Source organism: Nocardia aurea (assembly GCF_003123685.1).
GTDB classification, from domain to species: domain Bacteria; phylum Actinomycetota; class Actinomycetes; order Mycobacteriales; family Mycobacteriaceae; genus Nocardia; species Nocardia aurea.
This window is the reverse complement of sequence record NZ_QCYJ01000084.1, coordinates 230687-461372: the sequence shown is the minus strand read 5'-3', so window position 1 is coordinate 461372 and position 230686 is coordinate 230687. Positions and strand designations below refer to the sequence as shown.

At 67.8% G+C, this 230686-nt stretch carries 170 protein-coding genes, 5 tRNA genes and 2 pseudogenes (2 of these 177 cut by a window edge); 76 read left to right on the top strand and 101 right to left on the bottom strand.

Translation table 11 applies throughout. The features are described 5' to 3' along the window. Positions 1-843 carry the 5' portion of a TetR/AcrR family transcriptional regulator gene (locus tag DAT37_RS15245; RefSeq protein ID WP_109525354.1) on the bottom strand. The gene continues 441 nt to the left of window position 1, outside the view, so only the first 843 of its 1284 coding nucleotides appear in the window; it begins with the start codon at positions 841-843; its stop codon lies off the left edge, out of view. A gap of 131 nt (positions 844-974) precedes the next feature. Here DAT37_RS15245 and DAT37_RS15240 point away from each other — a divergent pair, with 131 nt between their 5' ends. After that, positions 975-1790, top strand: coding sequence for an enoyl-CoA hydratase-related protein (locus DAT37_RS15240; RefSeq protein ID WP_109525353.1), 816 nt, complete (start codon positions 975-977; stop codon positions 1788-1790). A gap of 67 nt (positions 1791-1857) precedes the next feature. Beyond that, positions 1858-2883, top strand: coding sequence for an SDR family oxidoreductase (locus tag DAT37_RS15235; protein ID WP_109525352.1), 1026 nt, complete (start codon positions 1858-1860; stop codon positions 2881-2883). Between the two features lie 9 nt (positions 2884-2892). On the opposite strand, the gene DAT37_RS15230 is transcribed toward DAT37_RS15235, so the two are convergent. The 7 genes from DAT37_RS15230 to DAT37_RS15195 form a co-directional block, all read right to left on the bottom strand. Continuing rightward, positions 2893-4128: an Nramp family divalent metal transporter gene (locus DAT37_RS15230; RefSeq protein ID WP_109525650.1), complete on the bottom strand. Its 1236-nt coding sequence runs from the start codon at positions 4126-4128 to the stop codon at positions 2893-2895. 113 nt (positions 4129-4241) lie between these two features. Then, positions 4242-5234: an alpha/beta hydrolase gene (locus DAT37_RS15225; RefSeq protein ID WP_198654296.1), complete on the bottom strand. Its 993-nt coding sequence runs from the start codon at positions 5232-5234 to the stop codon at positions 4242-4244. A gap of 182 nt (positions 5235-5416) precedes the next feature. Then, the gene (locus DAT37_RS15220; RefSeq protein WP_456320120.1) at positions 5417-22228 is read right to left on the bottom strand and encodes an amino acid adenylation domain-containing protein; all 16812 of its coding nucleotides are present in this window, start codon (positions 22226-22228) and stop codon (positions 5417-5419) included. 1072 nt (positions 22229-23300) lie between these two features. Beyond that, on the bottom strand, positions 23301-30632 hold the full coding sequence (locus DAT37_RS15210) for a non-ribosomal peptide synthetase (protein ID WP_109525349.1): 7332 nt from the start codon (positions 30630-30632) through the stop codon (positions 23301-23303). A gap of 254 nt (positions 30633-30886) precedes the next feature. Further along, positions 30887-42007, bottom strand: coding sequence for a non-ribosomal peptide synthetase (locus tag DAT37_RS15205; RefSeq protein ID WP_198654275.1), 11121 nt, complete (start codon positions 42005-42007; stop codon positions 30887-30889). 272 nt (positions 42008-42279) lie between these two features. Continuing rightward, the gene (locus tag DAT37_RS15200; RefSeq protein ID WP_109525347.1) at positions 42280-43263 is read right to left on the bottom strand and encodes a helix-turn-helix domain-containing protein; all 984 of its coding nucleotides are present in this window, start codon (positions 43261-43263) and stop codon (positions 42280-42282) included. A 146-nt stretch (positions 43264-43409) separates the two neighbouring features. Beyond that, positions 43410-44162, bottom strand: a complete 753-nt coding sequence (locus DAT37_RS15195) for a M23 family metallopeptidase (RefSeq protein WP_232839757.1) — start codon at positions 44160-44162, stop codon at positions 43410-43412. A 348-nt stretch (positions 44163-44510) separates the two neighbouring features. Between DAT37_RS15195 and DAT37_RS15190 the strand changes: the two genes are divergently transcribed. Together DAT37_RS15190 and DAT37_RS15185 are read left to right on the top strand one after the other, a co-directional pair. After that, entirely contained in the window at positions 44511-45557 is a 1047-nt protein-coding gene (locus DAT37_RS15190; RefSeq protein ID WP_198654274.1) for an NAD(P)H-dependent flavin oxidoreductase, read from the top strand. A gap of 69 nt (positions 45558-45626) precedes the next feature. Then, complete coding sequence (locus DAT37_RS15185) at positions 45627-46019, top strand: SCO5389 family protein (protein ID WP_109525344.1); 393 nt, start codon at positions 45627-45629, stop codon at positions 46017-46019. Positions 46020-46255: 236 nt separating this feature from the next. Here DAT37_RS15185 and DAT37_RS15180 read toward each other — a convergent pair whose 3' ends face one another. From DAT37_RS15180 to DAT37_RS15170, 3 genes are all read right to left on the bottom strand, one after another. Further along, complete coding sequence (locus DAT37_RS15180) at positions 46256-47902, bottom strand: long-chain fatty acid--CoA ligase (protein ID WP_109525648.1); 1647 nt, start codon at positions 47900-47902, stop codon at positions 46256-46258. 147 nt (positions 47903-48049) lie between these two features. Continuing rightward, complete coding sequence (locus DAT37_RS15175) at positions 48050-49135, bottom strand: cation diffusion facilitator family transporter (RefSeq protein WP_109525343.1); 1086 nt, start codon at positions 49133-49135, stop codon at positions 48050-48052. Then, a complete protein-coding gene (locus DAT37_RS15170; RefSeq protein WP_109525342.1) occupies positions 49132-49524 on the bottom strand; it encodes an ArsR/SmtB family transcription factor in 393 nt (130 codons plus the stop codon). The genes DAT37_RS15175 and DAT37_RS15170 overlap by 4 nt, the downstream gene beginning before the upstream one ends. Before the next feature lie 123 nt (positions 49525-49647). Here DAT37_RS15170 and DAT37_RS15165 point away from each other — a divergent pair, with 123 nt between their 5' ends. The 4 genes from DAT37_RS15165 to DAT37_RS15150 all read left to right on the top strand — a co-directional run bounded on the left by DAT37_RS15165 (position 49648) and on the right by DAT37_RS15150 (position 53520). Then, on the top strand, positions 49648-50790 hold the full coding sequence (locus tag DAT37_RS15165) for an acyl-CoA dehydrogenase family protein (RefSeq protein WP_109525341.1): 1143 nt from the start codon (positions 49648-49650) through the stop codon (positions 50788-50790). A gap of 169 nt (positions 50791-50959) precedes the next feature. Further along, positions 50960-52432, top strand: coding sequence for a flavin-containing monooxygenase (locus tag DAT37_RS15160; RefSeq protein WP_109525340.1), 1473 nt, complete (start codon positions 50960-50962; stop codon positions 52430-52432). A 76-nt stretch (positions 52433-52508) separates the two neighbouring features. Further along, complete coding sequence (locus tag DAT37_RS15155; protein ID WP_109525339.1) at positions 52509-53330, top strand: hypothetical protein; 822 nt, start codon at positions 52509-52511, stop codon at positions 53328-53330. Between the two features lie 117 nt (positions 53331-53447). Next, positions 53448-53520 (top strand) — tRNA-Arg (locus DAT37_RS15150). 545 nt (positions 53521-54065) lie between these two features. On the opposite strand, the gene DAT37_RS15140 is transcribed toward DAT37_RS15150, so the two are convergent. Continuing rightward, on the bottom strand, positions 54066-54674 hold the full coding sequence (locus DAT37_RS15140; protein WP_109525647.1) for a Uma2 family endonuclease: 609 nt from the start codon (positions 54672-54674) through the stop codon (positions 54066-54068). Between the two features lie 211 nt (positions 54675-54885). Continuing rightward, entirely contained in the window at positions 54886-55665 is a 780-nt protein-coding gene (locus DAT37_RS15135; RefSeq protein WP_109525338.1) for an alpha/beta fold hydrolase, read from the bottom strand. A gap of 57 nt (positions 55666-55722) precedes the next feature. Between DAT37_RS15135 and DAT37_RS15130 the strand changes: the two genes are divergently transcribed. Next, on the top strand, positions 55723-57489 hold the full coding sequence (locus DAT37_RS15130) for a GNAT family N-acetyltransferase (RefSeq protein ID WP_109525337.1): 1767 nt from the start codon (positions 55723-55725) through the stop codon (positions 57487-57489). 197 nt (positions 57490-57686) lie between these two features. Here DAT37_RS15130 and DAT37_RS15125 read toward each other — a convergent pair whose 3' ends face one another. Next, positions 57687-58178, bottom strand: a complete 492-nt coding sequence (locus DAT37_RS15125) for a hypothetical protein (protein WP_109525336.1) — start codon at positions 58176-58178, stop codon at positions 57687-57689. 474 nt (positions 58179-58652) lie between these two features. On the opposite strand from DAT37_RS15125, the gene DAT37_RS15120 reads away from it, so the two are divergent. Next, entirely contained in the window at positions 58653-60434 is a 1782-nt protein-coding gene (locus DAT37_RS15120) for an ABC transporter ATP-binding protein (protein ID WP_232839756.1), read from the top strand. Positions 60435-60521: 87 nt separating this feature from the next. Here DAT37_RS15120 and DAT37_RS15115 read toward each other — a convergent pair whose 3' ends face one another. From DAT37_RS15115 to DAT37_RS15105, 3 genes are all read right to left on the bottom strand, one after another. Further along, a complete protein-coding gene (locus DAT37_RS15115; protein ID WP_109525335.1) occupies positions 60522-60944 on the bottom strand; it encodes a type II toxin-antitoxin system VapC family toxin in 423 nt (140 codons plus the stop codon). Then, entirely contained in the window at positions 60937-61191 is a 255-nt protein-coding gene (locus DAT37_RS15110) for a type II toxin-antitoxin system Phd/YefM family antitoxin (protein ID WP_109525334.1), read from the bottom strand. The genes DAT37_RS15115 and DAT37_RS15110 overlap by 8 nt, the downstream gene beginning before the upstream one ends. Before the next feature lie 124 nt (positions 61192-61315). Then, positions 61316-61750 (bottom strand): ester cyclase, encoded by a 435-nt coding sequence (locus DAT37_RS15105; protein ID WP_109525333.1) that lies wholly within the window; start codon positions 61748-61750, stop codon positions 61316-61318. 437 nt (positions 61751-62187) lie between these two features. Here DAT37_RS15105 and DAT37_RS15100 point away from each other — a divergent pair, with 437 nt between their 5' ends. Next, positions 62188-64365 carry a glutamine synthetase III family protein gene (locus DAT37_RS15100; RefSeq protein ID WP_109525332.1) on the top strand — a complete coding sequence of 726 codons (2178 nt, stop codon included), beginning with the start codon at positions 62188-62190 and terminating at the stop codon, positions 64363-64365. A 113-nt stretch (positions 64366-64478) separates the two neighbouring features. On the opposite strand, the gene DAT37_RS15095 is transcribed toward DAT37_RS15100, so the two are convergent. After that, positions 64479-65282: a DUF6881 domain-containing protein gene (locus tag DAT37_RS15095; protein WP_109525331.1), complete on the bottom strand. Its 804-nt coding sequence runs from the start codon at positions 65280-65282 to the stop codon at positions 64479-64481. A 186-nt stretch (positions 65283-65468) separates the two neighbouring features. Next, a complete protein-coding gene (locus DAT37_RS15090) occupies positions 65469-65885 on the bottom strand; it encodes a DUF4189 domain-containing protein (RefSeq protein ID WP_232839755.1) in 417 nt (138 codons plus the stop codon). A 621-nt stretch (positions 65886-66506) separates the two neighbouring features. Between DAT37_RS15090 and DAT37_RS15085 the strand changes: the two are divergent. Continuing rightward, positions 66507-67755: pseudogene (locus DAT37_RS15085) on the top strand (ATP-binding protein). 699 nt (positions 67756-68454) lie between these two features. Here the strand turns inward: DAT37_RS15085 and DAT37_RS46420 are convergent. The 13 genes from DAT37_RS46420 to DAT37_RS15010 all read right to left on the bottom strand — a co-directional run bounded on the left by DAT37_RS46420 (position 68455) and on the right by DAT37_RS15010 (position 79219). Continuing rightward, complete coding sequence (locus DAT37_RS46420) at positions 68455-70785, bottom strand: NlpC/P60 family protein (protein WP_408637405.1); 2331 nt, start codon at positions 70783-70785, stop codon at positions 68455-68457. 275 nt (positions 70786-71060) lie between these two features. Beyond that, positions 71061-71945 carry a hypothetical protein gene (locus DAT37_RS15070; protein ID WP_157978490.1) on the bottom strand — a complete coding sequence of 295 codons (885 nt, stop codon included), beginning with the start codon at positions 71943-71945 and terminating at the stop codon, positions 71061-71063. Next, the gene (locus tag DAT37_RS15065) at positions 71945-72670 is read right to left on the bottom strand and encodes a ParA family protein (RefSeq protein WP_109525328.1); all 726 of its coding nucleotides are present in this window, start codon (positions 72668-72670) and stop codon (positions 71945-71947) included. The genes DAT37_RS15070 and DAT37_RS15065 overlap by 1 nt, the downstream gene beginning before the upstream one ends. 1180 nt (positions 72671-73850) lie before the next feature. Next, a complete protein-coding gene (locus DAT37_RS15055) occupies positions 73851-74693 on the bottom strand; it encodes an alpha/beta fold hydrolase (protein WP_198654273.1) in 843 nt (280 codons plus the stop codon). Positions 74694-75181: 488 nt separating this feature from the next. Then, positions 75182-75760, bottom strand: coding sequence for an alkaline shock response membrane anchor protein AmaP (locus DAT37_RS15050; protein WP_109525326.1), 579 nt, complete (start codon positions 75758-75760; stop codon positions 75182-75184). Continuing rightward, positions 75757-76293, bottom strand: coding sequence for a DUF6286 domain-containing protein (locus tag DAT37_RS15045; RefSeq protein ID WP_232839753.1), 537 nt, complete (start codon positions 76291-76293; stop codon positions 75757-75759). Before DAT37_RS15045 ends, DAT37_RS15050 begins: the two co-directional genes overlap by 4 nt. Beyond that, positions 76290-76607: an Asp23/Gls24 family envelope stress response protein gene (locus DAT37_RS15040; RefSeq protein WP_109525324.1), complete on the bottom strand. Its 318-nt coding sequence runs from the start codon at positions 76605-76607 to the stop codon at positions 76290-76292. The genes DAT37_RS15045 and DAT37_RS15040 overlap by 4 nt, the downstream gene beginning before the upstream one ends. Next, positions 76604-76792: a hypothetical protein gene (locus DAT37_RS15035; RefSeq protein ID WP_109525323.1), complete on the bottom strand. Its 189-nt coding sequence runs from the start codon at positions 76790-76792 to the stop codon at positions 76604-76606. Before DAT37_RS15035 ends, DAT37_RS15040 begins: the two co-directional genes overlap by 4 nt. Further along, on the bottom strand, positions 76792-77280 hold the full coding sequence (locus tag DAT37_RS15030) for an Asp23/Gls24 family envelope stress response protein (protein ID WP_109525322.1): 489 nt from the start codon (positions 77278-77280) through the stop codon (positions 76792-76794). Before DAT37_RS15030 ends, DAT37_RS15035 begins: the two co-directional genes overlap by 1 nt. Before the next feature lie 94 nt (positions 77281-77374). Further along, a complete protein-coding gene (locus DAT37_RS15025; protein ID WP_109525321.1) occupies positions 77375-77701 on the bottom strand; it encodes a hypothetical protein in 327 nt (108 codons plus the stop codon). Next, positions 77698-78075, bottom strand: coding sequence for an Asp23/Gls24 family envelope stress response protein (locus tag DAT37_RS15020; RefSeq protein ID WP_109525320.1), 378 nt, complete (start codon positions 78073-78075; stop codon positions 77698-77700). Before DAT37_RS15020 ends, DAT37_RS15025 begins: the two co-directional genes overlap by 4 nt. After that, positions 78072-78656, bottom strand: coding sequence for an Asp23/Gls24 family envelope stress response protein (locus tag DAT37_RS15015; RefSeq protein WP_109525643.1), 585 nt, complete (start codon positions 78654-78656; stop codon positions 78072-78074). Before DAT37_RS15015 ends, DAT37_RS15020 begins: the two co-directional genes overlap by 4 nt. Next, entirely contained in the window at positions 78653-79219 is a 567-nt protein-coding gene (locus tag DAT37_RS15010; protein WP_109525319.1) for an RNA polymerase sigma factor, read from the bottom strand. Before DAT37_RS15010 ends, DAT37_RS15015 begins: the two co-directional genes overlap by 4 nt. 333 nt (positions 79220-79552) lie before the next feature. On the opposite strand from DAT37_RS15010, the gene DAT37_RS15005 reads away from it, so the two are divergent. Both DAT37_RS15005 and DAT37_RS15000 read left to right on the top strand, forming a co-directional pair. Then, the gene (locus DAT37_RS15005; protein ID WP_109525318.1) at positions 79553-79750 is read left to right on the top strand and encodes a hypothetical protein; all 198 of its coding nucleotides are present in this window, start codon (positions 79553-79555) and stop codon (positions 79748-79750) included. A 153-nt stretch (positions 79751-79903) separates the two neighbouring features. Then, positions 79904-80917, top strand: a complete 1014-nt coding sequence (locus DAT37_RS15000; RefSeq protein ID WP_109525317.1) for an adenylate/guanylate cyclase domain-containing protein — start codon at positions 79904-79906, stop codon at positions 80915-80917. On the opposite strand, the gene DAT37_RS44100 is transcribed toward DAT37_RS15000, so the two are convergent. Continuing rightward, complete coding sequence (locus DAT37_RS44100; protein WP_157978489.1) at positions 80918-81073, bottom strand: hypothetical protein; 156 nt, start codon at positions 81071-81073, stop codon at positions 80918-80920. A 113-nt stretch (positions 81074-81186) separates the two neighbouring features. Here DAT37_RS44100 and DAT37_RS14995 point away from each other — a divergent pair, with 113 nt between their 5' ends. Continuing rightward, on the top strand, positions 81187-81954 hold the full coding sequence (locus DAT37_RS14995) for a pseudouridine synthase family protein (protein WP_109525642.1): 768 nt from the start codon (positions 81187-81189) through the stop codon (positions 81952-81954). A gap of 9 nt (positions 81955-81963) precedes the next feature. Here the strand turns inward: DAT37_RS14995 and DAT37_RS14990 are convergent, their stop codons facing one another. Further along, positions 81964-82575: a TIGR03086 family metal-binding protein gene (locus DAT37_RS14990; RefSeq protein WP_109525316.1), complete on the bottom strand. Its 612-nt coding sequence runs from the start codon at positions 82573-82575 to the stop codon at positions 81964-81966. An 89-nt stretch (positions 82576-82664) separates the two neighbouring features. On the opposite strand from DAT37_RS14990, the gene DAT37_RS14985 reads away from it, so the two are divergent. Both DAT37_RS14985 and DAT37_RS14980 read left to right on the top strand, forming a co-directional pair. After that, positions 82665-83105, top strand: a complete 441-nt coding sequence (locus DAT37_RS14985; protein ID WP_109525315.1) for a MarR family winged helix-turn-helix transcriptional regulator — start codon at positions 82665-82667, stop codon at positions 83103-83105. Positions 83106-83268: 163 nt separating this feature from the next. Next, positions 83269-84048, top strand: a complete 780-nt coding sequence (locus DAT37_RS14980) for a metallophosphoesterase (protein ID WP_109525314.1) — start codon at positions 83269-83271, stop codon at positions 84046-84048. Positions 84049-84054: 6 nt separating this feature from the next. Here DAT37_RS14980 and DAT37_RS14975 read toward each other — a convergent pair whose 3' ends face one another. Continuing rightward, positions 84055-85116, bottom strand: a complete 1062-nt coding sequence (locus DAT37_RS14975; RefSeq protein ID WP_232839752.1) for an AraC family transcriptional regulator — start codon at positions 85114-85116, stop codon at positions 84055-84057. Positions 85117-85196: 80 nt separating this feature from the next. Here DAT37_RS14975 and DAT37_RS14970 point away from each other — a divergent pair, with 80 nt between their 5' ends. The 4 genes from DAT37_RS14970 to DAT37_RS14955 all read left to right on the top strand — a co-directional run bounded on the left by DAT37_RS14970 (position 85197) and on the right by DAT37_RS14955 (position 90473). Then, positions 85197-86687, top strand: coding sequence for a flavin-containing monooxygenase (locus DAT37_RS14970; protein ID WP_109525312.1), 1491 nt, complete (start codon positions 85197-85199; stop codon positions 86685-86687). Between the two features lie 58 nt (positions 86688-86745). Then, positions 86746-88887 (top strand): ATP-binding cassette domain-containing protein, encoded by a 2142-nt coding sequence (locus tag DAT37_RS14965; RefSeq protein ID WP_408637404.1) that lies wholly within the window; start codon positions 86746-86748, stop codon positions 88885-88887. Further along, positions 88884-89621: an energy-coupling factor transporter transmembrane component T family protein gene (locus DAT37_RS14960; RefSeq protein ID WP_109525311.1), complete on the top strand. Its 738-nt coding sequence runs from the start codon at positions 88884-88886 to the stop codon at positions 89619-89621. The genes DAT37_RS14965 and DAT37_RS14960 overlap by 4 nt, the downstream gene beginning before the upstream one ends. Positions 89622-89828: 207 nt before the next feature. Continuing rightward, entirely contained in the window at positions 89829-90473 is a 645-nt protein-coding gene (locus DAT37_RS14955; RefSeq protein WP_109525310.1) for a hypothetical protein, read from the top strand. 1 nt (position 90474) lies between these two features. Here DAT37_RS14955 and DAT37_RS14950 read toward each other — a convergent pair whose 3' ends face one another. The 5 genes from DAT37_RS14950 to DAT37_RS14925 form a co-directional block, all read right to left on the bottom strand. Continuing rightward, a complete protein-coding gene (locus tag DAT37_RS14950; RefSeq protein WP_109525309.1) occupies positions 90475-91734 on the bottom strand; it encodes a lipase family protein in 1260 nt (419 codons plus the stop codon). Between the two features lie 201 nt (positions 91735-91935). Next, entirely contained in the window at positions 91936-94257 is a 2322-nt protein-coding gene (locus DAT37_RS14940; protein ID WP_109525307.1) for an ATP-dependent DNA ligase, read from the bottom strand. A gap of 53 nt (positions 94258-94310) precedes the next feature. After that, complete coding sequence (locus DAT37_RS14935; RefSeq protein ID WP_109525306.1) at positions 94311-94535, bottom strand: antitoxin; 225 nt, start codon at positions 94533-94535, stop codon at positions 94311-94313. Between the two features lie 52 nt (positions 94536-94587). Then, the gene (locus tag DAT37_RS14930; RefSeq protein ID WP_109525640.1) at positions 94588-95724 is read right to left on the bottom strand and encodes an MBL fold metallo-hydrolase; all 1137 of its coding nucleotides are present in this window, start codon (positions 95722-95724) and stop codon (positions 94588-94590) included. 38 nt (positions 95725-95762) lie between these two features. Further along, positions 95763-96491: an enoyl-CoA hydratase gene (locus tag DAT37_RS14925; protein ID WP_109525305.1), complete on the bottom strand. Its 729-nt coding sequence runs from the start codon at positions 96489-96491 to the stop codon at positions 95763-95765. 90 nt (positions 96492-96581) lie between these two features. Between DAT37_RS14925 and DAT37_RS14920 the strand changes: the two genes are divergently transcribed. After that, positions 96582-97688: an NAD(P)-binding domain-containing protein gene (locus DAT37_RS14920; protein ID WP_109525304.1), complete on the top strand. Its 1107-nt coding sequence runs from the start codon at positions 96582-96584 to the stop codon at positions 97686-97688. Here the strand turns inward: DAT37_RS14920 and DAT37_RS14915 are convergent, their stop codons facing one another. From DAT37_RS14915 to DAT37_RS46045, 6 genes are all read right to left on the bottom strand, one after another. Beyond that, the gene (locus tag DAT37_RS14915) at positions 97689-98540 is read right to left on the bottom strand and encodes an aldo/keto reductase (protein WP_109525639.1); all 852 of its coding nucleotides are present in this window, start codon (positions 98538-98540) and stop codon (positions 97689-97691) included. 148 nt (positions 98541-98688) lie between these two features. Next, on the bottom strand, positions 98689-100257 hold the full coding sequence (locus tag DAT37_RS14910) for a carboxyl transferase domain-containing protein (protein ID WP_109525303.1): 1569 nt from the start codon (positions 100255-100257) through the stop codon (positions 98689-98691). A 102-nt stretch (positions 100258-100359) separates the two neighbouring features. Next, positions 100360-100962 (bottom strand): GTP-binding protein, encoded by a 603-nt coding sequence (locus DAT37_RS14905; RefSeq protein WP_198654271.1) that lies wholly within the window; start codon positions 100960-100962, stop codon positions 100360-100362. After that, positions 100943-101317 (bottom strand): DUF742 domain-containing protein, encoded by a 375-nt coding sequence (locus tag DAT37_RS14900; RefSeq protein WP_109525302.1) that lies wholly within the window; start codon positions 101315-101317, stop codon positions 100943-100945. Before DAT37_RS14900 ends, DAT37_RS14905 begins: the two co-directional genes overlap by 20 nt. Before the next feature lie 7 nt (positions 101318-101324). After that, entirely contained in the window at positions 101325-101738 is a 414-nt protein-coding gene (locus tag DAT37_RS14895; protein ID WP_011207200.1) for a roadblock/LC7 domain-containing protein, read from the bottom strand. After that, positions 101735-105319 (bottom strand): sensor histidine kinase, encoded by a 3585-nt coding sequence (locus DAT37_RS46045; RefSeq protein ID WP_109525637.1) that lies wholly within the window; start codon positions 105317-105319, stop codon positions 101735-101737. Before DAT37_RS46045 ends, DAT37_RS14895 begins: the two co-directional genes overlap by 4 nt. A gap of 317 nt (positions 105320-105636) precedes the next feature. Here DAT37_RS46045 and DAT37_RS14885 point away from each other — a divergent pair, with 317 nt between their 5' ends. The 4 genes from DAT37_RS14885 (at position 105637) to DAT37_RS14870 (ending at position 110379) form a co-directional block, all read left to right on the top strand. Next, positions 105637-107679, top strand: a complete 2043-nt coding sequence (locus tag DAT37_RS14885; RefSeq protein ID WP_109525301.1) for an AMP-binding protein — start codon at positions 105637-105639, stop codon at positions 107677-107679. A gap of 120 nt (positions 107680-107799) precedes the next feature. Next, positions 107800-108186, top strand: a complete 387-nt coding sequence (locus DAT37_RS14880; RefSeq protein ID WP_109525300.1) for a hemophore-related protein — start codon at positions 107800-107802, stop codon at positions 108184-108186. A 100-nt stretch (positions 108187-108286) separates the two neighbouring features. Then, a complete protein-coding gene (locus tag DAT37_RS14875; RefSeq protein ID WP_109525299.1) occupies positions 108287-108994 on the top strand; it encodes a response regulator transcription factor in 708 nt (235 codons plus the stop codon). After that, a complete protein-coding gene (locus tag DAT37_RS14870) occupies positions 108991-110379 on the top strand; it encodes a sensor histidine kinase (RefSeq protein WP_109525298.1) in 1389 nt (462 codons plus the stop codon). The genes DAT37_RS14875 and DAT37_RS14870 overlap by 4 nt, the downstream gene beginning before the upstream one ends. Before the next feature lie 199 nt (positions 110380-110578). Here DAT37_RS14870 and DAT37_RS14865 read toward each other — a convergent pair whose 3' ends face one another. Next, positions 110579-111415, bottom strand: a complete 837-nt coding sequence (locus tag DAT37_RS14865) for an LppX_LprAFG lipoprotein (RefSeq protein ID WP_109525297.1) — start codon at positions 111413-111415, stop codon at positions 110579-110581. A 603-nt stretch (positions 111416-112018) separates the two neighbouring features. On the opposite strand from DAT37_RS14865, the gene DAT37_RS14860 reads away from it, so the two are divergent. From DAT37_RS14860 to DAT37_RS14845, 4 genes are all read left to right on the top strand, one after another. Continuing rightward, complete coding sequence (locus DAT37_RS14860; protein ID WP_332873332.1) at positions 112019-113410, top strand: fatty acid desaturase; 1392 nt, start codon at positions 112019-112021, stop codon at positions 113408-113410. A gap of 184 nt (positions 113411-113594) precedes the next feature. Then, positions 113595-114707 (top strand): type III polyketide synthase, encoded by a 1113-nt coding sequence (locus tag DAT37_RS14855; protein WP_198654294.1) that lies wholly within the window; start codon positions 113595-113597, stop codon positions 114705-114707. A 38-nt stretch (positions 114708-114745) separates the two neighbouring features. Next, positions 114746-116680 (top strand): ATP-binding cassette domain-containing protein, encoded by a 1935-nt coding sequence (locus tag DAT37_RS14850; RefSeq protein ID WP_109525295.1) that lies wholly within the window; start codon positions 114746-114748, stop codon positions 116678-116680. A gap of 90 nt (positions 116681-116770) precedes the next feature. Then, positions 116771-117943: a YhgE/Pip domain-containing protein gene (locus DAT37_RS14845; protein WP_109525294.1), complete on the top strand. Its 1173-nt coding sequence runs from the start codon at positions 116771-116773 to the stop codon at positions 117941-117943. Between the two features lie 65 nt (positions 117944-118008). On the opposite strand, the gene DAT37_RS14840 is transcribed toward DAT37_RS14845, so the two are convergent. From DAT37_RS14840 to pdxH, 5 genes are all read right to left on the bottom strand, one after another. Continuing rightward, positions 118009-118518, bottom strand: coding sequence for a DUF3558 domain-containing protein (locus DAT37_RS14840; RefSeq protein WP_269814778.1), 510 nt, complete (start codon positions 118516-118518; stop codon positions 118009-118011). A 328-nt stretch (positions 118519-118846) separates the two neighbouring features. After that, positions 118847-119206, bottom strand: a complete 360-nt coding sequence (locus DAT37_RS14835) for an FKBP-type peptidyl-prolyl cis-trans isomerase (RefSeq protein ID WP_109525292.1) — start codon at positions 119204-119206, stop codon at positions 118847-118849. 61 nt (positions 119207-119267) lie between these two features. After that, positions 119268-120572, bottom strand: coding sequence for a citrate synthase (locus tag DAT37_RS14830; protein WP_109525291.1), 1305 nt, complete (start codon positions 120570-120572; stop codon positions 119268-119270). 210 nt (positions 120573-120782) lie between these two features. Continuing rightward, complete coding sequence (locus DAT37_RS14825) at positions 120783-122078, bottom strand: MFS transporter (RefSeq protein ID WP_109525290.1); 1296 nt, start codon at positions 122076-122078, stop codon at positions 120783-120785. Between the two features lie 71 nt (positions 122079-122149). Then, positions 122150-122878 (bottom strand): pyridoxamine 5'-phosphate oxidase, encoded by a 729-nt coding sequence (pdxH, locus tag DAT37_RS14820; protein WP_109525289.1) that lies wholly within the window; start codon positions 122876-122878, stop codon positions 122150-122152. 119 nt (positions 122879-122997) lie between these two features. On the opposite strand from pdxH, the gene DAT37_RS14815 reads away from it, so the two are divergent. Next, entirely contained in the window at positions 122998-124146 is a 1149-nt protein-coding gene (locus tag DAT37_RS14815; RefSeq protein WP_109525288.1) for a citrate synthase 2, read from the top strand. Between the two features lie 167 nt (positions 124147-124313). Here the strand turns inward: DAT37_RS14815 and DAT37_RS14810 are convergent, their stop codons facing one another. After that, complete coding sequence (locus DAT37_RS14810; protein ID WP_109525287.1) at positions 124314-124985, bottom strand: hypothetical protein; 672 nt, start codon at positions 124983-124985, stop codon at positions 124314-124316. Positions 124986-125419: 434 nt separating this feature from the next. On the opposite strand from DAT37_RS14810, the gene serC reads away from it, so the two are divergent. The 3 genes from serC (at position 125420) to DAT37_RS14795 (ending at position 129099) form a co-directional block, all read left to right on the top strand. Next, a complete protein-coding gene (serC, locus tag DAT37_RS14805) occupies positions 125420-126544 on the top strand; it encodes a phosphoserine transaminase (protein WP_109525286.1) in 1125 nt (374 codons plus the stop codon). A gap of 320 nt (positions 126545-126864) precedes the next feature. Beyond that, on the top strand, positions 126865-128049 hold the full coding sequence (gene sepH / locus DAT37_RS14800) for a septation protein SepH (RefSeq protein WP_198654270.1): 1185 nt from the start codon (positions 126865-126867) through the stop codon (positions 128047-128049). Between the two features lie 294 nt (positions 128050-128343). Continuing rightward, positions 128344-129099 carry a DUF6928 family protein gene (locus DAT37_RS14795; RefSeq protein WP_109525285.1) on the top strand — a complete coding sequence of 252 codons (756 nt, stop codon included), beginning with the start codon at positions 128344-128346 and terminating at the stop codon, positions 129097-129099. A gap of 25 nt (positions 129100-129124) precedes the next feature. On the opposite strand, the gene DAT37_RS14790 is transcribed toward DAT37_RS14795, so the two are convergent. Both DAT37_RS14790 and DAT37_RS14785 read right to left on the bottom strand, forming a co-directional pair. Next, positions 129125-129442, bottom strand: a complete 318-nt coding sequence (locus DAT37_RS14790; protein WP_269814756.1) for a DUF2537 domain-containing protein — start codon at positions 129440-129442, stop codon at positions 129125-129127. Continuing rightward, positions 129439-130242 carry a TrmH family RNA methyltransferase gene (locus DAT37_RS14785; RefSeq protein ID WP_109525284.1) on the bottom strand — a complete coding sequence of 268 codons (804 nt, stop codon included), beginning with the start codon at positions 130240-130242 and terminating at the stop codon, positions 129439-129441. Before DAT37_RS14785 ends, DAT37_RS14790 begins: the two co-directional genes overlap by 4 nt. Before the next feature lie 127 nt (positions 130243-130369). Between DAT37_RS14785 and DAT37_RS14780 the strand changes: the two genes are divergently transcribed. Continuing rightward, the gene (locus DAT37_RS14780; protein ID WP_109525283.1) at positions 130370-130780 is read left to right on the top strand and encodes a YccF domain-containing protein; all 411 of its coding nucleotides are present in this window, start codon (positions 130370-130372) and stop codon (positions 130778-130780) included. Positions 130781-130785: 5 nt separating this feature from the next. Here DAT37_RS14780 and DAT37_RS14775 read toward each other — a convergent pair whose 3' ends face one another. Next, positions 130786-131223 carry a MarR family winged helix-turn-helix transcriptional regulator gene (locus DAT37_RS14775; RefSeq protein ID WP_109525282.1) on the bottom strand — a complete coding sequence of 146 codons (438 nt, stop codon included), beginning with the start codon at positions 131221-131223 and terminating at the stop codon, positions 130786-130788. A 63-nt stretch (positions 131224-131286) separates the two neighbouring features. Between DAT37_RS14775 and DAT37_RS14770 the strand changes: the two genes are divergently transcribed. Next, a complete protein-coding gene (locus tag DAT37_RS14770; RefSeq protein WP_109525281.1) occupies positions 131287-131526 on the top strand; it encodes a DUF2530 domain-containing protein in 240 nt (79 codons plus the stop codon). 12 nt (positions 131527-131538) lie between these two features. On the opposite strand, the gene DAT37_RS14765 is transcribed toward DAT37_RS14770, so the two are convergent. Then, entirely contained in the window at positions 131539-133593 is a 2055-nt protein-coding gene (locus DAT37_RS14765; protein WP_109525633.1) for a neutral/alkaline ceramidase, read from the bottom strand. A gap of 125 nt (positions 133594-133718) precedes the next feature. Here DAT37_RS14765 and DAT37_RS14760 point away from each other — a divergent pair, with 125 nt between their 5' ends. Continuing rightward, entirely contained in the window at positions 133719-134336 is a 618-nt protein-coding gene (locus tag DAT37_RS14760; protein WP_232839749.1) for a TetR/AcrR family transcriptional regulator, read from the top strand. Here the strand turns inward: DAT37_RS14760 and DAT37_RS14755 are convergent. Continuing rightward, positions 134321-137392, bottom strand: coding sequence for a sacsin N-terminal ATP-binding-like domain-containing protein (locus tag DAT37_RS14755; protein ID WP_198654269.1), 3072 nt, complete (start codon positions 137390-137392; stop codon positions 134321-134323). The two genes, DAT37_RS14760 and DAT37_RS14755, sit on opposite strands and share 16 nt — an antisense overlap. A gap of 695 nt (positions 137393-138087) precedes the next feature. Continuing rightward, positions 138088-138822 (bottom strand): annotated as a pseudogene (locus DAT37_RS46415) (DUF3027 domain-containing protein); the annotation flags it as partial. A gap of 17 nt (positions 138823-138839) precedes the next feature. On the opposite strand from DAT37_RS46415, the gene DAT37_RS14745 reads away from it, so the two are divergent. The 3 genes from DAT37_RS14745 to DAT37_RS14735 all read left to right on the top strand — a co-directional run bounded on the left by DAT37_RS14745 (position 138840) and on the right by DAT37_RS14735 (position 142250). Next, positions 138840-139613 (top strand): glutaminyl-peptide cyclotransferase, encoded by a 774-nt coding sequence (locus DAT37_RS14745; RefSeq protein WP_109525279.1) that lies wholly within the window; start codon positions 138840-138842, stop codon positions 139611-139613. Between the two features lie 144 nt (positions 139614-139757). Next, the gene (locus DAT37_RS14740; protein ID WP_109525630.1) at positions 139758-141617 is read left to right on the top strand and encodes an MFS transporter; all 1860 of its coding nucleotides are present in this window, start codon (positions 139758-139760) and stop codon (positions 141615-141617) included. A 45-nt stretch (positions 141618-141662) separates the two neighbouring features. After that, positions 141663-142250 (top strand): DUF2771 domain-containing protein, encoded by a 588-nt coding sequence (locus tag DAT37_RS14735; protein ID WP_109525629.1) that lies wholly within the window; start codon positions 141663-141665, stop codon positions 142248-142250. A gap of 18 nt (positions 142251-142268) precedes the next feature. Here the strand turns inward: DAT37_RS14735 and DAT37_RS14730 are convergent, their stop codons facing one another. Beyond that, a complete protein-coding gene (locus DAT37_RS14730) occupies positions 142269-142694 on the bottom strand; it encodes a cold-shock protein (RefSeq protein ID WP_198654293.1) in 426 nt (141 codons plus the stop codon). A 200-nt stretch (positions 142695-142894) separates the two neighbouring features. Between DAT37_RS14730 and DAT37_RS14725 the strand changes: the two genes are divergently transcribed. Then, complete coding sequence (locus DAT37_RS14725; protein ID WP_109525277.1) at positions 142895-143143, top strand: hypothetical protein; 249 nt, start codon at positions 142895-142897, stop codon at positions 143141-143143. 390 nt (positions 143144-143533) lie between these two features. Next, a complete protein-coding gene (locus DAT37_RS14720) occupies positions 143534-144154 on the top strand; it encodes a transglycosylase family protein (RefSeq protein ID WP_109525276.1) in 621 nt (206 codons plus the stop codon). 78 nt (positions 144155-144232) lie between these two features. Here DAT37_RS14720 and DAT37_RS14715 read toward each other — a convergent pair whose 3' ends face one another. Beyond that, positions 144233-144421: a hypothetical protein gene (locus DAT37_RS14715; protein ID WP_109525275.1), complete on the bottom strand. Its 189-nt coding sequence runs from the start codon at positions 144419-144421 to the stop codon at positions 144233-144235. A gap of 117 nt (positions 144422-144538) precedes the next feature. Between DAT37_RS14715 and DAT37_RS14710 the strand changes: the two genes are divergently transcribed. Next, on the top strand, positions 144539-146938 hold the full coding sequence (locus tag DAT37_RS14710) for a helicase-associated domain-containing protein (protein ID WP_109525274.1): 2400 nt from the start codon (positions 144539-144541) through the stop codon (positions 146936-146938). Positions 146939-146956: 18 nt separating this feature from the next. Here DAT37_RS14710 and DAT37_RS14705 read toward each other — a convergent pair whose 3' ends face one another. Continuing rightward, a complete protein-coding gene (locus tag DAT37_RS14705) occupies positions 146957-147478 on the bottom strand; it encodes an LppU/SCO3897 family protein (protein WP_232839748.1) in 522 nt (173 codons plus the stop codon). Between the two features lie 282 nt (positions 147479-147760). Between DAT37_RS14705 and DAT37_RS14700 the strand changes: the two genes are divergently transcribed. After that, entirely contained in the window at positions 147761-148591 is an 831-nt protein-coding gene (locus DAT37_RS14700) for a hypothetical protein (protein WP_109525272.1), read from the top strand. On the opposite strand, the gene DAT37_RS14695 is transcribed toward DAT37_RS14700, so the two are convergent. From DAT37_RS14695 to DAT37_RS14680, 4 genes are all read right to left on the bottom strand, one after another. Further along, positions 148588-149982 (bottom strand): M1 family metallopeptidase, encoded by a 1395-nt coding sequence (locus DAT37_RS14695; protein WP_109525271.1) that lies wholly within the window; start codon positions 149980-149982, stop codon positions 148588-148590. The two genes, DAT37_RS14700 and DAT37_RS14695, sit on opposite strands and share 4 nt — an antisense overlap. Positions 149983-150042: 60 nt before the next feature. Further along, positions 150043-150681 carry a LysE family translocator gene (locus DAT37_RS14690; protein ID WP_109525270.1) on the bottom strand — a complete coding sequence of 213 codons (639 nt, stop codon included), beginning with the start codon at positions 150679-150681 and terminating at the stop codon, positions 150043-150045. A 73-nt stretch (positions 150682-150754) separates the two neighbouring features. Beyond that, on the bottom strand, positions 150755-151423 hold the full coding sequence (locus tag DAT37_RS14685; RefSeq protein ID WP_109525269.1) for a DUF3239 domain-containing protein: 669 nt from the start codon (positions 151421-151423) through the stop codon (positions 150755-150757). Between the two features lie 40 nt (positions 151424-151463). Next, on the bottom strand, positions 151464-153122 hold the full coding sequence (locus tag DAT37_RS14680) for a DNA repair helicase XPB (RefSeq protein WP_109525268.1): 1659 nt from the start codon (positions 153120-153122) through the stop codon (positions 151464-151466). Between the two features lie 287 nt (positions 153123-153409). On the opposite strand from DAT37_RS14680, the gene DAT37_RS14675 reads away from it, so the two are divergent. Then, positions 153410-154054, top strand: coding sequence for a LysE family translocator (locus DAT37_RS14675; RefSeq protein ID WP_109525267.1), 645 nt, complete (start codon positions 153410-153412; stop codon positions 154052-154054). 40 nt (positions 154055-154094) lie between these two features. Here DAT37_RS14675 and DAT37_RS14670 read toward each other — a convergent pair whose 3' ends face one another. Together DAT37_RS14670 and DAT37_RS14665 are read right to left on the bottom strand one after the other, a co-directional pair. Beyond that, positions 154095-154640 (bottom strand): dihydrofolate reductase family protein, encoded by a 546-nt coding sequence (locus tag DAT37_RS14670; protein WP_109525628.1) that lies wholly within the window; start codon positions 154638-154640, stop codon positions 154095-154097. 45 nt (positions 154641-154685) lie between these two features. Then, entirely contained in the window at positions 154686-155864 is a 1179-nt protein-coding gene (locus DAT37_RS14665; protein WP_109525266.1) for a pyridoxal phosphate-dependent aminotransferase, read from the bottom strand. Between the two features lie 180 nt (positions 155865-156044). Between DAT37_RS14665 and DAT37_RS14660 the strand changes: the two genes are divergently transcribed. Beyond that, entirely contained in the window at positions 156045-156257 is a 213-nt protein-coding gene (locus DAT37_RS14660) for a hypothetical protein (RefSeq protein ID WP_109525265.1), read from the top strand. A 50-nt stretch (positions 156258-156307) separates the two neighbouring features. On the opposite strand, the gene sigJ is transcribed toward DAT37_RS14660, so the two are convergent. The 4 genes from sigJ to DAT37_RS14640 all read right to left on the bottom strand — a co-directional run bounded on the left by sigJ (position 156308) and on the right by DAT37_RS14640 (position 160175). Next, positions 156308-157225, bottom strand: a complete 918-nt coding sequence (gene sigJ, locus DAT37_RS14655; protein ID WP_109525264.1) for an RNA polymerase sigma factor SigJ — start codon at positions 157223-157225, stop codon at positions 156308-156310. A 132-nt stretch (positions 157226-157357) separates the two neighbouring features. Further along, complete coding sequence (locus tag DAT37_RS14650; RefSeq protein ID WP_109525263.1) at positions 157358-158449, bottom strand: 3-deoxy-7-phosphoheptulonate synthase; 1092 nt, start codon at positions 158447-158449, stop codon at positions 157358-157360. Positions 158450-158731: 282 nt separating this feature from the next. Further along, complete coding sequence (locus DAT37_RS14645) at positions 158732-159205, bottom strand: carboxymuconolactone decarboxylase family protein (RefSeq protein WP_109525262.1); 474 nt, start codon at positions 159203-159205, stop codon at positions 158732-158734. A gap of 91 nt (positions 159206-159296) precedes the next feature. Then, complete coding sequence (locus DAT37_RS14640) at positions 159297-160175, bottom strand: oxidoreductase (RefSeq protein WP_109525261.1); 879 nt, start codon at positions 160173-160175, stop codon at positions 159297-159299. A gap of 124 nt (positions 160176-160299) precedes the next feature. Between DAT37_RS14640 and DAT37_RS14635 the strand changes: the two genes are divergently transcribed. Next, positions 160300-161922, top strand: a complete 1623-nt coding sequence (locus DAT37_RS14635; protein ID WP_109525627.1) for a (2,3-dihydroxybenzoyl)adenylate synthase — start codon at positions 160300-160302, stop codon at positions 161920-161922. Between the two features lie 72 nt (positions 161923-161994). Here DAT37_RS14635 and DAT37_RS14630 read toward each other — a convergent pair whose 3' ends face one another. Then, positions 161995-163308 carry a salicylate synthase gene (locus DAT37_RS14630; protein ID WP_109525260.1) on the bottom strand — a complete coding sequence of 438 codons (1314 nt, stop codon included), beginning with the start codon at positions 163306-163308 and terminating at the stop codon, positions 161995-161997. A 190-nt stretch (positions 163309-163498) separates the two neighbouring features. Between DAT37_RS14630 and DAT37_RS14625 the strand changes: the two genes are divergently transcribed. The 3 genes from DAT37_RS14625 (at position 163499) to DAT37_RS14615 (ending at position 167981) form a co-directional block, all read left to right on the top strand. Continuing rightward, the gene (locus DAT37_RS14625) at positions 163499-165958 is read left to right on the top strand and encodes a glycerol-3-phosphate 1-O-acyltransferase (protein ID WP_109525259.1); all 2460 of its coding nucleotides are present in this window, start codon (positions 163499-163501) and stop codon (positions 165956-165958) included. After that, positions 165955-167430, top strand: coding sequence for an HAD-IB family hydrolase (locus DAT37_RS14620; protein ID WP_109525258.1), 1476 nt, complete (start codon positions 165955-165957; stop codon positions 167428-167430). The genes DAT37_RS14625 and DAT37_RS14620 overlap by 4 nt, the downstream gene beginning before the upstream one ends. Positions 167431-167555: 125 nt before the next feature. Continuing rightward, positions 167556-167981, top strand: a complete 426-nt coding sequence (locus DAT37_RS14615; protein WP_109525257.1) for a DUF6069 family protein — start codon at positions 167556-167558, stop codon at positions 167979-167981. A gap of 63 nt (positions 167982-168044) precedes the next feature. Here DAT37_RS14615 and DAT37_RS14610 read toward each other — a convergent pair whose 3' ends face one another. The 7 genes from DAT37_RS14610 to DAT37_RS14580 form a co-directional block, all read right to left on the bottom strand. Continuing rightward, complete coding sequence (locus DAT37_RS14610) at positions 168045-168764, bottom strand: polyprenol monophosphomannose synthase (protein ID WP_254190569.1); 720 nt, start codon at positions 168762-168764, stop codon at positions 168045-168047. 136 nt (positions 168765-168900) lie between these two features. Next, complete coding sequence (locus DAT37_RS14605; RefSeq protein ID WP_109525255.1) at positions 168901-169083, bottom strand: hypothetical protein; 183 nt, start codon at positions 169081-169083, stop codon at positions 168901-168903. A 2155-nt stretch (positions 169084-171238) separates the two neighbouring features. Continuing rightward, a tRNA-Phe gene (locus tag DAT37_RS14600) sits at positions 171239-171312 on the bottom strand. 58 nt (positions 171313-171370) lie between these two features. After that, positions 171371-171444: transfer RNA gene (locus tag DAT37_RS14595), tRNA-Asp, on the bottom strand. 28 nt (positions 171445-171472) lie between these two features. Beyond that, a tRNA-Glu gene (locus DAT37_RS14590) sits at positions 171473-171545 on the bottom strand. 114 nt (positions 171546-171659) lie between these two features. Then, entirely contained in the window at positions 171660-172325 is a 666-nt protein-coding gene (locus DAT37_RS14585) for a TetR/AcrR family transcriptional regulator (RefSeq protein WP_109525254.1), read from the bottom strand. 879 nt (positions 172326-173204) lie between these two features. Continuing rightward, positions 173205-173277: transfer RNA gene (locus DAT37_RS14580), tRNA-Lys, on the bottom strand. 1633 nt (positions 173278-174910) lie between these two features. Here DAT37_RS14580 and DAT37_RS14575 point away from each other — a divergent pair. The 4 genes from DAT37_RS14575 (at position 174911) to phoU (ending at position 180418) form a co-directional block, all read left to right on the top strand. Then, on the top strand, positions 174911-175876 hold the full coding sequence (locus DAT37_RS14575; RefSeq protein WP_109525253.1) for an acyl-ACP desaturase: 966 nt from the start codon (positions 174911-174913) through the stop codon (positions 175874-175876). Between the two features lie 164 nt (positions 175877-176040). Further along, positions 176041-177183, top strand: coding sequence for a tRNA dihydrouridine synthase DusB (gene dusB, locus DAT37_RS14570; RefSeq protein WP_109525626.1), 1143 nt, complete (start codon positions 176041-176043; stop codon positions 177181-177183). A gap of 310 nt (positions 177184-177493) precedes the next feature. Then, positions 177494-179638: an LCP family protein gene (locus DAT37_RS14565; protein WP_232839747.1), complete on the top strand. Its 2145-nt coding sequence runs from the start codon at positions 177494-177496 to the stop codon at positions 179636-179638. A gap of 117 nt (positions 179639-179755) precedes the next feature. Next, positions 179756-180418 (top strand): phosphate signaling complex protein PhoU, encoded by a 663-nt coding sequence (gene phoU, locus DAT37_RS14560; RefSeq protein WP_109525252.1) that lies wholly within the window; start codon positions 179756-179758, stop codon positions 180416-180418. 151 nt (positions 180419-180569) lie between these two features. Here phoU and pstB read toward each other — a convergent pair whose 3' ends face one another. The 6 genes from pstB to DAT37_RS14530 all read right to left on the bottom strand — a co-directional run bounded on the left by pstB (position 180570) and on the right by DAT37_RS14530 (position 186486). Beyond that, entirely contained in the window at positions 180570-181346 is a 777-nt protein-coding gene (gene pstB / locus DAT37_RS14555; RefSeq protein ID WP_109525251.1) for a phosphate ABC transporter ATP-binding protein PstB, read from the bottom strand. A 46-nt stretch (positions 181347-181392) separates the two neighbouring features. Continuing rightward, positions 181393-182298: a phosphate ABC transporter permease PstA gene (gene pstA, locus DAT37_RS14550; protein WP_109525250.1), complete on the bottom strand. Its 906-nt coding sequence runs from the start codon at positions 182296-182298 to the stop codon at positions 181393-181395. Beyond that, on the bottom strand, positions 182298-183299 hold the full coding sequence (gene pstC / locus DAT37_RS14545) for a phosphate ABC transporter permease subunit PstC (RefSeq protein ID WP_408637403.1): 1002 nt from the start codon (positions 183297-183299) through the stop codon (positions 182298-182300). The genes pstA and pstC overlap by 1 nt, the downstream gene beginning before the upstream one ends. 88 nt (positions 183300-183387) lie before the next feature. Beyond that, positions 183388-184500, bottom strand: coding sequence for a phosphate ABC transporter substrate-binding protein PstS (gene pstS, locus DAT37_RS14540; RefSeq protein WP_109525248.1), 1113 nt, complete (start codon positions 184498-184500; stop codon positions 183388-183390). A gap of 243 nt (positions 184501-184743) precedes the next feature. Beyond that, a complete protein-coding gene (gene mshD / locus DAT37_RS14535) occupies positions 184744-185667 on the bottom strand; it encodes a mycothiol synthase (protein WP_109525247.1) in 924 nt (307 codons plus the stop codon). 45 nt (positions 185668-185712) lie between these two features. Further along, a complete protein-coding gene (locus tag DAT37_RS14530; protein WP_109525246.1) occupies positions 185713-186486 on the bottom strand; it encodes a winged helix-turn-helix transcriptional regulator in 774 nt (257 codons plus the stop codon). 184 nt (positions 186487-186670) lie between these two features. Between DAT37_RS14530 and DAT37_RS14525 the strand changes: the two genes are divergently transcribed. The 6 genes from DAT37_RS14525 to DAT37_RS14500 all read left to right on the top strand — a co-directional run bounded on the left by DAT37_RS14525 (position 186671) and on the right by DAT37_RS14500 (position 190825). Then, the gene (locus DAT37_RS14525) at positions 186671-187489 is read left to right on the top strand and encodes an LmeA family phospholipid-binding protein (RefSeq protein ID WP_109525245.1); all 819 of its coding nucleotides are present in this window, start codon (positions 186671-186673) and stop codon (positions 187487-187489) included. Next, entirely contained in the window at positions 187486-187935 is a 450-nt protein-coding gene (locus tag DAT37_RS14520; protein ID WP_109525244.1) for a thioredoxin family protein, read from the top strand. The genes DAT37_RS14525 and DAT37_RS14520 overlap by 4 nt, the downstream gene beginning before the upstream one ends. A 275-nt stretch (positions 187936-188210) precedes the next feature. Then, positions 188211-188768: a DUF4395 domain-containing protein gene (locus DAT37_RS14515; RefSeq protein ID WP_109525243.1), complete on the top strand. Its 558-nt coding sequence runs from the start codon at positions 188211-188213 to the stop codon at positions 188766-188768. 32 nt (positions 188769-188800) lie between these two features. Then, on the top strand, positions 188801-189634 hold the full coding sequence (locus tag DAT37_RS14510) for a sulfurtransferase (protein ID WP_109525242.1): 834 nt from the start codon (positions 188801-188803) through the stop codon (positions 189632-189634). Between the two features lie 5 nt (positions 189635-189639). Then, positions 189640-189945, top strand: a complete 306-nt coding sequence (locus DAT37_RS14505) for a DUF1416 domain-containing protein (RefSeq protein ID WP_109525241.1) — start codon at positions 189640-189642, stop codon at positions 189943-189945. 181 nt (positions 189946-190126) lie between these two features. After that, a complete protein-coding gene (locus DAT37_RS14500) occupies positions 190127-190825 on the top strand; it encodes an FABP family protein (protein WP_109525240.1) in 699 nt (232 codons plus the stop codon). Between the two features lie 45 nt (positions 190826-190870). Here the strand turns inward: DAT37_RS14500 and DAT37_RS14495 are convergent, their stop codons facing one another. Then, positions 190871-191443 carry a Uma2 family endonuclease gene (locus DAT37_RS14495; protein WP_232839746.1) on the bottom strand — a complete coding sequence of 191 codons (573 nt, stop codon included), beginning with the start codon at positions 191441-191443 and terminating at the stop codon, positions 190871-190873. A 272-nt stretch (positions 191444-191715) separates the two neighbouring features. Here DAT37_RS14495 and DAT37_RS14490 point away from each other — a divergent pair, with 272 nt between their 5' ends. Beyond that, positions 191716-192372 (top strand): DUF4352 domain-containing protein, encoded by a 657-nt coding sequence (locus DAT37_RS14490; RefSeq protein ID WP_232839745.1) that lies wholly within the window; start codon positions 191716-191718, stop codon positions 192370-192372. A 641-nt stretch (positions 192373-193013) separates the two neighbouring features. Here DAT37_RS14490 and cydC read toward each other — a convergent pair. The 5 genes from cydC to DAT37_RS14465 all read right to left on the bottom strand — a co-directional run bounded on the left by cydC (position 193014) and on the right by DAT37_RS14465 (position 200543). Further along, positions 193014-194720 carry a thiol reductant ABC exporter subunit CydC gene (cydC, locus tag DAT37_RS14485; protein WP_109525624.1) on the bottom strand — a complete coding sequence of 569 codons (1707 nt, stop codon included), beginning with the start codon at positions 194718-194720 and terminating at the stop codon, positions 193014-193016. A 179-nt stretch (positions 194721-194899) separates the two neighbouring features. After that, positions 194900-196810, bottom strand: coding sequence for an ABC transporter ATP-binding protein/permease (locus DAT37_RS14480; protein ID WP_109525237.1), 1911 nt, complete (start codon positions 196808-196810; stop codon positions 194900-194902). Positions 196811-196813: 3 nt separating this feature from the next. Then, positions 196814-197848, bottom strand: a complete 1035-nt coding sequence (cydB, locus tag DAT37_RS14475; RefSeq protein WP_109525236.1) for a cytochrome d ubiquinol oxidase subunit II — start codon at positions 197846-197848, stop codon at positions 196814-196816. 34 nt (positions 197849-197882) lie between these two features. Continuing rightward, the gene (locus DAT37_RS14470) at positions 197883-199382 is read right to left on the bottom strand and encodes a cytochrome ubiquinol oxidase subunit I (RefSeq protein WP_109525235.1); all 1500 of its coding nucleotides are present in this window, start codon (positions 199380-199382) and stop codon (positions 197883-197885) included. Between the two features lie 240 nt (positions 199383-199622). Continuing rightward, on the bottom strand, positions 199623-200543 hold the full coding sequence (locus tag DAT37_RS14465) for an aminodeoxychorismate lyase (RefSeq protein ID WP_109525623.1): 921 nt from the start codon (positions 200541-200543) through the stop codon (positions 199623-199625). Positions 200544-200825: 282 nt separating this feature from the next. Between DAT37_RS14465 and ygfZ the strand changes: the two genes are divergently transcribed. The 4 genes from ygfZ to DAT37_RS14445 all read left to right on the top strand — a co-directional run bounded on the left by ygfZ (position 200826) and on the right by DAT37_RS14445 (position 204070). Beyond that, on the top strand, positions 200826-201941 hold the full coding sequence (ygfZ, locus tag DAT37_RS14460; RefSeq protein ID WP_408637402.1) for a CAF17-like 4Fe-4S cluster assembly/insertion protein YgfZ: 1116 nt from the start codon (positions 200826-200828) through the stop codon (positions 201939-201941). 81 nt (positions 201942-202022) lie between these two features. Then, entirely contained in the window at positions 202023-202733 is a 711-nt protein-coding gene (locus DAT37_RS14455; protein ID WP_109525233.1) for an MOSC domain-containing protein, read from the top strand. Continuing rightward, a complete protein-coding gene (locus DAT37_RS14450) occupies positions 202733-203683 on the top strand; it encodes an asparaginase (protein ID WP_109525232.1) in 951 nt (316 codons plus the stop codon). The genes DAT37_RS14455 and DAT37_RS14450 overlap by 1 nt, the downstream gene beginning before the upstream one ends. Positions 203684-203854: 171 nt before the next feature. After that, positions 203855-204070 (top strand): DUF3073 domain-containing protein, encoded by a 216-nt coding sequence (locus DAT37_RS14445; protein ID WP_109525231.1) that lies wholly within the window; start codon positions 203855-203857, stop codon positions 204068-204070. Between the two features lie 260 nt (positions 204071-204330). Here the strand turns inward: DAT37_RS14445 and purM are convergent, their stop codons facing one another. Both purM and purF read right to left on the bottom strand, forming a co-directional pair. Beyond that, a complete protein-coding gene (gene purM / locus DAT37_RS14440) occupies positions 204331-205404 on the bottom strand; it encodes a phosphoribosylformylglycinamidine cyclo-ligase (protein WP_109525230.1) in 1074 nt (357 codons plus the stop codon). Positions 205405-205641: 237 nt separating this feature from the next. Continuing rightward, positions 205642-207261: an amidophosphoribosyltransferase gene (gene purF / locus DAT37_RS14435; protein WP_408637401.1), complete on the bottom strand. Its 1620-nt coding sequence runs from the start codon at positions 207259-207261 to the stop codon at positions 205642-205644. Between the two features lie 217 nt (positions 207262-207478). Between purF and DAT37_RS14430 the strand changes: the two genes are divergently transcribed. From DAT37_RS14430 to DAT37_RS14395, 8 genes are all read left to right on the top strand, one after another. Further along, entirely contained in the window at positions 207479-208744 is a 1266-nt protein-coding gene (locus tag DAT37_RS14430) for an ABC transporter permease (RefSeq protein WP_109525229.1), read from the top strand. Between the two features lie 48 nt (positions 208745-208792). Then, positions 208793-209803, top strand: a complete 1011-nt coding sequence (locus tag DAT37_RS14425) for an acyl-CoA dehydrogenase family protein (protein ID WP_109525228.1) — start codon at positions 208793-208795, stop codon at positions 209801-209803. Between the two features lie 185 nt (positions 209804-209988). Further along, complete coding sequence (locus DAT37_RS14420; protein WP_157978488.1) at positions 209989-211149, top strand: ROK family transcriptional regulator; 1161 nt, start codon at positions 209989-209991, stop codon at positions 211147-211149. 166 nt (positions 211150-211315) lie between these two features. Further along, positions 211316-212374: an ABC transporter substrate-binding protein gene (locus tag DAT37_RS14415; RefSeq protein ID WP_109525226.1), complete on the top strand. Its 1059-nt coding sequence runs from the start codon at positions 211316-211318 to the stop codon at positions 212372-212374. Next, positions 212371-213222: an ABC transporter permease gene (locus DAT37_RS14410; RefSeq protein ID WP_109525225.1), complete on the top strand. Its 852-nt coding sequence runs from the start codon at positions 212371-212373 to the stop codon at positions 213220-213222. Before DAT37_RS14415 ends, DAT37_RS14410 begins: the two co-directional genes overlap by 4 nt. After that, positions 213198-213938, top strand: a complete 741-nt coding sequence (locus DAT37_RS14405; RefSeq protein WP_232839744.1) for an ABC transporter ATP-binding protein — start codon at positions 213198-213200, stop codon at positions 213936-213938. The genes DAT37_RS14410 and DAT37_RS14405 overlap by 25 nt, the downstream gene beginning before the upstream one ends. 13 nt (positions 213939-213951) lie before the next feature. Then, positions 213952-215307, top strand: coding sequence for an LLM class flavin-dependent oxidoreductase (locus tag DAT37_RS14400; RefSeq protein WP_109525224.1), 1356 nt, complete (start codon positions 213952-213954; stop codon positions 215305-215307). Beyond that, the gene (locus tag DAT37_RS14395; protein ID WP_109525223.1) at positions 215304-219107 is read left to right on the top strand and encodes an ABC transporter ATP-binding protein; all 3804 of its coding nucleotides are present in this window, start codon (positions 215304-215306) and stop codon (positions 219105-219107) included. Before DAT37_RS14400 ends, DAT37_RS14395 begins: the two co-directional genes overlap by 4 nt. Before the next feature lie 170 nt (positions 219108-219277). Here the strand turns inward: DAT37_RS14395 and DAT37_RS14390 are convergent, their stop codons facing one another. The 3 genes from DAT37_RS14390 to DAT37_RS14380 form a co-directional block, all read right to left on the bottom strand. Further along, positions 219278-219667 (bottom strand): sterol carrier family protein, encoded by a 390-nt coding sequence (locus tag DAT37_RS14390; RefSeq protein ID WP_109525222.1) that lies wholly within the window; start codon positions 219665-219667, stop codon positions 219278-219280. Between the two features lie 100 nt (positions 219668-219767). Next, positions 219768-220583, bottom strand: coding sequence for a CPBP family intramembrane glutamic endopeptidase (locus DAT37_RS14385; RefSeq protein WP_109525221.1), 816 nt, complete (start codon positions 220581-220583; stop codon positions 219768-219770). Then, positions 220580-222388 (bottom strand): alpha/beta hydrolase, encoded by a 1809-nt coding sequence (locus tag DAT37_RS14380; RefSeq protein ID WP_109525220.1) that lies wholly within the window; start codon positions 222386-222388, stop codon positions 220580-220582. The genes DAT37_RS14385 and DAT37_RS14380 overlap by 4 nt, the downstream gene beginning before the upstream one ends. Before the next feature lie 144 nt (positions 222389-222532). On the opposite strand from DAT37_RS14380, the gene DAT37_RS14375 reads away from it, so the two are divergent. Next, positions 222533-222820, top strand: coding sequence for a YiaA/YiaB family inner membrane protein (locus DAT37_RS14375; RefSeq protein WP_109525219.1), 288 nt, complete (start codon positions 222533-222535; stop codon positions 222818-222820). A 69-nt stretch (positions 222821-222889) separates the two neighbouring features. Here the strand turns inward: DAT37_RS14375 and purL are convergent, their stop codons facing one another. Further along, on the bottom strand, positions 222890-225184 hold the full coding sequence (purL, locus tag DAT37_RS14370) for a phosphoribosylformylglycinamidine synthase subunit PurL (protein ID WP_109525218.1): 2295 nt from the start codon (positions 225182-225184) through the stop codon (positions 222890-222892). A gap of 167 nt (positions 225185-225351) precedes the next feature. Between purL and DAT37_RS14365 the strand changes: the two genes are divergently transcribed. Then, positions 225352-226731, top strand: coding sequence for a glycosyltransferase 87 family protein (locus DAT37_RS14365; RefSeq protein WP_232839743.1), 1380 nt, complete (start codon positions 225352-225354; stop codon positions 226729-226731). A gap of 190 nt (positions 226732-226921) precedes the next feature. Further along, complete coding sequence (locus DAT37_RS14360; RefSeq protein ID WP_198654268.1) at positions 226922-227278, top strand: immunity 51 family protein; 357 nt, start codon at positions 226922-226924, stop codon at positions 227276-227278. Between the two features lie 22 nt (positions 227279-227300). Here the strand turns inward: DAT37_RS14360 and DAT37_RS14355 are convergent, their stop codons facing one another. From DAT37_RS14355 to purQ, 3 genes are all read right to left on the bottom strand, one after another. Beyond that, positions 227301-228596, bottom strand: a complete 1296-nt coding sequence (locus DAT37_RS14355) for a M18 family aminopeptidase (protein WP_109525216.1) — start codon at positions 228594-228596, stop codon at positions 227301-227303. 384 nt (positions 228597-228980) lie between these two features. Then, a complete protein-coding gene (locus DAT37_RS14350; RefSeq protein WP_109525215.1) occupies positions 228981-229412 on the bottom strand; it encodes a MarR family winged helix-turn-helix transcriptional regulator in 432 nt (143 codons plus the stop codon). A 632-nt stretch (positions 229413-230044) separates the two neighbouring features. Beyond that, positions 230045-230686 carry the 3' portion of a phosphoribosylformylglycinamidine synthase subunit PurQ gene (gene purQ, locus DAT37_RS14345; RefSeq protein WP_109525214.1) on the bottom strand. It continues 36 nt past the right edge of the window, so 642 of the gene's 678 nt are visible here — the last part of the coding sequence; the start codon falls outside the window, past its right edge; it ends in the stop codon at positions 230045-230047.

Here is a 230686-nt window from a genome sequence, read left to right as displayed (position 1 = left end):
GCTGGAGGCGTTGATGCCGACGGCCGCGCCGATCTCCTCGATGCTGGCCTCGTGATACCCCTGCCTGCCGAAGATCCGGATCGCCTCGGTGAGCAGCTGTTCGCGTTTCGATGTCACCGGCAGGCCCTTGGTCGCGGGTCCCGGCGCGGGTGACGGCGGCGCGGGCGGAAGGTCGGCGCGCACCAGCGCCCAGCACATGTCGTGCAGTAGCGGCAGCAGGCGCGCTCCCGACAGCGCGGTCCGGTGCGCGGCGATGCTGGCGACAGCGCTGAGGACGGCGGCGGCGAGCAGGGCGATGTCCTCCCGCGGTGCGCCTGGGCGCAATTGGGCGATGGGAGCGGCGACGGTGGCGTTGAGATCGTCGTAGATCTTGCGGATCCGGATCCGGTCGTCGCGTTCCAGGTAGCGCCGTTCCCAGCGGTAGAGCCCGGCCTCGCGGCGGATGTCGATGGTGTGCTCGCTGATCGCCTCCAGCACCGCGTCTAGCCTGGCGGCGGGTGCGAGCCGGGGATCATCGGCGGCCTGCGCGACCTCGAGCAGGTGGCGAGCGCCCTCCTCGGCGGCCGCGACAAGCAGTGCGTATTTATTGGCGAAATGCCGGTAGAGCGCCGGTCCGGAGATGCCGACCTCCGCGGCGATCTCGTCGACGCCGACCGGGTAGTAGCCGCGCTCGCTGAAGGCGCGGGCGGCCGCCCGGATGATCTGCACCTTGCGATCCTTGGGGCGTCGGCGCACCGATTTGGGGGCGTCGACCGCCGCGGCACCGGTGCCGGAATCCGTGCTTTTCCCACCCGTGTCACGCCGCGCGGAAGCGAGACCGACCTCGCTGCGATCCGCGACCATGCACCACTCCGTTCTGGGACGCCACTGCTTGTTGACAGCGCCGGACAACTCACCCTAAGTTAACCACAATTCGCAAAGTTAACCACTATTCGTATTACGATGCCCGCCGAACGGCAGACCAGGAGCACCAGATGAGTACGATCGATTCCGCCCCGGCGACCTCCTTCTCCGCGGTCTCCTTCTCCGCGATCAAAGACGGCAAGATCCTGCGGGTCACCATCACCAATCCCAAGCGTAAGAACGCCGTCGACTACGACACGATGGTCGCGCTCGGTGACACCTTCCTCGCGGCCGCCGACGACCGCTCGATCCGGGTCATCGTGCTGACCGGAGCGGGCGAGGATTTCTGCACCGGCGCCGACCTGTCGGCCGCCGCGGCGAACGCCCAGCGTGGCATCACCTCGGAGATGGTGATGGACACCGCCAACCGGCTTGTGAAATCGATCGTCGACTGCCCGGTCCCGGTCATCGCGCGGATCAAGGGCTCGGCGGCGGGCGTCGGCGTCGGGGTGGCGCTGGCGGCCGACCTCGTCTACGCGGACGTCGATTCCTATCTGCTGCTCGCCTTCATCAATATCGGCCTGATGCCCGACGGCGGCGCGGCGGCGATGGTCGCCGCGGCGGCCGGGCGTCCGCTCGCCGCCGAGATGGCCCTTCTCGGTGAACGGCTGCCCGCACTCGCCGCGAAGGAGGCGGGCCTGTTCACCGGTGTCCTCGCGGGCGAGGAACTCGACGCGAAGGTCGAGGCCGTCGCGGCGAAATTGGCCGCCGGGCCTCGGCGCGCACTCGAACTCACCAAGGCCGCGCTGAACGCGGCGACGCTGCCCGCACTCGACGCGGCGCTCGCGGCGGAGAAGGCCGGACAGTCCGAATTGCTGGAATCGCCCGACTTCATCGAGGGCGCGACGGCGATGCTGACCAAGCGCGCCCCGGTCTTCTCCGACTGAGCGACACCGTCCGCGAATGTGGCACCCGACACACTTCGCGGATCGCCGCCGACTATGTTGATCGGCTATGGCATACCTGGTTACCGGAGCAACTGGGTTCATCGGTCGATTCCTCGTTCCACAGTTGCTGAATCATGACGGCGATATCCACGTCCTGGTCCGCCCCGGCCTCGATTCGGCGGACCGATTCACCTGCTGCGCGCGGGAATGGGCGGCGGGCGACCGGATCCGGCCGGTCCACGGCGATCTCGGCGCGCCCGGTCTCGGCATCGCCCCGGCCTGGCTCGACGAGCACCGGGGCACCATCGATCATGTTTTCCACCTCGCGGCCGGTTACGACCTGACCCAGCGCGGCGGCGGGACGAGACATGTCGTCGACGTCGCCGCCGACCTGCGGGCGGGACTTCTGCACCACGTGTCGACCATCGAGGTGGCGGGCATGTTCGAGGGCCTGTTCACCGAGGACATGTTCGATCAGGGCCAGGTTCTCGCCACTGCGAACCAGCGCACCAAATTCGAGGCCGAACGGATCGTGCGCGAATCCGGACTCGACTGGCGTATCTACCGGCCCTCGATCGTGATCGGTCACTCCAGGACCGGCGAGATCGACCGGATCGACGGTCCCTACTACTTCTTCCGCCTGCTGCGCATGGCCGCGCAATTGCCGCGCATCCTGCCGGTGCTGGTTCCGAAACTCGGCGAGACCAATATGGTGCCGGTCGATTTCGTCGCTCGCGCGCTGGCGTACCTGGCGCACCAGGACGGCCCGAACTCGACCACCTACCACCTGGTCGATCCCCGCAGGCAGAGCGCCGCCGAGGCACTGAACCTGTTCGCCGACGAGGCCGGCTCGCCGCATCTGGTCGAGGTGATGCCCAAACGCACCCTGGAGATGGTGCTGCGCGTACCGGGTGCGCACTGGGTGCTCCCCCGCGTCGGCGTCCCGCAGGACGTGCTGGCGCACAGCGAGTTCACCTGCTGGTTCGACTGCCGACGCACCACCGCGGCATTGGCCGACACCGATATCAAGGTGCCGCCGCTGGCCGGATACGCCCCGCTGATCTGGAAGTACTGGGCCGAGAACTGGGTGTAGGGCGTCGGTTCAGCCCGTCACGGTCAGATAGATCAGCGCGACGTTGAGCAGCGAAATGATCACCGCGACGAGCCATGCCAGGGCACTGGTGACGCGGTGGTTCACGTCCGCGCCCATCAGCGCGCGGTCGGCGGTGAGCCGCACCAGCGGAATCAGGGCGAACGGGATGCCGAAGGAGAGCACGACCTGGGAGATGATCAGCGCTCGCGTCGGGTCGATTCCCGCCGCGAGCACGGCGATGGCCGGGATCAGGGTGATCAGGCGACGCAACAGCAGCGCGACCCTGCGTCGCAGCAGACCCTGCATGATCATCGCCCCGGCGTAGGCGCCGACCGAGGTGGACGCCAGTCCGGAGGCCAGCAGACCGATCGCGAGCAACAGACCGGCGACGGGGCCGAGCGCCTCGCGGACCGCCGCGTGCGCCCCTTCCAGGGTGTCGACGTTCTCGCGACCGCGCAGGGTGTTCGCGGCCATCAGCAGCATGGCCAGGTTGACGGTGCCCGCCAGCACCATGGCGAGCCCGACGTCGACGCGGGTCGCGCGCAACAGCCGGATCCGGCCGGGACCGGGCGCGGGATGGCCGTGGCGGTCCCTGGCCAGCCCGGAATGCAGGTACACCGCGTGCGGCATCACCGTCGCGCCGATCATGGCCGCCGCGAGCAGCACGCTCTCCGCGCCGTCGAAACGTGGGACCAACCCGGCTACGGCCTCCGACGCCGACGGCGGCGATATCACCACGCTCGCCAGGAATCCCACCGCGATCACCGCGAGCATGCCGATGATGACCCGTTCGAAGGGGCGTTGCCCGCGCCTGTCCTGCACGAGCAGCAACCCCATCGACACCACACCGGTGATCAGTCCGCCGACCACGAGCGGTAACCCGAACAGCAGGTGCAGGGCGATGGCCCCGCCGACGACCTCGGCCAGGTCGGTCGCCATCGCGACGGTTTCGGCCTGACCCCAGTACGCCAGGCGCACCGGTCGGCTCGCCCGCTCGCGCACCGCCTCCGGCAACGACATGCCGGTGACGAGTCCGAGTTTGGCGGAGAGGAACTGCACGAGTCCGGCCATGGCGTTCGCCATTACGATGACCCACACCAGCAGGTAGCCGAATCGCGCGCCCGCGCTGATATTGGACGCCACATTCCCGGGGTCGACGTAGGCGATGGCCGCGACGAACGCGGGTCCGAGCAGCGCGAGGAACGCTCCGGCGCGGCGCGTGGCCGGCCGGGTCCGCTCCCCCAGTGTTGTGCTCACGAAGAGAATTTTACGGTGACCCGAACTTATCGCCGCCCCCGGACGACGAACGCCCCGGCCGACCTCGAGGGGCGACCGGGGCGTAGCGGGTTTCGTCGGGGTCAGACCCCCATGCCGCGGGCCAGGGTCGGCCACGACTGGTGCAGGTCGTCCTGCCAGTAGCCCCACGAGTGCGTGCCGTTAGGACGGAAGTTGAATGTCGCCGGAATGCCGAGCTGGTCCAGCTTGGTCTGCAGGTTGTGGGTGCAGTAGTTGGTTCCGGCCTCGATCACACCGCCGATGAGCACCTGGTTGGCCAGGCCGTACGCGCCGGGCAGGGCGTAGGGGCCGTCGAGGGTGTCGTACTGGCCGGGCAGGCCGGTGCCGGTGGAGATGTAGAGCTCCAGTCCGCGCAGACCTTCCGCGTTCAGGTACGGGTCGTTCTTCTTCCACTCCTCCGAACCCTCGGGGCCCCACATGTTCAAGGTGTCGCCGCCGCCCCAGGTCTCGACGGTCAGCCGCACGAATTCCGAGCCGACCGGATCACTGGTCTGGGCGCAGCCGCTGTAGGCGGCGGCGGCCTTGTACAGGCCGGGCTTGGCGATCGGCAGCGCCAGCACCGTGGTGCCCGAGGTCGACAGGCCCGCGATACCGTTCACCCCGTTGGTGCCGAGCGCGCCGTCGACCAGCGGCGGCAGTTCCTCGGTGAAGAAGGTCTTCCACTTGTTGCGGCCCAGCGTCGGATCGTCGGCGATCCAGTCGGTGTAGTAGCTCCACTTGCCACCGATCGGCTGGATCACGTTGACGTTCTTGTCGCGCAGGAACTCGAGCGCGTCGGTCTTGGCGTTCCACGACGCCGAATCCTCGCCGCCGCCCGCGCCGTTGAGCAGATACAGGGCCGGACGCGGCACCGAGGCGTCGGCGGGGCGCTGCACGTCGACCGGGAAGGTCTCGTCCATGGCCGCCGAATACACGTAGAGCCGGATACTGCGCGAGTCCTTGATCTCGGCCTTGGTGATCTTGGAACCGTCGGGCGCGACCGGATTGGCGAGCAGCGCTTTGGAATCGATAATCGGGTCAGCGGCTGTCGCCGATGATGCGCCGAGTCCGGACATGACTGCCGCGATGGCCGCGGTCGCCGCGATGATCGCCACGGCACGGGAGCCACGGCGCCGGGTCTGTCGACGTATCAATTTCACACCTTCACTTCGTATCGGGATGACGGAGGGCCGAGCGGATCATATACGCCCGCCCAGATCCGGCCGTGCGGATCCGGCCGGGACGCCCGACCCGCGATTCAGCGTCCACCGTCACCTGCTCGCAGCAATTTGTCCAGCACCGGGCCGATTTCCACCAGCGCCTCGGGCTGGGTCATCAGCTCGTGCACCGTCGGAATCGGGTGGTCGACGACCGTGGCGGCGTAGGGCCGCCATGCCGCGATCACGTCGTGGGTGCGGCGGTCGTCGTTCGCGGCGCGGAAGTACTCGATCGTGCCGTCGAACACGCCGGGCTGGTAGGTCTGGGTGAGCCCGACCGACCGCATGGCGCTGGTGTAGATGCGACGCAGCCGGTCGGCGTTCATGCCGACCATCTCCGTCGGGATCAGCTCGTGCAACTTGACGAAATCCGCCTCGGACAGTTCGTCGAGCTGATCGATGTTCAACCCGGCGATGCCGAGTTCGGCCAGCATCTCGACCATGGTGGTCCGCCACGTGGTCAGGTCGAAACTGTGATCGCTGTCGAGCATGGCCAGCAGCGCCACCTCGTGTCCGGCCGAGCGCAGCCGCACCGCGATCTCGTGGGCGAGCACACCGCCGAGCGACCAGCCGAGCAGCCGGTACGGGCCCTGCGGCTGGGTGGCGATGATCTCGTCGGTGTAGCGCGCCGCCATCGCCGTCAGCGACTGCGGCGGCGGACCGTCCTCGGAGAGCGCGGCGGCCTGGATGCCGAAGATCGGGCGCTGTTCGTCGATGTACTGGACGAATCCGGTGTAGCACCAGGCCAGACCGTACATCGGGTGGATGCAGAACAGCGGCGGCTGGGTGCCGCTCGCGCGGATCGGCAGGACGAGTCCGAGCGCGGCATCGGATTCGGCGTCGTAGTCCAGCGTTCCCTCCTGCGCGGCGGCGAGCCGGTCGCCGAGCGCCTGCACCGTCGGAGCCAGGAAGAACCACTGCACCCGCACCTCGATACCGGTGAGCCCGCGCAACTGGTGCACGACCTTGCTCGCCACCAGGCTGGTGCCGCCGAGGGCGAAGAAATCGTCGTCGAGACCGACCCGGTCCAGGCCGAGGACATCTCCGAAGACCTCGGCCACCGTGCGCTGCATCGGCGTCACCGGGGCGCGGAAGGCCCGCGCCGCGAAATCGGGTACCGGCAACGCCTTGCGGTCGAGTTTGCCGCTGGCGTTGAGCGGCAGCGCCGGCAGCACGACCACGACGGCGGGCACCATGTACGACGGCAGTCCGGCGCGCGCGTGTTCGAGCACACTGCGCTCGGAGACGGCCCGATCGGGCGCGGCCACCACGTAGGCGACGAGACGATCGGGATCGCGCACCACCGCGACGGCCACGTGTCCGACCGAGTCGTGTTGGCGCAGCACCGTTTCTATCTCGCCGAGTTCGATGCGCTGACCGCGGATCTTGACCTGGAAATCGGAGCGCCCCAGATATTCCAGCCCGCCGCCCGAGACGCGGACGATATCGCCGGTGCGATAGAGCCGCTTGCCGCGCTGGTACGGATCGGCGACGAAACGTTCCGCGGTGAGCGCGGGCGCGCCGATGTAGCCGCGCGCCAATTGCACACCGGCCAGGTACAACTCGCCCGGTGCGCCGAGCGGCACCTGACGTAGCTGCCGGTCGAGCACGTACACCCTGGTGTTGGACACCGGAGCGCCGATCGACACCGGCGCGTTCGGATCGGCGCCGTTGACGCGCGCCGCGGTGACGACGGTCGCCTCGGCCGGGCCGTACCAGTTGTGCAGCGCGCCGGGCAGCGCGGCGTCGAAGCGGGCCACCGTCGCGGCGCCCAGTGCCTCGCCCGCGGCGAATACCCGCCGAGGCACGGCGGTCGGCAGATCCGGCGCGAGATCGAGGAAGGCGTCCAGCATCGACGGCACGAAATGCACCGTCGTCACCGATTCGCGGTCGATCAACGCGGCCAGGTAGCGCGGATCACGGTGCCCGTCCGGTTCCGCGATGACCAGTCGCGCACCGGTCTGCAAGGGCCAGAACAACTCCCACGTCGAGATGTCGAAGGTGATCGGCGTCTTGTGCAGCACCGTGTCGGTGCGGTCGTGCGGATAGGCCGACTGCGCCCAGCGGAACTGGTTGACCATCTGCCGGTGCGTGATCATCACGCCCTTGGGACGGCCGGTGGAGCCGGAGGTGTAGATGACGTAGGCCAGCGTGTCCGGCCGCACCGCCCGGCGCGCGGGCAGGTAGCCCGTGCCCGCCGCGAGCGCGCCGATATCCAGGATCGCCGTCCCGGTATCGGTCGCGAAGGCGTCGGCGGAGGTGGTGAGCACGAACGACGGCGCCGCACTCGTGAGCACGTGGTCGTTGCGTTCGACCGGATGATCCGGGTCGACCGGCACATAGCCGGCGCCGGTCTCCAGTACCGCGTAGATCGCGACGACGAGGTCGATCGACCGTCGCATCGCGACCGCGATCAGGGTTTCCGGGCCCGCGCCGTAGCGCGTCAACGCCCCGGCGAGCGCCGAGACCCGTTCGCGCAGTTCGGCGTAGGTCAGCGTGAGCTGGCCGAAGGTGACCGCGGGCGCGTCCGGTGTGCGGGCGCACTGTTCCTGGAACAGCGACACCAGGGTGGCGTCGTCGGAGGACCAGTGCACGTCGGTCCGGTTCATCGAGTCGACGACGAACCGCTCGGTGCTCAGCAGCAGATCGGTCCCGGCCAGATTCCGCTGCGGCGCGAGCACGAATTCGCTCAGCAGCATCCGCATCCGGTCGGTCAACGACTGCGCCACCGCCTCGTCCACCGTCTCGTACTGGAAGAGCACCTTGACGTGCAACTGGGTGTCCAGGTTGATCAGCAGCGTGATCGGGTAGTGGGTGAAGTTGACGGCCTTCAGGTCCACCACCGACATCCCGTCGATGGTGCTGGCCTGTTCGAGTCCCTCGGTGTCGACCGGGTAGGACTCGAACGCGATCATCGTGTCGAACAGGCCGTCGACGCCGATCCCGCGCTGGATGTCGGCCAGACCGATGTAGTGGTGATCGAGCAGCGCGGCCTGTTCGGCCTGCAAGGCGCTCAGCATCTCCCGCACGGTCCAGCGCGGATCGAACCGGACCCGCACCGGAATGGTGTTGACGAACAGGCCGACCATCGAGTCGATCCCGTCCAACTGCGGCGGGCGTCCCGACACGGCGGCGCCGAAGACCGCCTCGTCGCGATCGGTGCTGCTCGCGATCACCATCGCCCACGCCGCCTGGACGACGGTGTTGATGGTGACCCCGGTGTCGGTGGCGAGCGCGGCCAACGCCGTCGTCTCCTCCGGCGGCAGCGTGAAACCGGTCGTCCCGACACCGACCACCGGCGCCTGCGGTGCGGGCAGCGCGGGGATCAGCGGTGTCGGCTCCAGGCCCGCCAACGCGTCGGTCCAGGCGCGCAGCGCCGCGTCCTGATCCTGTTTGTGCAGCCAGGCCAGGTAATCGCGGTAGGGCCGCACCCTCGGCAGCAACGCCGGATCGCCGCGCAGCGCGTACAGCGCGAGCAGATCCTTCATCAGCAGCGGCATCGACCAGCCGTCGAGCAGGATGTGGTGGGTGGTCAGGGTCAGGAAACTGCGCCCCGACACCGTGCGGTGCATGGAGAACCGCACCAGCGGCGCGACCGAGGGATCGAATCTGCGCTTCTGGTCGTCGGCGAGAACCTCGGGCATCTCCTCGTCCGGCACCCCGTCGAAGGCCTGCCACGGCACGTCGACCGAATCCACCACGAGTCCGACCGGCGTGCCGTCCGAGGTGCTGACGAACGCCGTGCGCAGCGTGGCGTGCCGGTCGAGCACGGCCTGGGCGGCGCGTTTCATCCGGTTGATGTAGATGCGGCCGGTCAGTTCGAGGGTGAACTGCATGACGTAGTCGTCGACGGTGGACGCGCTGAGTTCGCTGAGGAACAGCAGTCCGGACTGCAACGGCGACAGCGGCACCACGTCGGCCAGACCCGGCCGCTCGGAGCGCCACCTGTCGAGTTCGGCCTGGGTGACCTCGACCAACGGGGTGTCGGAGGGGGTGAGGCCGCCCGCCGAGACATCCTCGGTGTGCCGGGCGAGCGCGGTCAGCGCGCCGACCCAGTCGTCGGCGAGTTCGCGCACCGCGGGCTCATCGATCACCTCGGACGCGTAGAGGAAGGTGACGTCCATCTGCGGGCCCGCGTCGGTGTCGTTGACGATGGCGTTGATGTCGACGACGGCGGCCGCCGACATCCCGTGATCCTGGTCGGGACTGTGCTGGCCGACCTCGCCGGTCGGCATCCAGCCGAGTGCGGTCAGGCCCTCCGGCACACCTCCGGCCGAGACCCGGCCGAGGTAGTTGAAGCTGATCTGGCCGATCCGATCGCTGAGCCGCCCCGCGCTCTCCCGGTTGAGGTGGCGCAGCAGTCCGTAGCCGATGCCCTTGTCCGGCACCCGGAGCAGCTGTTCCTTGACCGCCTTGACCGCGTCGCCGGTGGCGGCGCCACCGTCGAACATGGTGCTGAGATCCACCGTGCTCAGATCGAGCGACACCGGGTAGATGCTGGTGAACCAGCCGACGGTCCTGGTGAGATCCGCGCCGGGCAGCACCTCCTCCTCGCGGCCGTGGCCCTCCAGTTTGACCAGGGTGCGCGGCGCGTCGATGCCGCGGCGGGCCCGCCAGGCCCGCACCGCCATCGCGAGCGCGGCGAGCAGTCCGTCGTTGACCCCGCCGCGGTAGAGCGCGGGGACCTTGGTCAGCACGGCGTCGGCGACATCGACCGGGATCCGGACCTGGACCCGGCGCACCGTCGCCTGGGTGTCGAAGGTCGGGTCGAGCATCCGGCTGCCGAGCAGCGGATCCGGCGTGGACGTCACGTCCTGCCAGAAGTCGATCTCGTCGCGGCGACTCGGCGAGGCGGCGAGTTCGACCAGGCCGTGCGCCCAGCGCCGGAACGAGGTGCCGTTGTCGGGCAACACGATCGGCTGTCCGGCCGCGAGCTGGGACCAGGCCGTCGCCAGGTCGGGAATGATGATGCGCCACGAGACGCCGTCGATCGCGTAGTGGTGCGCGGCCACGGCGAGCACATCCCTGGCGTCGGGACGATGCAGCCAGGTGAAGGCCAGCATCCTGCCCTCACCGGGATCGAGCGCGTCGACGGTCTCCTCCATGGCGGAGGCGGCGATGCGCTGGAGTTCGTCCTCGGTCACCCCGGCGGGCACATCGATACGCCCGACCAGGTCGGCCGGGACGATCGCGCCCGGCGGCAATGTCTCGAATCGCCACTCGCCGTTGATATGACGCACCCGCGAGCGCAGCACGTCGTGATGGTCGAGCACCGCGGCGATGGTCGCGAGCAGACCGTCGGTGTCGATCTCCTCCGGCAGGCCGAGCACCATGCTCTGGAAGAAACGGCCGAAGGAACCGTGGGCGAGATAGGCGGACAGCACCGGTGTCAGCGGCACGTCGCCGATACCGGCGCCCGCCAGTTCGTCGAGCACGACCGGCGCGTTGTCGGCGGCGTTGACGGCCACCCTGGCCAGCCCGGCGACGGTGCGCTGCTCGAAGACGTCACGCGGGGAGAAGACGATGCCCGCCGCCTTGGCCCGCGACACCAGCTGGATCGACAGGATGCTGTCGCCGCCGACGGAGAAGAACGAGTCGTCGACGCCGACCTGTTCCAGGCCGAGCACCTGCGCGAACAGTTCGGAGATCCGCGCTTCCACATCGCCGATCGGCTCGCGCGTCTCGGTGGTGGTGAAAGTCGGCGCGGGCAGCGCGCGACGGTCGAGTTTGCCGTTGGCGGTCAACGGGATCGCGTCGATCACGACGAAAGCCGAAGGCACCATGTAGCCGGGCAGCAGCGTGCCCGCGCCCTCGCGCACCGCCTCGGTGTCGAGCGCGGCGCCCGGATCGCCGACCAGGTAGGCGACGATGCGCTGATCCCCCGGCTTGTCCTCGCGCACCACCACCGCGGCCTGACGCACCCGATCCTGGGCGAGGACCGCGGCCTCGATCTCGCCGAGTTCGATACGGAAACCGCGGACCTTCACCTGATCGTCGGCGCGACCCAGGTATTCCAGGTCGCCGTCGGCGTTCCAGCGGGCCATATCGCCCGAGCGATACAGCTGCGCGCCCGGCTCGCCGTACGGGTCGGCCACGAACCGGCCCGCGGACAGCGCGGGCCTGCCGAGGTAGCCGCGCGCGAGTTGCGTTCCGGCGACGTAGATCTCGCCGGGCACCCCGGCCGGCACCGGCCGCAGCCTGGTGTCGAGCAGGTAGGTGCGCAGGCCGCGGATGGCGCGGCCGATGACGCTGCCGTCCGCGACGGCCACCGACGCGGCGTCGAGCGCGCGGTAGGTGACGTGCACGGTCGTCTCGGTGATGCCGTACATGTTCACCAGGCGCGGCGCGTTGTCCTCGTACCTGCTGTACCAGTCGGCCAGCCTGCGCAATTCGAGCGCCTCACCGCCGAAGACGATGTAGCGCAACGACAGCGGCTCGGCGTCGGGTCCGGCCACCCGGTCCGCCTCGGCCAGTTGGTAGAAGGCCGACGGGGTCTGGTTGAGCACCGTGACCCGTTCGCGGCGAAGCAGTTCGAGGAACTGCTCGGGCGAACGCGAGACGTAGTAGTCGACGACGACGAGGGTGCCGCCGTAGAGCAGCGGACCCCACAGTTCCCACACCGAGAAGTCGAACGCGTAGGAGTGGAACATCGTCCACACGTCGTCGCGGTCGAAACCGAAGTCGGGTTCGGTGTTGGCGAACAGTTTCACCACGGTCCGGTGCGGAACCCGCACGCCCTTGGGGCGGCCGGTCGAGCCCGAGGTGTAGATGACGTAGGCGATGGTGTCCGGGGTCAGCGGATGACGGCGTTCGGCGTCGGCGATGGTCGACGCGTCGTAGAAGGACAGGTCGAGCCGGTCGATCTCCAGGATCGGCAGGCCCTGCGGCAGCGCGATCTCTCGATCGGCGTGGGTCAGCACGCAGACCGGGCGCGCGTCGTCGATCATGTAGGCGATGCGGTCGGCCGGATAGGTGGGATCCACCGGGAGGTATCCCGCGCCCGCCTTGACCGTCGCCAGCAGCGCGACGACCAGTTCGAGCGAACGCGGCAGCGCCACCGCGACCAGCGTCTCCGGACCCGCGCCCGCCTCGATCAGCTTGCGGGCCAGGCGATTGGACTGGTCGTCGAGCTCGGCGTAGTCGAGGCGGGTCTGCTCGAAGACGACCGCGGTACGGCCGGCGTTCTCCAGCGCGGCCAGGTCGAACAGGTCGACCAGCGTGGTCTCCAGTCCCACATCCGGGCCGGAGGAACTCCACTCGCGCAGCACCTGTTCGCGCTCGGTGTCGGTCAGCAGTTCGATATCGCCGACGGGGGTGCGCGGCCGGTCGGCGATCGCGCCGAGCAGACGCTGGAAGCGGTCGGCGAATCCGGCCGCCGTGGCCGGGTCGTACAGATCCGTCGCGTAGGACAGGTGGCACGACAGCACGTCGGCGCCGTCGGCGTCCACGGTCTCGAAAACCGTCAGCGACATGTCGAATTTCTCGACGGCGGCGTCGAATTCGACCGTGCCCGCACGCAATCCCGGCAGTTCGAAGGACCCGCCCGGCAGGTTCTGGAAGGCCAGGATCACCTGGAACAGCGGCGAACGATTGGTCGAGCGCTCCGGCTCCAGGACGTCGACGAGCCGTTCGAACGGGATGTCGGCGTGCGCGAGTGCGGCGATATCGGTCTCGCGCTGCCTGGCGACCAGGTCGGTGAAGGTCTCGCCCGCCCTGATCTCGCTGCGCAGCACGACGGTGTTGACGAACATGCCGATCAGGTCGTCGATGGCGGCGTCGCCGCGACCGGCGACGGGGGTGCCGATCGCGATGTCCTCCGCACCGGAGATCCTGCCGAGCAGGACCGCGAGGGCGGAATGCACCACCATGAACAGTGTCGCGTTCTGCGCGCGCGCCACCTGGGCGAGCGCGGCCCGCACCGGGGCGTCGACCACGAATTCGACCGAAGCGCCACGCTGACTCGGTACGTTCGGGCGCGGCCGGTCGCCCGCCACCGTGGATTCCTCCGGCAGCCCGGACAGTTCCCGCCGCCAGAAGGCGATCTGTTGGCCCGCCAGCGATTCCGGATCGTCCTCGGCGCCGAGGACGGCCCGCTGCCAGATGCTGAAATCGGCGTACTGCACCGGAAGTTGGTCCCACGCCGGTGCGGCGCCCGCGGCCCGCGCGGCGTAGGCGGTCATCACGTCGCGGGTCAGCGGGCCCATCGACCAACCGTCACCGGCGATGTGATGGACGACGAAGACCACGACGTGATCGTCGAGGGCCGCGTTCACCCGGAACAGGGCCACCCGCAACGGGATCTCGGCGGACACGTCGAAGCCCGCGCCGATCACCTCCGCGACCCGGCCGAACAGTTCGGATTCGCTCACCACGACCGGATCCACCCGGGGCACCGACTGCGCGGCGGGCATGATCACCTGAACGGGCCCATCGGCGGTCTGGGGGTAGCTGGTCCGCAGGATCTCGTGCCTGGCGACCACATCGGCCACCGCCTGGCGCAGGGCGTCCAGGTCGAGGACACCGGTCAGCCGGACGGCGACCGGGATGTTGTAGGTCGCCGAGGCCGTGTCGAATTGGTTCAGGAACCACATGCGTTGCTGCGCCAGCGACAGCGGCACCTTGCCCGGCCGCGGCTTGGCGACCAGCTTCGGCCGTGCCGAGGCGGCCAGCGTCGCGACCCGCGCGGCCAGTGCCTCCACCGTCGGCGCCTCGAACACCAGCCGGACGGGCACCGCGACGTCGAGCGCGGCGCTCAGGCGAGCCGTCACGCGGGTGGCGATGAGCGAATTGCCGCCGAGGGCGAAGAAATCGTCGTCGACGCCGACCTGGTCGAGTCCGAGCACCTCGGCGTAGACCTCGGTCACCGCCTGCTCCGCCTCGGTCGCGGGCGCGCGGAAGGTCATGGTCTCGAAAACCGGTTCGGGCAGCGCCCTTCGGTCCAGTTTGCCGACCGGGGTCAGCGGGATCGTGTCGAGCACCATGATCGAGGTCGGCACCATGTGCGCGGGCATCCGCTGCTGGGCGTAGGCGGTCAGCGCCGCGATATCGACCGATTGTCCCGGCGCGGGGTGCACGTAGGACACGAGCGCGGTCGCCCCGCTGGCCAGTTTGCGGCCGACGGTCACCGCGAAATCGATGGTGTCGTGATCGGCGAGCACGGCGTCGATCTCGCCCAGTTCGATGCGGAAACCGCGCACCTTCACCTGGAAGTCGTTGCGTCCGACGAATTCGATCTCGCCGCCGGGGGTCCAGCGGACGATGTCGCCGGTGCGATACATCCGGCCACGGCGCAGCCACGGACCGGCCACGAAACGCCCCGCCGTCAGGCTCGGACGCCGGTGGTAACCGTCGGCCACCTGGTCACCGGCGATGTACAGCTCGCCGGACACGCCGACCGGCACCGGCCGCAGGCGCTCGTCGAGCACCCATTCGGTCACGCCGCGAATCGGCGCGCCGATCGTCACCGGAATGCCGGGGGCCAGCGGTTCGCTGAAGTTGACGATGATGGTGGTCTCGGTCGGACCGTAGGCGTTGTGGAACTGCCTGCCGTCAACGGCCCAGCGGCGCACCAGATCCGGGGACCAGGTCTCGCCACCGGTGAAGACCGCGCGCAGGTCGGTGAGCCCGGTCGGGTCCAGCGAGGCCAGCGCGGCGGCGGTGATGAACATGTGGGTGACCCGCTCGGACCGCAGCAGATCGGTCAGGTCCGCACCGCCGTAGACGTCGGTCGGGACGACGACCATGGTGGCGGCCGCGCCGGTGGCGAGCAGCAGTTCCAGTACCGCGCCGTCGAAACTCGGCGTCGCGAAATGCAGTGTGCGCGAATCCTGGTCGACCGCGAAACGCTCACGCTGTTCGGCGTTGTAGCCGGCGAGTCCGGCGTGGGTCACCGCGACGCCCTTGGGCACGCCGGTGGATCCGGAGGTGTAGACCATGTAGGCCACGTTCGACGCGCGGATCGGACGGATCCGGTTGGCATCGCCGATGGGAGCGCCGCTGCGGCGCTGGATGGCGATCTCGAAATCCTGGTCGTCGAGGATCAGCCAGTCGATGTCGTCGCCGAAATCGGGGCGGACCTCCTGGACCGTCAGACCGAGGATCGCACCGGAGTCGGCGAGCATGTGCGCGACCCGCTCCGGCGGGTAGTTCGGGTCGACCGGGACGAAACCGGCGCCGGTTTTCGCCACCGCCCAGAACGACAGCACCGATTCCAGCGATCGCGGGATGCCGATCGCGACCAGATCGCCCGGGCCGATACCCCGTTCGATCATCTCGCGCGCCAGACGTGAAGAGCGCGCGTCCACTTCGCGGTAGGTGAGCGTGCGCGCGCCGTCCCGGATCGCCGCGCCGTCCGGATTGCGGAGGGCGGCCGCGGCCAGGATGTCGGGCAGCATTCCGGTTTCGGTGCTGGCCGGACCGCTCATCCGGCCGAGCCGGTCGAGTTCGGTGTCCGACAGCAGGCGCAGATCACCCACGGCGGTCCGCGGGCTGGCCACGATCTCACGCAGCAGCCGCACGAAACGCTCGGCGAAACCGCGCACCGTCGCGGCGTCGAAGATGTCGCGGGCGTAGGTCAGTTCGCCTGCCATGCCGTCGGAACCGCTGTCGCCGCCGGAACCCTCGACCACGGTCAACTGCATGTCGAAACGTTCGATATCGACGGGCGCGTCCAGACCGCGCACGCTCAGGCCGGGCAGCTGGAAATCACCGGCGGGCAGGTTCACGAAGGACAGCGCCACCTGGAACAGCGGGGTCCGTCCGGTCGAACGCGACGGGGCGAGGACCTCGACCAGCTGCTCGAACGGGATATCGGCGTTCGCGAAGGCCGCGAGATCGTCCTCGCGCTGCCTGGCCAGCAGGGCGGTGAACGGTTCACCGGGATCCAGGGCGGTGCGCAGTACCACCGTGTTGACGAACATGCCGATGACATCGTCGAGTTCGGCCGCGCCGCGACCGGCGATCGGGGTGCCGATGGCGACATCGTTGGTTCCCCCCATGCGCGCCAGCGCCACGGCGAGCACGGTGTGCACGACCATGAACACGGTCGCGTTCGCCGAACGCGCCAAATCCCGCAGACCGCGGTGGGTTTCGGCGTCGACCCGGAAACTCACCGCGCCGCCCTGGTAGGACTGGGCGACCGGTCGCGGCCGGTCCAGCGGCAGCGTCGATTCCTCCGGCAGACCCGCGAGCGTGGTCTTCCAGAATTCGATCTGCTTGGCCGCCAACGAATCCGGGTCGTCGATCGCGCCGAGCAGACCGCGCTGCCACAGCGTGTAGTCGGCGTACTGCACGGGCAGTGGCGCCCAATTCGGCGGCACACCCTGCGACCGTGCGGCGTAGGCGGCCATCACGTCGCGGGTCAGCGCGCCGAGCGACCAACCGTCGGCGGCGATGTGGTGCACCACGACGAGCAGGACGTGCTCGTCCGGTGTGCCGTCGACCTGGAACAGCGCCATCCGCAACGGGATCTCGGTGGAGACGTCGAATCCGGCGCCCGCGATCTCGGCGACGCGCTCGTAGAGCCGGTCCTCGTCGACGACGATCGGCTCGACCAGCGGCGCGGCCTGCGCGGGCGACAGGATCTCCTGCCGTGGCCCCCGGTCGCTCTGCGGGTAGCGGGTCCGCAACGTCTCGTGCCTGGTGACGATGTCGGCGGCCGCGGCGCGCAGCGCGGCGACGTCGAGTGTTCCGGTCAGCTGCACCGCGACCGGCAGGTTGTAGGCCGCGGCGGTGGTGTCGAACTGGTTGAGGAACCACATGCGCTGCTGTGCCAGCGACAGCGGCACCAGGTCCGGGCGCGGTCCCGCGACCAGGGCGGGACGGCCGCCCTCGGTGAGTTCGACCCGGTTCGCCAGCCCGGCGACGGTGGAGTGCTCGAAGATCAGCCGGACCGGGACGCGGGTGTCGAGCGCGTCGCCGAGCCGCGCGGCGACCCTGGTCGCACTGAGTGAGTTGCCGCCGAGTTCGAAGAAGTCGTCGTCGCGCCCGACGCGTTCCACACCGAGCACCTCGGCGTATACCTGCGCGACCGCTTCCTCGATCGTGGTGGTCGGCGCGGCGAAGGCCTTCGCCTCGAACTGCGGGGCGGGCAGCGCCTTGCGATCCAGTTTGCCGGAGGTGTTGAGCGGGAAGGCGTCCAGTACCAGCACCGTCGCGGGCACCATGTAGGCGGGCAGGACGGCGGCGATCTCGGCACGCAGGCCGACAGGGTCGGGGTCGTGTCCCGGGGCGGGGACCACGTAACCGACCAGCTGATCACCGGTCGGCCCGCTCGCGACGACGGCGACGGCCTGGCTGACCGATTCCGACGCGAGCAGCGCGGTCTCGATTTCGCCCAGCTCGATGCGCTGGCCACGGAATTTCACCTGGAAGTCGGTGCGGCCCAGATAGTCCAGCACGGACCTGCCGTCCTCGGCGAGCCGCCAGACGACGAGGTCGCCGGTCCGGTACATGCGCTCGCCGAAGCCGAAGGGGTTGGCGACGAACCGGTCCGAGGTCAGGTCGGGGCGACGGACGTAGCCGCGCGCCAACTGGTCACCGGCCAGATACAACTCGCCGACGACGCCCGCGGGCACCACGCGCAGACTCGAATCCAGGACGTAGACCTGGGTGTTCCACTGCGGAAGGCCGATGGGCACCGACGTGCTCGCCGTCGCGTCGGCCTGCCAGTAGGTGACCGAGACCGCGGCCTCGGTGGGGCCGTACAGGTTGTGCAGGGCGGCGTCGGACACGGCGGCGAAGGCGGCCACCGTCTCCGGCGGCAGGGCCTCGCCGATCGCGAAGACGTGCCGCAGCGAGGTCAGCAGTTCGGGCCTGGCGTGCGCGGCGAACACCGACAGCATCGACGGCACGAAATCGGTCACCGTGACCTGGTGGGCGGCGATGGTCTCCGCGACGTACTCGGGATCGCGGTGACCGTCGGGGGTGGCGACGACGAGTTTCGCGCCCGCCCGCAGCGGCATGAAATAGCCCCACAGCGACACGTCGAAGGTGGTCGCGGTCTTCTGGAGGTACACATCCCCCGGACCGAGCGGATACTCGCCCAGCATCCAGGCGATCTGGTTGTGGATCGCGCCGTGCGATACCGCGACGCCCTTCGGCCTGCCCGTCGAGCCCGAGGTGAAGATCACGTAGGCAGGATGATGCGTCAGCACCTGACGCGAGAGTTCGGCGATACGCACCGGGCGGTCGTCGAACCCGGACAGATCGACATCGTCGATCAGCACCGTCCGCGCGCTCTGCGGCACCGAGGCGGCGTCGGCCACCGTGCTCAGCACGCACACCGGCTGCGCGGTATCGAGGATGTGGCCGATGCGCTCGGCCGGATGATCCGGATCGAGCGGTACGTAGGCGCCGCCCGCGGTGACGATCGCGTACATGCCGACCACGAGATCGATCGAGCGGCGGATCGCGAGACCGACCAGCGATTCCGAGCCGACGCCCTGCGAGATCAGCAGGCGCGCGAGGCTGTTGACCCGCGCGTCGAATTCGCGGTAGGTCAGTTCGACGCCCCCGTAGGCGATCGCGACCGCGCCGGGATTCGCGGCCACCGTCCGGTGATAGGTGTCGAGCAGCAGTTCCGAGCGAACCCGGTGCCGAGTGTCGTTGCGGTCGAGCAGGATACGGTCGCGCTCGACGGGCGCGAGCAGTTCGATGGCGCCGACCTGACGTTCGGGATCGGCGACGACCGCGGTGAGCACACGGATCAGCCGCTCGGCGAACTGCGCGACCGAGGCTTCGTCGAAAAGATCTGTCGCATAGGTGAACAGCGCGGACAGACCGGCCGGGACACCGCCCTCGGTCTTCGGCTCCAGGGTCAGCTGGAGATCGAATTTCGCCACCGCGCCGTCGAGTTCGACGACCTGGGCGGAAAGTCCCGGCAGTTCCAGCGTCGCGCTGTCCATGTTCTGGAAGAACAGGGCGACCTGGAACAGCGGATGATGCGATTGCGAGCGCACCGGGTCGAGCACCTCGACCAGACGCTCGAACGGCAACTCGGCGTGGGAGAACCCGCTGAGATCGGTATCCCTGGTCGCGTGCAGCAGATCGAGGAACGACACACCCCGGTCGACGCGCGTGCGCAGCACCAGCGTGTTGACGAACATGCCGATCAGGTCGTCGAGCAGGCGCTCACCGCGACCCTCCACCGGGGTGCCGATGGTGACGTCGTCGGTATTGGCCAGGCGAGCCAGCAGCACGGCCAGCGCCGCGTGCACCACCATGAACAGCGAGGCGCCGCTGTCCTGGGCCAACTCGTTCAACTCGGCGTGGACGCGGGCCGGGATCTCGAAGGCGTAGGTCGCGCCGCGCCCGGATGCCACCGCGGGCCTCGGCCGGTCGGTCGGCAGTTCGAGTCGGTCGGGGATACCGGCGAGGGCGGTCCGCCAGTACTCGACCTGCGCGGCGGCCACGGACGCCGGATCGCGTTCGTCACCGAGGACGCGGCGCTGCCACAGCGTGTAATCGGCGTACTGCACGGGCAGCGGCATCCAGCGGGGTTCGACGCCCGCCGCGCGCGCCATGTAGGCGGCCATCAGATCCCGCACCATGGGTGCGATCGACGCGCCGTCGGCGGCGATGTGGTGCACCACGACCGCGACGACGTAATCGCCTGACCCCAGCGAGGCCAGACCGATGCGCAGCGGCACTTCGGTGGCGACGTCGAATCCGGTCAGCGCCGAACTCAGCAGCCAGTCGCGCAGTTCCGACTCCGACACCTGCTGCGGCGTCAGATCCGGCAGCGCTTTGGCGACCGGCAGGATGGACTGGTAGCCCGTGCCGTCGACGGCCGGATAGACCGTGCGCAGTGATTCGTGCCGTCCTATGAGGTCGGCGACCGCGGTCTGGAGCGCGGAGACATCCAGCGCGCCGGACAGCCGGATCGCGAACGGGATGTTGTTGGCGGCCGATTCGGGATCGAAGCGGTTCAGGAACCACATCCGCTGCTGTGCCAGCGAGAGCGGAATCCGCTCGGGCCGTACCGCCACCTCGAGCGCGGGACGTCGCCCTGAGCCCTCGTAGTCGCTCAGTCGCTGCGCGAGCGCGGCCACCGAGGACGCTTCGAAGAGCAGTCGCGCGGGGATCTGCGAGTCCAGGGCCGCGCCGAGCCGTGCGATGGCGCGGGTGGCGATCAGGGAGTTGCCGCCGAGGGCGAAGAAATCGTCGTCGGCGCCGATCTCGCGATCGATGTCGAGCAGTTCGGCGAAGACGGCGGCGACCGTGATCTCGGTACGGCCGGTCGGCGCGCGGAATTCCTTGGCGCGCAACTGAGGTTCCGGCAGCGCGGTCCGATCCAGTTTGCCCGAGGGGGTCAGCGGGATGGTGTCGAGCACCATGACGGTGGTCGGCACCATATGTGCGGGCAGACTACGTTCGGCGTAGGCGGTCAGCGCGTCGACGTCCACCCGCGCTCCGGGGGCGGCATGGACGTAGGAGACGAGAATCGTGGCGCCGGTATCGAGGGTGTGCCCGATGGTCGCGGCGAAATCGACCGTGTCGTGTTCGGCCAGCATCGCGTCGATCTCGCCGAGCTCGATCCGGAAACCACGGACCTTCACCTGGAAATCGTTGCGGCCCAGGTGTTCCAGCTCACCCGCCGGGGTGAAGCGCACCAGATCGCCGGTGCGGTAGAGCCGGGAACCGTTCGGGTCGAACGGATTCGCGACGAACCGGGCGGCGGTCAGCGACGCGCGGCGGTGATAGCCGCGCGCGAGCTGCGCGCCCGCGATGTACAGCTCACCGGTGACCCCGGTCGGCACCCGCGCCAGGCGATCGTCGAGCACGTATTCGGTGGTCCCGCGGATCGGGCCGCCGATGGAGATCGGGTCGCCCGGCAGCAGCGCGGGACTGATGTTGACCACCATCGAGGTCTCGGTGGGACCGTACATATTGAAGAAGTCGCGCGTCGCGCCGCCCGCGACGGGCTGGGCCCACCGGCGCGGCAGATCGGGCGAGCAGGCCTCGCCGCCCACGCCGACCACCCGGAGGTCGTCGAGTCCGGTCGGATCGATCGAGGCGAGGGCGGCGGGGGTGATGAAGGCGTGGCTGACCCGTTCACGGCGCAGCAGTGCCGCGAGTTCGGCGCCGCCGTACACCGTCGGCGCGACGACCACCATGGTCGCGCCCGCGCCGACCGCGAGCAGCAGTTCCAGCACCGACGCGTCGAAAGACGGCGAGGCGAAGTGCAGCGTGCGTGATTCGCCGGTCACCCGGAGCCGATCGCGCTGTTCGTCGCTGAAATTCGACAGCCCGGTATGGGTGACGACCACGCCCTTGGGCAATCCGGTCGACCCCGAGGTGTAGATGACATAGGCCGGGTGTTCGGCGCGCAGCGGCCGCACCCGATCGGCGTAGGTGACCTGCTCCGAGGACTGCCGGGCGAGTTCATCGGCGAGTCCGGGCGCGTCCATGACCAGCCAGCGCACCCGGTCCGGCAATCCGGCGGCGACCGAGGCGACCGTCACCCCGAGTGTCGCGCCGGAGTCGGTGACCATGTGTTCGATGCGATCGGCCGGGTAGTTCGGGTCGACCGGGACGAAACCCGCGCCGGTCTTGGCCACCGCCCACACCGCGAGCACCGATTCCAGCGACCGCGGCACCCCCACCGCGACCAGATCTTCCGGACCGATCCCCTGCGCGATCAGCAGGCGAGCCAGCCGGGTGGAACGTTCGTCGAGTTCGGCGTAGGTCAGTTCGGCGAGCGTCGACTCGGCGTCGGCGAAACGCACGGCGACCCGGCCCGGATCGGCCTCGACCGCTCCGACCAGCAGCTGCGGCAGCGTTTTGACGCGCGCCCGTGGAGTCCGGGTGGGGCGCGTCCGGGTGGGGCGCGTCATGCCTGCACCCGGCCCCATGTCGCGTACCGGCGACCCAAGTCCACCCGAATCATCTAGCAGCTCACCCAATCCATCTATCCACGCTCGGTCGTGCGCGCCCCTTTGCCCACTTCGTGTGCATCGTAGAGATAAGCCACGATCGTTACCAGACACGTCACAGGCCCCGGGGTCCTGTGCGGAACAAGTGTTCGAGGTTACGCGGGGCCTCCAACAGCGGCAACAACGGGGGCGAACGCCCGCCGGAGCCTCGCCGATCACCGGTCGCGGCGACCGTCCGAGGGGTTGCCCGCGCCGGTCGCGGCCGTGCCGAATCGGGGTGCCCGATACGGGAGGGATCCGGCGGTCGTGGGCGAACGGCCGTTCCGGGGCGCGTCGGCCACCGGCGAGCGACCCCGCCGACCGTCCGGGGCGGGCGTCCGCGAGCAGACCGTCGCCTCCGGGGCGGGGCACCCGCCCGTTCCGTCGTCCACGGCGGGGCGAGTCCGTTCACCGACCCCGAGAGTGCCGAGCATCACATTCCGCGCCGAGGCTCATGAGTGGGTCGACGGTATTTGTGGCGCACCACACCTCCGCCCACACGGAGTCGGGATCGGCCACTACGGAGCCTCCCGCGTCCGCCGGACGGTCACATCCTCGATCGCGTCGTCGTCCGCGCCAGAGGGGCCGCGTCGAGCAGCAGGCAGGCGGAGTCCAAGGACGCGGTGCCCACATCCACCACCGGTCGGTTTCGCGCGGTCACCGTCGTCGCCGCGATCACGCACCCCCGAGCGACCGCCGGAGCCAATCCACCGCCGGTCAATCCGAGCAGTCACCGTCGTCGCCCGCGCTTACGCTCCCCCGAGCTACCGCCAGAGCCCATCCACACCGATCGGTTTCGAGCGGTCACCGTCGTCGCCCGCGATCACGGTCCCCGGAGCCACCGCCGGAGCCACTTCGGCCCGAGCGGACGAGGACACCACCCGTCTCCGTTATATGGGGGGTTCACACCGTATATGGGGGGGTTCACACCGTGCACCGGTCCCCATCGGCCGAACCCGCACGGGAAATCCACCCGGTCGCGCGAATCACGCGACCGGGGGTCGGGAACCGCCTAGCGCGGCACCGCGATGCCCAGGAGATCCGACAGGGCGAGTACCTCGACCTGTCCGGTAGAACTCGCGGGACCCGGATCACCTTCCAGGACCACGACTTTCAAGTCCTCCAGTTCCGAGACCGCGACCGCGGCGAAGGAAGCGGCATCGGTGAACAGGTGGGTGACCCATTCGTCGGCGAGGAAGCCGGTCGGGTCGCCCGCGTCGTCACCGATGACGATCGACGCGCCGTTCGTGCCCGCGGCGACCGTCTCGATCAGCGCGGACAGCGATTCCGGGCGGCCGTGGCCGAAGACACGCGATTCGAAGGTCATCTCGGTGCGGGCCGCGATCCTGGCCGCGGCGGCGGCCAACTCGTCGTAGGTCAGCGCCACGGCGCCGCCGGACCAGAGGGCCGGATCGCCGCCGCGCAGGGTGCGCACCCGGTTCGCGTAGGTCACCGGGCGCGGCGATTGCGCGGCGATCCGCGCGGCGACCGCGGGATCGTCGAGTGCGATCCAGTCGACGGTGGCATCGCGGGTATCCGCGACCGACCCGATGCCGACCGTCACCGCTCCCGGCAGGACGTCGTCCCGGTACGAGGTCGGGGCCAGCGCGGCTCCGGCCTTGAGCACCGCCCAGCGCGCCACGACCGTGTCGACGCCTCGGCCGAGCCGCACCGCGACACCGTCGCAGGGACCGCAGCCGCGTTCGATCAGCACCCGTGCCAGACGCGAGGATCGCGCGTCGAGTTCCTGGTAGGACACCGCCCGCTCGCCCCACACCACGGCGGGCCCGTCCGGATCGTCCTCGACCCCGGCCGACAGCGACTGGGTCAGTGCCGCGCCCGCCGTCGCCGCCGCGTTCTCGCCGGGATCGGCGCTCGCGCCGACGAGCACCCGGTCGCGTTCCTCGGCGTCGAGGATGTCGATATCGCCGACGACGACCGAGGGGTCGGCCGCGACGGCGGTGACGATGCGCTCGAAACGGCGACCGAAGGCCCGCGCGGTGGATTCGTCGAAGATGTCGGTGGCGTAGCTGAAGACCACGCTCAGCTCACCGGTCGTGCCGTCCGCGGCGCGGCGCGGGTCGACGATGACCTGGAGGTCGAATTTGGCGGCGACGGCGCCCGCGTCCAGGCCGGTGATCGTCAGGCCGGGCAGTTCCAGCGACGGCGGCTCGGTGCTCTCGAACGACAGCACCACCTGGAACAGCGGATTGTGCGCGCTCGAACGTCCCGGCGCGACGACCTCGACCACTCGCTCGAACGGCACGTCGGCATTGCCGAACGCCGAAAGATCGGTTTCCCGGGCCCGATCGACCAGGGCGCCGAAGGTGGCGCCGGAATCGACGGGGATACGCAGCGCGAGCGTGTTGACGAACATGCCGACCAGATCGTCGAGAGCGCGTTCGCCGCGGCCCGCGATGGCGGTGCCGATGGCGATATCCGAACTTCCCGACATCCGCGCGAGCAGTACCGCGAGCGCCGCGTGCACGACCATGAACAGGGTCGAATTGTGTTCGCGGGCGATGCGCGTCAGATTCTCGTTGACCTCGGCGGGCAGCACGATCCCGGTCGTCGCCCCGCGCATGGACGGCACCTGCGGGCGCGGTCGGTCCAGCGGCAGCGCCAATTCCCCTGACAGTCCGGCGAGCTGTCCGCGCCAGTACGCCAATTGCGTGGCGGCCACGGAGTTCTCGTCGGAATCCTCGCCGATCGCGGCGCGCTGCCACAGCGCGAAATCCGCGTATTGCAGTTCCAGCGGTACCCAGGACGGCGAACGTCCTTCCACCCGTGCGACATACGCGGTGGCGAGGTCGCGGGCCAGCGGCGTCATCGACACACCGTCGGCGGCGATGTGGTGCACCACGACGACGAGCAGGTGATCCTCGGCCGCGCCTTCGCCGACCAGCAGCACAGCACGCAGCGGGACCTTCGCGGTCACGTCGAAGCCGACCGCCATCAATTCGCCGACGCGGCGCATCGGATCGTCGTTCGTCTCGACCTCGAGCCCACCGGGCAGTGCCTCGGCGACGGTCAGGATCTCCTGGTACGGCAGGCCGCCGGTGCCCTCGGCCGGGTAGCGGGTGCGCAGCGCCTCGTGCCGTTCGAGCACATCGGCGACGGCGTAGCGCAGCGCGGACACATCGAGTGCGCCGTTGAGCCGGATGGCGAGCGGAATGTTGTAGGCGGGCGACGCCGGATCGAGTTGATTGAGCACCCACATCCGCTGCTGTACCAGCGACAGCGGCACCTGAACGGGCCGTTCACCCCTGGTCAGCGGCGGACGGGCGGGACCGTCGCCCGCGCCGGGCACGATCCGGGCGGCCAGCGCCGCGACGGTGGAGGCCTCGAACAGTTCGCGCACCGCGAGTTTCGCGTCCAGCGCCGCGTTGACGCGGGCCACCGCGCGGGTGGCGAGCAGTGAATTGCCGCCTAGTGCGAAGAAATCGTCGTCGAGTCCGACCTCGACACCGCCGAGCAGTCCCGAGAACACCTCGGCCACAGCCTGTTCCAGCGGCGAGGACGGGGCGCGGTAGGTCGCGTCGCTGACGAATTCGGGGGCGGGCAGCGCCTTGCGATCCAGTTTGCCGTTGGGGGTGAGCGGCAGCGCGTCCAGGACGACGACGGCGTCGGGCACCATGTAGCCGGTCAGGAATTCCGCGACGGCACCGCGCAATTCGACGGAATCGAGCCGCGCGCCGGTATCGGGGACCGCGTACGCGATGAGCCGGTCGCCCGCGTGCTCGTCGGCGCCGATGAGCACGACGGCCTGGCTGACGCCTTCGCAGCGCAACAGCGCGGATTCGATCTCGCCGAGTTCGATACGGAAACCGCGCAATTGGACCTGCTGGTCGCTGCGGCCCGCGTATTCGAGGTTCGCCTCACCGCCGAGTCCGACCCAGCGACCGACGTCACCGGTGCGGTACATCCGCGATCCGGGCGCGCCGAACGGGTTGGCGACGAATCGGGTGGCGGTGAGTCCCGGCCTGCCCAGGTAGCCGCGCGAGAGCTGACGCCCCGCGACATTGATCTCCCCGGCCACCCCGACCGGCGCGGGATGCAAGCGCTCGTCGATGACGTAGGCGTCCAGGCCCGGCAGCGCACGACCGATGACGCTGGCCGGATTCTCCACCTTCTGTTCGTCGAGCGACAGGAACGACACGTGCACCGTCGTCTCGGTGATGCCGTACATGTTGACCAGCCACGGCGCGTCCACCGCGTGCCGGTCGTACCAGCGCCGCAGTTGACGCAGATCGAGCGCCTCGCCGCCGAACACCACGTAGCGCAGCGCGAATTTGCCCTGGCCGGTGGCGTGCGCGGCGCGGTCGGCCTCGGCCAGCTGGTAGAACGCCGACGGCGTCTGGTTCAGCACCGTGACCTGTTCGCGAATGAGCAACTCGCGGAACAGTTCCGGTGAACGCGAGGTCAGGTAGTCGACCACAACGACGGTGCCGCCGTTGGCCAGCGCGCACCACAGTTCCCAGACCGAGAAGTCGAACGCGAAGGAGTGGAACAGCGTCCACACGTCGGTCTCGTCGAATTCGAAGCGCGACTGGGTGTTCGCGAACAACTCGACGACATTGCGATGGGCCACTCCGACGCCCTTGGGCACGCCCGTGGAACCGGAGGTGTAGATGACGTAGGCGAGGTTGTCCGGGCGCAACGGCGCGCGCCGGTCCGCGTCGGTGATCGGGGCGTCGGCGAAGAGCGCGGTCTCCTCCAACAGCACGACCGGACGGCCGGTGTCCGGCACCGCGTCGCGCTCCCCCGCCGTCACCAGAACGCAGGCGGGAGCGGCGTCGGACAGCATGAATTCCAGCCGCTGGACCGGATAGGCGGTGTCGATGGGAAGGTATCCCGCGCCGGAGAGCAGCACGCCGAGCAGGGCGACGGGCAGATCCTCGGTGCGGGCGACCGCGACGGCCACCAGTTTCTCCGGGCCCGCGCCACCGGCGATCAGGGCGCGAGCGACCCGGTTGGCCCGGCGCTGGAGTTCGGCGAAACTCAGCGCGGTGTCGCCGAAGCGGATCGCCGTCGCGTTCGGACGCAGCCTGGCCTGCACGGCAACCAGGTCGACCAGGGTCACCTCGGGGATGGACGTGCCGGGCGTATTCCATTCGCGCAGCACGAGTTCGCGCTCGCCCGGAGCGAGCAGGTCGATATCGCCGACGATCGCCGAGGAGTCGGCGACCAGCGAGGACAGCACGAGTCGGAACCTGTCCGCGAAATCCCGCACCGTCGGTTCGTCGAACAGGTCGGTGGCGTAGGTGTAGGCGATGGAGACGCCCTCGGCCGTGCCGTCGGGCCCGATGTTCTCGACCAATTCGAGTTGCAGGTCGAATTTCGCCAGCGGCACCGTCATCTCGACGCCCGTCGCGATGAGTTCGGGCAGTTCCAGCGAGGTGGGCGCGAGGTTCTGGAGTACGAGCAGCACCTGGAACAACGGATGACGCGCGGTCGAGCGGACCGGGTCGAGCAGTTCGACGAGTCGCTCGAACGGCACGTCGGCATTGCCGAAGGCCTCCACATCGCTGCCGCGGACCCGGCCGAGCAGTTCCTCGAACGTGGCGCCGGGGTCGACCTCGGTGCGCAGCACGAGGGTGTTGACGAACATGCCGATCAGATCATCGAGCGCCGCCTCGCCGCGACCGGCGACCGGGGTGCCGATGGCGATATCCCTTGTACCGGACAGCCGGGCCAGCAGCACCGCGAGCGCGGCGTGCGCGACCATGAACAGCGTCGAATTGTGTCGCTTGGCCACCGCGCGCAACGCGCTGTGCAGTCCGGCGTCGAGATTCGCGCGCAACGTCGCGCCGTCGTTGCTGGCGACGGCGGGACGCGGGCGGTCGGCGGGCAGGTTCAATTGTTCCGGGAGACCGGCCAATTCGCGCTTCCAGAAGGCGATCTGGCGACTCAGCAGCGAATCCGGGTCGTCCTCGCCGCCGAGGGTCTCGCGCTGCCAGATCGCGAAATCGGCGTACTGCACCTCGAGCGCGGGCCAGATCGGCGCCGCGCCGGAGACGCGCTCGGCGTACGCGGTCATCAGGTCACGGGTCAGCGGGCCCATCGAGAAGCCGTCACCGGCGATGTGGTGCACCACGCTGACCAGGATGTGCTCGGCCGCGCCGATACTCATCAGGCGCAGCCGGATCGGCGGCGCGGCGGTCACGTCGAAACCGGCCATCACCGTCTCGCCGACGAACTGGGGTACCCGCTCCTCGCTGCCCTCGATCACCAGCAGTTCGGGCACCGCGTCGGCGTCGTCGATCGAGAGCACCCGCTGCACGCCGATACCGTCGACTTCGGGGTAGACGGTGCGCAGCACCTCGTGACGCTCGATCAGATCGCCCACCGCGGCACGCAGCGCCGCGACGTCGAGCCTGCCGGACAGGCGCACCGCCATCGGAATGTTGTTGACCGCGCTCGCCGGATCGAAACGGTTGAGGAACCACATCCGCTGCTGGGCGTAGGACAGCGGCACCCGCTCCGGACGTTCCACCGGATGCAACGCGCGGCCCGCGGGGGTGTTCGCCTGCTGCTCGACACGTTCGGCCAGTGCCGTCACGGTGGTCGCCTCGAACAGCAACTGCACCGGAACCCGCACGTCGAGCGCGGAACCGATCCGGGCCGCTGCCTGCGCGGCGAGCAGCGAATTGCCGCCGAGTTCGAAGAAGTCGTCGTCGGCGCCCACCTCGGCGTCCTCGACACCGGCGAGCAGCAGCGCGCCGAAGATCTCGGCGATGGTGCGTTCGGTCGGTGTGGTCGGCGCCCGGAATTCGCGCACGGCGAATACCGGCTCGGGTAGCGCGGCGCGGTCGAGTTTGCCCACCGCGTTGAGCGGGATCTGCTCCAGCACCACGACCGCGGCCGGAATCATGTACGCGGGAAGCGATTCCGCGATATGCGCGGTGAGCGCGGCGGTGTCGACGGTCGCGTGCTCGTGCGGCAGGACATAGGACACCAGCGCCGTCTGGCCCGAAGGCAGCGTCTTGCCCAGCGTCGCCGCGTAATCGATGGTCGGATGCGCGGTCAGCGCGTTGTCGATCTCGCCGAGTTCGATACGGAAACCGCGGACCTTGACCTGGAAATCCACCCGGCCCAGATATTCGATCGCGCCGCCGTCCTCGGCGCGGCGCACCAGGTCGCCGGTGCGGTACAGCCTCGACCCCGCGTTCTCGGTTTCAGCGCCGAACGGACTCGCCACGAAACGTTCGGCGGTCAGACCGGGGCGGCCGAGGTAGCCCTGCGCGAGCGCGGGACCGGACAGGTAGAGCTCGCCGATGACACCCGCCGGAACCGGCCGCAACCTCGGATCGAGGACGAACGCGCCGACGCCGGGAATGGCGGTGCCGATGGTGACCGGCTCGTCGGCCCGCATCGGCGCGGAACTCGTCGCGAGGATGGTCGCCTCGGTCGGGCCGTAACCGTTGTAGAACTCGCGGGTGCCGTCGGCCCAGCGGCCGACCAGTTCCGGACCGAATTTGTCGCCCGCGACCACGATGGCCCGCAGATCGGGCAGATCGGCCGAGTCGACCGATTCCAGCGCGCCGGGGGTGATCAGCATGTGCGTCACCCGTTCGCGACGCAGCAGGTCGGCGAGTTCGAAACCGCCGAAGACCGCCGGGGGTGAGATCACCAGGGTCGCGCCCGCGGTGAAGGCGAGCAGCAGTTCGAGCACGGACACGTCGAAATTCGGCGAGCAGACGTGCAGTACCCGCGACTGTCCGTCGATGCCGTAGTGCTCGCGTTCGGCCGCGACCAGTCCCGCGAGACCGGTGTGGCTGACGACGACGCCCTTGGGCTTGCCGGTGGACCCCGAGGTGTAGATGACATAGGCCGGATGGCGCTCGTCGAGCGGACGTACCCGGTCGGTATAGGAGATCGGGTGTTCCGGGCGGTCCGCGAGCCGTCCCGCGACCACCGGATCGTTGAGTTCGATCCAGTACACCGATGATCCCAGCACCGAGCGATGCGCCTTGGTGGTGAGTCCGACGGTCGCGCCGGAATCGGACAGGATGTGCGCGATCCGGTCGGACGGATAGGACGGATCGACCGGTACGTAGGCCGCTCCGGTCTTGGCGATGGCCCAGACCGACAGCACCGATTCGATGCTGCGGGCGATGCCGATGGCGACGACGTCACCGGGGCCGACGCCGCGTTCGATGAGTTCGCGGGCCAGACGCGAGGAATCCGCGTCCATCTGGCGGTAGGTGAGTTCGACGTCGTGCTCGCGCACGGCCACCGAATCGGCGGCGGACTCGACCGCGGCGGTCAGCAGCTGACCGAAGGTGGGGCTGCCCGACCTGCGGCGACGACTAGAACGGCCAGTACGGCGGGCAGTATCCATTCGGGTGTGATCACCTCTCGCGTGCAACTCGGCCGCACGGCCGTTCTGTCAATCGGCCCCACCCCGTGGATCGTGATCCTGGGCCAGCGCGGTCCGGGCAATCATATCGGTCGGCCCGGTCACCGACACCCGGCGGACATATGACCGGCGGCCGGGTGCTTTCCCCGGATGCATCGGTTCCGGCGGCCGGGATGTTGCAGAACCGACGGTACGTGGGGCCGCTCACAGGTCACCGTCGCCCGCCGCTGGAGTTCTCACAACAGGTACCTCAGCAGTTCGGCGATCGCGCGCAGCGAGGCATCGGTGGCCATCCGCCCGTGCGCGACGGGAATCGGGTGATCGTGCACACATCCGGTCACCGCTTCGGTCCAGGTCGCGGCATTGGTGCTCGGCGGCCTGGTGGAAGCGGCCGTCCCGTCGCTCGCGGCATCGGTAGCACCGGCCTCTGTGGCGGCCGTGGAGGTGTCGGTTGTCGCGACGTCGACCGCGTCGCTGGCATCGCCGACCGCCGAGAAGTAGACGAGATCACCGGCGAAGGGCCGGGGACGGTAGGCGGCGTCCAGGGCGATGGACTCGATCGCGGCGTCGACCACCCGCTCGATCCGCGCGGCCCCGAACGACGCGAACGGTTCCGGCAGCGCGCTCAACCGCCGCGCGAGCAGCGCGACCTCGCCCGCCTCGTCTCCGCCCTCGTCCGGTCCCGGGTCGCCGAACAGATCGACGAACAGCTCCCGCACCAGCTCCCGCCGCACCTCCTGCCAGGAATGCGCGACGGTGTCCGGTTCGGCGATATGGCGCAGCGCGCTGTCCATCATGCCGAGCAGCGCCACCCGCTCGCCCTCGTCCTGCAATTGCACGGCCATCGCGTGCGCGAGCACGCCGCCCAGCGACCAGCCGAGCAGGTGATACGGCCCTTCCGGTTGTACCGCGCGGACCTGTTTGACGTAGTGGCGCGCCCAGTCCTCGATCGAATCCGGTAGCGGCGCGGCCGAGCCGAGTACCGGGGTCTGGAGTCCGTAGAGCGGGCGGTCCGCGTCCAGGTGGACGACCAGACCGGCGAAGGACCACGAGATTCCGCTCATGGGATGGATACAGAACAGCGGTTCGGCCGTGCCGGAGGTCCGCAGCGGCAACAGCATGTCGAACGCCGCGTCCGCGCCCGCGCCCTCGGTGCCGCGCACCCGCAGCTCGGCGACGACGGCCGCCGGGGTCGGCGCGGTGAAGATCCACACCACCGGAACCCGCTCGGCCACCGCGTCACTCAGCCGAGCGGACAACTCGGTCGCGATCAGCGAATTTCCGCCGAGTTCGAAGAAGTTGTCGTCGAGTCCGACCCGATCCAGGCCGAGCACATCGGCGAAGATCCCGCACACGGTGCGCTCGAGCCCGGTCACCGGCGCGCGGTGGGCCCGTCGACGGGCTCGCGGCTCCGGTAGGGCGGACCGATCGAGTTTGCCCACCGCGGTCAGCGGCAGTTCGTCCAGCACGACGATCGCGGCGGGCACCATATGCGACGACAGGGTGCGCGCCGCCCAGTCCGCGAGCCGGTCCGGGTCCAGGGTCGCGCCCTCGGCCGCGACCACGTAGGACACCAGCGTGGTCGCTCCCGCGGCGTTGTCGCGCCCGATCGTGACGGCGATGTAGACGTCGTCATGTGTGGTCAGCACCGCGTCGATCTCGCCGAGTTCGATGCGATAGCCCCGGATCTTGACCTGGAAGTCGGTGCGGCCCCGGTGGTCGAGCACACCGTCGGCGGACCAGGCCGCGAGATCGCCGGTGCGATACATACGTTCGCCCGGCCGGAACGGATCGGCCACGAAACGCTCCGTGGTCAATCCGGGGCGGCCGAAATAGCCGCGCGCCAACTGCGCTCCGGCCAGATACAATTCACCGCTGACCCCGGGCGGCACCGGTCGCAGCCACCGATCCAGCACGTAGACGCGGCTGTTCCATACCGGGACGCCGATCGGCACGGTCGGCCGATCGGCGGCGTCGACCCGATGGCCGGTGACGACGACCGCCGCTTCCGTCGGGCCGTACAGGTTGAACAGTTCCGCCCACGGCGCGGCCGTGGCGAACCGCCTGGCCAGCACGGGCGGCAGCGCCTCACCCGCGGTGAGTACCCGGCGCAGTGACCCCGGCAGCCGACCCGTCGTCAGCGCGTCGAGCATCGACGGCACCGCGTGCAGTGTCGTCACGCCCTCGCGCGCCATCAATTCGTTGAGGTAGGCAGGATCGCGCTGCCCGCCGGGGGCCGCGATGACCAACCGGCCGCCGCACACCACCGGCGACCACAGCTCCCACAGCGACACGTCGAAGGTCACCGCGGTCTTCAACACCATCACGTCGTCGCGGTCGAGGCCGAATTCCGCTGCCTTCCACAGCAACTGGTTGACGATCGCGGCGTGCGACACCGCGACGCCCTTGGGTCGTCCGGTGGAACCGGAGGTGAAGATGACATACGCGGCGTGCTCGGCGCGCAGCGGCGCGAGCCGATCGGCGTCGGTGATCGGGGCGGCGCTCACCGCACAGAGATCGAGGTCGTCCAGACCGATCACCGGCGCGGCCTCGGTAGCGAAGGCGGTGCCGGTATCGGTGAGCACGCAGATCGGGGCGGCCGTTTCCAGGATGTAGTCCGAACGGACCGCGGGCTGGTCCGGATCGATCGGCACGTACGCGGCGCCCGCCCGCGTGACCGCGAACAGCGCGACGACGAGATCCACCGAGCGATGGAGGGCGAGCGCCACCCGCGACTCGGGACCGACGCCGAGCGAGATCAGATACCGCGCGAGACCGTTCACGCGCCGATCCAGCTCCGCGTAGGTCAGCCGCGCGCCGTCGGGCGCGACCAGAGCGACCGCGTCGGGCACCGCGGCGACCGTGGCGTCGAGCAGCGTCACGAGGGTCGTGGTCGCATCCTGTTCGCGCGCGGTGTCGTTCCAGTCGTCGAGCATCCGCGCCCGCTCGGTGGGCGAGAGCATGTCGATCGCGCCGACCGGAACGTCCGCGTCCTCGATCACCGCGTCGATGATCCGTGCGAAACGGTCGGTGAATCCCCGCACCGTCGATTCGTCGAACAGATCTGTGGCATAGGTGAAATAGCCGCTCAGACCGGCCGGGTCGCCGTGTGCGTCGTAGCTGTCGGCCACGACGACATGCAGATCGAATTGCGAGAGCCGCGTATCGGTGTCCCCGGTCGTGATGGTCAGTCCGGGCAATTCCATCCGGACCCGGTCCAGATTCTGGAAGGAGAGCCCGACCTGGAACAGCGGATGCCGCGCGGTGGAACGCACCGGGTTGAGCACCTCCACCAACCGTTCGAAGGGCATGTCGGCGTGGGCGAAGGCGTCCAGATCCGTCTCGCGCTGCCGGGTGAGCAGTTCGGCGAAACCCATACCGTCGTCGACCCGTGCGCGCAGCACGAGGGTGTTGACGAACATGCCGATCAGGTCGTCGAGCGCGGGATCGGCGCGGCCCGCGATCGGCGCGCCGATCGCGATGTCGTCGGTCCCCGACAGGCGTGCGAGCAGTACCGCGAGCGCTGTGTGCACGACCATGAACAGCGTCGCCGAATGCGTGCGCGCGATCCCGGCGAGCGCGGCGTGCGCGTCCGCGTCGACACGCAGTTCCACCCGGCCGCCCGCGAACGACTGGGCCGGGGGCCGGGGCCGGTCTCTCGGCAGTTCCAGCTGATCGGGGAGGTCGGCGAGCGCGGCGCGCCAGTAGGCCATCTGTTCGGCCGCCACCGAACCCGGCCGGTCCTCGTCGCCGAGCATCGCGCACTGCGACAGCGCGTAATCGGCGTACTGGAACGGCAGCGGAGCCCATCCCGGCTCCTCGCCGCGCGCACGCGCCGCGTACGCCGTCGCCAGATCCCGCGTCAGCGGACCGGCGGAAAGTCCGTCGGCGCAGATGTGGTGGACGACCATGACCAGCACGTGCTCGCCCGGCGCGACGCGCAGCAGTTCCGCGTGCACCGGAACCTGCGCGGTGACGTCGAAGACCACCCCGACCGCGCGCGCGACGGCGGTGTCGATATCGGTGACCTCCCGCAGCGTCAGTCGCGGTGCGTCCTCGTGTTCGGGGGTGAGAACGACCTGCGCGGGCCCCTCCTCGGTCTGCGGGTACCTGGTACGCAGGATCTCGTGTCGCACAACCAGATCGGCGAAGGCCAGGCGCAGCGCGTCGGCGTCGAGCGCGCCGGACAGACGCAGCACGACGGGGATGTTGTAGGCCGCCGATTCCGCGTCGAATCTGTTGAGGAACCACATGCGACGCTGAGCGGGCGAGAGCGGAATATGTTCGCCCGCAACGCCGCTCGTGCGCACGAGTACCGGCGCGCTCGGCCGGACGCCGGTCAGGCGCGTCACCGCCTCGGCGCAGTCGGCCACGGTCGGCGCGGCGAACAGCACCCGCACCGGAACCCGCGCGTCGAATGCCGTGCCGAGGCGCGCGGTCACCCGGGTGGCCAGGAGCGAATTGCCACCCCGATCGAAGAAATCGTCGTCGGCCCCCACCCGCTCGATCCCGAGCACCTCGGCGAAGATCGCGGCCACGGTGTGCTGCGCACCCGTCGACGGCGCACGGTAGGGGCGGGTCGCGACGCGCGGATCGGGCAGGGCGGCGCGGTCGAGTTTGCCCACCGACGTCAGCGGGACCTCGTCGAGGACGACCACCGCCGCGGGCACCATGTGCGCGGGCAGCGTCCGCGCCGCGACTCGTCGCACGGCATCGGGGTCGAGCCCCGTCCCGGTCACGTAGGACACGAGAACGGTCGCGCCGCCCGCGTTCTCACGTCCGACGGTGACCGCGAAATCGACATCGGGATGTGCGAGCAGTACCGAGTCGATCTCACCGAGTTCGATCCGGTAGCCGCGCACCTTGACCTGGAAATCCGTGCGGCCCAGGTATTCCAGCCGCGGACCCGCCGATTCGGCGTCGGCCGCGCTGACCCGCCGGACCAGATCCCCGGTCCGGTACATCCGCGTGCCCGGTCCGCCCCACGGATCGGCGACGAAACGTTCGGCCGACAGTCCCGGCCGGTTCCGGTAACCGCGCGCCAGACCGCCACCGGCCAGATACAGCTCACCGGTGACACCCGGCGGTACCGGCCGCAGACGCGCGTCCAGGACGAGCGCCGACATGCCGTGCACCGGTTTGCCGATCGTGACGCGCTCTCCCGCCGCCAATTCCGCGTAGGTCGAGATGATGGTGGTCTCGGTCGGTCCGTAGCCGTTGAGGTAGCGGCGTCCGGGCTGCCAGGTCGCGAGCAGGTCCGGTGTCGTCACGTCACCGCCGACCGACACCACCTCCAGCGCGTCCAGACCCACAGGATCGACAGTGCCGAGCACCGCCGGGGTGATGATCGCGTGGGTGACCGCCTCGGAACGCAGCAGGTCACCGAGTTCCTGTCCGCCGATCACCGAGCGGTCGGCGATCACCAGGGTCGCGCCGACGGAGAACGCGCACAGCCATTCGAGCACGGACGGGTCGAAACTGGGCGCGCAGATATGCAGCATCCGGTGCCGCGAGGCGAGCCGGTAGCGGCGCACCGCCTCGTCCACCAGACCACCGAGTCCGGCGTGGGTGACGGTGACGCCCTTGGGCCTGCCCGTCGAACCGGAGGTGTAGATGACATAGGCGGGATTGCGGATGTCGAGCGGGGCACGGCGGTCCGCGTCGGTCACCGGGGTCGCCGCTCGCGTCGCACAGTGCCGCTCGAAGTCCGGGTCGTCCAGGACCAGCCATGCCACGTCGTCGGGTAGCCGTTCGGCGAATTCGGACACGGTGATGCCGAGTACCGCGCCGGAGTCGGTGACCAGATGACGCGACCGCTCGAACGGATGCGCCGGATCCATCGGCACGTGCGCGCCACCGGCCTTGGCGACCGCGACTGCGGCGGCGACCATCTCGTAGGAACGCGGCAGCGCGACCGCGACCGAATCCTCCGGTCCGATACCGCGTTCGATCAACACCCGCGCCAGGCGCGAGGTGTACTCGTCCAACTCGCCGTACCCGATGGATCGTCCCCGGTACCGCACCGCGACCCGGTCACGCCCGGATTCGGCGCCCCTGCCCAGCAGTTCGGGCATCGTCGCGGAAGCCATGACGTCGTCACCCGCGACCCGGGTCAGCGTCACGTGTTCGGCCGCGCTCAGCAGTGCCAGGTCGCCGACCGGCGTACCGGGCCGCTCGGCGGCATCGGCGAACAGCAGCAGGAAGCGCCGGGCGATGCCCTCGACGGTTTCCCGGTCGAAAAGCTCAGGCGCGAAGTCGAATTCGGCCGCGATACCGTCCTGGGATTCCCTGATGCACAGCGCCAGATCGAATCCGGTGGTATCGATGCGGTGTCCGGCCGACAGCGCCACGCGCACCGGCGACGGGGCGGTCTTCGGTCGATCGAGCAGCGCGACGACAGCGTCGAGGGCCAGCGCCGCTCGCGCGAACGCCTGGGCGGCAGTCTCTTTCGCCTGCTCCAGCACTGTTTCGAAGGGGGTGTCGCCGGTGATCCGGGTGCGCAATACCACCGTGTCCGCGGCATCGGCCCCGGCGACGGCGATGTTGTCACTTCCTGATAGCCTCGCCAAGAGAATCGCGAAAACCGAATGGACGAAGGAGAATACGGTCGTGCGACGGCTGCGGGCGAGTTCGAGCGCCGAGCGGTACGCCGGACCGTCCACCCGAAATTCCACGCGACCGGTGGCGACGACGGGCGCGAGCGGCCGCGGCCGGTCGGTGGGCAGACTCCAGTCCTGCGGTAGATCCGCGAGCGTCTCGCGCCAGTACCTCGCCTGGGCGATGACGTCGCCGCGCCGGGTGAACAGCGCGTCGAGATCGGCCGGTGTGCGTTCCGGCGCGGACACGAGTTCGCCGATGGCCGTGCGTAATCGGTCCGCCAGCGCCCTCGCGGCCTCCGTGCTGACCGCGTCGCGGCGGTACTGCACCCGTACGAGCAGCCGTGTGCCCAGGTCGATCTGGACGGCGACCGGGTAGTGGGTCACATTGGCGCCGTGCAGCGCGACGATCTCCAGACCGTCGATCGTGCCGTAGGCCTCGCGCAGGCCGTCGGCGTCGACGGGATAGGACTGGTAGGCCATCAGCGAATCGAACAGTTCGCCCGCACCGGCGACCCGCTGGATCTCGGACAACCCGACGTGATGGCTTCCCAACAGCGAAACCTGTTCGGAGCGAAGCTGTTCCAGCATATGACGCAGCGGCGCGTCCGGATCGAAGCGGACGCGGACCGGGACGGTATTGGCGAAGAGGCCGACCATGTCGTCGACACCGTCGAGCTGCGGCGGACGACCGGACACCACCGCGCCGAAGACGACATCCCGGCGGCCGACACTGCCCGCGAGCACCAGGCCCCAGGCCGCCTGCACCACGGTATTGACGGTGACGTCGTTGGCGGCCGCGAATTCGGTCAGCGCGGTCGTCTCGGCCACCGAGAGATCGGCCTCGCAATCGCCGTACCCCGGCACCGGCGTCGTCGGCGCGGGCAGGGCGGCGGCCAACCGGGTCGGTGTGGCCTCGCGCAGCGCCTCGCGCCACGCGCCGATCGCGGTGTCGCCGTCGTATCGCGCCAGCCAGGCGAGATGATCGCGGTACGGGCGCACGCGCGGCATCGCCTCCGGATCGCCGTGCACGGCGTAGGAGATCAGCAATTCCTTCATCAGCAGCGGCATCGACCAGCCGTCGAGCAGCAGATGATGTGCGGTGAGCACCAGGTGCACGCGCCCGGAATCCGCGCGGTACAGCGTGAACCGCAGCAGCGGGGCGACCGCCGGGTCGAAGGAGAGGCGCTGCTCGGCGGCGAGCAGCGCGACGGGATCCTGTTCGTCGGTGTCCACGATCCGCCACGGCACCCGGGTGCCCTCGGCGACGAGTTGGACCGGCACGCCATCGGCGGTGGTCGCGAACGCCGTGCGCAGGATGGCCTGGCGATCGAGCACCGTCTGCGCGGCCAGGCGCAGCCGATCCGGATCGATCACACCGGACAGTTCGACCGCCGACTGGAGCAGATACGGATCGGCCGACCCCTCCGAGACCTCGATGAGGAACAGCAGACCGGCCTGTAGCGGAGACAGCGGGAGCACATCGGTCAGCCCGGGGTAATCGCGCCGCCAGCGGTCGAGTTCGGCTTGGCCGACGCGGACCAGCGGCACATCCGACGGGGTCAGGCCACCGGCCGACGGGTCATCCGCGTGCGCGCCGAGCGCGGTCAGCGCCGCCACCCAGTGCTCGGCCAGATCACGCACGGCCGACTCGTCGAGTATCTCGCCCGGGTAGGCGAACGAGGCGGTCAGCTGAGCGCCCGACTCCGCCTCGATGACGATCGCGTTGATGTCGACGACAGCGGCGACGGGCAGCTCCGGATCCTGTTCGGCCTCGGGTTCACCCCATTCGCCGGTCGGTAGCCAGCCGGTCCCGGCAGCGGATTCGGGCATCGCGCCGGTGGCGATCCGCCCCAGGTAGTTGAAGCCGATCTGGCCGAGCGAGCCGTCGAGTTCGCCACCGTCGCCGCCGAGATGGCGTGCCATGCCGAAACCGATACCGCGATCCGGCACCGAGAGCAGCTGTTCCTTCACGGTTTTGAGCAGTGCGCCGATCTCGTCGCCGCCGCGCCGCGCGGCGTCACCGGCGATACCGGTCAGGTCGAGCGCGACCGGATACACGGTGGTGAACCAACCGACGGTGCGGGTCAGATCGGCGCCCGCGACCGCGGACTCCTCGCGGCCGTGACCTTCGAGCCGGATGCGGGTGGCCGCGGCGTCGACGCCGCGATCGGCCCGCCACGAACGCACCGCGAGCGCGAGGGCGGCCAGCAGACCGTCGTTGACGCCGCCGCGATAGCGCGCGGGAAGTTCGGTCAGCACCGCGTGGGTGATCTCGGCCGACAGGGTGACGCCGACCCGGCGGACCGTGGCGGCGGTGTCGATCGCCGGATCCAGCACCCGCGCTCCCAGCGGCGGATCGGGGATCGCGAGCACCCCTCGCCAGTACGCCGTCTCGTCGACGCGGGTGGCCGCCGCGTCGACGAGCCCGTGCGCCCAGCGACGGAACGAGGTGCCGACCTCGGGCAGCGCGATCGGCTGCCCGGCCGCGCGCAGCGCCCACGCCGTCAGCAGATCACCGATCAGGATCCGCCACGACACACCGTCGATGACCGTGTGGTTCGCCGCCACGATCAGCGCGTCCCGGCCGTCGGGGCGCGACAGCCAGGTGAACGCGACCACGCGCGCCCGTTCCGGATCCAGGGTGTCGAGCGCGAAATTCGCGGCGGTATTCGCGGCACCGCTCAGCTCTCGCGCACCGAGTCCCGCGGGCAGTTCGACGCGGGTGAGCAGCGTTTCCACCTCGACCGCACCGGCGGGCAGGGCGCACAGCTCCCAGTGCCCGTCGACCGAACGCAATCGCGCGCGCAGCATGTCGTGGTGGTCGAGCACCGCGGCCAGGGTCGCGACCAGATCGGCCCGGTCGACGTGCTCGGGCAGGGCCAGCACCATCTGCTGGGTGAACCGGCCGAAGATCCGTCCCCCGGACAGGTACGCGGCCAGCACCGGCGTCAGCGGCATCTCCCCCACACCGCCGCCCGGCAGTTCCGCGAGCGTCGGCGCGGATTCGCCACCGAGGACCGCGACCCGCGCCAATCCCTCCACCGTGCGCTGTTCAAAGACGTCCTGGGGGGTGAAGGTGATCCCCGAAGCCCTGGCCCGCGACACCAACTGGATCGACAGGATGCTGTCACCGCCCGCGGCGAAGAACGAATCCTGCGCCCCGACCCTTCGCACCCCGAGTACCTGCGCGAACAGTTCCGCGAGATGGGATTCGACGACGCCGACCGGATCCCGCGAGACCGAGGTCTCGAAATCCGGGTCCGGGAGTGCCTGGCGATCCAGCTTCCCGTTGGGGGTCAGCGGAATCGCGTCGAGCGCGATGATCGCGGACGGCACCATATGGCCCGGTAGCGAGGTGCCGACGAAGCGGCCGAGTTCCCCGGTGTCGACGTCGATCCCGTCGCGCGCCAGCACGTAGGAGACCAGCATCGTCGCACCCGACGGCGCGACCTTGCCGAGGGTCGCCGCGTATTCGATATCGGGATGGGCGGTCAGCGCGGCATCGATCTCGCCGAGTTCGATACGGAAACCGCGGACCTTCACCTGGAAATCGGATCGGCCCAGATATTCGAGAACACCGGCGTCGGCGCGGCGGCGCACCAGATCACCGGTGCGATACATGCGCGTGCCCGCGGTGCCCGGGTCACCGCCGAAGGGATTGGCGACGAACCGGTCCGCCGTCAGGGCCGCCCGCCCCAGATAGCCGCGCGCGAGCGCGGGTCCGAACAGGTACAGCTCGCCGGTGACCCCGGCGGGCACCGGACGCAGCCGGGTGTCGAGCACCACCGCGCCGACGCTGGGCAGCGCCGCGCCGATGGTGATCGGCGCGCCCGGCGACAGTTCGGCGCTGCCGGTGGCCAGGATCGTGGCCTCGGTGGGGCCGTAGCCGTTGTAGAAGGCGCGTCCGTCCACCGCCCACCGCTCGACCAGGCCGGGCCCGAAGGCATCGCCTGCGACCACGACGACCCGCAGCCCGTCCAGCCCGGCCGGATCGACGGATTCGAGCGCCGCCGGGGTGATCAACATGTGCGTGACGTGTTCGCGACGGATCAGATCGGCGAGTTCGACGCCGCCGAACACCGTCGGCGGCGACACCACCAGCGTCGCCCCCGAACCGAAGGCGAGCAGCAGTTCGAGCACCGAGACGTCGAAACTGGGCGAGCACACGTGCAGGACCCGCGCCCGCTCGTCCACCGCGTAACGCTCGCGCTGCGCGGTGACCAGCGCCGCGAGCCCGGTGTGGGTCACCACGACGCCCTTGGGACGACCGGTGGAGCCGGAGGTGTAGATGATGTAGGCCGGATGCTGTTCGGTCAGCGCCCGCACCCGGTCGACATAGGAGATGGGATGCGCCGGCCTGGCCTCGATCCGGCGGCGACAGTCCGGATCGTCGAGTTCGAGCCAGTCGATTTCGGCGCCGAATCGCGCGCGGTGCGTGGAATCGGTGAGGCCGAGCACCGCACCGGAATCGGCGACGAGGTAGGCGGCGCGTTCGGGTGGAAGGGCGGGATCGACGGGGACGTAGGCCGCGCCGGTTTTCGCGACGGCCCATACCGTCAGTACCGATTCGATCGAACGGGTGAATCCGGCGGCGACGACATCACCGGGGCCGATACCGCGGTCGATCAGTTCGCGTGCCAGTCGCGACGACGATTCGTCCAGCTCGGTATAGGTGAGTTCGCGGCGGCCCGCGGCACCGAGCGAGTTGTAGCTGATCGCTATCGAGTCGGCGGCGGATTCCACCGCGACGGTGAGCAACTGAACGAACAGCGGGGCGCTCGATCGGCGACGAATGCGACCTCGAGCAGTCCGGCGAACCCCATCCATCGGTGTCCAGCATTCCTCTCGGTCGAGCTCACACAATTGCGCCGAAACCCACCAACCCGGCTGGATTCCGGCGCGCGCGGCACCGGCGTCGAACAAAGCAAGAGGAATGATTCGGGCGTTTCGGCCCAATCAGATCACAGGAATCGGCGTCGCGCCGTGGGAGCGGCAACCGGCTGGGATCGGGCGAATTCGCAGTTGCTAGATCATAGCCATCCCCGTCTCGTGGCCTGCACACCGGCCTGGAATCGGGTACTCGCACCGAGTCTTTCCAGCAGCCGGGCGGTCCGCCGGACCACCGTGCGCCGCGACATTCCGAGCCTGCGCGCGATGGTGTCGTCGGTCGCGCCGAGACCCATCAGCGTCAGGATCGCCCTGTCGCGTTCATCGAGTTCGTCGGCGGTCGGATTCACCGAGATGGGCGCGGCCAGCGACCACAGCACATCGAAGGTCTTGACGATCAGTCGCAGCGCGGGCGAGCCGGTGATGCGCAATCCCATCGGATCGGGACGGCGCTCGTCGGCGTGCAGCACCAGACTCGCGCGATCGTCGTCGCAGATGATCACCTTGAGCGGCGGGTCGGGCAGGGTCCTGGCGTGCGCCCCGACGGCATTGGTGGCCAGCGCGTGTCGCAGCCGCTCCGGATCCTGGTAGATCGCGTCCTGGTAGAGGGTCTGGTAGCGGATGCCCGCACCCAGGCGAGCGCGCTTGAGCAGGAACAACTGCTGTTCACGATCGGGATCGCTCAGATACGGCGGACGTTCGATGACCTTGACGCAGCCGCGCGCCGCATGCTGGATCTCCTCGAAATCGGCCAGCATCTCCAGGCGTTCGTACACCGGAACCACCGCGCCGTTGCCGCGCGGGGACCGGCGCACCGAGCGGAAGGTCTCACTCAGTCGCGCCGCGGAGGCGTGCATCTGGTTGATCGCGTGCTGACGCCGTTTCGCCTCGGATTCCGACAGCGATTCGGGCGCATGCGCGTCCCAGACCGGTTCGCCGTCGCCGTTGTCGAGACGGACCGCGGCCTGCAATTCGCACAGGACCTCGAGGGAGGCGGCGGCGGACTCGAGGGAAACGCTCAGGTGGCGCGCGATATCGGCAAGTCCGGATCGCGGATGGTGGACCAGCGCGGCATAGGCTCTGCCGTGCGGTGATCCAGGCTCGAAGATATCGCCAAGCTCGGTCACGGGCCGAGCCTAACGACCCGCAGGGCGTCACGGGTCCGCATGAGCGGACAGATTCGCCGGGTAGTCATCGAACCGCTTCGCGTCGGTGCATGGTGCCCCTGCCCGTTCGGGTGTGAGGTGTGGAACCGCAAGCCCGGCAGCGATACTCAGTGCTGCGACGGGCCCCAGTGCATCGGAACGCCCTTGTCGGCGAGATAGGGCATCGGGTCGATCTTGCTGCCACCCTGATCCCAGATCTCCAGGTGCAGATGCGGTCCGGTCGACTGACCCCGGTTGCCGACGGTGGCGATGACATCGCCCGCGCGCACCTTCTGGCCCGCCTGCACGAGCATGTCGTTCACGTGACCGTAAACCGCTGTGGTGCCGTCTTCTTGGAGTACGCGCACCCACAGGCCGAAGCCCGAGGCCGGTCCCGCTTCGATAACCGTGCCGTTGCTCACCGAATGAATCGGAGCGCCCAGGTAATCGGCGAAGTCGAGGCCGTAGTGCATTTCACCCCAACGGCTTCCGAATCCGGAGCTGATGGCGCCACCGACCGGACGCACCGCGGCGGGCGCGGGGGCGACCTGCTGCTGCACGCCCTTGAGGATGTCCTCGACCTGCGACAGCGGACCGGCGATCTCAGGGGGGAGGTTGCCGATACCGAACGGCGCGGCGATCGGCGCGGCGACGGGAATCGCGGCGGCCGGAGTCGTGGCGGCGGCGGTCTCGACGGTCTCGGCCGGGGCGTCGAACTTCGCCTGGGTGGTCGAGATGTCACTGCCCTTGAACGTGATCGGCTCGATGGCCTGGGCCGCGTCCTCGGCGTCGTGATCCGAGAGCGGGGCCGCGATGGCGGGAGCGACCTGCGACAGGGTGCCGATGATGGCGCCCGCCGCGACGGCGGCGCTGGCGGCCATCTTCACTCGCTCGGCGGAGCTCGACTCGACGCGATGTCGTGTCGGCCGACCCGAAACGCAGCCTTCGCCGATGAGGCTCATGACGGTGATGGAACTGGGGCCTACCCGGTGCTGCGACAAAGCTTCGTCCTAGCTTCCGACTACATTGAAGAACGAAGCCCGACGGGATTACCCCGTTCGGTGAACCCGAAACTATGTAACGTTTCGGCCTCCGTTGTGATGGGAACTCTACCCCGTCGTGACCATTTCGCAACCTTCGATACCAATCTTTTTGTTTCGCGCCAGGTCACATGCGTTTTTCGAAGGTTACGGACAGGCTGCCGAACGAAAGTAGGCCAGACTCGAGCCGTGATCATCGACGAATTGCGCGTCCCGATCGTCCTCGCCCCGATGGCGGGCGGACCGTCCACTCCCGAGCTCACCGTCGCCGTGACCGAAGCGGGCGGCTTCGGCATCCTCGCGGCGGGTTACCTGAGCGCGACCGAGGTCGCCGCGCGAATAGCGACCACCCGCGCCGCGACCGACGCCGCGTTCGGGGTCAACCTGTTCGTCCCCGGCCCGGCGACCCCGCCCGCGCGATTCGCCGACTATCTGGCCGAGATCGGCGCCGACCACGACCTCGGCGCGCCCCGATACGACACCGACGACTGGGCAGCCGAACTCGACCTGCTCGTCGAATCCCCGGTCGCGGTGGTGACCTGCACCTTCGGCTGCCCCGCGCGAGCCGAGATCGCCAGACTGCACGCGGTCGGCTCCGAGGTCTGGGTGACGGTGACCTCGGTCGCCGAGGCGCTGATCGCCGTCGATGCGGGAGCCGACGTCCTCATCGCGCAGGGCTCGGAGGCGGGCGGACACCGGGCCACCTTCACCGATCGGGTGACCGACGACGCCGTCGATCCGCTCGGCCTGCTCGCGCTGCTGCAACTGCTCGACGCCGCGGTGGACCTGCCGATCGTGGCCACCGGCGGCATCACCACCGGCGCCGGTATCGCCGCCGCGCTCGCGGCGGGCGCGGCGGCGGTCCAATTGGGCACGGTCTTCCTGCGCTGCCCGGAAGCCGGAACCAATCCGGTGCACCGCGACGCGGTCGGCACCTCCGAGCCCACCATGCTCACCCGCGCGTTCACCGGCCGCAGGGCACGCGGGGTGCGCAACGGATTCATGGTCGAACATTCGGCGAACGCGCCTGTCGCCTATCCCGAAATCCATTACGCCACCGCGCCGTTGCGGGCACGGGCGCGCGCGGCGGGCAACCGCGACGATGTCAACCTGTGGGCGGGTCAGACGCAGGCGCTGACGCCGGAGCTACCCGCGGGCGATCTGGTGCGCACACTGGCCGCCGACACGAAAACCGCACTCGATAAAGCACTTTCACGCCGAATCCAGCCTTGTTGACAACCACTTTCGATTAGACTTCGGGGACATCGCACCGCCCATCCACCCCATCCCCAGGAGGAGAGCGCCATGTCCCTCGATGTTCCCGCAGCAATACTCGAACGCGCAGAAGCCGGTGAGGTCGACGACGCCGACTTCGCCGAAGTCGTACGAACCTCACTGCCGTACGCGTGGGAAGTGGTCAGCCGGGTGGCCGGCGAACTGGAGTCGGGGTCGGAGGAATACGCCGACAATCTGGTCGCGCCGCCGGACGAGGTGGCCCGCGGCCAACTGTTGCGCGCCATGGCCTCCGACGCGATTCGCGGCGGCCTGGAACGGCATTTCAAGGTCAAACTGGCCTTCCAGAACTGCCACCGGGTGGCGGCCTTCCCGCTGTCCGCGGTCGGCGGCGAGACCTACACCCGTTTCATCGGCACCAGGGCCCAGCTGTTGAACCAGAGCCCGGAACTGCGCAACTGCTGATTCCTCTCTCCTGAGAGGGCAGTCCGGCATCCGTCCCGAGGCAGGGGCCGCAACACGACGGGCGCGGAATCCGGTGTAGTCCCGGATTCCGCGCCCGTCGCGGTAGCGTTCTCGATTCCGCCGACTCGATTCCGCGGTCTCGATTCCGCGGTCTCGACTCAGCGGCCTCGACTCCGTGGGCTGAGCTCAGCGGCCTCAGCTCAGCGGCCTCAGCTCACTGGCCTCGACTCAGCGCCTCAGCTCAGTGTCGTGACAGTCAGATCGCCGTCGGCGAACTGGGCGCGCAGCCGCTTCTTGTCGAATTTGCCGACACTGGTCTTGGGTACCTCCGCGATGAAGGTCCAGCGTTCCGGCAGCTGCCATTTGGCGAATTTCCCGGACAGGAAGTCACGCAGTTCGGTGGCTTGCCCCTCCCCCGGCTCCGCGCCTTCCTTGAGCACGATCGCGACCAGCGGGCGCTCGTCCCATTTCTCGTCCGGCACACCGATCACCGCCGCCTCGGCGACCGAGGGATGCCCCATCACGGCGTTCTCCAGATCCACCGAGGAGATCCACTCACCGCCGGACTTGATGACGTCCTTGGAGCGGTCGACCAGTGTCAGGTAGCCGTTCGGGGTGATCTTGCCGACGTCGCCGGTGCGCAGCCAGCCGTCGTCGAACTTGTCCGGGTCGATCGTCGCGCCCTCCGGCGAGTAGTAGGAGCCGGTGATCCACGGGCCGCGAACCTCCAACTCACCCAGCGACTCTCCGTCGTTGGGCACCACCTTGCCCTCGTCGTCGACCAGGCGCGCCTGCACGGTCGCCGGGAATCGGCCCTGGGTGAAGCGGTACTCCCATTCCTCCTCGCCGGTCACCCCCGACGGCGGGTGCGCGACGCTGCCGAGCGGCGAGGTCTCGGTCATGCCCCAGGCGTGCAGGATGCGCACGCCGTGACGCTGTTCGAAGGCCTGCATCATCGCGGGCGGGACCGCCGAACCGCCGACCACGACGGTGCGAAGGTGGCTGATGTCCTGCGGTTTCGCTTCCAGACCCGCCAGCACGCCGCCCCAGATGGTCGGCACGGCCGCCGCGAAGGTCGGCTTCTCCGATTCCATCAGTTCCAGCAGCGGGCCGGGTTGCAGGAAACGGTCTGGCATCAGCACATTCGCGCCCGACATCAACGCGGCGTAGGGCAGACCCCAGGCGTTCGCGTGGAACAGCGGGACGATGGCGAGCACGGTGTCCGCCTCGGTGAAGCCCATGCTGTTGGGCGAGATCACCTGCATGGCGTGCAGCCAGTTGGACCGGTGCGAATACACCACGCCCTTGGGGTCGCCGGTGGTGCCCGAGGTGTAACACATGGCCGCCGCCGACCGTTCGTCGATCACCGGGTAGTCGTAGGTATCGGACTGCGCGGCAAGGAGTTCGGTGTAGGAGTGCACCCGCACGCCCTCGGGCGCCTCCAGTGCGGCGGCGTCGCCGTTGGCAACGATGACGTGGCGCACCGTCTTCAGATTCGGCAGGTACTGGGCGAACATCGGCAGCAGCGTGCCGTCCACGATGACCACCTGGTCCTCGGCGTGGTTGGCCACGTAGACCAACTGCTCGGGGAACAGCCGGATATTGAGGGCGTGCAGCACCGCGCCCATGGCGGGCGCCGCGATGTAGGCGACCATGTGCTCGTTGTTGTTCCACATGAAGGTCGCGACCCGGTCACCGACGCCGATGCCGAGCCCGCGCAGCGCGTTCGCCAGCCGCGCGGCCTCCGCGCCGAGTTCGCGGTAGGTCATGGTGCGCACGCCGGTTCCGGTCCATGTGGACACCGTGCTGTCGCCCTGGAACGTGGACGCGTATTTCAACAGCGTCGCCAGCGATAACGGCTCGTCCTGCATGGTGCTCAACATGGGAACTCCTTTATCCTCGGTGGCCGACATGAGCCACATCACACCGGAGAATGCTACCCACAAGTAGCAATCGCCCAGCGGCCTAAGCGGAATTGTCCCATTGATGAAGCTTCAACCGGCCGTGGTCGCGAGAACCCGGCCCGAACTTCACGACGCGTGCGCCGGATAGGCGTGGACCACCGCGGTATCCAGTCGCGGGACGACATGGACAAGAGTGTGCTCGGCCTCGTGCGCCAGTCTGTGGGCCTCGGCCAGGGTGATGGTGGAGGCGATATCCAATTCCACATCGGCGTGCAACCGATGCCCGATCCAGCGCATTCGCAGGCTGCGCACACCGAGAACACCCGAAGAACCCGCCAGCGCGCGCTCGGCAGACGAGACCAGGGCCGGTTCGACCCCGTCCATCAGCCGCCGGAATACATCACGCGCCGCGATCCGCAGAACCGCGAGGATCGCGACGGTGATGAGCAGGCCGACGAGCGGATCGGCGAGCGGGAAGCCGAGCGCGACCCCGCCCGCGCCGAACAGCACCGCGAGCGAGGTGAACCCGTCGGTCCTGGCGTGTAGCCCGTCGGCGACCAGGGCCGCCGAACCGATCCGCCGCCCCACCCTGATCCGATACAGCGCGACCGTCTCGTTCCCGAGGAATCCGATCACCCCGGCCGCCGCCACCGCGCCGAGATGCTGGATCGGCACCGGATCGATCAACCGACGCACCGCCTCGTACCCCGCGATCAGCGCCGACAGTGCGATCATGCCGACCACGAAGAGTCCGGCCAGATCCTCGGCCCGGCCGAAACCGTAGGTATAGCGACGGGTCGCGGCGCGCCGCCCCAGCACGAAGGCGATCCACAGCGGTACGGCGGTCAGCGCGTCGGAGAAGTTGTGGATCGTGTCCGCCGCCAGCGCCACCGAACCCGAGACCACCACGACGACGACCTGGAGCATCGCGGTGCATCCGAGCACGGCGAGGCTGATCTTCACCGCTCTGATCCCGATCGACCCCGCCTCCAGCGCGTCATCCACCTTGTCGGCCGGGTCGTGGGAATGCGGTACGAAGATCTCGCGCAGGATGCCACGGACCCCGTGCGGGTGATCGTGGCTGTGATGCCCCTGACCAGCATGGGCATGATGCCCGCCGTGGCTGTGCGCCGGCTGGTCAAGGTCGCGACCGTGCGCCTCTCCCTCCGGTCGCGAATCCTCACCGCCGACCGGCGGTTTTCCCGGGTTCATTCCGAAACCTCGCGATCCCGATCCGGCACGGCCCGGAGCGCGGCCGCGCGATGGTGCGACGGCACCCCCGGCCCCGCGTGTTCGGCGTTGTGCACCGCGTCGACCACCAGCCGCAGAATGTGCTCGTTCTCCAGGCTGTAGTAGATGGTCGTACCCGCCCGGCGCGGTCGGACCAGCCGGGCCATACGCAGTTTCGCGAGGTGCTGCGACACCGACGGCGCGGGTTTGCCGACCTGCCCCGCGAGATCGTTGACCGAGAGTTCACGCTCGACCAGTGCCCACAGGATGCGCACCCTGGTCGGGTCGGCCAGCATCCGGAAAACCTCGACGACCAGTCCCACCTGGTCTTCTGCCAGCGGAGGCCGCGATACTCCACTATCTGCATTCATACGCAGATAATAGATCGATCCCGACGGCCTGCCCAGTCCCGCTTCCGGCAGAAAACAATCAGTTAATAGCCACTAACTGGGGTCGCCCTACCGTCCGCGCAGGACAACCGGTAGAACAAGGGAATGCCAGTTGATCGGATGCTGCCGACAGAGGAGTCCCGGGATCTCATCGAGCTGACCCGCGATATCGCCGACAAAGTGCTCGAACCGCGGGTCGTCGACAGTGAGAAGACCGGCACCTTTCCCGAGGGCGTCTTCCCCGCGCTCGGCGCGGCCGGGCTGCTGAGCCTGCCGTATCCGGAGGAGTTCGGCGGCGGCGCGCAGCCCTACGAGGTCTACCTCCAGGTGCTGGAGGAATTGGCGAGCCGCTGGGCCGCGGTCGCGGTAGCGGTGAGTGTGCACAGCCTGTCGTGTCATCCGCTCTACGCCTTCGGCACCGAGGAACAGCAGGGGCGCTGGCTCGGCGACATGCTCTCGGGCGAAACCATCGGCGCCTACAGCCTTTCCGAGCCGCACGCCGGCTCCGACGCCGCCGCGCTGCGCTGCCGCGCCACCAAGGTCGACGGCGGATACCGCATCACCGGCTCGAAGGCGTGGATCACCAACGGCGGCCGCGCCGACTTCTACACCCTGTTCGCGCGCACCGGCGAGGGTTCCAAGGGCATCTCCTGCTTCCTCGTCCCCAAGGACACCGAGGGCCTGAGCTTCGGCAAGCCCGAGGAGAAGATGGGCCTGCGCGGCATCCCGACCACCACCGCCGCCTACGACGACGCGTTCATCCCCGCCGAACGCCTGGTCGGCGCCGAGGGCCAGGGCCTCACCATCGCCTTCAGCGCCCTCGATTCCGGCAGGCTCGGCATCGCCGCGGTCGCGACCGGCCTGGCCCAGCGCGCCCTCGACGACGCCGTCGCCTACGCCAAGGAGCGGGAGGCGTTCGGCCGCAACATCATCGACCACCAGGGCCTGGGCTTCCTGCTCGCCGATATGGCCGCCGCCGTGGATTCCGCGCGGGCCACCTACCTCGACGCCGCGCGCAGGCGCGACGCCGGACTGCCCTACTCCCGCCAGGCCAGCGTCGCCAAACTGATCGCCACCGACGCCGCGATGAAGGTCACCACCGACGCCGTGCAGGTCTTCGGCGGATACGGCTACACCCAGGACTTCCCGGTCGAGCGCTATATGCGCGAGGCCAAGGTCATGCAGATCTTCGAGGGCACCAACCAGATCCAGCGCCTCGTCATCGCCAGGGGTCTCGCCGCCAGCTGAGTTCACGCCTGGCCCGATGTCCTGATCGATGCCGCCCGCGTGGCGGTCGCGCAGGCCGTCGACGTGCTGAAGGCCGCACCGCACCTCTGACCGACGGATGGCCGAAAATATCGATTTGATGTCCGCCGTTCTCTCGGCAACCCGGGGGACGGCGTTCTAGGCTCGAAACATGACAGAGCCGTCCATCATCATCATCGGCGCCGGATTCGCCGGACTCGGAATGGCACTCGAGCTCCGGCGAGCCGGTCTGCACAACTTCACCATCCTGGAGAAGGCAGCCGATCTCGGTGGAGTCTGGCGCGAGAACACCTATCCCGGCGCCGCCTGCGACGTGCCTTCACCGCTGTACTCCTGGTCGTACGAGCCGAAGTCCGATTGGCCGCGGCGGTTCTCCGAGCAGGCCGATATCCACGCCTATATGCGGACGGTCGCCGAAAAGCACGATCTGCCGAGTTTCGTCCGCTTCGGCACCGAGGTCACCGACGCCGAATTCGACGAGAAGACCGGCCGCTGGCATATCACCACCGGCGACGGCGCGACCCTCACCGCCGACATCCTCATTCCCGCCGTCGGCCAGCTCTCACGCCCCGCCATGCCGAACCTGCCCGGTATCGACACCTTCCGCGGCGCGGCCTTCCATTCCGCCGAATGGGACCACGACGTCGACCTCACCGGTAAACGAGTGGCCTGCATCGGCACCGGAGCCAGTGCGATCCAATACATTCCGCGTATCCAGCCGCAGGTCGAACACCTCACCCTGTTCCAGCGGTCCGCGGCCTGGATCCTGCCGAAATTCGACACCGAATACAGTGCCGCGCACAAGAAGTTGTTCAAATACGTGCCGCCCGCCCGGCTCGCCGAACGCCTCGCGATCTGGTCGCTGTTCGAATTCCTCGCCCTGGCCCTGACCGATATCCCCGCGCTGAAGAACCCGGTCATCGCCCTCGCCGACCGGCACCGCGCCAAACAGGTCCTCGATCCCGAACTCCGCGCGAAACTCACCCCCGACTACGCCGCGGGCTGCAAACGCGGACTGTTCTCCAACGAATACTTCCCCGCGCTCGCCCAGCCGAACGTCACCGTCGAGACCACCGCGATCGAGGCCGTGACCCCCACCGGCATCCGCACCGTCGACGGCGTGGAACACCCCGTCGACGTGATCGTCTACGGCACCGGGTTCAAAGGCACCGAATTCCTCGCGCCGATGAACATCTACGGAACCGGCGGACGCAAACTCACCGACGTCTGGGGCGACGAAGGCGCACGCGCCTATCTCGGCGTCACCGTGCCGAACTTCCCGAACCTGTTCATGATGTACGGACCGAACACCAATGTCGGCTCCGGTTCCATCATCTACATGCTCGAATCCCAAGCCCGCTATATCCGCCAGGCGGTGCAGTACCTGTCCGGCCGCACCGGCCATTTCCTCGCCCCCCGCGCCGACGCCGAACAGCAATGGGACGACTGGTTGCAGCGTCGTTTGAAGGACACCCCCTGGAATTTCTGTTCCAGCTGGTACCGCAACGCCTCCGGCCGAATCACCAACAACTGGCCCGGCGCGACCGTGCTCTACCGGTGGAAGACGAAGACCTTCGATCCGGCGAATTACGTGGAGGCGAAAGGCGAACGCGCACTGCGCTGATTCGCCGCTCAGCCGGGTCTCAGCAATCCGCCGGTAAACTCGGGGATATTCGCATCCGCCGACGGAAGGCAGGCCGATGACCTGGCTGTACCTCCTCCTCGCCGTCGCGGTCGTCGCCACCCTTTTCATCGTGGTATCCCGCCGATCCCAGCAGCGCACCGCGACCGAACTCGCCGACGCACTGGCCGACGCCCGCCAGGTCAACGAACGCCTCGGCGGCCAGATCTACAACCTCACCGGCACCGACGACGCCTCCCGGCAAGCCCTCGTCGACGCCTCCGAACGCCACCTCGCCGCAGGCTCCCAACTCGACCAGTCCCGCACCCCCACCCAAGCCCGCCTCGCCAGGCAAACCGCGATCGAGGGCCTCTACTACATCCGCGCCGCCCGCACCGCGATGGGCATGGACCCCGGCCCCACCGTCCCCGAACTCGAAGGCCGCTCCGCCGCGGGCACCGTCAGCGAAGACCGCGTCATCGACTACGACGGCCGCCGAATAGCCGCCTCCCCCAACCCTTCCCGCTCCACCCCCAACTACTACCCCGGCGGCCGAGTCGCCGGCCGCCCCGTCCCCGCGGGCTGGTACTCCGAACCCTGGTGGCAACCCGCCCTCGTCGCGGGCGCCTGGGGCATCGGCTCCGCCCTCCTCTTCACCTCCCTCTTCTCCGGCATGTCCGGCGTCGGCTACGGAGCGCAGGGATTCGAGAGCGGATACGGCGAGGGATACCAGGACGGCCTCGACGCGGGCGGCTCCGACCCCGGACCCGACCAAGGCGGCGATCCCGGCGCAGACTCCGGTGGCGGCTGGGACGGCGGTTCCGGCGGCGACTGGGGCGGAGGCGGCTTCGACGGCGGCGGAGGCTTCGACGGCGGCGGAGGCTTCGACGGCGGATTCTGATCCCGCCCGAAAACCCCTGCACACAACCCCTCCCCACCCCTCACGCACCCACCGAGCCCGACACGATGCGGCTCCTACCGGGTGCACCCGGTAGACTGCGGTCGTCCCACCAGACCAGCCTTCGTAGCTCAGGGGATAGAGCACCGCTCTCCTAAAGCGGGTGTCGCAGGTTCGAATCCTGCCGAGGGCACATCGTTTGCGGGTCAGGCCGTAGCCTCACCCGACTGGACGGCCCCAGAACCCCGACCTAGGCAGGCTTTCGGGACGAGCGTCGAACGGATACGCAGTCAGGATTTCCACAGTGCATCGAGCGGAACAACGAATGCGCCTTCCTCATTGAGGACCACCACCGGCTCCTCGGTCATCCACCGCCGTCAGCCGTCGGTGAGCGATTCCGGTGAGTGTGCCGTCGATACAGCTGGTATGGCGTTCTCTTCCGCGTTTACAGCAGTTATTTTCCGCATTTGCACCCGCCATCTCTCGGCGTTCGCGTGATGCCGCACAGGCCCGGGTTCCCGTCCCACGGCTCCCAGCGCAACGAAACGGTCGCTCTACCGGAGAGGCGAAAGTGGCCCGGTGAGCGCCGGGCCTACCTGTGGCGTGCCACGTCCTCGCACAGGATGCTCGGCCACCGTGCGAGATCGTCCGGCGTGTGCGCGGTCTCCATCGTCGCCTTCGGCAGCAGACCCACCAGCGCCTCGGCGGTCGACACCGGATGGGCGGGGTCGTCGATTATCAGAAAACCAGCTTCGACCAGGGAAAATTTATCGAAAATGGATAGGGGAACGACACCCCGGCCGCGGCATCGGGAGTCCACTCACCAGCCAGAAGGTAATTCGCGTTCCGGAGCGGGCGCACACCTGGCGGAAGCTCAGCATGTCCGATCTCCAAAACGTACGCGCGCAGAGCGCCGATACCGGTGAGGTCCTGTCGCAGGTCGACTTCCCAGTACGAGGGGATACCGCCGCCCGCGTACCGCGCCTTTTTCGCTTCGATGTCGGCCGGGGTATTCGACGGTGAGAGCACCTCGCCGACCAACACCGTGTCCGCCGCACGAACGTCGGCACCCGGTGGAAGACAACGATGCATCATGAAGTCCGGTGTCACGAAGTCGGACTTGCCGGTGTACCCGAAGAAGACGTTGGTCTCCAGGTTCACTCGCCAACACCGTTGCGGATGCGACAGCATCTCGTCACTCGCACAGCGTTCTATTTCGTGAGTCAAGCGGCGCATCGCCATCTGATGTTCTCCGGGGCCTCGCCGCAGCCACACGACTCGGCCGTCCCACAGCTCGATCTGCGCGGCGATCTCCTCGGGCAACTTCTCGAGCTCTTCCCAGGTCATGGACTCGGGAAGGTCGGGACGCTCACCGCACGGCGTGCTCGGCATGACCATCGACTCATGCTACCCACGGCGCGACCTCCATGAACTCGACGACGACCAATGCCCGGGCACACGCAGTGGCCGTGGGGCAGATCGGTAGAACGCGGCATGGCCGGTGAGCGGGGTGACGGCGCGGAAATCGCGTTGGTCGAGTGTCAAAACCTGTGTCCGCCTACCGGTGTCGCGCCACGTCCTCGCACAGAATGCTCGGCCACCGCGCGAGATCGTCCGGCGTGTGCGCGATCTCCATCGTCGCCTTCGGCAGCAGACCCACCAGCGCCTCGGCGGTCGACACCGGATGGGCGGGGTCATCGATCCAGGCCAACACCGTCGTCGGCACCTCGATCGCGGTGATCGCCTCCGGCGCGGGCAGGTCGCTCATCGCCGCACCGCGGAACAGTGAGGGCAGGAGGTGTTCGGCCACGTCCGGACCGGTTTCCGGCGTTCCGACGGTGGCGGGCGGGCGGGGCGCGGCGAGATCGGCGTCGAGGAAGGCGGCGAGGCCCTGTTCCTCGATCAGGCGGGCGTTCTTGCGGTAGATGTCGGCCTTCGCGGCGCGGGTCTGCCAGGCGGTCGCGGGTACGAGCAGCGTGAGGCCCGCGAAGCGGGCGGGGTCGAGGACGGCGGCGTGCAGCAGTGTTCCGGTGCCCATCGAAGGACCGACGCCGTGCACCTTCTCACCGGGGAACCAGTGGTCGAGCAGTTTCAGGAGGTCGTCGGCGAGCGCGGGCCAGCGGTAGTCCTCGGGGACGGCGCGTCCGGTCGAGTGGCCGTGGCCGCGCGCGTCGTAGCGCAGCAGTCGGGTTCCACTGAGTCCGCGGCCGAGATCGAGGTCCATCAGGCGGTCGCGATGACGGCTGGAGGTGAGGCCGTGGAGTTGGACGACGGGGTGGCCACCCTCGTCGCTGAGTTCGACATCGAGGTCGGCGCCGGGAACGCGGAAGGTCGGCACGGTGGCTCCAGGGTGCTGGTGAGACGGCGAGCGCTCGGGAACGCCTAGGATACCGTCATGCGGCTGACCAATGTCGCGCACCTGCGCCTGCCGTTCGGCCGCCTGTTGGGCTTCGATGTCACCACGGGTCGGGTGGGCCGTTCGCTTCCCGTCTCCTTCGATCAGCGACGCCACGTCGGCGCGGGCGACCGAGCGGGATCCTGGATGGCGTTGTCGTTCAGGCTTTCCGCGCCGGTGCTGCCCGACGAACTCGCGACCGCCTGGTTGGCGGTGATCGAACGGCACGGCACCCTGCGCTCGGTCTTCGTGCCGGGCGAGGACGGCGAGCCTGGGCTGCACGAGGTCGATATTCTCCCCGGCGGTTGGGTCGAGCATGTGATCGCTCCGGGGCAGGCGGTCAACGACGCGCTCCGCGTGGTGCTCGACCGTGCTTGTTCACCGTACGGTCGTCCGTCGCACCGGCTGTGTGTGCTCGAGACCGCGATGGGGCCGACGGTGGTGATCGCCGCCGACCATTCGCACGTCGACATGTGGTCGATGCTGGTGATCGCGCGCGATCTGCTCGCCGCGCTGGCCGCGGTGCAGAAGGGTGGTTCGCCGTCGTTACCGCCCGCACCCGCGTTCGCGGAGCACACCCGCGCGTTGCGGGACCGCCCGCCCGCGCCCCCCGAAGTGCACCGTCGGTGGACGGAGGTGCTGGCGGGCAGCGGTGGCGTGATGCCGCGGTTCCCGCTGTCGCTGGGTGAGGCGACGTTGCAGGAGGAGCGCGTGGAAGTGCGCGATGTCCTCGACGTCGACGACAGCGCCGCGTTCTCGGCGCAGGCCCGCGACGACGGCGTCTCGACCTTGGCGCTGGTGGTCGGGGCGATGACCGAGGTGACCCGCGAGTTGGCGGGCACCGCATTGCGGGCCGTGTTTCCGGTGCACAGCCGGTACGACACCACCTGGCACGACTCGGTGGGGTGGTTCATCACCAACTCGGTGCTCGAGTCCGCCGACTCCGATCCCCGTGCCAGCGCGGAGGCGGTGAAGGAGGCCGTCCGGATGGGATCCTGGCCACTGGCCGACATCTTGCGTCCGTGGGGCGGGATGCCCGAGGCACCGGGGATGTTCGCGATTTCGTGGCTTGACCTGCGTCGGCTGCCTGTGCGAGTCGACGCGACCGGTTTGGAGGCGCAGTACGTCGGCGCGACGATTCGGACCGACGGCGTCATGCTCTGGTTCGTCCTCGACGAGGCGGGCCTGCATCTGCGCTGCCGGTACCCGGACACCCCCGAGGCCAGGCGGCACGTCGGCGGCTGGCTGGACACGCTGATCGCCCGGCTGCGAGCACGGGCGCGGGCTTCGGTCGGCGGTCGACTCCGACTCGGCGATCGGATCTATCGTGTGCAGCGGGCGGCGCGTGCCGATGTCCCCGCGCTGGTCGCGCTGCTCTCCGACGACGAGATCGGCGGTGCCCGTGAGGGTTCCGAGATCGCCCGCTACGAGGAGGCGTACGACGCCGTCACCAGGGACGCCTCGCACTATCTGGCGGTGGTCCGGGACGAGGACGACCGGATCGTCGGCACCATGCAGCTCACCATCATTCCCGGGCTTTCCCGCAGCGGCACCACCCGCCTCCAGATCGAGGGAGTACGGGTCGCCGCCACGCAACGCTCACGCGGTATCGGAACCGCGATGCTCGAATGGGCGCACGACCACGGCAGGCACCGAGGGGCGACACTCGCGCAGGTGACCACGGACCGGGTCCGCGAGCGAGCCCATACCTTCTACGCGCGGCTCGGATACGGCAACAGTCACGTCGGGCTCAAGCGGGCGCTCTGACCGGCGCGCGCTCGGGGTCGAGGGCGGCGCCTCGCCCGACGTCCGATGATGACCGAACCGCCGTTGCCGCCTTGGTCAGAGCTTCCGCCGCCACTCCCCACGCCTACTTCGGCGCGGGCCGAACGGGCGAGGTGACCCCGCAGAACCGGGCATCGGCCCGCGGCGCAAACCCCACCTCGCCCGAATACAGACGGCCTTCAGCGACGCGCCGCACGCAGGCGTGCCAACGCCTCCGCCGGGACGATCTCGCGGGGAACGAAGAAGCCGCTGGTTCCCCTCGGTTGAAGGTAGACAACGTCCCCGCTGACGATGACCCGCTTGATGTCGACGTATCGATTGGTGACCTGACCGCTGCTCTGATGCAGTTCCATCGCGTCGGTGGTGTAGCGCGCCGACATCCGCTGTCCCGGACCGGCGATCGCGAGGAACGCGGGATTCACCCGGGCCAGTTGGACACCGGTGATCAGCGCGACCACCACCAGTTCGAAAGCCAGCACGACGAGGAACGCGCCCAGCATCTCGCCGATCTTCGCGTCTCCCCCGTTGGACATCGTCGCGATCGTCCCGCGCGCGAGCAGGAACGCGGGCAGGGCGAGCAGGACTCCCCATTTGCACGGCAGCCGCCAGGTGATCAGCGCTCGGCCGCGAGTCAGCCGCCGCGCGGTGTTCTCGTCGCAGACGTACGTCACATCGATCGGCTGGTCGGGGTGGGATGGCGCGAAGCCACCATGCTGACCCGAAAACCCTTGCTGCTGTGGCGGATAGATCGGATTGCCGTGTGCCGGTCGAGGCGCGTAACCCTGGGGATGACTCGGCGGCGGCGCGATTCCGGGCTGTGGCGCGAACCCTGCTGCCCCTGTGGCGGATACCCCGGCTGGCCCTCTCGACCATATGGCTGTTGTGGATACACGATCTCCCCCTTCGAACGTAGACGCCCTGCAATCTACCTCCACTGTCGGACAGGACATCGACGGCTGCCGCGTTCATCGGTGGTCGCAGTTGATCAACGCCGCAACCACTTTCGAGCACCGACGGGCCTATCCCCTTCGACGCGGAGTGCGTCCCGACACGCCGCAGGCGAAATATTCGCTGGCGGCAACCAGCCCGGACACGGGATCATCGATCACCTGCATCGTTCGTTGATTCGAGACGACAGGGGGATCATGCAATCGCGTGCGACGGCGATCAAGCTGGTACTGCGCTTATACGGCCGGGAGATGGCCTCCCGTAAGGCCCTCACGATTCCGGCGCTACTGGCGCCCGCGCTCGGCAATATCTGCAACCTGTACATCGCACCGCTGATCGTCGCCATGATGGTCAGCCGGGTCGCGGCGACCGGGGATACCGGTTTAGGCGCGTCGGGTTCCTACATCCTCGCCTTCGGCGGAGCCCTGTTCTTCGCCGAACTGCTGTGGCGCATCGGGATTCACTGCCTGAACCGGGTCGACGCCTACGGCATCGAGCACCTTTACGTGGTCGCTATGGACAAATTGCTCGCGAAGGACGCGGCCTTCTTCCACAACAATTTCGCCGGTTCGCTGACGAAACGCTCGCTCAGCTTCGCGGCTCGCTTCGAACAGTTCGTCGACACCCTCGCCTTCGAGATCATGGCCGCGCTGGTGCCGCTGATCTTCGCCTCGGTGGTGTTGTGGCACTACAACCCCATGCTGGTCGTCGTACTGATGGGGATGATCGTGGTGACCGCGCTGGTCATCACCCCCTTGGTCCAGCGCCGCCAGAAACTCGTCGACGACCGTGAGGCGGCCATCGCGCGGGTTTCCGGACATGTGGCCGACAGCCTGGCGAATATGCAGGTGGTCCGCGCCTTCGCCGCCGAACCGCAGGAGGCGGACGAACATCGGCGGCGCGTCGCCTCGTCGCGACGAAAGTCGTTGCGCTCCTGGGATTACGCGAACCTGAGAATAGACACATTGGTGGCGCCGCTGCTGGTGCTCACCAATGTGATGGGGCTGCTGATCGCGGTGGGCCTCAGCGGCGACAACATGGGGGTGGAGGCCATCGTGGTGGCATTCACCTACTACTTCAACGCCACCGGGATCATGTTCCGGTTCAATCAGATCTACCGACGGCTGGAGACCGTGCTCACCGAGGCCGCGCAGTTCACCGAACTACTGCTCGACGAGCCGAAGGTACTCGACGCCGCACATCCGGAACCACTGCGGCCCACAGGCTTCGACGTGCGGTTCGATTCGGTGAACTTCACCCACGGGGGTGCGCGGCAACTGTTCCACGGATTGGACCTGCACGTGCCGAGCGGCGCCAAGGTGGGCCTGGTCGGACGATCCGGCGGCGGCAAGACCACCATCACCCAACTGCTGCTGCGGTTGATGGATCTGCAATCCGGAACCATACGCATCGGCGGGCAGGACATCGCCCGGCTGCGGCAGGCGGATCTGCGCAGTCTCATCGCCTACGTGCCGCAGGAGCCCGCCATGTTCCACCGGACCCTGAGCGAGAACATCCGGTTCGCACGCCCGGAAGCCACGGACGAGGAGATCCTGCGGGCCGCCGAGGCCGCCCATGTCACCGAATTCGTGGACGCACTGCCACAGGGCATGGATACGCTCATCGGCGAGCGCGGCGTGAAACTCTCCGGCGGCCAGCGCCAGCGGGTCGCGCTGGCCAGGGCGATCCTGCGGGACGCACCCATCCTGCTCCTGGACGAGGCGACCAGCGCGCTCGACTCGGAGAGCGAATCGCTTGTGCAGCAAGCCCTCTGGGAGTTGATGGAAGGCCGCACCGCGCTGGTCGTGGCGCACCGGCTGAGCACCGTGGCCGGAATGGACCGACTGGTGGTGCTCGACCACGGGCGAATCCTCGAGGAAGGAACGCACGAACAACTGCTGTGCGCGCAGGGAGCGTACGCACAGTTGTGGCGGCACCAGTCGGGCGGATTCCTGGGCGAGGACGTGGTCGCCCGTTGACCTCGCACCCTCACATCGAGGAGCAGTACGGCGGCGCAAGTCGCGCCCCGGAAAGCCTCGAGAGCGGCGGTGCCCCGCTCGAACGGTCTATCCCCGGACCGGCACCAGTGTCAGAACGGGGTCGAGCCCCAGGAAGTCATCGGCGTTGGCGGTGTAGAGCGGAAGATCGTTCGCTGACGCGATAGCCGCGATCAGCAGATCCATCCTGCGCGGCTTGGGATTCCGACCTGCCGCGACGACCAGTTTGGCCATCGTCGCGAATCGACGTGCGGCAGCCGAGCACAATGGCAGCGCGTCGAATGCGTGCTCGACCTCGAGCAAACGCTCCGTGCGAAAGGCCAATGATTTCGGATCGTCGGCCAAGGCGATGCCGAGCCCGAGTTCGGCCAGCGTAACCGTGCTGATTCGCGGACGCACCGGAAGATCTGCGTCATCGATCCGCGCGATATCGATGAGAACGCACGTATCGAGCAGACCTTCGGGATGCCGGTCGGTCGGCGCATCAATCATCGAGACGATCCTCGCCGAACGCGGCGTCGATTTCCGCGCGCTCCTCAACCGCAGTGCCTGCCGCCGCGAAACGTGCGAACCGCGCCTTCAAGTCGGCGGTCGTGATATCTCGTTTCGCACGGACCGGACGTAGCTCCCCAACCGGGTGCCCGTTGCGGGTGATGATGAAATCGTCACCCGCCTCGAGCGCATCCATCACACCCGCGCTGCCGTTGCGCAACTCTGCTTGCGTGATCGTCTTGGTCATCGTCCCAGGATAGCAACGCACGCTATCCATCGCTATGAGGCCGGGAGCTAAGCCACGACGCGCTCGATTCTCCGGGGTGCCACATCGAGGAGACAGCAGGTCTGCTCCAGGGCAGCGCGGCCGGTCAGGTTGTCGCGGAGCTTGCCGATTGGACGAGGCCGAGTTGCTGCATCATTCCGAGCGCATCCCAGCATCCCCAGCTTTCGACGATCTTGCCGTCCTGGCAGCGATTGATGGTTATACCTTGCACGACCGCGGATTTGCCGGTCGCGTGCATTCCCATCATCTCGCCGTCATTGGTTCCGGTCCCCGTCCATCGGGTGGTGACGAAATCGCCTTCGGCGATCTGTTCGTTGACCAGGAACCGTTGATCCGAGAACGCGGCGAGATACATCTGCGCGAGTCGCTTGAGGCCCTCGGGGCCGTGGGTATCGGCGAACGGGTTCTGCGGATCGTGGTCGATGTAGTCGGCCGAGATCACCTCGTCGAATACATCGAGATCTCGCATGTTCCAAGCGTCGAAGACGCGCTTGGCGGCGGCCTTGTTCTGCTCCGACATGGGGTTTCCTATCTATTGGGTGCCGAACCGGCGAAGCGGCTCGTAGTCGCTACGGGCAGCATCCGCGGTGCCCGGCGTCGATATGGCTCGCGGGCCGCGATGCCGACGGTGAATCCAGGGCGCCACGGCCCGGTATGGGGGACGCGATCATCACCGAGGATGCCCGTCCGAATGTCGTCGGCGGGCATCCAGCAACCCACCGATCACACACCTTGAAGCCGGTATACACAGTTATTGTGCGCCTCTTTCCCGCGCAAGGTAAGGGGTCGACATCAGCGGGTCTGTGACACCGTGCCCACCCCCGGGTCTGTGCGGGAAAGCGCCCTGGTCTCGCGGAGGTGACAGCAACGAAACATCCTGGCTATCGGGGGTTCGTAGAGTTGCGCGATCGGGTTCAGCACGCGGATGCGGAGCCGCATCGGGCAAGGGGTAGGACAATGACTGGAAACCGCGTACGGATCGAGGCGATCAGGGCCGTCGAGGCGTATGTGCCGCCGACGATGAACGCCGACGAATCGGAAACGCCGGGTGAGATTTTCGGTGACAACGTGTTCAACGTCGCCGTGATGCAGAAGCGGTTGCCGAAGTCGGTGTACAAATCGGTGGTCGCCACCATCGAACGCGGGGCGCCGCTGGATCCGATGGTCGCCGACGCGGTGGCGGCGGCGATGAAGGATTGGGCCCTGGAGAAGGGCGCGACCCACTACGCGCATGTCTTCTATCCGCTGACCGGGCTCACCGCGGAAAAACACGACAGTTTCCTCGAACCGCTGGCCGACGGCTCCGCGCTGGCCGAATTCGCCGGCAAGACGTTGATCCAGGGCGAACCCGATGCCTCGAGTTTTCCGAACGGCGGGCTGCGCAATACCTTCGAAGCGCGCGGCTACACGGGCTGGGACGTGACAAGTCCCGCGTACGTGCTGGAAAATCCGAACGGTAATACCCTCTGCATTCCCACGGTTTTCGTCTCGATGACCGGTGAGGCGCTGGACCACAAGACTCCGTTGTTGCGTTCGCAGCAAGCGATGGGTCGGCACGCGATGCGGATTCTGAAACTCTTCGGTCACGAGAATCCGGCACCCGTGGTCTCCTTCTGCGGGCCCGAGCAGGAGTACTTCCTGATCGACCGGCATTTCTTCCTCGCCCGGCCCGATCTCCTCAACGCGGGGCGCACCCTGTTCGGCGCGAAGCCGCCGAAGGGCCAGGAGTTCGACGACCACTATTTCGGGGCGATCCCGGAACGCGTGCTCGGTTTCATGATGGACACCGAAAGGGAGCTGTTCAAACTCGGCATTCCTGCCAAGACCAGGCATAACGAGGTCGCACCGGGGCAATTCGAGATCGCACCGATGTTCGAACGCGGCAATGTCGCGGCCGACCATCAGCAACTGTTGATGACGACGTTCAAGACCGTCGCCAAGAAACACGGCATGGAGTGCCTGTTCCACGAGAAGCCCTTCAGCGGCGTGAACGGCTCCGGTAAGCACGTCAACTTCTCTGTCGGCAACGCCGAACTCGGCAGCCTGCTGGTGCCGGGCGACACTCCGCACGACAACGCGCAATTCCTGGTGTTCTGCGCCGCGTTCATCCGGGCGGTGCACAGGTACGCCGGGCTGCTTCGCGCCTCGGTCGCCTCGGCCACCAACGATCATCGGCTCGGAGCGAACGAGGCTCCGCCCGCGATCATTTCGATCTTCCTCGGCGACCAGCTGGCCGACGTGTTCGAGCAGATCGCCAAGGGCGCGGCGACCTCGTCGAAGGGTAAAGGCTCCCTCATCATCGGCGCCGACACCCTGCCGGTGCTGCCGACCGATCCGGGCGACCGCAACCGCACCAGTCCATTCGCGTTCACCGGCAACAGGTTCGAATTCCGTGCACCCGGCTCGATGCAAACAGTGAGTGTCCCGATCGTCACGCTCAACACGATTCTTGCCGAATCGCTCGATTACATCGCGACCGAACTCGAGACCGCGGTCGCCGACGGGACGCCGTTCGACACCGCCGTGCAGAATCTGCTCACCGCGATCATCACCGATCACGGCAAGGTCGTGTTCAACGGTGACGGATACTCCGATATGTGGCAGCAGGAGGCGGCGACCCGCGGGCTGCCGAATCTCCGGACCACCCTCGACGCCCTGCCCGAACTGATCACCGATTCCGCGATCGAACTGTTCGAGAAGTACCAGGTGTTCAACGGCCGGGAAATGCACAGCCGCTACGAGATCGGGCTCGAGCAGTACGCCCTGACAATCGGTGTGGAGGCACGGCTGACCCTCGAGATGGGCTCGACGACCATCCTGCCCGCCGCGATGCGGTACCAGACAGAGGTGGCGCAGAACATCGCGGCCCTCACGGCAGCAGGATTCCCGGCCGATACCGACATGCTGAAAGAGGTGTCCGCACCGCTGACCGACCTGCGAACAGCACTGAGTTCACTCGCCGACGCACTCGCCCAGCATCCCGGCGGCACCGCCTACGACGAAGCGGAGCACGCCCGCGACAGTCTGCTGCCCGCGATGGCCGCGGTCCGCGCGGCCGCGGACACCCTGGAATCCGTTGTTGCCGACGACCTCTGGCCGCTGCCGACCTATCAGGAATTGCTGTACGTCCTCTGACCTACCGGGCGCCCCGTTCGAGAATGGGGCGCCCGGATCGAAGTCACCGCCGCGAGGAACATGAAACGCCGAGTCGGAGTTGAAGCGCGACACCGTGGGACCGGAACACAGGTTCAGTCCGCGCCGCAAGCATGGATCCATTCGATCTGGAATTCCTCCGGTGTGATCGCGACGACCTCGACGCTCGGCCGTTGACAGATGTGCTCGGGCGCGTCGAAAGGGTCGTCGGCGACCTCTGTGAGTTCACTCGACGCACAGGATTCACCGCACCCGACCCGTCCGTCGATGAAATGCTCGATCCGGCGGGTCTCGTATCCCTCCTCATCGATCTCGATGAAAACGGTCACCGCCTCCCTCACCGTCGCCGATTGCACTGCGATCCGGCGGTACCGAGCGTCGGGTTCGTCGGGTTCGAAGCCGTGGGCCGCGGCAACGGCGGTCGGCCGATCGACCGCAGGTCCATATCGGTTGTGCCACATCGGGTTCGATATCGGCTGCAACCGCATGAACAAGCCGTCGTCGGGCAGATCCGGCGACGCGGGGTGTGACGACGCCGGATGCCACAGTTTTGCATCCCGCCAGCGCACGAAGCTCGCGCGACGACCGATGATCCGGTAGTCATCGATGGAAGTATCGATCGCGCGGACCCAGTCGGGGGCACTCGACCAGGCGTCATGGTCCTCATCGAGCCGGTGCGACTCATCCCAGCCGAAGAGCACCGCACGATCCGGACTCGGTTGCGCCAGCGCGTACCAATTGCCCGAGCCGTCCTCGTCGATGAGCCGTCCCCTGCACACCTTCGCCGAGAACCGGTCACGATCGTGTACAGGAACCTCGCCATGAGTACACGGGGCCACGCCACTGGCCGCTGCTGTGCGATCCCAGATCACTTCGGGCGGCGGCAGTTCGAAATCCATGCGCGACAACATACTCGGGGACGGTGACCAATCCGCACACCTGGATTTGTGGATCCGACTTCAACCTTCTACGCAGCAGCGCAACCGAGGGAGCGGAAGCCGAGATCGATAGGGGGAAAGAATTCGAACCGATGTGACCGGGCCGGAATCCCCGAGGGATATCCGGCCCGGAATCTCACTGTCGGGTCAGCGAGCGTTGCTCGTGCAGATGACCTCGACGATCTTCGCGCCGCTCAGGTCGACGGAGCCGAAGGCGGCGAGTTGCGCCGTCGGGGTGATCTCCGTCAGCCGCCGATAGGCGGCGCGCTCGGCCTCGGCCCGGTTCGGACCGGACCCGACGGCCACACCCTCTTTACTCTCGACCAACGCACCGCATCCGTTCGCCCACGAGGCAAGCACCTCGCAGTCGGCGACGCCGCAGTCGGCGAGCGCCGCGGCCCGCGCGTCATCGAAGTTCGCCTCGTCGACGCTCGCCCCGTATGTCCACTCGCTGCCGCTCACCGCGATCGCCGCGTAATAGCCGGCGGCGTCCGCGGACCCCGCACCCAGCACAGACCCCACCGCAAGGCTGCTCACCGCGAGGGCGAAGCCGACCCTACCCATCAATCCCATTGAATTTTCTCTCTCTTCGGATGCGCCCCAAAATTGGAACCAGCGCAATCATTGCCGCTATCGGCGAATCCGTCCAATGATGGGACGAGTAGGTCGTAACCGTACAGGTTCGAAGAACGACCACGGGCGGTGTTGTTACCGGGCTGGCCAGTGCGAATGGTGCTGTTGGCGACGAGAACTCCGAATCGGAGTCGGTCACCGACACGATTGGCGATGAACTCGACGGTTGCGATATTCCGCGCACCCCTACGGTCAGGGGTGTTTGCCGAAGACGCTGTTGACCGGTCGCAAACCGCGGGGATCAATGGAGGTTGTTCGACCACAACCCCGGATACCCGGGGCTACGCCGTCGCCCACTTCGCGAGTGAATTCTTACGGAGGCGAGACCATATAGCCGCGACACTGTAGCGAAATCCGAGTCGGAACCCCGCGATCAGAAGCGTCGGGTGCGCAACTTTCGACGCCGCCTTCTGGGCACTCCAGCCTCGGCAGATCCACGCCCGAACACCCGGCAGATCCACGGCGACCACCCCGGCAGATCCGCGACAGGATATCCGGCAGATCCACGGCGGTCATACCGGCAGATCCACGGCCATCACGTACGATATCCGTATGCGGCAAGCTGTCGACTACCTGCCTCGCCATGCTGCGGCGCTGGTCACCGAGGCTCTCGATGACACTCGTGTCGTCATCGTCAACGGTGCACGTCAGACTGGCAAGAGCACGCTCGCCGAGCGATGCCTGGGTGACCGCCCCGACACGGTCAAGCGTTATCTCGACGACCCACGGACACGAGCCTCAGCAGAGGCCGATCCGGTCGCTTTTCTGGATGCGCCGGGGACCATGTTGATCGATGAGGTTCAGCGCGTTCCGGAGCTGTGGTTGGCCATCAAGAACACCGTCGATCGCGACCCACGACCCGGTCGATTCCTACTGACGGGCTCAGCACGACTGCTCGGACTCGGCACACTGCCCGACTCCCTGCCGGGTCGGTCGAAAACCATCGAACTGTTCCCCCTGTCCCAGGGTGAAATACACGGCACACCTGACGGATTCATCGATGCGGCATTCAGCGACGGCGACCGACTGCGAGTCTCACCGTCCGAGTTACGTCGCAGGGACTACGTGAATATCGCCGCATGCGGCGGATACCCCGAGGCTATTCGGCGAACAGCCCCGCGCCGCCGCGCTCAGTTTTTCAAATCCTATCTCGACGACATTATCAGTCGAGATATCCATCAGGTCGCGGATATTCAACGCCTTTCCGACATGCGTCGCCTCATCTCCACCCTCGCCGCGCAGACCGGCGGGTTGCTCAACTACAGCCGTTTGTCGTCGGACCTCGGGGTTCCGACCAGCACGATTCGCGATTACATCGGACTCTTGGAACTCGTGTCTGGTCCGGCTGATCCCAGCATGGTCATCCAATGGGACTACGCGAGCGATCGGCACGCCGAAGCTGATCTTCAGCGATTCCGGTCTCGCCTCACATCTGGTCACCGGAATTACCAATGATGCGAACACAGGTGGTCTCATCGAGTCCTTCGTGCTGGGCGAGCTCATCCGACAGGTCACGTGGAGCCAGACCATGGCAAGAATCCACCATTATCGCGACCGCGACCAGTACGAGGTCGACGCGATACTCGAGGACAGCGCGGGCCGCGTGGTAGCTATCGAGGTGAAAGCCGCGGAAACGATCCGCACCGCCGACTTCAGATCCCTTCGAGCCCTGCGACGCCGAATCGGCGATCGGTTCCACGCGGGTTTCGTCCTCTACTGCGGCGACCAGCAGCTCCCGTTCGGCGACGGCCTTTCCTGCCTGCCGATCAGCGCGTTGTGGATGACCGGTGCAATGGAGTAACAGGGGCTTCAGCCGCAATTTCTCATCGATGCCGCGCTGATCCAACAGGGTGGTTTACCGATGACGCGAGATCTCCGACCAGAGTTCGAATCGATCGGTAACCACCCCGATGGCTCGACCGAATCGGTCGAAGACTCGTGCCGACAGAGCTGAGGAGGCCGTCGACGTGGACGGTGCAGGTGGGGCGGGGTTGACGGCGAGCTGAATGATCGAACGAACTCGACCGGGGAAGGCGAGGCCGATACGGCGATCCGTCAGGAGAATCGACGGCTTCGCACGGGCGAGCGCTTACATGCGGAGGTCCGGCGCATCGGTTCCTTTCGGGGGCGTGAAAAGACCACTGCCGCTGAGGTTATGAGGTCGACCGGGCAGAAAGTAGACGTGGGAACAAGTGCCAATGGAACTGGGGCTAGCGTGACGAAAACGGGTCAGTGGCGTCGATTCGGCGGCCGCGAGCCGGTGCTATGCGATACCGCAAGATCCGCTTGCATTTCACAATCAGTACCCGAGCCGAACCGAACCCGAGGTAGAAGCGATGGTCACCGAGGGAGTGCCGAAAAAATAGGCCCGGTCCGCTGGAGCGCGGGCCGGGCCTATCGGGTCGAGCGACCGAAGACGGTTCCGAGAACATCTTCGGGTCGGCCGAACGAACAACTCGAATCGAGCTATGAGACAGCGGCTTTCACTGACGGCTGCCGCTCAGTAGCGGCGAGCTCCGGCGAAAGGCATGGAATCGACCGGTGATTCGGTGACGCCGACGCCGTAGGTGGAGGCGTGGATGACCATGCCGTTACCGGCGTAGAGGGCGGAGTGGTCGCCTCCGTAGTAGGAGACCAGGTCGCCGGGCTGCAGGTCCTCGCGGGAGACGGGGGTGCCTGCGGCGAGTTGGTCGTAGCTGGTGCGTGGGGTGTCGACGCCTGCTTCGGCGTAGGACCACTTCACCAGACCGGAGCAGTCGAAGGTATCGGGGCCGGTTCCGCCCATGCCGTAGTTGGTGCCGAGCTTGCCGCGCGCGGCCTCGACGGCGATCTCGCCGGAGGTCTTCCGGGGTGCGGCGAACGGGGTGGGCACCATGGGGCGGGCGCCGAGGAGGTCCGCCACGGGCGGCAGTCGGTAGCCGAGGATTTCGGTCGGCACGGTGAATTCGAGCGCGTCGGCGAACGGCAGACCGGACAGCGCCTCGGCGAACGGGGTACCGCGCAGCGCTTCGGCGAACGGCAGGCGGGGCAACTGCTCGGCGAGGGTCGCGGCCGCGACCGAATGCGCGCCGGAGTCGGCAGGCGGCACGAGCTGTTCGAAGCCGAATGTCGCAGGCATGTCGTCGGCGGGACCGGCCGACGGGTACTCCGCGATCGCGGGGCGGGTATCGGTGTTCATCGAGATCGCGGGGCCGCCGAACCAGGGGGCGGCACCGAATCCGATTCGGGTCGCGACGAGGTCGGCGAGGGGGGCGATCCCGGGGAGGGTGGAGATATCCATTCCTGCCACCGTCGGGAACGGCGCGGCACCTGTGCCTGCGGCATCGATCCGGGCGACGGCGGGGACGGCGGCCGCGCGGGCGTCACCGAGGTCGGAGCAGGACGCGCCGGAAAGCGCGGGGGCGAATCGGGCCACGGTGGGGGTCTCGCGGCCGAAGCGGAATTCCGCGAGCACACCGGGCACGGCGTCGCCGGCATCGTGTCGGGGCAGCGTCACCGCACCGACCGACGTGTCGGCCGGGGAGTCGGCGAGGCCGGTCATGTCGAACCCGGCGAACGGGGAGAACCGGCCCGGGCCCGGGGCGGGGGTCGCACCGATCCCGATCTCGCTGAACATCGGGGACCTGTCGGCGCTGGGCACCGTGCCCAGTGCGGTGCGGGCGAGGCCGGCGAATTCGGCGACTCCGGGGAGCGTGCCGATTCCGGCGGTGGTGGCCGGACGGAACTCGCGGGCTCCCGTCATCGCGGTGATGTCGGATCCGCCGTCGGCGATACGCGCCGGACGCACCGGGGTGTTCGTTCGCGCGAAGGGCGGGAAGTCGGAGGCGCCGGGCAGCGTGCCCAACTCGATGACATCACCGGGGCGTGCCGTGCCCGGGTAGGCGTCGAATTCTAGACGGGGGCCGGAGGCCGGAGCCGACTTCTTCGGGGCGGGGGTGAACAGTTCGCCGCCGGGCAGGTCCACGCCGGGGAATTCGAACGACAGGAACTGTTCGAGCTCGGGCAGCAGTTCCGCGAGCGCTCCGGAGAGGTCCGGTGTGGACGGCTCGGTTCCGAGCGTGCCCTGTCCCCCGGTGCCCGGCCGAGTGGCCGTGCCGGATTCACCGTCGGTCCCGGACTGAGTGCCCGCGCCGGGCTTCGTATTCGACTGGGTGCCCGCACCGGTACCCGACTCGGTGCCGGAAGAGGTCCCCGGCTCGGTGCTCGACTCGGCGCTCGGCCGCGACCCCTGCTCGGTGCCGGAGGGAGTGCCCGCACCGAACTCGGTGCCCGGCTCGATCCCGAACGTGCCTGCGCCCTGCTCGGTTCCGGACGACGTACCCGGCTGCGCATCGGTACCGGACTGCTGCGACTGTGCGCCGGAGGTACCGGCCCCCTGCTGAGTGCCCGTGCCGGACTGTGTACCCGGATCGGTCTCGGAAGACGCATCCGCGCCGGTTCCGGAAGGAGCGCCGGTGCTCGGACCCGACGGGGTGTCCTCACCCGACCGGTCGCCGGGCTCGATGTCGTTGCCCGTGACAGGTGCGCGGCGGGCGACCGCGGGCTGCACGCCGAACTCGATATCAGCGATAACCGGCGTATTCGAACGAATATCGCGCGGTGGGATTTCCATTGTTCCCGGAGCTGTTTTGAAATGAGGAGTCTCGATCGCTGGCACGGAAATCTGTTCCGGAATTTCGAAGGTACCGACTCCCGGGATGGTCACCGCCTTGGCCGCCGCCGGGGCGGCGGTCAGCAGCAGAGCTCCCAGGGCGGCGGCTGCGGCGCCGACCACCAGCATGATCGCGCGGCGCAGCCAGCGGGAATATCGGACGTCTTCGGGTGCTGCCATGATTCGGTCCTCCGATGCTCACATCGTCGGCCTATGGCGACTTGCGTTCTTCACCACGGCCTTCGAATTGATTCGAAAAACATCACGGTGATCTGATCCCGGTCCCAGCGGATCCGAGCGTTCATCTTTCGGCCGGATCACGGTTAGGTCAAAGACATTCGTACGGTAATTAGATAACAAACAAATAAAGAATTGCGGATCATATTCGAATTCAATTTCCGAACAAAATGCCCCGCAGCGCGTCGAGCGCTACGGGGCATTGTGCGGAACCGAGTTCAGGCGGTGATCTGCTCCTCGATCTGTTCGGCGAGCGAACGCAGTCGCGCGGCGAATTCGCGCGCGGCGACCGGATCTTCGCCCGACCCCTTGACCACCCGTCGGCCCAGCGCGGCCAGCCTGGATTCCACGGTGGAGAACAGATCTATCGCGGGTCCGTCGTTATCGGCCCCCAATTCACCGCGCAGCCAGGCCTGCACGCGCTGACGCACCTCGACCTCGCCGCAATGCCGCGGCAGGATCGCCACGGCCTCGCGCAATTTGCCCGCGGTGACCTTGACCTCGGGATCGTCGGCCAATGTCGTATATACCGCGACGGCGGCGTCCTCGCCGTGTTCGGCGGCGACCGTCAGCAATTCGCGCACCTGTCCCTCGTTGATCGCGGGCGCGACCGGGTGCAGCCGCGCGGCCAACGGCCACGCGCGAATGAGTTTGTGCGCGTAGGACCGCTGCATATCCCAGCGCTGTTCGACGTAGTCGTCGAAAGTCGTGTGCTCGCTGCGATACAAACGCCCGTCGCGCACGATCTGCAATGCCCTGCCTGCCGCCCAGAACGCGATACGCAGGCTGTCGATGGAGGATTCGCACGCGGACAGCTGCTGCTGTTCACGATCGCTGAGCGGGCCGTCACCGGGGGTTTCCGGTAGCGGCATGGTCAACGCGGTGGCCGGTTCGACCATGGTTTTCGGTGGTTCCACCGGAATTTCGACGGCGGGCACCACGATTTCCACCGGTTCCGCCCCGATATTCGATGGTTCCGGCTGTTCGGCCCGCCGCCACTGGGCGTCGCGCAACGGCGACACCGGCGGCGTGTGTTCGGCACTGTCCGCCAGCGGATTTGCCGAACCACCGCCTATCGAGCCCTTTCTCCGCTGCGGAGGCATCAGGCGAACACCTCCACGACGGCCCGGTAAGGACTCACCAATTCATCGCCGACCTGTCGATATTCGGCCAGATCCTCGATCGGGTTCTCGGCGCCGTCACCGACTTCCCCATCGGCTGCCTCCCGATACCACTTCCACGCACTCAGATAGGAGACGAACACCTCGTAGCCCGCGTCCTCCAGATTTCCGCGCTGCGTGCGGTATTCGGTCGATACGTTGACCCCTTTCTTCATCGTCACCGGCACCTTCGTCATCAGGACGCGGACCCGGATCTCGCGCCCACTGCCCGCCGCGGCCTCCTCGGCCGCGCGATAGGTACTCGGCACGCGCTTCACCTCCGAGGGGCTGACGCTGGTCAGCAGGATCAATTCGTCGCTCACCGGAATCGCGGCCTTGAAGATCTCGGCCGACTCACCACCCGCGTCGACGATGATGACGTCGTAGGCCTTGGCATTGTCGGCGATGCAGTCCCCCACATGCCGCGAGGGGAAGGCGACGAGGTCGAAGGGCACCTGGACATCGCCTCTGGTGAGACGTCGATACCAGGAGTAGCCGGTCTGGCTGAGCGGGTCCGCGTCGATCACCAGCACGCGCCGTTGATGGACGCGCGCGAAATAGGAGGCCAGGAAGAAGGCCGAGGTGGTCTTGCCGACACCGCCTTTGAGATTCCCCAGCGTGATCACGAGGGGATCGGGCAGATCGAGTGGCGCAACAGAATTCGTCATGAACAGTCCTCCGAGTGTGAGGAGTGCGCTGGAACTGTGGCGGAAATCAGTCTGGCACGGACATCACTCGCATTCGCCGATTCACCGACGCCACGCCGATACAGCGGCGCGCCGCAGTGTGCGAGACACGCCGGGTGGAGATGCGGAGGCTGATCGCGTGTCGGTATATGTAGTCACTCCGCGTGCCCGCCTCCTCGTCGCTCGTGTCGGTGCACGCACCTCCACCGAGGTGTGGTTGGCGTCCGCGATCCCGCTCGAACCGGCGGCGAACGCGCGGGGCGGGGTGAGTCCGACCACGACCCGGCATTGGGATCGACGCGCGTGCGGATCGACAAGCGCGCTCGATTCAGACGTATCGCGACACCCTTGTCCCGCACCCCGCACCGCAGGCACCGGCAGGCACACCGGGTGGGCCTTGCCGTCTACCGCTGAGCCCACCGCGAGTGGCGACGTCACCGGTCGCGGTGCTCACGTCGTTTCCGCCGTGCTCGCCCTGACAGACATCAGCGCACGACGACTCGTGATACACGAGCTGTCGCCGCACGGAGGGCTCCCGCACCTGCGGACTGCCGATCGCGGCGGTCGGCCGATCGAGTCCGGTCGGCCGATCGAGTCCGGTCGGCGAGAACATCGGCAGACAGGGGGCACGCCACATCGATTCGCCGGTACCAACGATCCGACAGCGATCCGCAGGGCAGCTTCCCGACGAGATTGGTGGCGGTGCTGACGACCGCGCCTGTCGGCGGCACCGATGGCGCGTGCGTTCGGCAGTACTGGCGATCGCGCCTGTCCGACGATGCGTCGCCGACTGTGCAACCAGTTCCACTGCGGCCACCGCCACGGGCGCGCAGTGTGTCCAATTGGACACAGCCGCCGCGAATACGGGCGCTCCTGTCGCACGCGAAGATGGCCGACTACAGGCGATACCGACCCACACTATGAGAAACGGCAAATTTCCACACTACTGGGCAGTCGCCGAGGATGTGGGGCGGGGCGCCGAGTCCGACGGCGAAGGGAAGCCACGACGGTTTGTCGGCACACGTCGCACGAAGCACGATCTGAATCGAAAGTTGCTGTGCCACAACATCTTATCGATATCCCTGGGTGAAATCACCTGATCAGATGGGGTACGCGGTGGTCGCGGCGCAGGTGAATAAAGACCGCAGGATCACCGAATCCGCTATCCCGCACCCCACTCGAGACGGGCCGCGAGGATGCGCGCGACATCGTGCGGTCGCTCGATATTCGGCGAATGCCCGGCTCCGGGGACGATCTCGACCTCCGCACCGGCGGCGGTGTAGCGGGCGACGGTTCGGGCGGGGTCGTACATCCGGTCGCGGTCGCCGTGGATGACCAGGCAGGGTTTGCCCAGCGCACGCACCTGGGCGTCGAGCGGATCGGCGGCCAGGCGGGTCTGCCTGTCGGTGAGGACGGCGCGATACATGGCCGGGCTCATCGCGCGGTGGTCGCGGATCGGGCGGTCGGGGTCGTCGAAGGCATTGTCGAGCGGGAATCCGGGCGCGAAACCGGTGCGCAGTCCGAAGCGGACGGCGACGGGCGGGCTCAGGCGGTGCAGCAGTGCGCCGAGTACCGGCAGCGTCATGATCACACCGCCGCGCGGCAGGTTCGCGTAGCTGTAGTCGGGCGCCTGGCCGATGATCGCGGCGGCGCGCACACGATCGGATCGGCGCGCCAGCGCGAGCGCCACATCCGCGCCGTAGGAATGGCCGACGGCGAAAACACCGCGCGCATCGAGCGAGTCGAGCACCGACGCCAACGCGCGTGACTGCGATTCGGGATCGAGTCCGGTATCCCCGCCCGTCCGGCCGTGACCGCGCAGATCGGCGCGGATCACACGGTAGTCCGCGCTCAGTAGGCGGGTCAGGTCGTCGAACCAGTGGAGTGAACCGGCGAAACCGTGGATGAGCAGGATCGTGGGGGCGTCGGCCCGGTCGTCGACGCGCACATGCACCGCGCCGCCGTCCGCGGGGATCATGGTGTCGGTCGGTGCGGGCAGGGTCACCGGCAATCCCCGGAAAAAGCGCTCATCGGCCAATAGTGCCCGCGAAGAGTCGACGCGGTGCGACGGGGTCCGTGGGTCCACGGGCTACGGCTCCGCGGCTCTGGCGGGTACGCGGCTCCACGGCACTGCGGCACTGCGGCTCCACGGCACTGCGGCTCCACGGCACTGCGGGTCCGCGGGTCCACGGTCCACGGTCCACGGCTCAACGGGTCCACGGCTCAACGGGTCCACGGCTCAACGGGTCCACGGGTCCACGGCTCCGCGGGTCCACGGGTCCACGGGTCCACGGCTCTACGGGTCCACGGCTCTACGGGGTCCGCGGCTCCGCGGCTCTAACGGGTACGCGGGTCCACGGCTCCACCGGTCTACGGCTCTGCTGCTCCGCGATGCCATGACCTGGTGTCATCCGAGGCCGCAACGGGCATCCCGGCCTTACCTGCCCCGACACCGTGCGTGACCACCTATCGGGGCGACATACGCGACCGCGCTCACTGCACCCGCGCGACTCGGTGATCCCGCGCGACGAATCGCAATTCCATCGTGACGGCGACGACTTCCACTTCCAGCGCCGCGCGCAACCGCGCGACCGCGTGATCGAGAATTCGGTGGCGCAGTGCCGTGATGTCGGCGGAGGGTTCGGCGGTGACGACGAGATGTAGCTCGGGGGCGGTGCGAGTACCGGCGAGCCAGGCCGAGGCCGAGTCGACACCGTCGTAGCTCTCGATATCGGTGGCGACGGGCGCGGCGGCGATCGTGGATTCGAGAATTGTCGCGCCCGGGCGTTCGGCGCCCTCCGTCTCCCAGATCCGTGCCCTCGGCATGCGGGACACCTGGGCGAGCAGCCAGCGTAGGCACAGCAGACCGAGAACCACCGCGCCCACGAGTACCGTCCAGAAAACCCAGGTGGGGGGTGCCGCGCTGCCGGGAACCAGGGTGGAATCGGCGTCGACCCCGGGCAGACGACCGTAATGGGCGACCAGGAGCGCGACACCCCCGCCGAGCAGCAAGGCGCCGACCGTACCGAGCAGGGTCCGGTTGAGGGCGGCGGGCCGATTGATCCCGCTCATTCGAGTTCTGTCGTCTTCGAGGGGCGCAGTCGGGCTCGTACCCGCCGCACCGGTGGTCCGATCTCCTGGACGCGTCTGGTCAGGGTGGCGCAGACTTCTTCGGCGATGCCGTCGGTATTGCGACGCCGAGACTCGCCGATGACGGTGATCGTGTTCCCGCGCAGTTTGATTCGCGGTTTGTCGATCCCTTTCACCGTCCCCGCCGTCGCGCGCAGCGCCGTCCGTAGACCCGCCCGAGTCACCCCCGCGCTCATCTGGTCGGAATCCGAAATCGGCAGCACCACAGGTCTTCCCGGCCACAATGCCGCGACAACGAGAACGATGCCGAGCACGACGGCGACCACGCCGACGATCAGTACCGGCAGGTCGTTCCACCGGGTTTCGTACAACTCGGCGGCGACGGTGTCGTAGGACAGGTACTCGTGCGCATCCATCAACCGTTGCGCCAACGACACCGCTACCGCCACGCAGAGCGCGAGCAGCAGCACCGCGACGAGCATCGCTGGCACCGCGCGCCTGGACCGACGAATCACCGGATCCTCCTCACCACAATATCTTTCGTCGACAGTTCGGCGACGGCGATGTCGACGGCCGCGACCGTGAGTCCGGTCAGTTCCGAGGTCCGGCGAGACAGATGTTCGCGACAGGCATCGACGACGCGGGTGATCGGCAGCGGGTAGCGGATCGGCAGTCGCACATCCAAGAGTGTTGTGTCACCGCGTATCTCGGCATCCACATCGACCTCTCCCGCGATCCCGGCGACCTCGCGGGCCGCCTCGGCGGCGATACGGCGGACCGCTCGGCGCGAGACCGTGGTCCGGCCGGGTAATTCGGCGGCAGCGGTCATCGCCTACCCCGGCGCTGAGCGGAGCGGACGATCGCGCCGATATCGAGATCGCCGTCGAGCCAACGTCCGACGGCGAGGCCGACCAGGCCGAACAGCGCGACGATGGTGAAGGCGCCGAAACCACCGAAGGCCGCGGCGAATCCGAGCGCGAGCCCGACCGCGAGACACAGCGTCGTCGCGTTCACTACTGCACCCTGGTGGTGCGCACGGGTTCTTCGTCGTCGTCACCGGGGATGTAGACGTCGTTGACGTTGATATTGACCTCGACGACCGACAGCCCGGTCATCTGTTCGATCGCGTTGATGACGTTGCGGCGGACCGCGCGCGCCAATTCCGCGATGGAGACGCCGTATTCGACGACGATCTCCAAGTCGACCGCCGTCTGCGTCGCCCCGACCTCGACCGAGACGCCCTGCCCGATACTGGCGGACGCCCCGGGAATCCGGTCGCGGATCATCCCGAACGCGCGCGTCGCGCCCGCGCCGAGATCGTGCACGCCGCGCACCTCGCGCGCGGCGAGTCCGGCGACTTTCTGCACCACGATATCGGCGATGGACGTGGTGCCCTGCTCGCTGGACAGGGCGCCGTCCGGCCGGGCCGTGCCGGACGAGGTGGGCGACTGCTGTTCGGCGGCGGGCCGGTCGGCAGGCTTGTCGGTGGTGGTCGTACTCATGATTTCCTCCTGGTCGACATTCGGAAACTACGGTCGATCGGGTCGCTGGAACGACACCGGCCGCACCCGATCGTCACGGCCGACGCGCGGCGAGCTAGGTGACCCCCTCATCGGATTCGAAAGCGGCGGAGTCCAGTTCGGTCACCACCACGCACAACCGGGCGTGCGCCCAGCCGGTGCCGACCAGTGCGGTGCGCAGCGCGGCGGCGGTCTTGTCCATTAGCGGCGGCAGTGGCAGCGCGGCGGCGACCACCCGCACCTCGATCCGGTCGGGGCACAGGTCGACGGCGCCGCCCCTGGCATCCCACGGCCACCAGCGCGGGGCGTCGACGCCGAGTGGCGTGGCCAGCCGGACACCGGTCGTCGTATCGACGGCGGTGATGACGGCCTCGACGGCGGCGGCGGAATCGGCGGCGCTCACGCCGACTCCGGTTCGACATCGTGCACCGACACCGATACCTCGGCCACCGTCACCCCGGTCTGCTCGCACACCACCCGTGAGACCTCCTGTTGTACCGCGTAGCCGACGGCGGCCACCTGTCGATCGGCCGAGAGCACCAGATTCACCCGGACGCGGACCGCACCGTCATCGTCCCGCCGGACCAGCACCCCTTCGATCGGTGCCGGATCGGCACCCGCCCAGCGCTGTTTACCCACCCGGACCAGGGTCGACACCAATCCGCGTATCCCGGGTTCGAGTCGGACGACCCCGGGCGTGGCGAGCGCGGCGCGTGCCGATATCGCGGCCAAGACCGGTGGTTCGATCACGATCTCGCAGTGCGAACCGCCGTTCATCGCCGGTCGTCCCCCTCGTCGACGAGGTCGGCGACCACCAGATCCAACCGTTCGAGGACCAGGCCGACCCTGGCGCTCAGCGCGGCGGCGACCCTTGCCCTGACCAGGGGCAGCGCCGCGCCGACCGTCGTGTGACCGATCTGGATCACGACCGACATCCGCACCTCGACGCGGTGTGCGCCGTCGGTGACGACGCCGCGCACCCGGCAGTGCCTCGCTGTGACACCCGGCACGGTGTCGGCGGCGTAGCGCAGGATGGCGGCCACGGCCTGCTCGCTCACCTCGACGCGGCCGGGCGCGGGGGTGGGCAGTTCCAGGGCGCGGCCGCGGTGCGCGTCCGCGCGGACCGCGGACATGATGCGTCCGAACAGGTCGGGTGACGCCTGCTCCGGTTCCGCGATCAGTTCCGCCGTCGCCGCGCGCAACGCGCGCAGGCTCTCGCGGGCGGCCGAGCAATGCGGGCACACGGTCTCGTGTTCGTCGCCGAATCCGGCGTCGACGGCGTCGAGTCGATCCCATACCTGTTCGAGTTCACGACCGCAGGGCAGCCGGTAGTCCTGTTCCTCGCTGGTGCTGTTCATCGCCACGGCGTCATCGCCTCGGACAGTTGGGCCCGTGCCCGTGCGATACGCCCGCGCACCGCGGTGGTTTTCGCGCCCACGATGTCTCCGATCTCCTCGTAGGAAAGTCCGTCCAGTTCGCGCAGCAGCCAGCAGGCGCGCTGTTCGGGGGTCAGCGTGCCCAGCGCCGCGTTCAATGCCGCCATTTGGCCGGTCACCTGCGCGGCCCGCTCGGGTTGCAGGTCGGCGCGCGGGGACGCGGTGTCGTCGGGATCCACGTCGACGCGCGGGCGGCGGGCCCTGATCACATTGAGGCACCGATTCGTCGTCATGCGATACACCCAGGCGGTGAAGGCGTCGTCGGCGGCGAGTTGCGGAAGCCGCCGCCAGGCTTCGAGGAACACCTCCTGCACGGTGTCCTCGGCATCGGCCCGGTCGGCGAGCATCTTGATCGCGAGGCGGAACATCCGCGATTGGTAGCGGAGAACTAGCTGTTCGTAGGACCGCACGTCACCGTCGCGGGCCCTGCTCACCAGGGTCGCCACATCGGGTGCGGCGTCGGAAACCGCTTCTGTGGTGGTCACAGCACCTCCTCCACCGCTCACCGGGTAGACACCGCGGACGGGGAATCGTCATGACCATTATCGCGTGATGTGTGTCTCAATGGTTGCCCCGTGACGATTCGGATGCGCGGGTGTCTCTACGACGGTGTTTCGAAAAGGTGTCGCTTTCGCGCCGACGAACGACGACGATGGGAATCGATCGGATTCGGTTACCTGTCGGTGGGGTGCGATATACCTATGGAAGACCGAAAACCACTGGCGCACAGGATGTTCAGTTCACGCGCCGGTACGGAAACGGCCATGGGACCGGTTATCACGGTTTCGTAACGACAGCGTCTGGGTAATCAGCGAGGTATGACAGTGACGGATGAGCGACCAACCCGAATCGCCGGTGTGGAAGCGGGGACCGCCGTCCTGGCCGCGATCACCTGTATTGCCTTCACCATCGCCATCGCGGTGCTCACCCAGTCGGCCGTTGTCACGGCACTGGCCGGGTCGAGTATCGCCCTCGGCCTGATCGTGGCCCTGATGATTCTGCCGAGTGCGGAATAGACCGATCCCGGCGGACCCCGCCGACCGATAACCCTCGACGACAACATCATTGACGACCGGCCGACACCCTCCGGCGGCATCCCCGCTGTGAGGTTGACCAAGTCCTCCGCACATCGCCGCCACCGGGTGGGCGTGGAACGTAATGTACGAACCATGGTGGCGCCCGAAATCTCCGAACTCGTGCAGTCTGTCGTCGAGTCGTATCTGCTCGACGGCGAACGGCGGTACAACCGCGCGGAGGTAGCCGGACGCTCGGGCGTGTCGGAGCAGGTTTCGCGCAAGCTCTGGACGGCGCTCGGTTTCCCGGTCAACCCCGACGACGCCGTCGACTACACCGACGCCGATGTTTCGGCCGTCCGTAATTTCCGCGGTATGAACGTGGTCGCCGACTCCGGATTGCGGCAGCAGGCCGCCGCCGCGCGCACCCTCGGCCAAGGTATGGCGCGGCTCGCCGAATGGCAGTCGGATCTGGTGCTGGCCGAGATCACCAGCCGCGTCCAGGCGGCGATCGCCGACGGCGCGGTGACCGATCCGCAGGAACTGGCGAAAATCGCGCGCACGGCCACCGAGGAAACGGTCTCGGTGCTGGAGGAATTGCAGACCTACGCGTGGCGGCGTCACCTGGCCGCGGCGCTGGCCCGCTCGATCGACGGCGGCACCGCCGAGGATTCCACCAGGTATCTCGCGGTCGGATTCGCCGATATGGTCGGCTACACCCGCCTGACCAGGCATCTGCATCCCGACGAATTGTCCATGCTGCTGGAAGCCTTCGAATCGACCACGACGGCCGCGATCACCGAGAACGGCGGCTGGGTCATCAAGAATGTCGGCGACGAGGTGATGTTCGCGGCGGAGACGGCCGCGGCGGGCGCGCGTATCGCGCTGGCGATCCAGGAGTCGACCATGATGGTCGGCGGCACCCCGGAATTGCGGGTCGCCCTCGCCTACGGGCCGGTATTGCAGCGTTTCGGCGACCTGTACGGCTCGGTGGTCAATATGGCCTCCCGACTCACCGGTGTCGCGCGACCGGGCACCATCCTGATCGATGACGGTGCGGCGGCCGCGCTCGACGGCGATCCGGAATTCGATCTCAGAAATCTGCGCAGCGTCCGCGTCCGCGGTTTCAACCGCTTGCGGCCGCATCTGCTGCGGCCGAAGGATGCCTGATCACACCGGCTTTTTCCGCGGCATGACACTCGGTGTGGGCCGGGTGCCCTTACCGCTGCCGACCGATCCTCCCGCTTTGGAGCCGGCCTTCTCCGACGTCGACGGGCGTGACGCGCCGCCCTGGTTCTCCCCCGCTTCGGTGCCGTGTGCGCTCACTGGTTTCTCCTACTCGCTGCCGAGACGCGGTCTCGGAAATTCGGAAGAGCGGGCAAGCCCCAGAATATGACGGACTCGGCACGAAAGCCCCGATTAGGCTCCTGCGGGTGCAGATGAACTGGCCACAGTTACGTGATCGCTACCTGATCGCCGCCGACGACGCGGTGATCGCGCTGAACAAACCGGCGGGAATCTCGGTGACCGGGGAGCGACACGACACCGATATCGTCGAACTCGCCGAGGCGGCGGGGCAGACGCTCTACCCGGTGCATCGCATCGACAAGGTGACGTCGGGTCTGGTGCTGCTGGCCTCCGATCTGGCCGCGCACGGCGAGTTGACCCGCCAGTTCAACAAGCAGACCGCCCGCAAGGCCTACCTCGCGGTGGTGGACGACCCGGAACTTCCGGACCGGGGTGTGATCGATCTGCCGCTGAGCGTGGGGCGCAAGAACCGGGTGCGGATCGCCGCGCCGCGTGAGGCGATACGCGAATCCGGTTCCGGCCGTTGGTATGTCGACGAGGACGACCTGCTCGATACCAAGCGGTACCCGTCGGTCACCCATTTCGCGACGGTGGCGCGTGCCGAGGGGAGGGCACTGCTGGCCCTGCGTCCGATCACCGGGCGACGGCACCAGATCCGGGTGCATCTGGCGTGGATCGGTCATCCGATCGTCGGCGATCCGCTGTTCGATCGATCCGGTACTCATCCGCGGGCGCACCTGCATTCGTGGCGTCTCGGACTGTCGGCCTCGTGGCGGACACCGCCCGAACTCGATCTGGCGGCGACGCCTGAACCGGATTTCTGGGAGCCCGTGGTGGGGGCGGCGTCCGATCCGGTCGAGCTGCTGGACCGGGCGACCGCGCTGCTCGGCGACGACTGAGAACTCCTTTCAGTCGCGCCAGTCCGGTGCGCGACCGAGCATGGCCACGATCTCGTCGAGTGTCGCCGTGCCGTGCCACGGCACCGCGGGCCCGAATGCCGACCCCGGCGCGGTCCTGATCGATCCGCCCGGCACCGCGGCCGCCACCGGGCGGGCCGCCGCGAGCACGGCGGCGTCGAAATCCACCGGTATTCCGAGCGTCCTGGCGACATCCCAGGAGTGCACGACGTAGTCGATGAAATGGAATCCGACGGCCTGCGCTCCGGGAAACAGGTGCGTCGGGCTGAATTCCGGTAGCGGGAATTCCCGTTCCAGCACGCCGGGTTCGGCGAACGCGGCGAGGACGTCTTCGGCGCTCGCGCGGTAGTCGCCGGCCGGATCGTCGCCGAGCGGGCGCGTTTTCCAGCGTTCGACCTCGCCGATCCCGCGCGACGCGGCGGCGAAGCCGCGGTGCTGGGCGATCATGTGCGTGAGCAGGCCGTGCAGTGTCCAGTCGGCGCACGGGGTCGGTTTGCGCAGGTCGGCGGGGGTGACATGGTCCACGATCCGGATGCTCGTTCGGACCGCCGCCGCGTGGTGGGCGAGCAGGTCCGAGGCGGGGACGAGAGAGTCGAGGGTCATCGTTGTTCCTTCGATAGGCGATGGCTTATCATAAGCACATGCACATGATATGACTCAGCCTACGATAGGCCAACGGCTATTTTCTTGATATGCCCGATGTCCGACGCCCCGACCTCGCCGCGATGATCGCGCCACTCGGGCGCGCGCTGATGAACGCGGAACTGCCGATACTGCGACGACACGGGCTGACGATGTGGGGCTACGCGGTCCTGCTCGGGCTCGACGCGGAACCGGTCTATACACAGGCGGCGCTGGCCAAGGCGATCGGCGCGGACAAGACGCGCGTCATCGACGTACTCGACGAACTCCAGCGCGGCGACCTCATCGAGCGCCGACCCGACCCCGCCGATCGCCGGGTCAATCTGATCTCGATCACCGAGGCCGGGCGCACCCTGCGCGACCGGGCACAACGCGAGATCCAGGATCGGGAGGAAGCACTGCTCGCCACGCTCCCCGAGGCGGACCGCGCCGTGTTCGTGCGAGCCTTGCAGACCCTCTACAACAAGACTCTCGCGGAGCGTGTCGAATGACACTCATGTGACACGGATCACTGATCAACAACACGGTGGTCCACCGTGGCGAGCCTCATGGCGACGCGTAACGCCCAGGTCATTTAGCCTGGATAGGTGCCTCGAAGGTGATGTGGGCACACTCTGACGCAATGGAGCGATCCCCCAGAGAAAGCGAACGCCGATGATCCTGGTGGCTCAGGTCAGCGATACCCACTTCGATCTCGGTGCCCGCAATACCGCACGGGTGGAACGCGTGATGAACTTTCTCACCGGTCTACGCCGCCGCCCGGACGCGATCCTGGTCACCGGAGACGTCACCGATTCCGGCAAGGCCGAGCAGTACACCGACGCGCGCGCGGCGCTGCGCACCGACATCCCCGTCTACGCCGTCCCGGGCAATCACGACGACCGCGCCAATTTCCGTAGCGTATTGCTCGGCCTGCCCGCGTCCGACGAACCGCTCAACCAGGCGCACCGGGTCGGCGACTCCACCGTCGTACTCCTGGATTCCAGCGTTCCCGGTCAAGCCGCGGGGCGACTGTCCGACGACACTCTCGACTGGCTGCGCGCCACCCTCGACGCCGCGCCCGACGCTCCCGTCCTGCTCGGTCTGCACCATCCGCCCGCGCACCTGTTCAGCCCGGTGGTCGATGAGATCTCCCTGCTCGATCCGGGCGCGCTCGCCGATGTGGTCGCGGGCGACGACCGGATCGTCGGCGTCATCACCGGACACGCGCATTCCCCCGCGGCGACCACCTTCGCGGGCCGTCCCCTGCTCATCGGGCCGAGTACCGCCTCGATCCTGGGCGGTGAGTGGGAGCTGGAGCTGCCGCACCGCGTGATGGACTACGCCCCGGATCCGGCCATCGCACTGCATATCATCGATGAAAAGCGCCGACTGACAACGCATTTCCGTACCGTGCCGATGGGCGGACGAGTCGCGGTACAGCCGTCGCGGTAGGTCCTGTCAGCGCCGCGAGGCGCGGGCGCGCCGATAGGCGGCGGGGGTGGCCCCGGTCCACCGTTTGAACGCGTAGATGAACGTCGAGGATTCGGCGTATCCGAGCCGGATCGCCACATCGCTGACCGAAAGCGGTGTGGCGGTGAGCATCTCCTCGGCGAGGGCGCGACGCACCTCGTCGAGCAGCGCTCGGTAACTGGTGCCCGCCGCGTCGAGGTGGCGACGCAGCGTTCTGGTGCTCATATTGAGATCGCTTGCCACGGAGTCGATTCCGGCCGGAGCTGCGAACCCGTCGGCGTCGCCGGGTACCAACAGTTTGCGCACCTCGGCGGCGATTCCGGTGCGCGCCCGCCTGCGATCGACCAGATCCCGGCATTGCGACAGACACATCGCCCAGGTGTGCTCGTTCGCCTGCGGCAGCGGCTGATCCAGGATCGCCGGGTCGATCGCGAAAAGGTTGTGCGGCATGCCGAATCGCGGCGTGATCCCGGTGACCTCGGCGATACGGTCGGCGTGGGCCGGTTCGTCGAAGGCGAATTCGGCCCGCGTCAGCGGCAACGGCCGACCGAGTAGATCGCTCATCACCTGGTTCATCGCGGTCACGTCGCGTTCCACCAGGAGTCGACGCACATCGGCCGGGACCGACTCGTCGTGCACCCACGCGACGAATTCACCATCGGACCATTCGGCCACCGGCAGACAGAACGTGAAACTCAGGTCGAGATAGCGCAACGCGAACGCGATCGCCTCGCTCAGGGTCGGACTGCTGACACAGGCGAAGCCGAAGATACCGAAGGTGGTGATGCGGTAGCGGCGGCCGATCTCGACGCCGAGCGCGGGACGTCGCTCGGCGAGTTCACCGACCAGGTTGCGAATGACCGCGAGTTCGGTGGTTGCGTCGATCTGACCGTCCGGGTCGTGCAGCATCGGCTCGATCAGACCGGTACCGGCGAGCATCCGCGCGGCGGGCACCCCGTATTCGCCCGCGTAGCCGACCATCAGCGCCACGCTGGCGATCCCGCGCGGAAAGTCCCAATCACGGATTCCCGGATCCACCACCCGCCTCACCCGGCCATTATGGCCGAAATTCTCGATCGACCCGACGGACCGCCCTACAGTGGAACAAGGACGTCTGTGGGGAGAATCACATGACACATACTCCTCGGCCCGTCGGCGGTACCCGATCCGGGCCGTCCGTGCTGGTCATCGGCGCCGGATTCGGCGGGATCGGCGCGGCGATCGAACTCCGGCGCGGCGGTTTCCGCGATGTCACCATCCTGGAACGCGCCACCGACCTCGGCGGCGTGTGGCGCGAGAACACCTATCCGGGCGCCGCGTGCGACGTTCCGTCACCGCTGTACTCCTATTCCTACGAGCCGAAGCCGGACTGGCCGCAGCGTTACTCGGGGCGCGCCGCCATCCACGAGTACCTGACCGGTGTGGCGCGCGGGCACGGACTGTTCGACGCCATCGAATTCGGCGTCGAGGTGACCGGTGCCGCGTTCGACGAACACGGCGGCCGCTGGCAGGTGCGCACCGCCGACGGGACCACCAGATTCGCCGACGTCCTGATTCCCGCGGTCGGCCAACTGTCCCGTCCCGCGTTGCCGACCATCGCCGGAATCGACACCTTCACGGGCCATGCCTTTCATTCCGCGCACTGGGAACACGACGTCGACCTGACCGGTAAACGGGTGGCCTGTATCGGCACCGGGGCCAGCGCGATCCAGTTCGTGCCCGAAATCCAGCCGGTGGTCGACCGGCTGACCGTGTTCCAGCGCACCCCGCCCTGGGTCATCCCGAAATTCGACACCGACTACTCCCCCGTGCAGCACCGGATCTTCGCGCGTGTGCCGGGGATGCTGTCGCTCGAACGTCTCGGGTGGTGGTCGATCGGGGAATTCGTCTCGCTGGGGCTGGTGGAATTTCCGGCCATCGCACGGCTCGTCACCTGGATCGCCGAACGTCACCTGCGCAAACAGGTCGAGGATCCGCGGCTGCGCGCTGTTCTCACCCCGGACTATCCGATCGGATGTAAGCGCGCGCTGTTCTCCAACGACTACTACCCGGCGTTGACCCGGCCCAACGTGCGCGTGGAAACCGCCGCGATCACCGAGATCACCCCCGACGGCCCGCGCACGGCCGACGGCGTCGTGCATCCGGTCGATGTGATCATCTACGGCACCGGTTTCAAGGGCACCGAATTCCTCTGGCCCATGCGAATTCTCGGCAGGAACGAACGCCAGTTGGCCGACACCTGGGCGGACGGGGCGCACGCCCACTACGGCATCACCGTTCCCGGTTTCCCGAATCTGTTCATGGTCTACGGTCCCAACACCAATCTCGGCGTCGGTTCCATCGTGTACATGATCGAATCCCAGGCCCGCTACATCCGCCAAGCGGTGCGATTGCTCGCCGAACACCCCGGCAGTTACCTCGAAGTACGTGACGGACCCGAGCGGGAATTCAATACCGCTTTACAGAAACGCCTCGATCGCACCCCGTGGAATTTCTGCGGCAGCTGGTATCGCACCGCGTCCGGGCGCATCACGAACAACTGGCCCGGGACCGTGACCAGCTATCGGCGGCGCACCAGACGGCTGAAGCCGGACGACTTCGCGCTCACACCGGCGGGCTGAACACCCCCGCGATCGGTGATCGCGGAGGTGGCGGGCCACATACTGGCAGACTTGACCCGTGAGCGAACTGCCCAGTGCCCTGGAGGGGACTGAACGGACCGGCGTCGACGAGCGCGGGCCGCTGCGCCCGATCGAGTTGGCCACCGGCGCGGTGCTCGGCGGTGTCACCGTGGGGTTGATCACCGTCGGGTCGGTGATCCCCTTCGCCGCCGCCCTGCAACTGGTCGCCGCGGTGCCGATGGGGATGCTCGCGCATCGCTACCGGGCCCGCGCCCTCGTCACCGCGACCGTCGCGGCCACCCTGGTGACCTTCGTCGCGGCGGGCGTCATGCCCGCGCTCGGCGTCATCGGCACGGCGACCATCGGCGGCATCATCGGCTGGGTGAAGCGCCACGGGCGCGGCCTGTTCGCGGTGCTCGGGCTGTCGACGCTGGCCGGGCTCGTCTGGGCCGCGTTCACCGTCGGTTCGCTGCTGCTGTTCGCCAAGACCAGGGAACTGTTCTTCGAAACCGTCCGCAACACCGCCGCCGGGATACAGAAGATCGCCGCGCGCCAGCCGCGACTGGAACCGCTCGGCACGGCGGCCGCCGATCTCACCGATTCGGTGCTGCGCTGGTGGTGGGCCTGGGTCGGCGGCGGCGTCGCGATCGGTGTGGTCTTCAGCGCGCTGGTGTCGTGGTGGGTGCTCGGCTCGGTACTCGACCGGCTGGCCTGGCTGCCCAATCACGACCGGCTCGACGCGCCGCCCGACGATCGCCCCATCGCACCGCTTCCGGTGACGCTGCGTGCGGCCGGATTCCGTTACCCGGCCGCGTCCGCCGAGGCGATCAGCGAGATCGACCTCACCGTGCGAGTCGGCGAATTCGTCGCGATCGTCGGCCACAACGGGTCGGGCAAATCCACGCTGACCCGTTTGCTTGCCGGGATGCCGCCGAGTTCGGGTGAGGTGTCGCGGCCCGGTTCGGCCGGGCTCGGCCACCGCGGCGGCACCGCGCTGGTCCTGCAACGTCCGGAAAGCCAGACGCTGGGTGTGCTCGTCGCCGACGACGTGGTCTGGGGCCTGCCCGCCGAATCGGCGGGTGAGGTCGATGTCGAGGGTTTGCTGAGCGAGGTCGGACTCGCCGGAATGGGTGATCGCGAGACGGCGACGCTGTCGGGCGGACAACAGCAGCGACTCGCGGTGGCCGCCGCGCTGGCGCGCAGGCCCGCGCTGCTCATCGCCGACGAGGCGACCTCGATGATCGACCCCGACGGCAGGCGCGACCTGGTCACCCTGCTCGCCGATCTGCCGCGACGGCATCCGATGGCGGTCGTGCTCGTCACCCATCACGAGGCCGACGCCGCCGCCGCGCACCGGGTGGTCCACCTGGCGGCGGGCCGAGCCGTCGAGCGATTGCCCGCCTGGCCACGGCCCGCGCGCGACGACCGACGCCGTCCGATGGGCCGGCCGCTGCTGGAATTGCGCGGTATCCGCCACACCTACAACCGGGGCACCCCGTGGGAGGCCCCCGCGCTGCACGGCGTCGACCTCGTGGTCCGACGCGGCGAGGCGCTGCTCGTCGTCGGCGGCAACGGGTCGGGCAAATCGACGCTGGCCTGGATCGTGGCCGGACTCATCCGGCCCAGCGCCGGGGCCTGCGAACTCGAGGGCAAACCGGTCACCGGCCGGATCGGCAGTGTCGCCCTGGCATTCCAGCACACCCGCCTGCAATTGCAGAAGCAGACCGTCGGCGAGGAGATCGCGAACTGGGGTGGCCGTGCGACCGGATCGGGTGCGGTCGGCCGGGCGTTGGACGCCGTCGGGCTGGACCGGGCGCTGGCCGCGCGTTCGATCGAGGAACTCAGCGGTGGGCAGGCCAAGCGGGTGGTGCTCGCGGCCATCGTGGCGAGCAGGCCCCAGGTGGTCGTCCTCGACGAGCCGCTGGCCGGGCTCGATCCAGAAGGTCGCGCCGATATCGTGGAACTGCTGGCGCGACTGCGGGATTCGGGACTCACGCTCATCGTGATCTCGCACGACGTCGCGGATATGGCGGCGGTCTGCGACCGAACCGTACATCTGGAGGCGGGACGTATTCCGGAGAGCGCCGCGGTGACCGACGCCGCGTCCGCCCTCGGCACCAGAACCGGGCACCACGGGCGGCCCGCCCCGCTCGCACCGGGTGACGCCGCGTGGCGCATCGACAACGGAGGACGTCCATGAGCACCGTGCTGCTGCGTCAGGTGCCGGTCGCGAGTCCGGTCCACAGCCTCTGGGCGGGTACCAAGATGATCGGCGCCTTCGTCATCAGCCTGTTGCTGATGTTCTGGCCGTCGTGGACGGTGCTCGGGGCCATGGTGATCTTCCTCGTGGCGATCGGCCTGGTCGCGCGTTTGCCGCTCGGCACGCTGCCCAGGCTGCCCTGGTGGTTCTGGGCCGCGCTGGCGCTCGGCGGACTGATGAATCTGCCGGTGGGTGGCGCCGCGGTGCTGCGCTACGCCCAGGTCGTGGTGTTCGGGCTGATCCTGGTCGCCGCGTCCTTCCTCATCGCGTGGACGACCCCGATGGGCGATATCGCGCCCGCGCTGGCCAAACTCGGCGCGCCGCTGCGGCGGCTGCGGATACCGGTGGACGAGTGGGCGGTGGTCGTCGCGCTGATGCTGCGCGGCCTGCCGCTGCTCCTCGAGGAGATCCGGGTGCTGCGCGCGGCGCGCCGACTCCGCCCCAAGGACACCTTGATCGACCGGGCCGCCGACAATCCGCTCATCGACATTCTCACCGCCGCCATGGCGGTGGCGACCCGCCGTGCCACCGAACTCGGCGAAGCCATCACCGCGCGTGGCGGCACCGGCATGCTCACCGCGCATCCGAGTTCCCCCACGCGCCGCGACGCGTTCGCGCTCGGGCTGGTCGTACTGGTCTGCGCGGGGGCGGTCGGCCTCGACCTGCTGATCTGACCGCGGGGATAGCGTTGCGCTATCACGAAATTCGGAGCCGAAATCTTAGACGAATGCCCCCGGTTCTGGGGTCAGAACCGTTATCCGCGAGGTAGATTGTCCTCACCCGCAATCTGAAACATCAAAGCTCCACATACCTCGGGGAGTGCTGCCGAGAGCTGGGGCATGCGTTGGGCTTGAACTGATGAAGATTGGACGACCCGGAAAATGATTCTCCGAAAGATCACCGCGGCCGCGGTACCGCTCGCCGTCGCCGTCACCGTCGGCGCGGGTGTCACCCACGCGCAGCCCGTCGAGGCGAAACTTCCCGATATCGGATACGACATGCGTCTGGTCGGCAATAAGATCGTCACCACCCTCACCCACGGAACCTTCGAGGTCACCGGGGATACGGTGACCATCGAGGACGAGGCCGGTAACGCGGTCACCACGCTGCCGCTGTCGTTTCAGGCCAACGGCATGGAATTCCCGCTGCCACACGCCGTGCGCGAGGCCGCCACCGTCCTCGAACTCACCGTGGTCCAGGACCGTGAACACGCCCGGCCGGTGCGGGTGAAGCCGGTGGCCTCGGCCATCGAGAATCTGCGCGCCCAATCCGAGTTCGAGACGCAGTTCGGAATCGCCACGGCCATCGGCACGTTCGTCGGCACGGCGATCGGCGCCGGGATCGGCCTCATCGGTTTCCTCGGCGGCATCGTCGGAATCGGCACGGTGGCCACCGGCGCCGCCATCGGCGGCATCGTCGGCACCCTCATCGTCGGCGGGCCCGCCCTGGTCATCGCCGCGATCGAAATGCTCAGCACGTTCACCGCCCCGCCCGGGACATCCAAGTTCGCGACGAAGCCGAATTAGCTCAGCGCGCCAGACATCCCGGCGCGTGCGGATATCCCGCGAAACGGTCGGCGAGGTGGTCGAACGCGCCGGTCACCTCGGCCACCGCGACCGGATTGTGGCCGGGCACGGGCGAATGCCGCCCGACCAGATCCGCGCCGAGCGCGCAGTAGCGGGTCGCCAACCCGGTGAACCCGGCCACGGGAATCACATTGTCGGATGTGCTGTGGTACAGATACATCGACGTCGCCGGGAGGCGACCGCCCAACTCCTGCGATCGCAGTGCCGCCTGGAATCTCGGATGCCACAACAGGCCGGGTGCGGTGGAGAAGTCGTCCACGCGCGCGCCGCCGTATTTGAAGATCAGTTCCTCGCCGCACGCGCCCGCGTCCTCCACCAGCATCGCCCGCCCACGATCGTTGAGTAGGTCGACCAGGCCCGCCTCCGGATTGTTGCGCGTGATCGCGTGCACGATCAGCAACGCGAGACCGGCCTGGGTCGTGCCCTGCACGCCGTCCGCGATCGCCGCCCAATCGGCGGGCACGCCGCCCGCGCCGATACCGGCCAACCGCAATTCGGGCGCGTATTCGGGCTGTAGTTCCGCGGCCCACAGGGTCGCGTACGCGCCGCCCGAATATCCGTACGCCCCGACCGGACTCGACGCTCCGATACCGCCGTGCTGCGAGGCCAGTGCCGCGCGGACGCCGTCGAGCACGCCGCGACCCGAGTTCACCCCGTCGAGGAAGCGGGAATCCGGCCCCTCGTAATCGCTGACGACGACAGCCCATCCCCGCAACATCGCCGCGGCCATGAACGGTGAGTCCACGAGCGTGTTCCAGCCGGTGGGCCAGCCGCCGTGCAGCGCGTGCGAAGGCGCGCAGCGTGACCCGATGCTGTTCTCGGCGACCTGGTAGGCCAGCACCGGGCGCGCCCCGCCGAACCACGGCAGATTCGGCACCAGCACGGTCGCCACGTTCGCGATCGGCGCTCCGTACGAATCGGTGCTCCGGTACAGCAGTTGCCGGGCCGAGACCGGAAGCGGCAGACCGAACATCGCGATCGGCCGCGACCGGATGACCGCGCCCGCCGCGTACCCGGACAGATCTTCCGGCGCGGCGTAGAACGGATCCGCCTCCGGCGGGGCCGGATCCGCGCCTGCCGAGTGCACCGGGACGAGCGACAGTGCGGCGATCATCGAGAGGACGGCGAGCAGAATCCGCCGAATTCCGTACGTGCGCGCCGGGGCTCCCGGCGCGGTCGGCAAACTACCTTGGGACCGCATCGCGCCTCCCCTGTTCTTCGAGGTGTCGATCTCGCGGACCCTCGACGGTACTGCGGTGGCGCGCGCCCGGCAATGGGGCAACGACCGGCACTCGAGTCGCCTGCGATCGTCCGCCGTCTATGATCGCGGTACCGAATTCAGCCGTGAGACAACCGAATCACCCCGACTCGGCAACCTCCGGCAAACACCGGGCGCTTCGCCCTAGTCGGATTCGCCGAGCCAGGCCGGATGCCACAGTCGTCCGGTTTCGGTCCAGTTCATGAAACGGACGGTGCCGGTGATCGCCGGGGTGACCCACACCGCGTCGCGCTCTTCGTCCGCCGTGAGGTCGTTGTCGAACGGACTGGTCTTGCGCGCCGACCTGTTCAGACGCCGGGCCAGTTCGCGCATTTCGGTATCGCCGAATCCGGTGCCGACCCGGCCGACGTAGTAGAGCTTGCCGCCGTGCGGAATTCCTACCAGCAGCGATTTGAATTCCCGGGCCTCGCTGCGCCGCCAGCCCCCGACCACCACGCGTTGGGTGCGCCAGTTGCGTTCCTTGACCCAGGAGTGTCCGCGTTTGCCCGGCAGATAGACCGAATCCTTGCGTTTGGCGACCACGCCCTCGGTTCCCAGCCGGGTGCTCTGATCCAGTGCCGTCGATCCGGGGCCGTCCAGGTGCGGCGGCACGAGGATGGACGGCGCGTTCGCGGCCAGGGCCTCCAGCACGCTGCGGCGGTCGGAATACCGTTTGCGCAGCAGCGATGTGCCGTCCAGGTGCAGCACATCGAAGGCGACGAAGATCGCGTGTGCCGGATCCGCCCGCAACAGCCCGAGGTTGGCGACGCCGTGATCGTCGAAGACCACCGCCTCACCGTCGAGAACCGCACTGTGTCCGGCCAATTCGTCGGCGATGGCCGCGATGCCGGGATAGCGGCGGGTCACCACGTTGCCCGCGCGGCTGCGCAGAGTCGTCGTACCTGAATCTATTTCGGCGAGGAGACGGAATCCGTCCCATTTCGTCTCGAAGCACCACTCGTCGGCGTCCAGTTCGCCGACGGCTCCCGGCGTGGCCAGCATCGGCGCGAGACCGCGCGGCAACGGCACGGGATCGCGCGCGGGCGCGAGGATCCCGTTCGACGGTTCGGCACGGCCGGATTCGGACGCGCCGTCGCCGGAACCCGGCTGATCGCGCATCAGATGCATCAGCCACTGTTTGCCGTCGGTCCGGATCAGCGCGTAGCGGCCGGTCAGTCGGGTGCCTCGGAATTCGACGATGACCTCGTCATCACGCCACTTCTCGGTCTCGTAGGTGCCCGAATCCCAGATGGTCATCTGCCCAGCGCCGTATTCGCCCCGGGGGATCTCACCGTGGAAGTCCAGGTATTCCAGCGGATGGTCCTCGGTGTGCACGGCGAGGCGGTTCTGCTCCGGAGAGGTCGGCGGCCCCTTGGGCACCGCCCAGGAGACCAGCACGCCGTCGCGTTCGAGACGCACATCCCAGTGCAGCCGACGCGCGTGATGTTCCTGGACGACGAACCGGTCCCCCGCGCCTTCGCCGGAAACCGTCGCGGGCACCGACTCGGGGGTGCGGCCGGGATCGCGCATCGAGCGGTAGGTGGTGAGCGCGTCGACGGGTGTTCCGCCCGATCGTGCGGCGGTGACGGGTGGATCGAGATCGGCCAGCAGATCGCCGTCGTCACGAAAGCGGACGAGCACCTCGTCGAATCGCAAGTGCCGCAACCGATCATGGTCCTCGATCTCGTCCCAGCCGCGCGGCGCCGCGGCATTGGGGATGCTGCGCCCGCGCATCGAATAGGGGGCGATGGTGGTCTTGGACGGATTGTTCTGACTCCAGTCCAGGAAGACCTTCCCGCGTCGCACCGCTTTCGCCATGGTCGCGGTGACCAGGTCGGGATGTAATTTCTCGAGATTGGTCGCGACCTGTTTGGCCACGGTCGACGCACCGCCCGGGCTCAGCGCCCGGGCCAGCGGGACATACAGGTGGATACCCTTACTGCCGCTGGTCACCGGGAACGCGCGCAATCCGATGCCGTCGATCATCTCGCGCACCAGCAGCGCCACCCGCGCGCATTCGGCGAGGCCCGCGCCCGGCCCAGGATCGAGGTCGAAGACCAGCCTGGTCGCCGCGCCGATCTCCCCGCCGTCGAAACGCCATTGCGGCACATGGACTTCCAGCGCCGCCTGCTGGCCGATCCAGGCGAGTCCGGCTTCGGAATCGATCAGCGGATAGTGCACCGGGCGATCGGAATGTTCGATCGTGCGCCGCTGGATCCAGGACGGCGCGTGCGAGGGCAGATTCTTCTCGAAGAACGACTGTGCGTCGACCCCGTTCGGCCACCGTTTCCTGGTGACCGGACGACCGGCGATATGCGGCAGCATGGCGGGCGCGACGGCCGAGTAGTAGGCGATCACCTCGCCCTTGGTGGTTCCCGTCTCCGGATACAACACCTTGTCGAGATTGCTCAGCTCGACATCGACATCCGGCTCGCCGGGACCACCGCGGAACCTCCGGCGGGACACCGTATTTCAATTCCTGCGGTGGGGACCGGCACTACACCGGCCCCCGCCACCTGTCAGATCTTCGGGCCGGGCTGACCCGGCTGACCCGGCTGTTCGGGCGGGACCACCTTCTTGGCGGCCTCCTTACCCTTCTCGATCTTGTCGGAGTACTTGCCCTTGGTCTTCTGATCGATGAAGTCGCCCGCTTTGTCGACCGCTTCGTTGATTTTGGGGGCGTTCTTGGCCGCGGCGTCCTTGCCTTTACCGACCAAACCTTTGAGTGTGTCCGCCAGACTCATGCCGTCGTTCCTTTCATATCGCCGAACCGGACTCGAGTCGAAAAAATGGGTGCTACCCCATATCCTCCCACCATTTTTCACCGGGTGGGAGGCCTGCGGCGTCGATGCGCTGACCCGGCATCGGCACCGCGACAGTTGTACCCGCCACCCGAGCGGCCTCCACCATCCGACGCACCGGTTCCGACCATCCATGGAAGGCCAGATTGAAGGTCGCCCAGTGGATGGGCACCAGGACGCCGTGACCCGGATCGCCGGTACAGAGATCGGCGTGCGAACGCACCGCCTCCTCCGGATTCATGTGCACGTCGGGCCAGTGTTCGTCGTAGGCGCCGATCGGAAGCAGGGTCAGGTCGAAGGGACCGAGCGCGGCGCCCGCCTCGGCGAAGGCCTTGGTATAGCCGGTGTCGCCGCCGAAGTAGACGCGACGGGTGGGCCCGATGATCGACCACGACGCCCACAGGGTGGTGTTGCGGACCAGTCCGCGACCGGAGAAGTGGCGCGCCTCGGTGCAGGTGAGCACCAGGTCGGTGCCGTCGCGTTCGCGACCGAGCGCGGCCAGGGATACCGAAGCGCCCCAATCCAATTCGATGATCCGATGTTCGGGGACACCCCAGTGCCGCAGATGCGCGCCGATACCGAGCGGAACCAGGAACGGGGTCGACTGACCGACGACGAGGGCCTTGAGCGTCGCCTTGTCCAGGTGGTCGTAGTGATCGTGGGAGATGATCACCGCGTCCACCTCCGGCAGCTGCGACAACGGCGTCGGCACCGGGTGCAGCCGGGCGGGGCCGACCAGTGTCGACGGCGAAACCCGTTCGCTCCACACCGGATCGGTGAGAATACGGTAGCCGTCCACCTCGATCAGCGCGGTCGCGTGGCCGTACCAGGTGACCGCCAGATCCGAGGCCTGCGCGGGGAATTCGGGGGCGCGCAGCGGAACCGGGCGGGTCGGACGGCCGACGCCACGTTTGGTCATCGCGGACAACAGCAGCCCGGGAGCCGAGCCCGCGGCGATCTGACTGCTCGGCTCGGTGTTGTGGAACTGCCGATTGCGATAGGTGGCCGCGCCGGTGGCGTACGGCTGGATGGCCGAGATCGACGCACCGATCGCCGACGGGATGCCCCACGCGGCTCGCACCACCCAGGCCAGGCCGACGGCTCCCGCCGCGACACCGAGGATCTTGCGCATATTCGTCATCGCGCCCTACCTGTTCTCAGCACCGGCCGTCATCGGCCGACGAATTTGGCCGTACGCTTCTCCTGCCTGGCCAGCCGCCCTTCCTCGGCGTCGGCGCTGGTCCACGCCGCCTGCAACGCCTCGCGCTGCTGCGCGGTATCGGGTTCGCGTGTTCCGTCGTCATTGAACACCAGCTTGAGGTGCCGCAGCGACAACGGCGCGAGTTCGGCGATGGATTTCGCCCACGCCTGTGCGTCGGCGAGGGTACCGAGCCGGTTGGCGAACCCGAAGGTGTAGGCGTCGGCGGCCGAGACCGTGTCCGCGCCGAGCAGGATGGTGCGGGCCGGGCCGCCGCCGATGATGGCGGACAGCCTGCGGACCGTCCAGCGGTCCACCGAGATCCCCAGCTTGGCGGCGGGGATGGCGATATAGGCGTCGGGGTCGACCACCCGCAGGTCGGAGGCCAGCGCCAGCTGCACCCCCGCTCCGAGCGCCGCGCCGTTGATGGCGGCGATCACCGGAATCGGGGCGGCCTCGATCGTGTGCAGCATGTCCTGCAACGCGTGCAGGAAATCATCGGAATAGACCCCGGACAGATCCGCGCCCGCACAGAAGATCGGACCGTCTCCGGTGAGCACGATCACCCTGGCGTGTTCGCGGACGGCGGCCAGCACGGCCTCACGCAGCATCAACACGAGTTCCTCGTTGAGCGCGTTACGACGTTCCTCACGTCGTAGTTCGATCGTGACGACGTCACCATCACGGCTGACTCCGAGCATGCATCCTCCCCAACTCACCGTGTCGTTTCGATACCTTCACTGTGCCACAGCCGGGAGCCGGGACCGTTGAAGGCGATAGCATCGGCGGCTGTGCCGACAGATTTCGACATCCTGGTGATCGGCGCTGGTCAGGCCGGGCTGTCGGCGGCTTATCACCTGAAGCGGCTCGGGCTGCGGCCGGAAGTGGATTTCCTCGTCGTCGACCACGCGCCCGGTCCCGGCGGCGCCTGGCAGTTCCGCTGGCCGTCACTCACCCTGAGCACGGTCAACAAAGTGCACGATCTGCCGGGAATGTCCTTCGCCGAGACCCTGCCCGCGGGATCGGACGACGTCGCGGCGGCCACGGCGGTGCCGCACTACTACGCGCAGTACGAACAGCGCTACGACCTGCGGGTACACCGTCCGGTCTCGGTCCGGGTCGTCTGCGATCGCACCGCCGACGGGCAACGCTGCGACGGCCGCGGTCAGGTGCTCGCCGCCGAGACCGACACCGCCGACACCATCCGGGTGCGCGGACTGATCAACGGGACCGGCACCTGGGAGCACCCGTTCGTCCCGCGATACCCCGGCGCCGAAACCTTCGCTGGCCGCCAACTGCATACCCGCGACTACCGCGAGGCCGCCGACTTCGCGGGCGAACATGTCCTCGTGGTCGGCGGCGGTATCTCCGCGGTGCAATTACTCGACGAGATCTCGCAGGTCACCACCACCACCTGGGTGACAAGGCTGGAACCGGTGTTCCTCGACTCAGAGTTCACCCCGCGGGCGGGCCGCGACGCGGTCGCCGTCGTGGAGGATCGGGTGCGACGCGGACTGCCGCCGGGGTCGGTGGTCTCGGTCACCGGTCTGCGGCTCGACGATCGGCTGCGAGCGGCGCGAGAACGCGGCGCGCTGCGGCGGCTGCCCATGTTCGACCGGATCGAACCCGACGGGGTCCGCTGGGCCGACGGGAGCTTCCAGCACGTCGACGTCATCCTGTGGGCCACCGGATTCCGCAGCGCGCTCGATCATCTCGCGCCGCTGCGGTTGCGCGGGCCCGGCGGCGGGATCACGATGACCGGAAGCCTCGCCACCCGGGTCGCCGTCGACCCGCGCATCCACCTGATCGGTTACGGCCCGTCGGCGAGCACAGTCGGCGCCAAACGCGCCGGCCGCGCCGCCGCGGTGGAACTCACCCGATATCTGGCGACGAACTGATCACAGGCCCGCGGTCAACTCGTCCGGATCGGGGCCGATGCGGCCGCCGCTGTCGAGACCGTCGATCGCGGCCATCTGGTCGCCGGTCAGCTCGAAACCGAAGACGTCGAAATTGGCGACGATCCGGGAGGGTGTCACCGATTTGGGGATGACCACGTTCCCGAGTTGCAGATGCCACCGGATGATCACCTGGGCCGGGGTGCGCCCCACCGCCTCGGCGATGGCGGTGACCGCGGGGTCGTCGAGCACCGTGCCCTGCCCGAGCGGACTCCACGCCTCGGTCGCGATGCCGTTGTTCGCGTGGAACTCACGCAGTGCGCGCTGCGCGAGCCTGGGATGCAATTCGATCTGGTTCACCGCGGGGATCTCACCGGTTTCCGCGATGACCCGTTGCAGATGCGCCTCTGTGAAATTCGAGACACCGATCGAGCGGACCCGGCCGTCCTTCTTCAGCGCCTGGAAGGCGCGGAAGGTGTCGATGAATCTGTCGGCGACGGCGACCGGCCAGTGGATGAGATACAGATCGAGGTAGTCCAGACCGAGTTTCTTCAGGCTGACGTCGAACGCGCGCAGCGTCGAATCGTAGCCCTGCTCGGAATTCCACAGTTTGGTGGTGACGTAGACCTCGTCGCGCGGTAGTCCGGATTCGCGGATGGCACGGCCGGTGCCCTCCTCGTTCCCGTAGATGGCGGCGGTGTCGATGCTGCGGTAGCCCGCCTCCAGTGCGGCCTGCACCACCGGGAACGCCTCGTCGGACGGAACTTGGAACACACCGAAGCCGAGCTGCGGGATCACGTTCCCGTCGTTCAGCACGATCGGTGGCACGGCGGAAGTCTCGCTACGGAAGGTCACCTCTTCGACCGTAGAAGTGCGCGCGCGAACCGTCAACGAGCGAGCGGGTGTGTTGGCCGGGTCGTTTCGCACGATCGTGCCTGCTCGGGTGCCTGCGCGGCCGAGGATTCGGGCGTGGTTCGGGCGTCGGCGGCCCGCGATGCCCGATTCAGCGCGAAGCGGGGACGCCGAGTCTGCGGTACCGCGCGCCACGCGAACGCCGCAGTCGCACCGGGTCGATCGCGGCCAGGCGCGTCAACTCCTCGGCGACGGCGCTGACCATGCGGTGGGCGAATTCGTGCGGTTCGTCGGCGGCGTCGGGCAATTCGGCGACGATCCGGTCCACGATGCCGTCCGCGCGCAGTTGCTCGGCGCCGATCCGTTGGGCGGCGGCCAATTCCGGGGCATGGCCGGTATCCCGGTAGACGATGGCACTCGCGCCTTCCGGCGGCAGCGGGGCGAGCCAGGCGTGCGTGGCCGCGAGAACGCGGTCCGCGGGTAGCAGCGCCAGCGCGCCGCCGCCGGTGCCCTGGCCGAGCAGCACCGCGACGGTCGGGGTGCGCACGGTCACCAGATCGGCTATGCACCGGGCTATTTCGGGGGCGAGGCCGCGTTCCTCGGCCTCTTTCGACAGCGCTGCGCCGACGGTGTCGATCACCAGGACCAGCGGTAGTCGCAGTTCCTCGGCCAGCGCCATGCTGCGGCGGGCCTCACGCAGCGCGGCCGGGCCCATCGTGTTCTCACCCCGCTGATTGGAGCGGTCGTGGCCGAAGACGACGCACGGCCTGCCACGGAACCTGGCCAGCGCGAGTACGACGGTCCGGTCCGACTCGCCCTGTCCGGTGCCGCTGAGCGGCACCCGCTGGGTCACGTGGCGCAACAGGTCGCGGATGCCGGGGCGATCCGGCCTGCGGGAGATCAAAACCGAATGCCACGTGTCGGTTTCGTCTTCGGAGGCATCGGCGCCGGAAGGACGGGGTGACGGCTGGACGCTCGAATCACTGTTCGCAGCAGTACTATTCGGCAGTTCATTCGAAACTTCCGGCGCTACAACGCTATCCGTGAGCGGAACACCACCGAACACACTCAGCGCTCGGTGCGCGATACGGCGGAAAACCGAGACGGGGACCACGCCGTCGATCACACCGCTGCGGTAGAGATTCTCGGCGGTCTGCACACCCTCCGGGAAATCCGCGTCGTACAGCGCCTTGTACACCCGGGGACCGAGGAAGCCGATGAGCGCGCCCGGTTCGGCGAAAGTGATGTGCCCCAGCGAACCCCAGGACGCGAAGACTCCGCCCATCGTCGGGTTGCGCAGATACACCACGTACGGAAGGCCGGAGGTCTTGTGTTCGGCGACGGCGCCCGCGATCTTGACCATCTGCACGAAGGCGACGGTGCCCTCCTGCATTCTGGTACCGCCGGAGGTCGGCGAGGCGATCAGCGGCAGGCCCAGTTCGGTGGCCCGCTCCACCGCGGCGACGATCCGCTCCGCGGCGGCCACCCCGATCGAACCGGCCAGAAATCCGAATTCGCAGGCGATGACGGCCACGCGCCGACCACGAAGCAGCCCTTCACCGGTCAGCACCGCTTCATCGGTGCCGGAGGCGACGGCGGCCTTGCGCAGATCCTCGCGGTACCGCTCGGATGCCGGTACCGCCAACGGCGGCCGGTCCCAGCTGACGAACGACTCCGCGTCGAGCAACTGCCCGAGCAACTCCCGCGCCGAAATCCGCATCGCGCGAGCATATCGGGCGACGCGTCACAGCGGTGAGCGCGGATATTCGACCACCGCACTCGAACCCGACGCCACGGACTACCGCCGCGTCGGGACCGAGTATCAGTAGCCCTGCATCACCTTGCGCAGGGCGTATTCGGTGAGCGAGACGAGTGCCTGCTTGGCCGGTTCTCTGCGCCTGGCGTCGATGGACAGGATCGGGACATCGGCGGGGACCGCGAGGGCCTGCCGAATATCCTCGATCGGGTACCGCGGCGAATCATCGAATTCGTTGAGCGCCACCAAGAACGGCAGATTGCGCGCTTCGAAATAGTCGACAGCCGCGAAGCTGTCCTCCAGCCTGCGGGTGTCGACGAGCACCACCGCGCCGATGGCGCCGCGGATCAAGTCGTCCCACATGAACCAGAACCGGTACTGGCCCGGTGTACCGAACAGATACAGCACCAGATCATCGGCCAGGCTGATCCTGCCGAAGTCCATGGCCACCGTGGTGGTGGACTTCATCGGAATGCCGGTCAGATTGTCGATACCGGTACTGGCGTTGGTCACCAATGCCTCGGTGCGCAGCGGAACGATCTCCGAGACGGCACCGACCATCGTGGTCTTGCCGACACCGAACCCACCCGCGACCACGATCTTCGCCGAGGTCGGCTTGCTGGTGCGGGTGTCGACCTGCGCCGTCGAATCATATACGCCGGAGTCCACTGAGAACCCTTTCGATCAGCTCGCGACGTTCATCGTCGCTGGAATCGTCTTTCAAAGTCGCCGAAACGCGGACATGCCCGGCTTCGATGAGGTCTGCCACGAGTACTCGTGCCACGCCTATCGGAATACCCAAACGTGCCGCTACTTCAGCGACGGACGGCGATTCTCTGCACAACTCCACGATTGACGTCTCGATGTTGGTCAGTTCGAACTGCCGCTCCAGGGCGACCGGATGCGATGCCACGAGTGCCTCGAGCGCCAACTCGACCGCGGGCCTGGTACGGCCCGCGGTCAGCGAGTAGGGGCGAACGAGACTGGGCTCGGAGCTTCCCATGCGGTGATCTTCTATGTCCATCCCACCATCAGGAACCCATCGTGACGCGCGGGGTGGCCTGCACCGTTTGACCCACACGTTCGACCAACAACGCCATCTCGTATCCGACCTGTCCGATATCGCAGGACGTATTGGTCAGGACAGCGAGGTAGGAGCCGTCGCCGACAGCCATCAACAGCAGGTAGCCGTGTTCCATTTCCACGACCGACTGCAGGACGGTGCCGCCCTCGAACAGATTCGAGACGCCGACCGAGAGGCTGGCAAGTCCCGCGGTCACGGCCGAGAGCTGCTCGGCGCGATCGACGGGAAGCTGAGCGCTCGCGGCCATGAGTAGTCCGTCAGCCGAGACCAGGACGGCATGAGCTACGCCAGGAACCTCGTTGGCGAAGTTCGAAACCAGCCAATCCAGCTGACGATTCGTACCACCTAGATCGGGGTTCATCGGTCTCCTTTATCTCCGGTTAGGTTCGGTGCCTTCATTGCGCGGCCGTCCTGGACGCCCTTTTGGTGGCGACTCAGGCTCGACCTGATGGATTCCGGATCTCGGCGCGGTGCTCGATCCACAGCACCGTTGACGGCGCCGGGGACCAGCCTCCCGCCCGGATTGCGTTGCGGCAACCCAGCGGCGGTTTTTGTTTCGGCCTGTGCTTCGCTGGCCCGCCTGGCGGCCTGCCAGCCTTCGTCACCGGGTGAATCGAAGGCGGCTGCTACCTGGGACCGGTCCGGATTCGGATCCGAGAGCCACGACGACATCATCTCGGCGAAGATCGGACTGTCCATCGTCGCCCCCGTCTCGGCCGCGGGTTGCAGTCGAGTCTGGAAGAACGAGGCAGCCTTCGCTGGGTTGGAACGGTAGCTGTGCTTACCGGGATCGCGCACGCCCTGGCCGGTTTCGCCCGCGTCGGCGTCCGACGGCGCGGTCAAGCGATCCGATTGCGGCAGACCGACTCCCGGCGGCACGACCTCGCGACGCGGACCGTTCGCACCGGGTGAGCGCTGCGGCAGACCCGTCGGGGTCTGCGCGCCCGGCTGACGCTGCGGCAGACCGTTCCCGAGCGGCTCGCGGGTCGGCAGGCCACCGGACGGGCTGTCCAGTCGCTGACTCACCGCGGGCTGACGCTGCGGCAGACCCGTCGGGGTCTGCGCGCCGGGCTCACGTGTCGGCAGTGCTCCCGACGCGGGCTCGCGCTGGGGCAGACCACCCGGCTGACGCTGCGGCAGACCACCGGGCCCCGCGTCGCGGGACGGAGCCCCGTTGGCGCCGGGTGAGCGGGTGGGAAGCCCACTCGCGCCGGGCTCGCGCTGCGGAAGACCGCCGCCGAGCGGTTCACGGGTCGGCAGACCACCGGTGGGGGCGCCCTCCCTCGGCTGGTTCGCCGCGGGCTGACGCTGCGGCAGACCCTGGGGGATCTGGGCTCCCGGCTCCCGGGTCGGCAGACCACTCGCGCCGGGCTCCCTGGTGGGAAGACCACCGACGGTCGGCTCGCGCGGCGGCATGCCGTTCATCGGACGCTGCGGAAGACCACCGGCCGCGGGATCGCGCGTCGGGGCTCCGTTGGCGCCGGGTTGACGCTGCGGAAGACCGCCGCCCGCCGACGGCGGACCACCGGCCGCGGGCACACCGTTGGCGCCGGGCTGGCGCTGGGGTAGCTCACCGGAGGCTGGTTCACGCGACGGCGGTTTCGCGCCGCCCGCCGGTCCGGGACCGATCACGCTGGGCCCACCGGGACCACCCGGGCCACCGGGTCGTCCCGGACCCGCGGGTCCGCCCGGCCCACCGGGGCCGAGGTTGCGCTTGGGCATGTTCGCGGCGGCGAGTTTGCCGCGCTGAGGTCCCGGCGGCGGAGTCTGGCCCGGTGTCGGACGCAGGGTCGGACCGGACTGGGCCTGATCCGCGCCCTGCGACATCGCCGATCCCGGCTGACGCTGGGGCAGGCCGCCGGCCGCCGACGGGGTCGGGGCGCCGGGTCGCTTGGTGATCGGGATCGGACCGCTGACGCCGGGGTCGACGGTGACCATCATGTTGCCGCCGGGGGTGCGGGTGACCGCGCGCGTCTGCATGGACGATCCGGTCGACGGCCGCTGCGGACCCGCCTGCTTGGGCGACTGCTGGACCGGACTCGGCGTGACCGGCTGCGCGCTGATCGGCTGGCCCGCGACGATCAACCCGACGGGTACGTGCACCGTGACGGTGACGCCCGGGTCGCGCGCGGTGTCGAAGGTCGGGCGCAACCGCACGGTCAGACCGTGCCGCTCGGCGAGCCTGCCGACCACGAACAGACCCATGTGGCGGGCGGTGTCGGGGCCGGGCTCGGCGGTCTGCTCGAGCCTGCGGTTGATATCGGACATCTCGGCGGGCGGCATACCGATACCCCGGTCGGCCACCTCGATCAGCATGCCCTGGTCGTGGGCCTGCGCGAAGGTGAACTTCACGTCGGTCTCGGGCGGAGAGGCCCGCAGCGCGTTGTCGAGCAGCTCGGCGAACAGGTGCGCCATGTCGGAGGCGGCGGGTTCCTTGAGCGAACCGCGCGGCGTCGCGCCCAGCTTGACCCGCTCGTAGTCCTCGACCTCGGAGATCGCGGCGCGCAGGACGTCGGCGATCTCGACCGGCGCCGACTTCGCGCGGCGCTGTTTGGTACCGGCGAGGATCAGCAGGTTGTCGCCGTTACGGCGCATACGGGCGGCGAGGTGGTCGAGCCGGAACAGGTTCTCCAGCAGGCGCGGGTCCTTCTCGTCGTACTCCATCGCCTCGATGAGGCTGAGCTGATGGTCGACGAGGGATTTCGAGCGCCGTGCCAGGGTTTCGAACATGTCGTTGACCTGGGAGCGCATCTGCGCCTGATCACTGGCCAGGCGCAGGGCCTGGCCGTGGATATCGTCGACGGCACGCGCCAGCTGGCCGATCTCCTCGGTGCTTCGCACCGGCATCGGCTCCAGCGGCACATCCTCCGGCGACGCGCCCGCGCGCAGCTGGGAGACCTCGTGCGGCAGATCGCTCTCGGCCACGCGCAACGCGGCGAGTCGCAGTCGGTGCAGCGGCACGATCATCGACCGCGCGACGAACACCGCGAGCAGCAGCGCCGCGAGAATGGTGGCGATGACGACGGCGGTGTAGGTCCACGCGTCGGTGTTGGCCTTGCTGGAGAGCGCGTTCATCGAGGTCTCGATGTCCTTGGTCGCCTTCGCGACGACACGCTCGTAGACATCGACACTGCCGGTCATCGAGGCCTTCGACTCACCCAGCGGAATCCGGCCCGCCTGCGCTTCCGGACTCGTGATGAGGTCGACTCGGGTCTGCACGCCCGCGCGCAGGTCAGCGATTGCGGTATCACCGTCGGGGAACCGGTGCGCGAGCACGTTCAGCATCTGACGTTCGGTCGCGGAGGCGACCAGGAAGTTCTGAAGCGCGTCCGGCTGACGCTTGAGGATCTCGGCGAACGCGGCCAGCTCACCGACGACGGTGGCGCGGGTGTTGAGCGCGTCGACCAGCCGCAGGCGGGCCGAGTCGGTGGCGGTATCGCTGACCTGGGAGACCGTGGTCTCGACGATCCGGACGCTGAAGTTGCGGATCCGGTCGATCGCGTCGATGGATTCCGCCGAGGTGGCGGCCGGGGCCTTGCCCTTGGTCCGCAGCGCACTCGCTTCGGTGATCATGTTCTCGAGCATCGCGCGCGACTCGGGCCGGGTCTTCAGCTTCGAGGTGGCCGACTGCGCCCTGGTGATGGCCTCGTCGAGGTCGCTCAGGTCCTTGTCGGTCACCACGGTCTGGCCGTTGAGTGAGACCAATTGCGAACCGGCGACCGTCGCCGAGGCAGCACTCAGCCCGGTGACGGCCGGAATCGCCTCGATGTTCTCCGCGACGGCTTCCAGCCGCTGCGCGTTCGAGAACTCGGCGGTAATCCTCGACACGCCGAGGCCGACCGCGACGGCAAGCGGCACGGCGAGAACCGCCGTAACCTTCCAGCGCAGGTCCCAATTGCCGAGCGCCCAGCGCTTACTGCCGGGCCTTGCGGCGTCACGCATCTCCCACTCACTTTCCAAACTGGCCCCAACCCGCGCCATCAGCGAGCCTCCACAATCGCATGCTGGCTCGACGGTTGGAGCTGGCCGAGAACTGCGGCTGGCCGAGAAATTGCGTCTACGACGGCCCAAATAAGTGACATCAGATTCTAACGGATCAGTAACAGCTTGGGTGACATCCGGTAAGGCTACGGGGCTTGACCTGCCTTTTCCAGACAAACCCAAAGGTCGTGCCACCCGCCCGGGCGTCGCGTGAAGTCTGCCACAATCATGCAGATCTATCGAGGCGGGCATCGAGGCGAGGCTAGGGAGTCACGAGTTTGAGCGTGAAGCACGAGTACCGGCCGGTCTATCAGACCAGCCTGGTCGACCCTGCCGAGTTCTGGACAACCGCTGCTGAGGCCATCGATTGGGACGTCGCGCCCACGCAGATCATCGATACGAACGCACGTCCCGTCGCCAGGTGGTTTCCCGACGCCCGTCTCAATACTTCGTTCAACGCGCTCGATCGCCACGTACTCGGTGACGCCGAAGGAGCGGGCAGCCGTGCCGAACAGCCCGCGCTGATCTACGACTCCGCGATGACCGGTGCCAGGGGCGTATACACCTATGCCGAACTCCTGCGTGAGGTTTCGATATTCGCGGGGGCCATGAGGCGCCTCGGCGTCACGACCGGCGACCGGGTCGTCATCTATTTGCCGATGATTCCCGAAGCCGTCATCGCCATGCTGGCGTGCGCGCGAATCGGCGCGGTGCATTCGGTGGTGTTCGGCGGCTTCGCCGCACCCGAACTCGCGGCCCGAATCGATGACGCCGAACCGGTTTTGATCATCACCGCCTCCGGCGGCCTCGAACCGCATCGCAAAATCGAATATCCGCCGATCGTGTTGCGTGCACTGGAAATAGCGGAGACGAACGCGCCGCGCGCGGTGATCGTCAAACAGCGCAAGCAGTTCCAGACGATCAATTTCCCCGCACCGCAGGAGGCGACGGAATCCCTGCCGAGTTCGAGCGAGACCATCGCCGCGCGGTGGCTCGATTGGGACGACGCGATACTCGACGCCGAACCCGCCGATCCGGTATCGGTCGCCGCGACCGATCCGCTCTACATCCTCTACACCTCGGGGACGACGGGTAAGCCCAAGGGCGTCGTCCGCGACAACGGCGGTCACGCCGTCGCGCTGGCCTGGTCCATGACCAACATCTACGACGTCGGTCCAGGACAGGTGATGTGGGCCGCGTCCGACGTCGGCTGGGTCGTCGGCCACTCCTACATCGTCTACGCGCCGCTGCTTGTCGGGGCGACCACCCTGCTCTACGAGGGCAAACCGGTCGGCACCCCGGACGCGGGCGCGTTCTGGCGCGTGGTCGCCGAACACAAGGTGCGGGTGCTGTTCACCGCACCGACCGCGTTGCGCGCCATCCGCAAGGCCGACGCCGAGGCCACGCTGGCCTCCCAGCACGACCTGTCCTCGTTGCGCGCGCTGTTCTGCGCCGGTGAGCGGCTCGATCCGGCGACCTACGAGTGGGCGTCGACGACGCTGCTGGCCCACCGGCCGGACTGCCCGGTGGTCGATCACTGGTGGCAGACCGAGACGGGCTGGCCGATCTGCGCGAACCCGCTCGGGTTGCAGCCGCTGCCGATCAAATCGGGGTCGTCGTCGGTGCCGGTTCCCGGCTTCCGGCTGCGGGTGCTCGACGCCGAAGGCAACCCCGTCCCCGCCAACACCGAGGGCAATATCGTCGTCGGGCTACCCCTGCCCCCCGGGGCGCTCACCGGCCTATGGCAGGACGAACCTCGTTTCGTCCGCTCCTACATGTCGGCCTTTCCGGGCCACTACCTCACCGGCGACTCCGGTTACTTCGACGACGACGGCTATCTCTTCGTCCTCGGACGCAGTGACGACGTGATCAACATGGCGGGGCATCGGCTGTCCGCGGGCAGTATCGAGGCCGCCATCTCCGGGCATCCCGCCGTCGCCGAATGCGCGGTCATCGGGCTCGCCGACGAACTCAAGGGTCAGCGGCCGGTCGCCTACGTGGTCCTCAAGGAGGGCGGCGAATTCGCGGACATCGCGCCCGAGCGACTGCGCGAGGAACTGACCGTCCTGGTGCGCGAACAGATCGGCCCGATCGCCGCCCTGCACGACGCGATCATCGTCTCGGCGCTGCCCAAGACCCGCTCCGGAAAGATCCTGCGCAAGACCATCAGGCAGATCACCGCGGGCGAGGACTACGACATTCCCTCCACCATCGAAGACCCCGCGGTGCTGGTCGCGCTCGCCGATCAGATCCTGTCCGGGCGCACTCCGATCGCGCCGATTCCCTCGTCCTCGGACGCCGATCCGGCCACCCCCGCCTGACTCCGATCGGTCGCGGTCGGTCTCTCATAGATCTCTCAGAAAGAGTTCAACCCGGTGCCAGCGCGACGCCATAGCGTCGACGGGGTAATTCGTTAACACGAACCGTTATCTGGAGGCACAATGAAGCGTTTTCGCAGCCGTACCACCCTCGCCGCTCTCGCCGCGGGTGGTGTCGCGAGCGCGGCGGTACTCCTGAGTCCCGGCATCGCCGCGGCGGCGCCGAACGATCTGGTCGCGCCGCTGCTCAACAGCGACTGCACCTTCGCCCAGGTCGACGCCGCACTGCATGTGGAATCGCCGCAGCTGGCCGCGTTGCTCGACGCCAACCCCAGCCAGAAGGCCGAATTGCAGCGCTCGTTCGACCAGCCCGTCGAACAGCGTCGCGCCGAGTTGCAGCGTCGCATCGACCAGAACCCGGAAGCGGCCCAGCAGGCGGAGAACGATCCGCGCGCGGCCGAACTGGCCGAGACGATCGCCACCGTGGCGGCGGTCTGCCACAACTACTGACCCGGTTTCAGGCACGCCAGACTCCAGCCTTCCGCCGAACAACCGGCCCGGTGCGAGACTCTTGATGACACCAACGACCGGCGAACGCGGAGAGGCGACAATGCCCGAGGTGACTACGACCCCGACCGTCCTCGTCGTCGATGACGACGAGGACGTTCTCGGCTCGGTCGAGCGTGGACTCAGGCTTTCCGGATTCACGGTGCTCGTCGCCCGTGACGGAGCCGCGGCGCTGCGCAGCGTGAACGAACACGCGCCGGACGCCATCGTGCTCGATATGAATATGCCGGTGCTCGACGGCGCGGGCGTGGTGACCGCGCTGCGCGCCCTCGGCAACGAGGTGCCGATCTGTGTGCTCAGCGCGCGCGCCTCGGTCGACGACCGTATCTCCGGATTGGAGTCCGGCGCCGACGATTACCTGGTGAAACCGTTCGTGCTCGCCGAACTGGTAGCGCGTATCAAGGCATTGCTGCGCCGCCGGTCCGACACTCCCCCGACGCCGACGCCGGGCGCGATCACCGTCGGTCCGCTCGAGATCGATGTCGACGGCTATCGCGCGATCCTGCACGGCGAGGAAATCGAGCTCACCAAGCGGGAATTCGAACTGCTGTCGACGTTGGCGCGCAACACCGGTGTGGTGCTCAGCCGGGAACGGCTGCTGGAACTGGTGTGGGGTTACGACTTCGCGGCCGACACCAATGTGGTCGACGTCTTCGTCGGATACCTGCGCCGCAAACTCGAGATCGGCGAAACCCCCCGGCTGCTGCACACCATTCGCGGAGTGGGGTTCGTCCTCCGGGCGCCGAAATGACCTCGGCTCCGACGGAGCGACGAGGGCGGCGACGCGGGCGGCGGCGACGGACGTTCTCACTGCGCACCAGGGTCGCGGGAGCGGCGGCGATGGGCGCGGTGATCATCGTGACCCTGCTCAGCCTGATCAGTATTCGCGCGATCGAGCGCAACAACCTCCAGCAGAGCGATCAGCAACTGGCCCTCGCCTCGCGTCTGGTCCTGATCGAACCGGTCATCGCGGTCGGCCTGGTCGGCCTCACCGGACTGAACAACCAGATCGCGGTGACGGTGCGGGAGAACGGTTCCGTGCTCGCGAGCAGTACGACCGAGTTACCCGACCTGCCGACCGGTTCGCATACCGCCGAGGTGGACGGCACCCCCTATCGCATTCTGACCACATCCGAGAACCAGCCGCAGGGCCGCACCGTCTCGCTGGGGATCCCGGCCGAGGAGGCCGCGCGAGCAACCGAGGAGCAACAGCGCTGGGTGCTCGCCGGAGCGCTGCTCGCCATCGCCGCGACGGCGGCGCTCGGCTGGTTGCTGGCGGGTCGCGCGGTGCGTCCGATCGTGGATCTCACCCGTCAGGTCAGCGCCCACAGCGCCTACCCCGAAGCCGACGATCCCCGTCCGCCCGTGGACGGTTCGGGTGTACGGGAGGCCGAGAAACTCGCCGACGCCGTCAACACCATGCTGGCGCGCGTCGACCAGGCACAGTCCCGAACGGCCGCCGCGCTGGAGACCGCGCGCGATTTCGCCGCCGTCTCCGCGCACGAATTGCGCACCCCGCTCACCGCGATGCGCACCGATCTCGAAGTACTGACAACCCTGGACCTGGACGAGGCTCAGCGCACCGAGATCCTGGCCGACCTGCAACGCAGTCAGGGACGCGTCGAGACGACGCTGGCCGCGCTCGAACGACTCGCCACCGGCGATCTGACCAACGCCCGCGATCATGTCGACACCGATGTCGGCGATATCTGCGACCAGGCCGCACACGACGCCATGCGCCACTTCCCCGGTCTCACCGTCGATATCGACACCGACGCCGAATTGGTGACCCGCGGTCTGCCCGCCGGTCTGCGCCTGGCCGTGGACAACGCGCTCGCCAACTCGCTCAAACACGGCCGCGCCACCCGAGCCCTGGTCTCGGCGCACCGCACCGCGCCGGACCGCATCGTGATCACCGTCGACGACAACGGCCGCGGGGTGCCCGCCGAGGAGCGCGCGGCGGTTTTCGAACGTTTCTTCCGCGGCAGCCAGGCCAGTAAGGGCGGATCGGGACTCGGCCTCGCCCTGGTCGCCCAGCAGGCCCAGTTGCACGGCGGGCGCGCGTATTTCGCCGACAGCCCGCTGGGCGGCGCGCGCTTGGTGCTCGAACTTCCGCAGCGCGGTACACACGGCTAGCGCACGCGACCATCGCTGGGTGTCGCGAGCCGTGCACAGCTGTCCACAGTATCGGCGAAGGGTTCCGCCACAACTCGATTCCGGCGAACCGCGAGTTATCCACAGGACATACGAAAACCGGCCGGGTGCGCGGTAGACGGCGACCGCCGACTTTCCGCGTACCCGACCGGTTTCTCAGCCGAGAGTTACTGCTGCGCAATTACCCCTGGGGCTTGGTGACGGTCACCGGCTTGGCCCAGTTGGACAGCGTCACGTTGATCGATCCGTCGCCCTTCTTGATGACCGCGCGGACCAGGTTCGGGCCGGCGCCGGTCGAGGGGGCGGCCGACGGCTGCACCGATTCCGAACCGCTCGGCGGAGCGACATCGGCGATGTAGAGCGTGATCGGGAGCGAGCCGCCACCGTCACCGGACTTCGGCACGATCGGGTCGATGACCGAGGCGTCGATGGTTCCGCTCACCTTGACGACCGCGGTGCCCTCGATGGTCTCGCGTCCTTCGACCTTCGGGTTCTGCACCTTCGCGATGACATTGGCCAGGCCCTTGTCCTTGTCGAGGATGACGCCCGGATCGTAGATCTTCTCCGAGGGACCGAGATCGGCGTACTTGCCGTCCTCGAGCTGCGCCCACATGGACTTGTCGACGACGACGAACTTCGCCTTGATGAACGGCGCGTCCGGCTTGGTGCGGACCTTCGCCTCGCCCTGCGCCGCACCGGCGCCCTGCGGCTGGTTGGTCACATCGGCGGAAACCGTCTCGACCGGCAGGTTCGGGATGTTGGTGACGGCCAGGTTCAGGTGGACCGCCTGCAGGGTCTGGGTGGTCTTGGCGGATTCCTGCACGATCTGGGTGGCTTCCGGCAGCGGGCCGGTCGCCGTCGCCGCGGTGGAAGTGGTGCTCGAATCGTCCGAGCCACAGCCGGTCACGACCGCCGCGAACAGCGAGGCCGCGATCGCGACGGTGCCGAATCGCACCGGCGAAAGCCTGCCGATCCGAGGTTTGAGAGTTGTTGAAGTGCGCGTTGACAAGTCACTCATGTTCTGCCCCCAGAGAGTGCATATGGTCCATCGACCAGGGTTGAAGCCGGCAGCTTCTGCTGTCGGCTGAGTCGTAGTATGCAGCACTTCGCCTGACGGAGAAGCCGTCCCGATTGACCGGGTCCATGCGGCCGACCCTTGGCCGAACCACGGTCTGGAACTGCTGCGGGCGCCGACGTTACCCTGTGATCGGTCTTCTCGCATAGACCCGGGGGCGAACCCGCCGCGACCGCGATACGGGTTAAGGGATTGTTTAGTGAGACGTTAGGCGCTGCAAGCACGATACTGTCCATGAGCATTCGGACGGCAGGTGCGACCAGGGGAAATACCCCGGATCAACCGACTATCGCGCCCCACGCACTTCGCGAGGAATGCCTCGAAAAACCTCCGGCCGGAAGCGATACGGCCGTCCGACCGCGAATCAGCAACGAAGGAACACCGATGACGAACACCCAGCCCGACGTGGATGAGAAGGCCACAACCGAACTGGTCGCCACCGTACCGATCACCGCCGAAACGGCCACCACGGAACAGGGCACCGCCGACCAGTCGGCAGCCGAACAGGAATTCCGTCGGCCTCCCGCTCCGGACGGCCCACCGCCGATCTCGAACGTGTGGGTGTACAACGGCAAAGCCTACGACCTCAGCGACTGGATCTCCAAGCATCCCGGCGGCGAGTTCTTCATCGGCCGTACGAAAAACCGCGACATCACCTCGATCATCGGCTCGTACCACAAGAATCCCGAGGCGGTCGAGCGGATGCTGCAGCGGTATTCGCTGAACCGCGACGCCCTTCCCGAGGACATCCATCCCACCAACAACGCGCCGGACTTCCTGTTCAACGAGGGTTTCGACAGCTGGCGCGACACCCCGAAGTACAGCTTCGACAACAAGGAAGACCTGCTGCACAAGGTCAAGGCGCGGCTGCGCAATCCCGAGCTGGCGGCCCGGATCAAGCGAATGGACACGATCTTCAACATCGTCGTCGCGCTGCTGGCCGTCGCCTACTTCGCGGTCCAGGGTCTGCGACTGGCCGAACCGGGCTGGATGCCGCTGCCGATCTTCGTGATCGCGATGGTGCTGCTGCGCAGTTCGCTGGCGGGCTTCGGCCACTACGCGATCCACCGTGCCCAGAAGGGCATGAACAAGGTCTACACCAACGCCTTCGATTTCAACTACGTAGCGCTGGCGTTCGTCACCGCCGACGGCCACGCGCTGTTGCACCACCCGCACACCCAGAGCGAAGTCGACATCAAGAAGAACGTCTTCACGATGATGATGCGGGTGCCGCGGCTGTACCGGATACCGATCCACACGATCCACAAATTCGGGCACACGCTCACCGGCATGACCATCCGACTGCTCGACGTCTGCAGGCTGACCCGAAAGGTCGGCGTCAAGGAGATGTACGGGACCTGGGGCGGCGCGCTGCCGCATTTCATCGGATCGTTCGGCGTGCGCTTCCTGCTGGTGGCCGAATTGGCGCTGTTCGTCGCGGCGGGTGACTTCCTGGCCTGGGCATTGCAGTTCGTGTTCTCGCTGTGGATCAGCACCTTCCTCGTCGTCGCCAGCCACGATTTCGAATTGGAGACCGAGGAACTGCACACCGATACCGAGGACTGGGGCGTCAACCAGCTCGAGCAGGCCTACGACCTCAAAGTCGTCGGTAACCGCTACGTCGACTGCTTCCTCTCCGCCGGTCTGAGTTCGCATCGCGTCCACCACGTCCTGCCCTACCAGCGCAGCGGATTCGCCAATATCGCCACCGAGGACGTCCTGCGCGAGGAGGCCGCGAAATTCGGCGTGGAGTGGATTCCGGCGAAGAGTTTCTTCACCGACCGGTTCCCGAAACAGATCAGGACCTATCTGCTCTCGCGGTCGGACGAGGCCAAGGAGCGCGATTGGGGCTTCGTCCGCGAGCACTGCTCGCCATCGGCTCTGAAGACCTGCGCCGTCTACACGGTTCAGGGGTTCACCGGAATCGGCACGGTCTGACTCGATTCCGATTCATATCAACAGTTCGTCCGCCACGTCATCCACTCGCAGGCGGTGAGTTCAACACATTTATTTCGAAAGGTAGAGAGTCGTGTCTGTAACGATCGAGGAAGGCAGCGTTCGCAGCCTGGGGACAACCCGCCACCTGGCGGATGGGGAGCACGGGCACGATCTCGCCGAGCGCATGATGCCGCCGGCGCCGCCGATCACAGTGGGTGTGATCGAAAGTATCGCGACGGGTTCGCCCGCACAGGTATTCGACCAGGCCGCGGCCGCCGGACAGGTGGCCGAACTGTTCGGCGACGAACAGCAGCGGACCAGGATCGCCCGTATCTATCAGAAGACCAGAATCGACACCCGTCGCCTGGCGGTCGATCCGCTCGACCCCGAATTCCTGGAATACAGCCGCAAACCCGGCACCATCCGCGAGCGGATGAACCTGTTCTACGAGCACGCGGTTCCGCTGGCCGTCGACGTGGCCGGACGCGCGGTCGCGGGCATCGAGGACAAGTCGGACATCGGAATGCTGGTCTTCGTCACCAGCACCGGCTTCATCGCCCCGGGGGTCGATGTCGCCGTGGTCAAACAGCTGGGCCTCTCGCCCAAGGTCAGCCGCGTCGTCGTGAACTTCATGGGCTGCGCCGCCGCGATGAACGGTATGCGCACCGCCGTCGATTACGTTCGGGCGCACCCGGACAAGAAGGCGATGCTGATCTGCATCGAGTTGAGCTCGGTCAACGCCGTGTTCGACGACGATGTCAACGATGTCATCACCCACAGCCTGTTCGGCGACGGGTGCGGTGCGGTGGTCATCGGCACCAGCCAGGTCCACCAGCCGCTGAAGCCGGGCAGTGTCGTGATCCGCGACAGTTTCAGTCACCTGCTCGACGACGCCGAGGACGGCATCGTGCTGGGTGTGAACAACAGCGGCATCACCTGCGAGCTGTCGGAGAACCTGCCGCAATACATCTACAACGGCGTCGATCCCGTGGTCACCGAGGTCCTCGCGGCCAACGGATTGCGCAAAGCCGATGTCGACCTGTGGGCCATCCACCCGGGTGGACCCAAGATCATCGAGGAGTCGGCGCGCTCGCTGGGCCTCGCGTCCGAGACGGCGGCGCTGAGCTGGGACGTTCTGGCCGAGCACGGCAACATGCTGAGCGTCTCGCTGATCTTCGTGCTGGAACGCATGATCGCGCAGACCGAATCGACCGGCCCGATCTCCACGGGCGTGGCGTTCTCCTTCGCGCCCGGCGTCACGCTCGAAGGCATGATCTTCGACATCATCCGCCGGTGAACCTCACCTCACCGGCATCCTGAGAAAGCACAGAAACCATGCAACTCATCAGATTCCTCATCTCCATCTCCTGGGTGCGGATCGTGGGCGTGATCGCCACGGGCCTCGTGGCGGGTGCGGCCAACACCTACCTGGTGACGCTGATCAACAGCGTCGTCTCTCCCGAGCCGCGCCCCGGTGACCTGCTCCAGCGCTTCGCGCTGACCGGTCTGGTCCTTCTGGTGAGTGGCTTGATTTCCCAGATCCTGCTGATCCGCCTGGCCCAGGACGCCATCTTCCGGCTGCGGGCGGATCTCAGCTCCGGGGTCGTCTCAGCCCCGCTCGAACACCTGGAACGTCTCGGCACCCATCGCCTCATCGCGACGCTCACCGAAGATGTCCGCTCGCTGTCGCAGGCCGTGACCGCGATCCCCGCGATCTGCATCGACGTGGCGACGATCGTCGGTTGCTTCATCTTCCTGGCGATCCTGTCCGGCCCGATCTTCGCGATCACGGTGGCGGGCACGCTGATCGGCATCGCGTGTGTCGAACTGTTCCTCAAGCGGGTGCGGGCCATCTACCACCACGCCCGGGAGAACGAGGACCTGCTGCTGCGCTCGTTCCAGGCCGTGACGCTCGGTATCAAGGAACTCAAACTGCACCGGGGCAGGCGCCGGGACTTCATGGACCGCCACCTGCTCGGGTCCGCGCAGACCCTGCGTGCGCAGAACGTCGACGCCAGCACCAAATTCTCGGTCGCCCAAAGCCTCGGCCAGGTACTGCAACTCGGCACCATGGCGCTGATCCTGTTCGGGATCGCCGCCGCACTCGATCTGCCACGTGACGTCGTGGTCGGCTATGTCCTGGTCACCACCTTCCTCGCGATGCCGATGCAGAACTTCATGCACCGCCTGCCCGACCTGGTGCGCGGTGATGTGGCGCTGGCGAAGATCCGCACCATGAACCTGTCCATGGAGACCCAGCACAACGAGGAGCAACTGCCCTTCACCGACCGTCCCGCGGCCACCGAGGCACGCCTCGAACTGACGAACGTCACCTACACCTACGCCGGTGAGCCCGTGCCGCCGTTCCCGGAGGGGCCGGACGGACCGCCGCCCGGTGGCGGACATCCCGCCGCGGCGCCATCCGGTGACGGACATCCCCCGCATCCGGGCGACCCGCGCGACGGCTCCCGCGAAGGACATCCGGTCGGGCCGCCGCCGGGGGGCAAACCTCCGAAGGGCCGGCACGGGGGGCCGCCGCCGCACGGTGGACACCATCGCCCGCCGCCCGGTGCGGGTCCGGGCGGGCGACCGGATGTCAACGGCCGCAAGCGACTCGACCACGGTGCCCACGGTCAGCAACCGGCTCCGGTCGGCGCGCCCGCCGCGCTCGCGGGCGAGGAAGCCTCCGGATTCCAGCTCGGCCCGATCGACCTGGTCTTCGAACCCGGTCAGATCACCTTCATCGTCGGCGGCAACGGCAGCGGCAAATCGACGCTGGCGAAACTGATCACGGGACTGTATGTCCCGAGGTCGGGATCGGTGGCGCTGAACGGCGAGAAGATCGATCACGAGAACATCGAGTGGTTCCGGCAGAACTCCTCGGCCATCTTCAGCGATTTCCATCTGTTCGAGGACTACCTCGGATTCGATCGGCCCGGTATCGACGCCGAAGTGCACCGCTACCTGGAGGAATTGCAGATCGCGCACAAGGTGACCGTGCGGGACGGGAAACTGTCGACCATCGCGCTTTCCCAGGGTCAGCGTAAACGGTTGGCGCTGTTGACCGCACTGCTGGAGGACCGCCAGATCTATCTCTTCGACGAGTGGGCCGCCGACCAGGAACCCCGGTTCCGCGAGGTGTTCTACGACGAGATCCTCGCCGATCTCAAGCGGCGCGGGAAGACCGTCATCGTCATCACGCACGACGACCGGTATTTCGACCGCGCGGATCAGCTCGTCAAACTGGATTTCGGTCACGTGGCCGTCTGATCGCTGATTCGGCGAATGTCTTGCGGCCCTTACCGAATCCACAGAGAAAGCCCAGCGTCAGCGCAAGATCTCACCCATAATGTCAGCGGTGTGATCGGACAACGCGCCCGCTGGGCCTTCCTCGTCTCCGCGGTCTTCGTTTCGGGCGCCCTCGTCGGCGCGCTCACCTCCTGCTCCGCGACCACGCCGTCTCCGTCCGCGATAGCGCTGGTGAATACCGATACCGGCCCGATCGGCGCGCGCATCGCCCAGGCGATGGAGCAGGACGGCGGCGGATTCGAGTGGGCCGTGGTCGCACCGGGCGCCGCCGATACCGACGACTACGCGGCGGTGATCACCCTGCCCGCCGATCTCACCGAGGCCATGGGCACCCTCGCGAGCCCGAATCCCCGGTATGCCGAGGTCAGAGTCGCTACCAATGACGCCGCCGACGAGGACCTGGTGCGCGAGGCGACCGACCGGGTCACCCACCGCATCGGGGCAGCCGGGGTGGACGCCGCACTCGCCGCCGTCAGCCAGGCCAGGTCCCAACTCAGCGGAGTACAGTTCACCGCCCAACTGCTCGGCGCGGGTGTGAACGCGGCCGCCGCCGGTGCCGACCAGTTCAGCGGCGGCGCGGAGCAATTGCTGGGATTCCTCGATTTCGCGAAAGAGGGTTCGGCGCAACTCACCTCGGCCATCGCGATCCTCGACCAGACGGTCGACGGGGCTGCCGCCCAGGCGAATCAGCTTGCCGCCGCCCTGGATTCGACCGATGTGACGATCGCGCAGGTTCAGCGGACCGCGACCGGCGTGAGCTCCGGTCTCGACCAACTGTTGCCGCTACTGCGCGCCCTGCCCTTCGCCGGTGATCCCGCACTCGCCGACATCATCGCGAAACTCGACGGCCTGCGCGATATCTCCGGTCAGGCGGGCGCACAATTGGACGGCCTCGACCTGCTGGTCGGCGGCGCGGTGGATCCCGACACCGATCTCGCAACCCTCCTGCGCACCGTCGTCGGCCGGTTACAAGGCGCGAGCGCGCAATTGAACGAGGGCGCGAAACTGGCCGAGGGCCTGCCCGAACTCGCCGACACCGGCGGAGCGCAACTCGTCGACGCGATCGGGCAGCTGACCAGCGGCGTCAGCCAATTGCAGAGCGTCGTCGGCACGCTGAACGCGCAGACCGGCAAGGCGATGGAAACGCTGCCGATGCGTAGCACCGCCCAGCAGTCCGCGATCGCCCTGGCTCTCACCGATCCGGTCCGGATCGTGCGGGAGTGAGATCGACACCGCCGCCCCGTCACATTCGGATCAGCTCCCGCCCTGCCGAGCGGCCGTCCCGTCGATCACGCGCCCGCGGGCAAGGTGGGCACCACCTTCTCCGCCAACGCCAATCCGAGCTCACAGGTATCCAGCTCCCCGGTCAGCAGGCTGGATCGCGGATTGTCGACATCGAATTCGAGACTTCCGCCCTTGATCTCCACATTCACGGTGCAGACCTCGGGACCGCGAGCCTCGCTTCGGTGCGCGATCGTCGCCGACCTTCCGCCGACCGTCGCCTCACGGCCCATGGTGTAGAAAGTCTTGCGCACGAAGGGCAGGGTCATATTCGTCATCCGGATCGACACCGAATATCCGTTGTTCTTGACCCATTTACACCCTCGCCACCGCACCCCGTCCGGCGCGTCGGCATCCGCCTGTCCGGTGCCGCGCAAGCGCTCCGAACCCAAGACGCCCTGCGGAACATCCGCGCACGGGTGGTACGACTCGGGCGGACTCGTCTCCAGCCCCAGACTGTTCACCGATTTCGCCGCCTCCCCTGAATCTCCTTTCGATGCCCCACAACCCACCGCCATCAGCGTCACGATCACAAGACCGACGCCCGCGACAACCCGCATATTTCCCCCGATTCCCCTGCACGGCTTGCACTTCCACGCCGACTATAGGCAGAAGGCAACGGCGCTCACACGGCAATCGAACGACAACGGGGAGTACTCCTCGTCACTGTCGGCACGACCATGATCAGGCTTGCGCGAGCGCAACATTCGTGCCTGTCCGGCGGCGTCCCGATCACGCGTCGGCGGCCGCCCCGCCTCGAACCTCTCGCGCTGTGTACAACCCCCGCTACGAAACGACGAACGGCCCGTGCTCCACCGGGGAGCACGGGCCGTTCGGGTGCCGGGGTCAGGCGGCGTTGATCAGATCGATCACGAAGACCAGTGTCTTACCGGCGAGCTGGTGTCCCGCACCGGCCGGACCGTAGGCGAGCTGCGGCGGGATGGTCAGCTGGCGACGGCCGCCGACCTTCATGCCGGGGATGCCGTCCTGCCAGCCCTGGATCAGGCCGCGCAGCGGGAAGCTGATGGATTCCCCACGGCTCCAGGAGGAGTCGAATTCCTCGCCGGATTCGAATTCGACGCCCACGTAGTGCACCTCGACGGTGCCACCGGGTACGGCTTCCTTGCCTTCGCCCTCGATGATGTCCTTGATCACGAGTTCGGTGGGCGCGGGGCCTGCCTGGAATTCGATCTCCGGCTTGGTCATTCGGCTATCTCCTTCGATAGATGAGGATGTGCGGATCTTGATCGTGTTCTGACGCCGGGTCTCAGCGGTTGTCGATACCGGCGTAATCGCGTGCGCCGTACCCGGTGTAGATCTGACGCGGGCGGCCGATCTTCAGCGGCTCGCTGTGCATTTCCCGCCAGTGCGCGATCCAGCCGGGGAGTCGGCCCATCGCGAACAGCACGGTGAACATGCGGGTCGGGAAACCCATCGCCTTGTAGATGACGCCGGTGTAGAAGTCGACGTTCGGGTACAGCTGACGGGAGACGAAGTACTCGTCGGTGAGCGCGGCTTCCTCGAGCGCCTGGGCGATATCGAAGAGTTCGTCGTCGCCGCCGAGTTTCTGCAGGATGTTGTCGGCGTGCTTCTTGGCGATCGCGGCGCGCGGGTCGTAGTTGCGGTAGACGCGGTGTCCGAAGCCCATGAGCTTCACCCCGTCTTCCTTGTTCTTGACCTTGCGGATGAACTCCTTGACGTCGCCGCCCTGAGCCTTGATGTCGTCGAGCATCTCCAGCACGGCCTGGTTGGCGCCGCCGTGCAGCGGACCCCACAGGGCGTTGATGCCGCCCGAGACCGAGGTGAACAGGTTCGCGTCCGACGAGCCGACCAGACGCACGGTCGAGGTGGAGCAGTTCTGCTCGTGATCGGCGTGCAGGATGAGCAGCATGTCCAGCGCCGCGGCGACCTCGGGATCCACCTCGTACGGCTCGGCCGGGAATCCGAAGGTCATGCGCAGGAAGTTCTCGACCAGACTCAGCGAGTTGTCCGGGTAGAGGAACGGCTGGCCGACCGACTTCTTGTACGAGTAGGCGGCGATGGTCGGCAGCTTCGCCAGCAGTCGGATGGTCGACAGTTCGACCTGCTCGGGATCGCGCGGGTCCAGCGAGTCCTGGTAGTACGCCGACAGGGCGTTCACCGCGGAGGAGAGCACCGGCATCGGGTGCGCGTTGCGCGGGAAGCCGTCGAAGAACCGCTTGAGATCCTCGTGCAGCAGGGTGTGCCTGCGGATCCGGTCGGTGAAATCGTCGAGCTGGGCCTGCGTCGGTAATTCACCGTAGATCAACAGGTAGCTGACCTCGATGAAGGTCGAGGTGCCCGCGAGCTGCTCGATCGGGTAACCGCGGTAGCGCAGGATGCCCTGTTCACCGTCGATGTAGGTGATGGCCGACTTGGTCGACGCGGTGTTGGTGAACCCGGGGTCGTAGGTGACGTACCCGGTGCTGGCCAGCATTTTGCCCAGATCGACGCCGTCGTTGCCTTCGGAGGCTTCGGCGATCGTCATGGCGTATTCGCCACCGGGGTAGCTAAGCACCGGCTTGGCGTCGTTGATGTGGTCTTTTTCGGGCACGGAAGGATCCCTCTCAGGCTAGGACCGTCGGCATCGAAGTGCGGTCGGCACGGCGGTGCGATTACCTAGACGCTAGTCGCTGTCCACGGGGCCCGACCACGAGGGTGCCCGCACGAGAACCTCACAAACATGCTTCTCGCACGTGAGCATATTGCGTTGTCGCGGCGAGTGTGCTTACGGATGCGGCACGGCGTCACGGCATCTCGGAGTTCACTCGATCCGCGTCACCACCGGCTCCTGTCGAGGTGAGCGCGTCACCGTGTATCGAATGAAGGCCGGGAAGGCCAGCGCCGCGACGACCACTCCGATGACGACGAGAACGCCGCCACCCGCCGCCGCGACAGCGGTACCCAGGCTCGCGGCGGCAAAACCGTGGGCAACATCACCGATGCGCGGGCCACCGGCGACGATGACGATGAAGACGCCCTGTAATCGGCCGCGCATCTCGTCGGTGGTCACCGCCTGGAGCATGGCGATGCGCAACGCCGCCGACACCATGTCGACCGCGCCGCCGAATGCCGAGCACGCCAGCGCGATCCACAACCCGACACCGATCCCGAGGCCGTGTCCGGTCAACCCGACCGCGGCCCCGAACCCGATCATCGCCACACCCCACAGCGCGATGCAGACCACGACGGCCAGGCCCTGACGCCGTACGTGGGAGATCCATCCGGAGAACACTCCGCCGAGTACCGCGCCGACGGACATGGACGCGAACAGCAGGCCGAGTGCCACGCCGCCCTCGGCCGGGTCGCGGAAGGTTTCGTGCGCGATCTGCGGGAACAGTGCCCTCGGCATGCCGAACACCATCGCGATCACGTCGACGAGGAACGAGGCGAGCAGGATGCGCTGGGTCGCCAGGTAGACGAAACCGTCGAGCACGGTGCGCAATCCGGCGGTGCGCGCGTCGCCGGTCGGCGGGATCGCGGGCAGTTTCCACACCGCCCAGATGGTGGCGAGCAGCGCGACGGCGTCGATCAGGTAGAGCGTGGAAAGGCCGACGACCGGGATGAGCACACCCGCGAGTACCGGTCCCGCGATCGCCCCGGTCTGCTGCACCGTCATGCTCAGCGCGCTCGCCGAGGCGAGGTGTTCGGTCGGGAGCAGACGCGGGATCGCGGCGCTGCGGGTCGGCTGATTGACCGCGAACAGCGCCTGCTGGGCGGCGAACAGCACCAGGATTACCCAGACATTGTCCAGTCCGGCGGCGGCCTGGGCCCAGAAGGCGAGCGCCGTCAGCCCGGTGCCCACATTGGTGATGAGCATCAGCCTGCGCCGGTCCATCACATCGGCGAGCGCACCGCCCCACAGGCCGAACACGATCAGCGGGACCAGGCCGAACAGACCCGCCAACCCCACGTATCCGGAACTGCCGGTGATCTGGAACAACTGCTGCGGCACCGCGACCACCGCGAGCTGCGATCCGATGACGGTGACGATATTACTGGTCCACAACCGTCGGAAGTCCGGATAGCGCAGCGGGGTGGTGTCGGCGAGCAGTTTCACCGGCGGCAGCGTAATGACGCGGTCAGCGGCGCAGAAGGGTTGGGATCATCACAATCGTGAGGACACCGGATTCACGGCTGCAATCGGTCGACGATCTGCCGTCCCGCGTCGATGCGCACCCTGATCCGGTTGTGCAGCCTGCCGCGCCGTCCCTGCCAGAATTCGACTTCGTCGGGGCGCAGCAGATAGCCGCCCCACCGCGGCGGCACCGGAATATCGTCGACGTCGGCGAAGCGGGCGGTGGTCTCGGCCAGCACCCGGTCCATTTCCGCGCGTGAACCGATCGGCCGCGATTGGTGCGACGCCCACGCGCCGAGTTGGGAATCCCGAGGCCGCGACCGCCAGTACACGGTGGTCACCTCGTTCGGCACCTTGTCGACCGGTCCGCGCACATGTATCTGCCTGCCGAGCGCGGGCCACAGAAAGGTCGCGGCGGCGAACGGGATCTCGGCCAATTGGCCGCCCTTGGCCGAATCGTAATTCGTGTAGAAAGTCACACCTTCGGGCGAGAGCCCTTTACACAGAACTGTTCGCGATACCGGGCGCGGCGATCCGCTCGCGAGCGAGACGGTGGCGAGCACCATCGCATTCGGTTCGGCCGCGCCGACCGCGGTCGCCTGTTCGATCCAATGGCGAAGCAGCGGCTCCCAGCCACCGGCCACCCAGGTCTCGTCCAGATCGGTGTCCTCACCGCTGCCGAAATGGGCGACGCCGTAATCCACGCGCATCGCGGCCAGATCGGCGGTCGCGGCGTATTCCGCGGCTTGCCGACCGTGCGATGAATTGTCCAGGTCACGCATGGGCCAGACGTTACTCCGCGGTAGCAGCGAGCTAAGGTTTTGGTGATCGGCATGTGCTCGGCGAAAAGCACCCAATTCGGCGAGGAATCATGCGACCCGAAGTGCAAGGAGAGTCACACATGACTACCAGCCCCGCGGTTTCCGGCGGTAAGACCGCCGTACCGAGCGATTTCGTCAGCGGCCTCGAGGGTGTGGTGGCATTCACCACCGATATCGCCGAGCCGGACAAGGACGGCGGGGCGCTGCGCTACCGCGGCGTCGACATCGAGGATCTGGTCGGCGGCCAGGTCACCTTCGGTGATGTGTGGGCACTGCTTGTCGACGGGGAATTCGGGCGCGGCCTGCCGCCCGCCGAACCCTTCCCGCTGCCGGTGCACACCGGCGACGTGCGCGTCGACGTGCAGGCCGGTTTGGCCATGCTCGCCCCGATCTGGGGATACCAGCCATTACTCGACATAGACGACGAGACCGCGCGCGAGAATCTGGCTCGCGCCTCGGTCATGGCGCTGAGCTATGTCGCGCAGTCCGCGCGCGGTATCTACCAGCCCGCGGTCCCGCAGAAGAAGATCGACGAGTGCACCACGGTCACCGAGCGATTCATGACCCGCTGGAAGGGTGACCCGGACCCCAAGCACACCGAGGCCATCGACGCCTACTGGGTGTCGGCCGCCGAACACGGCATGAACGCCTCCACCTTCACCGCCAGGGTCATCGCCTCCACCGGCGCCGACGTCGCGGCCTCGCTGTCCGGCGCGATCGGCGCGATGTCCGGCCCGCTGCACGGCGGCGCGCCCGCCCGCGTCCTCCCGATGATCGAAGAGGTCGAGAAGTCCGGTGACGCGCGGGCTCTGGTCAAGGGCATCCTGGACCGCAAGGAGAAGTTGATGGGCTTCGGTCACCGGGTGTACCGGGCCGAGGACCCGCGCGCCCGCGTGCTGCGCGCCACCGCCCAGCGTCTGGACGCCCCGCGTTTCGAGGTCGCGGCGGCCCTGGAGCAGGCGGCGCTGGCCGAACTGCGTGAACGCCGTCCCGACCGCGCCATCGAGACCAACGTCGAATTCTGGGCAGCGGTGATCCTCGACTTCGCCGAGGTGCCCGCCCACATGATGCCCGCCATGTTCACCTGCGGCCGGACCGCAGGCTGGTGCGCGCACATCCTCGAGCAGAAGCAGCTCGGCAAACTGGTACGCCCCGCGGCGATCTACACCGGTCCCGATCCGCGCCGCCCGGAGGACGTCGCGGGCTGGGCGACCATCACGCACGCCTGAGACCCGGTCCGAACCACCCGCACGAGCCGGGCGTCGGTTGGAGAGCGCGCACTCTCCGCGACGCCCGGCCCGTGCGCTGTCGTACGGGGACTGCCTCGAAACGCTGTCCGATCACCGAGGAACTGTCCGAACATCCCGCGCGTCCGGCGACCCGGCCTCGGTGGTCCCTACCGTTCGCCCAGCGACGCCGTCCAGTCGACGGCGACGGATTCGCCGCGATCGACGGTGAAGAACGCGACCTCGAGATGTTGGCCCAGGTCGACCAGTCCGATGGCCGCCAGCGGAACCGGCTGGACCAGGCGCACCCGCCACGGTGTCGGCTCGTCCCACGCCCGCAGTTCGAGGTCGAGTCGCAGCACCGGATCATCGATGCCGGAGTAATCGGCGGCCACGGGCGCGGCGGCGAGAACCGTGGCGTCGGCCCGGCGGCCGTCGGCGAGGGTCTTGGCGACGCTGACCCGCCGCGCCTCCCCGATCTCGGGCAGGTAGAGCACCAGCCGGTCTCGATCGCCCGGGTCGACGCGACAGCGGACCACGTCGCCCGGCTGCGCCCATTTCAGATCTTCCGCGCGCATCCGCTGCCTGACGCGGGTCTCGTACGGCGCGATCCCGTCGACGACCACGCGGACCAGGAACACGTGCCCGCCCCCACCGTCGCCCGCACCCGGTAGTTCGAAACCCGCGACCGTCGAACCGCGGCGAACGCCGAGGACGGTCGCCACCCCCTCGGTGCCACGCATCAGGAGTTCGCGCCGCGCCTCCCCGGACAGAGCGCCTGCCCGCGACCCCCGATTCCGCGACCGCGCACGCCACTCCGAGCCCATCGACGCGATACTCATGCCCGCACCCGGCCCACCCTGTGCTCGCTCATGGCGGCCTACGTTAGCCGCACTGTGGTACACGACACACCGATAGCGCGTCGGACTGCTCCGGGGAGGGCGTGTCGCGTTGACACCGCGCCCATCGAGGGACCTCCCCGGATCACCGTCGACGGCCGAGAAGTCGGCGCGACGACCGAGTTTCCCCGGTTGTGAAAACAAACACAGGTGTCACCACCGACAACTCCCGCACCACCCGTACAGACAGTCACTATCGCCCCTGGCGCACCTCTGGCAAACCCGTCGGACATCGGGAAGGCGTCGGCCTCGCGCGGCGCCGCGCGAGGCCGTGACCCACGACCAGGTGACCGACCCGGTGGTTCACGTCAGCAATGTCTCCGCAACCTCCGCACCCCCCACAGCCCGCAGGTCCGGCACGCTTTAGGCTTGTTCGCATGACCACTGCGTTCCCGACGATCCCCGACGACCTCAAGCCCGCCGACGGACGGTTCGGCTGCGGCCCCTCCAAAGTTCGCCCCGAGCAGTTGCAGTCCCTGGTGAACGTCGGCGCCTCGGTGTTCGGAACCTCGCACCGGCAGAAACCGGTGAAAGACGTGGTCGCGCGCGTGCGCGGCGGCCTGCGCGAACTGTTCTCACTGCCCGACGGTTACGAGGTCGTCCTCGGCAACGGCGGCACCACCGCGTTCTGGGACGCCGCCGCCTTCGGCCTTATCCGCGAGCGTTCGCTGCACCTCACCAACGGTGAGTTCTCCAGCAAATTCGCCGCCGTCGCCAAGGGCAATCCGTTCATCGGCGACCCGATCGTGGTGTCGTCGGAGCCGGGCAGCGCACCGGAGCCGGTATCGGATCCGTCGGCCGACCTCATCGGCTGGGCGCACAACGAAACCTCGACCGGCGTCTCCATTCCGGTGCAGCGTCCCGCCGGTTCGGGCGACGCGCTGATCGCCATCGACGCCACCTCGGGCGCGGGCGGTCTCCCGGTCAACATCACCGATGCCGACGTCTACTACTTCGCCCCGCAGAAATGCTTCGCCGCCGACGGTGGCCTGTGGGTGGCGCTGATGAGCCCGGCCGCGCTGGCCCGGGTCGAGGAGATCAAGGCCTCGGGTCGCTGGACCCCGGAATTCCTGTCGCTGCCGATCGCCATCGACAACAGCACCAAGGATCAGACCTACAACACGCCCGCGTTGGCGACACTGTTGCTTTTCGCCGATCAAATCGAATGGCTCAACGGCAACGGCGGCCTGGATTGGGCGGTCAAGCGCACATTGGATTCGTCCTCGCGGCTGTATTCGTGGGCCGAGTCGAGCGAATTCGCCACGCCGTACGTCGCGGATCCGACACACCGTTCACAGGTCGTCGGAACCATTGATTTCGACGATTCCGTCGACGCCGCCGCGGTCGCGAAGGTGCTGCGCGCCAACGGGATCGTCGATACCGAGCCTTATCGCAAACTGGGCCGCAACCAGTTGCGCGTCGGTATGTTCCCCGCGATCGACCCCGAAGACGTGAGCCTTCTTACGCGTAGCATCGACTGGGTCGTCGAGAAACTGGTCTGATAACCGGAATAAGAAAATCCGGTAACCGCTACAAATCAGCAAACCCCGGGCCGCGACGACAACTCCGGATTCGAATCCCACGGGAACCGAGTTCGCGAGTGTCGATCGTGGCCCGGTTTTTCATGAAAATTGGCCGCTTCGAACGGAATCGGAGGGTCGCGCGCAGTCGCGGCAAACCGAGACGAACAGAGCAGACTAGCGGTTCCGAAGGCCTGTCCGCAGATTTTCGGCCCGCGTGTCTTGCCTCGAGATCAGCGACTGTGCACTACTGTTTCGAAACAGTGGGCGGTGTCGCGAGCCGACGCGATAAGGAGGCAGTGGTGCGTGAACTTCGAGTGATCGGGGTGACGCCCGACTCCACGCACATCGTGTGCATCGACCCAGAGTCAGGAACCAAGTACCGGTTGCCCGCCGACGACAAACTTCGCGCGGCGGCACGTGGCGACCTCGCTCGATTCGGCCAGATCGAGATCGAAATGGAAGCGACCATGCGTCCACGAGATATCCAGGCCCGTATACGAGCCGGTGCCTCCGTCGATCAGGTCACCGCGGAATCCGGGATGCCGATGAGCCGCGTGGAGCGTTTCGCGTACCCGGTTCTGCTGGAACGGGCCCGCGCGGCCGAATTGGCGCAGAAGGCACATCCGGTACGCACCGACGGTCCCGCCGTGGAAACGCTCATCGATATCGTCACCGCCGCTTTCACCGAGCGCGGGCACACCCTCGAGAATGCCGAATGGGATGCCTGGAAGGACGAGAAGGGCTTCTGGGTCGCCCAGTTGCAGTGGCAGAACGGGCGTTCCGAGATCGCCGCGCACTGGCGCTACCAGCCGGACGCCCACGGCGGTTCGGTCTCCCCGCTCGATGATCCCGCCTCGGATCTGATCGACCCGGATTTCGGTCGCGCGCTGCGCGGTCTGGCGTCCATCCTGCCCGCGCAGTCCGAGTTGGAGGCGACGGCCGCGCCCGAACCGGTCATGGAGTCGACCCGTCCGCCGCGCGAAAGCACCGCGACGCCCTCACGTCCGGCGCCGAGGCCCGCGATGGACGAGTACTACGAGCGGCGTGCCGTCGCGGCAGGTGGTTCGCCCGCGGCGATTCCGGCGACGAACGGTTCGGGTACCGGGTCGGCTGTCGCGGCGCCCGCCGCGAACGGTTCCGGCCCGAAGGCGCCCGCCGCCACCGCACCCGCGGCCAACGGTGCGGTTCCCAAGGTTCCAGCGGCCACCGCACCCGTGGTGAACGGTTCCGCCGCCACGGTCGCGGCCTCGCCCACGACGGCTCCCCCGGCGGCCCCCGCCGCCGCGACGACACCTGCCGCGAGCACACCGACTCCCCCGGCTACCGCCCCCGCGGCGTCCGCGACACCGCAGCCGCCCGCCGAGGATCCGGCCAAACCCGCCGCCAAACCCGCACCGGCGAAAACCAATCGGAACAAGCGCGGCAAGGCTCCTATGCCGTCCTGGGAAGACGTCCTGCTCGGCGTCCGCAGTTCCGGTCACTGAGTACGGTCCACGCGCGGTGGATGCCGACCGGAGTCGGTCGCATCCACCGAATACCGTGATCGAGTTTGCTGGCCGAGCCGATCGGGTTGCTGGAAGTTGCGAATCACGAAAATCTGGGGCTCGCTGGCGTGTTCGGTAGCCGAAGCCGTGCGGCCGAGCCCTTTTTGCGCGTAGATTTCTCGGTGTCGTCCGACGTCGGCGCGGGTAGTTCGCGGTGACGGCGCGTCGGCAACAATACCGCTAGTTTGCTAGAAGTTCGCGGAGCTATTTCTCGCAATTCGGGAGGTGCCGGAAATGCTGTCCAAAGCTTCTTCCCTCTGGTACGTCGACGCACCGGACCCGACGGCGGTGCTCCGCGCGAACCACGACCCGGATCCGGATGCCGCACTGGCGCTGGCCACACAGCTCTACGCCGACCACGATGTCGTGCCCGCCACGGTGGGCACCCTCGGCGTCTGCGCGGGCCCGGACCAGGGCGAGGTCTACATCGGCTGCTATCCCGGTGTCACCGTGGTGTGCTCGCCCCAATCCGCCCAGGTCTACCCGACCGCGCTGCCGGAACTGCTGGTCCGCCCGCTGGCCTCGGAGCACACCTACCTCGTCGCTTTCGACACCGCGCACGGCTGGGGCGCGTACGCGCAATGGGAGCGGGGCGAATTCCGCCGTGCCTTCAGCGCGACCCGGGTGAACATCCTCGAAGACGAGGGTCTGCCCCGAGTCTGGGAGCGGCCGTTCTGGGCGGGTGAACACCCCGTCGACTGGCAGCCGGGAGAAATGCCCGACCCGCAGGCCCTGCCGTTCGACCCACCCGATTTCGCGGACGCGGCGAACAATCAATGGCTCGGTTTCCACTACCGCACGGGCGCCGGGGACGAGTCGGCACTCGCACCGGGTGATATCTCGGTCTGCGGTTTCACCCTGCTCCCGAAGGGGCATCGGACCGATCCGGCCGAGGTGATCCCCTCCCCGAAGCGTGCCGTCGACGGAACGGCAAGGCGTCGTGGAATTTTCGGCTGGCTCGGCGGCGACCGGGTGTCCCAGCACGAGTGAGCCGCTTCGGCCGAACGAACAAGCCCTAGAGTGCCGACAGACCCGTGACGACGAGCGCGAACCACGCGAGCACCACGCCCGCGGCGATACCGGCGATGACCCAGCGGGTGACCGGGGTGGTGCGCCAGCGCCACGCCGTGGGCGCGGCTCCGCCCGCCGCGACGAGGTTGACGAGCACCGAGAGAACGGGGTGTACGCGGGCCAGCGCCTCGCCGAACGAATAGACGGCGGCGGCCGACAGCACGGCCACCATGACCGCGACCGTGACTCCCGCCGCCCACGGGGTCGGATCGCGGTACTCCGGATAGGGCCGATAGGGCTCGTAGGCCCCCCTGTCGTTCACGACAACCTCACTCGTTCATAGAACGCCATCGCGGCGGCCGTCGCCACATTGAGCGAATCGGTGCCGGGCGACATCGGGATCCTGGCCCGGATATCGGTGGCTGCCATCGCCTCCTCGGTCAGCCCCGGACCTTCCGCGCCGAGCAGCAGCGCCACGCGGTGCCCGGTCATGGCGGTCGCGAGATTCACCGCCGCCGGGTTCGGGGTGAGCGCGATGATCTGGAAACCCCCGGCACGAAGTAGTTCCAGCCCGTCCGGCCAGGTCGGCAATTGCGCGAACGGCACCCGCAGCACATGCCCCATGGAGACCCGGACCGCACGCCGGTAGAGCGGATCCGCGCAACGATCCCCGAAGAGGATCGCGTCCGCGCCCAATCCGGCGGCGTTGCGGAACATCGAGCCCAGATTCTCGTGGTCGTTGATACCTTCCAGCACCGCTACGGTCCGCGCCGTGACCAGCACCTCGTCCACGCGCAACGGCTCCGGCCTCGGCGCGACCGCGAGCACTCCGCGATTCAGATGGAATCCGACAACCTCGGCCATCACCTCGGGATCGGCCCGGTAGTACGGCACATCCACATCCGCGAGATCCTCGGCCAACTGCTCGTACCGCTTCCCCACACCGAGCAGCGCGCTCGGCCGGAACCGCGATTCGAGCATCCGCTGCACGACCACCACCCCTTCGGCGATCACCAGCCCCTTGCGGCCGGGCAGATCCGGTCTGCGGTCCGCGGAGGACAGATCACGGAAGTCGTCCACCCTCCCGTCAGCGGGATCCTCGATATCGATCACTTCGGCCACCGCTACATCCTGCCGGGCCCGCCCACCCGTCGTGCCGCAGGTCCTGTCACGACCCCGCGACGCCGCAACTCGAGGACCTGCCCGGCGCGAGCGTTCGCGGGGACTATTTCGCCGTACCCTGGATCCTATGAAGCCGATTCAGCTGGTCCTCAATATCCTGTGGCTCATCTTCGCCGGATTCTGGATGGCGCTGGGCTACATTCTGGCCGGAATCATCTGCTTCCTGCTGTTCTTCCTGGTCGTGCCCATCCCGTTCGGGATCGCCTCGTTCCGGATCGCCGGGTACGTGCTGTGGCCGTTCGGGCGAACCACGGTCGACAAACCCGGTGCGGGCACCGGGTCCATGCTCGGCAACATCATCTGGTTCATCTTCGCCGGGTGGTGGCTGGCGCTGGGGCATCTGCTCACCAGCATTCCGCTGTTCGTGTCGATCATCGGAATCCCGTTCGGCTGGGCGAATCTCAAGTTCATCCCGCTGTCGCTGTTCCCGCTCGGCAAGGACATCGTCGAGAGCGATCAGGCCTTCGGCGGGCGCTGATCGCGCTACTCCGATTCGGAGACGATCTGCTTCATGATCCCGACCGCCTGGGTCAACACCACCAGTTGTTCGTCGGTGAGGGTGGAGAGCTGTTCGGTCATCCAGGCTTCGCGCGCGCTCGCCTCGTCGGCGATGAGCGCGCGGCCCGCGGGTGAGAGCGAGACGATGATCTGCCTGCCGTCGGTCGGATGCGGTTTGCGCACGACCAGGTCCAGATCGGTCAGTGACGCGATGACCCTGGTCATCGACGGCGGCTGGACTCGTTCCTTCGCGGCCAGCGCCCCCGGTGTCATGGCGCCGTCCCGATTGAGGGTGGCGAGCGCGGAGAGTTGGGTCAGCGAAATCTGTGCGTCGGCGCGCCGACCCCGCAAATGTCGCGTCAGCCGAACCACCGCCAGTGAGAGTTCACCGGCGAGAGCTCGAACATCCGATGGCGTTGTCACAGAGCGAAACGATACGGGACCGGCCGACGGGGGGACGCCGCTTCCCGACGCTAGGCTGGGGCGGTGCCCCCCGAAGTCCCGCAGATCCCGCCGCGCCTGACCGACCCGCGTCCCGTGCTCGCGGTCGGCAGCGCCCTCTGGTTGATCGCCACGGTCGTGGTGTTCGCCGGCGGTGACCAGTGGGAATCGGCGCGGCCGGTCTGCCTGATGGGGTTGGCCGTCGGACTGCTCGGCACAACGATCTTCCTGATCCAGCGCCGCGGCGCTCGTCGCGGCGACAAGGGCGCGCAGACCGGGCTGTAGTGCCGCTCCCACTCAACCGATCTCGAATTCGTCGCTGATTCCGGTGAAGGGGCGCAGGGTCGCGTCCGTGCCGAGCGCGTCGGCGATATGCACGAAGCGGTAGCGTCCCGGTTCGGCGTCACCGGGAATGTCCCAGGTGAACCGGGCCACCGACTCGGCGACCGCCCGCTTGCTCCAGTGGTAGCGCACCGCCCACTCCCCCTCGTTCGCGACGCGCGTCCAGCCACCGGACGCGGTGCGCCGCTGCACTTCCAGGAAGGTCGCGTTGCGCCGCGGATTGTGTTTCGGGTGCGCGGAGACGAATTCCACCGCCGCCCGCTCGCCACGCCGATGGGCGGCGGCCGGTTGACTCAGCACATCGCCGAAGGCGCGGCCCTGCGGCGTGGCGTCCGGCCCGGGAGCGGGCACGAAATTCGGTTGCATATTCGAGATGTCGCGCGGCGCCGGACCGCGTTCGATCGCCGTCCGGGCCGCGAAAGCGGTTGCGAGCCTGGTGAATTCCTGAAGGTAGGCGGGAAGTGTGTAGCGGCCGAACAGGGTCGAGCCGCCTTCGTACTGCTGCGCGTCGTATTCCTCCGGCGTGGTGACGTATTCGTGGTACGCGTTGGCATAGCCCTGCATGAGCACCTGCTCCTGGTCGACGCCGAGTGCCGCCGCGACCGCGCGTCGGATACGCAGCCCGGCGACGATGGTGAACTCACCGCCGCCGCCGGCCAGATAGAGCTCACCGATGCGCATGATCTGGATCGGCACCACATTCGGCACCCACGGCGCGGGCGGCAGCAGACCGAGCGGCGCGACGATCGCCTTGGGCGCCTGGGCATCCGCGAGCCAGGCGGGCGCGGGCGCGGTCGGATCGCCGATGGCTTCGAGGAACGGATTGCGCACGCCCTCGGGTATCGGCAGCCCTGGCAGGCCGGGACCGTCCTCCACGCTGCCCGCGATCAGGGCGACGCCCGCGGCGGCGGGCGCGGTGTGGCCCGATCTGCCGTCGGGGGTGAAACGTCCGTCGACGGCGATATCGGCGAGGTCGATGTAGCACAGCAGCGCGTCCACCGGACCGGCCATCGACCTGGCCGATCCGAGGGCGTCCTTCGACGCCTCGTACTGCCGCTCACCGATGATGCGGGTGTTCTCGAACTCGTCCTCGGTCGGGCCGGAGGTGGGGCGCAGATTCAGATTCGGGGACATGTCACCGGCGTTGGTCTGGGCGAAGGCCGCGATGAAATCCGGTGCGCCGTCCAGGTATCGGACGCCGTGGTCGATATGTTCGTGCGCGAAGGAGGCGTACCCCTTGTTGTCGGAGCTGATGAGGCGATTCGAATTGCTCATCGACGTGTTGTGGGTGGCGTACCAGGTGATCGCGCCGACTCGCTTGCCGCCCTTGACGATCGACAGCGCGGTCACCGCGGGGTCGATGGCATCGGGGAAGTATCGCCGGTCCGATTCCGGATTGCGATCGAAGGCGACCCGGGAACGATTCACACTCGCGTTGTGCAATTCGGCGCGGCCGAGCGCGAGGGTCGCGGGTCCGAGATCGGCGTGCGCCGCCTCGATCGCCTCCACGATGCCGTTCACCTCGGCGTCGTAAACCTGTTGCTGGAAACCGAGAATGGACAGGTTGTAGGCGTAGTCGTGGCTGGAGCCGCCGCAGGTGGCGTGCGAATGCGTCGAGGTCAGCATGACGTTCTGCTCGGTGTACAGATCACCGAACCGGCGCGCGAGTTCCCGCATGACGCCGCGGTGCACCGACTGGAAGATCATGCCGTTCTCGGCGACGACGTAGACGACGCGGCGGCCTGCCGCCTCGATGACGAAGGCCCGGGCGCGCGGACGCAAATGGATTCCGGCGGTGGTCTGTTCCAACTGCGAATAGCCCATCATCCCGCATTCGGCGGCCGGGCCGGTGAGGTCGGAGATGCCGAGTCCGATCCGATAGACCTCCGTCGCGGGGGCGGCCGTCGCTGTCGCGCCGAACATCTCGGTCGCGCCGGGCAGAGCGACCGCGGCAAGGGTAGCCGAACCCGCGACGGTGCGGGCCAGAACGGTTCTGCGTGACACAGGCATACGCGTCTCCTTCATCCGGATGGCAGCGAACCACATAACTGGACAAACGTCCAGTCGAGATTTCTGGTCACGGCGAATTGACTGCGCGCGCGCCGGACGCTTAACTCGCACAGGTGTCCTCCCGATTGAGCGTCGAAGAACGACGGGCCCACCTTATCGAGGCGGCGATCGGCCTTGCCGAGAAAAAGGGCGTTGCCGGTGTGACCACGCGCGATGTGGCTCAGGCGGCAGGCGTTTCGCTCGGTGTGGTGCATTACTGTTTCGAAAACAAGGACGCGCTGATGACCGAGCTGGTCAAAGCGCTATCGATGGAATTACGCGATTCCGTCGACGCCGATGAAACGGTATGGCAGGACGCGGGAAGTGGAAAAGAAGCGCTTCAAAGATTGGTGCGCGCGGGACTCGAACTCATGTGGCTCAACATTGAAGCCACACCGGAACGACAACTACTCACCTACGAAACCACCACTTACGCATTGCGCGAAGGGGAACAGACCCCGGCGAAAATCGCTATCGCGCGCGAACAGTACACATTCAACGATTCGACCGTGGCCGATATTCTCGACCACGCGCGCGAAGCCACCTCGACCCAGTGGACGGCCCCGGTGCCGACACTGAGCCGGTTCACCCTCAATGTCATCGACGGAGCCGTGCTGCGCTGGCTGGTCGACAACGACAGCGAAGCGGTGCGCGAACAGTTGGATCTGCTCAGCGGCATGCTCGCGAGTTATTCCACGGCGTAGGGATTCTCGTCGGCCGAGGACACGGCGCGCGGGACGCTCAGGTGGGTGGTCGCGCCCTCGCGCCACCAGGGCACCGAGATCGTCGCGGTCACCGCGCCGGACAGGCGCACGGTCAGATCGTCGTGGACGACCAGTTCGCCGTCCTGCGGCGGCAGCGTGAACAGCTGACGCAGCACGACGCCGAGCGGTTCGGCCGACCAGGAGGTGCGGCGACCCGCACCGACCACCTCCGCGGTCACCGATTCCGAGACCAAGGGCAGATCGAGCAGTCGGGCCAGCGCGGGTGCGCCGTCCGCACCGCCGAGTACCAACCGCCGCGACGGCACGACCAGACCGAACCACGGCAGGTCGAGCACCATGACATCGCCAGGATCGGCTGCCTCGCCGGACAGGACGCGGACACGTTCGGGCAGATCGAGATCGGACAGATCGAGGCGATCGTCGGCCACCGCCGCCGCGAGCAGCCGATGCGCGTGCGCGACCACGTCGGGAGCGGGGGTTTTCGACGGGTCGGCGAGCGCGTCGAGCAGAGCCTCGGCCAGATCCGTCGTCATGGCGGCCGGGTCGACGAAAACCGCGCGCAGACCGTCGAGATCGGCCTGTGTGAAACCGTCGAAGGTGAATTCCGGCAGCAGACCGGTGAATTCGGTATCGGCCGGATGCCGGTAGAGCCCGAGGCGGGTGCCGTGGATACGCGCGTGCCTGCGCAACCACCACGCGGTGTAGCCGTCCGGGTCGGCCACCAGACGCCGCGTCTGCGGCTGCGAGACCAGTTCGAGCAGCGCGTCCGGCCAGGCGACCTCGTCCACCAGATCCAGATCGCGGACCGCGGCGAACTCTCTCGGATCCGTGGTCAGGGTGGCCCACCAGGATTCCTCGTCGTCCAGATCGTGATCGGGTCCGGTCGGATCGGATTCGACGACGACGGCGAAATCCCAGCCGACGCCGATCGCGCGCAGCGCCTGCGCGCCGTAGCGGTCGACGATCTCTTCGGCGAGGGTGCCGAGCGGGGTGTCGTCGGGCAGCAGCGGATACAGCGGCGCGCCCGGCAGCAGCAATTCGTCGGCGGGACGCAGATCCCCGTCGGTATCGGGTAATTCGAGCAGCCCCAGCCAGGACGGCAACAGTCGGGCCTCGGCGTGCGCCGCGAGCAACAGGATCGCGTCGGCGATCTCGGGATCGTCGGGGTGATCCTCCAGTTCGGCGTGCAATCCGGGATCGTTCAGCAGATCTTCCGGGGTCGCGCTACGGGCTCCCAACCGGGCGAGCAGCGGATGCGCGGCCTCGGGATGGACCAACCGTGCCCAATGCAGCGGAATCGCGACATCGAGCCGATCACCGAGTACGACCGTACGCGGACCCGTGACCACCCGGCCGTCTGCCAGCGGGACCGCGAGCGCCCCCAATTCCTCGGCCGCCAGCGGATCGGCCACGAACGGTTCCAGCGCGTCGTACAGTCCGCGCCACCAGTCCGGTGTCCGCTCCAGGCCGCCGGAGAGCTCGGCCAGCCGCGCCAGCCCCAGCCGATGCACGTCCAGCACCGCCAGCGCCTCGGTGTGCGCCGGTCGGGACAGTTCGGGAATCACCAGCGGGCCGACCATATCGTCGAGCAGAGCCGCGAGTTCCCGGCTCAGTCCGGTCAAGACGCTCGCCCTGGTCGGGATGGCGGTGAAGTCGCGGGCGGTTCCGTCGTCGAACGCTTCGGGGTGGGATGCGGTGGGCGGCTGGGTGTCCGGGCCGAAGCCGTACCCGTTGGAGGTTTCCCTCCCGGAGGCGGATACGACGCCGGGGGTCGTCGGCTGTGGCTCGACGGCGGCGGGCTCGACGGCGGCAGGCTCGACGGCGGCAGGCTCGACGGCGGCAGGCTCGACGGCGGGCTCGAGGGTGGGCGAGTCGAGGGGATCCCAGTCGAATGCGGGCGCGGTGGGGCGGGGGGTGGTGGCGACGACCGGGAGCCATGCATTAGCGCGCAGTTCGGCGATGACGGCCTCGCGGAGGAGGGCGTCGGCCTCGCCACGCGCGAAACCGGGGGTGGGAACGAGGACGAGGCGGTCCAGGCGCGGCAGGGCTCTGGCGAAATCGGCGTATCCGGCGGCCAATTCGGCGATGCGCGCGCCGGGCAGCAGCCGCCTGCGGTCGGGTTGCATCGGGATGTCGGCGACCAGCAGGGCCGGCAGCGACAGATCCTCGTCGGAGCGGGTCGGAGCGCGCAGCACGTCGTCGTCGGCGGCCACCGGCCTGCCCTGACGGACGGGAACCAGCCAGCGAGCGCGGGCGGTGCGAAACTGCCACCAGATCCGTGGCGCTCGGCCGTCGACGGTGATCCGCAGTTCCTGCAATCCGTTGTCGAGATCGGTTACCGCACTGGTGATCTCGTCGTCACCGATCCGGATGCTGTGCAGCGCGGGCAGTTCGAGCAACAGGTCGACCGCTTCGGCGCGCATGGACTCGACCAGCGCCCGCTCGTCCACCTCGTCGCGCAACCGCAGCACGACCTCGGTGTCCGCGCCGGGCGCGGGCGGATCGGACAGCGGCCAGGTCAGGCGCAACACGGGCGGCAGGAAACCGGGTTCGACATCGCCGGTGCCCGGCGCGGTCTCACCCGGCATGCGAATCCCGTTGTCACGCAGCGCGGCCCGGGTGCGTTCGCGCGAGAACGACAACGAGCCGGTGGTCGAGCGCAGTTCGATGTCGTCGCTGACCGAGAGGACAGCGGTGAAGCCGACACCGAATCGGCCGACCGATACGTCGGGATCGACCTTGCCGGAGACCCGCAGCGCCGTCAGCGAGTGCACGCCCTCGATGTCCAGGGGCGCACCGGTATTGGCGATCCGGAGTGTCCGCCCGTCCAGGCGCACCGACACGCGGCCCGGTACACCCGCCTCGGCCGCGGCGTCGGCGGCGTTCTGGGCGAGTTCGGTCAGCAGCCGGTCACGATATCCGGAGCGAACCAGATCCGCCTCGGTCGCCGCGTCCTCGCGCAACCGGGTCGGCGAATCCCGCCACGCCGTGAGTACCGCCGACCTCAATCGCTCCGACCCGAACGGATCGGCCACCTCGCTCAACTCTGCGGCGAGGAGTGGAAACGCGACGAATCCGCCTCGGACCGCTGCCGACCCGGGTCCGCCGAAACGCCCGCACCGGACAGGTCGCCCGATACGGGATCCGAATCCCGGGTGGATCGCGCTCCGGTATCCCCCGACGAATCGTCTACGGCAGCGGCGATCTCGCCACTGTCGGCACGCGTCGCTTCGGTCGGCGTCGCACCGCTCGACTCGGCTTCCGCCGACAGCGCGACCTCCGTGACGGACGCAGCCTCCCCCGACGGCGCGATATCCGTAGCGGCAGCGCCCCCCGTCGACGGCGCGACAGCAGGAGCGAACTCGGCTTCCGCCGATGCGACGCCATCGGAGTCGGACACAGCGCCGGTCACCGTCGCCGACGTGGACGTCACTTCGGCGGCCTCGGAAGACGCGTCGTCGCCCGGGGCGCGGTCGGTCGGCACGATCCCGGAGTCGATCGCGCTATCGGTCGACTCGTCATCGCTCGACGGAGGAGAGACAACGGCTGACGCGGCGTCGGCCGAGGTTTCGGCACCCTCGGTCGCGGTGAGGTCACCCGACACGGACGCCGGCTCGGTCGACCGAGAATCGCCGGGCGCGGTATCGCCCACGGCATGACCCGACGCGTTCGCGACGGGCGAGATGTCGCCGTCCTCTTTCGCGGACCGGGCACGCGACGGATCCACGGAAACCACGTCGTAGGCCGCGTCGTCGTACGCCTCGTACAGGGGCGAACCGCCGCCGGTCGGCGCCTCCACGTCGGAATGCGCGCCGCACCCGTATTCGGTGTGGACCACGTGACCGTCCGCGCCCATCGCGTTGCCGCAGACGCCGAAGGCGGCGCGCAGGGCGCCCGCAAGCGGCACGTAGAAGCCGCAGAGTCCACAGGTGGACGGGGCGGCCCTGGCCATCTCGGTGTCGGGGCCGTAGGTGGTGTACCAGCGTTCGGCGGCTTCCTCGCGGCCCTCGAGGGAGAGTACCTTGGTACGGCCCAGGCCGATGTCGAGCGCGACCTCGTCGACCACGGGATCGCCGGTCGCGATATAGCCGGGGACCAGGCGCGGATCGCCCGCGGGCGGGGCGAGCAGATCGCCCGGCGCGAGATCGCCGGGGCGGACGCGCTGCTCCCACGGCACGAAATCGGGCGCGACGAGCGCCTCGGGGCCGGGCAGCAGCGCCGATTCGCTCACGGTCGCGTAGTCGGCGCCCGGCGGCGCGGCCACCACGACCGCCCACTGCCAGCCGCGATAGCCACGCAGGGTGGCCTCGAAGCGGTGCGTCGCGGCATTGTCGTCCTCGGCGGCGACGCCGAGATGTGCGCCGACCCCCGTTGGTTCCAACGCCAGGAGCGCACGACGGGCAACGTCCACGGCATCGGCCAGAATCGGCCGGACACCGGGCTCCGAAACAGAAACTGCGCTCACGGCCTACATTTTGCCGTATGGAACGCAATCGGCGTTCGTTGGCCGTCCCAGTCCTGGTCTGTCTGCTCGCGGTGGCAGGTTGCGGCGGTGTCGACGAGGAGCCTCCGCAGCTGCGCATCGAGGTCGTCGGCACCATGCCCCACGACACGAAGGCGTTCACCCAGGGCCTCGAAGTGGACGGGCGAGTCCTCTACGAAAGCACCGGCATGTCGGGCGAGTCGGGCGTACGCGCGACCGACCTGGGGACCGGCGCGGAATTGGCGCGAGCCGAACTGCCCGCACCGTATTTCGGCGAGGGCGTCACCCGCGCGGGCGACACGCTGTGGCAGATCACATGGAAGGACCGTGTCGCCTTCGCCAGGGATCCGGTCACCCTCGCGGTGCGCCGACAGGTGACCTACGAAGGTGAGGGCTGGGGGCTGTGCACCAGGGCGGGCCGCCTGGTCATGAGCGACGGGACCGACACGCTCACCTTCCGCGATCCGGAGACCTTCGCGCCGACCGGAACCGTCACCCTGCGCGATCGCGGCGGCGCGCACCTCAACGAACTCGATTGCGCACAGGACGGTTCGGTCTACGCCAACGACTACCCCACCGACCGGATCCTGCGCATCGATCCCGACTCCGGCGAGGTGCTCGCCGTCGTCGACGCGCGTGGCCTGCTCTCGCCCACCGAACGCGCGCGAACCGACGTGATCAACGGCATCGCGCAACTGCCGGGCACCGACCGGTTCCTCGTCACCGGCAAGTACTGGCCGACCGTGTTCGAAGTGCGTTTCGTACCCGTCTGACCGGGATCGCGTTGCCGCACAACGCCGCAGCCGCCGAATGTGTCGCGGGTCATCGGACGCGCCGCTCACACCGGACGCGACTTTCGCGACACTCACGCCAACGGCCTGAAGACCGCCGCGGGCCGATGGTCCAGAATTGACGGTGTGACTACTCCCCGCGAACCCTCCGGTCCCGCCCGTGGTCCGTGGGACGGCGAGGAGCCCCCGATCGAACGGCACCCCGGTTTCGACCGGTATCCGCCACCCAACGCCGCCGCGAACCGCAGACCGCTACCGCCACTGCCACCGCTCGACCCCGAACGCAACACACGCCGCAGGCCGCCACCGGCGGGCGAGCCGCGGCGCGCGCCCGATCCACGCGTGGAGACCCGTCGTCTCCCCGCGGCCGGGCGGGAGGACGCCGCCGCACCACGCAACGTCTTCCCGGGCAAGCCGGAGCCCGCGCGCGGGTCGGAGCGTCCCCGCCCCGCTACGACGCGGCCGCTGGACCCCCCGGCCGAGGAGGGCGTGCCCGACCCGCAACGGATGCCGCGCAAGCTGACGGTCACCAGGGTCGCCGCGATGCGCGGCCGGGAACTCACCGAGAAGGGTTTCGCGACCTTCCAGCGCGCCGCCAAGGCCGACGGCGCCGACAAATCCGGCCTGACCGCCCTCACCTACGCGACGATGGCCAATTTCGCCCTCGACGCCGCGATCGCCGTCGCGCTGGCCAATACGCTGTTCTTCGCCAGCGCGACCGCCGAGAGCAAATCGAAGGTCGCGCTGTATCTGCTGATCACCATCGCGCCGTTCGCGTTGATCGCGCCGGTGATCGGGCCGCTGCTCGATCGGCTTCAACGCGGCCGAAGGTTGGCTCTGGCGAGTTCCTACGCGGTGCGCGTGGTGGTCGCGGTGGTGCTGATCTTCCAGATCGATTCGTGGGCGCTGTATCCGCTCGCGCTGTGCATGATGGTCGGCAGTAAATCGTTCGCCGTCCTCAAGAGCGCGGTGACGCCGAGAGTGCTGCCACCCGATATCGATCTGGTGCGCACCAATTCCCGGCTGACCGTGTTCGGCCTGGTCGGCGGCACCATCGGCGCGGGCGCGCTGGCGGCGCTCGCCGCCTCGATCGCCGGGTCGACCGGAGCGCTCGTGCTCGCCGCGATCATCGCCGGCACCGGCGTCTACCTGAGTCTGCGCATCCCCAGCTGGGTCGAGGTCACCGAGGGTGAGGTGCCGACGACCCTGAGCTATCGCGGCGACGATTCGACGACCGAGGTGCTCGCCGCGGGCGACCCGTCCGCCGTGCCGCCGCGCAAACGCCGACAGCCGCTCGGCCGCGCCGTCGTCACCGGACTCTGGGGTAACAGCGCCATCCGCGTGCTGACCGGATTCCTCATGTTCTACGTCGCCTTCGTCGCGAAGGCCACCGGCGACGGCGGCTGGCACCAGGCGACCATGCTCGGCGTCGTCGGTGTGGCGGCGGCCGTCGGCAATTTCACGGGTAACGCGACCGGAGCGCGGCTCAAACTCGGCCGCCCGCAGTTGATCGTCCTCGGCTGCACCGCGGCGTGCACCGCGGTGTCGCTGTTCGCGGTGTTCACCGACAACCTGCTCGGCGCCGCGGTGGCGACGCTGGTGGCCGCGGGCGCGAGCGCGCTGGCGAAGGTCTCGCTCGACGCGTCGATCCAGGACGACCTGCCGCCGGAGTCGATCGCCTCCGGTTTCGGTCGCTCCGAAACCGTGCTCCAGCTCAGCTGGGTGGTCGGCGGAGCGGCCGGTGTGCTGCTGCCGACCGAGTACTGGAAGGGTTTCGCGGTGGTCACCGGAATACTGGCCCTCGGCCTCATTCAGACCTTCGTGAGCTACCGCGGTCATTCCCTGCTGCCCGGCCTCGGCGGACACCGTCCGTTGCACGCGGAGCAGGAAGTGCCGACCGACCGTCACGAGGCCACCGAACCGCAGGCCGAACGGTCGACAACCACACGGATCCAACGAGGAACGGGAGAGCCCATCTGTGAGTGAGCGCAGCGAGCCGACGACGTGCGCCGCGGCAAGCGAGGCGAGGTCGTGACGAAGCCGAATACCCGCACAGTTCTCGCGCTGGTCGCGGCGGCACTGCTCGTCGTCGTGGCCACCACCGTGGCCGTGCTGGTGGTCACCGTCCGCGACGCGCCCGAGCACACCCCCGAGCTCACCGCCTACGCGAAGGGCCGCACCGTCGAGGTGACCCCGTTCGCCTACTGCGCCGTCACCATGCGGGACTGCCAGGTTCTGCCCCGCAGCCCCTCCGACGCCGACGGCACCGTCTTCGCGGGCCTCCCCTGCGCCCCCGACGCGGCGCAGTGCAGGCAGGGCAGCACCGTCGATCTGGAAGTCCCGCCCGGCTACCCCCTGCAACTGTCACTGCCCAAGAAGGTCGCCGAGGCGCCCTGGCTCGCCCAACTCGTCTACGTGACTCCCACCGGCGAGAAACTCGACCAGGTGGTCAGTCGCCACGACTACCCCGAAGGCGCCCTGGCGATCACCATAGATTCCCGCCCCGCCCCCGACCTGCGCCTGATAGGCGTGGAACTGCAACTCCCGATCCTCGCGAGAGACGAAACGGGCCGCGAGTTCTACGTTCCCCACGCCGCCTGGTCGATCAGCACGGTCTGACCCGCGATACCTGGACGATCAACTGTCCAGTTCGCGGGCCACCGCGCGGACAACTTCCGAGATGCGTTGGGTCATCTTGCGATCCGGGTACTTGCCGCGGCGCAGGTCCGGCTGGACCTTGGTTTCCAGCAGCGTGATCATGTCCTCGACCAGGCCGTGCAGTTCGTCGGGGCTCTTGCGCGGCTGGGTGGATTCCTTGCGGACGCCGCGGTCGCGTTCCTGCCCGGCGCGCACCGAGGGCGGCGCTTCGAGCAGTTTCAGGCTGAGCGCCTGGGGTCCGCGACGGCCCGCGGCCATGCCGAATTCGACGCGCTGTCCCGGTTTGAGACCTTCGATGCCTTCGGGCAGCGCGGACGAACGGACATAGACGTCCTCCCCCTCATCTTGGGAAAGGAAGCCGAAGCCCTTTTCGACGTCGTACCACTTAACCCTGCCGGTCGGCACTGTGCTCACCCGTTCGTCATCGAAACCCGGGCCGCGTGGGCCCGAGCACATCCGTCTGCGCGGAACTGTTCGCGGGCGTTGTCGCCGCGAAAGTCCTGTCAGCTTGCGTAAAGAAAGCGCCCCACAAACGTGTGGGACGCGACTGATTCGAGTCTACCCCGGTGACTATTGCCGAAGCACATCAGTTTTACGGTCGTGGGGTGACGAACCCTTCCGCGCCGACACCGCCTCCTCAGCCTCCTCGGCCCCGTCGCTCCGGCGACCGGTTCCTTCATGTGGCGCTCGGGTTGTTCGGGATCGGACTGCTGGCGATCGTGGCGATTTTCCTGACGCCGATCCTGAGCGATTCCGATCCGGCGCTGTGGCTGTATCTCACCGCGATGCTGGCGCCGATCGGTTTCATCCTGGGTGTGTTCTTCGCGCTGTGGTCGGGCCGCCGTTCTCGGTGACCCGCGACGGCAGGGCGGGGGTACCCGAGCCGCCACGCTCCGAATCGATTATGTGATCCTCGTCACATAACAGACGGGTCACGGGCCGCGTCGAGCGGTCAGCGGCGTGATTCGGACCCCTTCTAGCTGCGCGGAAGCGTCCTGTCACGCATCGATACCGTGTCGAGACCTGTTCGTACACGCCGGTTACCAAATAGTGATTTTTCGCGGCGATCGTCGTACCGTCTATCTCAGCCGGGCAAGCCCCGGCACCACCGGCCCGCCGCATCGAACCTCACCCCGCGGGTACCGGACCCCGACGGAAATCAGGGGTGGGGGCGGGACGGACGACCTCTCAGTCCGAACCCGAGCGAGGCTCTCGCAGGTGCGGACGAGAGGAAGACACCCGATATGAGTGGACGCCATCGCAAGCCGAGTTCCACCGGTCGCACCGTGGCCAAGGTCGCCGTCACCGGCGCCATCATCGGCACCGCAGGTGTGGCCCTCGCTGGAAACGCCAGCGCGGCTCCCGACTCCGACTGGGATCGCCTCGCACAGTGTGAAGCGGGCGGCAACTGGGGCATCAACACCGGCAACGGTTTCCAGGGCGGCCTGCAGTTCTCGCCGAGCACCTGGAACTCGCACGGTGGCCAGGAGTACGCGGCGAGCGCCAACCAGGCGAGCCGTGAAGAGCAGATTGTCGTCGCCGAGAAGGTTCTGGCCTCTCAGGGCTGGGGCGCTTGGCCCTCCTGCTCCTCCTCCCTCGGTCTGAGCAGCAGCCCCACCCCGCGCTCGGCCCCCTCCTCGGAATCCCCGCGCTGGAACCCCACGCCGTCCGCGCCGCAGGTGCAGGCCGCCGACGCCAACCAGGAAGTCTTCCAGGCTGTCGATCGCGCGATCGCCGTGGTGCAGCAGCAGGGCGTGGTCATCCCGCAGCAGGCCCTCGACTTCCTCCAGGCCAGCAAGGGCACCCAGCTGGACCCGCACGTCGTCGACTTCTTCCAGGCCAACAAGAGCTTCCTCCCGCAGTAGACCGCCTACGAATAAGGCCCCCGCATCCTCAGGATGCGGGGGCCTTATTCGTATCTGCGGAACCTTCCGTCCCGGAGATCAGCGGTTGATCACCGTGTGCGGGTGCACGTAGGGCAGCTGATCGGCCGGAAGCGGAAATTCGGTGTCCTCGCCGTAGGGCGAGAGATTCCCGGAGCGAGTCGACGAGAGTTCGGTGACGGCGTGATCACCGTCGGGCAGTTGAGGCCACCCGTTGTCGACATACGGTTTCTTCGATTTGTTCACCACGGCACCATTCTGACATGCGCGTCGACCCGAGTGACTTCCTCCCGGCACCCCGATCGACGGACCGGTTCCATTAGTCTCGAAATCGAATGGTGATACGACGACCGATCTCGGGAGCACATGGGTAACTCGTCGGGCACGCCCGGTACGACGCAGGGCATCGCGCCGCAGGACAGTGACACCGGGCGCGAGGAAGTGACGGCAGCGCGGCGTAAGCCCGCGCGGCCCGCTACCGACTCGCTGGCCGGGTGGTTGAGCGCGCGTACCGACGCCCAACTGGTCGCCCTGCTGCAATTGCGTCCCGATCTGGCTGTGCCGCTTCCCTCTTCGATGACGGTGCTCGGCGCACGCGCCGAACAGCGCGCCTCGGTGCTGCGGGCGAGCGAGGATCTCGACACACTCGAATTCGCCGTGGTGGAAATGCTCACCGTCCACGGTACGAGCCGTCCCGTCGGCGACGCCACACCGCTGACCCGCAAGGCCCTGCGGGCCGCGCTCTCGGGCCGGGTGACCAAAACGGCGCTGGACGCGGCCCTGGAACGGCTGACCGCGCGCGCCCTGGTCTGGCTCGACGGCGACGATCTGCACCTCGTGCCCGCCGCGGCGGAGGCCGTGCCGTGGCCGCTCGGCAGCACCACCGAACTTCCCGACGCCCTGACCGAACCCGAGATCGTCGCGGCACTGGCCGAACTCGCCGCGCCGGAACGGGCACTGCTGGACAAACTGGCGACAACCGGCCCGCGCGGACGAACCAGGGACGCCGCGCCCGGTACGCCCGCGGACCGCCCCATCCAGCAACTGCTGACGCGCAGACTCCTGCACTGGATCGACGACGAGACGGTGGAACTGCCCGTCACGGTCGGCCAGGTGCTGCGCCGCGAGCCGGTGACCCATCCGCACAATCTGGTGCCGCCCAAACCCGAGCCGGGCAAATACACCCCCGCGGAGGTGAATGCCGTCGCGGCGGGCGAAGTGGGCGAGTTGCTGCGCCATTGCGCGGGCATCATCGAATCGCTGGGTCAACTGCCCGCTCCCGCGCTGCGGGCGGGCGGGCTCGGTGTGCGGGAGTTGCGGCGCATCGCCAAACAGGTCGGCGTGGAGGAGAACCGCGCGGGTCTGCTCGTCGAACTGCTCGCCGCCGCCGATCTGATCGAGAAGGGTCTACCCGAGCCGACACCCGAGATCGACACCACCGACGATTTCTGGGCGCCGACCCCGGCCGCCGACAGCTGGCTGGAGGCCACCCCGGCCCGCCGCTGGGTGACGCTGGCGCTGGCCTGGCTGGCGATGGACCGGATGCCATGGATGATCGGCATGCGCGACGCCAACGACAAACCGCTGGCCGCGCTGTCGATCGAATTGCGTAATCCGCACGCGCCGCGCGATCGTCGCGACATCTTGGGCCTGCTCGCCGAGTATCCGTCCGGCACATCGCTCGAACCGGCCGATATCGGCCGGGTGCTCGCCTGGCGAGCGCCGCGCAGACGCAGGCATTTTCGCCAGGAAGCGGTCGGTCACACGTTGCGCGAGGCCGCGGAACTGGGATTCGTCGGGCGCGGGGCGCTGGCCTCGCCCGCGCGGTCGCTGCTGCACGGCGCGGCGACCAACGCCGCCGATGCCGAGACCGCCATGGCCTCGGCACTGCCGGAGCCGGTGGATCACGTTCTCGTCCAGGCGGATCTGACGGTGATCGCTCCCGGCCCGCTCGTTCCCGAACTCGGAGCGCGGATCGCGCTGGTGGCCGATGTCGAATCGGCGGGCGCGGCGACCGTCTACCGGATCGGCGAGACCTCGGTGCGGCGCGCGCTCGACGCGGGCATGACCGCCGCCGAACTGCACGTGCTGTTCGGCACGTATTCGCGCACGCCGGTACCGCAGTCGCTGACCTACCTGATCGATGACGTGGCACGCAGGCACGGCCGTCTCCGGGTCGGGATGGCGCAGTCCTTCGTGCGCAGCGACGATCCCGCGCTACTCGCGCAGGTGCTCGCCGCCCCCATCGCGGTCGAGCTGGCATTGCGGGCCATCGCGCCGACGGTCGCCATCGCCCAGGCCCCACTCGGCGAGGTGCTCGAACAGTTGCGCGCGGCGGGTTTCGCGCCCGCGGGCGAGGATTCGGCCGGTGTCATCGTGGATCTGCGTCCGCGCGGCACCCGGGTCTCGGTGCGCCCGCAGGCGCGCAGGCCCTATCGGCCGTCCGCGCCGAGTACCGAACAGCTGGAATTGCTCGTCGCCGAATTGCGCGCGGGTGATCGCGCGGCGGGCGCGCGGTCCGGGCAGGCGGTGCGCACGGACGGCACCAGGACGAGTACCGCCGCGACCCTGGCACTGCTGCAATTGGCGGCCAGGGTGCGGCGGTCGGTGAATATCGGATACGTCGACGCCCAGGGCGTCGCGACCCAGCGCGTGGTCGAACCGTTGAAGGTGGGTAACGGGCAGCTCGACGCGCTGGACCCGGTGACCGGTACGGTCCGGCACTTCACCCTGCACCGGATCGCCTCGGTGGCCATGCTCGAATGAGCGGGCCGATCGGTCGTCCTACGGCGCGGCCACGCAGAACAGGGTTTTCGGATCGGGCACGGTGAGGAATTGGTCCGCGTTGTCGCAGAGCAGTTCGTCGGTTTCCCCGTCGATACGCTGGAGGACCTTGAAGGTCGCTTCGGGAGACGCGCAGTCGGCCCACTTGTAGGGCGAGGTGCTCACGTCGTTGTAGCAGGCGTCCTGCGCGAAATTCGGGGCGAGGCACATGAACGTGGTACCACCGCTGACCAAATCCTCGGTGTAGCTGGTGTATTCGTTCGACGGGCACTCGGTCTTGGCGTCGAAGGTCTGGAAGACCTTGTAGACGGCCTTCGGCGACGAGCAGTCGATCTTCTCGCCCTCGGTCGCCGTCGGCGAATTGTTCGTGATGTTGATACAGTCGCCGACCTGGGTCTTGGCCACATCGGACTTCGTCGCGTTGTCGACGGCCGAACAGCCGGTTACCGCCGCCGCGAGTGCGGCCACCGCGAGGAGGCCCGGCGCGACGCGCGCCGCCAGCCTCACACCTGGGAATTTCACGTGGAAACCTCTCTCACCGGGAATGTTCACGTAGCACGTGATCGCGGTGAGGATACCCGCACGATCCTGGTGGCCGCATCCGCTCCCGGTCTCAGAACAGAGTGAGACCGTAGGCGCCGAGTGCGGAGTAGCCGAGCAGCCTGGGCACCAGACTGAACAGCAGGAACAGTCCACCAGAATTATTCACTCGCAATACCTTCCATAATCGCCCACCGACGTGGACGTTTGCCCAACTTGTGCAGTCTGTCGCTTCGCGTGGGCCCATCGTTACGCTCGGACAGTATGACCATCGAGGACGCCGCCCGCGACCTGTACGGGCTCGACCCCACCGATTTCGTCGCGGCCCGCACCGAGCTGGTCGCGGCGGCGAAGACGGCGGGCGACGGGGATCTCGCCGAGGCCATCGGCCGCCTGCGTAAACCCACGATCAGCGCGTGGACGGTCAATCTGCTCGCCCGGTCGGCGCCCGAGGGAGTAGACGCTTTGCTCGGACTCGGCGCCGCGCTACGCAAGGCCCAGCGGGAACTGTCCGGCGAGCGGCTGCGCGCTCTCGGCGCGCAACGTCAGCAGATCGTCAACGCCTTGGCCGAGCGGGCACGAGCACTCGCGGCCGAGCACGGCCGCCCGGTGGGCGAGGCCGTATTACGTGACGTCGGCCGGACGCTCACCGCGGCACTCGCCGACGACGATGTCGCGAGCCGGATCAGCGCGGGCACGCTCGCGACCGCGGCGGATTACGAGGGGTTCGGGCCGCTCGGCCCCGTACTCGCGGCCGTACCGGACGCGGCGCCGGCCGAGAAACCGAAGAAGCGCGCGAAGAAAGCCACCGACCCGGCGCGCGAGGAACTGGATCGGGCTCTCGCCGAACTCGAAACAGCGCGCGGCGCAACCGATTCCGCCCGCGAGGAGGCCGAGTCGGCGGCGGAGCGACTCACCGTCGCACAGGAGCGACTGGAGCGGGCGCGCGCCGAACTCGCCCATGCCGAACAGCAGCAGCAATTCGCCCGGACGGCCGAACGTGAGGCGCGGGAACGATTTCGAGCCGCCGAACGCCATGCCGACCGGGCCGAGCGACGCGTCGGCCGAGCCCGCGAACAGGTCGACGGTGATTAGACGCGCAGTGTCCCGGGGAAGAGGTATTCGTGCGTCGGCGGGGTGGTCTCGTCGAGCCAGGCGTGCAGAAATCCGGTCAGATCGACCGGTGATCTGGATTGCACGAACGTGCGGAAATCCGGCATCGAGGCGTTCCCGTAGGCGTGCGTGGCGATGAATTCGCGTACCGCGCCGAAGAACACGTCGTCGCCGAGCTGTTTGCGCAACGCGTGCAGGAACAGCGGGCCCCGGTAGTACACGGAGGTGAATTCCCGGCCCGCGCCCGGATCCGCCAACGGGATATCCCAGAATTCCGGGTCGTCCAACTGCCGGGCGATCGTTGCCCGATATCGGGCGTCGACGTCCTCGCCCTCCATGCGTTCTGGCCACAGATAGTCGGCGGTATAGCTGGCGAAACATTCGTTCAGGCAGATATCGGACCACCGGCGCACCGAGACCGAATCGCCCCACCACTGATGGGCGATCTCGTGGACGACGGTGTTCAGATCGGTCCACGGCGCGTAGATCGGCCTGGTCTGGGTTTCCAGCGAGAAGGCGATCTCGGCGTCGACGTAGATACCGCCCGCGGCCTCGAACGGGTAGGGACCGTAGAGCGCCTCCGCGAAATCCAGGATCTCGGGAAGCCGCTGCTCGGTCTCCCTGTTGCCCTCCGCCTCCGGGGCGAAGGCGCTCAACAGGGGTGTCCCGTCGGCGCGACGCTGTTCCAGGTAGCCGAAGCGATCGATGGCGACGGTGGTCAGATAGCCCAGCCCCGGCTTGCGCGACTCCCAGCTGACGGTCCGCTTGTCGCCGCGCACGATGTTCTTGGTGCGAACCCCGTTGGAGACCACTTCCCATTCGGCGGGAACCGTGGCGTGCAGGGTGAAGGTCGCCTTGTCCAACGGTGTGTCGTTGAGCGGGTACCAGGTAGTGGCCGAATGCGGTTCGCCCGCGACGAACGCGCCGCCGCTGGGCGCGTAGGTCCAGCCCTCCCCCTCGTGGTCGGCGGCCTGGCCCGCGTAGTCGACCCGCACGGTGAAGGGCAGGCCGGGCAGCACCGGAATCAGCGGGGTGACGGTCAGTTCGTGCTCGCCGTTGCGGTCGAAGGTGGCGGGCAGATCGTTCACCGACACCGCGCGGACCTCTGGACCGTCGAAATCGAGGTTGAACGCGCGCAGCGGCTGGGTGGCCGTCGCGTCGACGCGGGTTCGGCCGACGAGTTCGTGCGACGGCGGGTCGTAGTCGATGGTCACCTCGTAGTGGGTGACGTCGTAGCCGCCGTTGCCGTCCTCCGGATAGTAGGGGTCGCCGAGACCTGGCGATCCGACGAAGGGATCGGCGTGCGCGAGAGCGGGTTGCGCGCCGATCAGCACCGCGACCAACGCCGCGGCGCCGAGGCCGGACAACCTCACTCGACCACCCACTCCTCTCGAGTACCACCCCTGACTCGACACCGCTGGATGGTAACCGTTTCAGTCGGCGCTACCGCTGAGCGCCACCGACGCGCCGAGCCCGACGATGATCACGCCACCGGTGGCCCCGACCGCTTCCAACCTACGCGGCGAGCGCGCGAACCAGTCGCGCGCCGACGCGGCGAGCAGGGCCCACATGCTGTCGCAGACCAGCGCGATCGCCATGAAGACGGTGCCGAGAACGAGGAACTGCCACGGCAGCGGACCTGCCGAGGTCTCGACGAAATGCGGGAGGATGGCGGCGAAGAACACGATCGCCTTCGGGTTGGTCACCCCGACGATCAGGCTCTGGCGCAGCACTCTGCTGTCGGGGGTGGGTTCGACCCGCGCGCCGAGCGCGTCGCGCAGCGATCGGCGGTCCCTGACGGCCTGGACCCCGAGGTACATCAGATACAGCGCACCGGCGAATTTCACCGCGGTCAGCGCGAACGAGGACGCCATGAGCAGGGTGCCGAGACCGAGCGCGACGAGCACGAGTGCGAGATAGACCCCGACCGCGTGCCCGAGCACCGAAAGCAGGGCGGCCCGACGCCCGAGGGTGAGCGCGCGGCCGATGGTGAAGAGCACACCGGGACCGGGTACGACGATGATGACGAACGCTGCCGCGACGAATGCCAGCAGGTTGGAAGCTGGAACCATCCCCCGAGTCTAGGCGGGCCCGCAAGGCGTTTACCGGTTCGGCCGCGCGAGTGCCCGCCCCGCGCAGGCGAATTCAGGCGCCGAGATCGCCCGGCAGCTGCTGGGGATCGAGCAGCAGCCGTTTGGCCGAAGTGTCGCGGACCTTGGCCGCCAGGTCGAGATTGTCGGTGAGCAGCCGCCACTCGGCCTCGCTGATGGCGGCGCGGGCGCGGTCGATGACCGCCACATCCCTTGTCCCCCAGGCGATCGGCATGGCGCTCACGCTCTGCCAGCGTTCGCCGACCTGGCGCGGGGCGCGGTCGGTGCGGATCGCGACCGACGGCACCCGCTCGCCCGCGCGCCGGTCGTGGCCGGGCAGCGCGCGCACCTTCCTGGTGACCAGCGCGTAGCGGTGATCGGATGTCTCCGGTGTCGAGATGTCGACCAGGGCCAGCAGCAGCACCCCGGACGGATGGGTTTCCGACACCACGGCGGGCACCAGTTCACCGTCGGCGTAGAGCTTGTCGATACTCGACCGGTGCGGCGCCCACAGCGCGACCCACAGCGCCACGACGGCCCCGAGCGCGAACGCCACGGCGAGCAGATAGGACCACGGGTGGTTCAACCAGATCAGGTAGCCGGTGACGGCGGCAGCCAGCACCGCCGCGGCGATCGCCATCACGCGTAACCGGCGCAGGTCGGCGAAGACTTCGTTCACCGCATGGGCGTGGCTGCGGTCCACCGGGAATTCGAAGCGTCGCACGTCCTCTTCCTAGCACACGTTTCGGAGGAATCGCCTCCGCTTATCCGATGGCCGGTCCGAGCAAGTCGTCGGCATCGGTGATCCGATAGGCGTAGCCCTGCTCCGCCAGGAAACGCTGCCGATGCGCGGCGTACTCGGCGTCAAGCGTGTCACGTGCGACCACCGAATAGAAGTGGGCTTGACCACCGTCTTGTTTCGGCCGCAACAATCTGCCGAGCCGCTGCGCCTCTTCCTGACGCGAACCGAACGTACCCGAAACCTGCACCGCCACAGAGGCTTCGGGCAGGTCGATGGAGAAGTTCGCCACCTTGCTGACTACCAGGACCTGGATTTCGCCGCGCCGGAAAGCCTCGAAGAGCTCTTCGCGCTCTTTGGTTTTCGTCGACCCCTGGATCACCGGCGCGTTCAGGGCGACGCCCAATTCGTCGAGCTGATCGAGATAGGCGCCGATGACGAGCGTCGGCGCGCCGGGATGCTTGTCCAGGATGGACCGGACCACGGGCAGTTTCGTGCGCGCCGTCGAACACAGTTTGTAGCGTTCCTCCGGCTCGGCGGTCGCGTAGGACATCCGCTCGGCATCGGTGAGCGTCACCCTGACCTCGACGCAATCGGCCGGGGCGATCCAGCCCTGGGCCTCGATATCCTTCCACGGCGCGTCGTAGCGCTTCGGGCCGATCAGCGAGAAGACATCGCCCTCGCGGCCGTCCTCGCGCACCAGCGTCGCGGTGAGTCCGAGCCTGCGCCGTGATTGCAGATCGGCGGTCATCCGGAAGACCGGCGCGGGCAGCAGATGCACCTCGTCGTAGATGACGAGACCCCAGTCGCGGCTGTCGAACAGTTCGAGGTGTTTGTACTCGCCCTTGGTGCGGCGGGTGATCACCTGATAGGTCGCGATGGTGACGGGGCGGATCTCCTTGCGCTCGCCGGAGTACTCGCCGATCTCGTCCTCGGTCAGCGAGGTGCGCGCCAGCAGCTCTCGTCGCCACTGGCGACCGGCCACGGTATTGGTGACCAGGATCAACGTCGTCGCCTTCGCCCGCGCCATCGCGGCGGCGCCGACCATCGTCTTACCCGCGCCACAGGGCAGCACGACCACGCCGGACCCACCGGCCCAGAACGAGTCGGCCGCCATCTGCTGATAGTCGCGCAACTCCCAATGACCGCCCTCGTAATCGAGGTCGATGGCATGGGCCTCGCCGTCGACGTAGCCGGCCAGGTCCTCGGCGGGCCAGCCGATCTTCAGCAGCATCTGCTTGATCCGGCCGCGTTCGGAGGGATGCACCTGCACGGTGTCCGCGTCGATGCGGGCACCGAGCATGGGCGCGATCTTCTTGTGCCGCAGCACCTCCTCGAGAACCGCGCGATCCAGGCTGACCAGCATCAATCCGTGCGCGGGGTGTTTGACCAGCTGCAACCGGCCGTAACGGGCCATGGTGTCGACGATGTCGACGAGCAGGGGCTGGGGCACCGCGTACCGCGAGTAGGTGACCAGGGCGTCGACCACCTGCTCGGCGTCGTGTCCGGCGGCGCGCGCGTTCCACAGCGCCAGCGGCGTCACCCGGTAGGTGTGCACGTGTTCGGGTGCCCGCTCCAATTCGGCGAACGGCGCGATGGCCTGGCGGGCCAGGGCCGACGACTCGTGGTCGATCTCCAGCAACAGCGTTTTGTCGCTCTGCACAATCAGCGGACCGTCGGTCACAGGCTCTCCTCGTATCTGGCGGTCGGACGCCCCGTCCCCGGCGGGTGAGCAGGCGCCGCGCCCGATCACGCCGATCGGACCCATTCTCCCCGAAGCCACCGACAATCAGGGGCCGAGCAGCCGCTCACGCTCGCGCCGACGACAGGACAGGTCCGTCGGCTCCGGTACTACAGCGTCCCACCTGCCCGTTTTGTTCCGGAGCGGCCCCGGGTGGACCGGGATCACAGCGGTCCACCGGTCCCCGACTGGACCGAGACGCGCGCGGCGGCGTACCGCAGGATCGAGTCATGATCGGGACTGCGGCGGTGTTCGGGGTGGCGGCGGCGGCATTGGGCATGGTGCTCACACCGGGGCCGAACATGATGTATCTGGTGTCGCGGACGGTATCGCAGGGACGCGGGGCCGGACTGGTCTCGCTGACCGGGGTCGCGGCCGGGTTCGGCGTCTACCTGGCGGCCGCGACGGCGGGGATCACCACCGTGTTCGCGGTGGTGCCCGGGTTGTATCTGGCACTGAAACTGGCCGGGGCCGCGTACCTGCTGTGGCTGGCGTGGCAGGCCGTGCGCCCGGGCGGGGTCTCGGCGTTCAGCCCGAGCGCGCTGCCCGCCGACCCGACCCGGCGGCTGTTCACGATGGGGCTGGTGACGAATCTGCTCAACCCCAAGATCGCGATCATGTACATGGCGCTCATCCCGCAGTTCGTGGTGCCGGAACGCGGGCAGGTGTGGTTGCAGAGTCTGTGCCTCGGCGCGGTGCAGATCGTGGTCGCGCTCACGGTGAACGCGCTGATCGTGCTCGGCGCAGGCGGCATCTCCGCCTTCCTGACCGGGCGGCCGCTGTGGCTGCGCGCGCAGCGGTGGGTGACCGGCTCGATGCTCGGCGCGATCGCGGTGCTGGTCGCGACCGACCGGACCCGGCCGATGCCCGTCTGAGCACGGGCGGCGGCACACCGCCCGGTATCAGCTGTGATTGTCAGCCCAATTGATAGGTGAGCTGGGCGAATTGACCCATCTGCCCGATCTTGGTCAACCTCAGGCGGTCGGAGAGGATGCGGCGGGGCAGCAGCGGCGCGCCCGCGCCCAACGTCACCGGCGCGACGCTGACGATGAGCTCGTCCAGCAGGCCGGCTTCGGCGAAATCACCAGCCAATCCGCCGCCGCCCGCGACCCAGATATCCTTGTCGCCCGCTGCCGCGACCATCTCCCGGTACACCGGCTCGACGTCACCGGAGACGAAACGCAGATTCGCGCCGGGCACGGCGGGCAGGTCGCGGTGGGTGAAGACCCAGGTGGGGGTGTCGCCGTAGGCGCTTTTCCAGGTTTCGTCCGACTCGTTCGCCCTGATCCATTCGTAGGTGGTCGCGCCCATGCACATCGCGCCGATCCGGCTGAAGAAGTCACCGAAATCGGCATCCGTCTCGCCGCCGTTCTCCACCTCGAACAACCAGGTCAGCGAGTTGTCCTGATCGGCGATATAACCGTCGAGGCTGGTGGCCGTGTAGTACCGAGTCTTCGTCATACCGATGATCGTGTCAGCGATACCTGACATCTCGTGTCAAGGTTTTCAGCCGACCGAGACACCAGCCCGCAAACGTCGGACACCCTCGTCCAGGGTTTCCGCGCGTTTGCAGTAGGTGAAGCGGACCAGTCGGCTCCAGGATGGCTTGTCGTCGGCGAACACGCTCACCGGTACCGCCGCGACGCCGAGCCGTTCGGGCAGCGCCCGGCAGAATTCGAGACCGTCCGTACCGCCCATCGGCCCGATATCTGCGCACACGAAATATCCACCCGCGCTGGACTTCACACCGAAGCCGGTATCGGCGAGCGCGGCGGAGAGGCGTAGGCGATTGTTCGACAGCGTATTTCGCAGACGCGCCACCCAGTCCAGCTCTTCGGTCAGCGCGTAGGCGACCGCGGGCTGGAACGGGCCGCCCGCGACGAAGGTCATGAACTGCTTGGCCGCGAGGACACCGTCGATCAGGTTCGCGGGGCCGCACGCCCAGCCGGTCTTCCATCCGGTGACGCTGAAAGTCTTGGCCGCACTGGACACGACAATGGTGCGCTCGGCCATCCCCGGCAGGGTCGCCAGGCTGATGTGCTCGATGCCGTCGAAGACCAGGTGTTCGTACACCTCGTCGGTGAGGACGAGCAGATCGTGCTCGCAGGCGAGTTCGGCGATGGCGAGCAGATCCGCGCGGCCGAGTACCGTTCCGGTGGGATTGTGCGGCGAGTTGACCACGATCATCCTGGTGGCGGGGGTGATCGCCGCGCGCAGGCTGTCCAGGTCGAGGACGAATCCGTCGCCGTCGGCGACCAGCCGGGCGGTACGTCTCGTCGCGCCCGCGAGCGCGACGGCCGCGGCGTAGGAGTCGTAATACGGTTCGATCAGCACCACCTCGCGGCCCGGCTCGACCAGGCCCAGCAGCGCCGCGCTGATTGCCTCGGTCGCGCCGACGGTGACCAGCACCTCGGTATCCGGATCGTATCGGGTGCCGTAGCGGCGGGCCCGATCCTCGGCGATCGCGTTGCGCAACACCGGCATTCCGCGGCCGGGCGGGTACTGGTTCATCCCGTCGGCGATCGCCTGCCTGGCCACCTCGAGCATGCCCGCCGGGCCGTCGGAATCCGGAAAACCCTGTCCCAGATTCACCGCTGCGTGCCGGACGGCGAGTTCGGTCATCTCGGCGAAAATCGTCGAGGCGAAGGGGCGTAAACGGGCGACGGTGGCGGGTTCCGAAGACATACACCGGAGACTAGCTCACCGTTCGTTAACGTTGCCATTAGATAGCGAACAGCTATGTTTCACATTTATTTTGCGGCATTCAGCTGCGTGGTTGTGGGTTTTCTATAAGACAGCTAGCCTCGCCGTGTTCTACCTCACATACTCCGTCGGAGTCTCGGCGGAATCTCGAAAGGGGCGCTTATGGCCTCGTATCTGGACCTCGTACTGCAACCGGCCGCGTCGGAGGTCGCCGGATCGGTACTCGGTTTCCTTCGTCACATCGCCCATGATCTGATCGCGGGCGGCTGGTTCACCGGCTCGTCCACCGGCGATTGGTTCACCGGCTCCACCAGCGGAAGTGGTGGCGCCGGTTCATCGACCGGCGACTGGTTCACCGGGTCCACCATCCCGTAACGACACCGATACGCCGGGCAGCGCCGACGATGTCGCTGCTCGGCTCAGGGTCAGAGCCGTACGCCGGTCAGCTTGGCCGGATTCGCGTGATCGTATGCGCCGCAGATCAATCCGTCGCGCACCGTGAAACCGATGACCCGGGCGGGATGCCAGTTCTGTTCGTCGGAGGACGAATCCAGATTCATCACCAGACCCAATTGCCCGTTCACCGTGGCGAATTCGTAGCGTGTGGCAGCGTCGGGCGAATCACCGATACCGTAGGCGCGCACCAGGGCCAGCATGATCCGGGCGATATCGTCCGCACCGGCAACGATATTCGCGGCGGTCGAGGTGGTGCCGTTGGCATCACCGATCAGCACCGATTCCCGGTGCAGCGCCGCGGTCACGGCGTCGACGTCACCGGTCGCCAGGGCCGCGAGCAGCACGCGCACCGCCGCGTCGTGTTCGGAATCCGGCACCGGGAGCGCGATCCCGCCGATCACCGTGCGCGCCCGATGCGCCGCCTGTTCCGCGGCGTCCACGGAGATGTCGAGAATCGCGGCTACCTCGTCGAGCGGGAGCGACAGCTCGTCGTGCAGCACGAACGCCACCCGCTGGTGCGATGTCAGGGTATCGAGGGCGACCATCCTCGCGAGACGGCACTCGTTACGGCGCACCGCCGTCGCCAGCGGATCCGGCGCGGCCGAGGGCCGCACACCGGTCACCACCGGTTCCGGCAGCCACTGGCCCACATAACTTTCCCGGCGCGTGGCGGCGCTGCGCAGATGGTCGACGCAGATGCGGCTCACGGCGGTCGTCAGCCAGATTCCCAGATCATCGATCTCGGACTGGTGCACGCCGCCCAGACGCAGGAAACTCTCCTGGACCGCGTCTTCGGCGTCGCCGACGCTGCCCGTCAACCGGTAGGCGACGGAAAGCAAGTGTGCCCGATGCGATTCGAACAATTCGGCGAGAAGAGCGGCAACCATCGAGTTGATTGTACGGTCCGCGTGATCGACCCCCGACCGCGGCCGTATATCACGGACCGGACAAGTTCGCCCGGTACGTGGCGAACCGACGTCCGCGGGCCCGCACCGGGCCCACGGAGACGTCCGCGCGGATCAGCTCTCGCGCCGCCGCGCCACGGCCTCGGCGAGCCGGTCGAGTTGGCGGGCAGTGGTGTCCCAGTCCAGGCAGGCGTCGGTGATCGACTGACCGTAGGTCAGCTCGTCCGCGTGCCCGAGTTTCAGGTCCTGGCGACCGGCGACGAGGAAACTCTCCAACATCATCCCGACCACGCCGCGCTCGCCGCCCTCGATCCGCTCGGCGATATCGGTGACCACGTCGACCTGCTTGTTGTGGTCCTTGTTGCTGTTGCCGTGGCTGGCGTCGACCACGATCCGCTGCGGCAGCGAGGCCTTCTCCAGGCGGATGCAGGCCTCGGCCACCGAGGCGGCGTCGTAATTCGGTCCGGAGCTGCCGCCGCGCAGGATCACGTGGCAGTCCTCGTTACCGCTGGTCTGGATGAGCGCCGCGCGGCCGTCGAGGTCGGTGCCCGGGAAGACGTGGCTGGCGGCCGCGGCGCGCACGCCGTCCACCGCGACCTGCACGTCGCCGTCGGTGCCGTTCTTGATGCCGACCGGCATGGACAGCGCGCTGCTCAGCTGACGGTGCACCTGGCTGGCGGCGGTGCGCGCGCCGATCGCGCCGTAGGACACCATGTCCGCGATGTACTGCGGGGTGATCGGGTCGAGGAATTCACACGCGACGGGCAGCCCGAGCGCGGTGATGTCGACCAGCAGTTTGCGACCGAAGCCGAGTCCGGTGTTGACGTCGAAGGACCCGTTCAGGTGCGGATCGTTGATCAGCCCCTTCCAACCCAGGGTCGTGCGCGGCTTCTCGAAGTAGACCCGCATCACCACGTGCAGCCGGTCGTCCAGTTCGGCGGCCTTGGCGGCCAGGCGCCGGGCGTAGTCCATGGCGGCGGCGGGATCGTGCACCGAACACGGGCCGACGATCACCATCAGGCGGTCGTCGTCGCCGTTGAGTACGTCGACGGTGGCCTTGCGGCCGGCGCGTACGGTGTCGGCGAGCGCGTCGGTGATCGGGTGGACCCGACGCACCTCGGCCGGTGAGCGTAACGGGCTCACGTGCACGGTGCGCTGATCGTCCAGATCGGAATGCCGCGGGTCGACGTCAACTGCGGTGGTCATTGTGGGTTCCTTTTCATCAGGCCGACCCACGGGATTTCGCGCAACCCGCCGAGCCGGTCAGTATCCGGCTCGGGGTGAGGGAAGTCAGCGCAGGAGTGTGGCGCAGACCAGCCCACCCGGGGCCGGCTTGCTAAACCAGAAATACGCGCGCTGCACGACGGCGACACTACCAGTCCCGTTCAACAGATGACGATGAGAATAACGTCGGGTTTCCGGAAAGTGCCCGACATCACCGCCGACGCCGGGAGGCTATCGGCGGTGATCTCGGGGCCGGGTGTCACGTCAGGAGAACTGCCCCGGCTCGTAGGAACCGGCGGGCATGCGGGTGATGACATTGATCCTGTTGTAGGTGTTGATCAGGGCGATCACCGAGATCAGCGCCGTGATCTGGTCGGCGTCGAAATACTTCTCGGCCTGGGCCCAGGTGTCGTCGCCGACGCCGTGATGAGCATCGGCGATGCGGGTGCCCTCCTCGGCCAGCGCGAGCGCGGCCCGCTCCGCCTCGGTGAAGACGGTGGCCTCGCGCCACGCCGCCACCAGGTTCAGCCGAAGCGGTGACTCCCCCGCGTGCACGGCGTCCTTGTAGTGCATATCGGTGCAGAATCCGCAGCCGTTGATCTGGCTGGCCCGCAACTTGACCAGTTCCTGGGTCGAGGCGGGCAGGGTGGATCCGTCCACGACCATCGAGGCGTTGCCGAGGCGCTTGATGAACTTGGCGCCGTTGTCGTTGCCGAAGTAGTCGAATCGCGCGTCCATGGTGTCCTTCTTTCCCTGTGAGCGTTATGCCTTCACAGAGAGGACGACGCGGACGCGCGATGTGTGACAGACCGGCGTGATCCCGTAGGCGTCAGGCCCCGAACGGGAAGGTGACCCCGGTCAACTTCTCCGACAGTTCCCACAGATCGGCGGCGACCCGCTCGTCCTTGGACGCTTTGCTCGACCCCGACCGGCCGGGATATCCGCGCAGGCCGCCCAGTGAGCTCGGCCCGTAGTACGCGCCCGGTTCGACCGAGGCGGTCGCGGCGTACAGTTCGGGCAGCGCCCCCATCTCCGCGCTCTGGGCGAAGAGGCGATTTCCCACCGACATCAGCGGGTCGAAGAAGGATTCGGTGTGGGACTGCAATTCGGTCGCGGCGTAGCCGGGATGGGCGGCCACCGACAGTTTCGACGATCCCGCCGCGGTGAGCCTGCGCTGCAATTCGTAGGCGAACAGCAGGTTGGCCAGTTTGGCCTGGCCGTAGGCATTCCAGCGCTGATATTTGCGGCGTTCCCAGTTCAGGTCGTCGAAGTCGATACTCCCCATCGCGTGCGCCCCGCTGGATACGGTGACCACCCGGTCGGAGATCCGATCGAGCAGCAGGCCGGTCAGTGCGAAATGGCCGAGATGATTGGTGCCGAGCTGACTTTCGAAACCGTCGGCGGTACGGCCGAGCGGGACGGCCATCACACCCGCGTTGTTGATCAGCACATCGGCGCCGTCGACCGATGACGCGAAGTCGCGAACCGAGGCGAGGTCTGCGAGATCGAGCCGGGCCACGCGCGCCCTGGGGCCGATCCCGGAGGCCACCGCCGCGCCCTTGTCGACGTTGCGGCAGGCCAGCACGACCTCGGCGCCCGCGCCCGCCAGCGCTCGCGCGGCCACCGCGCCGAGTCCGCTGTTCGCGCCGGTGACGATGAACGTCCGGCCGGTCTGATCGGCGATGTTCGAAGCGTCCCAACGGGTCATAGGGCGAGTCTAGTCGGCGGAGCATGCCTGTCACGGGTTTCGCCGGACGTCTCGGATAGGGTTGCCTAACCTACTTGGTAATCGATATCGCTCGCTCCCGCACGAGACCCCTGTGAGGCAGACCGTGACTTCCACCTCCCCCGCACCGACCGGCCACCGCGACGGCTATGTCCCCTTCCCCGCCGACGCGGCCGCGTCCTACCGCACCGCGGGCTACTGGGCCGGACGACCACTCGGCGACCTGCTGCGCGACACCGCGCGACGCCACCCGGGTCGGCCCGCGCTGCTCGACGGCGCGACCGTGCGTGATTACGCCGGGCTCGACGCCGACGCCGACGCGATGGCCGACGGTCTGCTCGCGCTCGGCATCGCGCCGGGCGACCGGGTCGTCGTCCAGTTGCCGAATGTGCCGGAGTTCCCCGCCGTCCTGTTCGGCCTGCTGCGCGCGGGCATCATCCCGGTGTTGACCCTGCCCGCGCACCGCCGTGCCGAAATCGAGCACCTGGCCGCGCTTTCGGAGGCGGTGGCCTATATCGTCGCCGACCGCCAGGGCGATTTCGACTACCGCGAACTGGCGACGTCGGTCACGGAAGCGGTGCCGAGCCTGCGCCACGTCCTCGTGCACGGCGATCCCGGCCCGTTCACCGCCCTGTCCTCGGTGCCTCGGGTCTCCGACACCGCGCTACCGGAAATCGACCCGAGCGATATCGCGCTGATGCTGGTGTCCGGCGGCACCACCGGCCTGCCGAAGCTGATCGCGCGCACCCATGACGACTATGTCTACAACGCCACCGCGAGCGCCGCGATCTGCGAACTCACCGAGGACGACGTCTACCTCGCGACACTGCCCGCCGCGCACAACTTCCCACTGGCCTGCCCCGGCATCCTCGGCACGGTGAGCGTCGGCGGGGCACTGGCCTTCGTCACCGATCCGAGCCCGGAGAACGCCTTCGCCGCGATCGAGCGGTACCGGGTGAGCGTGACGGCCGTGGTGCCGCCGCTGGCCCAGCTGTGGAGCGCGGCGGTCGAGTGGGAGGAGGCCGACCTCGGCTCGCTGCGACTGCTCCAGGTCGGCGGCGCGAAACTGGTCGAGGTCAACGCCCGCGAGGTCGGACCCGCGCTCGGCACGACCTTGCAGCAGGTGTTCGGCATGGCCGAAGGGCTGCTGAACTTCACCCGGCTCGACGATTCGGCGGATCTGGTCTGCACCACCCAGGGCAGGCCGCTCTCGCCCGCCGACGAGGTGCGGGTCGTCGACGGCGCGGGCGCCGAGGTCGCGCCGGGCGAGGAGGGCGAACTGCTCACCAGGGGCCCGTACACGATTCGCGGCTACTACCGCGCGCCCGAACACAATTCACGCGCCTTCACCCCGGACGGCTTCTACCGCAGCGGCGATCTGGTGCGCAGACTGCCCTCCGGGCACCTGGTGGTGTCCGGCCGCATCAAGGACGTCATCAACCGCGGTGGCGAGAACATCTCCTGCGACGAGCTCGAGGAGCACCTGCTCGCCCACCCCGCGGTCAGGCACGCGGCGGCGGTCGGCCTGCCCGACTCCTCGCTCGGCGAGAAGGTCTGCGCCGTCCTCGTCGTGGACGGTGAGATGCCGACGCTCGGCGAGATCAAGACCTTCCTCACCGAACGCGGCATCGCCACCTACAAACTGCCCGATCTGGTGCGCCGGTCGCAACGTCTGCCGGTGACCGCCGTCGGCAAGATCGACAAGAAGGCGCTGCGCGCCGAAGTCTGACACCGAACGCGGCGAAGGCCGGGCGGCGCATGCCGCCCGGCCTTTCTCGTTCTCCGGATCAGGTTGTGCCGATCAGGCTTTGACCACGTACGGCGCGATGCTGCCGAGCTTCTCGCAGGTCTCCTCGAATTCCCGCTCCGGACGCGACTGGCCGACGATGCCCGCGCCCGCGCGCAGCCACGCGCCCTCGGTGGTCTGGTAGACCGCGCGCAGCACCAGCGCCGCGTCCAGCGCGCCGGTGGGCGAAATCGTCACCACCGCACCGGAGTACAGGCCGCGCGGCGCGCCGTCGAGCCGGAAGACCGAATCGACGCCCTCCCGCTTGGGGATACCGGACGCGGTGACCGAAGGGAAGAGCACCTCGAGCGCGTCCCAGCTGGAACGGCCCGCGGCGAGGGTTCCGCGCACCGTCGACGCCAGGTGCTGGACGCTGCCGCGTTCGCGGACGGCCATGAAATCCGAGACCGCGGGGGTGCCGGGGTCGGCGACCGAGGTGATCTCGGCGAAGGAGGTCTGCACCGAGATCGCGTGTTCCACGATCTCTTTCGGGTCGCGGACCAGATCCGCGCGGGCCGCCGTATCGATCTCGACACCGAGTCCGAAGGCGCGGGTGCCCGCCAGGGGTTCGGTGGTCACGACGCGGTCGTCGTCCACCGACGCCACCAGTTCCGGACTGTAACCGGCGGCTTCGAGGCCGCCCAGGCGCAACAGGAACGAACGGGCCGGGGTGTTGTGCGCGCGGCCGAGCCGGTAGGTGGCCGGGATGTCGACCACGAAGGGCAGGTCGACCTTTCGCGACAGGATCACCTTCTGGTACAGGCCGGAGCGGATCTCCTCGACCGCCGTGGTGACGCGATCCCGGTATCCGGTCGGGTCGACGCGGATATCGGCGGGCTCGGGTTTCGGCAGGGCGCTGTCCCGCGAGGCCGCGATGAGGTCGTGGATATCCTCGACCTCGTCGGGTTCGGCACCGGAGATCACGACACCGGACGCGCCGACGCGGACCTCGATCCGCGGAATCATCAGATGCGCGAGGTTCGCCCGCGGATCCAGGTGCGCGGTCGCGTCGAGCGCCCACGCGCAGAATTCGAAGTTGATCCAGCCGTAGGCATTGCGGCCTTCCAGCGGCAGTGTGCCCAGCGACGTGTCGAGCACGCTCGCCGGGGTTCCCTCCCATTCCGAGGTTGTGGTCCGACCGTCCCAGGTCACCCGCAACTCGTGCACATCGAGTTCGACACTGCCGATCGGGTCGGCGGCGAACACCCATTCCCCCGGACGCTCGTACATGACGTACTCGCCGAACCGATCGGCCGAAGCCAGGCGAGACATCGCTGCCGCCGGATCGGTCACATACTCCACGCGCAAGCGCTCGTCCGTGGTCGACAACGGTCCTCCAAAGGTTATGCTGACCTAACTTTAGGGGGTAAGGTTAGCATTACCTGCGCCGCCGTGGCGGTGTCCCGAAACCCCGGCCGTCCGTTCGACCGGGCACGATGAACTCACCCGCCGGAGTTCCTGCGCAAACCGTCGCCGAGGGCTTGAATAAGGGGATCGCCTGTCTGCGGAGGGACCAGCAATGATCGATCACCACGGAGGTGCGCCCGCACCGGCTCCGCGGACCACACCGCCCGGTTCGGTGGTGGCATTGGTCGATGCCACCTCCCCGACCGAACGCGATCTCATCGGCACCTGGCTCGCCCACGGTGGCCTCACCACCGAATTCGGCGCCGAAGCACCGGTCACCCAGTTGGATCTGGACGCGGGCGCCATCGCCGACCGTCTCGTCGGCAGGCGTGACGATCCGCTCGTCGTCCCGGTCCGGGTGCTGTGGCTGCCGCCGGAACGCGACGGTGTCCGCCGGATGACGTTCGCCGACATCGCGTTGATGACCAACCCGCGCAAACCGAATCGGCTCGCACAGCGCAGGCTGGTGCGCCGGTCGCCGGACCGCCACGTCGTCCTGACCGGACAGCCCGCGCTGTTGAGCGAACTGCGGCAGAACAATCCCGAAGCCTCGGCCATGCTCGCCGCGGGCTCGGCCGAACCGTTCGCCCGCGCCATCGTGCGCGCCGCCGTCTTCGCCCTCGAACGCGCCGAGCGCACCGTCATCGGCGACCGGTACAAGGTGCCGCGACTGGTGACCGAGGAGATCCTCGACTCCCCCGAATTCCTGCGCACCCTCGAACTCGTCGCCGACCGCATCGGCGCGGACCCGCAGGAGGTCTACCGGCGGGCCGAACGGGCGCTCAACGAACTGGTCGCCTCCCAGAGCAGGCTGGTCTCGGATCTGTTCACCCAGGCCATGCGACCGGTGCACGCCTCGACGTGGAAAGTCGAAACCGAAGAGTCGGGACTCGACGCGCTGCGCAAACTGAACCGCCGCTACCCGCTGGTCTTCCTGCCCTCGCACCGCTCCTATGTCGACGCGTTCGTCCTCGGCGATGTGCTGGCCCGCAGCGATTTCCCGCCGAACCACGTCATCGGCGGGGCCAACCTCAGCTTCTGGCCCATGGGCCCGATCGCCCGGCGCACCGGAACCATCTTCATCCGGCGCAGTTTCGGCGACGACGAGGTGTACAAGGCCGTCGTCGAGGAGTATTTCGCCTACCTGCTGGTCAAGCGGTTCAACCTGGAGTGGTACTTCGAAGGCGGACGGACCCGGACCGGAAAACTCCGGCCGCCGCGCTACGGCCTGCTCAACTACCTCGCCGCCGCGGTACGCGGGAACCGGGTCGAGGACGTGATGCTGGTCCCGGTATCGATCACCTACGAACGGCTCAACGAACTCGGCGCCATCGCCACCGAACAGGTCGGCGGGAAGAAGAAGCCGGAGGGACTGGCCTGGCTCGCGCGTTACGTACGCAGCCAGCAGCATTCGGCCGGCCACGTCTACGTCCGGTTCGGCGCGCCGATGTCGGCGCGTGAACGCCTCGCCGCCAACGGCGATCCGCTGCGCACCCCACTCGTCTCGATCCCGTTGCACCGCACCGACACCGCCCGCGTCGAAGCGGTGCCGACCGCGACCGACGACGCGACAGCCGAACTCGAGCGCAAGGCGGTGCAGCGATTGGCCTTCGAAATCGCGGTCGGCATCAACGCGGTCACCCCCGTCACCGTCAACGCGCTGGCCACCCTCGCCCTGCTCGGCGTGCACGAACGCGCCCTCACCCTCGGCGAGGTGCGCACGCTGCTCGCGCCCGTGCTCGGCTACATCGACAAACGCGGACTGCCCAGCGGTGAATTGGCCGCGCTGCGCGACGAGCAGAGCCTGGCGGTGGTGCTGGAACAACTGTCGCTGGCCAAGGTGGTCACGGTCTATCGCGGCGGGCTGGAACCGGTCTATTCGATCGAAACCGGCGCGCATCTGGAGGCGGCCTTCTACCGCAACAGCGCCGTGCACTGGTTCATCAACCGCGCCATCCTCGAACTGTCGATCATCGCCGCGGCGGAACTGCCGGAACGCGATGAGCTGAGCGCGGGCTGGGACGAGGCGTACCGGCTGCGCGACCTGCTGAAATTCGATTTCTTCTTCCCCGACCGCGCCGAATTCGCCGCGCAGTTGACCGCCGAGATGCTGCTGGTCGATCCCGAATGGCACAACCACACCCGACGCGACACCTTCGGCAACGACGTCGTGGAGAAACTGTCCGCCTCCGGCTTCATGATGGCGCACCGGGTGCTGCGCTCCTTCGTCGACGCGCAACTCGTCGTCGCCGAACGTCTCGCGGCGCACGATCCCGCCGCCGAACTCGATCGCAAGCAATTCCTCGAGGAATGCGTCGCGGTCGGCAAACAGATGCTGCTGCAACAGCGGCTGCACAGCCCCGAATCCGTTTCCACCGAATTATTCACCAGCGCACTGAAACTCGCCGACAACTACGATCTCGTCGCACCCTGCGATCCCGAATCCGCTGAGCAGTGCGCGGAATCCACCCGTCGCAGAAACGAATTCGCCGAAGAACTGCGCACACTCGGCGCGCGGATCTCCCGCGCCGCCGCGCTCGACCCGTCGAATCGGCTGGAGCAGCGGCGATGACCAGCGAACCGCACGCGCCCGGCCTGCCCGCCGCACACCCGCCCACCGCCCCGCACGATCTGCCCACCCTGCTCGCCGCGATCCGGTCCGGTCCGCACGGCCCTCGGATCGCCGCGATATTCGACCTCGGCGCGGTCCTGAACGGCGGTTTCGCCCGAAGGAAGTGGTACCGGCCGACGAGGGGACAACCCGACGCGAGCACCGTGCTGCTCGACGGTTTTCGCGCCAACCTCACCGACGGCGAGTACAGCCGATTCCTCCAATCGTCGTCGTCCGCGCTGGCGGGCAGGACGGAATCCGATCTGGAGGAAACCGGTCGGCGGGTGTTCCTGCACAGCGTCTACGGATACCTGTATCCCGAAGCGTGGCAATTGATCCGGACGCACCAGGCGGTGGGACACACCGTGGTTCTCGCCAGCGCGCTGACCCGATTCCAGGTCGTTCCGGTCGCGGAGGAACTCGGCGTCGACGCGGTGCTCTACACCGAGATGGCCGCCGACGACGGCGTGCTCACCGGCTACGTCGCCGGAAAGACACTGTGGCGCAACGGAAAACTCGACGCGATCCGTGCCGTCGCCGCGACCCGAGGTCTCGAACTCGACCGCAGCTACGCCTATACCGACACCGCCGCCGACCTGCCGCTGCTCGCCGCCGTCGGATATCCAGTGGCCGTGAACCCCGATCGCGGGTTCATCGCGTCCGCCGCCGAGAACGATCGGCTCGCCCTGACCTTCCGCCCCCGGCGCGCGCCCGGACCGGTCGACTACCTGCGCACCGTCGCCGGGCTGACCGCCCTGCTCGGCGGCGCGCTGTTCGGCGTGCTGTCGAAATCGTTCACCGGACAGCGGCGCAAGATGGCCGACGCGCTCCTGGTCCACGCCACCTCCGCCACGCTGCGAGTACTCGGGGTACGGCTGCGGGTGACCGGCACCGAGCACGCCCGATCACCGCGGCCCGCGGTATTCCTGTTCAACCACCAGAGCCAATTCGACGTGATCATCGTGCCGAGGGTCCTCGAAGGCGGGGTCACCGGAATCGGGAAGAAGGAACTGACCCGCAATCCGATATTCGGACCGCTCATGCGTTTCGTCGGCGTGACCTTCATCGACCGGTCCGACACCGCGACCGCGAAAGCGCAACTCGCGCCGGTGGTCGAGACCTTGCGCGGCGGACTGTCCATCGGGATCGCCCCCGAGGGCACCCGCTCCTACACACCGGAGGTCGGACGGTTCAAGAAGGGCGCGTTCCACATCGCCCATCAGGCCGGAGTTCCGGTGATTCCGGTGGTGATCCGCAACGCGGGCGAGATCTCGCGGCGTAATTCGATGGTCGCGCGCAGAGGGGTCGTCGACGTCACCGTCCTCGCGCCGATCGACGTATCGGGATGGGATCCGAACGCCATGGACGACAAGGTCGAGCAGGTGCGGCAGCTGTACATCGACACGCTGCTGAACTGGCCGACGGACAGCTGAGCATCGATCGGACGGAGACGTGACCGGCGACACATCCCCGCAGAGGTATTGACCTGAACGGTCATTGAGGTTCCACCATTGGATTCCACAGCAGATTCACAGCTCTCGCACAGGAGAAGGTCACCATGTCCGTCGCACAACCCGCAGACCGCGTCCTGCCCATTCCCGCACTCAACCGTCCGACCGCGGTGTTCGGCGGTATCGCCGTCGCCCTCGTACTGAATCTGATCGTCTGGCTGATCGGCGCCGCCGCGGGCGGTGAATTCATCTCCGAGGGAGAGTCCGTCGCCCCCGGCGGTGTCATCGTCATGTCGATCGTTCCGCTGCTGATCGGACTCGGGGCCGCCGCCCTGCTGTCCTACAAGTGGGTGGCGGTGCTGCGCGTCGCGGCGGTGGTCGGCTCGTTGCTCGCCCTCGGCACCATCGCCCTGACGATCGCGGCCGATTTCGACACCGCGTCGACGGTGGCGCTGTCGCTGATGCACGTGGTGCTGGTGCCGGTCATCGTCGTCGCCACCGAGGGGCTGCACCGGAAGCTGACCCGGAGCTGACGAAGACGACGGCGGGGTCGCGCATCCGAGGACGCGCGACCCCGCCGGTCGTCTCGGCCCGGACTACACCGAGCGGCCGAACAGCAACTTCCACGGCATCAACGCCGATTCCAACTGCACCCTCAGACTCATCTTGGACGCGCCGACGGTGCGTTCCTCGAAGCGAATCGGCACCTCGGCGATCGGGATGCCCTTCTTGACGGTGCGGTAGTTCATCTCGACCTGGAACGAATAGCCGTTGCTCCGGATCGAGGCGACGTCGATGGCACGCAAGGTGTCGGCCTTCCACGCCTTGAACCCGGCGGTGGCGTCCTTGACGCTCAGCCGCAGGATCAGGTTCACGTAGAAATTCGCCCACGCGGACAGCGCCTTGCGGTACCACTTCCATTCCTCGGCGGTCGACCCGCCGGGCACATACCGGGACCCGAGCACCACACCGGCGTCGGTGGTCTCGAGTTTCTCCAACATCGCGGGAATCACCTCGGCCGGATGCGACAGATCCGCGTCCATCTGGATCACCACGTCCGCGCCTTCGTCCAGCGCGCGGGTGATCCCGGCGATGTAGGCGCGGCCGAGGCCGTCCTTCTCGGTGCGGTGCAGTACACCCACCGTATTCGGCGATTCGGCCACCAGTTTGTCGGCGACTTCACCCGTTCCGTCCGGTGAATTGTCGTCGACCACGAGTACATGCAGGTCGGGTACCGGCAGCGCCGTCAGCCGCTCCACCGCAACCGGCAGATTCTCCCGCTCGTTGTAGGTCGGCACAACAACGGTAACCCTCAAGGGTCGCCCTCCCTGCTCACCTGGTCCGGCCCCACAGCCCACGGTGGACCGCCGAGCACTCGGTTGATTTCTGAGAACCCTAGTTGATGGACCTGAGGAGCACCCGAGGGGTATTACGCAGTGTGATCAGTCACTATCACTCACCATCACGCCACGATCGGTCCCGCGCGTCCTCACGCTCGTTGCGCGCCCGCACGATATCGAGTGCCCGCTCGGCTGTCGCCTGATCCGGATACGGGCCCATCCGGTCCCGGAACCAGCACCGCATTCCCTGCTCGGCACGCTGATGCTTCAAGCAGTAGTACCACTTTTCCGCCATATCCCCAGCATTCCACCGATCGAACGAACCAATCCGGAATTTCGCCATGATCACGGGGATTCGCCCGGTCGCAGGGGTGCACAGGGCGGCCGTGAGCCGTGCTGGCGCACGTCCCGGTGGGTCGTCGTCGGCTGACCATCGGGCGAGCGGCAGCGGGAATGCCGGTGGTGCTGCTCTCATCGCCTCACCGCCCGAGGCAGGGCATTCGATTCCGGAGGTGTGCGGCTCGTGGCCGCTGGTGTCGGCCCGCTGGTGTCGGCCCGCTGGTGTCGGCCCGCTGGTGTCGGCCCGCTGGTGTCGGCCCGCTGGTGTCGGCCCGCTGGTGTCGGCCCGCTGGTGTCGGCCCGCTGGTGTCGGCCCGCTGGTGTCGGCCCGCTGGTGTCGGCCCCGGAACCGGGGCGACACCAGCGAGAGTGACCGGGTACGTTCGCGATCTCACGTCTGGCGGTCTGACAGTCTGACGACGAGTTCGATTCCTTCCCTTGCTATTTCGATACCTTCTCGCCGAATCGATTACGCGGCAAACGATTACCACTGCACTCGTATCGACGCACCCGATCTCGGCCTTCCCGGGCAGAATTACGCGAGACCGTCATCCTTCGCCTTCTCGGCCTCCCCCTCTCTGACCCTCCGGGGCTCGACCGGCAACCTCCGCCGAGTGCCCCGCCGCGTGGCTCCGAATCGATAGCCGCAGTACGACCCGAATCCGGCGCGATTGCCCGCCTACACGTTTCGGGATGGAATACATATTCATCGTGACGGCCGATTCCCCGTTGCGCAGACTGCCCCTCTCACGCAATTGCCCACAAGTCACGAGTTTCGAATGAAGAGAACTTATTCATCTCACCGCAACGCACAACGTTTCCAGAGAAAACATGACAGTTCATCGATTGCGACCGCCCCGAAGATCACCGCGTACCCCATCCTGATTTCGCTTCGCCGATCCGTCGACGCCATCCGGTTCGGCGGCCTGAACGCGATCGGTCGCCGATCGAGCGACGGGTCCCCCCCCTGGAAACGGGCTCCGATACTTCGCACAATGGAACACGACCTTCGTTTCTCCGAATGGTGCAGTATTCGAAATAGTCCGGCCGTTGACGGTGCGCGCTCCCGATCCGCGACGCCCCGCATCGCGCGATAATCACGCGCCCAATGCCTCGCCAGCCGGGCCCGGGGCCCCACAACAGCCAGTCCGCCCCTGGGCCCCGCAGCGCCCGGCTCCCTGCCGCGTCCCGGCACCAGTCGCGGCCCTGTCCTACGGCAGCCCGGTCCCACGGAAGCCTGACCCCACGACTGCCGGTCCCTGCTGCGCGCTCCCGGTTGCAACCCCTGTTCCACTTCGGGCGGAGCTCCCAGCTGAGGCTGAGGCGCCCGCTGCCAACTGCGGCTCGGTCCCAGCTACGCCGCGGACCGGTCCCACGGGGGCCTGATCCCACAGCTGCCGGGTCTCACGGCGGCCGGATCCCACAGCAGCCGGATCCCACAGCAGCCGGATCCCACAGCCAGGTCCCTCAGCAGCCAGGTCCCTCAGCAGCCAGGTCCCCCACAGCGGCCGGGTCCCACAGCAGCGCGGTCCCACAGCGGCGACCCGGCCTTGCCCCGCGGCCCAGTCACAGCCTGCTCCTACCGCGACAGGTCGCGGCTGAGAGCCGGTTCAACTACTGCCCCAGTCCCACCGCGGCCAGGTTCCTGCTGTGGCCTGACCTCAAATAGCCGACCCCACGACGGCCCAGCCCCACGGCGACGGGGCCCACAACGAAAGGTTTCCAACTGCGGCCCTGTCCGACCTGCTGCCGTGTCCCAACGCAACCGGTCCCGGCGGTGACCACGCACCTGCCGCCTGGTTCAGGTAAATGCGGCCGGTCTGATCCGATGGCTCGTCCAAATCAGGCACCCCGATTCGAGCGCTTCTCGGCCCAATGCACCTGTCCGGATTGCGCTCCTGACCCTGATGCCGCCTTGGCATGGTGCAACCCGGTGCCAGGCGCAGTCCGAACTCAGCCCAGCCCCGGTCTGAGCACAAGCCTGCGGACCTGCCGAACGACAGGCAGCGAATTACTCGACACCGTGAACTTCGACGACTCAGCGGAAAAACGCGCACTCATCGGTGGAGAAACAAAGAATCCCCCTCGACTCGGTCGAGGGGGATTTGATGTGGCCAGGGCCGGGATCGAACCGGCGACCTTCCGCTTTTCAGGCGGACGCTCGTACCAACTGAGCTACCTGGCCGCAGGCACCCATTCCGAATGCCATACGCGAAACGCCGGATTTCTCCGGCGTTTACTTGCGACCCTGACGGGACTCGAACCCGCGACCTCCGCCGTGACAGGGCGGCGCGCTAACCAACTGCGCCACAGGGCCTTGCGTGCTACCAACGGTCCAGAGACCGTACCCCCTACGGGATTCGAACCCGCGCTACCGCCTTGAAAGGGCGGCGTCCTAGGCCGCTAGACGAAGGGGGCTCGTCCCGGATTCCTCCGGACCGGCTTTCAACGGGTGTCCGTTGGGAGCTCGCATAGCTTATGACAGCTGTACCGCGTTTCCCAAATCGGCTGGTCAGAGCCATGAAACAGCGGCTAGAGCACGAGCCCGAGCTCCTCGAGCCGCGCGGTCGCCCGCCAGCCGTTCACCCGGAACTTCTCGGTCCACTCCGGCGTGGCCATGGACTCGATCACGACCTCGAGCGCCTCGCGGAATCGCGACCGCAGATCGACCGACCCCGCCGCCAGGTCGACCATGTACCGCTGACCGGCCAGTGCCGCCGTCAGGGTGCGCGTGAAGCGGTCGGGGTCGGCGTCGAGGCGCAGCTGACCGTGTTCTATCGCCCGGACGACGAGGACCCGGGTGGCACGGCCGAGTATCCGCCCACCACCCGCCTGCACATCGCGATAGAAGTCCGGTTCGATGATGAGCCGATACTCGGCCTGCACGATGATGTCGTGCTCCAGACGTAGCGCTATCTCGTCGACCATCCCGTGCAGGGTGTCGAGTGGTCCGAGATCGGCTCGCGCCAGCCACCGTTCGGCCGAGGCGCGGTAGCGCTCCACCGCCGTCTCCAGGACCGCGCGCGCCAGGTCTTCCTTGGAATCGAAATGGAAGTACATGGCGCCCTTGGTCGCGCGGGAACCTTCCAATATGCGGTTGAGCGATGCAGCGGCATAGCCGCTCTTCCCGAACTCAACGGCGGCGGACCTGATAATCGCCGCGCGTGTCCGGCGGGCCCGCTCTTGCTGCCGTGCCATGCTCGAAACGCCTCCGAAGCCTACTCGCCGCCAATCGGTGCCCCCCTTAGGAACGGACCCTTGGCGCAAAGTTATGAGTTTTATCAATACTTCAAACCGGGTTTTCGCCCAGTTTCAAACTTTCGGTACGAAAACTTGCGAAAAACCTGAAACACACCAGCTGGTATAGTTTTCGTGCCCGGGTGCGCCGCAGGGGGTGCGCACCCGGGCATTACTTCTTCTCGAATGAGCCTCCTGCGGCATCGAGTCCAGGTTTGCCACGACCGGCCGAACCGTTCGCAACGCGGTCGGACACACCAACGATAAGCCGAATTCCAGATCCCCGGGTGATTCGCAGATACCTCCGGAATTCACCCACGCGTCACCGTACCCGCAATCACCTGCCGACATGCGGCAAACCGAGGAGTCAGTTGTCGGATGTGGATCACTCCCCAATACAGCAAACATCTCGCAACCAATACTCTTCCGGCCGCAGCGCCGAATTCGTCAGCAGCGCAGCGGCGTTCGCCCGACTCCGTGACGCCACACCACCCGCCCGGCACCGACCGCGCGCCGACCGATCGCGCCGCCGCCGCACTTCCCCGAGATCGGGTCCGACCCGCCCCGGAAATCCAAAGACTTTGCCAGGCAACATCATTCGATGATATCGAAATTGTCCGGAAATGAACAAAGCCGGACCGCGAATGGTTACCGGAGCTATCGCGAGGCGCCCCGTCGTTGTTACCCCGTGCGACATCACGACCGGTTGTGGCAGGGCGGCGCGGGGAACGAACACGGTCATCATCGCGCGCACGCCCGTACTCCATCGATGGGCTCACGCGAGTTGTCGTACCGGCGCGAATGCCGGCTCACCGGGCGACTCCGCCCCGCCGTTGCGAGTGCCCCCTGTAGGACTCGAACCTACGACCTAGTGATTAAAAGTCACCAGCTCTACCAACTGAGCTAAAGGGGCTCGGCTGGAGAGCCTACCCGACATCGGCCGCCGAGCAGAAATGCGGGGTGACGCGACATCCGAGCCCGCCGGAGCGCCCGATGGACCGGGCGCGCGCACGGCAGCGGCAGCGGCTCGGGACCGATCCGCACGGGGTCCGCGACCACGTGAGATAGCCCTGCGGCCCATGCCGATACCGAGGTCGTTGAGCCTCGTCGCAACCGCGCGGACAGCGAAGTATCCGCAATCACCGAATCGATCGATCGGCGGAAAGTATCGATGATCGAGTTACCGCGCGGCACCGGGAAACGAGGTACGCGGGCCTCCGGGGCCGAACACGGCGGGCAGGATTGTGTTCTCGCTCACCGACCGCCGCGCTCGGCGGCACGCCGGATGCGCCACCCATCAATGGGGCCGAGACGACGGAGTGCCGAACCCGGCGCGGCCGACCAGGCGGCCGAGCAGGTTGTCGGAGCTACAGAGTGGTCAGCCCCCGCATGGACGAGGCAGTGAATCGAGCGAATCCAATTCAGTGGTCCGATAGCGGCTTTCGGTGAGCCGATACCGGGATCGATATCGCCGGTGGTGTTACGGATTCCTTCACGGGCAGTCGGCAGCGCCGAACTGCGTGGTGAGCAGGTTCCGGCCACGCGGTGGAGGGCCGGTTCGGCGTGGACACACATGATTTGCCGAGCTGCCACAACACGCGAAGGTGGCGGCCCGAGCCCGGAGCATTCACAACGGCTCGGGACGAACCTGGATGCACACGAATTGCCGCGCTCTTCCCGCCATCCTGTTCCGACCTGATCCCGGGGGACCGAGGACCGCCGCACGTCGTCTCCCCCCGGGGACCGCCGCACGTCGTCTCCCCCCGGGGACCGCCGGAGGTCTGGAGCGATCCGCACGGTGGCGTCGACGGACGACGATCCGACTATCGGTCCGAACCGTCAGTGACGGCGGTCGGCCCTCGCCTCAGCCGTCGCTGCCGCCCGCAGGCCGTGAGGCCGCACACGGCAGGGTGGGCATCCCATCGCGATGACGGACGGGATCGAACGAAATCTTTCGCCCGGCTGCAAGCGACGGTCACGATCAGCCGATGTGGATCGACCATACGAACGGACCGGTCAGTTTTTCATCCGCTGCTTCGATCAGGTGCCGAGGGCTTATTCGCATCGGTACGTGCCGAAGTAGGCGATGATCGTCGTGACAATCGACAGTGCCCCTGTCGTGTCGACGGTTGGATGGACCGGTTGCGCGGTCGGCGTCTCCCACCGGTGCGCGCGAAGCGGAGGCAGCTTGACGATCCGACGGCGATCCGCACACGCTCGGGCCGTGAATCGATGCCGCAAAATAAGCGTCCGACGGCGGCTAACAACTGCGCGCCGACAGCGATAGACCACTCACGGCGGGCCGAAATCGCATCCGGTCCTGTGGTAATTCACAGCGTGCTCCAAGGAGGCAAGGGCTGCGAAACCACTTAGACTCGGATGCGGCGGGGGACGTCGAAGACGACGTATGAAGTGCATCACCGGGCGATTTTTCTCCTGTCGATGCGTTTCGCATCACACCTACGGTGCCGTAAGGTATGGCCGCATCGGCACGACACCGGGGGGGACGACCTGTCAGCGTGCACGCACTGGGAAGGGCTATATACATGGCAAGGGATCTGACTCAACTCGAGCTTCTCACGGAGTTGGAGCCGGTTGCCGAGGCAAACGTCGACCGGCACTTCTCCCTCGCGAAGGAGTGGCATCCGCACGACTACGTCCCGTGGGACGAGGGCCGCAATTTCGCGGCGCTCGGCGGGACGGACTGGGACCCTGATCAGTCCCGCTTGAACGAGGTCGCGAAGGCGGCCATGATCACCAACCTGCTCACCGAGGACAACCTGCCCTCCTACCACCGCGAGATCGCCGAGAACTTCTCGCAGGACGGTGCGTGGGGTACGTGGGTCGGCCGCTGGACGGCCGAGGAGAACAGGCACGGCATCGTGATGCGCGACTACCTCGTCGTCACCCGCGGTGTCGATCCGGTGGCGCTCGAAGAAGCGCGCATGATCCACATGACCAACGGTTTCGCCTCCCCCACCGAGGCCGACGCGGGCTTCCTGCACTCGGTCGCCTACGTCACCTTCCAGGAGCTGGCGACCCGGGTCAGCCACCGCAACACCGGCAGGGTCTGCGACGACCCCATCGCCGACCGCATGCTGCAGCGCGTCGCGGCCGACGAGAACCTGCACATGATCTTCTACCGCAACCTGTGCGGCGCGGCGCTCGACCTGTGCCCCGACCAGGCGATCGAGGCGATCACCCTGATCCTGGAGAACTTCCAGATGCCGGGCGCGGGTATGCCCAACTTCCGCCGCAACGGCGTGCTCATGGCCAAGCACGGCATCTACGACCTGCGTCAGCACCTCGAGGAAGTGGTGCAGCCTGTGCTCAAGAAGTGGGACCTGTTCGAACGGACCGATTTCACGCCGCGCGGCGAGGCAGTCCGTGATCGCCTGGCGATCTTCCTGGACAAACTCGGCCAGGACGTCCTCAAATTCGAAGAGCAGCGCGACCGCATGCTGGCCCGCGAGGCCAAGAAGCGCGAGCTGGCGGGCGCCAGCGCGGGCTGAGCCACGGCCCAGCACCGCGACGCCACGAGACACGAGCGCGCCGGCACCGGGAATTCCCGGCGTCGGCGCGATTGTCGTTGGAGTCGCGGTACCGACTTCCGACCACAGCACCGCCCGTGTCAGCGGTCACAACGACCGGAGATGAGACACTGATGGGCGTGACGATGACTACCGAGGCGACGAGCGCGCTGCGGATCGGGCCGTATCCGGTCGATCCGCCGGTGGTGCTGGCGCCGATGGCGGGCATCACGAATCTGGCGTTCCGCAAGCTGTGCCGCGAATTCGGCAGTTCCACCTCGATCTACGTCTGCGAGATGATCACCGCGAGGGCGGTGGTCGAGCGCAACGAGAAGACGCTGCACATGATGTCGTTCGACGCCGACGAGCATCCGCGTTCGATGCAGCTCTACGGCGTCGACCCGGCCACCCTCGGCGAGGCGGTGCGCATCATCGTCGGCGAGGGCTGGGCCGATCACATCGATCTCAATCTCGGCTGCCCGGTGCCCAAGGTCACCCGGCTCGGCGGCGGTGCGGCACTGCCGTACAAACGCGCCCTGTTCCGCCGGATCGTGCAGGCCATGGTCGGCGCGGCCGAACCGGCCGGTGTTCCGGTGACGGTGAAATTCCGCATCGGCATCGACGACGAACATCTGACCTATCTGGACGCGGGCCGGATCGCCGAGGCGGAAGGCGCGCGCGCCGTCGCGCTGCACGCCCGCACCGCGGCCCAGCGCTATTCCGGTCAGGCCGACTGGTCGGCCATCGCGCGCCTCAAGGAGGCCGTGCGGACCATTCCGGTATTGGGCAACGGTGACATCTTCTCCGCCGCCGACGCCGTGCGCATGATGGACGAGACCGGATGCGACGGCGTCGTCGTCGGGCGCGGATGCCTCGGCCGCCCCTGGCTTTTCGGGGAATTGCAGGCCGCGCTACGCGGTCAGCCGCTGCCGGAAGCGCCGAATCTGGGCCGCGTCGGCGAGGTGCTGTATCGGCACGGCGCACTGCTGTCAGAACATCTGGGCCAGGAGAAGGCGATGCGCGATCTGCGCAAGCACATGGCCTGGTATCTGATGGGCTTTCCGGTCGGCGCTGATCTGCGTCGCGCTTTCGCCACGGTGTCGAGCCTGACGCAATTGCGTGATCTGATCGGGCAATTGGATCCGACCGCGCCTTTCCCCAGCGATGCCGAAGGACCGCGCGGACGACAGGGTTCACCGGGTAAAGTCGCGCTGCCGCACGGGTGGCTCGACGATCCCGACGATGTCGCGGTACCGACCGCCGCCGATGTCATGCACAGCGGCGGTTGATCCGCACCGTCCCGTCCGGAGAGCACTGTTCAGAGCACACGAATGTCCCTCACAACTGTTCACTGTGGTTATCGCCACTCTTCCTGCCCGGCAAACACGCGCGCGCGGCGAATATTCAGCGTCGCCGATATGCGCGCATATATCGCTAATATCCAGCTAACGAATTTCAGCGGGCAGCAAACATCGGTGCGACCGCTCGGGCCTCGCGCTGGGCTCGCTCGTCGTGGCGGAATCGTTATCATTGGCGAAATCGGTCATGCCGGTCGTTATCCGACCAGGCGACGACAAGAACGAAAAGCGAGGTTCGTTGGTGGGTGACGATCGGCACGGGCAATCGCCACGGCCCGGAGGTCGCGCCCCGTGGGAGCGCTATTCCACGGCGGACAGCAACGAACAAGAGGGCGCGCACACCTCGCGGCGATCACGCCACGACACTCCCGCGGATTCCGGTTCGGCTCCACTGACTGTGCAGGACCTCGTCGAGAAGGTGGACAACGAACGCGGCGGCCGTCGTCGCCGCGCCCAGGAACCCCGCCCCCAGGAACCACCGGCGCAAGCCAGGAACCCCCGGAACCCGCCACCGCCCGAACCCGGCCCGCGTCCCGCCGATCCGGCACCGCGCCCCGCCGAAGCCGCCCGTCCGCCCCGCCCGGGCGGATCACGGGCGCCCGCGCCGCACCCGGCTCCCGCGCAGCCGCGGCGCGGAGGCAACACCCGGCCGTCGACCGGCTCGGTGGTCGTCGACGACATCGCGGGCAAGAATCCCCCGCCGCGTCCCGCCACCGGAAAGCGCGCGCCGAAGCCGGAATTGGCCGAGGCCGTCACCGACGTGCTCGACCCGGTCACCGACGCACCGGAACCGGCGCGGGCGAGGAAGGTCGCACCGCCGCCCGCCAAACGCGCCACCGACCCGAAACCGGTGGGGAAACCGCCGCTGTCGCGGCTGGCCGCGGGTAAACAGCGCCGCAACAAGCGACTCAAGACGACCGGCCGGATCGCCGCCACCCTGTTCGCGGTACTCGTGCTGTTGATCACCGGCGGTGGCTGGAGCTACCTGCGCGCCACCAACAACTCCTTCACCCAGGTGTCCGCGCTCGACGACAACTCCGAGAGCATCGTCGATTCCGATGCCCAGCTCGGTGACGAGAACTTCCTGATCGTCGGCACCGACACCAGGGCGGGCGCGAACGGCAGTATCGGCGCGGGCACCATCGACGACGCCGAGGGGGCGCGCGCCGACACCGCGATGCTCGTGCACATCCCCAAGAACCGCAAGCGCGTCGTCGTGGTGTCGTTCCCGCGCGACCTCGATGTCACCAGGCCGCAGTGCTCGCGCTGGGACAACGACAAACCCGGCTACACCGACGAGACCTTCCCCTCGGCGATCGGCGACAAACTCAATGCCGTCTACGCACTGGGCGGGCCCAAATGTCTGGTGAGCACGATCCAGCGACTGACCGGAAGCACCATCAACCACTTCATCGGCATCGACTTCGCCGGATTCGAGGCGATGGTCAACCAGGTCGGCGGCGTCGAGGTCTGCTCGCCCAAACCCGTCGTGGACGAGATCCTGGGAACCGTGCTGGAGAAGCCGGGCAAACAGCTGATCAGCGGTGAGACGGCGCTGAGCTATGTGCGCGCCCGACACGTCTACGGCGAGGAACGCAGCGACTACGACCGGATCAATCGCCAGCAGCGCTTCCTCGCGTCGCTGCTGCGCGGCGCGCTGTCGAGCCGGGTGCTGTTCGATCCGGGCAAGCTGAACGGTTTCATCCGGGCGTTCACCGATGCCACCTTCGTGGACAAGGTCGCCCCCAACGATCTGCTGACGCTGGGCCGCTCGTTGCAGAAGATGGACGCGGGCACGGTGACCTTCCTGACCATCCCCACCGCGGGCACCACGTCCTACGGCAACGAGATCCCCCGCGAATCCGATATCAAGGCCATCTTCAAGGCCATCAGGGACGATCAGCCGCTGCCAGGTGAGAAGCCGGTCGCGACCGACCCCGGCACCACGACGACCCAGCCCGCCGCCGAGACGCCGAAGACGATCGCCGTCGACCCGAACAATCTCTCGCTGCTGGTGTCGAACGGTTCGGGCGTGGTCGGAGCGGCGAATACCGCGGCCAACAAGCTCGGCAACTTCGGGTTCAACATCTACAGCACCGGCAACTATTCGCTGGGCAGTTCGGCCACGACCAAAGTCAGGTACGCGCCGGGGCACGAGGCCGACGCCGCGACCGTCGCCAGTTCGATCACGGGGGCGACCCTGGAATCCGACAGCGAACTCGGCAGCATCGTCGAGGTCGTGCTCGGCAAGGATTACACCGGCGTCATCAAGTCGCCGACCCCGGTGGGCGACGTCATCCCCGATGTCGCCGCGGCACCGTCGACTCCGGCGGTGCTGCCCGCGGATCTCGAGCATATGAACGCGGCCGACGACACCTGCGTGTAGCGGCCGACGACAGCCGGTACCTGCGGGTTCCGGACCGGACGCGCACGCGGGTATCGGTACCGACCATTCACCGTCTGTTGGTGACTTGGTCAGGGTGGGCAACTAGTCTCTGCTGTCATGCGTGTCATCTACAACGAGCAAATGGCCGATCTCGCCCACCTGTTGGGCGAGATGGCCGGTCTCGCGGGTACGGCCATGGATCGGGCCACTCAATCATTGCTACAAGCCGACCTGGCGCTGGCCGAGTCGGTCATCTCCGAGGACGACCGGATCGCCGAACTGATCGCCCAGGCCGAGGAGCGGGCTTTCGCCCTGCTGGCGTTGCAGGCACCGGTCGCGGGTGATCTGCGCCAGGTGGTCTCCGCGATCCAGATCGTGCAGGACGTGAACCGGATGGGCGCGCTGGCCCTGCACGTCGCCAAGGTGACGCGCCGCCGTCACCCGAACCACGCGCTGCCCGAATCGGTCAACGGCTACTTCGCCGAGATGGGCCGTATCGCGGTGAGCATGGGCGAAGGCGCCCAGGAAGTGCTCGACACCCGCGATCCCGAGCGCGCCGCCCAGCTCAATGTCGACGACGAGGCGATGGACGACCTGCATCGCCACCTGTTCACCCTGCTGATGGATCGGGACTGGAAGTACGGTGTGGCCGCGGCCGTCGACGTGACGCTGCTCGGCCGCTATTACGAGCGTTTCGCCGACCATGCGGTCGAGATCGGCCGCCGTGTCATCTTCCTGGTCACCGGCGAACTGCCGCCCGACCCCGACGTCGAGGTCTGACAACCGGCAGATCACCCGCCGCCTCCCAGCACAGGCACGCGTCGCAGCCGCCCCGGATCATCCGGGGCGGCTTTCCTGTTCGACGGACATCCTGCCGGAAACAGCAGAACGGCCCGCGCGTTCGCGCGGGCCGTTCTGTGCGGTCGTATTTCTAGCCGAAGCGGCCGGAGATGTAATCCTCGGTGGCCTTCTGGCCCGGGTTGGAGAAGATCTTCTCGGTGTCGTCGATCTCGATCAGCCTGCCGGGCTTGCCCTGGGCCTCGAGATTGAAGAAGCCGGTCTTGTCACTCACGCGCGCCGCCTGCTGCATATTGTGCGTGACGATGACGATGGTGAATTCCTTCTTCAGTTCGGTGATCAGATCCTCGATCGCCAGCGTGGAGATCGGATCCAGCGCCGAACACGGCTCGTCCATCAACAGGACGTCGGGCGAGACCGCGATGGCCCGCGCGATGCACAGACGCTGCTGCTGACCACCCGACAGGCCGCCGCCCGGCTTGTCCAGACGGTCCTTGACCTCGTTCCAGAGATTGGCGCCGCGCAGTGAGCGCTCGGCGGTCTCGTCGAGATCCTTCTTGTTGCGCATGCCCTGCAATTTGAGCCCGGCCACCACGTTGTCGCGAATCGACATGGTGGGGAACGGGTTCGGCCGCTGGAACACCATCCCGATGGTGCGACGCACACCCACCGGATCGACGGTCGCGCCGTAGATGTCCTCGCCGTCGAGCAGCACCGCGCCCTCGACGCGGGCGTTGGGGGTCACCTCGTGCATCCGGTTGAGCGAACGCAGCACGGTGGACTTACCGCAACCCGAAGGACCGATGAAGGCGGTGACGCTACGCGGCAGAACCGACAACTTGACATCGGCGACCGCGTGGAATTTGCCGTAGAAGATATTCAGATCTTTGACGTCGATACGCTTGGCCATCGGAATTTCCGTTCGGTTATCGGTTGCGGGTGAGGAATTCGTTCGGTTATCGGTTGCGTGTCAAGAATTTATTGACGACCGCCGCCGCCGCGTAGAGCAGCGCGATCAGCAGGATCAGGGTCAGGGCCGCGCCCCACACGCGTTCACGCCCCGCGGCCTCGGGGTTGCCCAGCTCTTGGTAGATCAGCAGCGGCAGCGAGGCCATATTGCCGTCGAAGAGATCGGTGTTGATCGACTTCGAGTAACCGACGAGCACCAGCACCGGCGCGGTCTCACCCATGACGCGGGCCAGCGAGAGCAGGATGCCGCTGATCATGCCGGGCGCGGCGGTCGGGACGACGATCCGCACGATGGTCTTCCATTTCGGCACGCCCAGGGCGTAGGAGGCTTCACGCAACTCGTCGGGAACGAGTTTGAGCATTTCCTCCGTGCTGCGCACCACGACCGGAAGCATCAGCAGCACCAGGGCCAGCGACACCGCGAACGCGCTCTGCGGGGCGCCGAGGGTGGCGATCCACAGGGCGAAGATGAACAGCGCCGCGACGATCGACGGCACACCCGCGAGGATGTCGACCATGAAGGTCGTCACCTTGGCGAGCCTGCCCCGACCGTATTCGACCAGGTAGATCGCGGCCATCACACCGAGCGGCACCGCGATGACCGCGGCGATCGCCGACTGCACGATCGTGCCGTAGATCGCGTGGTACACACCGCCGCCGGTCTCGTCCGGCAGGATGCCCTTCTGCGAGTTCTGCCACCAGTCCAGCGAGAGGATCGCGGACAATCCCTTGCTGATGACCAGCCACAGCACCCAGACCAGCGGCACCATCGCGATGGCGAAACACAGGGCCACCACGCCGGTGGCGACATGGTTCTTGATGCGGCGGCTGGTGCTCACATCGCGGAAGGTGGGCGCCTTGACCGGCTTGTCGAGCGTCGACGTGGTGGTCATCACTGATTAACCTTTCCGCCTGCCGCGAGCCGAGCCAGCGCGTTGACCACGAAGGTCAGCGCGAACAGCACGAAGCCCGCCGCGATGTAGGCGCCGGTCGGCAAGGGCGTACTGAATTCCGATGCCGCCGAGGCGATTTTCGACGCGAAGGTGTAGCCGCCGTCGAACAGCGACCAGCCACCCGGCTGTGTCGAGGTGCGCAGCACGAGCAGGACCGCGATGGTCTCGCCGAGCGCGCGGCCGAGGCCGAGCATCGACCCCGCGATCACGCCGGAGCGACCGTAGGGCAGCACCGTCATGCGGACGACTTCCCATTTGGTCGCGCCGAGCGCCTGGGCCGCCTCGATATGGTTCACCGGGGTCAGGTTGAAGACCTCGCGCGATACCGACGTGATGATCGGCAGGATCATCACGGCGAGCACGATGCCCGCGGTGAAGATGGTGCCGCCACCGGACAGCGACACGTTGCCGCTGTCGAAGAGGAAGAACCAGCCGAGGTTCCGATTGAGGAATTCCTGAACCGGTCCCAGCTGGGGAGCCAGGACCAGGAAGCCCCACAGACCGAAGACGATCGACGGCACGGCCGCCAGCAGATCGACCAGCGAGGCGAACGGGCGCGCCATCGCCTTCGGGGCGTAGTGGGTCAGGAACAGTGCGATGCCGACGCCGATCGGCACCGCGATGATGAGCGCGAAGATCGAACTCATCACCGTGACCATGAACAGGTCCTTGATGCCGAAGCGGAGGTTGTTCGCGTCGGAGGTGTTGAATTCGGTACTCGTGAAGAAGTTGACTGTGTCGGCCCGGAGCGAAGGTACCGCGCGAATCAGCAGGAACAGCGCGATGAGCGCGATGGACGCGACGATGATCGCGCCCGCCGCGACGGCCAGAGACCGGAAAATGGTCTCCGCTCGCTGACTGTGTGGCTGACGCGCCGCCGAGGTCCCCTTGGTAGGAGGCTCCTTCGTGAGACTCACGTCATCTTTCGGTTCGCTCGACATATGCGCAGTATCTCCAGCCGCCTGCGGACCCGTCGAGTTCGACGAGCCCGCTGCGGTCACCTCAGGGTGCACGGTCATGACTATGCGATCAGGAGATGGCGTTGATCGCGGTGGTCAGGCGGGTCTTGAACTGCTCGGGGATCGGGATGTACCCGTTGTCCTCGAGACCCTTCTGGCCATTGGTGACGGCGGTGTTCAGGAACGCCTTGACGGCCTTGCCGACCGCGGGATCGCTGTACTTCGAGCACACGATCTCGTAGGTGGCCAGCATGATCGGGTAGGAACCCTCGGTGGTCGGCTTGTAGAACGAGGAGGTGTCGAGGATGAGGTCGTTGCCCTCGCCCTTGATCTTCACGCCGTCGATGGCCTTGCCCGCGGACTCGACCGTCAGCTTCACCGGGGTCTTGCTCGCCGAGGTGACGATCTGCGCGACCGACAGGTTCTGCGACTTGGCGAAGGACCACTCGTTGTAGGTGATCGAGTTCTTGGTGCTCTTGACGGCGGCCGAGGTGCCCTCGTTGCCCTTGGCGCCCTCGCCGACGCCACCGTTGAAGGTCTTGCCGCCGCCCTTGCCCCACGCGCCGTCGGAGGCGGCGTCGAGGTAGAGCTGGAAGTTGTCGGTGGTGCCCGACTCGTCGGAACGGAACAGCACCGCGATCTTGTCCGAGGGCAGCTTGGCGCTGGGGTTGAGCGCCTTGATCTCGGGGGCGTCCCAGGTGGTGATGGCGCCGTTGAAGATCTTGGCGGCGGTCGGGCCGTCGAGAACCAGGTCGGTCACACCGTCGATGTTGTAGGTGACCGCGATCGGGCCGAAGACGGCGGGCAGGTTCCAGGCGGGCGCGCCGCAGCGCTCCTGGGCCTTGGCCGGCTCTTCCTTCTTCGCGCTCAGCGGCGAGTCGGAGCCACCGAAATCGGTCTGGCCGCCGATGAACTCGTTGACGCCCGCGCCGGAACCGCTCGAGGTGTAGTTCAGGGTGGCGCCGTCGCAGTTGGACTCGTAGGCCGCGATGAAACGCTCCATGGCGTTCTTCTGCGAGGACGCGCCGCTGGCCTTGAGTGCCTCTTTGCCACCGCACGCGACGCTGCTGTTGGCGGCGTTGCCGGTGTCGGTCGAGGTGTTGTCGTCACTGCCACACGCGGCCAGCGGCATGGCGACCGCGGCCAGCACACCGACGAGGGCGCTGCTGCGCTTGAGCTTCACTATTCCTCCGGGAATCACGTCATACGCGCCCGGTCCCTCACCGGCCCGGGCGGCTGTTGTGGTGCCGTTCGCGGGGAACCAGCGCACCGGGCAGCGGCTGTGCTGCCTCCAAGTAACGTAAAGTCGCCCGGTTGACAGTGGGACCAGTCCCGGTGAACGGAAAGTGAACAGGCTGGCGCGAATACTTCCGGCGTATGTGACGTTTGCCCCAGCATTACTCGCGGGGCATCCGATGGCCTTTTTCTATTCGGATTCCGCGTCGGTCGCGGCCGCGTAGGCGACGTCGACGTGGGCGGTCTCGAAGCCGAGCCGGGTATAGGTGCGCACCGCCGCGGTGTTGTCGGCCTCGGTGTAGAGCAGCACCTCGCCGAGCCCCGCGTCGTGCAGATGACGCAGACCGGCCAGCGTCAGCAGCCGACCGAGTCCCCTGCCCTGGGCGGCGGGATCGATTCCGACCACGTACACCTCACCGACCGGCGGGTTCTCGTCGTAATGCACCTTGGTCCAATGGAAACCGAGCAGGCGCTCCGGGTCTCGGGCCGCCGTCACGAGGAACAGTCCCTTCGGGTCGAACCACGCCTCACCGCGTCGCACGTCGATATCGGCTTCGGACCAACCGCCCTGTTCCGGATGCCAGGAGAAGGCCGCGTTGTTCACGCGCAGCAGTTCCGCGTCGTCGGCGGGCCCCGCGTAGGTGCGCAGCACGAGATCGTCCGGCACCACGAGTTCGGGTAGCTCCGGCTTTGCCAGCGGACGGCGCATCTGCCAGAGTTCGCGCGCGGTCACCAGAGTCAGCCGCGCGGCGACCGCGCCGGCAGCCGGCCGGTTACCGTGCGCCCAGACCCGCGTCCCCGCACCGCCCGCGGCCAGTGCCGCCGCGACCAACTCCGTGCCGATGCCGTGGCCGCGCGCGGCGGGATCGACGGCGACCTCTGCCATCGCCGGATGGTCGCCGTGCGCGTCGACCAGGTTGGCGTAACCGACCACGGAACCGTCGCGTTCGGCAAGCAGATGCCGGGCCGAATCCGGCGAGCCGAGCGAGAGCACCGCCTGCTCGGAAACCGGGGCGACACCGTCGGCCGCGGTCGCCCGCGCGAGCAGGCCGCGCACCGCTTCCGCGTCCTCGGCGTGCACGCCGGTACTCCATCGCCGTGCCGAATCCGTCATCGAGTCGCCTCTCCCGTCACGGCACGCCGAGCCGCCGCGTCCCTCTTACTGCTGCACGACCCCGTTGACCGGGGCCAGCGGAACATCGTCGCCCTCGGCGACGCTCTCCTCCTGGTAGGCGACGGGTTCGCCCTTGGTCGCCGCCGCGTTACGCGACGGACGGACCGCCTTGTACCCGACGTTGCGGACCGTGCCGATCAGCGATTCGTATTCGCTGCCGAGTTTGGCGCGCAACCGCCGCACGTGCACGTCGACCGTGCGCGTGCCGCCGAAGAAGTCGTAGCCCCAGACCTCCTGCAACAACTGCGCCCGGGTGAAGACCCGGCCCGCGTGCTGCGCGAGGTACTTGAGGAGTTCGAATTCCTTGTAGGTGAGGTCGAGCGGGCGACCGCGCAGGCGGGCGGTATAGGTGCCTTCGTCGATCACCAGCTCACCGAGGGTGATCTTGCCGGTGTTCTCCGGACTCGCCACGCCGCCGTTGCGGCCGACGAGCAGACGCAGACGCGCGTCGAGCTCGGCGGGTCCGGTCCCCGGCAGCAGGATGTCGTCCAGTCCCCAATCGGCGTTGACGGCCACCAGGCCGCCCTCGGTCAATACCGCCACGACCGGGACCGACGACCCGGTGCTGCCGAGTAACCGGCACAGGCCCCTGGCCGCTGCCAGGTCTGTGCGGGCGTCGACAAGTGCCACATCCGCCGTACCCGCTTCGAGCAGCGATGCCACCTCCGTCGGCGCCGGTCGCACATTGTGTGCGAGCAGCGCCAGGGAAGGCAGTACCGACTCGGGATTGGGGTCGGAGGTCAGCAGGAGCAGCTCCACAGCACTCCTCCTATCTAGTAGCTCCGCAGGACACAGCAACACTGCTAAGCCACGTCGCTGATCACAGGTGATTCCGGATGCAAGATTAGCGCGTCGACCACGATGACCTCGCCGTCCGGGTGACAGAACTATCCATATACGGACCGTCGATACGCGAAATGCACCGCCAAGTACTGTTTCTTTCATGCGCAAGCTGATCATCGGGCTGCTGATACTCGCGGGCTTGGCCGTGGTCATCGATTTCGGAGCCGCCGCCTATTCGGAATACCGCGTGTCGCGCGCCCTGCGTGTCGGCGCGGATCTGAGCGCGGACCCCGAGGTGACGATTCACGGATTCCCGTTCTTCGGTCAGGCGCTCGATGGTCGCTACCAGAGCGTCGGGATCCGCGCCCAAGCCGTCCGGCCCGATATTCCGGGCCAGATCTACGTGGAGGCGAATCTCACCGGAGTGCGATTGCCGTTCCGTGATCTGTCCGACGGCAAGGTCCGCCGGGTACCGGTCGAGAAACTCGACGCGCGCATGGTCATCGAACCCGTCGAACTCGGCCGCTTGTTCAATATCCCGGATCTGCAAGTGCATTCGCGTCCCGCGGACAAATCCGACGGGACCGGCGGATCGGGCGGATCGGGTATGACGACCAACGCCGACGGCCTGATCCTCACCGGCACCCTGCCCGGCACCGGCTCCAGGGAGGGCGGCAACGGCGCGCAGCTGGCGGGCGACAAGGTGAGCGTGCAGGCCGAGTTGAAACTGGTCGGCGATCAGGTGGAGATCACCGCGACCGGCTTCTACCGAGGCACCGGTCCCGACCTTCCGACCGGCGTGGAGATCCCCGAAGCCGAGCGGCCCGCGGTGCTCGCCAGATTCTCGCGCACAATCGATACCAAGGAACTCCCCTTCGGGATCACTCCGACCAAGGTGTTCGCACTCGGCGGACAGATCCAGGTGGAGGGCAAAGGCGAGAACGTGACGATCGATCTGGACAGATTGCAGCGACCATGACACAAATCACAATTCTGGTGGTGATGCTCCTCGCCGCCACCCTCGTCGGCTTGGCCTTGCGCAGACGCGGCGGCGCGGTCAGGGCGACCGGCAAGACCGTGACCGAGCAGTCGACGCGCGGGCAACTGCTGGCGGGCGCCGGGGTGACCGGCGGCGGCCCCGCCGTCCTGCACTTCTCCGCCGACTGGTGCGGTCCGTGCGCCGCCGTGCGCCGCGTAGTCGCCGGTGTCACCGAGGAATTGGCGGAATCCGCGCTGCCTCCGCTCGACATCGAGATCGATATCGACGCCGATCCCGCCCTGGCCCGCGAACTGAACGTGCTGTCGCTGCCGACCACCTTCGTCTTCGACACCCTCGGCCGCGAACGATTCCGCATCTCGGGTGTTCCCAAGTCGGGAGATCTGCTGACCGCGCTGGCCCCCTTGACAGTGCCCGACCCGGCCTGACGCCGCCGCATACAGCCTGTTTCGCACCCGCGGTCCAATTCTCCCGCCCAATTGGGTAAACTCGTGCTCGTGCAATCCGACCACGAGCTGATGCTCACCCGACGCCGCACAGTTGATCTGTGTCGCCTCGGCGGTTGTTGCTGCCTGTGCCGCTGACCGGTCGGTCGTTGCGCTTTTCCTGACGCCGACCCACGTTCACCGTGCGAGTGATCCACACGATCCCCCGGCGAACTGGCAAATTTCCGCCAACAGAGTCCCTCAGCGCAGGAGTACCCATGCCCTCCGATACCAACGACAATGTCACGAAGCCACCCGGCGGACCCGATCGTGTCGACGTCAGAGGACCCCGCTTCGCCGCGTGGGTGACCTCGGCCGTCCTGGTCGTGGTCCTGATCGCCGCGACGTTCTCGGCAGGCCTGGCCGCCGTGCTCATCGCCGCGCAGGGCGTCGTCTTCGCGATCGGCGCGGCGCTCGGCCCGCGACGGCACCCCTACGGCCGGATCTTCGCCGCGTTCGTCGCGCCGCGCGTCGGTCCCGCCACCGAAACCGAACCGACGGCGCCGCTGCGGTTCGCCCAATTACTCGGCCTGATCTTCAGCGCCGTCAGCCTGCTGGGTTTCCTGGCCGGCTCCACAGTGGTCGGCGGTGTGTTCGCCGGCTTCGCCCTGTTCGCCGCGTTCCTGAACGCGGCGTTCGGGATCTGCCTGGGTTGCCAGCTCTATCCGCTGGTCACCCGCTTCCGCCGGACCACTCCGAGCGGCGTCGTCGGCGAATCCTCCGGGATCACGCGTGACGCCACTTCCGGCCCCGCCGGAACCCCGGCACAGAACTGAACCCTGCAAGTCGAAATCCCGAAAGGAACAACATGGCTCGCTCCGATGTCCTGGTCTCCGTTGACTGGGCCGAAGAGAACCTCAACGCCCCCGGCGTGGTCTTCGTCGAGGTCGATGAGGACACCTCTGCCTACGACGGTGGACATATCGAGGGTGCCGTCCGGCTCGACTGGAAGAAGGACCTGCAGGATCAGGTTCGTCGCGACTTCGTGAACCAGGAGCAGTTCTCCGATCTGCTCTCGGCCCGCGGCATTTCCAACGACGACGAGGTCGTGCTCTACGGCGGCAACAACAACTGGTTCGCGGCCTACGCGTACTGGTACTTCAAGCTGTACGGCCACAACAACGTCAAGCTGCTCGACGGTGGTCGCAAGAAATGGGAGCTCGACGGCCGTCCGCTCTCGGCCGACGCCGTCACCCGTCCGGCCACCCAGTACAAGGCCGCCGCGCCCGACCTGACCATTCGCGCCTTCCGCGACGAGGTCATCGCCGCGATCGGCACCAAGAACCTGGTCGACGTGCGTTCGCCCGACGAGTTCTCCGGCAAGATCCTTGCTCCCGCGCACCTGCCGCAGGAGCAGAGCCAGCGTCCCGGCCACATCCCGACCGCGATCAGCGTGCCGTGGAGCAAGGCCGCGAACGAGGACGGCACGTTCAAGTCCGACGACGAGCTGACCGAGATCTACAAGGAAGCCGGCCTCGACGGCGAGAAGGACACCATCGCCTACTGCCGGATCGGTGAGCGTTCCTCGCACACCTGGTTCGTGCTGCAGGAACTGCTCGGCCACCAGAATGTCAAGAACTACGACGGCAGCTGGACCGAATACGGTTCGCTCGTCGGCGCTCCGATCGAGTTGGGAGAGTAATTCATATGTGCGCAGCACCTACCCAGGGTCAGGCAATCCCCGCGGGCGTCGATGTGGAGAAGGAAACGGTCATCACCGGCCGTGTCCTGAGCACCGACGGCCAGCCGGTCGGCGGCGCGTTCGTGCGCCTGCTGGACGGTAACGGCGATTTCACCGCCGAGGTCGTCGCCTCCGGCACCGGTGACTTCCGCTTCTTCGCCGCTCCCGGCGCGTGGACCTTGCGCGCGCTGTCCTCGTCGGGCAACGGCTCGGCCGAGGTCCGCCCCGAGGGCGCGGGCATCCACAGCGTGGACGTCGCGGTCGCCAAATAAGGCACCTTTCGACGGCCCCGGTGCTTCCTGTGAGGGGAAGCACCGGGGCCGTTTGCGTCGGAGCGGGCACCAGTCGTTAGACTCCGAATGTGGTCCTCTTCTTCGAGATTCTGCTGGTGGCCGTATCCGTCCTCATCGGCTGGTTCGGTCTGTACGTCTTCTACCGGCTGTTCACCGAGTCATGAGCGATCTCGCGAGCGAAGGTTCCAATCCGGCCGAGCGAGCGAGTGATCACATGAACGGCAACGGGCATTCCGTCCGTCGCAGTGGCGACGAGGCGGTAGCCGAGGCAGCCGAACGCGCGAAGTCGACCGGTGCCCGCAACATCCCGGTCCTTCCGGATCTCCCGCTCCCCGAGGACACCGCTAATCTGCGGCTCGGGCCCGATCTGAGTCCGGCGCTGCTCGCTCTGCTGCCGATGGTCGGCGTGTGGCGCGGCGAAGGCGAAGGCAATTCCCCCGATCGGGGCGACTACCGCTTCGGCCAGCAGATCATCGTCTCCCACGACGGCGGCGACTACCTGGCCTGGAGCTCGCGCTCCTGGATCATCGAGGCCGACGGCTCCTACGGCGGCCCCGACCTCCGCGAAAGCGGTTTCTGGCGGGTCGGCACCGACGACAACGACGAAGTCATCGAACTGCTGCTCACCCACAGCACCGGCATCGTCGAACTCTTCTACGGCACCGCCCTGACCCAGTCCTCCTGGGAACTGGCGACCGACGTCGTCATCCGCTCCCAATCCGGCATCGTGGTCGGCGGAGCCAAACGCCTCTACGGCATCATCGAAGGCGGCGACCTGGCCTACGTCGAGGAACGCGTCGTCGCCGACGGCCCCCTCGAACCCCGCCTCTCCGCCCGCCTCCAGCGCTACATCGGCTGACGATCGCCTCTGTTCAGCTCACCCGGTCGATCGGCGCGGCGTAGTTCAGCCGCGACGACCGACCGCCGTCAGATCGATATCGATCTCGAACGGCACGCTGATCTTCAGGCGATCGTGGAAGATGCCCACCGGCACATACCGATTCGTCGCGGGATCGAGTTCGTAGACGTACACCACGACCCGATCCACGTCACCACGCTCGACCCGCCAGTAGTGCGGAATTCCCGCGTTGGCGTACTTCAGCGGCTTCGTTTCGCGGTCACGTTCCTCGGAACCGGGAGACACCGCCTCCACCGCCAGCACCAGATCCTCGGCGAAGTAGTACGTCGACGGATCTCTCCGATCGAGCGCATCCGCGGTCACCACCATGACATCGGGCTCGGGCATCTGCCGTTTGCCCAGCTTCACCGCCATCTCACGATCCGCGCGCAGATGCGCGGGCGCCTGTAGGTCGAGTTCGCGACGGAGAAGTGAAATAACCTGCCGGTGCCGCTTCTCCTGCGGGCTCCGAAAGACCAGTCCCCCGTCGATCAGCTCGGTGTTCTTCGGAAGACCCCGCAGTCGCAGGAACGCGGCGACCGTGAACCCACCCGGTGGCGGGATCACCCAGTCGGGCAACGGCTGGAAGACAATTGGGCCAGCCTACCGTGCACGGTCCCACCGCCCGAAAATCGGGCAGCCGTCGGGGTCGCTGCTACCGGTCATCTGCTGGTATACCGCGGCGGAGAACCTCCGCGTTCGCGACCGCGCCAGCTATGGCACGGCACCTCCACAATCTCGCGGTCCGCAAATTCCGGCATCCGCCCCTACCCGAAAAGCGGCAACCCGTAACGTGTCATCCGCCACACCGATCAGATGGTGATATCCACTGGAACAAGCAGGGGGAACCCGTGACCTATCCGCAGCAACCGCCGACCGGGCCGCAACAGCAGCCGTACGGGACACAACCTGGCTACCCGATCCAGCAGCCGCATCCTTCCGGGTATCCGGGCCAGCAATACCCGGTGCAGCAAACACCGAAGAAGAAGACCCCGGTGTGGCCGTTCCTGCTCATCCTCCTTCCGATCCTGTTGTGCGGTGGATGCTTCGGCATCGTCAGCCTCGCGAGCAACAGCGACACCGATGAAACCAGCACATCCAACCGCAACGGGGATATCGCCGCGATCGGCTCGGCGGTCCGGGATGGGAAGTTCGAGTTCCAAGTCACTTCCGTCGAAGCACCGGTGTCGACACTCGGCAGCGGGTATCGCGAGGCGACCGCGATGGGCGAGTTCATAGTGATCCGCCTGGACGTCACCAACACGGGCAACGAACCGAGGTCATACATCGACAGCAATCAGAAGCTGTTCGATGCTCAGGGACGCGAGTTCGCAAACGATTCGTCGGCCGTTCGAGCTGTGAACTCGGAAGACTGGAAACCAGATTTGAATCCTGGCTTCAAGATTCAGGTCGCGCTGGTGTTCGACGTACCGATTGGAACCGTGCCGACGTCACTGGAGTTGCACGATTCGATGTTCTCGGGTGGTACGAAGGTCGCGTTGCGGTGACCAGCCCGCTGCGGACGCCCCCGACAGATCATTCGACAGAACCTCTGCTCGGCTATTCGAACTCTTCACAAGCACTGCCCTGATCGCGGCACATTCTTTTCCAGATGCAGCGACCCTCCAAAGCTCGATCGGAAAACGTTCGATTCAGGAGGCGTCGCCGCAGCCGGGTGGCAATCAGTTCGTTGCAATTCTTTTGTGGCGCTTCATGATTCATGATTGCACAACACCGGAATTGCGATCCGGAGCGTCGATCACCTCACGTCGTAAATCCTGAGAATCAGGTAGCGGTTCGTGGTCGACGGGGAACAAGTGAGTCATCCGGATAGTGGTCGGTGCAGTCGACAGGTCTGTTTTCGGTGATGTTCAGGATCTGCCGCGTCGGCATTATTCCCGACCATGTCGGCCATATCGAGAACGTTCGGGCCGGAAAATGGAGCGGCCCCCGAGTCGTATCCGTTCAGGGCGAACCTGTGCGGCCCGGTCGGACAGGACCGGGGACTCGGGGGCCGGGTGGCTGCTTTGGATTCGCTGGCGCTGACGCGGCGGATCCACCTGCAGCGGTGGCGCTAGCGGACAGCCACCTCACGCGTCCGTTTGATAACCATTCTTCGAACCACCTCCTTCCTTGTGTAAGGACGAAGTTAGCGAAAGGTCGGGTGGGCGTGCAACGGATTATTCGAGGAGCGGAATTCGGGGGTGACCTCACCGGAGCCGTCGATGTGAAGAACCAGGTCGGCCTGGTGATCGGGGGGCGGTTGGTGGGTGACGACCACGACGGTGCGGTCGGGTTCGACCAGTCCGCTCGAGATGTCGAGTAGGTCGCGCAGCAGGTCTGCGCCCGCTTCGGCTTCGAGGTGTTCGGTCGGTTCGTCGAGTAGCAGTATTCGGGCCGGGGAGAGCAGGGCGCGGGCCAGCAGCAGGCGGCGGCGCTGGCCGCCGGAAACCGCCGCCGCACCGCCGACGAGGTCGGTATGGATGCCGTCGGGCAGGGAGTCGAGCCAGTCGCCGAGGCCGACCCCGTTCAGGGCTTTCTCGGCTTCGGCGGCGGTGACGTCACCCCTGGCCACCCGCAGATTCTCGAGCACGGAGGTACCGAAGAGGTGGGCGTCCTCGGCGAAGAAGGTGGCATCGGGGCGCGGGGTGTCGAACAGTCCGGCCCAGTACATGAGCAGAGTGGTTTTGCCCGCGCCGCTCGGGCCGACCACGGCGACGCGGCGGGCTTCGGGGAGATCCGGGAAGCGGAGCAGCAGCGAGTCGAGGTCGCGGGGGACGGAAGTATCCGTGCGAGGTGGTCGCCGCGCCGCGCCGTCGAGTTGCGTCAGGCGACGCAGTGCCGCACGCGAGGTGGTCAAAGCCTGGGCGGCGGCGGGCAACGGACCTACCGCTTCGAAGGCGGACAGGGGCAGCAGTACGAGGATGGTGAGGGCCATCGGTGTCATCGCGCCGGGCGCGCCGCCGTCGGGGCCGTAGAGGGTGATGCCGATGAGGAGCGCGGCGAGCACGCTGACTCCGATCGACAACGGCGTCGCCGCGGCTGCCCACGCGGTGCGGGAGGCCGCCGCGTTCTCCGCGGCCACGGCACGTTTGCCCGCCGACTGCGCGGCGTCGAAGGTTTCCCCGAGTCGACCGGCCACGCGCAGTTCGGCCGCGTGATCGAGCACGGTGACGGCGTCGGCGGTGAATTCGGCGCGGTCGGCTCGGACCGCGAGTTCGGCGTCGCGTGCGGCGCGAGCGGACAGCCACGGTGCGAGGATGCCGGTGATCGCGAGCGCGCCGGCCAGGATCGCCGCCGCCGGGACGGAAATGGTGGCGAGCATGGCCACGGCGGCCAGGGACAGGATCGCGGCGACGGCCACCGGTACGAAGACACGGACCACGACCGCGCCGAGATCATCGATATCGCTGCCGATGCGGACGAGAAGATCGCCTCGCCGCGGCGGCACGTGCGCGCCCGCGACCGGCCGCGTATTCGAAGATCCGTGGTCCGATAGTGCGTCGGCGGTCGGAACCTGCTGTGGGTCGGAGGTTTCCCGTGGCGAGGTACGCCGCAACCAGATATCCGAGCCCGCGACGGTGCGGTAGACCGTGGTCCGCGCGATCGTCATCGAACGCAACGCGACGTCGTGCGTGGCGAGCCGTTCCAGATATCTCGCGAGTCCCCGGGAGATCCCGAGCGCGCGCACCGAGACGACCGCGACGCTCAGCGCCAGCACCGGCGGCATCTCCCAGGCCCGCGCGATCAACCAGGCGGACAGTGCCGCGAGCGCCAGCGCGCTCCCCAGCGCCGCGACGCCCCAGGCGACCGCGACCAGAATCCGCCACGGAGACAAGGCGAGCAGGGTCCACATCCGGACCAGATCACCGCGCAGCGAATCCCCTGTCGGACAGTCTCCTCCCGAAGGGATCGGATCACCGTCACCACCACCGCCCACCGAACCCCCAGCTGCACCGAGCCGGACCGAAGGCGCCACGAAGTCATCACCGCGACGCAGCGAATCCCGCGTCGCGCTGTGCCGGTCGGAATCGGTCACGGGGTCACCCCCGCGGCGAAATCGAGTGCCGTCGCCTCGACCCGGACGATATGGTCCGCGGCGGCGAGGACGGAAGGACGGTGACCGACCACGATGACCGTCGCGCCCGCGCGTGCCCGGTCGCGCAGTGCGGCGAGAACGGTCGCTTCCGTGTCGGAGTCCAGGTGGGCGGTGGGTTCGTCGAGCAGGAGTACGGCGCGATCGGCGGCGAGTACCCGGGTCAGGGCCAGGCGTTGACGTTGACCGAGGGACAGCCCGACACCCCCGGCTCCGACGACGGTGTTCCATCGGTGCGGCAGTTCGTCGAGTACGGCGTCGAATCCGGTGGCGACGCAGGTGGCTTCGAGATCATCGAGAATTCGCGCGGCACCGTGGGCCGAGGAGTCGGTGACACGAGCGCCGAAGAGTTCCAGATTCTCGCGCAGGGTGCCGGGGACGAGAACCGGGCGTTGGGGTAACCACGCGACCCGCGCCCACCAGGTGTCCGGGTCGAGGTCGCGCACATCCACGCCGTCGACGGTGACGTGCCCGCGATCCGGCGCGATCAGTCCCAGAACGGCTTGCAGCGCTGTCGATTTCCCGCTGCCGTTCGGCCCGGCCAGGACCGTGACCGCGCCGGGGCGCAGTAGCGCGGACAGATCGGCGGGTGCGCAACCGTGCCGGGCGCGCACCGACAGGTCGTTGATTTCGATGTGCGCGGCTGCGCTCGATCCGATACCGGGGGCGCATGCGGGCGTTCGATCCGCACTCGCCGCGATCGGTCGCCCGCCTTCGGTTGGCGGCACCGACGATTCGGCGTCGGACGGTCGCGCGCGTGACTCCCCACCGATGGCGATCGCGCCTTCGGCAGCCGACGCCTCCCGCGCGGGTTCGAGCACCGCGAAGGCCCGATCGGCCGCCGCCATGCCGTCCTGCGCCGCGTGGAACCGCTCGCCGACCGTGCGCAGAGGCAGGTAGACCTCCGGCGCGAGGATCAGCGCGACCAGTCCGGCGTAGAGGCTCATCCCCCCGTAGACCAGCCGCAGGCCGATGGAGACGGCGATCAGGGCGACGCTGAGGGTGGCGAGCAATTCCAGCACCATCGAGGACAGGAACGCGATGCGCAGGGCGCGCATGGTGCGTAGGCGCAGTGAGTCGCCGAGGGCGTGCACGCGGGGTTCCATGGTCCGGCCGGAGTGGACATTCTGGCCGTCCGATGTCGGCTTTCCGGCATCGGAACGCGGAGAATGTCCGGTGGAGCCGGGGGCACTCTCGCGCCCGAGCGCCCGTAAGGTCGGCATCCCGGCGAACAGGTCGAGCAATTGCTCCGACAGCCGGGTGGTCGCGGTCAGCGTGGCCGCGGCGCGGCCCTGGGTGAGGTAGCCGATGAGGATCATGAAGACCGGGATCAGCGGCAGGGTCACCACGGCTATCGCGCCGGAGATCGGGTCGTGGACGGCGATGACGATCAGCACGATCGGCGGCACCAGGCAGGCGAGCAGCAGGGCGGGCAGGTAGCCGGTGAGGTAGGCGCGCAGGCCGCTCAGGCCGGTGCTCACGACCACGGCGAGTTCGCCGCGGCGGGTGTCGAGTTCGCGCGGTGGGAGTTCGGCTCCGGCCGCGAGGACGGCGGTCTCGAGTTCGGTCACCACGGTCGCGCCCGCCCGGTGCGCCGAGCGCGACTGCCACCAGGTGGCGAGCACCCGCACGGCGATCGCGGCGGCGATGACGGTGAATTCGACGCTCCACCCACCGAGCGAACGCCGCCCCGGATCGGTGATCACTCCGGCGAGCACCCGCGCGAGAGTGACGGCGGTGACGACGATGCAGCCCGTGATCACCACCGACAACCCGACGCTCAGCGCCAGATACGGGCGCGCCGAGCGGGCGTACTTCCACAGGCGGGGGTCGACGGGTGGACGCGCCATGGCCTAACCGTCCGCGCCCCGCCCCAGCGGCAGGCCGATGGGGGCCGGGATCTGTTCGACGGTGATGCGTTTGCGGAACACCCAGTACGTCCAGCCCTGATAGCCCAGCACCACCGGGGTGACGATGACCGCGGCCCAGCTCATCACCTTCAGGGTGTACGGCGTCGACGAGGCGTTGTCGACGGTGAGGCTGAAGGCGTCGCTGATGGTGGAGGGCAGCACGTTCGGGAACAGCGAGCCGAACAGCAGGACGGTGGCGGCGGCGATGGTGACGGTGGTGCCGGTGAAGGCCCAGCCGTCGCGTCCGGCAAGTACCGAGACCGCGGCGACGACAAGCCCGATGACGGCCGCCGCCAACGGAATCCAGGTCCAGCCGGTGCCGTGCGCGAGTTGGGTCCAGATACCGAAGGCGGCGACGACCACCGCGGTCGGCACCAAGAGTAGACGCGCGATCCGCAGCGAATCGGCGCGCACGTCGCCGCCGGTCTTGAGGTTGATGAAGATCGCCCCGTGCAGCGCGAACAGCAGTCCGGTGGTCAGGCCGCCGAGCAAAGCGTAGGGACCGAACAGGTCACCGACCGATCCGCCGATGTTCTTGTCCGCTTCCAGCGGTACCCCGTGCACCACGTTGCCGAAGATCCAGCCCCACGCCAACGCCGGTACCCAGGAACCGATTCCGATGCCGGCGTCGCACCAGCCGCGCCAGCGCGGGTCGTCGATCTTGCTGCGATATTCGATGGCGCAGACCCGCACGATCAGCGCGACGAGCACGAGCAGCAGTGCGAGGTAGAAGCCGGAGAACAGGCTCGCGTACCACTCGGGGAAGGCCGCGAACATCGCTCCGCCCGCGGTGAGCAACCACACTTCGTTGCCGTCCCACACCGGTCCGATGGTGTTGAGGACCACGCGCCGCCTGGCGTCGCTGCCCTTCCCGAGGACGGGCATCAGCATGCCGACGCCGAAGTCGAAACCCTCCAGCACGAAGTAACCGGTGAACAGCACGCCGATCAGCAGAAACCAGAACTCTTGCAGATTCATCATCGACTCCTGGGACGATGGCCGGTGGTCGGCATCAGTAGGCGAACGAAAGCTGTTCGACGGCAGGCTCTTCCGCGCGATCGCTGCCGGGAGTGTCGTCGGGGTCGTCGGGTCCGCCCGGTGGGACGGCACTCGGCGCTTGTTCGGGGCCCGCGATCACGTAGCGGCGCATGAGGTAGAACCACACCACCGCGAGCGCGCCGTAGAGCAGCGTGAAAACCACCAGCGAGGTGATGACGGTGCCCGCCGCGTGATCGGAGACGCCGTCCTGCACCATCAGCCGCAGATTCTGGTCGCCGGTCGGATTCGGGACGACCACCCAGGGCTGACGGCCCATCTCGGTGAAGATCCAGCCCGCGCTGTTGGCCAGGAACGGCGTCGGGATGGCGATCAGGCACAGCCACGAGTACCAGCGTTTGTCGGTGATCCGTCCGCCCCTGGTCAGCCACATGCCGACCAGCCACAGCAGGATCGCGCCCGCGGACAGTCCGATCATGGCGCGGAACGACCAGTAGGTGACGAACAGATTCGGCCGATAGTCGCCGGGCCCGAATTTCTCGACGTAGGCCTGCTGGAGATCCTGGACGCCCTCGAGGGTGACGCCGCTGAATTTCCCTTCGGCGAGATAGGGCAGCACGTACGGGACTTCGATGACGTGGGTGACGCTGTCGCAGTTGTTGTGCGTGCCCACCGTCAGCACGGAGAAATCGGGATCGGTCGCGGTGTGGCACAACGATTCCGCCGAGGCCATCTTCATCGGCTGCTGTTCGAACATCAGCTTGCCCTGGATATCGCCGGTGAAGAACAGCGCGACACCCGACACCACGATCACCCACATGCCCACGCGCCCGCCCGAACGCCACATCGTGCGGGCCTCGGCGATACGCGTCTGGTCGCCGCTGCGCGCGTTGCGCACCATCCACCACCCGGCGATGCCCGCGACGAAGGTGCCCGCGGTGAGGAACGCTCCCGCGACGACATGGGGGAACGCCGCGAGGGTGGTGTTGTTGGTGAGAACTTCCCAGATGCTGGTGAGTTCGGCGCGTCCGCGTTCCGGGTTGTACCGCGCGCCGACCGGATGCTGCATGAACGAGTTGGCGGCGACGATGAAGTAGGCCGAGGCGTTCACGCCGATCGCGACCATCCAGATGGCCGCCAGGTGCAGCAGTTTCGGCAGTCGGGTCCAGCCGAATATCCACAGGCCGAGGAAGGTCGATTCGAGGAAGAAGGCGACGAGGGCCTCCAGCGCCAGCGGTGCTCCGAAGACGTCGCCGACGAAGCGGGAGTACTCGCTCCAGTTCATCCCGAACTGGAATTCCTGCACGATGCCCGTCGCGACACCGAGGGCGAAATTGATCAGGAAGAGTTTGCCGAAGAATTTGGTCAGCCGGTACCAGTGGTCCTTGCCGGTGACGACCCACGCGGTCTGCATGGCCGCGACCAACGGCGCGAGTCCGATGGTGAGGGGAACCAGGATGAAGTGATAGACGGTGGTGATACCGAATTGCCACCGCGAGAGATCGAGGACGCTCATGCGCCCGCCTCGCTGTCACTCGGATCGAGCACAGGTATCGGACGTGGGCACATTCGCTGATTGCGTTCGCTCATACGACCCTCCTGGCGATCTACGACATGACGTAGTAATCATAGGCCGGAGGAATGACGCCGCAACGTGGTTCAACTCACGACACGCCACCGATCGACCGTGTCGCCGCCCACACCGCGCGTAAGCCCCGTTCCAGGTGCCGAACCGAGGCTCGCCCGCACCTCGGGTTCACCAGTCGCCGATGGCGCCCGCGCGCTCGACCGCCCTGTCGACCAGTTCGATGATCTCCTGCGCGTTGTCCGGCGCCATCATCCGCAGCCCGTCGAGCGAATTGACCCGCGCCGCCAGGGTGATACTCGACAGCATCCAGATGCTGTCGCAGGTGAGCAGATCGGCGGTGAACAACTGGCTGTATTTGCATTCCCACCCCGCCTTCTCCGCTTCGATGTACAGCGCGCGCTGGGTGACGCCGGGCAGCACACCGTTCTTGGCGGGCGGGGTGATCAGGGTCTTGTCCCGCGCGATCACCACCGTCGAACGCGGACCCTCGAGCACCCGGTTCTCGGTGCTGGTGAAGATCACATCGTCGGCGCCCATGCGGTGCGCGAAACGCAGCGCGGCCATATTCGTCGCGTAGGACAGGGTTTTCGCGCCGAGCAACTGCCACGGCGCGGCTTGGGCGAGATCGATCGAGATGCCGCGCGACAGGCTGACGACCTTGACGCCATCGGCCCTCGCCTGCTCCACCCGCTCCGGCACCGGAAGGACGAGCACGTAGGAGGTGGGGACGGGCACCGCGGCGGCGAGATCCCCGGAGGTGACGCTCGAGCGCCCGCCGGAGAATTCGGTGTCACGACCGCGGGTGAGCACCAGTCGCATCATGCCCTCGCGATCGGAGCCCCACTCCTTGGCCGCGATCTCCACCGCCTCGCGCCAACGGCTGAGTTCGGGTTCGGGTAGGTCCAGCGCCTGGACCGAACGGCGCAGTCTTCCGAGGTGGAATTCGATCGCGCAGGCGGACCCGCCGCGCACCAGCACCGTCTCGAAAACGCCGTCGCCGCGCAGCACCCCGATATCGTCGGCAAACAGTAACGGCGCGTCCGCATCTCGGACCACGCCGTCGAGTGTGACAAGAACCCGATCTACCATGCGATGAGCGTAGGCCAGTGAGGCTCCCCACGTCTTCAAGCGGGACGAGGTCATCCGGTTATTCGCCCCGAGCGCGGCGTTTCGATCCCCAGATGTCCCTGGCGTCACCCTGATCACACGAAATCCACGGGCGGCGTGGCTGATACGCGCCGAGCGTCACGGGGACCACGCGACACGCGCGACATCCCGAACGCGTCGGCGAGCTGCCGCCGTGTCGTTTGCTCACCGGATGCGGGAGGGGCTTCTCAGCGGACCGACCCGCGGACGCCTACAGTGGTTGATGTGTCGGTGGATGTCGTGCCCAGCCCCATCCTTTCCGTCTCGGGCGCTGTCCCGGGTACGCCCGGTTCGCCCGATGCCGCGGTCGCGTGGCATTACGGTGATCCGTTCGGGGAGCAGAAGGCCGCCGCCGAGCGGGTCGCGATCGTGGATCGGTCGCATCGCTTCGTCCTGAACATCACCGGCGCCGAACGGCTCAGCTGGTTGCACACGATCACCAGCCAGCACGTCGCGAATCTCGGCGACCGGCAGTCCGCGGAGAATCTGGATCTCGATCTCAACGGCCGGGTACTGCACCATTTCGTGCTCACCGATCTCGACGCGACGGTGTGGATCGACACCGAGGCCGACCGCGGCCCCGAACTGCTGTCCTTCCTGAGCAAAATGGTTTTCTGGGCCGACGCGAAACCGGCCGAGGCGAGCGATCACGCGATGCTGAGCCTGCTCGGCCCCCGGGTAACGGCGCTGACCGAAACGCTCGGCCTGGACGAACTGCCCGGCGTCTACGAGGCCGTGCCGCTCGAGGGCGGCGGCTTCCTGCGCCGGATGCCGTGGCCGAGCGCCGACTCCTTCGATCTGATCGTCCCGCGCGAACGGCTCGCGGCCTGGTGGTCGCGGCTGACGGAGGCGGGCGCCGAACCGGCGGGCATGTGGGCCTTCGAAGCGCTGCGCGTCGCGGCCGTCCGGCCCAGGATCGGCCTGGACACCGACGAACGCACCATTCCGCACGAGGCGCGCTGGATCGGCGGCGTCACCGAATTCGGCGCGGTCCACCTGGACAAGGGCTGCTACCGGGGCCAGGAGACGGTGGCCCGGGTACACAACCTCGGCAAACCACCGCGCAACCTCGTACTCCTGCACCTGGACGGTTCGGCGGACGAGCGCCCGGCCGCGGGCGACGACGTCACCGCGGGCGGCAGGACCATCGGCCGTGTCGGCACCGTCATCGACCACTACGAATTCGGTCCGATCGCCTTGGCCCTGGTCAAGCGGAGCATTCCCGCCGACACCCCGCTCACGGTGGGTTCGGCGGCCGCGGCGATCGATCCGGATTCGGTACCCGACGACGACACCCCGCAGGCGGGCAGACTCGCCATCGACCGGCTACGCGGGCGATGAACCCCTCGGTGCGCCGCGACAGTGGCGCCGAGGGGGCCCGGCATCCCCTTCGGCGATCGTGTGAGGAGAGGGTCCAGGCCGATGTCCGATGAAATCCCCCGCGTGCTGGCGGTGTGCACCGTGCACGCCGAACTCGCGATGCCGACCCGAATCGGCCGTACCGCGATCGACAAACGCCCGCGAACGGGCCGGGTCGAGGTACGCGCGCTCGGGCTCGAAGGCGATCACGTGTGTGATACCGAACATCACGGTGGCCTGAACCAAGCGGTGTACGCCTACTCCGAACAGGACGCGCGACGCTGGGGCGAGGAACTCGGACGCGAACTGCCCGCGGGCTGGTTCGGCGAGAACCTGCGCATCGACGGGCTCGCGGTCAGCGACGCGGTACTCGGCGCGCGCTGGGCGATCGGCGAAACCCTGCTCGAGGTCAGCGCGCCGCGCGTTCCGTGCGCCACCTTCGGGCACTGGTCCGGCGAGGAGCACTGGGTCAAACGGTTCACCCTGCGCAGCGACACCGGGGCCTATCTCCGGGTTCTGCGCAAGGGGACGATCGGCGCCGACGATCCGGTGGTCGTCGTCCACACCCCGCGACACGGCATCACCGTCCGCGACCTGTTCAACGGCACGGATATGGGCCTGCTCGCCACCCTGTCCGCCGAGGAGCCGACGATCTCCGACGACGTGCGGATGCAGATCGAACGCCACGCCCGCCGCCACGCGAACGCCGAACGCGCGCGGGCCCAACGCGCCGAGCAGGAGCACGCCGGGCAGTTGACGACGGGAGCGAGCTGATGGGCGTCGAACTCGTCGAGGTGGTCCGCTCCGGATTCCGGGAATGCGTGCACAGCGGTTCGGTGATCGTCCTCGACGCCGAGGGCGAGCCGACGCACGCGCTCGGCGAGGTGCACGTGCCGATCTTCCCCCGCTCGACCAATAAACCGATGCAGGCGGTCACCCTGTTGCGCAACGGTTTCGACCCGGTCGACGACGCGGAGCTGGCGATCGCGACGGCCTCGCATTTCGGCGAGACCGACCACATCGCGCTGGTGCGGCGACTGCTCGACCGGTTCGGATTCGACGAGTCGGCCCTGGAATGCCCGCCCGACTATCCGTTCGAGGAGCGGGCCCGCGCCGAGGCCATGGCCGGACCACCGCGACCGATTTTCATGAACTGCTCGGGCAAACACGCCGCCATGCTCGCCACCTGCGCGATCAACGGCTGGCCCACCACGGGCTACCTCGAAGAGAAGCATCCGCTCCAGCAGGCCGTGATCGCCACCGTCATCGACCTGACCGGCGAACCCGAGACCGATCTCGGCATCGACGGGTGCGGGCTTCCGATCATCCCGGTTTCCCTGGTGAACCTGGCCCGCGCCTTCGCCGCGATGGCCACCGCCGACCCGGGATCGCCGCAACGCCGCGTCGCCGAGGCGATCCGGGCGAATCCCCGAGTGATTTCGGGCACCAACGGACCGGATTTGCTGGCCATGCGCGCGACCCCGGAACTGTTCTGCAAGATCGGGGCGGACGGCGTGCACGCGGGCGCGCTCCCGGATGGAAGGGCCTTCGCGTACAAGATCGATGACGGTCACGATCGGGCCCGAATGCCCCTGACGCTGGCGATTCTGCATCGGATGGGAATCGAGTGGACCGATGAGCATGCCGTTCTGGCGGCCACCGCGGTACTCGGTGGCGGGGCGAGAGTCGGTGTGATCCGGGCCATTCCCGGTGTCATCGAGTAGCGCGCGCGACGGCGACAACCTGGCAAACGACGGCCCTTCCGGAGTTCTTCCCCCACTCCTGGAAGCGCGACCGCCTGACACACGCTAAAGTGTCTGTCAGGAAGAGTATTAATTCGAACGGGGCCGCCAACAAACCCCAGGCCGCCCCGCAGTGACGCGAGGGGGTCAGCCATGGGCCGTGGCCGGGCTAAGGCAAAGCAGACCAAGGTCGCACGCGAGCTGAAATACAGCTCTGCGCCGACCGACTTCCAGAGCCTTCAGCGCGAGCTTTCGGGTAGCCCCACCTCCCCGTTGAGTGGTGGTCGGGTCCTGTCCGATGAGCACGATGCTGACGCGTCCTCCTCCCGTTGGGAAGAGGACGACGATCACGACGACTGGCGCCGCTGACTCGGATTCACGTCTGAAGGGGGAGGCCGACGGGCCTCCCCCTTCAGACGTTGACACCGTTGAAGCGGACGATCGTCCGAGAGGCTTGCTGTAACGACATCGGTGTCCCGCACAGTGCGGGACGCGGATGCCGATATTGCCGTCTCCCCATGGGGGACAACGGATTCTGGCCGGTCCGAGCAATGTAGAGAACCCCGTGGGTAGCACCCACGGGGTTCTTTCGCGTCTGTGTGCCCCCGCCGCGCGGGCGGGGACTCCGCTCAGAAGCGGGGGTGCTCACCCACCAGGACGGCACGCGCGGCGTCGGCTTCCTTGGCCTTCTTGACCGAGCCGAGGGTCCAGCATTCGATATGCCGCGCGGTCAGCACCGCGAGGGCGCGGTCCACGTCCTCGGGCGCGACGACGGCGACCATGCCGACGCCCATGTTGAAGGTCTTCTCCATCTCGATCCGGTCCACCCGGCCGCGCTGGGCGATCATCTTGAAGACCGGCGCCGGATTCCAGGTGCCGCGATCCAGTTCGGCGAACAGACCCGCGGGCAGTACCCGGCCCAGATTGGCCGCCAGCCCGCCGCCGGTGACGTGGGAGAACGTGCGCACATCGGTCTCGGCGATCAGCGCCAGGCAGTCCTTGGCGTAGATCCGCGTCGGCTCGAGCAGTTCCTCACCGAGGGTGCGGCCGAATTCCTCGACGTGCCCGGTCAGCGACATCCGGTCGATATCGAGCAGTACCTTGCGCGCCAGGCTGTAGCCGTTGGAGTGCAGACCCGAGGACCCCATGGCGATGACGACGTCGCCGGGGCGAACACGGTCAGGGCCGAGGACCGAATCGGCCTCGACCACGCCGACGCCGGTCGCGGACAGGTCGTAGTCGTCGGGGTCCATCAGGCCCGGATGTTCGGCGGTCTCGCCGCCGAGCAGGGCGCAACCGGCCTTGACACAACCCTCGGCGATGCCCGAGACCAGTTCGGCGACCTTCTCCGGGACGACCTTGCCGATGGCGATGTAGTCCTGGAGGAACAGGGGTTCGGCGCCGCAGACGACCAGGTCGTCGACGACCATGGCGACCAGATCGAGTCCGACCGTGTCGTGCTTGTCCATCGCCTGCGCGACGGCGATCTTGGTGCCGACACCGTCGGTGGAGGCGGCGAGCAGCGGCTCGCGGTAGCCGCCCTTGAGGGCGAACAATCCGGCGAATCCGCCAAGTCCGCCCTGCACCTCGGGACGGCTGGCCTTCTTCGCCAATGGTCCGAACAACTCGACTGCGCGGTCACCGGCCTCGATGTCCACGCCTGCCGCGGCGTAGGAGGCGCCGCTTGGTGTCTGTTCAGTCATTTTCGGGGAAAGCTCCAAACCGAATCGGCGGATAGATGCCTGCTCACGCTACCGGAGCCGGATAACGACTCCCCCGCCTCCCCGCGTGCGAGGACCGTGCGTGAGAGCCGCGCCACGGTGTGCGCGACCAGGAAATCATTGTGCCAGCCCGGCACCGAACCATGGGCCGGTCCGGCCACCTGGGCCGGTTCGGACCTACCCCCGTTCAGGGGCGGTTCGGTGCGGGGACAGCTCGGCTCAGGGACGGCTCAGCGCACTCGCGTTCGCGTTCTCGCTCAGCAGCATGGCTTCGGACTGCCCGGTGAGCACACCCTCGAGCACATTCTTGCCGATGGCGGCCTCGGCGGGCAGCGCGATCGGGTAGTCGCCGTCGAAACACGCGCAGCACAGGCGCGAGCGCGGCTGTTCGGTCGCGGCGATCATGCCCTCGGTGGAGATGTAGCCGAGGGTGTCGGCGCCGATGGAGCGACGGACACCTTCGATCATGTCGTCGTAGCTGTCGTGCGTACCCGCGCCGTTGGCGATCAGCTCCGCCCGCGAGGCGAAGTCGATGCCGTAGAAGCACGGCCACTTGACCGGCGGTGAGGCGATGCGCACGTGGATCTCCAGCGCCCCCGATTCGCGCAGCATTCTGATGAGCGCGCGCTGGGTGTTGCCGCGAACGATGGAATCGTCGACGACAATGAGTCGCTTACCCCGGATCACCTCGCGCAGTGGATTGAGTTTGAGCCGGATACCGAGCTGACGGATGGTCTGACTCGGCTGGATGAAGGTGCGCCCGACGTAGGCGTTCTTCATCAGCCCCTGCCCGTACGGCACGCCGGAACCCTGCGCGTAACCGACTGCGGCCGGGGTGCCGGATTCCGGAACCGGGATCACCAGGTCGGCTTCCACCGGATGTTCCTTGGCGAGGCGGCGGCCGATCTCCACGCGGGTGGAATGCACCGAGCGGCCCGCGATCGTGGTGTCGGGCCTGGCCAGGTAGACGTATTCGAAGACGCAACCCTTGGGCTCGGGATTGGCGAAACGCATCGACCGCACACCCTCGGCGTCGATCGCCAGGAGTTCGCCCGGTTCGATCTCACGGACGAAGGCGGCACCGACGATATCGAGGGCCGCGGTCTCGCTGGCAACGACCCAGCCACGGTCCAGGCGGCCCAGACACAGCGGTCGCACGCCGTGCGGATCGCGCGCGGCGTAGAGGGTGTGTTCGTCCATGAAGGTCAGGCAGAAGGCGCCCTTCAGCGTCGGCAGCAGTTCCATGGCGGCCTGCTCGATGCTGGAATCGGCCGCGGCGTGCGCGAGCAGCGCCGTCACCACATCGGAGTCGGAGGTGGCGGCGGCGGGCTGCGCACGGCCGCCCTTGACGGCCTGACCGAGTCCGAGTTCCCGTGCGCGACCTGCCAATTCGGCGGTGTTCACGAGATTTCCGTTGTGGCCGAGCGCCAATCCGGAACCGACGGCGGTGGTGCGGAAGATCGGCTGCGCGTTCTCCCAGGTCACCCCACCGGTGGTGGAGTAGCGGCAGTGGCCGACGGCGATATGACCCGGCATCGCGGCCAGCGTCTGCTCATCGAAAACCTGGCTGACCAGGCCCAAATCCTTGAAGACGAGAATCTGCGAACCGTCGGAGACAGCGATTCCCGCCGCCTCCTGTCCGCGGTGTTGGAGCGCGTAGAGGCCGTAGTAGGTGAGCTTGGCCACATCCTCGCTGGGCGCCCACACTCCGAAGACGCCACACTCCTCGCGTGGCTCGTTCTCATCGATATCCACTGCCGCGGGATTCACGGGCGTAGCGGAAATCGAAGGGGTTGAGGTTGGACACTCGCTGTCGACCGGCATGTCGGCGTTGGTCACCGTTTGCTCCCTGTTCGGGCGGGCTGGGGGCAATTGTCATTCTACGGGTGAAAGTGAATCGGCGATGACCGCCGTCTACTTCGGGCAGCAATCGACCGGCGACGCTGCCCCGATCCCGACCCCCGGGCTGTTACCGTCCGAGACCGTGACTACTACCGGGAGTGGAAGCACAACGGGGGGCGCGGCGACGAGATCGGGGCCGCGGTTCTGGCTCCGGATGACCCTCGCTCCGGTGATAGTTCTCACCCTGCTGACGACGCTGCTCGGCACGATGTACCTGGCCTACGTCGTCGACCCCGAAGAGAATCTGCACGACTTCCCCATCGCGCTCGTGAACCAGGACGTCGGCGACACCCTCGGCGCCCCGGGCCAGGAACAGCGCGTCGATTTCGGCAAGCAGGTGGCCGACGGGATCGAGCGGTCCGTCCCGAAGGACGAGATCGATCTGCGGGTGCTCGGCATCAGCGAAGCCGAACGGCAGATGCAGTCCGGCAAGGTGTACGGCGCGATCATCATCCCGAGCGATTTCTCCAAGCGGCTCGGCATCCTCGGCGTCGCCAGCGTGGTGCCCGGCGACATCGAGCGCCCGATCATCACGTTGCAGACCAATCCGCGGACCGGCGCCTTCGCCACCTCGATCGTCGCCCGGATCGGGGCGCAGGTGTTCCCGCAGGTGAACGACGAGGTCGGCAGACAGGTGACCGATCAGGTCAGAACCCAGCTGCGAGCCCAGCCCGGTGGCTCGACCACGGAACCGACCGGTGCGACCGTGCTGACGTTGCGGAGTCCGCTGCAACTCGTCGTCGAGGAGTACCGGCCGCTGCCGAGCGGCACCGGCGAGGGCCTGACGGCCTTCTTCTACGCGCTGCTGCTGCTCCTGGTCGGCGTGATCGGGTCGATGACCATCCACACCATGGTCGACGCCGCGCTCGGCTTCGTGCCGACCGAATACGGCCCGTGGTTCGTGCACTATCCGCCGACGCCGATCTCCCGGTTCACCACCCTGCTCGTCAAATGGGGCGTGCTCGTCGTGGTGGCGAATATCGTCTCGGGGATCTTCATGCTCATCGCGCATCTGCTCGGCATGCCGATCGCGAATCCGCTCGCGCTGTTCCTCTACGGGGCGTTCGCCATCGTCGCGGTCGGGATCACCGGGTTGTCGATTCTCGCCGCGATCGGGTCGGCGGGCCTGCTGGTGAACCTGATCCTGTTCGTCATCCTCGGACTGCCCTCTTCCGGCGGCACCGTCCCGATCGAGGCGACCCCGAAGTATTTCGGCTGGCTGGCCAATTTCGAGCCGATGCACCAGGTGTTCCTCGGCATCCGCGCCATCTTCTATTTCGACGCCGATTTCGAGGCCGGACTCGGCCGCGCGGTGACGATGACCGGACTCGGCCTCGCCGTCGGTCTGGTACTCGGCGCGACGATCTCGCGTTACTACGATGACAAGGGCCTACAGCGCGGCTCCACCGTGCACGCCTGACCCGCGTATCAGGATCGGCCCGGCCGGTCCGGAACCCAGGAGTGAGTTGTGAATTCGTGGATCGAACGCGCGCGGCAACTATCGAACGAGGTGCTGGCACCGCAGGCCGACACCGTCGACGCCACCGGTGCGATCCCTCCGGGTCATTTCGATCTGCTCGCCGCCAACGGCTTCTACGGCGTCACGCTCTCCGACGATCTCGACCTCGCCACGTTCACCGAGGTCGGTGAGACCCTGGTCGCCGCCTGTCTGGCGACGACCTTCGTGTGGGCACAGCATCTCGGCGCCGCGCGGCGCATCGCCACCTCCCCCAATCACGGTCTGCGGGACCGACTCACCGAGGATCTGCGGCGCGGTCGGGTGCGCTGCGGGGTCAGCTACGCGGGTGCCGACGACCGGGCCGACCTCTCGGCGCGCAGGGTGGACGGCGGTTTCGTGCTCGACGGTGTCGCGCCGTTCGTCACCGGCTGGGGACTCGTCGATGTGCTCGCCGTCATGGCGAGGGACGAGGCGGACCCGCACGCGCTGATCAGCGTGCTGGTCCCCGCGCAGGAGAGTTCCGCGCTCGCCGCGACACCGATGATCCTGTCCGCCGTCGACGCGAGCCGGACCGCGACGCTGCGTTTCGACGGCCTGTTCGTGCCGGATTCCGATGTGGACAACCGCCTCTCGCTGCGCGGTTTCCACGCCTCGTCCATTCTCGCGATCTGGCGCAACGGGTCGATGGCGCTCGGTCTGGTACGACGCTGCCGCGCCGAACTCGATGCTCGCGGCATCGACACGGGCGGGCTCGTCCACGAATCCGGCCTCATCCGTACCGAACTCGATGACGCGCTCAGCGGCCAATCCGATATCGCGCACGCCCGCGCCCGCGCCTCCGAACTCGCGGTGCTCGCCGCCTCCGGGCTGGTCACCGCGGTCGGCAGTGCGGCCGCGCAGCGCGGCGGCATCGCCGATCGCACCGTCCGTGAGGCGGCTTTCACGCTGATCTTCGGGTCACGTCCGCCGATCCGCGCCGCCCTGCTCGATCGACTCGTCGGTTCGGGCGAAACACGCTGAGTCTTCCCCTGGCCGCGCCACCGTGACCGCGATCCGACGACGCCCGTCCGGGCGGACAGGCTGAGGCACTGCCTTGCCGCCGGTCGCGCTCCGACCATCCTTGTGATCACGCTGCGCCGAAGGGTTCGCGTCGGGCCCATCGCTCCGTACCGTGGCGTGGCGGCGGCGGTGAAGAGGTGACGGCGATGGTCGACAGCAGCGCGGGGGCGATACTTCGGACGGTGCTCGAATCGGGGCCGGTGCCGCGCAGTGTGATCGCGACCCGCGCGGGACTGTCGCCCGCGACGGTCACCTGGCAGACGCGCGCGCTGGTGGAGGCGGGTCTGCTCACCGAACTGCCCGAGACGACCCGCAGCCAGGGCATCGGCAGGCCGTATTCACCGCTCGCGCTCGATGAACGCAATGTGGTGCTCGCCGTGCATATCGCGGCCACGAGAACCACCGTCGCCGTGGTCGACATCACCGGCGAATTACGTTCCACCGTCAAAGTGCCGCACCGGACCAGCGCGCCCTACGACATCCTCGACGACGCCGCCGCCGAGATCGCCCGCGTGCGCGCCGAGACCACCGGGCGGGTGCTCGGACTCGGGGTGGCGATCGGCGGTCGCGTCGACCGGGACAGCGGCACGGTGCTCGACCATTCGTATCTGCGCTGGCACGACGTGCCGGTACGCCGATATCTGGCCGCCCGCACCGGCCTGGCGACCGAATTGGACAGCCATACCAGGGCATTGATGCACGCCGAGCAGCTGTACGGTCGATTACGCGGCACCAAGAGTTCGGTGGTGCTTTTCGTGGGCAATGTCGTCGACACCGCCTTCGCAGTCCAGGGGCAGGTGCACTACGGACCGAATTCGGCGGCCGGATCCATCACCCGCATGCTCGGCATCGGCGTCGCCAGGGCGCGCGAGGACGGCGAGTCGGCGACGGTCGAGCGCTATTCCGACCACGGGCTGCTGCGGCGCGCGAGCGAATGTCTGCCCGCGTCCGAAATCCACGCAGCCGAGACCGTTCCGGATCTCATCGAGTCCGCGCGCCGTCCCGGTCCCGCCCGCGATCTCTTCCTCGAGCGGGCCGCCGCGATGGGCCGGGTCGCCGCGACCCTGATCGACCTGCTCGACCCGGAGTCGGTGGTGATCGTCGATCGCGGCTACGGCCGGGTCGACGGTGTGGAGGCGACCTATCTGCGCACTGTCGGCGAATTCTGCGTGCTGTGCCCGGATCCGGCCGGGGTGGTCGGCTGCTCGTCCTTCATGGGGCGGGTACTGGAGATGGCGGGCGCCGCGGTCGCGTTGCACGGCGTCTTCCGCACGCCGCTGTCCGTACTCGAGCGGAAGGCCGTTTGATTCAGGGTTATTTTAATAGGAACGAATATTGACCGTCACCGAGCGCTCCGGCACAGTCCATATATGGCGGAAATGCACGGATCGGGCGCTCGTATCGAATTCTCGGGTCACTGTTGCCGGCAGGAGGCACTACACCGACAACACTATTTCGAGACCGGAAGAAAACGTGCGCAATATTCAGCGAAAATCATTTCTGATCACCGCGACAGCGGCATTACTGGCGACGACATTACTGGCCTCGGGCTGCGCGAGCGATTCGGGTGGCGATGCCGACCTGTCCGCCCCGCTCCCGGCCTCGGTGCCGCCGGGCACCTCGCTCAACATCTCGGTCAACACCGCGCGGGTCGCTCTGGAGACCTCGGGTGAGCTGAGCAAACTGCCGTTCACCGTGTCCTCCTGGCCCGCGGTTCAGGCGGGCCCCGACGTCATCCAGGCGTTCCGCGGCGGATCGGTCGACGTGGCGTCCAACGCGGGCATACCGCCGATCCACGCGCACGCCACCGGACTCGACGCGAAGATCGTCGGCGTCAAGGTGCGCAAAACCGCGAACTACCAGCTCGCGACCGCACCGGGCTCCTCGATCAGAACGGTCCAAGACCTGCGCGGTAAGAAGATCGGCTTCTCCCCGGGCCAGGCCCAGGGCGTGGTGGTGCTGCGCACGCTGCGCGCGGCGGGCATCGATCTCGATGACGTCCAGCTGGTCGAACTCAACAGCCCCCAGTTCCTCACCGCGCTACAGGCCCGTCAGATCGATGTGGCCCCACTCGGCGAGCCGACGCTGACCAAATACCTGGAGAAGTACTCCGCCCAGGGCGCGGGCGCGGTGCGCACCGAGGCCGTGGACGCGCTGAGCGTGCTGTGGGCCCCGACCGCCGTGCTGCGCGATTCGGCGAAACTCGCCGCGGTCACCGAATTCGTCCGTTTCTGGGCGCGCGGCGAAGTATGGGCGTGGGAGCATCCCCAAGAATGGATCCAAGCGTATTACGTGCGTAATCAGGAAGTCAGCCCCGACGACGGCAGACGCATTCTGGAGACGACCGATCGCCCCTATTTCCCGAACAACTGGGATGCCGCCGTCGCCTGGGAACAGGAGACGATCGACCTGGTGACCGCCTCCGGATTCTTCGGAGATTCCTTCGATGCGGACGAATTGTTCGACCGGCGCTTCGAGAATATCGCCGCCGAAGCGGTGACCGCCCCGTACCGGACCCAGGAGGCGCAATGACCATCGCCCTGACCCGACCGGCCGTCGCCGCCGCACCGTCGGTTTCCGACGGATTCGTCGAGCGCAGACCACTGCGCCGACTCGGATTGCGCAAACCGGTCCCGTTCGCCCGCCTGCTCGGCGTGGTGTTGATACTCGCCGCCTGGGTGGCGGGCACGCATTTCGGCCTGATCGATGAACGCAAACTGTCCGCCCCGTGGGATGTCGTCGCCACCGGCTGGGATCTGCTGGTCAACGGCGCGCTGCTGGAGAATATCGCCGCCTCGCTGCAACGGGCCGGAATCGGCCTCGGCATCGGGATCGCGATCGGCACCGGGCTCGCGCTGATAGCGGGGCTCTCGCGGCTGGGCGAGGCACTGGTCGACGGCCCCGTGCAGGTCAAGCGCGCTATCCCGACCCTCGGCCTGATTCCGCTGATGATCCTGTGGCTCGGCATCGGCGAATCGTTCAAGATCGTGCTCATCGCGCTCGTCGTCATCGTCACGATGTACATCCAGGCCCATGCCTCGCTCACCACCATCGATCAGCGTTTCGTGGAACTGTCCGAGGTACAGGGAGTTTCGCGCGCCACTTTCGTGCGACGCGTCGTCATTCCCGGCTCCCTACCCGGATTCTTTCTCGGACTTCGCCTTTCGGTGACCGGAGCGTGGCTGGTGCTGATCGCGGTCGAGTCGGTGAACGCCATCGACGGCTTGGGCAAGATGATGACCAACGCCCAGAACTACGGTCAGGCCGACGTCATCCTCGTCGGCCTGGTGGTTTACGGCGCCTTCGGCCTGGTGTCGGACGCGGGGATCCGCCTGCTCGAGCGGAAGGTGCTGTCGTGGCGACGGACGATCGCGGGTTGACCGCCGACCGCGGGCTCGGCGTGCGGGTGCGGAATTTGAGCCGCCGCTTCGGCGACCGCACCGTGCTCGACGACCTGACCATTCAGATTCCGGCCGGTCAGTTCGTCGCATTGCTCGGCCGCAGCGGTTCCGGTAAGAGCACGCTGCTGCGCGCGCTGGCCGGACTCGACTACGACGTTGAGGGTTCGGGACAGCTCAGCGTCCCGGCGAAGACCTCCGTGGTGTTCCAGGATTCGCGCCTGCTGCCCTGGCAGCGCGTGCTGGCGAACGTGCTCTACGGTCAGCCGCGCTCCCAGCGCGCGGCGGCGGTGCGCACACTCACCGAAGTGGGGCTGGCCGGGCGGGAACGGGCGTGGCCCAACGAACTCTCCGGCGGTGAGCAGCAACGGGTCTCGCTGGCCCGCGCGCTGGTCGGCGAACCGGATCTGCTGCTCGCCGACGAACCCTTCGGCGCGCTGGACGCCCTCACCCGCATCAAGATGCACGAACTGCTGCGCGAACTCGTCCGGCGGCACACGCCGACGGTGTTGCTGGTCACCCACGACGTCGACGAGGCGATCACCCTGGCCGAACGGGTGCTCGTCCTGGACGAGGGCCGCATCTCGGTCGACCTCCCGGTCGACCTGTCCGGCAGACGCGATCCGAGCCTTCCGGAATTCCAGCGCATTCGCCGCACCCTGCTCACTTCGCTGGGCGTCGCCCCGGCAGCCGTGTGAAAGGAACCGAAATATGTCCCGCCAGAACGGCAGACAACTCCACCTCAACGCCTTCCTGATGTCGGTGGGCCATCACGAGGCGGCCTGGCGGTTGCCGGAGAGCGACCCGCACGCCCACGTCGATATCGACTACTTCGTCGAATTGGCGCGCACCGCCGAACGCGGCAAACTCGATTCGATCTTCTTCGCCGACTCCCCGGTGCTGATGGGCGACCCGGGTCGCAGGCCCGGGGGCAAATTGGAGCCGACGGTCATCCTGACCGCGGTCGCCGTGCAGACCAGTCGCATCGGGCTGATCGCCACCGCCTCCACCAGCTACAACGATCCCTACAACCTCGCACGCCGATTCGCCTCGGTGGACTGGGTGAGCAAGGGCCGCGCGGGCTGGAATATCGTCACCACCGCCGGTGCGGACGCGGCACGCAATTTCGGACTCGACGACACCCCCGACCATCGGCTGCGCTACGAGAAGGCCGCCGAATTCGTCGACGTCTCCACGAAATTGTGGGACAGCTGGTCCGACGACGCGGTCATCGCAGACAAGGCACTCGGTATTCACGCCGACGCGGAGAAAGTCCGCAAGATCGATCACCACGGCGAATTCTTCAAGATCGACGGTCCGCTGAACGTGCCGCGCTCGCCGCAGGGCTATCCGCTGCTGGTCCAGGCGGGTTCCTCGGAAGACGGCAAGGATTTCGCCGCCCGCTACGCCGAGGCGGTGTTCACCGCCCAGCAGACGCTGGAGGACGCCCTGGCCTTCTACACCGACCTCAAGGAGCGCACCCGCGCGGTCGGCAGGGATCCTGACAGCGTCAAGATTCTGCCGGGTATCGTGCCTGTCATAGGTGATACCGAGCAGGAGGCCCGCGCATTGGATGCTGAACTGGCGCGGCTGATCTCACCGGAATACGCGCACCGCCAGCTGGCCGAACGTTTCGATCTCCCGCTCGAGGCACTGGACCTGGACAGCGAACTGCCCGCCGACCTGCCCTCCGAGGACGAGATCGAGGGCGCCAAGAGCCGCTTCACCCTGATCGTGAACCTGGCCAGGCGCGAACGGCTGACCGTGCGTGAGCTGATCGCGCGACTGGGCGGCGGACGTGGGCACCGCACCTTCGCGGGCACCCCGGTCCAGGTCGCCGACACCATCGAGGACTGGTTCGCGCGCGGCGCGGCCGACGGATTCAACATCATGCCCGCGGTACTGCCCTCGGGCCTGGAACGTTTCGTCGACCAGGTGGTGCCGATCCTGCAGGAGCGCGGCCTGTTCCGCACCGAATACACCGAGACCACCCTGCGCGGCCACTACGGCCTGGCACGGCCGGTCAACCAGTTCGACGCGGCGGGCGCGCTCGTGACCGCCCGATGAGCACCGGAACCGACGCGTCCACCGATACCGGATGGCTGCGCTACCTCGCCCGCCGCTGCCTGGCGCATCCGCGCCTGGTGGCGGCGGCGGTGGTCGGTGCGCTCGGCGCGGCGCTGCTCACCGCGTCGCTGCCGCTCATCGTCCGCCACGTGGTCGACACCCTGACCACCACCGCGGCCTCGGTCCTGCCGTGGTCGCTGCTGCTGCTCTGTATCGGGCTGGTGCGCTTCGGCGCATCGTTCCTCCGCCGCGTGAGCTCCTCGCAGCTCTCGCTCGGGGTCCAGCACGACCTGCGCCGCGACGTGTTCGCGGCGTTGCTGCGTCTGGACGGTCGCGCGCAAGCCGAACTGCGAACCGGGCAGGTGGTCAGTCGCGCCATCACCGACGTGACGCTGATCCAGATGTTCCTGCAACTGATTCCGATCGTCTTCGGCAATGTCGCGCTGCTGATCGCGGCGCTGGTGCTGATGGCGGTGATGTCACCACCGCTCACCGTGATCGCCCTGCTCGTCGTCCCGGCGCTGTGGATCATCACCAGACGCAGTCAGCGCGAACTGTTCCCGGCCAACTGGGACACCCAGGCCGAGGCCGCCGAAGTCGCCATGCGGGTCGAAGCGGCCGTCGCGGGTGTGCGCGTGGTGAAGGGATTCGGTCAGGAGCAGCACGAACTCGCCGGACTCACCGCCGCGGCGCGCGATCTGTACCGGTCCAGGATGCGCGTCACCCGGATCACCAGCCGATTCACCCCGGCCATGCAGACCGTGCCCGCGATAGGGCAGGCGCTGATCCTGATCGCGGGCGGACTGCTCGCGCTCAACCAGACGGTCTCGCTCGGCACCTTCCTCGCCTTCATGACCTACCTCGGCACCTTCGTCAGCCCGATTCGGCAGTTCTCCATGCTGCTCAGCGTGAGCCAGCAGGGCCGGGCCTCGCTGGACCGGGTGCGCGAGGTGATCGAGGCGCCGTTGCCGCCATCGGAACCGCAGGCCGCGACCACGCCGAACACCGGGCCGCCCGCGATCGAATTCCGCGGCGTGCGCTTCGCTTTCGGCACCACGACCGTCCTCGACGGGCTCGACCTGTCGATCGCGTCCGGCAGCACCGTCGCGCTCGCCGGCGGGGCGGGCAGCGGAAAATCCACCCTGGTCCACCTGGTGCCGCGACTGTTCACACCGGACGAGGGCGCAGTCCTGTTCGACGGCACCGATATCGAGCGACTGCCGGATGTGCGCTCCCGGGTCGCCATGGTGTTCGAGGACACCCATCTGATGGCCGACAGCGTGCGCGCCAATGTCGCCTACGGTGATCCCGACGCCGACGACGAGCGCGTCTGGCACGCCCTGTATCTCGCCGCCGCCGACGAATTCGTCCGCGCCCTCCCCGAGGGTCTCGACACCAGGATCGGCGAACGCGGCCAACGACTGTCAGGCGGACAACGTCAGCGCATCGCCCTGGCGCGCGCGCTGCTCACCGACGCGCCCGTACTCGTCCTCGACGACGCCACCTCGGCCATCGACGCCAGGGTCGAGGAGCAGATCTTCGCCAGGATCGCCGCCGAGGTACGCCGCCGGACCACGATCGTCGTCGCGCACCGCATCTCGACGCTCGCCCTGGCCGACCGGGTCGCGGTACTCGATGGCGGACGCATCGCCGAATCCGGCACCCTCGAACAACTGCGCGACTCCGGCGAACTCTTCCACGCGCTGTTCACCCCGCCCGAGGTGACCGGAATCGGCGTCGACCACGGCGCCGACACCCGGCAGCCGACCGCGGTGCTGTGGGTGGAACCCACCCAATCCGACGACGATTCGGCCACCCGCGCGCTCGAACAGGCGGCGACGGCCTTCGCCCAGCGCGCCGCGGGCGCACCGGCCGGAATCGGCAGGGCGGGCGCGGGCGGCGGCATGATGGCCGCCGCGCCGCCGAGCGGTGACGTGCAGGCGCAGATCGACCGACTGCCACCGCTGCGCGGCGAACCCGACGTCCCCGAATCCTTCTCTCACACACCCGATCCGCAGTTCTCACTGGCCAGACTGCTTCGCCCGTTCCGCTGGCCGCTGCTGGCCGGGCTCGGACTCGTCGCCCTGGACGCGGTGGCGCAGATCCTGATCCCGTTCCTGGTCCGCTACGGCATCGACCACGGTGTACTGGCCGGGGCCAGGAACGTGTTGATCACGGCCGCCGCGCTGGCCCTGCTCGTCACGGCGGTGGACTGGCTGCTCACCATCGCCCAGGTGCGCGTCGCGGGTCGCGCGGGCGAACGGCTGCTGTTCGGACTGCGCGTCAAAACCTTCGCCCACCTGCAACGACTCGGGCTGCGCTACTACGAGCGCGAACTCGGTGGCCGGATCATGACCAGGATGACGACCGACGTCGACGGACTGTCCGCCTTCCTGCAAACCGGTCTGGCGACGGCGCTCACCAGCAGTCTCACCATCGGCGGTGTCGTGGTCGCACTGCTGGTCGTCGACGCGGGCCTCGCTCCCGTGGTGCTCGCGCTGCTGCCGCTGCTCGCGGTGGCGACGGTGCTGTTCCGTCGCGCCTCCATTCCCGCCTACAACCTGGCGCGCGAACGGGTCAGCGCGGTCAACGCCTACCTCCAGGAGAACGTCGACAATATCGAGGTGACCCAGGCCTACCGGCGCGAGGCGCGCAACCAAGCCGAGTTCGAGGAACGTTCCTGGTCCTACCGCACCGCCCGGCTGCGCAGTCAGGTGTTGATGGCGGTGTTCTTCCCGCTCATCGAACTGATGTCGGTCTGCGCCACCGCCGCGGTGCTCGCGGTCGGCGTGCACCAGGTCCGCGACGAGGTGATCACCGTGGGCACCCTGATCGCCTTCCTGCTCTACATCGACCTGCTGTTCGCGCCGATCCAGCAACTGTCGCAGGTCTTCGACAGCTACCAGCAGGCCGTGGTCGGTGTCGACCGGCTCGGCGAACTGTTTCGCACCGTGGAGACGACGCCCGACGAAGAGGCGGCGCTCACCGTCACCGAACTCGAGGGCGAGATCGAATTGCGCGGCGTCGGTTTCGCCTACGAGCCGGGTTCGGCCGAGGTGCTCACCGGCGTCGACCTGCACATCCCGGCCGGGCACACGGTCGCGCTCGTCGGTGAGACCGGCGCGGGCAAATCCACCCTCGTCAAACTGATCGCGCGTTTCTACGATCCCACCGCGGGCTCGGTGCTGGTGGACGGAATCGACCTGCGGCGCTATCGATTACGCGATTTCCGCAAGCGACTCGGTGTCGTCCCGCAGGAACCGTTCCTGTTCGGCGACACCGTGCGCACCGCCATCGCCTATGGCAAACCCGACGCCACACCGGCCGATATCGAATGGGCGGCACGGGCGGTCGGCGCGCACGAGATGATCGCGGCCCTCGAACACGGGTACTACCAGCCGATCGGCGAGCACGGACGAAGCCTGTCGGCCGGTCAACGTCAACTGCTCGCACTGGCCCGCGCCCAACTCGTCGAACCCGACATCCTGATCCTGGACGAGGCGACCGCCTCCCTCGATCTGGCGACCGAGGCGAAGGTCCGCGCCGCAGTCGACGTGCTCACCGCGGGCCGCACCACCATCGTCGTCGCCCACCGACTGGCCACCGCCGCCAACGCCGACCTCGTCGCCGTGGTCGGCGCGGGCGGACTGCTCCAGGTCGGCACCCACACCGCCCTCCTCGCCGAGGAAGGCCCCTACCGGGACCTGTGGGCGGCCTACGTCGGCGACGGCGCGGATCCCGTCGCCGCGGACGACGCGCAACCCACCGAACCGGTCCGTGCGCCCCAGATCGCGACGTGAACCGACGATCGCCCGACGCGTGCTCCACCGCCGAATCGGTCCAGTTCCGCTGATCGTCGTGGCGGTGTCGCGCGGTGCGGCCGAGACCGCGACGTGCCCCGGTACCGATTCGTGTGATTCGGTGCGGCGTCACGGGTCATACCCGCCCTCACGGCATCGGTGGCTCCCGCTCAACCGTGATTCGGCGCGGCCACGGGCAGCCACCGCGCGACCTCGCCCGCCCGGCTACCCGACGCCGCGACCACGCCGTCACGCACGGCGTCATCGAATTCGAGCAGCCCCGTAGCCAGCAACAACCAGGTCCTGGCATCGGTCTCCACCACATTCGGCGGCGTCCCCCTGGTATGCCGAGGCCCTTCGATGCACTGCACCGCCACGAACGGCGGCACCCGCACCTCCACCGCGTGCCCCGGCGCGACGATCGCCAACGTCCGCGCGGTGGCCCGCACCGCCGCCCCCAGCTCCTCCCGCCCCGGAACCTCCCCTGTCTCCCCGCGCAACCACCCGCTCACAGCCCCTACCGCGGCCCGCAACTCCGCCGGATCAACTTTTCGCGCCACGGATTCGACAGTATCGGAGGCTATTGGTAGGGACCGGCCTGAGCCGACATTCGGCCACAGAGAGCGCGGGAATCGCGCACGGCGTCGCGAGATTGTCCGTTCAGACCGGTCGCCCGCGCTCCGCAAGGAGTGGGGCGATCACCCCACCCGAGTTGAGCGCGAAGTGCAGCAGAGCGGGAGCGGTGGCACTCGCGGCACGGCGAGCGAGCAGGCCGAAGAGCAGGCCACCAACGGTCGTGGCGGCGACGGTGGCAGGTACGTTGTCGCCCGCGACGCGCGCGGGGTGGATATGCCAGAGACCGAAGACGGCGGCTGCGGCGAGTGGGCCGATGCGACGCCCGAAAACGCTGTCCAGCAAGGGATCGAGCGTGGCGCGGAAGATCATTTCCTCGCTGTAGACGGTGCCGATGGGGATGTGGACGGCGACCCGCTCGACGGGGTCGACCACCGCGCTCTCGGAATCGTCCGCGGCCGAGTCTCGGTCGAGCGCACCGCGGGGCCGTCGGATCGAGGAAACTCCGGACGTCCCGATTCGGGCCGTGGGATCGCCTACGGACCGACCACCGGCGCTCGAGCCATCGCCCACGCGGACGCCCCCCTGATCCACCGATTCGGCGACTGCGGGATCGCCGACGGTCCGGCTGCGATCGGCGAATCCGGCCAACAGGTGACGGATCGGCGGGACCGTCAGCGCGACAACGTATCCGGAGCTCACCGCAGCGAACGCGACGAGCCCGTAGCGCGCTCCGCGTGCGGAGCGCCAGCGCGGATTACCCCGCAGGGCAACCGAATACCCCGTCGCGAAGGCTGCGTGCGCGACAGTTCGCCCACGCAGACCCAACCGCAGCCGAGGCAGCAGGATATTGTTCCATGTAAGCGGAACCACCACGGCGGCAACCACTTTCGCGGAGATCACTTCGTTTCCCGCTCGAAATCCTCCGCCGAGTCCAATTGGAACTTCACCTTCTCCGCCAGTTCCGGCGTCCAACCCGGCGGCTGGGCGACCGCCGCCCAGCCGTCGACGACCAGGGTTCCGTAGCGGTGCCCGTGGCCGTCGGTGACGCCCTGCGCGTTGGTGAGGTCGGCGGTCACCTGCCAGAACGTGACGAACGGCCACCAGCGCATCTGGGTGGAGACGTCCGAGCCGCGCGGTTCGGACAGCCAGTCCGGTTGGGAGAAGATCAGGTCGGTCGACCACCAGACGATGGGGTCCGACGCGTGTTGCAGGTAGGCGATGCGGGGTGCGCGCCATTCGGTGTCGGGCCGGGACAGGTCGTCGGTGTCGGCGGCGAAGCGGACGACCAGGCCGTCGGCGTAGACCGGTTCGACCTCGGGCGAGCCGGGATCGCGGCGCGAGATGAACTGCTTCCACAGCCGATTCGAATTCGGGGGCCCGACCCAGAGCGCGCCGTCCACCTTCGCCCGCAGGTCGGCCAGGCCGTCGAAGGCGGCTTCGGAACCCTGGGATCCGAGACTCTCGCCGTAGACGAACAGTTTCGGGCGCTGCCCTTCCGGGCGCTGCGACCACCGCTGATACACGGCGTCGAACAGATCACGGCCCGCCGTGGCGGCCTTGCCCCGGTCGGCGAGGAACGACAGCACGCTGGGCAGGTAGGAGTACTGCGAGGCGACCACGGCGGAATCGCCGCCGTACATGTATTCGATCGCGCCCGCCGCCATCGAATTGACCCAGCCGGTACCGGTGGTGGTGACCACCACGATCACCTTCCGATCGAACGCGCCCGTCCGTTCGAGTTCGTCGACGGCGAGCGCGACCTGATCACGTTCGTCGGTCGCCGACTCAAGTCCGACGTAGGCGCGGATGGGTTCACGCGCGGGCTTGCCGGTCACGGCCGCGATCCTGGACGCACTCGGCCCGTGCGAGACGAACCAGCGGCCCTCGAAACCGAGCGTCTCCCATTTCGCCAGCGATTCGGGACTGCCGGAACGTTCCGGCTGCCGCGGCTGCACGGCATTGGGAGAGTTGTGGTCGTTGCGCACACTGAAGGCCGAATTGGCGACCGCGAAGAACGCCCGCGAGGCGACGCCGTTGAACAGGGTCACCGCGAGGACGACGAGCAGCAGCAGGCCGACCGTCGGCGCCAACTCCCCGGGAATCCGCACCCACCGCTTGAGCTGACGGGCCAGGTACAGCACGGTCTCGCGCACCGTCCGGTAGACCGCGACGACGGCGACGCCGACCGCCAGACTCAGCAGACCGGTGCGCAGGTAGGCGGCGGTATCGGTGCCCGCCATCCCCATCAAGGCGGTGATCTCACGCTGCCACCGCGCCGATTGCACCAGCATCAGTCCCGCGCTCAACGCGCAGGCGAACAGCACCGCGGATTTCGCCGCGTACCCCACCCAGGTCGGCGCGGGGCCGAGGTGCGCGATCCGCAGCCACAGCCGGAGCCTCGGCACGATCCATCGGCGGATCCACGGCCGCATCCACACCCGGTAGAGCCATTCGAGCAGGCAGCCGAGGCCGTAGCCGAGTGCCGCGTTGATACCGCTGATCAGCCCCTGGAACATCCAGTCCCTCGGAACCAGCGACGGCGTCACCGACAGCGCGAAGAACAGGGTGGCGACCACGAGGCCGACGTAGTTCAGATCGACGATGTCCTCGACGCGCCGGACCACGACGACGCCGCGCGCACGCAGCTTCGCGAGTGTGGTGGCGGTCCGGAGCACTCGAACAGTATGGCGGGCGGTCACAGACATCGGTCGCCCCGCCCGGACCGCCACGCGGTAGTCCGGGCAAGATCACACCCGCCCCGCCGGCTCGGTGGCCGCCGAGGATTACCCACCCGGCTCGAGTATTTCCACGCGGTCGAGGGGCCCGCCGGATCGTCACACTCGATAGGCATGAGCACTCCAAGCGCACAGCCGACGACCACATCGGCCTATATCGCGCAGGCTGCGATCGCGTTCGGCGTCAGCTTGTTCGGGGCGGGCGTCGGCATCTTCTATCTCCCGCTGGACTCCTGGCAGCGCGGCTTCCTCGGAATGACCGTGCTGTTCCTGGTGACCAGCACCTTCACCCTGGCCAAGGTGGTCCGCGACCGGCACGAATCCGCTTCGCTGACCGGCCGCATCGACCAGGCCAGGATGGAAAAGCTGATGGCCGAACACGATCCGTTCAAGAATCCCTGACCGTCGCGAACGAACGCGAACCCGGACGGGCCCGGCACGAGGGGTGCGGGCCCGTTCCGGGTTCGGTGTCTAGAGTGCGCCCGCGCCGAACAGCGCGGGCAGCGTGCCCTCGTACGCGGTCCGCAACTCGGTCAGCGGAACCGAGAACTGCCCCTGCACCTCGACCGAATCCGAACCCTGATCCACGACGCCGATCCGCGCCCACGGCAGTCCGCGGGCGTCGCACATCTTGGTGAAACGGGTCTCCTCGGTGCGCGGGACCGCGACCAGCACCCGGCCCGTCGATTCGGAGAACAGGGTGACGAAGGGGTCGGCGCCCTCGGGAAGGATGAGACGGCAACCGGTCTCGCCCGCCAGCGCGGCCTCGATCACGGTCTGGACCAGTCCGCCCTCGGACAGGTCGTGCGCGGCGCTGATCATGCCGTCGCGTGAACCCGCGGTGAGGATTTCGGCCAGCAGCTGTTCGCGGGCGAAATCGACCTTGGGGGGCACGCCACCGAGATGGTCGTGCACGACCTGGGACCAGATGGATCCGCCGAACTCGTCGTGGGTCTCACCGAGCAGGATGAGTGTCTCACCCGGTTCGAGGCCGAGTCCGGTCGGAATGCGCCGGTGCACGTCGTCGATGACGCCGAGCACACCGACGACCGGCGTCGGCAGGATCGCGTCACTGCCGGTCTGGTTGTAGAAGCTGACATTGCCGCCGGTGACCGGAATGCCCAGTGCCACACAACCATCGGCGAGACCGCGCACGGCCTGCTGGAACTGCCACATCACACCCGGATCCTCGGGGGAGCCGAAGTTGAGGCAGTTGGTGACGGCCGTGGGGGTCGCGCCGGTGGTGGCGACATTGCGAAACGCCTCGGCCAGCGCCAGCTGGGCGCCGGTGTACGGATCGAGTTTGGTGTAGCGGCCCGACGCATCGGTCGCCAGGGCGATACCGCGTCCGGTCTCCTCGTCGATCCTGATGACACCGGCGTCGGCGTGTTCGGCGAGCACGGTGTTACCGCGCACGTAGCGGTCGTACTGTTCGGTGATCCACTTGCGGCTGCACAGCTGCGGGCTGGAGAGCATCCGCAGCAGGGTTTCGCGCAGTTCGTCACCGGTCGCGGGGCGGGTCAACCGATCGGGGGTGTCCGCGATGAGCGCGTCCTGCTCGTCGGGACGCCGCACCGGACGCTCGTAGACCGGGCCCTCGTGGGCGACGGTGCGCGGCGGGACGTCCACGACGGTCTCGCCGTGCCAGCTGACGATCAGGCGCTCACCGTCGGTGACCTCGCCGATCACCGTGGCCAGCACATCCCACTTCTTGCAGACCGCCATGAAGGCGTCCACGTTCGCCGGGGTGACGACCGCGCACATCCGCTCCTGCGATTCGCTCGACAGGATTTCGGCCGGTGTCATATCGGCCGCGCGCAGCGGAACCTTGGTGAGGTCGATATGCATGCCGCCGTCACCGGCCGCCGCGAGTTCGGAAGTGGCGCACGACAATCCGGCGCCGCCCAGGTCCTGGATGCCGACGACCAGTTCGGCCGCGTACAGCTCGAGACAGCACTCGATGAGCACCTTCTCGGTGAACGGGTCGCCGACCTGCACACTCGGCAGCTTCTTGCGGCCGCCGGAGGATTCGTCGCCGGAGAAGGTGTCCGAGGCGAGCACCGAGACGCCGCCGATGCCGTCGAGGCCGGTCCGCGCACCGAACAGGATGATCTTGTTACCGGCTCCCGAGGCGAACGCCAGGTGCAGGTCCTCGACCCGCATCACACCGGCGCACAGCGCGTTCACGAGCGGATTGCCCTGGTAGGAGGCGTCGAAGACGGTCTCGCCGCCGATATTCGGCAGGCCGAGCGAATTGCCATATCCGCCGACGCCGCGCACCACACCGTCGACCACACGCCGGGTGTCCGGCGCGTCGGCCGCACCGAAACGCAGCTGATCCATCACCGCGACGGGCCGCGCGCCCATGGCCATGATGTCGCGCACGATGCCGCCGACCCCGGTCGCCGCGCCCTGGTACGGCTCGACGTAGGACGGGTGATTGTGGCTCTCCACCTTGAAGGTGACCGCCCAGCCGTCGCCGACGTCGACCACGCCCGCGTTCTCACCGATGCCCGCGAGCATGGAAGCCCGCATCTCGTCGGTGGTGGTCTCGCCGAAGTAGCGCAGATGCACCTTCGAGGACTTGTAGGAGCAGTGCTCGCTCCACATCACCGAATACATGGCGAGTTCGGCATCCGTCGGCCTGCGACCGAGGATTTCCTTGATGCGGGCGTATTCGTCGTCCTTGAGACCCAGCTCTTTGTACGGCTGGGGCGTATCGGGGGTTGCTGCGGCTGCGCTGACGGTGTCGACCTGCGGAGTCACGGAGTACCTGGGTCCTTTCGGCCGGGCAGGGGGTCGGCAAGCCGGAGCGACGAGCCTTGTCACTGGTTGCGGCGAATGCCTCGGCCTCAGTCTAGAGGGAGCCCGCCCCCCACCCGCACCTGAGTGCCACCGACCGGCCCGTCGGCAACCCCGTTACGCTGTGCGGCGTGACGGAACGCGCGGGGGTGGTGAATTCGGCCGACCAGCCGACAGCGACGGAGACACGCCCCGGTTCCGAGGCCGAACACCCGTCACCGCTGTCCCCGCACCAGACCCGCTGGCTGATCGCCGCCGTCGGACTGTTCGCGATATCGGTCCTCGTCTCGCTGCTCATCCACTGGTGGAACGGCTACATCGACCTACAGGTCTACCGCAACGGCGCGCGCGTCTGGCTCGACGGCGGTGAGCTCTACGGCCCGATGCCACCGGTAGAGGGCATCGGCCTGCCCTTCACCTATCCCCCACTCGCCGCGCTGTTCTTCGCGCCGCTGGCACTCATACCGCTACAGGCGGCGGAAGTGCTGGTGGTCCTCACCAACGTCCTCAGCCTGAGCATCACCCTCTGGCTGGTGCTGTCCCGGATCCGTCCCGGCCTGGACCGCACGAGCGCGCTCACCCTCGTCATCGCGGCCGTCGGATTCGCCAATTTCCTCGAACCGGTGCGCCAGACCTTCGGCTTCGGGCAGATCAACCTGGTGCTGATGGCGGCGATCTCGCTGGACTGCCTGGTACGCAAACCGTTCTGGCCGCGCGGCATGCTGATCGGTATCGCGGTCTCGGTGAAACTGATCCCCGCCGGATACCTCCTGTACTTCCTGCTGCGCCGCGACTGGAAGGCCGCGGGCACGCTGGTCGTCTCCGCGATCGCCGCCGTCGGACTCGGCTTCCTGCTCTTCCCCGACGATTCGGTCGAATACTGGTTCGACACACTCGCCGACACCGGCCGCATCGGCCCGCCGTATTTCGCGGGCAACCAGTCCATCAAGGGCATGGCCTTCCGGCTCGGGGTCTCCGATTCGCTGGCCACCCTGATCTGGATCGCGCTGTCGCTGGTGGCGATCGCCCTCGCCGCGATCTGGATGCGCCGACTGATCAGAGCGGACGCGACCGTCGCCGCGCTGCTGGTCAACGCCGCGGCCATACTTCTCGTCTCGCCCGTGTCCTGGTCACACCACTGGGTCTGGGTGGCGCCCGCGCTGGTCCTCGCCGCCGACAGCATCGCGCGCGGCCGACGCGAACGCTGGTACGTCGGCACGGTCGCGGCGTTGACGGTGCTGTTCCTGATCGGCCCGCAATGGCTGCTGCCGCATTCGAAGGATCTGGAACTCGAATGGGCGTGGTGGCAGCAGATCATCGGCAGCAGCTACGTGATCGCGACGCTCGTGATATTGGCGGCCGGGGCCGCGGGTTCGCTGGGTTTTCGGCGGCCCGGGGGCTGCGGGTTCGCGGCCCCCTCTGTCTCGCGTCCGAGCGGTCGAGACTCGCGACTGCGTCGCATGCGCTTCGACCGCTCGGACGCGAGACGGGCCGCGAACGGGCGCTCGTAGAGCTCGCGCCGGGCGGGGTGCGTCGGGTGGGGGCGGCGGGGTATGAAGCGCGCGAATGGGGCTCTCGTACGAACATCCAGGCACCATGGCGAGCCGACGACAGGTGTCGTCGAGTAGGGGTTGCGACGTGAGGGGACGCTCGTGCCGCAGGGAGACGCATTTGTCGTACCCGCGTCCTAGAGTCTGGCGGGTGACCGATCGTGAGACCTTCGCTCCGCTGGTGTTCTTCGAGTACGACCACAAGCCGGGTAACTACTGCCTGATGCTCAGTGACAATCACATGCTCGCCACGCAGGGGGTTTTCGCCGCGGCGGGGTACGAGGGGGGTGGGTACGACTGGGCGGGGGTCGCGCGGTCGGTGGTGAATTCGCGGCTTCCCGATGCGGCCGAGCGCATCCGGTTCGATCCCGAGGCGGGCATGTTCGTCGCCTACGGAACCGATCCGGACGCGCTGCGTGAGCTCGGAGCGGTGCTGCGAGACGCGGTGCACGACCACGAACTGCTCGCCGAATTCATCAGCACCGGCGATCCGGAGTGGTTCGACTGAGATCGGGCTGACCGAGATCGGGCTAGAGCGCGGGCTCGGGGGTGAGGAAGGCGGCGAAAGCGGCGGCGTAGGAGGCCACGTCGTGCGCGCCCATCATCTCGCGGGCCGAATGCATGGCGAGTTGGGCGGCGCCGACGTCGACGGTGGATATCCCCGTGCGGGCGGCGGTCATCGGGCCGATGGTCGAACCACACGGCAGGTCGGCGCGGTGCACGTACCGCTGCAACGGAACTCCGGCCTGGGCGCAGGCCAGGGCGAACGCACCCGCGCCGGACGAATCGGTGGCGTAGCGCAGATTCTGGTTGACCTTCAGCACCGGACCGCCGTTGACCTCGATGCGGTGCGCGGGTTCGTGCCGCTCGGCATAGTTCGGATGGGTGGCGTGCGCCATATCGCCGGAGGCACACACCGAGCCCGACAGCGCCGCGAGGAATTCCGCGCGGCCACCGCCGCGCCCGAGCACGATCCGCTCCAGCACCGTCGGCAGCAGATCCGACTGCGCGCCGCGATCGGACTGGCTCCCCACCTCCTCATGGTCGAACATGGCGAGCACCGGAATGGCCGCGCCCGGTGCGTCCACGGCGGCCAGGAACGCGCGCAGACCCGCGTAACAGGTGCCCTGGTTGTCCAACCTGGGCGCACTGACCAGATCGGCGTCACGGCCGATGACGCGGCTCGGCGTCAGATCGTGGGTCATCAACTCCCAGCCGAGTACATCGGCCGCCGACACCTCCGCCCGCTCCGCGACGTAGGCGAGAAACGACCTCGGCTCGGCCCCGAGCCCCCATACCGCGTTCACGTGCCGCTGCGGATCGAGAGTGACGCCGCGACGTTCCTCGGACAGGTGGATCGCGAGCTGCGGCACCCGGAGGATGGGATCGTCGATACGAACCAACTTCTCGCGCACGGCGTTTCCGTCGCGCACGCTCAACCGCCCCGAGATGCCGAGTTCACGGTCGAGCCAGGAGTTCAACCACGCGCCGCCGTAGGGTTCCAGCCCGACCATCTGCCAGCCGGCCACCACGAAATCCGGATGCTGTTTGACCCGTAGATTCGGGCTGTCGGTATGCGCGCCCACCACCCGGAACGGCGTCGCGCCCGCCGCGTCCTCGGTGGCCCAGGCCACCAGCGACCCGCCGCGCACCACATAGTGCCGACCCGGCGCGCCCTGCTCCCACGGCCGCGACTCCGACAGCCGGGTGAATCCCCGCTCGTCCAGTTCGCGCGCGACGGTCCGACAGACGTGGAACGGCGACGGCGACTCGTCGATGAAAGAGCAGAGCCCACTCGCGGTGGCGGAAGTAGTCGAAACCGGCATGCAGGCGATCCTAGGCACAGACGGCCGGTCGCCTCACGAACCACCCGCACGACGCGACATAGCGCACACGCCCGAACAATTACAGACCCGTTTTCCTCGGTCCCCGACGTCCATTCCTCGTCGCGACGAGATCACCCGAAACGAATACTTCGATTCGAATCAACCGAAATGAGCTGAGCCGATCAATGATCCGGTCCCACGCCCGCAGTCGATGTGTAGTGTGCACATTCGTGATTGGCGCAATAGCGCCACCTTCCCGATTCGGACATAAGCACCCATACCCGCTCGCCCGAAAAGAAACTCACATCACAAGAGATTCCAACAACCACAATTCGCCCGAATGCGATACATCCGACGAATGTCGCGCGACGACCGCCGACACCGCTACTCCGGGTCGGCCGCGACCAGATCGAGCAGACGCATCAACTCGGCGAAACGACGCGCCCCCAGGCGGGACTGCAATCCCTGCTCAGCACGGGTTTCCTCGATACGGACCGCGGCGACGAGATCCGCGCCGAGATTACTGAGCCCGATCAGAATTCGCCGTCGATCCTCTTCGGCGGCAACCCGATAGATCAATCCCCGCGCGGCGAGATAGTCCGCATGCCGAGTGGCCGACGAAGGCGGCAGTTGCGACCGCGAAGCCAATTCACTCATAGTCACACCAGCCTCAGTGGACAAATTGGACAACATTGCCCACTGGTCGGCCGAAAGCTGTTTCGCGCACAATGCCGCATCGAGGTGATGCAGCCACCGGCGCTCCGCGGCTCGCAGCGCACCATGCAGCGTCGAATATCCGCTCACAATGGTTGTCATTATTTCCCGCCCGCCATGAATTCGCTCGAACGAGAGCAGAGTACCGAACACCGGAGTTCGGTGAGAGCCCAGACCTGCACCCGAGGATTCGAGACAACACCCCGCGCCGAGTTTCCCCACCGCGACACCCCTCCCCACCCCCCGCCGACGATGGTGTCGCGCCCTCGAAATCGACAGCGGTACATGATTTCTCAGCGATGAACACCCACCGCCCCACCACCGCCCCCTGCCGAAACAACCGGCGCCGCACAACAACCGGATTCTCGACAAGACGATCACCGCCCGGAGGCATCACACGGTCGAGCCGCATGCACCGAGACGCCACACCACGAAGCCCATCCCCCGACCGGCAAACTCGATCTCTCACTCAGAACGCAGCGCCCCGGTTGTCCACGACCGCCACGCCACCACCCGGCCTACTCCCCACCCGGATAGTCCTGCCCAATCCCTCGCACGCCAACCACCGAGCAACAATCCACACCCACCCCACCCCACGGCGCGAGCCTTACGAGCGCCCGTTCGCGGCCCGTCTCGCGTCCGAGCGGTCGAAGCGAAGCGACGAAGTCGCCAGTCTCGACCGCTCGGACGCGAGACAAAGGGGGCCGCGAACACGCGGCCCCGGCCGCCAAAATTCAAGCCCTTACGAGGCTGTCCAGTACCGAAAGGAACAGCCCCATACCGTCATCACTCGGTCCGGTCAGCGGCTCGGTGGCGTGTTCCGGATGCGGCATCAACCCGACGACGCGGCCGTTGGCCGACGCGATCCCCGCGATCCCTCGCTGTGACCCGTTGGGGTTGTCTCCGGCGTACCGGAAAACGACCCGCCCTTCCCCTTCGAGTTCGTCGAGCACCTCGGTCGACGCCTGGTAGCGCCCTTCACCGGATTTCAACGGGATCAGGATCTGCGCACCGGGTTCGTAGCGTGAGGTCCACGCCGTATCCACCGATTCCACCTTCAGCCATTCGTCGCGGCAGATGAAGTGCAGGCCATCGTTGCGGGTCAGCGCGCCCGGCAGCAGACCTGCTTCGCAGAGCACCTGGAAGCCGTTGCAGATGCCGAGTACCGGCAGTCCCTGGCGCGCGCCTTCGACGACTTTGCCCATGACGGGTGCGAAGCGGGCGATGGCGCCCGCGCGCAGGTAGTCACCGTAGGAGAAGCCGCCGGGTACGACGACGGCGTCGACCTGTTTGAGATCGGCGTCGGCGTGCCAGAGGTCGACCGCTTCGGCTCCGGATCGGCGCACCGCGCGGGCGGCGTCGACGTCGTCGAGGGT

What these genes read in the sequence shown, in the direction of transcription:
- DAT37_RS14430 (WP_109525229.1), top strand. Translation starts at nt 207,479, where the DNA reads ATGACCCTCGCTCCGGTGATAGTTCTCACCCTGCTGACGACGCTGCTC.
- DAT37_RS14615 (WP_109525257.1), top strand. Translation starts at nt 167,556, where the DNA reads ATGTCCGTCGCACAACCCGCAGACCGCGTCCTGCCCATTCCCGCACTC.
- DAT37_RS15210 (WP_109525349.1), bottom strand. Translation starts at nt 30,632, where the DNA reads ATGGATACTGCCCGCCGTACTGGCCGTTCTAGTCGTCGCCGCAGGTCG.
- DAT37_RS14970 (WP_109525312.1), top strand. Translation starts at nt 85,197, where the DNA reads ATGACACATACTCCTCGGCCCGTCGGCGGTACCCGATCCGGGCCGTCC.
- DAT37_RS15155 (WP_109525339.1), top strand. Translation starts at nt 52,509, where the DNA reads ATGACCTGGCTGTACCTCCTCCTCGCCGTCGCGGTCGTCGCCACCCTT.
- DAT37_RS14880 (WP_109525300.1), top strand. Translation starts at nt 107,800, where the DNA reads ATGAAGCGTTTTCGCAGCCGTACCACCCTCGCCGCTCTCGCCGCGGGT.
- DAT37_RS15110 (WP_109525334.1), bottom strand. Translation starts at nt 61,191, where the DNA reads ATGACCAAGACGATCACGCAAGCAGAGTTGCGCAACGGCAGCGCGGGT.
- DAT37_RS14795 (WP_109525285.1), top strand. Translation starts at nt 128,344, where the DNA reads ATGCTGTCCAAAGCTTCTTCCCTCTGGTACGTCGACGCACCGGACCCG.
- DAT37_RS46420 (WP_408637405.1), bottom strand. Translation starts at nt 70,785, where the DNA reads ATGGCAGCACCCGAAGACGTCCGATATTCCCGCTGGCTGCGCCGCGCG.
- pstA (WP_109525250.1), bottom strand. Translation starts at nt 182,298, where the DNA reads ATGACCACCACGTCGACGCTCGACAAGCCGGTCAAGGCGCCCACCTTC.
- DAT37_RS14835 (WP_109525292.1), bottom strand. Translation starts at nt 119,206, where the DNA reads ATGACCAAGCCGGAGATCGAATTCCAGGCAGGCCCCGCGCCCACCGAA.
- DAT37_RS14995 (WP_109525642.1), top strand. Translation starts at nt 81,187, where the DNA reads ATGAACTGGCCACAGTTACGTGATCGCTACCTGATCGCCGCCGACGAC.
- DAT37_RS14950 (WP_109525309.1), bottom strand. Translation starts at nt 91,734, where the DNA reads ATGCGGTCCCAAGGTAGTTTGCCGACCGCGCCGGGAGCCCCGGCGCGC.
- DAT37_RS14380 (WP_109525220.1), bottom strand. Translation starts at nt 222,388, where the DNA reads ATGTCTGTGACCGCCCGCCATACTGTTCGAGTGCTCCGGACCGCCACC.
- pstC (WP_408637403.1), bottom strand. Translation starts at nt 183,299, where the DNA reads ATGTCGAGCGAACCGAAAGATGACGTGAGTCTCACGAAGGAGCCTCCT.
- DAT37_RS15175 (WP_109525343.1), bottom strand. Translation starts at nt 49,135, where the DNA reads ATGAACCCGGGAAAACCGCCGGTCGGCGGTGAGGATTCGCGACCGGAG.
- DAT37_RS15180 (WP_109525648.1), bottom strand. Translation starts at nt 47,902, where the DNA reads ATGTTGAGCACCATGCAGGACGAGCCGTTATCGCTGGCGACGCTGTTG.
- DAT37_RS14515 (WP_109525243.1), top strand. Translation starts at nt 188,211, where the DNA reads ATGCCCTCCGATACCAACGACAATGTCACGAAGCCACCCGGCGGACCC.
- DAT37_RS14780 (WP_109525283.1), top strand. Translation starts at nt 130,370, where the DNA reads ATGAAGCCGATTCAGCTGGTCCTCAATATCCTGTGGCTCATCTTCGCC.
- DAT37_RS14420 (WP_157978488.1), top strand. Translation starts at nt 209,989, where the DNA reads ATGGTCGACAGCAGCGCGGGGGCGATACTTCGGACGGTGCTCGAATCG.
- DAT37_RS14980 (WP_109525314.1), top strand. Translation starts at nt 83,269, where the DNA reads ATGATCCTGGTGGCTCAGGTCAGCGATACCCACTTCGATCTCGGTGCC.
- DAT37_RS15050 (WP_109525326.1), bottom strand. Translation starts at nt 75,760, where the DNA reads ATGAGCGGGATCAATCGGCCCGCCGCCCTCAACCGGACCCTGCTCGGT.
- DAT37_RS15235 (WP_109525352.1), top strand. Translation starts at nt 1,858, where the DNA reads ATGGCATACCTGGTTACCGGAGCAACTGGGTTCATCGGTCGATTCCTC.
- DAT37_RS14910 (WP_109525303.1), bottom strand. Translation starts at nt 100,257, where the DNA reads ATGCGGATTTCGGCGCGGGAGTTGCTCGGGCAGTTGCTCGACGCGGAG.
- DAT37_RS14665 (WP_109525266.1), bottom strand. Translation starts at nt 155,864, where the DNA reads ATGTCTTCGGAACCCGCCACCGTCGCCCGTTTACGCCCCTTCGCCTCG.
- DAT37_RS15140 (WP_109525647.1), bottom strand. Translation starts at nt 54,674, where the DNA reads ATGACCTGGGAAGAGCTCGAGAAGTTGCCCGAGGAGATCGCCGCGCAG.
- DAT37_RS14445 (WP_109525231.1), top strand. Translation starts at nt 203,855, where the DNA reads ATGGGCCGTGGCCGGGCTAAGGCAAAGCAGACCAAGGTCGCACGCGAG.
- DAT37_RS14700 (WP_109525272.1), top strand. Translation starts at nt 147,761, where the DNA reads ATGACCATCGAGGACGCCGCCCGCGACCTGTACGGGCTCGACCCCACC.
- DAT37_RS14585 (WP_109525254.1), bottom strand. Translation starts at nt 172,325, where the DNA reads ATGGCACGGCAGCAAGAGCGGGCCCGCCGGACACGCGCGGCGATTATC.
- DAT37_RS14670 (WP_109525628.1), bottom strand. Translation starts at nt 154,640, where the DNA reads ATGACGAAGACTCGGTACTACACGGCCACCAGCCTCGACGGTTATATC.
- DAT37_RS14720 (WP_109525276.1), top strand. Translation starts at nt 143,534, where the DNA reads ATGAGTGGACGCCATCGCAAGCCGAGTTCCACCGGTCGCACCGTGGCC.
- DAT37_RS15165 (WP_109525341.1), top strand. Translation starts at nt 49,648, where the DNA reads ATGCCAGTTGATCGGATGCTGCCGACAGAGGAGTCCCGGGATCTCATC.
- DAT37_RS14350 (WP_109525215.1), bottom strand. Translation starts at nt 229,412, where the DNA reads ATGACAACCATTGTGAGCGGATATTCGACGCTGCATGGTGCGCTGCGA.
- DAT37_RS14875 (WP_109525299.1), top strand. Translation starts at nt 108,287, where the DNA reads ATGCCCGAGGTGACTACGACCCCGACCGTCCTCGTCGTCGATGACGAC.
- DAT37_RS15000 (WP_109525317.1), top strand. Translation starts at nt 79,904, where the DNA reads ATGGTGGCGCCCGAAATCTCCGAACTCGTGCAGTCTGTCGTCGAGTCG.
- DAT37_RS14470 (WP_109525235.1), bottom strand. Translation starts at nt 199,382, where the DNA reads ATGAGCGTCCTCGATCTCTCGCGGTGGCAATTCGGTATCACCACCGTC.
- DAT37_RS14400 (WP_109525224.1), top strand. Translation starts at nt 213,952, where the DNA reads ATGTCCCGCCAGAACGGCAGACAACTCCACCTCAACGCCTTCCTGATG.
- DAT37_RS14650 (WP_109525263.1), bottom strand. Translation starts at nt 158,449, where the DNA reads ATGACCACCGCAGTTGACGTCGACCCGCGGCATTCCGATCTGGACGAT.
- pdxH (WP_109525289.1), bottom strand. Translation starts at nt 122,878, where the DNA reads ATGCGTGACCTGGACAATTCATCGCACGGTCGGCAAGCCGCGGAATAC.
- DAT37_RS14865 (WP_109525297.1), bottom strand. Translation starts at nt 111,415, where the DNA reads ATGAGTGACTTGTCAACGCGCACTTCAACAACTCTCAAACCTCGGATC.
- DAT37_RS15095 (WP_109525331.1), bottom strand. Translation starts at nt 65,282, where the DNA reads ATGGATTTCGAACTGCCGCCGCCCGAAGTGATCTGGGATCGCACAGCA.
- DAT37_RS15030 (WP_109525322.1), bottom strand. Translation starts at nt 77,280, where the DNA reads ATGAGTACGACCACCACCGACAAGCCTGCCGACCGGCCCGCCGCCGAA.
- DAT37_RS15020 (WP_109525320.1), bottom strand. Translation starts at nt 78,075, where the DNA reads ATGAACGGCGGTTCGCACTGCGAGATCGTGATCGAACCACCGGTCTTG.
- DAT37_RS14450 (WP_109525232.1), top strand. Translation starts at nt 202,733, where the DNA reads ATGGGCGTCGAACTCGTCGAGGTGGTCCGCTCCGGATTCCGGGAATGC.
- DAT37_RS14645 (WP_109525262.1), bottom strand. Translation starts at nt 159,205, where the DNA reads ATGGACGCGCGATTCGACTACTTCGGCAACGACAACGGCGCCAAGTTC.
- DAT37_RS14505 (WP_109525241.1), top strand. Translation starts at nt 189,640, where the DNA reads ATGTGCGCAGCACCTACCCAGGGTCAGGCAATCCCCGCGGGCGTCGAT.
- DAT37_RS14895 (WP_011207200.1), bottom strand. Translation starts at nt 101,738, where the DNA reads ATGAACCCCGATCTAGGTGGTACGAATCGTCAGCTGGATTGGCTGGTT.
- DAT37_RS14500 (WP_109525240.1), top strand. Translation starts at nt 190,127, where the DNA reads ATGAGCGATCTCGCGAGCGAAGGTTCCAATCCGGCCGAGCGAGCGAGT.
- DAT37_RS14850 (WP_109525295.1), top strand. Translation starts at nt 114,746, where the DNA reads ATGCAACTCATCAGATTCCTCATCTCCATCTCCTGGGTGCGGATCGTG.
- DAT37_RS14955 (WP_109525310.1), top strand. Translation starts at nt 89,829, where the DNA reads ATGATTCTCCGAAAGATCACCGCGGCCGCGGTACCGCTCGCCGTCGCC.
- DAT37_RS14625 (WP_109525259.1), top strand. Translation starts at nt 163,499, where the DNA reads ATGATCGATCACCACGGAGGTGCGCCCGCACCGGCTCCGCGGACCACA.
- DAT37_RS15065 (WP_109525328.1), bottom strand. Translation starts at nt 72,670, where the DNA reads ATGACGAATTCTGTTGCGCCACTCGATCTGCCCGATCCCCTCGTGATC.
- DAT37_RS15015 (WP_109525643.1), bottom strand. Translation starts at nt 78,656, where the DNA reads ATGAACAGCACCAGCGAGGAACAGGACTACCGGCTGCCCTGCGGTCGT.
- DAT37_RS14935 (WP_109525306.1), bottom strand. Translation starts at nt 94,535, where the DNA reads ATGAGTCTGGCGGACACACTCAAAGGTTTGGTCGGTAAAGGCAAGGAC.
- pstB (WP_109525251.1), bottom strand. Translation starts at nt 181,346, where the DNA reads ATGGCCAAGCGTATCGACGTCAAAGATCTGAATATCTTCTACGGCAAA.
- DAT37_RS15070 (WP_157978490.1), bottom strand. Translation starts at nt 71,945, where the DNA reads ATGCCTCCGCAGCGGAGAAAGGGCTCGATAGGCGGTGGTTCGGCAAAT.
- DAT37_RS15040 (WP_109525324.1), bottom strand. Translation starts at nt 76,607, where the DNA reads ATGACCGCTGCCGCCGAATTACCCGGCCGGACCACGGTCTCGCGCCGA.
- DAT37_RS14575 (WP_109525253.1), top strand. Translation starts at nt 174,911, where the DNA reads ATGGCAAGGGATCTGACTCAACTCGAGCTTCTCACGGAGTTGGAGCCG.
- DAT37_RS14925 (WP_109525305.1), bottom strand. Translation starts at nt 96,491, where the DNA reads ATGCTCGGAGTCAGCCGTGATGGTGACGTCGTCACGATCGAACTACGA.
- purM (WP_109525230.1), bottom strand. Translation starts at nt 205,404, where the DNA reads ATGACTGAACAGACACCAAGCGGCGCCTCCTACGCCGCGGCAGGCGTG.
- DAT37_RS15240 (WP_109525353.1), top strand. Translation starts at nt 975, where the DNA reads ATGAGTACGATCGATTCCGCCCCGGCGACCTCCTTCTCCGCGGTCTCC.
- DAT37_RS14620 (WP_109525258.1), top strand. Translation starts at nt 165,955, where the DNA reads ATGACCAGCGAACCGCACGCGCCCGGCCTGCCCGCCGCACACCCGCCC.
- DAT37_RS14765 (WP_109525633.1), bottom strand. Translation starts at nt 133,593, where the DNA reads ATGCCTGTGTCACGCAGAACCGTTCTGGCCCGCACCGTCGCGGGTTCG.
- sigJ (WP_109525264.1), bottom strand. Translation starts at nt 157,225, where the DNA reads ATGGTTGCCGCTCTTCTCGCCGAATTGTTCGAATCGCATCGGGCACAC.
- DAT37_RS15185 (WP_109525344.1), top strand. Translation starts at nt 45,627, where the DNA reads ATGTCCCTCGATGTTCCCGCAGCAATACTCGAACGCGCAGAAGCCGGT.
- DAT37_RS14525 (WP_109525245.1), top strand. Translation starts at nt 186,671, where the DNA reads ATGCGCAAGCTGATCATCGGGCTGCTGATACTCGCGGGCTTGGCCGTG.
- DAT37_RS14675 (WP_109525267.1), top strand. Translation starts at nt 153,410, where the DNA reads ATGATCGGGACTGCGGCGGTGTTCGGGGTGGCGGCGGCGGCATTGGGC.
- mshD (WP_109525247.1), bottom strand. Translation starts at nt 185,667, where the DNA reads ATGACGGATTCGGCACGGCGATGGAGTACCGGCGTGCACGCCGAGGAC.
- DAT37_RS15160 (WP_109525340.1), top strand. Translation starts at nt 50,960, where the DNA reads ATGACAGAGCCGTCCATCATCATCATCGGCGCCGGATTCGCCGGACTC.
- DAT37_RS15170 (WP_109525342.1), bottom strand. Translation starts at nt 49,524, where the DNA reads ATGAATGCAGATAGTGGAGTATCGCGGCCTCCGCTGGCAGAAGACCAG.
- dusB (WP_109525626.1), top strand. Translation starts at nt 176,041, where the DNA reads ATGACTACCGAGGCGACGAGCGCGCTGCGGATCGGGCCGTATCCGGTC.
- phoU (WP_109525252.1), top strand. Translation starts at nt 179,756, where the DNA reads ATGCGTGTCATCTACAACGAGCAAATGGCCGATCTCGCCCACCTGTTG.
- DAT37_RS14510 (WP_109525242.1), top strand. Translation starts at nt 188,801, where the DNA reads ATGGCTCGCTCCGATGTCCTGGTCTCCGTTGACTGGGCCGAAGAGAAC.
- DAT37_RS14455 (WP_109525233.1), top strand. Translation starts at nt 202,023, where the DNA reads ATGTCCGATGAAATCCCCCGCGTGCTGGCGGTGTGCACCGTGCACGCC.
- DAT37_RS14395 (WP_109525223.1), top strand. Translation starts at nt 215,304, where the DNA reads ATGAGCACCGGAACCGACGCGTCCACCGATACCGGATGGCTGCGCTAC.
- DAT37_RS15195 (WP_232839757.1), bottom strand. Translation starts at nt 44,162, where the DNA reads ATGGCCGCCAGCGCCGCCGTCGCGGCGGGCGCCATCATCGGCACCCTG.
- DAT37_RS14840 (WP_269814778.1), bottom strand. Translation starts at nt 118,518, where the DNA reads ATGGCGGTGGGTTGTGGGGCATCGAAAGGAGATTCAGGGGAGGCGGCG.
- DAT37_RS14465 (WP_109525623.1), bottom strand. Translation starts at nt 200,543, where the DNA reads ATGGTAGATCGGGTTCTTGTCACACTCGACGGCGTGGTCCGAGATGCG.
- DAT37_RS14410 (WP_109525225.1), top strand. Translation starts at nt 212,371, where the DNA reads ATGACCATCGCCCTGACCCGACCGGCCGTCGCCGCCGCACCGTCGGTT.
- DAT37_RS14690 (WP_109525270.1), bottom strand. Translation starts at nt 150,681, where the DNA reads ATGGTTCCAGCTTCCAACCTGCTGGCATTCGTCGCGGCAGCGTTCGTC.
- DAT37_RS15120 (WP_232839756.1), top strand. Translation starts at nt 58,653, where the DNA reads ATGCAATCGCGTGCGACGGCGATCAAGCTGGTACTGCGCTTATACGGC.
- serC (WP_109525286.1), top strand. Translation starts at nt 125,420, where the DNA reads ATGACCACTGCGTTCCCGACGATCCCCGACGACCTCAAGCCCGCCGAC.
- DAT37_RS15090 (WP_232839755.1), bottom strand. Translation starts at nt 65,885, where the DNA reads ATGGGTAGGGTCGGCTTCGCCCTCGCGGTGAGCAGCCTTGCGGTGGGG.
- DAT37_RS15005 (WP_109525318.1), top strand. Translation starts at nt 79,553, where the DNA reads ATGACAGTGACGGATGAGCGACCAACCCGAATCGCCGGTGTGGAAGCG.
- DAT37_RS14815 (WP_109525288.1), top strand. Translation starts at nt 122,998, where the DNA reads ATGACTACCAGCCCCGCGGTTTCCGGCGGTAAGACCGCCGTACCGAGC.
- DAT37_RS14985 (WP_109525315.1), top strand. Translation starts at nt 82,665, where the DNA reads ATGCCCGATGTCCGACGCCCCGACCTCGCCGCGATGATCGCGCCACTC.
- DAT37_RS14355 (WP_109525216.1), bottom strand. Translation starts at nt 228,596, where the DNA reads ATGCCGGTTTCGACTACTTCCGCCACCGCGAGTGGGCTCTGCTCTTTC.
- DAT37_RS14640 (WP_109525261.1), bottom strand. Translation starts at nt 160,175, where the DNA reads ATGACCCGTTGGGACGCTTCGAACATCGCCGATCAGACCGGCCGGACG.
- DAT37_RS46045 (WP_109525637.1), bottom strand. Translation starts at nt 105,319, where the DNA reads ATGCGTGACGCCGCAAGGCCCGGCAGTAAGCGCTGGGCGCTCGGCAAT.
- DAT37_RS14520 (WP_109525244.1), top strand. Translation starts at nt 187,486, where the DNA reads ATGACACAAATCACAATTCTGGTGGTGATGCTCCTCGCCGCCACCCTC.
- DAT37_RS14930 (WP_109525640.1), bottom strand. Translation starts at nt 95,724, where the DNA reads ATGCGCAAGATCCTCGGTGTCGCGGCGGGAGCCGTCGGCCTGGCCTGG.
- DAT37_RS14745 (WP_109525279.1), top strand. Translation starts at nt 138,840, where the DNA reads ATGGAACGCAATCGGCGTTCGTTGGCCGTCCCAGTCCTGGTCTGTCTG.
- DAT37_RS14960 (WP_109525311.1), top strand. Translation starts at nt 88,884, where the DNA reads ATGAGCACCGTGCTGCTGCGTCAGGTGCCGGTCGCGAGTCCGGTCCAC.
- DAT37_RS14605 (WP_109525255.1), bottom strand. Translation starts at nt 169,083, where the DNA reads ATGGCGGAAAAGTGGTACTACTGCTTGAAGCATCAGCGTGCCGAGCAG.
- DAT37_RS14900 (WP_109525302.1), bottom strand. Translation starts at nt 101,317, where the DNA reads ATGGACATAGAAGATCACCGCATGGGAAGCTCCGAGCCCAGTCTCGTT.
- DAT37_RS14660 (WP_109525265.1), top strand. Translation starts at nt 156,045, where the DNA reads ATGGCCTCGTATCTGGACCTCGTACTGCAACCGGCCGCGTCGGAGGTC.
- DAT37_RS14710 (WP_109525274.1), top strand. Translation starts at nt 144,539, where the DNA reads ATGGGTAACTCGTCGGGCACGCCCGGTACGACGCAGGGCATCGCGCCG.
- DAT37_RS15115 (WP_109525335.1), bottom strand. Translation starts at nt 60,944, where the DNA reads ATGATTGATGCGCCGACCGACCGGCATCCCGAAGGTCTGCTCGATACG.
- DAT37_RS15225 (WP_198654296.1), bottom strand. Translation starts at nt 5,234, where the DNA reads ATGTCCGGACTCGGCGCATCATCGGCGACAGCCGCTGACCCGATTATC.
- DAT37_RS14990 (WP_109525316.1), bottom strand. Translation starts at nt 82,575, where the DNA reads ATGACCCTCGACTCTCTCGTCCCCGCCTCGGACCTGCTCGCCCACCAC.
- DAT37_RS14870 (WP_109525298.1), top strand. Translation starts at nt 108,991, where the DNA reads ATGACCTCGGCTCCGACGGAGCGACGAGGGCGGCGACGCGGGCGGCGG.
- DAT37_RS14855 (WP_198654294.1), top strand. Translation starts at nt 113,595, where the DNA reads ATGATGCCGCCGGCGCCGCCGATCACAGTGGGTGTGATCGAAAGTATC.
- DAT37_RS15100 (WP_109525332.1), top strand. Translation starts at nt 62,188, where the DNA reads ATGACTGGAAACCGCGTACGGATCGAGGCGATCAGGGCCGTCGAGGCG.
- DAT37_RS14810 (WP_109525287.1), bottom strand. Translation starts at nt 124,985, where the DNA reads ATGAGTATCGCGTCGATGGGCTCGGAGTGGCGTGCGCGGTCGCGGAAT.
- DAT37_RS14375 (WP_109525219.1), top strand. Translation starts at nt 222,533, where the DNA reads ATGAGCACTCCAAGCGCACAGCCGACGACCACATCGGCCTATATCGCG.
- DAT37_RS15130 (WP_109525337.1), top strand. Translation starts at nt 55,723, where the DNA reads ATGCGGCTGACCAATGTCGCGCACCTGCGCCTGCCGTTCGGCCGCCTG.
- cydB (WP_109525236.1), bottom strand. Translation starts at nt 197,848, where the DNA reads ATGAATCTGCAAGAGTTCTGGTTTCTGCTGATCGGCGTGCTGTTCACC.
- DAT37_RS15220 (WP_456320120.1), bottom strand. Translation starts at nt 22,228, where the DNA reads ATGGGGCCGGGTGCAGGCATGACGCGCCCCACCCGGACGCGCCCCACC.
- DAT37_RS14480 (WP_109525237.1), bottom strand. Translation starts at nt 196,810, where the DNA reads ATGGCGCGTCCACCCGTCGACCCCCGCCTGTGGAAGTACGCCCGCTCG.
- cydC (WP_109525624.1), bottom strand. Translation starts at nt 194,720, where the DNA reads ATGTGGACCCTGCTCGCCTTGTCTCCGTGGCGGATTCTGGTCGCGGTC.
- DAT37_RS15105 (WP_109525333.1), bottom strand. Translation starts at nt 61,750, where the DNA reads ATGTCGGAGCAGAACAAGGCCGCCGCCAAGCGCGTCTTCGACGCTTGG.